221 protein-coding genes and 1 tRNA gene are annotated in these 230686 nt (G+C 58.9%); 133 read left to right on the top strand and 89 right to left on the bottom strand.

The window, feature by feature from the left end:
• The first annotated feature begins 333 nt into the window (after positions 1–333).
• From AC1RN6_RS13435 to AC1RN6_RS13480, 10 genes are all read left to right on the top strand, one after another.
• The gene (locus tag AC1RN6_RS13435) at positions 334–1827 is read left to right on the top strand and encodes a 2-hydroxymuconic semialdehyde dehydrogenase (RefSeq protein ID WP_493006444.1); all 1494 of its coding nucleotides are present in this window, start codon (positions 334–336) and stop codon (positions 1825–1827) included.
• 11 nt (positions 1828–1838) lie between these two features.
• Complete coding sequence (locus AC1RN6_RS13440) at positions 1839–2243, top strand: RidA family protein (RefSeq protein ID WP_493005949.1); 405 nt, start codon at positions 1839–1841, stop codon at positions 2241–2243.
• Positions 2244–2264: 21 nt separating this feature from the next.
• Positions 2265–3047 (top strand): 2-keto-4-pentenoate hydratase, encoded by a 783-nt coding sequence (gene mhpD / locus AC1RN6_RS13445; RefSeq protein ID WP_493005950.1) that lies wholly within the window; start codon positions 2265–2267, stop codon positions 3045–3047.
• Positions 3048–3069: 22 nt separating this feature from the next.
• Entirely contained in the window at positions 3070–4014 is a 945-nt protein-coding gene (locus tag AC1RN6_RS13450) for an acetaldehyde dehydrogenase (acetylating) (protein WP_493005951.1), read from the top strand.
• Positions 4015–4027: 13 nt separating this feature from the next.
• Complete coding sequence (gene dmpG, locus AC1RN6_RS13455; protein ID WP_493005952.1) at positions 4028–5065, top strand: 4-hydroxy-2-oxovalerate aldolase; 1038 nt, start codon at positions 4028–4030, stop codon at positions 5063–5065.
• Positions 5062–5850 carry a 2-keto-4-pentenoate hydratase gene (locus AC1RN6_RS13460; RefSeq protein ID WP_493005953.1) on the top strand — a complete coding sequence of 263 codons (789 nt, stop codon included), beginning with the start codon at positions 5062–5064 and terminating at the stop codon, positions 5848–5850. Before dmpG ends, AC1RN6_RS13460 begins: the two co-directional genes overlap by 4 nt.
• The gene (locus AC1RN6_RS13465) at positions 5847–6278 is read left to right on the top strand and encodes a RidA family protein (protein WP_493005954.1); all 432 of its coding nucleotides are present in this window, start codon (positions 5847–5849) and stop codon (positions 6276–6278) included. The genes AC1RN6_RS13460 and AC1RN6_RS13465 overlap by 4 nt, the downstream gene beginning before the upstream one ends.
• A 238-nt stretch (positions 6279–6516) precedes the next feature.
• Entirely contained in the window at positions 6517–7089 is a 573-nt protein-coding gene (locus tag AC1RN6_RS13470; protein ID WP_493005955.1) for a 3-hydroxyanthranilate 3,4-dioxygenase, read from the top strand.
• A complete protein-coding gene (locus tag AC1RN6_RS13475) occupies positions 7086–8093 on the top strand; it encodes an amidohydrolase family protein (RefSeq protein ID WP_493005956.1) in 1008 nt (335 codons plus the stop codon). The genes AC1RN6_RS13470 and AC1RN6_RS13475 overlap by 4 nt, the downstream gene beginning before the upstream one ends.
• A 132-nt stretch (positions 8094–8225) precedes the next feature.
• The gene (locus AC1RN6_RS13480; protein ID WP_493005957.1) at positions 8226–9614 is read left to right on the top strand and encodes an amino acid permease; all 1389 of its coding nucleotides are present in this window, start codon (positions 8226–8228) and stop codon (positions 9612–9614) included.
• Between the two features lie 59 nt (positions 9615–9673).
• Here AC1RN6_RS13480 and AC1RN6_RS13485 read toward each other — a convergent pair whose 3' ends face one another.
• Positions 9674–10039, bottom strand: coding sequence for a cupredoxin domain-containing protein (locus tag AC1RN6_RS13485; protein ID WP_493005958.1), 366 nt, complete (start codon positions 10037–10039; stop codon positions 9674–9676).
• Positions 10036–11022: a metallophosphoesterase family protein gene (locus AC1RN6_RS13490; RefSeq protein WP_493005959.1), complete on the bottom strand. Its 987-nt coding sequence runs from the start codon at positions 11020–11022 to the stop codon at positions 10036–10038. The genes AC1RN6_RS13485 and AC1RN6_RS13490 overlap by 4 nt, the downstream gene beginning before the upstream one ends.
• Positions 11023–11168: 146 nt before the next feature.
• On the opposite strand from AC1RN6_RS13490, the gene AC1RN6_RS13495 reads away from it, so the two are divergent.
• The 3 genes from AC1RN6_RS13495 (at position 11169) to AC1RN6_RS13505 (ending at position 14106) form a co-directional block, all read left to right on the top strand.
• Positions 11169–11717: a sigma-70 family RNA polymerase sigma factor gene (locus AC1RN6_RS13495; protein WP_493005960.1), complete on the top strand. Its 549-nt coding sequence runs from the start codon at positions 11169–11171 to the stop codon at positions 11715–11717.
• Positions 11714–12514, top strand: coding sequence for an anti-sigma factor family protein (locus tag AC1RN6_RS13500; RefSeq protein ID WP_493005961.1), 801 nt, complete (start codon positions 11714–11716; stop codon positions 12512–12514). Before AC1RN6_RS13495 ends, AC1RN6_RS13500 begins: the two co-directional genes overlap by 4 nt.
• Positions 12515–12891: 377 nt before the next feature.
• Positions 12892–14106, top strand: a complete 1215-nt coding sequence (locus AC1RN6_RS13505; protein WP_493005962.1) for an ABC transporter substrate-binding protein — start codon at positions 12892–12894, stop codon at positions 14104–14106.
• Positions 14107–14386: 280 nt separating this feature from the next.
• On the opposite strand, the gene AC1RN6_RS13510 is transcribed toward AC1RN6_RS13505, so the two are convergent.
• The 4 genes from AC1RN6_RS13510 to kynU all read right to left on the bottom strand — a co-directional run bounded on the left by AC1RN6_RS13510 (position 14387) and on the right by kynU (position 19170).
• Complete coding sequence (locus AC1RN6_RS13510; RefSeq protein ID WP_493005963.1) at positions 14387–14704, bottom strand: c-type cytochrome; 318 nt, start codon at positions 14702–14704, stop codon at positions 14387–14389.
• 221 nt (positions 14705–14925) lie between these two features.
• Positions 14926–16635 carry an LVIVD repeat-containing protein gene (locus AC1RN6_RS13515; RefSeq protein ID WP_493005964.1) on the bottom strand — a complete coding sequence of 570 codons (1710 nt, stop codon included), beginning with the start codon at positions 16633–16635 and terminating at the stop codon, positions 14926–14928.
• A 104-nt stretch (positions 16636–16739) separates the two neighbouring features.
• Positions 16740–17771 carry a porin gene (locus AC1RN6_RS13520; RefSeq protein WP_493005965.1) on the bottom strand — a complete coding sequence of 344 codons (1032 nt, stop codon included), beginning with the start codon at positions 17769–17771 and terminating at the stop codon, positions 16740–16742.
• A gap of 163 nt (positions 17772–17934) precedes the next feature.
• Complete coding sequence (kynU, locus tag AC1RN6_RS13525; protein WP_493005966.1) at positions 17935–19170, bottom strand: kynureninase; 1236 nt, start codon at positions 19168–19170, stop codon at positions 17935–17937.
• A gap of 538 nt (positions 19171–19708) precedes the next feature.
• Here kynU and AC1RN6_RS13530 point away from each other — a divergent pair.
• From AC1RN6_RS13530 to AC1RN6_RS13540, 3 genes are all read left to right on the top strand, one after another.
• Complete coding sequence (locus AC1RN6_RS13530) at positions 19709–19978, top strand: type B 50S ribosomal protein L31 (RefSeq protein WP_007876624.1); 270 nt, start codon at positions 19709–19711, stop codon at positions 19976–19978.
• Between the two features lie 242 nt (positions 19979–20220).
• Positions 20221–21939 (top strand): ArnT family glycosyltransferase, encoded by a 1719-nt coding sequence (locus AC1RN6_RS13535; RefSeq protein WP_493006445.1) that lies wholly within the window; start codon positions 20221–20223, stop codon positions 21937–21939.
• 151 nt (positions 21940–22090) lie between these two features.
• A complete protein-coding gene (locus AC1RN6_RS13540; RefSeq protein WP_493005967.1) occupies positions 22091–23455 on the top strand; it encodes an MATE family efflux transporter in 1365 nt (454 codons plus the stop codon).
• A 16-nt stretch (positions 23456–23471) separates the two neighbouring features.
• On the opposite strand, the gene AC1RN6_RS13545 is transcribed toward AC1RN6_RS13540, so the two are convergent.
• Positions 23472–25532 (bottom strand): putative bifunctional diguanylate cyclase/phosphodiesterase, encoded by a 2061-nt coding sequence (locus AC1RN6_RS13545; protein WP_493005968.1) that lies wholly within the window; start codon positions 25530–25532, stop codon positions 23472–23474.
• Positions 25533–25622: 90 nt separating this feature from the next.
• On the opposite strand from AC1RN6_RS13545, the gene AC1RN6_RS13550 reads away from it, so the two are divergent.
• Together AC1RN6_RS13550 and AC1RN6_RS13555 are read left to right on the top strand one after the other, a co-directional pair.
• Complete coding sequence (locus AC1RN6_RS13550; protein WP_493005969.1) at positions 25623–25856, top strand: hypothetical protein; 234 nt, start codon at positions 25623–25625, stop codon at positions 25854–25856.
• Between the two features lie 313 nt (positions 25857–26169).
• Positions 26170–26598, top strand: coding sequence for an XRE family transcriptional regulator (locus AC1RN6_RS13555; RefSeq protein WP_493005970.1), 429 nt, complete (start codon positions 26170–26172; stop codon positions 26596–26598).
• 182 nt (positions 26599–26780) lie between these two features.
• Here AC1RN6_RS13555 and ybiB read toward each other — a convergent pair whose 3' ends face one another.
• Positions 26781–27755, bottom strand: a complete 975-nt coding sequence (gene ybiB, locus AC1RN6_RS13560; protein ID WP_493005971.1) for a DNA-binding protein YbiB — start codon at positions 27753–27755, stop codon at positions 26781–26783.
• Positions 27756–27889: 134 nt separating this feature from the next.
• On the opposite strand from ybiB, the gene tsaD reads away from it, so the two are divergent.
• Positions 27890–28921, top strand: a complete 1032-nt coding sequence (tsaD, locus tag AC1RN6_RS13565; RefSeq protein WP_493005972.1) for a tRNA (adenosine(37)-N6)-threonylcarbamoyltransferase complex transferase subunit TsaD — start codon at positions 27890–27892, stop codon at positions 28919–28921.
• Positions 28922–29017: 96 nt separating this feature from the next.
• On the opposite strand, the gene plsY is transcribed toward tsaD, so the two are convergent.
• From plsY to AC1RN6_RS13585, 4 genes are all read right to left on the bottom strand, one after another.
• A complete protein-coding gene (plsY, locus tag AC1RN6_RS13570; protein ID WP_493005973.1) occupies positions 29018–29626 on the bottom strand; it encodes a glycerol-3-phosphate 1-O-acyltransferase PlsY in 609 nt (202 codons plus the stop codon).
• A gap of 77 nt (positions 29627–29703) precedes the next feature.
• Entirely contained in the window at positions 29704–30198 is a 495-nt protein-coding gene (gene ybaK / locus AC1RN6_RS13575; RefSeq protein ID WP_493005974.1) for a Cys-tRNA(Pro) deacylase, read from the bottom strand.
• A 62-nt stretch (positions 30199–30260) separates the two neighbouring features.
• Positions 30261–31304, bottom strand: coding sequence for a site-specific tyrosine recombinase XerD (gene xerD / locus AC1RN6_RS13580; RefSeq protein ID WP_493005975.1), 1044 nt, complete (start codon positions 31302–31304; stop codon positions 30261–30263).
• Entirely contained in the window at positions 31294–31791 is a 498-nt protein-coding gene (locus tag AC1RN6_RS13585; protein ID WP_493006446.1) for a methylated-DNA--[protein]-cysteine S-methyltransferase, read from the bottom strand. The genes xerD and AC1RN6_RS13585 overlap by 11 nt, the downstream gene beginning before the upstream one ends.
• 81 nt (positions 31792–31872) lie before the next feature.
• Here AC1RN6_RS13585 and AC1RN6_RS13590 point away from each other — a divergent pair, with 81 nt between their 5' ends.
• Positions 31873–32520, top strand: a complete 648-nt coding sequence (locus AC1RN6_RS13590; RefSeq protein WP_493005976.1) for a VOC family protein — start codon at positions 31873–31875, stop codon at positions 32518–32520.
• Positions 32521–32925: 405 nt separating this feature from the next.
• On the opposite strand, the gene AC1RN6_RS13595 is transcribed toward AC1RN6_RS13590, so the two are convergent.
• The 3 genes from AC1RN6_RS13595 to AC1RN6_RS13605 all read right to left on the bottom strand — a co-directional run bounded on the left by AC1RN6_RS13595 (position 32926) and on the right by AC1RN6_RS13605 (position 35893).
• Positions 32926–34206 (bottom strand): TRAP transporter large permease, encoded by a 1281-nt coding sequence (locus AC1RN6_RS13595; RefSeq protein WP_493005977.1) that lies wholly within the window; start codon positions 34204–34206, stop codon positions 32926–32928.
• Positions 34203–34763 carry a TRAP transporter small permease gene (locus AC1RN6_RS13600; RefSeq protein ID WP_493006447.1) on the bottom strand — a complete coding sequence of 187 codons (561 nt, stop codon included), beginning with the start codon at positions 34761–34763 and terminating at the stop codon, positions 34203–34205. The genes AC1RN6_RS13595 and AC1RN6_RS13600 overlap by 4 nt, the downstream gene beginning before the upstream one ends.
• Positions 34764–34888: 125 nt before the next feature.
• Positions 34889–35893, bottom strand: coding sequence for a TRAP transporter substrate-binding protein (locus tag AC1RN6_RS13605; protein WP_493005978.1), 1005 nt, complete (start codon positions 35891–35893; stop codon positions 34889–34891).
• Positions 35894–36089: 196 nt separating this feature from the next.
• Here AC1RN6_RS13605 and AC1RN6_RS13610 point away from each other — a divergent pair, with 196 nt between their 5' ends.
• From AC1RN6_RS13610 to AC1RN6_RS13640, 7 genes are all read left to right on the top strand, one after another.
• The gene (locus AC1RN6_RS13610; RefSeq protein ID WP_493005979.1) at positions 36090–38105 is read left to right on the top strand and encodes a PAS domain S-box protein; all 2016 of its coding nucleotides are present in this window, start codon (positions 36090–36092) and stop codon (positions 38103–38105) included.
• A gap of 51 nt (positions 38106–38156) precedes the next feature.
• Positions 38157–38747 carry a response regulator transcription factor gene (locus AC1RN6_RS13615; protein ID WP_493005980.1) on the top strand — a complete coding sequence of 197 codons (591 nt, stop codon included), beginning with the start codon at positions 38157–38159 and terminating at the stop codon, positions 38745–38747.
• Positions 38748–38754: 7 nt separating this feature from the next.
• Complete coding sequence (locus tag AC1RN6_RS13620; RefSeq protein ID WP_493005981.1) at positions 38755–39645, top strand: AEC family transporter; 891 nt, start codon at positions 38755–38757, stop codon at positions 39643–39645.
• 348 nt (positions 39646–39993) lie between these two features.
• Positions 39994–40485: a DUF3304 domain-containing protein gene (locus AC1RN6_RS13625; protein ID WP_493005982.1), complete on the top strand. Its 492-nt coding sequence runs from the start codon at positions 39994–39996 to the stop codon at positions 40483–40485.
• A gap of 2 nt (positions 40486–40487) precedes the next feature.
• A complete protein-coding gene (locus AC1RN6_RS13630; RefSeq protein WP_493005983.1) occupies positions 40488–41264 on the top strand; it encodes a DUF3304 domain-containing protein in 777 nt (258 codons plus the stop codon).
• Between the two features lie 2 nt (positions 41265–41266).
• Positions 41267–42451 (top strand): T6SS phospholipase effector Tle1-like catalytic domain-containing protein, encoded by a 1185-nt coding sequence (locus AC1RN6_RS13635; RefSeq protein ID WP_493005984.1) that lies wholly within the window; start codon positions 41267–41269, stop codon positions 42449–42451.
• 24 nt (positions 42452–42475) lie between these two features.
• Positions 42476–43324 (top strand): hypothetical protein, encoded by an 849-nt coding sequence (locus tag AC1RN6_RS13640; protein ID WP_493005985.1) that lies wholly within the window; start codon positions 42476–42478, stop codon positions 43322–43324.
• Between the two features lie 103 nt (positions 43325–43427).
• Here the strand turns inward: AC1RN6_RS13640 and AC1RN6_RS13645 are convergent, their stop codons facing one another.
• Together AC1RN6_RS13645 and queG are read right to left on the bottom strand one after the other, a co-directional pair.
• Positions 43428–45857 (bottom strand): penicillin acylase family protein, encoded by a 2430-nt coding sequence (locus tag AC1RN6_RS13645; protein ID WP_493005986.1) that lies wholly within the window; start codon positions 45855–45857, stop codon positions 43428–43430.
• Between the two features lie 95 nt (positions 45858–45952).
• Positions 45953–47026 (bottom strand): tRNA epoxyqueuosine(34) reductase QueG, encoded by a 1074-nt coding sequence (gene queG, locus AC1RN6_RS13650; RefSeq protein ID WP_493005987.1) that lies wholly within the window; start codon positions 47024–47026, stop codon positions 45953–45955.
• Between the two features lie 58 nt (positions 47027–47084).
• Between queG and tsaE the strand changes: the two genes are divergently transcribed.
• From tsaE to AC1RN6_RS13665, 3 genes are all read left to right on the top strand, one after another.
• Positions 47085–47570 (top strand): tRNA (adenosine(37)-N6)-threonylcarbamoyltransferase complex ATPase subunit type 1 TsaE, encoded by a 486-nt coding sequence (gene tsaE / locus AC1RN6_RS13655; RefSeq protein WP_493005988.1) that lies wholly within the window; start codon positions 47085–47087, stop codon positions 47568–47570.
• Complete coding sequence (locus AC1RN6_RS13660) at positions 47534–48883, top strand: N-acetylmuramoyl-L-alanine amidase (RefSeq protein ID WP_493005989.1); 1350 nt, start codon at positions 47534–47536, stop codon at positions 48881–48883. The genes tsaE and AC1RN6_RS13660 overlap by 37 nt, the downstream gene beginning before the upstream one ends.
• A gap of 401 nt (positions 48884–49284) precedes the next feature.
• Entirely contained in the window at positions 49285–51024 is a 1740-nt protein-coding gene (locus AC1RN6_RS13665; RefSeq protein WP_493005990.1) for a methyl-accepting chemotaxis protein, read from the top strand.
• Between the two features lie 40 nt (positions 51025–51064).
• Here the strand turns inward: AC1RN6_RS13665 and AC1RN6_RS13670 are convergent, their stop codons facing one another.
• Positions 51065–51712 carry a VTT domain-containing protein gene (locus AC1RN6_RS13670; protein ID WP_493005991.1) on the bottom strand — a complete coding sequence of 216 codons (648 nt, stop codon included), beginning with the start codon at positions 51710–51712 and terminating at the stop codon, positions 51065–51067.
• 333 nt (positions 51713–52045) lie between these two features.
• Between AC1RN6_RS13670 and AC1RN6_RS13675 the strand changes: the two genes are divergently transcribed.
• The 7 genes from AC1RN6_RS13675 to AC1RN6_RS13705 all read left to right on the top strand — a co-directional run bounded on the left by AC1RN6_RS13675 (position 52046) and on the right by AC1RN6_RS13705 (position 63045).
• A complete protein-coding gene (locus AC1RN6_RS13675; RefSeq protein ID WP_493005992.1) occupies positions 52046–53785 on the top strand; it encodes a methyl-accepting chemotaxis protein in 1740 nt (579 codons plus the stop codon).
• 163 nt (positions 53786–53948) lie between these two features.
• Positions 53949–56915, top strand: a complete 2967-nt coding sequence (locus AC1RN6_RS13680; RefSeq protein ID WP_493006448.1) for a sensor domain-containing protein — start codon at positions 53949–53951, stop codon at positions 56913–56915.
• A gap of 278 nt (positions 56916–57193) precedes the next feature.
• Positions 57194–59326: a methyl-accepting chemotaxis protein gene (locus AC1RN6_RS13685; RefSeq protein WP_493005993.1), complete on the top strand. Its 2133-nt coding sequence runs from the start codon at positions 57194–57196 to the stop codon at positions 59324–59326.
• A gap of 60 nt (positions 59327–59386) precedes the next feature.
• Positions 59387–61285, top strand: coding sequence for a DNA mismatch repair endonuclease MutL (gene mutL / locus AC1RN6_RS13690; RefSeq protein WP_493005994.1), 1899 nt, complete (start codon positions 59387–59389; stop codon positions 61283–61285).
• 1 nt (position 61286) lies between these two features.
• Positions 61287–62246, top strand: a complete 960-nt coding sequence (gene miaA / locus AC1RN6_RS13695; protein ID WP_493005995.1) for a tRNA (adenosine(37)-N6)-dimethylallyltransferase MiaA — start codon at positions 61287–61289, stop codon at positions 62244–62246.
• 114 nt (positions 62247–62360) lie between these two features.
• A tRNA-Met gene (locus tag AC1RN6_RS13700) sits at positions 62361–62437 on the top strand.
• 182 nt (positions 62438–62619) lie between these two features.
• Positions 62620–63045 (top strand): CBS domain-containing protein, encoded by a 426-nt coding sequence (locus tag AC1RN6_RS13705; RefSeq protein ID WP_493005996.1) that lies wholly within the window; start codon positions 62620–62622, stop codon positions 63043–63045.
• 10 nt (positions 63046–63055) lie between these two features.
• Here AC1RN6_RS13705 and AC1RN6_RS13710 read toward each other — a convergent pair whose 3' ends face one another.
• Positions 63056–63658, bottom strand: coding sequence for a cysteine hydrolase family protein (locus tag AC1RN6_RS13710; RefSeq protein WP_493005997.1), 603 nt, complete (start codon positions 63656–63658; stop codon positions 63056–63058).
• 88 nt (positions 63659–63746) lie between these two features.
• Between AC1RN6_RS13710 and AC1RN6_RS13715 the strand changes: the two genes are divergently transcribed.
• The 4 genes from AC1RN6_RS13715 (at position 63747) to ybeY (ending at position 67872) form a co-directional block, all read left to right on the top strand.
• Positions 63747–64637, top strand: coding sequence for a LysR family transcriptional regulator (locus AC1RN6_RS13715; protein WP_493005998.1), 891 nt, complete (start codon positions 63747–63749; stop codon positions 64635–64637).
• 318 nt (positions 64638–64955) lie between these two features.
• Positions 64956–66296, top strand: a complete 1341-nt coding sequence (gene miaB, locus AC1RN6_RS13720; protein ID WP_493005999.1) for a tRNA (N6-isopentenyl adenosine(37)-C2)-methylthiotransferase MiaB — start codon at positions 64956–64958, stop codon at positions 66294–66296.
• Between the two features lie 45 nt (positions 66297–66341).
• Positions 66342–67427 (top strand): PhoH family protein, encoded by a 1086-nt coding sequence (locus AC1RN6_RS13725; RefSeq protein ID WP_493006000.1) that lies wholly within the window; start codon positions 66342–66344, stop codon positions 67425–67427.
• Complete coding sequence (gene ybeY / locus AC1RN6_RS13730) at positions 67414–67872, top strand: rRNA maturation RNase YbeY (protein WP_493006001.1); 459 nt, start codon at positions 67414–67416, stop codon at positions 67870–67872. The genes AC1RN6_RS13725 and ybeY overlap by 14 nt, the downstream gene beginning before the upstream one ends.
• A 109-nt stretch (positions 67873–67981) precedes the next feature.
• Here the strand turns inward: ybeY and AC1RN6_RS13735 are convergent, their stop codons facing one another.
• Positions 67982–68155 (bottom strand): zf-HC2 domain-containing protein, encoded by a 174-nt coding sequence (locus tag AC1RN6_RS13735; protein WP_493006002.1) that lies wholly within the window; start codon positions 68153–68155, stop codon positions 67982–67984.
• Between the two features lie 307 nt (positions 68156–68462).
• Here AC1RN6_RS13735 and AC1RN6_RS13740 point away from each other — a divergent pair, with 307 nt between their 5' ends.
• The 10 genes from AC1RN6_RS13740 to AC1RN6_RS13785 all read left to right on the top strand — a co-directional run bounded on the left by AC1RN6_RS13740 (position 68463) and on the right by AC1RN6_RS13785 (position 78494).
• The gene (locus AC1RN6_RS13740; RefSeq protein ID WP_493006003.1) at positions 68463–69083 is read left to right on the top strand and encodes a cytochrome b/b6 domain-containing protein; all 621 of its coding nucleotides are present in this window, start codon (positions 68463–68465) and stop codon (positions 69081–69083) included.
• A gap of 14 nt (positions 69084–69097) precedes the next feature.
• A complete protein-coding gene (locus tag AC1RN6_RS13745; RefSeq protein WP_493006004.1) occupies positions 69098–69883 on the top strand; it encodes a molybdopterin-dependent oxidoreductase in 786 nt (261 codons plus the stop codon).
• Positions 69884–69955: 72 nt separating this feature from the next.
• Positions 69956–70195, top strand: coding sequence for a pentapeptide MXKDX repeat protein (locus tag AC1RN6_RS13750; protein ID WP_493006005.1), 240 nt, complete (start codon positions 69956–69958; stop codon positions 70193–70195).
• A gap of 204 nt (positions 70196–70399) precedes the next feature.
• Entirely contained in the window at positions 70400–71287 is an 888-nt protein-coding gene (locus AC1RN6_RS13755; protein ID WP_493006006.1) for a CorC family transporter, read from the top strand.
• A gap of 10 nt (positions 71288–71297) precedes the next feature.
• Positions 71298–72908: an apolipoprotein N-acyltransferase gene (gene lnt, locus AC1RN6_RS13760; protein WP_493006007.1), complete on the top strand. Its 1611-nt coding sequence runs from the start codon at positions 71298–71300 to the stop codon at positions 72906–72908.
• Between the two features lie 133 nt (positions 72909–73041).
• Positions 73042–73962: a glycine--tRNA ligase subunit alpha gene (gene glyQ, locus AC1RN6_RS13765; protein ID WP_493006008.1), complete on the top strand. Its 921-nt coding sequence runs from the start codon at positions 73042–73044 to the stop codon at positions 73960–73962.
• A gap of 76 nt (positions 73963–74038) precedes the next feature.
• Positions 74039–76150, top strand: coding sequence for a glycine--tRNA ligase subunit beta (gene glyS, locus AC1RN6_RS13770; protein WP_493006009.1), 2112 nt, complete (start codon positions 74039–74041; stop codon positions 76148–76150).
• A 36-nt stretch (positions 76151–76186) separates the two neighbouring features.
• Entirely contained in the window at positions 76187–76744 is a 558-nt protein-coding gene (gene gmhB, locus AC1RN6_RS13775; RefSeq protein ID WP_198361729.1) for a D-glycero-beta-D-manno-heptose 1,7-bisphosphate 7-phosphatase, read from the top strand.
• A 59-nt stretch (positions 76745–76803) separates the two neighbouring features.
• A complete protein-coding gene (locus AC1RN6_RS13780; RefSeq protein WP_493006010.1) occupies positions 76804–77553 on the top strand; it encodes a lysophospholipid acyltransferase family protein in 750 nt (249 codons plus the stop codon).
• Positions 77554–77570: 17 nt separating this feature from the next.
• On the top strand, positions 77571–78494 hold the full coding sequence (locus AC1RN6_RS13785) for a M48 family metallopeptidase (RefSeq protein ID WP_493006011.1): 924 nt from the start codon (positions 77571–77573) through the stop codon (positions 78492–78494).
• 116 nt (positions 78495–78610) lie between these two features.
• On the opposite strand, the gene gloA is transcribed toward AC1RN6_RS13785, so the two are convergent.
• Positions 78611–79018, bottom strand: coding sequence for a lactoylglutathione lyase (gloA, locus tag AC1RN6_RS13790; RefSeq protein ID WP_094565270.1), 408 nt, complete (start codon positions 79016–79018; stop codon positions 78611–78613).
• A 246-nt stretch (positions 79019–79264) separates the two neighbouring features.
• Here gloA and AC1RN6_RS13795 point away from each other — a divergent pair, with 246 nt between their 5' ends.
• Positions 79265–81283 (top strand): EAL domain-containing protein, encoded by a 2019-nt coding sequence (locus AC1RN6_RS13795; protein ID WP_493006012.1) that lies wholly within the window; start codon positions 79265–79267, stop codon positions 81281–81283.
• Between the two features lie 52 nt (positions 81284–81335).
• Here AC1RN6_RS13795 and AC1RN6_RS13800 read toward each other — a convergent pair whose 3' ends face one another.
• A complete protein-coding gene (locus tag AC1RN6_RS13800; RefSeq protein WP_493006013.1) occupies positions 81336–83051 on the bottom strand; it encodes a methyl-accepting chemotaxis protein in 1716 nt (571 codons plus the stop codon).
• Between the two features lie 591 nt (positions 83052–83642).
• On the opposite strand from AC1RN6_RS13800, the gene AC1RN6_RS13805 reads away from it, so the two are divergent.
• On the top strand, positions 83643–83993 hold the full coding sequence (locus tag AC1RN6_RS13805) for a helix-turn-helix domain-containing protein (protein WP_493006014.1): 351 nt from the start codon (positions 83643–83645) through the stop codon (positions 83991–83993).
• Between the two features lie 48 nt (positions 83994–84041).
• Here AC1RN6_RS13805 and rsmA read toward each other — a convergent pair whose 3' ends face one another.
• Genes rsmA through AC1RN6_RS13825 form a run of 4 tightly spaced genes read right to left on the bottom strand, consistent with a single transcriptional unit; the run spans position 84042 to position 89626 of the window.
• Positions 84042–84827 carry a 16S rRNA (adenine(1518)-N(6)/adenine(1519)-N(6))-dimethyltransferase RsmA gene (gene rsmA, locus AC1RN6_RS13810; RefSeq protein WP_493006015.1) on the bottom strand — a complete coding sequence of 262 codons (786 nt, stop codon included), beginning with the start codon at positions 84825–84827 and terminating at the stop codon, positions 84042–84044.
• Positions 84824–85882: a 4-hydroxythreonine-4-phosphate dehydrogenase PdxA gene (pdxA, locus tag AC1RN6_RS13815; protein ID WP_493006016.1), complete on the bottom strand. Its 1059-nt coding sequence runs from the start codon at positions 85880–85882 to the stop codon at positions 84824–84826. Before pdxA ends, rsmA begins: the two co-directional genes overlap by 4 nt.
• A 6-nt stretch (positions 85883–85888) precedes the next feature.
• The gene (locus tag AC1RN6_RS13820) at positions 85889–87328 is read right to left on the bottom strand and encodes a peptidylprolyl isomerase (protein ID WP_493006017.1); all 1440 of its coding nucleotides are present in this window, start codon (positions 87326–87328) and stop codon (positions 85889–85891) included.
• Between the two features lie 12 nt (positions 87329–87340).
• A complete protein-coding gene (locus tag AC1RN6_RS13825) occupies positions 87341–89626 on the bottom strand; it encodes an LPS-assembly protein LptD (RefSeq protein ID WP_493006018.1) in 2286 nt (761 codons plus the stop codon).
• Positions 89627–89724: 98 nt separating this feature from the next.
• Between AC1RN6_RS13825 and AC1RN6_RS13830 the strand changes: the two genes are divergently transcribed.
• The 5 genes from AC1RN6_RS13830 to upp all read left to right on the top strand — a co-directional run bounded on the left by AC1RN6_RS13830 (position 89725) and on the right by upp (position 94838).
• Positions 89725–90753, top strand: coding sequence for an aminoglycoside phosphotransferase family protein (locus AC1RN6_RS13830; RefSeq protein WP_493006019.1), 1029 nt, complete (start codon positions 89725–89727; stop codon positions 90751–90753).
• Between the two features lie 13 nt (positions 90754–90766).
• Entirely contained in the window at positions 90767–91477 is a 711-nt protein-coding gene (murU, locus tag AC1RN6_RS13835; protein ID WP_493006020.1) for an N-acetylmuramate alpha-1-phosphate uridylyltransferase MurU, read from the top strand.
• Positions 91478–91505: 28 nt separating this feature from the next.
• Positions 91506–92852, top strand: a complete 1347-nt coding sequence (gene pepP, locus AC1RN6_RS13840) for a Xaa-Pro aminopeptidase (protein ID WP_493006021.1) — start codon at positions 91506–91508, stop codon at positions 92850–92852.
• Between the two features lie 48 nt (positions 92853–92900).
• Positions 92901–94076: an FAD-dependent monooxygenase gene (locus AC1RN6_RS13845; RefSeq protein ID WP_493006022.1), complete on the top strand. Its 1176-nt coding sequence runs from the start codon at positions 92901–92903 to the stop codon at positions 94074–94076.
• A gap of 114 nt (positions 94077–94190) precedes the next feature.
• Entirely contained in the window at positions 94191–94838 is a 648-nt protein-coding gene (gene upp / locus AC1RN6_RS13850; RefSeq protein ID WP_007876503.1) for a uracil phosphoribosyltransferase, read from the top strand.
• A 70-nt stretch (positions 94839–94908) separates the two neighbouring features.
• On the opposite strand, the gene AC1RN6_RS13855 is transcribed toward upp, so the two are convergent.
• The 3 genes from AC1RN6_RS13855 to AC1RN6_RS13865 all read right to left on the bottom strand — a co-directional run bounded on the left by AC1RN6_RS13855 (position 94909) and on the right by AC1RN6_RS13865 (position 97846).
• Entirely contained in the window at positions 94909–96345 is a 1437-nt protein-coding gene (locus AC1RN6_RS13855) for an NAD(P)(+) transhydrogenase (Re/Si-specific) subunit beta (protein WP_493006023.1), read from the bottom strand.
• A gap of 2 nt (positions 96346–96347) precedes the next feature.
• Positions 96348–96665: an NAD(P) transhydrogenase subunit alpha part 2 gene (locus AC1RN6_RS13860; RefSeq protein ID WP_493006024.1), complete on the bottom strand. Its 318-nt coding sequence runs from the start codon at positions 96663–96665 to the stop codon at positions 96348–96350.
• Positions 96666–96730: 65 nt separating this feature from the next.
• The gene (locus AC1RN6_RS13865) at positions 96731–97846 is read right to left on the bottom strand and encodes a Re/Si-specific NAD(P)(+) transhydrogenase subunit alpha (protein WP_493006025.1); all 1116 of its coding nucleotides are present in this window, start codon (positions 97844–97846) and stop codon (positions 96731–96733) included.
• A 173-nt stretch (positions 97847–98019) separates the two neighbouring features.
• On the opposite strand from AC1RN6_RS13865, the gene AC1RN6_RS13870 reads away from it, so the two are divergent.
• The 9 genes from AC1RN6_RS13870 to bfr all read left to right on the top strand — a co-directional run bounded on the left by AC1RN6_RS13870 (position 98020) and on the right by bfr (position 103436).
• The gene (locus AC1RN6_RS13870) at positions 98020–98541 is read left to right on the top strand and encodes an NUDIX hydrolase (RefSeq protein ID WP_493006026.1); all 522 of its coding nucleotides are present in this window, start codon (positions 98020–98022) and stop codon (positions 98539–98541) included.
• Positions 98534–99628 carry a tRNA 2-thiouridine(34) synthase MnmA gene (gene mnmA / locus AC1RN6_RS13875; RefSeq protein ID WP_493006027.1) on the top strand — a complete coding sequence of 365 codons (1095 nt, stop codon included), beginning with the start codon at positions 98534–98536 and terminating at the stop codon, positions 99626–99628. Before AC1RN6_RS13870 ends, mnmA begins: the two co-directional genes overlap by 8 nt.
• Positions 99629–99823: 195 nt before the next feature.
• Positions 99824–100012, top strand: a complete 189-nt coding sequence (gene hemP / locus AC1RN6_RS13880; protein ID WP_007878681.1) for a hemin uptake protein HemP — start codon at positions 99824–99826, stop codon at positions 100010–100012.
• A 136-nt stretch (positions 100013–100148) separates the two neighbouring features.
• Complete coding sequence (locus AC1RN6_RS13885) at positions 100149–100469, top strand: hypothetical protein (RefSeq protein ID WP_493006028.1); 321 nt, start codon at positions 100149–100151, stop codon at positions 100467–100469.
• Between the two features lie 31 nt (positions 100470–100500).
• Positions 100501–100731 (top strand): (2Fe-2S)-binding protein, encoded by a 231-nt coding sequence (locus tag AC1RN6_RS13890; protein ID WP_493006029.1) that lies wholly within the window; start codon positions 100501–100503, stop codon positions 100729–100731.
• A 9-nt stretch (positions 100732–100740) separates the two neighbouring features.
• On the top strand, positions 100741–101445 hold the full coding sequence (locus AC1RN6_RS13895; RefSeq protein WP_493006030.1) for an energy transducer TonB: 705 nt from the start codon (positions 100741–100743) through the stop codon (positions 101443–101445).
• 64 nt (positions 101446–101509) lie between these two features.
• Positions 101510–102244, top strand: a complete 735-nt coding sequence (locus tag AC1RN6_RS13900) for a MotA/TolQ/ExbB proton channel family protein (RefSeq protein WP_493006031.1) — start codon at positions 101510–101512, stop codon at positions 102242–102244.
• On the top strand, positions 102244–102660 hold the full coding sequence (locus AC1RN6_RS13905; protein WP_493006032.1) for an ExbD/TolR family protein: 417 nt from the start codon (positions 102244–102246) through the stop codon (positions 102658–102660). The genes AC1RN6_RS13900 and AC1RN6_RS13905 overlap by 1 nt, the downstream gene beginning before the upstream one ends.
• A 302-nt stretch (positions 102661–102962) precedes the next feature.
• Positions 102963–103436 carry a bacterioferritin gene (gene bfr, locus AC1RN6_RS13910; RefSeq protein ID WP_050477429.1) on the top strand — a complete coding sequence of 158 codons (474 nt, stop codon included), beginning with the start codon at positions 102963–102965 and terminating at the stop codon, positions 103434–103436.
• A 102-nt stretch (positions 103437–103538) separates the two neighbouring features.
• Here bfr and AC1RN6_RS13915 read toward each other — a convergent pair whose 3' ends face one another.
• Positions 103539–104144, bottom strand: coding sequence for a glutathione S-transferase N-terminal domain-containing protein (locus AC1RN6_RS13915; protein WP_493006033.1), 606 nt, complete (start codon positions 104142–104144; stop codon positions 103539–103541).
• A gap of 217 nt (positions 104145–104361) precedes the next feature.
• On the opposite strand from AC1RN6_RS13915, the gene purB reads away from it, so the two are divergent.
• The 6 genes from purB to AC1RN6_RS13945 all read left to right on the top strand — a co-directional run bounded on the left by purB (position 104362) and on the right by AC1RN6_RS13945 (position 109963).
• Positions 104362–105729 (top strand): adenylosuccinate lyase, encoded by a 1368-nt coding sequence (gene purB / locus AC1RN6_RS13920; protein ID WP_493006034.1) that lies wholly within the window; start codon positions 104362–104364, stop codon positions 105727–105729.
• 357 nt (positions 105730–106086) lie between these two features.
• On the top strand, positions 106087–106611 hold the full coding sequence (locus AC1RN6_RS13925; protein WP_493006035.1) for a cytochrome b: 525 nt from the start codon (positions 106087–106089) through the stop codon (positions 106609–106611).
• Positions 106612–106633: 22 nt separating this feature from the next.
• Complete coding sequence (locus AC1RN6_RS13930) at positions 106634–107215, top strand: YceI family protein (RefSeq protein WP_493006036.1); 582 nt, start codon at positions 106634–106636, stop codon at positions 107213–107215.
• A gap of 57 nt (positions 107216–107272) precedes the next feature.
• Positions 107273–107848, top strand: coding sequence for a YceI family protein (locus tag AC1RN6_RS13935; RefSeq protein ID WP_493006037.1), 576 nt, complete (start codon positions 107273–107275; stop codon positions 107846–107848).
• A 209-nt stretch (positions 107849–108057) separates the two neighbouring features.
• Positions 108058–108693 (top strand): pyridoxamine 5'-phosphate oxidase, encoded by a 636-nt coding sequence (pdxH, locus tag AC1RN6_RS13940; RefSeq protein WP_493006038.1) that lies wholly within the window; start codon positions 108058–108060, stop codon positions 108691–108693.
• 58 nt (positions 108694–108751) lie between these two features.
• The gene (locus AC1RN6_RS13945) at positions 108752–109963 is read left to right on the top strand and encodes a class I SAM-dependent methyltransferase (RefSeq protein ID WP_493006039.1); all 1212 of its coding nucleotides are present in this window, start codon (positions 108752–108754) and stop codon (positions 109961–109963) included.
• Positions 109964–109981: 18 nt separating this feature from the next.
• Here AC1RN6_RS13945 and msrA read toward each other — a convergent pair whose 3' ends face one another.
• Entirely contained in the window at positions 109982–110521 is a 540-nt protein-coding gene (gene msrA / locus AC1RN6_RS13950) for a peptide-methionine (S)-S-oxide reductase MsrA (RefSeq protein ID WP_493006040.1), read from the bottom strand.
• 295 nt (positions 110522–110816) lie between these two features.
• Here msrA and AC1RN6_RS13955 point away from each other — a divergent pair, with 295 nt between their 5' ends.
• Positions 110817–111323, top strand: coding sequence for a flavin reductase family protein (locus AC1RN6_RS13955; RefSeq protein WP_493006041.1), 507 nt, complete (start codon positions 110817–110819; stop codon positions 111321–111323).
• A 70-nt stretch (positions 111324–111393) separates the two neighbouring features.
• Here AC1RN6_RS13955 and AC1RN6_RS13960 read toward each other — a convergent pair whose 3' ends face one another.
• The 10 genes from AC1RN6_RS13960 to AC1RN6_RS14005 all read right to left on the bottom strand — a co-directional run bounded on the left by AC1RN6_RS13960 (position 111394) and on the right by AC1RN6_RS14005 (position 121289).
• Positions 111394–112137 (bottom strand): OmpW/AlkL family protein, encoded by a 744-nt coding sequence (locus AC1RN6_RS13960; protein WP_493006042.1) that lies wholly within the window; start codon positions 112135–112137, stop codon positions 111394–111396.
• A gap of 278 nt (positions 112138–112415) precedes the next feature.
• Complete coding sequence (locus tag AC1RN6_RS13965; RefSeq protein ID WP_493006043.1) at positions 112416–113444, bottom strand: L-threonylcarbamoyladenylate synthase; 1029 nt, start codon at positions 113442–113444, stop codon at positions 112416–112418.
• Positions 113445–113459: 15 nt separating this feature from the next.
• On the bottom strand, positions 113460–114671 hold the full coding sequence (locus tag AC1RN6_RS13970; RefSeq protein ID WP_493006044.1) for a 5-(carboxyamino)imidazole ribonucleotide synthase: 1212 nt from the start codon (positions 114669–114671) through the stop codon (positions 113460–113462).
• Complete coding sequence (gene purE / locus AC1RN6_RS13975; protein ID WP_493006045.1) at positions 114668–115171, bottom strand: 5-(carboxyamino)imidazole ribonucleotide mutase; 504 nt, start codon at positions 115169–115171, stop codon at positions 114668–114670. Before purE ends, AC1RN6_RS13970 begins: the two co-directional genes overlap by 4 nt.
• Position 115172: 1 nt before the next feature.
• Positions 115173–116069 carry a phosphoribosylaminoimidazolesuccinocarboxamide synthase gene (locus AC1RN6_RS13980; protein WP_493006046.1) on the bottom strand — a complete coding sequence of 299 codons (897 nt, stop codon included), beginning with the start codon at positions 116067–116069 and terminating at the stop codon, positions 115173–115175.
• 141 nt (positions 116070–116210) lie between these two features.
• Entirely contained in the window at positions 116211–117275 is a 1065-nt protein-coding gene (fba, locus tag AC1RN6_RS13985) for a class II fructose-bisphosphate aldolase (protein ID WP_007878631.1), read from the bottom strand.
• Positions 117276–117298: 23 nt separating this feature from the next.
• Positions 117299–118732 (bottom strand): pyruvate kinase, encoded by a 1434-nt coding sequence (gene pyk / locus AC1RN6_RS13990; RefSeq protein WP_050477417.1) that lies wholly within the window; start codon positions 118730–118732, stop codon positions 117299–117301.
• Between the two features lie 80 nt (positions 118733–118812).
• Positions 118813–120003 (bottom strand): phosphoglycerate kinase, encoded by a 1191-nt coding sequence (locus AC1RN6_RS13995; protein ID WP_493006047.1) that lies wholly within the window; start codon positions 120001–120003, stop codon positions 118813–118815.
• A 159-nt stretch (positions 120004–120162) separates the two neighbouring features.
• On the bottom strand, positions 120163–120486 hold the full coding sequence (locus AC1RN6_RS14000) for an AzlD domain-containing protein (RefSeq protein WP_493006048.1): 324 nt from the start codon (positions 120484–120486) through the stop codon (positions 120163–120165).
• A complete protein-coding gene (locus AC1RN6_RS14005; protein WP_493006049.1) occupies positions 120483–121289 on the bottom strand; it encodes an AzlC family ABC transporter permease in 807 nt (268 codons plus the stop codon). Before AC1RN6_RS14005 ends, AC1RN6_RS14000 begins: the two co-directional genes overlap by 4 nt.
• Positions 121290–121439: 150 nt before the next feature.
• Here AC1RN6_RS14005 and AC1RN6_RS14010 point away from each other — a divergent pair, with 150 nt between their 5' ends.
• From AC1RN6_RS14010 to AC1RN6_RS14030, 5 genes are all read left to right on the top strand, one after another.
• Positions 121440–122360 carry a branched-chain amino acid transaminase gene (locus tag AC1RN6_RS14010; RefSeq protein ID WP_493006050.1) on the top strand — a complete coding sequence of 307 codons (921 nt, stop codon included), beginning with the start codon at positions 121440–121442 and terminating at the stop codon, positions 122358–122360.
• An 83-nt stretch (positions 122361–122443) separates the two neighbouring features.
• Positions 122444–122641 (top strand): zinc-finger domain-containing protein, encoded by a 198-nt coding sequence (locus tag AC1RN6_RS14015; RefSeq protein WP_007878625.1) that lies wholly within the window; start codon positions 122444–122446, stop codon positions 122639–122641.
• Positions 122642–122724: 83 nt separating this feature from the next.
• Complete coding sequence (locus AC1RN6_RS14020; protein WP_493006051.1) at positions 122725–123156, top strand: YybH family protein; 432 nt, start codon at positions 122725–122727, stop codon at positions 123154–123156.
• A gap of 120 nt (positions 123157–123276) precedes the next feature.
• Positions 123277–124227, top strand: coding sequence for a YheT family hydrolase (locus AC1RN6_RS14025; protein WP_493006052.1), 951 nt, complete (start codon positions 123277–123279; stop codon positions 124225–124227).
• 3 nt (positions 124228–124230) lie between these two features.
• Positions 124231–124845, top strand: a complete 615-nt coding sequence (locus AC1RN6_RS14030; protein ID WP_493006053.1) for a DUF2946 family protein — start codon at positions 124231–124233, stop codon at positions 124843–124845.
• Between the two features lie 18 nt (positions 124846–124863).
• On the opposite strand, the gene AC1RN6_RS14035 is transcribed toward AC1RN6_RS14030, so the two are convergent.
• Entirely contained in the window at positions 124864–126432 is a 1569-nt protein-coding gene (locus AC1RN6_RS14035; RefSeq protein WP_493006054.1) for a beta-barrel assembly-enhancing protease, read from the bottom strand.
• 74 nt (positions 126433–126506) lie between these two features.
• On the opposite strand from AC1RN6_RS14035, the gene moaC reads away from it, so the two are divergent.
• Entirely contained in the window at positions 126507–127022 is a 516-nt protein-coding gene (moaC, locus tag AC1RN6_RS14040) for a cyclic pyranopterin monophosphate synthase MoaC (RefSeq protein ID WP_493006055.1), read from the top strand.
• A 92-nt stretch (positions 127023–127114) separates the two neighbouring features.
• On the opposite strand, the gene AC1RN6_RS14045 is transcribed toward moaC, so the two are convergent.
• From AC1RN6_RS14045 to recA, 6 genes are all read right to left on the bottom strand, one after another.
• Positions 127115–127639, bottom strand: a complete 525-nt coding sequence (locus AC1RN6_RS14045; protein ID WP_493006056.1) for a pilin — start codon at positions 127637–127639, stop codon at positions 127115–127117.
• Positions 127640–127834: 195 nt separating this feature from the next.
• Positions 127835–128560: a TerC family protein gene (locus tag AC1RN6_RS14050; RefSeq protein WP_493006057.1), complete on the bottom strand. Its 726-nt coding sequence runs from the start codon at positions 128558–128560 to the stop codon at positions 127835–127837.
• A 162-nt stretch (positions 128561–128722) separates the two neighbouring features.
• Positions 128723–129604 (bottom strand): succinate--CoA ligase subunit alpha, encoded by an 882-nt coding sequence (gene sucD / locus AC1RN6_RS14055; RefSeq protein WP_493006058.1) that lies wholly within the window; start codon positions 129602–129604, stop codon positions 128723–128725.
• A gap of 17 nt (positions 129605–129621) precedes the next feature.
• Positions 129622–130788 (bottom strand): ADP-forming succinate--CoA ligase subunit beta, encoded by a 1167-nt coding sequence (gene sucC / locus AC1RN6_RS14060; RefSeq protein WP_493006059.1) that lies wholly within the window; start codon positions 130786–130788, stop codon positions 129622–129624.
• Positions 130789–131266: 478 nt separating this feature from the next.
• Positions 131267–131734 (bottom strand): recombination regulator RecX, encoded by a 468-nt coding sequence (recX, locus tag AC1RN6_RS14065; protein ID WP_493006060.1) that lies wholly within the window; start codon positions 131732–131734, stop codon positions 131267–131269.
• A 56-nt stretch (positions 131735–131790) separates the two neighbouring features.
• Positions 131791–132897 carry a recombinase RecA gene (gene recA, locus AC1RN6_RS14070; RefSeq protein WP_493006061.1) on the bottom strand — a complete coding sequence of 369 codons (1107 nt, stop codon included), beginning with the start codon at positions 132895–132897 and terminating at the stop codon, positions 131791–131793.
• A gap of 419 nt (positions 132898–133316) precedes the next feature.
• On the opposite strand from recA, the gene AC1RN6_RS14075 reads away from it, so the two are divergent.
• The 3 genes from AC1RN6_RS14075 (at position 133317) to AC1RN6_RS14085 (ending at position 136730) form a co-directional block, all read left to right on the top strand.
• On the top strand, positions 133317–134945 hold the full coding sequence (locus AC1RN6_RS14075; protein WP_493006062.1) for a tetratricopeptide repeat protein: 1629 nt from the start codon (positions 133317–133319) through the stop codon (positions 134943–134945).
• A gap of 2 nt (positions 134946–134947) precedes the next feature.
• Positions 134948–135553, top strand: a complete 606-nt coding sequence (locus AC1RN6_RS14080) for a sensor histidine kinase (RefSeq protein ID WP_493006063.1) — start codon at positions 134948–134950, stop codon at positions 135551–135553.
• 205 nt (positions 135554–135758) lie between these two features.
• Entirely contained in the window at positions 135759–136730 is a 972-nt protein-coding gene (locus AC1RN6_RS14085) for an aliphatic sulfonate ABC transporter substrate-binding protein (protein ID WP_493006064.1), read from the top strand.
• Here AC1RN6_RS14085 and AC1RN6_RS14090 read toward each other — a convergent pair.
• The 4 genes from AC1RN6_RS14090 to AC1RN6_RS14105 all read right to left on the bottom strand — a co-directional run bounded on the left by AC1RN6_RS14090 (position 136727) and on the right by AC1RN6_RS14105 (position 139231).
• Positions 136727–136876: a hypothetical protein gene (locus tag AC1RN6_RS14090; RefSeq protein ID WP_493006065.1), complete on the bottom strand. Its 150-nt coding sequence runs from the start codon at positions 136874–136876 to the stop codon at positions 136727–136729. The two genes, AC1RN6_RS14085 and AC1RN6_RS14090, sit on opposite strands and share 4 nt — an antisense overlap.
• Positions 136877–137038: 162 nt before the next feature.
• Positions 137039–137461: an OsmC family protein gene (locus AC1RN6_RS14095; RefSeq protein ID WP_493006066.1), complete on the bottom strand. Its 423-nt coding sequence runs from the start codon at positions 137459–137461 to the stop codon at positions 137039–137041.
• A gap of 174 nt (positions 137462–137635) precedes the next feature.
• Positions 137636–138595: a Tim44 domain-containing protein gene (locus AC1RN6_RS14100; RefSeq protein ID WP_493006067.1), complete on the bottom strand. Its 960-nt coding sequence runs from the start codon at positions 138593–138595 to the stop codon at positions 137636–137638.
• A 222-nt stretch (positions 138596–138817) separates the two neighbouring features.
• Positions 138818–139231 (bottom strand): hypothetical protein, encoded by a 414-nt coding sequence (locus AC1RN6_RS14105; RefSeq protein ID WP_493006068.1) that lies wholly within the window; start codon positions 139229–139231, stop codon positions 138818–138820.
• A 228-nt stretch (positions 139232–139459) separates the two neighbouring features.
• Here AC1RN6_RS14105 and AC1RN6_RS14110 point away from each other — a divergent pair, with 228 nt between their 5' ends.
• The 4 genes from AC1RN6_RS14110 (at position 139460) to AC1RN6_RS14125 (ending at position 144155) form a co-directional block, all read left to right on the top strand.
• Positions 139460–140164, top strand: coding sequence for a response regulator (locus tag AC1RN6_RS14110; RefSeq protein ID WP_493006069.1), 705 nt, complete (start codon positions 139460–139462; stop codon positions 140162–140164).
• A gap of 62 nt (positions 140165–140226) precedes the next feature.
• Positions 140227–141786: a sensor histidine kinase gene (locus AC1RN6_RS14115; protein ID WP_493006070.1), complete on the top strand. Its 1560-nt coding sequence runs from the start codon at positions 140227–140229 to the stop codon at positions 141784–141786.
• A 1-nt stretch (position 141787) separates the two neighbouring features.
• Positions 141788–142123, top strand: a complete 336-nt coding sequence (locus AC1RN6_RS14120) for a DUF4212 domain-containing protein (RefSeq protein WP_493006071.1) — start codon at positions 141788–141790, stop codon at positions 142121–142123.
• Complete coding sequence (locus AC1RN6_RS14125) at positions 142113–144155, top strand: sodium:solute symporter family protein (protein WP_493006072.1); 2043 nt, start codon at positions 142113–142115, stop codon at positions 144153–144155. Before AC1RN6_RS14120 ends, AC1RN6_RS14125 begins: the two co-directional genes overlap by 11 nt.
• Positions 144156–144168: 13 nt before the next feature.
• Here AC1RN6_RS14125 and AC1RN6_RS14130 read toward each other — a convergent pair whose 3' ends face one another.
• The 4 genes from AC1RN6_RS14130 to AC1RN6_RS14145 all read right to left on the bottom strand — a co-directional run bounded on the left by AC1RN6_RS14130 (position 144169) and on the right by AC1RN6_RS14145 (position 152449).
• The gene (locus AC1RN6_RS14130; RefSeq protein ID WP_493006073.1) at positions 144169–145110 is read right to left on the bottom strand and encodes a transglutaminase family protein; all 942 of its coding nucleotides are present in this window, start codon (positions 145108–145110) and stop codon (positions 144169–144171) included.
• Positions 145107–147659 (bottom strand): circularly permuted type 2 ATP-grasp protein, encoded by a 2553-nt coding sequence (locus AC1RN6_RS14135; protein WP_493006074.1) that lies wholly within the window; start codon positions 147657–147659, stop codon positions 145107–145109. Before AC1RN6_RS14135 ends, AC1RN6_RS14130 begins: the two co-directional genes overlap by 4 nt.
• Before the next feature lie 72 nt (positions 147660–147731).
• Positions 147732–151124 (bottom strand): transglutaminase family protein, encoded by a 3393-nt coding sequence (locus AC1RN6_RS14140; protein WP_493006075.1) that lies wholly within the window; start codon positions 151122–151124, stop codon positions 147732–147734.
• Between the two features lie 98 nt (positions 151125–151222).
• Positions 151223–152449: a polyhydroxyalkanoate depolymerase gene (locus AC1RN6_RS14145; protein ID WP_493006076.1), complete on the bottom strand. Its 1227-nt coding sequence runs from the start codon at positions 152447–152449 to the stop codon at positions 151223–151225.
• 239 nt (positions 152450–152688) lie between these two features.
• On the opposite strand from AC1RN6_RS14145, the gene AC1RN6_RS14150 reads away from it, so the two are divergent.
• The 5 genes from AC1RN6_RS14150 (at position 152689) to AC1RN6_RS14170 (ending at position 157632) form a co-directional block, all read left to right on the top strand.
• Positions 152689–153342: a glutathione S-transferase family protein gene (locus AC1RN6_RS14150; RefSeq protein WP_493006077.1), complete on the top strand. Its 654-nt coding sequence runs from the start codon at positions 152689–152691 to the stop codon at positions 153340–153342.
• A 143-nt stretch (positions 153343–153485) separates the two neighbouring features.
• Complete coding sequence (locus tag AC1RN6_RS14155; RefSeq protein ID WP_493006078.1) at positions 153486–153926, top strand: cupin domain-containing protein; 441 nt, start codon at positions 153486–153488, stop codon at positions 153924–153926.
• Positions 153927–154175: 249 nt separating this feature from the next.
• Positions 154176–155591, top strand: a complete 1416-nt coding sequence (locus AC1RN6_RS14160) for a circularly permuted type 2 ATP-grasp protein (protein WP_050477383.1) — start codon at positions 154176–154178, stop codon at positions 155589–155591.
• A gap of 3 nt (positions 155592–155594) precedes the next feature.
• Positions 155595–156602: an alpha-E domain-containing protein gene (locus tag AC1RN6_RS14165; protein ID WP_493006079.1), complete on the top strand. Its 1008-nt coding sequence runs from the start codon at positions 155595–155597 to the stop codon at positions 156600–156602.
• A 145-nt stretch (positions 156603–156747) separates the two neighbouring features.
• Complete coding sequence (locus AC1RN6_RS14170) at positions 156748–157632, top strand: proteasome-type protease (RefSeq protein ID WP_493006080.1); 885 nt, start codon at positions 156748–156750, stop codon at positions 157630–157632.
• Positions 157633–157726: 94 nt separating this feature from the next.
• On the opposite strand, the gene purM is transcribed toward AC1RN6_RS14170, so the two are convergent.
• A complete protein-coding gene (purM, locus tag AC1RN6_RS14175) occupies positions 157727–158770 on the bottom strand; it encodes a phosphoribosylformylglycinamidine cyclo-ligase (protein ID WP_493006081.1) in 1044 nt (347 codons plus the stop codon).
• Positions 158771–158899: 129 nt separating this feature from the next.
• On the opposite strand from purM, the gene AC1RN6_RS14180 reads away from it, so the two are divergent.
• From AC1RN6_RS14180 to folK, 5 genes are read left to right on the top strand one after another with little or no spacing between them, the layout of a single operon-like run.
• Complete coding sequence (locus AC1RN6_RS14180) at positions 158900–159988, top strand: AI-2E family transporter (protein ID WP_493006082.1); 1089 nt, start codon at positions 158900–158902, stop codon at positions 159986–159988.
• Positions 159985–160680: a DnaA regulatory inactivator Hda gene (gene hda / locus AC1RN6_RS14185; RefSeq protein ID WP_493006083.1), complete on the top strand. Its 696-nt coding sequence runs from the start codon at positions 159985–159987 to the stop codon at positions 160678–160680. The genes AC1RN6_RS14180 and hda overlap by 4 nt, the downstream gene beginning before the upstream one ends.
• A complete protein-coding gene (locus AC1RN6_RS14190) occupies positions 160677–161351 on the top strand; it encodes a histidinol-phosphatase (RefSeq protein WP_493006084.1) in 675 nt (224 codons plus the stop codon). Before hda ends, AC1RN6_RS14190 begins: the two co-directional genes overlap by 4 nt.
• Positions 161352–161372: 21 nt before the next feature.
• Positions 161373–162809: a polynucleotide adenylyltransferase PcnB gene (pcnB, locus tag AC1RN6_RS14195; protein ID WP_493006085.1), complete on the top strand. Its 1437-nt coding sequence runs from the start codon at positions 161373–161375 to the stop codon at positions 162807–162809.
• A complete protein-coding gene (folK, locus tag AC1RN6_RS14200; RefSeq protein WP_493006086.1) occupies positions 162806–163312 on the top strand; it encodes a 2-amino-4-hydroxy-6-hydroxymethyldihydropteridine diphosphokinase in 507 nt (168 codons plus the stop codon). Before pcnB ends, folK begins: the two co-directional genes overlap by 4 nt.
• 60 nt (positions 163313–163372) lie before the next feature.
• On the opposite strand, the gene AC1RN6_RS14205 is transcribed toward folK, so the two are convergent.
• The 11 genes from AC1RN6_RS14205 to AC1RN6_RS14255 all read right to left on the bottom strand — a co-directional run bounded on the left by AC1RN6_RS14205 (position 163373) and on the right by AC1RN6_RS14255 (position 175524).
• Complete coding sequence (locus tag AC1RN6_RS14205; protein WP_493006087.1) at positions 163373–164644, bottom strand: EAL domain-containing response regulator; 1272 nt, start codon at positions 164642–164644, stop codon at positions 163373–163375.
• Complete coding sequence (locus AC1RN6_RS14210; RefSeq protein WP_493006088.1) at positions 164634–165788, bottom strand: protein-glutamate methylesterase/protein-glutamine glutaminase; 1155 nt, start codon at positions 165786–165788, stop codon at positions 164634–164636. The genes AC1RN6_RS14205 and AC1RN6_RS14210 overlap by 11 nt, the downstream gene beginning before the upstream one ends.
• Positions 165788–166351 (bottom strand): chemotaxis protein CheD, encoded by a 564-nt coding sequence (locus AC1RN6_RS14215; RefSeq protein ID WP_493006089.1) that lies wholly within the window; start codon positions 166349–166351, stop codon positions 165788–165790. The genes AC1RN6_RS14210 and AC1RN6_RS14215 overlap by 1 nt, the downstream gene beginning before the upstream one ends.
• The gene (locus AC1RN6_RS14220) at positions 166348–167178 is read right to left on the bottom strand and encodes a CheR family methyltransferase (RefSeq protein ID WP_493006090.1); all 831 of its coding nucleotides are present in this window, start codon (positions 167176–167178) and stop codon (positions 166348–166350) included. Before AC1RN6_RS14220 ends, AC1RN6_RS14215 begins: the two co-directional genes overlap by 4 nt.
• A gap of 85 nt (positions 167179–167263) precedes the next feature.
• Positions 167264–167821: a chemotaxis protein CheW gene (locus AC1RN6_RS14225; RefSeq protein WP_493006091.1), complete on the bottom strand. Its 558-nt coding sequence runs from the start codon at positions 167819–167821 to the stop codon at positions 167264–167266.
• 11 nt (positions 167822–167832) lie between these two features.
• A complete protein-coding gene (locus AC1RN6_RS14230; protein ID WP_493006092.1) occupies positions 167833–169443 on the bottom strand; it encodes a methyl-accepting chemotaxis protein in 1611 nt (536 codons plus the stop codon).
• 40 nt (positions 169444–169483) lie between these two features.
• On the bottom strand, positions 169484–171280 hold the full coding sequence (locus AC1RN6_RS14235; protein WP_493006093.1) for a methyl-accepting chemotaxis protein: 1797 nt from the start codon (positions 171278–171280) through the stop codon (positions 169484–169486).
• 107 nt (positions 171281–171387) lie between these two features.
• Positions 171388–173664: a chemotaxis protein CheA gene (locus AC1RN6_RS14240; protein WP_493006094.1), complete on the bottom strand. Its 2277-nt coding sequence runs from the start codon at positions 173662–173664 to the stop codon at positions 171388–171390.
• Positions 173661–173984: an STAS domain-containing protein gene (locus AC1RN6_RS14245; RefSeq protein WP_493006095.1), complete on the bottom strand. Its 324-nt coding sequence runs from the start codon at positions 173982–173984 to the stop codon at positions 173661–173663. Before AC1RN6_RS14245 ends, AC1RN6_RS14240 begins: the two co-directional genes overlap by 4 nt.
• Positions 173985–173995: 11 nt before the next feature.
• On the bottom strand, positions 173996–174367 hold the full coding sequence (locus AC1RN6_RS14250) for a response regulator (protein ID WP_493006096.1): 372 nt from the start codon (positions 174365–174367) through the stop codon (positions 173996–173998).
• Positions 174368–174474: 107 nt separating this feature from the next.
• The gene (locus tag AC1RN6_RS14255; protein WP_493006097.1) at positions 174475–175524 is read right to left on the bottom strand and encodes a chemotaxis protein; all 1050 of its coding nucleotides are present in this window, start codon (positions 175522–175524) and stop codon (positions 174475–174477) included.
• 328 nt (positions 175525–175852) lie between these two features.
• Between AC1RN6_RS14255 and AC1RN6_RS14260 the strand changes: the two genes are divergently transcribed.
• The 3 genes from AC1RN6_RS14260 (at position 175853) to panB (ending at position 177795) form a co-directional block, all read left to right on the top strand.
• Positions 175853–176200, top strand: a complete 348-nt coding sequence (locus AC1RN6_RS14260; RefSeq protein WP_007881054.1) for a DMT family protein — start codon at positions 175853–175855, stop codon at positions 176198–176200.
• Positions 176201–176318: 118 nt separating this feature from the next.
• Entirely contained in the window at positions 176319–176960 is a 642-nt protein-coding gene (locus AC1RN6_RS14265) for a deoxynucleoside kinase (RefSeq protein ID WP_493006098.1), read from the top strand.
• A gap of 1 nt (position 176961) precedes the next feature.
• Positions 176962–177795, top strand: coding sequence for a 3-methyl-2-oxobutanoate hydroxymethyltransferase (panB, locus tag AC1RN6_RS14270; RefSeq protein WP_493006099.1), 834 nt, complete (start codon positions 176962–176964; stop codon positions 177793–177795).
• Between the two features lie 135 nt (positions 177796–177930).
• On the opposite strand, the gene can is transcribed toward panB, so the two are convergent.
• The 7 genes from can to AC1RN6_RS14305 all read right to left on the bottom strand — a co-directional run bounded on the left by can (position 177931) and on the right by AC1RN6_RS14305 (position 187322).
• Positions 177931–178611 carry a carbonate dehydratase gene (can, locus tag AC1RN6_RS14275; protein WP_493006100.1) on the bottom strand — a complete coding sequence of 227 codons (681 nt, stop codon included), beginning with the start codon at positions 178609–178611 and terminating at the stop codon, positions 177931–177933.
• A gap of 313 nt (positions 178612–178924) precedes the next feature.
• Positions 178925–180058, bottom strand: a complete 1134-nt coding sequence (gene dnaJ / locus AC1RN6_RS14280) for a molecular chaperone DnaJ (RefSeq protein ID WP_493006101.1) — start codon at positions 180056–180058, stop codon at positions 178925–178927.
• A 209-nt stretch (positions 180059–180267) separates the two neighbouring features.
• Positions 180268–182211, bottom strand: a complete 1944-nt coding sequence (gene dnaK / locus AC1RN6_RS14285) for a molecular chaperone DnaK (protein WP_493006102.1) — start codon at positions 182209–182211, stop codon at positions 180268–180270.
• A gap of 212 nt (positions 182212–182423) precedes the next feature.
• A complete protein-coding gene (grpE, locus tag AC1RN6_RS14290) occupies positions 182424–182978 on the bottom strand; it encodes a nucleotide exchange factor GrpE (RefSeq protein WP_493006103.1) in 555 nt (184 codons plus the stop codon).
• A 535-nt stretch (positions 182979–183513) separates the two neighbouring features.
• Positions 183514–184620: a ferrochelatase gene (hemH, locus tag AC1RN6_RS14295; RefSeq protein ID WP_493006104.1), complete on the bottom strand. Its 1107-nt coding sequence runs from the start codon at positions 184618–184620 to the stop codon at positions 183514–183516.
• Positions 184621–184683: 63 nt separating this feature from the next.
• On the bottom strand, positions 184684–186330 hold the full coding sequence (gene recN / locus AC1RN6_RS14300; RefSeq protein ID WP_493006105.1) for a DNA repair protein RecN: 1647 nt from the start codon (positions 186328–186330) through the stop codon (positions 184684–184686).
• Positions 186331–186404: 74 nt separating this feature from the next.
• Positions 186405–187322, bottom strand: a complete 918-nt coding sequence (locus AC1RN6_RS14305; protein ID WP_050477355.1) for an NAD kinase — start codon at positions 187320–187322, stop codon at positions 186405–186407.
• Positions 187323–187366: 44 nt separating this feature from the next.
• Here AC1RN6_RS14305 and AC1RN6_RS14310 point away from each other — a divergent pair, with 44 nt between their 5' ends.
• Positions 187367–188056, top strand: coding sequence for an HAD family hydrolase (locus AC1RN6_RS14310; protein WP_493006106.1), 690 nt, complete (start codon positions 187367–187369; stop codon positions 188054–188056).
• A 65-nt stretch (positions 188057–188121) separates the two neighbouring features.
• The gene (gene hrcA, locus AC1RN6_RS14315) at positions 188122–189153 is read left to right on the top strand and encodes a heat-inducible transcriptional repressor HrcA (RefSeq protein WP_094565365.1); all 1032 of its coding nucleotides are present in this window, start codon (positions 188122–188124) and stop codon (positions 189151–189153) included.
• A 156-nt stretch (positions 189154–189309) separates the two neighbouring features.
• Here hrcA and fur read toward each other — a convergent pair whose 3' ends face one another.
• A complete protein-coding gene (fur, locus tag AC1RN6_RS14320; RefSeq protein ID WP_007881067.1) occupies positions 189310–189735 on the bottom strand; it encodes a ferric iron uptake transcriptional regulator in 426 nt (141 codons plus the stop codon).
• A gap of 80 nt (positions 189736–189815) precedes the next feature.
• Between fur and AC1RN6_RS14325 the strand changes: the two genes are divergently transcribed.
• The 5 genes from AC1RN6_RS14325 (at position 189816) to AC1RN6_RS14345 (ending at position 192741) form a co-directional block, all read left to right on the top strand.
• Entirely contained in the window at positions 189816–190325 is a 510-nt protein-coding gene (locus AC1RN6_RS14325) for an outer membrane protein assembly factor BamE (protein WP_493006107.1), read from the top strand.
• A gap of 12 nt (positions 190326–190337) precedes the next feature.
• Complete coding sequence (dapB, locus tag AC1RN6_RS14330; protein ID WP_493006108.1) at positions 190338–191144, top strand: 4-hydroxy-tetrahydrodipicolinate reductase; 807 nt, start codon at positions 190338–190340, stop codon at positions 191142–191144.
• A gap of 132 nt (positions 191145–191276) precedes the next feature.
• Complete coding sequence (locus AC1RN6_RS14335; RefSeq protein WP_493006109.1) at positions 191277–191972, top strand: MotA/TolQ/ExbB proton channel family protein; 696 nt, start codon at positions 191277–191279, stop codon at positions 191970–191972.
• Positions 191969–192412: an ExbD/TolR family protein gene (locus tag AC1RN6_RS14340; protein WP_493006110.1), complete on the top strand. Its 444-nt coding sequence runs from the start codon at positions 191969–191971 to the stop codon at positions 192410–192412. The genes AC1RN6_RS14335 and AC1RN6_RS14340 overlap by 4 nt, the downstream gene beginning before the upstream one ends.
• A gap of 2 nt (positions 192413–192414) precedes the next feature.
• Positions 192415–192741, top strand: coding sequence for a barstar family protein (locus tag AC1RN6_RS14345; protein ID WP_493006111.1), 327 nt, complete (start codon positions 192415–192417; stop codon positions 192739–192741).
• A 52-nt stretch (positions 192742–192793) separates the two neighbouring features.
• Here AC1RN6_RS14345 and AC1RN6_RS14350 read toward each other — a convergent pair whose 3' ends face one another.
• From AC1RN6_RS14350 to AC1RN6_RS14375, 6 genes are all read right to left on the bottom strand, one after another.
• A complete protein-coding gene (locus AC1RN6_RS14350) occupies positions 192794–193612 on the bottom strand; it encodes a phosphodiesterase (RefSeq protein WP_493006112.1) in 819 nt (272 codons plus the stop codon).
• Positions 193609–194733 (bottom strand): ABC transporter ATP-binding protein, encoded by a 1125-nt coding sequence (locus AC1RN6_RS14355; protein WP_493006113.1) that lies wholly within the window; start codon positions 194731–194733, stop codon positions 193609–193611. Before AC1RN6_RS14355 ends, AC1RN6_RS14350 begins: the two co-directional genes overlap by 4 nt.
• Positions 194730–195533: an ABC transporter permease gene (locus tag AC1RN6_RS14360; RefSeq protein ID WP_493006114.1), complete on the bottom strand. Its 804-nt coding sequence runs from the start codon at positions 195531–195533 to the stop codon at positions 194730–194732. The genes AC1RN6_RS14355 and AC1RN6_RS14360 overlap by 4 nt, the downstream gene beginning before the upstream one ends.
• A 10-nt stretch (positions 195534–195543) precedes the next feature.
• Positions 195544–196401, bottom strand: coding sequence for an ABC transporter permease (locus tag AC1RN6_RS14365; protein WP_493006115.1), 858 nt, complete (start codon positions 196399–196401; stop codon positions 195544–195546).
• A 2-nt stretch (positions 196402–196403) separates the two neighbouring features.
• Complete coding sequence (locus AC1RN6_RS14370; RefSeq protein WP_493006116.1) at positions 196404–197411, bottom strand: ABC transporter substrate-binding protein; 1008 nt, start codon at positions 197409–197411, stop codon at positions 196404–196406.
• Positions 197412–197475: 64 nt separating this feature from the next.
• The gene (locus AC1RN6_RS14375; RefSeq protein WP_493006117.1) at positions 197476–198495 is read right to left on the bottom strand and encodes a LacI family DNA-binding transcriptional regulator; all 1020 of its coding nucleotides are present in this window, start codon (positions 198493–198495) and stop codon (positions 197476–197478) included.
• Between the two features lie 230 nt (positions 198496–198725).
• Between AC1RN6_RS14375 and leuS the strand changes: the two genes are divergently transcribed.
• The 16 genes from leuS (at position 198726) to AC1RN6_RS14455 (ending at position 215088) form a co-directional block, all read left to right on the top strand.
• On the top strand, positions 198726–201383 hold the full coding sequence (gene leuS / locus AC1RN6_RS14380) for a leucine--tRNA ligase (protein WP_493006118.1): 2658 nt from the start codon (positions 198726–198728) through the stop codon (positions 201381–201383).
• A 62-nt stretch (positions 201384–201445) separates the two neighbouring features.
• Complete coding sequence (locus AC1RN6_RS14385) at positions 201446–201976, top strand: LPS-assembly lipoprotein LptE (protein WP_493006119.1); 531 nt, start codon at positions 201446–201448, stop codon at positions 201974–201976.
• A 3-nt stretch (positions 201977–201979) separates the two neighbouring features.
• A complete protein-coding gene (gene holA, locus AC1RN6_RS14390; RefSeq protein WP_493006120.1) occupies positions 201980–202999 on the top strand; it encodes a DNA polymerase III subunit delta in 1020 nt (339 codons plus the stop codon).
• A 136-nt stretch (positions 203000–203135) separates the two neighbouring features.
• A complete protein-coding gene (locus AC1RN6_RS14395; RefSeq protein WP_493006121.1) occupies positions 203136–204401 on the top strand; it encodes a glutamate-5-semialdehyde dehydrogenase in 1266 nt (421 codons plus the stop codon).
• Positions 204402–204447: 46 nt separating this feature from the next.
• A complete protein-coding gene (locus tag AC1RN6_RS14400) occupies positions 204448–204870 on the top strand; it encodes a CopD family protein (RefSeq protein WP_493006122.1) in 423 nt (140 codons plus the stop codon).
• 23 nt (positions 204871–204893) lie between these two features.
• On the top strand, positions 204894–205499 hold the full coding sequence (locus AC1RN6_RS14405) for a 2-hydroxychromene-2-carboxylate isomerase (RefSeq protein ID WP_493006123.1): 606 nt from the start codon (positions 204894–204896) through the stop codon (positions 205497–205499).
• A gap of 184 nt (positions 205500–205683) precedes the next feature.
• Positions 205684–206925 (top strand): THUMP domain-containing class I SAM-dependent RNA methyltransferase, encoded by a 1242-nt coding sequence (locus tag AC1RN6_RS14410; protein WP_493006124.1) that lies wholly within the window; start codon positions 205684–205686, stop codon positions 206923–206925.
• A 145-nt stretch (positions 206926–207070) separates the two neighbouring features.
• Complete coding sequence (locus AC1RN6_RS14415) at positions 207071–207493, top strand: DoxX family protein (RefSeq protein WP_493006125.1); 423 nt, start codon at positions 207071–207073, stop codon at positions 207491–207493.
• Positions 207494–207551: 58 nt separating this feature from the next.
• Positions 207552–208376: a dioxygenase family protein gene (locus AC1RN6_RS14420; protein WP_493006126.1), complete on the top strand. Its 825-nt coding sequence runs from the start codon at positions 207552–207554 to the stop codon at positions 208374–208376.
• A gap of 20 nt (positions 208377–208396) precedes the next feature.
• Positions 208397–209299: a LysR family transcriptional regulator gene (locus AC1RN6_RS14425; RefSeq protein WP_493006127.1), complete on the top strand. Its 903-nt coding sequence runs from the start codon at positions 208397–208399 to the stop codon at positions 209297–209299.
• A 391-nt stretch (positions 209300–209690) separates the two neighbouring features.
• Positions 209691–210218 carry a 2,4'-dihydroxyacetophenone dioxygenase family protein gene (locus tag AC1RN6_RS14430; RefSeq protein WP_493006128.1) on the top strand — a complete coding sequence of 176 codons (528 nt, stop codon included), beginning with the start codon at positions 209691–209693 and terminating at the stop codon, positions 210216–210218.
• A 15-nt stretch (positions 210219–210233) separates the two neighbouring features.
• The gene (locus AC1RN6_RS14435) at positions 210234–210968 is read left to right on the top strand and encodes an SDR family oxidoreductase (protein WP_493006129.1); all 735 of its coding nucleotides are present in this window, start codon (positions 210234–210236) and stop codon (positions 210966–210968) included.
• A 411-nt stretch (positions 210969–211379) separates the two neighbouring features.
• Positions 211380–212669 carry an MFS transporter gene (locus AC1RN6_RS14440; protein ID WP_493006130.1) on the top strand — a complete coding sequence of 430 codons (1290 nt, stop codon included), beginning with the start codon at positions 211380–211382 and terminating at the stop codon, positions 212667–212669.
• 31 nt (positions 212670–212700) lie between these two features.
• The gene (locus AC1RN6_RS14445) at positions 212701–213426 is read left to right on the top strand and encodes an SDR family NAD(P)-dependent oxidoreductase (RefSeq protein WP_493006131.1); all 726 of its coding nucleotides are present in this window, start codon (positions 212701–212703) and stop codon (positions 213424–213426) included.
• 131 nt (positions 213427–213557) lie between these two features.
• Entirely contained in the window at positions 213558–214355 is a 798-nt protein-coding gene (locus AC1RN6_RS14450) for an IclR family transcriptional regulator (RefSeq protein ID WP_493006132.1), read from the top strand.
• Positions 214356–214488: 133 nt separating this feature from the next.
• The gene (locus AC1RN6_RS14455) at positions 214489–215088 is read left to right on the top strand and encodes a hypothetical protein (protein ID WP_493006133.1); all 600 of its coding nucleotides are present in this window, start codon (positions 214489–214491) and stop codon (positions 215086–215088) included.
• Positions 215089–215147: 59 nt separating this feature from the next.
• On the opposite strand, the gene AC1RN6_RS14460 is transcribed toward AC1RN6_RS14455, so the two are convergent.
• On the bottom strand, positions 215148–216806 hold the full coding sequence (locus AC1RN6_RS14460; protein ID WP_493006134.1) for an alkaline phosphatase D family protein: 1659 nt from the start codon (positions 216804–216806) through the stop codon (positions 215148–215150).
• 384 nt (positions 216807–217190) lie between these two features.
• Between AC1RN6_RS14460 and AC1RN6_RS14465 the strand changes: the two genes are divergently transcribed.
• Positions 217191–218393, top strand: a complete 1203-nt coding sequence (locus AC1RN6_RS14465; RefSeq protein ID WP_493006135.1) for an ammonium transporter — start codon at positions 217191–217193, stop codon at positions 218391–218393.
• Between the two features lie 11 nt (positions 218394–218404).
• Here the strand turns inward: AC1RN6_RS14465 and AC1RN6_RS14470 are convergent, their stop codons facing one another.
• The 3 genes from AC1RN6_RS14470 to AC1RN6_RS14480 form a co-directional block, all read right to left on the bottom strand.
• Positions 218405–218539 (bottom strand): hypothetical protein, encoded by a 135-nt coding sequence (locus AC1RN6_RS14470; protein ID WP_493006136.1) that lies wholly within the window; start codon positions 218537–218539, stop codon positions 218405–218407.
• Entirely contained in the window at positions 218517–218957 is a 441-nt protein-coding gene (locus tag AC1RN6_RS14475) for a hypothetical protein (RefSeq protein WP_493006137.1), read from the bottom strand. The genes AC1RN6_RS14470 and AC1RN6_RS14475 overlap by 23 nt, the downstream gene beginning before the upstream one ends.
• A 295-nt stretch (positions 218958–219252) precedes the next feature.
• The gene (locus AC1RN6_RS14480) at positions 219253–220161 is read right to left on the bottom strand and encodes a cation diffusion facilitator family transporter (RefSeq protein ID WP_493006138.1); all 909 of its coding nucleotides are present in this window, start codon (positions 220159–220161) and stop codon (positions 219253–219255) included.
• A 143-nt stretch (positions 220162–220304) separates the two neighbouring features.
• Here AC1RN6_RS14480 and AC1RN6_RS14485 point away from each other — a divergent pair, with 143 nt between their 5' ends.
• Both AC1RN6_RS14485 and AC1RN6_RS14490 read left to right on the top strand, forming a co-directional pair.
• Complete coding sequence (locus AC1RN6_RS14485) at positions 220305–221933, top strand: flagellar assembly protein A (RefSeq protein WP_493006139.1); 1629 nt, start codon at positions 220305–220307, stop codon at positions 221931–221933.
• Between the two features lie 8 nt (positions 221934–221941).
• Positions 221942–222346, top strand: a complete 405-nt coding sequence (locus AC1RN6_RS14490) for a hypothetical protein (protein ID WP_493006140.1) — start codon at positions 221942–221944, stop codon at positions 222344–222346.
• Between the two features lie 35 nt (positions 222347–222381).
• Here the strand turns inward: AC1RN6_RS14490 and AC1RN6_RS14495 are convergent, their stop codons facing one another.
• The gene (locus AC1RN6_RS14495; protein ID WP_493006141.1) at positions 222382–222834 is read right to left on the bottom strand and encodes a PaaI family thioesterase; all 453 of its coding nucleotides are present in this window, start codon (positions 222832–222834) and stop codon (positions 222382–222384) included.
• Positions 222835–222888: 54 nt separating this feature from the next.
• A complete protein-coding gene (locus AC1RN6_RS14500) occupies positions 222889–223746 on the bottom strand; it encodes a LysR family transcriptional regulator (protein WP_493006142.1) in 858 nt (285 codons plus the stop codon).
• Positions 223747–223937: 191 nt separating this feature from the next.
• On the opposite strand from AC1RN6_RS14500, the gene AC1RN6_RS14505 reads away from it, so the two are divergent.
• The 5 genes from AC1RN6_RS14505 to AC1RN6_RS14525 all read left to right on the top strand — a co-directional run bounded on the left by AC1RN6_RS14505 (position 223938) and on the right by AC1RN6_RS14525 (position 227526).
• Positions 223938–224927, top strand: a complete 990-nt coding sequence (locus tag AC1RN6_RS14505; protein ID WP_493006143.1) for a bile acid:sodium symporter family protein — start codon at positions 223938–223940, stop codon at positions 224925–224927.
• Positions 224928–225136: 209 nt separating this feature from the next.
• Positions 225137–225508 (top strand): VOC family protein, encoded by a 372-nt coding sequence (locus AC1RN6_RS14510; protein WP_493006144.1) that lies wholly within the window; start codon positions 225137–225139, stop codon positions 225506–225508.
• A gap of 85 nt (positions 225509–225593) precedes the next feature.
• Positions 225594–226280 (top strand): helix-turn-helix transcriptional regulator, encoded by a 687-nt coding sequence (locus AC1RN6_RS14515; protein ID WP_493006145.1) that lies wholly within the window; start codon positions 225594–225596, stop codon positions 226278–226280.
• A gap of 104 nt (positions 226281–226384) precedes the next feature.
• On the top strand, positions 226385–226822 hold the full coding sequence (locus tag AC1RN6_RS14520) for a DUF2325 domain-containing protein (protein WP_493006146.1): 438 nt from the start codon (positions 226385–226387) through the stop codon (positions 226820–226822).
• 218 nt (positions 226823–227040) lie between these two features.
• Positions 227041–227526 carry a hypothetical protein gene (locus AC1RN6_RS14525; protein WP_493006147.1) on the top strand — a complete coding sequence of 162 codons (486 nt, stop codon included), beginning with the start codon at positions 227041–227043 and terminating at the stop codon, positions 227524–227526.
• Between the two features lie 78 nt (positions 227527–227604).
• On the opposite strand, the gene AC1RN6_RS14530 is transcribed toward AC1RN6_RS14525, so the two are convergent.
• Positions 227605–228141 carry a carboxymuconolactone decarboxylase family protein gene (locus AC1RN6_RS14530; protein ID WP_493006148.1) on the bottom strand — a complete coding sequence of 179 codons (537 nt, stop codon included), beginning with the start codon at positions 228139–228141 and terminating at the stop codon, positions 227605–227607.
• Between the two features lie 195 nt (positions 228142–228336).
• On the opposite strand from AC1RN6_RS14530, the gene AC1RN6_RS14535 reads away from it, so the two are divergent.
• Together AC1RN6_RS14535 and AC1RN6_RS14540 are read left to right on the top strand one after the other, a co-directional pair.
• Positions 228337–229326, top strand: coding sequence for an AraC family transcriptional regulator (locus AC1RN6_RS14535; protein WP_493006149.1), 990 nt, complete (start codon positions 228337–228339; stop codon positions 229324–229326).
• 260 nt (positions 229327–229586) lie between these two features.
• Positions 229587–230636 (top strand): alpha/beta fold hydrolase, encoded by a 1050-nt coding sequence (locus tag AC1RN6_RS14540; RefSeq protein WP_493006150.1) that lies wholly within the window; start codon positions 229587–229589, stop codon positions 230634–230636.
• The last annotated feature ends 50 nt before the right edge of the window (positions 230637–230686 follow it).

Consider the following 230686-nt stretch of genomic DNA (forward strand, 5'->3'; position numbering starts at 1 on the left):
ATAATCTATACAAATAGCAGCTATTTGACGCGTGTTATCTGCAGATCGGCGCCATCCTCGCCGCATCCCTCCACCATAAATTCATGGAATACTAAAGTCCTGTTTTTTCATTATGTTTCATATCTGGCTCTCCCTATACTAGCTTCAACAAGTAGTCCGGCAAGCCTGCGCAAACGGTCAAACGACAAGAAAAACCGGCGCAAAAACAAGTAGAGAAGTCGTCCGCAAAAAACTGAATCGTTTTGTTGTACAGACAAAGCGGCAGACTCGTCACGACAACTCCGGCTGCCGGATCGATACGCTTTTATATCGGGAGACCCGCTCGTGAGTTCTTTGAGTTCGACATCATCTGCGCAACCACGTCCGCAATTGCGGCCGCAGTTAAAACACTTCATCAACGGCGAATTTGTCGCCAGCGCCAACACCTTCCGCAACATCTCGCCGGTCAACGGCAAACACATCGCCGACGTCTGCGAGGCCGATGCGAACAACGTCGACGCCGCCGTCAAAGCTGCGCAAGCCGCCCTCAATGGCCCTTGGGGCCGCATGACCGTCTCCGAGCGCGCAGCCATGCTGCACAAGATCGCCGACGGCATCCAGGCGCGCTTCGATGAATTCGTTGCGGCCGAAGTGGCCGACACCGGCCGCCCTGTGCATCAGGCGCGCACGCTTGACGTCGCACGCGGCATCGCCAATTTCCGCACCTTCGCCGATCTGGCAAAGACCGCCAACACCGACCTGTTTCAGAGCGAAAGCGCCGACGGCCTCGGCGCCCTCAACTACACCGTGCGCAAACCGCTGGGTGTGGTCGGCATCATCTCTCCGTGGAATCTGCCGCTGCTGCTGTTCACCTGGAAAGTCGCTCCTGCGCTGGCCTGCGGCAACACCGTCGTCGCCAAGCCGTCGGAAGAATCCCCCTCCTCGGCGACGCTGCTGGCCGAAGTCATCCGCGACGCCGGCGTACCGCCGGGCGTGTTCAACCTGATCCACGGCTTCGGCGGCAACTCGGCCGGTGAATTCCTCACGCGCCATCCGGACATCGACGCCATCACCTTCACCGGCGAATCGAAAACCGGCAGCACCATCATGAAGGCCGTCGCCGACGGCATGAAGGAAGTCTCTTTCGAACTGGGCGGCAAGAATGCGGCCGTGGTGTTCGCCGACGGCGACTTCGATGCCGCCGTAGCCGGCGTGATGCGTTCGTCCTTCACCAACTCCGGCCAGATCTGCCTGTGCTCGGAACGCGTCTACGTCGAACGCTCTATCTTCGATCGTTTCGTCGCGGCGATGAAAGAAAAGACACAAGCACTGAAGATCGGCTATCCCGCCGAAGACAACGTCGACATGGGCCCGCTGATTTCGCACGGGCATCGCGACAAGGTGCTGTCCTACTACCGCCTCGCCGTCGAAGAAGGCGCAATCGTGGTGGCCGGCGGCGGCATCCCTGCATTCAATGACGAGCGCGACGACGGCGCCTACGTACAGCCGACCATCTGGACCGGCCTGCCCGACAACGCGCGCTGCGTGACGGAAGAAATCTTCGGCCCGGTCTGCCACATCGCGCCGTTCGACCGCGAAGACGAAGTTATCGGCCGCATCAACGACAGCGACTACGGCCTCGCCTGCGCCATCTGGACCTCCGACCTCAAGCGCGCGCACCGCGTTGCGCCGCAGATCGAAGCCGGTCTGGTCTGGGTCAATACCTGGTATCTGCGCGACCTGCGCACGCCCTTCGGCGGCGTCAAGCAATCGGGACTGGGACGCGAGGGCGGCCGCTATTCGCTGGACTTCTATTCGGAAGTCACCAACATCTGCATCAAGCTGTGAGCGAGGCTGAGATGAACACGATCAAGAACAATCGCGTCTGCATCCAGTCCGACGCCATTCCCGCGCCGCGCTTTCGCTACAGCCCTTGTGTGCAGATCGGTCCCGTGGTGCAGGTATCCGGCATGGTGGCGCTCGATGCCGCCACCGGCAAGCTCGCTGAAGGCGGACCCGGCGCCGAAACGCGCACCATTCTCGCCAACCTGCAAAAGGCGATGCCCGACTACGACGTCACGCTGGACGACTTGCTGATCGCGCGCATCTTCACTACACGCTTCGACGCCTTTGCCGAGATCAACGCCGCGTGGGAAGAAGTCTTCACAGCCGAAGTCATCCCACCGGCGCGCACCACGGTCGGCGTGGTCGCGCTGCCGCTGGGCGCTACTGTCGAAATCGAATTCTCTTTCGTCCAATCCTGAGGACTCTTTGAAGATCAACCTATGACAACCGCAATCGAACAAGCCGCAGAGCGTCTCTGGCAAGCACATGCAACGGCACAGCCCTGCGACCCGGTGCGCGACCTGATCGGCGCGACCGACGTTGAAGCCGCCTACTCCGTCCAGCAACACAACACCGCGCGCTGGATCGCCCAGGGCCGCCGTCTGGTGGGCCGCAAGATCGGCCTGACCTCCAAAGCCGTACAGAAACAGCTCGGCGTCGATCAGCCCGACTTCGGCATGCTGTTCGCCGACATGTGCGTAGCCGACGGCGAAGCCATCGACATCGCGCGCATCCTGCAACCAAAGATCGAAGCGGAAATCGCGCTCGTCATCGAACGTCCGCTGAACCACGCCAAGCACACCGTGGCCGACATCATCAACGCCACCGCCTACGCCCTGCCGGCGCTGGAAATCGTCGGCAGCCGCGTCGCCGGCTGGGACATCCGCCTGACCGACACGATTGCCGACAACGCCTCGAGCGGCCTGTTCGTACTCGGCTCGCGTCCGGTCAAGCTGGCTGATTTCGACATCGTCAACTGCGGCATGCTGATGGAACGCCGCGGCGACCAGGTGTCGATCGGCGCCGGCGCCGCCTGTCTCGGCAATCCGCTCAACGCCGCCGTCTGGCTGGCCGACGTCATGGCGCGCGTGGGCAATCCGCTGCAGCCGGGCGACATCGTCATGACCGGCGCGCTCGGCCCGATGGTGGTGGCCGCCGCCGGCGACGTCTTTGACGCGCAGATCGAAGGACTCGGCCGCGTCAGCGCGCTCTTTTCGGAATAACGGCAACATTTAAGGAAGCAGCATGAGCACAGAAAACAATCAGCGCGTCGACGTCGCCATCATCGGTTCCGGCAACATCGGCACCGACCTGATGATCAAGGTCCTGCGCAATTCGAAGCATCTGAGCATGGGCGCCATGGTCGGCATCGATCCGTCCTCAGACGGTCTGGCGCGCGCAGCCCGCATGGGCGTGACCACCACCCACGAAGGCGTACAGGGTCTGACGAAACTGCCGGGTTTCGGCAAAATCAAAATCGCGTTCGACGCCACCTCCGCCGGGGCCCATGCCGAGCACAACCGCATCCTGCAGGAACACGGCATCCAGGTCATCGACCTGACGCCGGCCGCCATCGGCCCTTACGTGATTCCGGTGGTCAATCTGCAAGAACATCTCGACAGCCCGAACATCAACATGGTCACCTGCGGCGGCCAGGCGACCATCCCCGTGGTGCGCGCCGTGTCGCGCGTGGCGACCGTACATTACGCCGAGATCGTAGCGTCCATCGCCAGCAAGTCCGCCGGCCCCGGCACGCGCGCCAACATCGACGAATTCACCGAGACCACCTCGAAGGCCATCGTCAGCGTCGGCGGCGCCGCACGCGGCAAGGCCATCATCATCATGAATCCGGCCGAACCGCCGCTGATCATGCGCGACACGGTGTTCTGTCTGGCCGATGCCAGCGCCAATGAAGACGAGATCCGCACTTCCATCGAAAAGATGGTGGCCGACGTCGCCGCCTATGTACCCGGCTATCGCCTCAAGCAGCAAGTGCAGTTCGACCGCATCCCGGCCGATCAGCCGATCAACATCCCAGGTCTCGGCAAAGTCGGCGGCCTTAAGGTATCGGTGTACCTCGAAGTCGAAGGTGCGGCGCACTACCTGCCCGCCTACGCCGGCAACCTCGACATCATGACCTCGGCCGCCATGGCCGCCGCCGAGAACATCGCCGCGCGTCTGGCGAATTAAGGAAATTACGCTCATGCAAAACGACAAGAAAATATATATCTCCGACGTCACGCTGCGCGACGGCATGCACGCCATCCGCCATCAGTATTCGCTGGAACACGCAGTCGCCATCGCCAAGGAACTCGACGCCGCCAAAGTCGACAGCATCGAAGTCGCCCACGGCGACGGCCTGTGCGGATCGAGCTTCAACTACGGCTTCGGCGCACACACCGATCTGGAATGGATAGAAGCCGTCGCCGGCGTGCTGCAACATGCGCGCGTGGCGACTTTGCTGATCCCCGGCATCGGCACCGTGCACCACCTCGACGCCGCGTATTCGGCCGGTGCGCGCACCGTGCGCGTAGCGACGCACTGCACCGAAGCAGACGTCTCTAGACAGCACATCGAACATGCACGCAAACTGGGCATGGACACGGTCGGTTTCCTGATGATGTCGCACATGACGACGCCGGCTGCTTTGGCGCAGCAAGCCAAGCTGATGGAATCCTACGGCGCACAGTGCGTGTACGTGGTCGACTCCGGCGGCGCGCTGTCGATGCGCGACGTCGCCGATCGCTTCAAGGCATTCAAGGACACGCTCAGACCCGAGACCGAAACCGGCATGCATGCGCATCACAATCTGTCGCTGGGTGTGGCCAATTCCATCGTCGCGGTGGAACACGGCTGCGACCGTGTCGACGCATCGCTGGCCGGCATGGGCGCCGGCGCGGGGAACGCACCGCTGGAAGTGTTCATCGCCGCCGTCGACCGCCTGGGCTATCAGCACGGCACCGAATTGTTCACGCTGATGAACGCCGCCGACGATCTGGTTCGCCCGCTGCAAGACCGTCCGGTGCGCGTGGACCGCGAGACACTGGCGCTCGGTTATGCCGGCGTGTATTCGAGCTTCCTGCGCCATGCCGAAGCGGCGGCGAAACGCTATGGCATCGCCGCCGTCGACATCCTGGTCGAACTGGGCCGCCGCCGCATGGTCGGCGGTCAGGAAGACATGATCGTCGACGTTGCGCTGGACCTGCTGGAGCAACGCAACGCAAACAAGGTGGCGGCATGAGCGCGGCCAGCCTGCAAGCCTTGGCGACCACGCTGGACGCCGCTGCGCGCGACCGCCATGAAGTCGATCCGCTGACGCCGAAACATGCATTCTCGCTGGATCAGGCCTACCACATTCAACGCGCCTCGATCGCCCAGCGCCATGCGCGCGGCGAAAAACCGATCGGCATCAAGCTCGGCTTCACCAGCCGCGCCAAGATGATCCAGATGGGCGTCGACAGCCTGATCTGGGGTCTGCTGACCGATGCCATGCTGCGCGAAGAAGGCGGCGTAGTCGACCTCGGCGATTTCATCCATCCGCGCGTCGAACCGGAAGTCTGCTTTCTCACCAGCAAAGTGATTGATCGTCCGCTGACGCTGCTCGAAGCCGGCAACTATCTGGAAGCCGCGGCGCCGGCGATGGAAATCATCGACTCGCGCTATCGCAACTTCAAGTTCACTCTGGAAGACGTGGTGGCCGACAACTGCTCGTCCGCCGGCCTGATCGTCGGCGCGTTTTCCGATGATGTGCGGGACTTGCGCTCGCTGATCAACCGCGGCGTGGCGATGCGTTTCAACGGCCATGCGGTCCAGCTCGGCAGCACCGGCGCCATCCTCGGCAATCCGCTGCGCAGCATCGTGCAGGCATCGCAATTGCTTGCCGCTGCAGAGATGTCGCTGCCGGCCGGTTCGCTGATCATGGCTGGTGCGGCGACAGCGGCCGAAGCCCTGCGCCCCGGTTTGCATGTCAGCACCGACATCGGCGGCCTGGGCCGCGTTGAATTCTTTACCGGGAAACAATCATGAATCAACTCACCCTGAACACCCAGGCCAAACTGGTCGAAGGCAAGGCGCTGCCGCGCGGAAAATTTCCGCACGTCAAACGCGCCGGTGATTTCCTGTTCGTTTCCGGCACCAGCTCGCGCCGCCCGGACAATAGTTTCGAAGGCGTGGAAGTCGACGAGATGGGTACCACCAAACTCGACATCAAGGAACAGACGCGCGCCGTGATCGAAAATATCCGCGGCATCCTGCACAGCGTCGGCGCCGAGCTGTCGGACGTGGTTGAAATCTCGACTTTCCTCGTCAACATGAACGACTTCGGCGGCTATAACGAGGTATACGGGGAATACTTCGATTACGATGGACCTACACGCACGACGGTGGCGGTGCATCAGTTGCCGCACCCGCACTTGCTCATAGAAATCAAGGCCATCGCTTACAAACCAAAATAGGGAGACAGCATGTACGAAACTCATCTCACCGTCCTCCATGAGTGCGAACGCGACTATTTGGGAGGTAGTGCAAGGCGCGTCGCGCAGCCAAGGGGGGCTCCCCTGGCAAGCGGCGCAACGCAGCAATACGCCCAAATAGTCCGTTCCCTCCGGGTTCTTGCCAGACGGAGCGCTGGCTGCGTTGCACTCCTTGCCAGCGCTCCGTCTGGCAAGAACGCATCTCATGGAGGACGGTGAGATGAGTTTCCGCTACGGCATGCCACTTAACTTCAAGAAATGGCTGGACGATCACGCCGATCGCCTCAAGCCGCCGGTCGGCAACCAGCAAGTCTGGCAAGACGCCGACTTCATCGTGACCGTGGTGGGCGGGCCGAATCAGCGCACCGATTTCCACGACGATCCGCTGGAAGAATTTTTTTACCAGTTCAAGGGCAACGCCTATCTGAACATCATGGACAACGGCAAGGTGGAACGCGTCGATCTCAAGGAAGGCGACATCTTCCTGCTGCCGCCGCATGTGCGCCATTCGCCACAACGTCCGGAGCCGGAGAGCCGCTGCATGGTCATCGAGCGCCAGCGTCCGGAAGGCGTGACCGACGGTTTTGAATGGTATTGCCTGCAATGCAATCACCTGGTGTATCGCGTCGAAGTGCAATTGAAGAGCATCGTCGCCGACCTGCCGCCGCTGTTCGAACGCTTTTATGGCGACGCCAGCCTGCGCCTCTGCAAACACTGCGGCGCCACGCATCCGGGCAAGCACGCGCACACCTCACAACCAACCCAAATAACACAACAAGGGGCGAAACCTTGAGCAATGCACAACCGCAAGTGATCGATATTCACTCGCACTTTTTCCCGCCGATTACTCAGGCCGAAGCCGCCGCACTCGATCCTCACGCTGCGCCCTGGCTGCAAGTCAAGGACAACGACCACGGCATGATCATGACCGGCAGCAAGCCGTTCCGCCCGGTGTATTCCGCGCTATGGGATCCCGCGCGCCGCATCGCTGAAATGGACAAGGCCGGCGTCGACCTGCAGATCATGTGCGCCACGCCGGTGATGTTCGGCTACAGCTATCCGGTGGAACAGGCGCTGCCGTGGGCGCAACGCATGAACGACTACGCCATCGAACTGTGCGCACATGACCCGAAGCGCCTGAAGACGCTGGCGCAGGTGCCGCTGCAAAACATCGACGCCGCTTGCCTGGAAGCCTCGCGCGCCAAGAGCATCGGCCACATCGGCGTACAGATCGGCAACCATCTCGGCAGCAAGGATCTGGACGACGCCGACATGCTGACCTTCCTCACGCATTGCGCCAACGAAGGCATTCCGCTGCTGGTGCATCCCTGGGACATGATGGGCGGCGAGCAGCGCATGAAAAAATGGATGCTGCCCTGGCTGGTCGCGATGCCGGCGGAAACCCAGCTCGGCATTCTGTCGCTGATTTTGTCCGGTGCTTTCGAACGCCTGCCGAAGTCGCTCAAGATCTGCTTTGCGCATGGCGGCGGCAGCTTCGCCTTCCTGCTGGGCCGTGTCGACAACGCCTGGCGCGAGCGCGACATCATCCGCGAGGATTGCCCCAATCTGCCGTCGTCCTACGTCAATCGCTTCCACGTCGACTCGGCCGTGTTCGACAGCCGCTCGCTGGAGTTGCTGGTGGACATCATGGGTGAAGAGCGCGTGATGCTGGGTTCGGACTATCCATATCCGCTGGGCGAACAACAGGTCGGCCAACTGATCCGCGATACCCGCTTCAGCGCGGCGACGCATGCACAGCTGTTGGCGGGCAATGCGCGGAAGTTCTTCGGCATCTGATTGTTGGAGATGTCCGGCGCAGTGCATAATGCTGCGCCGAAGAAAACAGAAATAACAGAAGTGACTGAAGCAGCCGCAACATCATCAACAACAGCGGCGGCTTGAAGAGAAAGTTAATCAGGGAGACAGAAAATGCAACATAGCAGCGACCACTTTCAGGGCATTGTCGATCAGGAAAAGGGGTTGCAACGCAGTTTGAGCAGCGCCCAGATGTCGATGATCGCCATCGGCGGCGCCATCGGCACCGGCCTGTTTCTCGGCAGCGGATTTGCGATCGGCTTCGCCGGTCCGAGCGTTCTCATCAGCTATGCCATCGGCGCCGTCATCGCGCTGCTGCTGATGGGCTGCCTGGCCGAGATGACGGTGGCGCATCCGACCTCGGGGTCCTTCGGCGCCTATGCCGGCTACTACGTCAGTCCCTGGGCCGGCTTCATGGTGCGCTATGCCTACTGGGCGTCGATCGTACTGGCGGTCGGCACTGAGGTGACAGCGGTGGCGCTGTACATGCAATACTGGTTTCCCGGATCGCCGGCGTGGCTGTGGATCGTGCTGTTCTCGGGCGCGCTGATCGTCGTCAATGCGCTGAGCGTAAATATCTTCGGCTTCATCGAATACTGGTTCTCGATGATCAAGATCGTCGCCATCGTCGGCTTCATCCTGCTGGGCGCGTACATCGTCTACGGCGCGCCGGCCGACGGCCCGATCGGCTTCAAGAATTATGTGGCGCACGGCGGCTTCTTCCCCAAAGGCTATTGGGGCACCTGGGTGGCGGTGATCGTGTCGATCTTCAGCTACCTCAGCATTGAGATGATCGCCGTCGCCGCCGGCGAAGCGAAGGAGCCTGAAAAAGCCATCACGCACGCATTCCGCGCCGCGATGTTTCGTCTGGTGATTTTCTATCTGCTGACCCTGGCGCTGATGCTGGCGATCCTGCCGTGGTCGTCGGCCGGCACCGACAAGAGCCCGTTCGTGCTGGTGATGGAAGCGATCCATGTTGCAGGCGCGCCCGGCATCATCAACTTCGTCGTGCTGATCGCCGCACTGTCGGCCATGAACAGCCAGCTCTACATCACTACCCGCATGATGTTCAGCCTGTCGCGCGCCGGCTATGCTTCGCCACAGTTCGGCAAGGTCAGCAAGCGCGGCGTGCCGGTGCGGGCGCTGGGTCTGTCGTGTATCGGCATCGCCATCGCCACCGCATTGAGCGTGTTGTATCCGAAGGCCTCGTTCACGCTGATGATGTCGGTGTCGATGTTCGGCGCGATGTTTACGTGGCTGATGATCTTTGTGACCCACTTCTGCTTCCGCCGCCGCTGGAGCAAGGAAGGCGGCCGGCCGCTGGCGTTCCGCATGTGGGGTTTTCCGGGTCTGACCTTGCTGGGTGCGCTGCTGATGGTGGCGATCATGGTGACGACATATTTCACCGATGAGTTCAAGGCAACGCTGCTGTCGGGTATCCCGTTCGTGGCATTGCTGAGCGTGATCTACTTCATCTGGTATCGCAAACCCGTGAAGCTCTGAGTTGCCCCTCCCCACAAAAAAGCCGTGAAGCGATTCACGGCTTTTTTTGCGAATAACGTTCAGGTTACAACCAGCGAACCCGACATGCTTTCATGGCCGGAGCCGCAGAAGATGTCGCAGTAGAAGGTGAATTCGCCGGTCTTGTCCGGGACGAACCGCAACTTGGAGACCTTGCCCGGCAGCATGTCGGCCCGTACGCCAAAATCCGGCGCATTGAAACCCATCGGGATATCGAGACTGGTCAGCTCCAAGGTCACCGGCACGCCTTTCTTCAGCGGGATGACGCTCGGCGAAAAATCGAATCGTTTGGCCGTTACCTTGATGATACGTTCCTTAGGCTGAGCCACGGCAATCGCCATCGCCCCCAATCCGCCTGCCGCGCAGCCGGCCAGCAACAGCCGGCGCTTTTTATCGATCTGGTTCATGATTTCGCCGCTCCTACGGCCAGTTCGGTGAGGATGTATTCGGTGTTGCGCGGACGCGGCTCCGGCTTCACGGTCCGCACGCCAAGTCCGTGATACGGATGCGCGGCATCCCAGGCCAACGGTGTGCGCTTGGGTTGCGAACCCGGCGCCGGCAGCGGGAAGATCAGCGACTTCGCGGAGTGATGCGCGATATGGCCGGTCATGTGATGGTTTTCCTGATGGATGTGGCCGTAGAACACGGTGACATTGGAATACGGCATCAGCAGCTCCACCGCCTTGGCGCCGTCGCGCGTGGCCCAGTCCCATTGCGGGTACAGATCGAACAGCGGACGATGGGTGAACACCACGATGCGGGCGTCGGCCGCCTGCTGTTTCAGATCGGCGGCCAGCCAGGCGAGCTGTTCGTCGCCGATGCGTGCAGCCGGATCGGAAACATTGTCCAGCACGATGAAGTGCACGCCCTTGTGGTCGAAGGTGTAATGCGTCTTGCCGAAGAATTCCTGATAGGCCTTGCCATTGTCCAGTGCGGCATCGTGCTCGCCGGGCATGAAGTAGACCTTCTTCACATTGAGCCCGGCGACAATGTCGCGGAACTGGGTGAGCCGCTGGCGGCGCTCACGTGGATCGTCCGTGGTGTGCGTCAGGTCGCCGGTGAAGACGATGAAATCCGGCACCTGCTCCAGGCCGTTCACGGTAGCGACGGCCTTCTGCAAAGTGCCTTTGGCGTCAGGATTGACGTCGCCTTCAAAACCCCAGTGCGTATCCGACAGCTGCACGAAGAAAAAATCTTCCGCCGCGGCAACGCTGCCGGAAGAACCGGCCCCCTCCGCCGCGCTTGCCCACCCGCTCAACCCTGACGCAAAGATGACGCCGCCCAGCCCGGCCAGACGAAGAAAGCTGCGCCGGTCGACGCTGCTGTTTGCGGCATTGCCGATGACACTATTTGTGCCGTTGTTCGTATCATTGTTACTATCGTTGCCCATGACGTCCTCCTAGGTTGGACCGATCACCTGATCGATACAACCTAAACCGCCGTCATTGAAGATTTATTCCCATTATTTTTTTCGCCTTATCGGGAATAAAAGAAAGGTATTTCCAGTCTCGTCTTCATAACCATGGAAGCGCGTGCATGACCGACCCGATAAAGAACAGACGATTTCACATGCTGGTGATGCCGCATCTGAATTCGGCCTTCAACCTTGCCTGCTGGCTGACGCGCAGCCGCCACGATGCGGAAGACCTGGTGCAGGAAGCCAGCTTGCGCGCTTTCCGGTTTTTCGATGGATTTCACGGCGAGGACGCCCGCGCCTGGCTGCTCACGATTGTCCGCAATACCTTCTATACCTGGTATCAGGACAATCATGCGCAACAGCAGAACACGCACTTTGACGAGGAGTTTCACAGTCTTGAGACAAGTGATGCCGCTGACATGCACTACCGCGACAACAACCCGGAGAAGCTGCTCTTGCGCAAGGACAGCGAGCGCCAGCTTCAGCAGGGACTTGCCGCGTTGCCGCTGGAATTCCGCGAGGTGATGGTCATGCGCGAACTGGAGGATCTGTCGTACAAGCAAATCGCCGGCATCGTCGGCATTCCGATCGGCACGGTCATGTCGCGTCTCGGCCGCGGCCGCAAGCTGCTGGCAAAAATTCTTGCTCCGGCAAATCAGGGGGAATGATGGAACACAGCGAAATCATGGAGCTGCTGCCGGCCTACGTGGACCAGGAGCTCGGCATCGCAGAGACGCTGGCCGTACAACGCCATCTGGACACTTGCACGGAGTGTCAGCGCGAATATGCCGAACAGTCGGCATTAAGCAAACGCGTCCGCACTGAAACCGCATACTTCAAGGCGCCGCCGGATCTGGCCGCCCGCATCGCTACGCATATTCCGGACACCTTGCCGCAGGACAAGCCGCGCCGTATCAGCCTGCCCGGCTTTTCCGCAAGCTGGGGGCTCAGCTCAAAACTGAGCTGGCTGCAAATTGGTACGGCGATGGCGACCTTGCTGGTCGCGGTCTGGAGCGCCGGCCTGTACCTCAACCTGCCTACGGCGGACGACCGCATCACGGAAGAAGCCATCTCCAACCACGTGCGCTCCTTGCAGGCCGACCATCTGACCGATGTCGTCTCCACCGATCAGCATACGGTGAAGCCGTGGTTCAACGGCAAGCTGAATTTTGCTCCGACGGTGATCGATCTTGCGCCGCAAGGCTTTGTGCTGGAAGGTGGCCGGCTCGATTACCTTGACGGTCACCCGGTCGCGGCGCTGATCTATCGCCGCCAGAAGCATCCCATCAATCTGTACATCTGGCCGGCCAACGGCAAGGACGCCGGACCGAAGGCCGAGAGCAGCCGCGGTTATCACGTAGTGCGCTGGACTGCGGACGAGATGCACTACTGGGCAGTGTCCGACGTGGAAGAGAGCGAATTGCTGAAGTTCTCGGGAATTTTGCGCCTGGCGACGCATCAATAAACCTGTCCGCCGATATACCCCTGAAAGCCGTGACGCCCGTCGCGGCTTTTTTCTGTGCAACATCGCGGAAAAACCGCTTGACCGTGATTTTCTGCGTACACTACTATTTCAGGCACGCTTCGGTCAGGACAGGAAGAGCCGGAGCAAAAAACAAATAAGAACCAAAGCAAAGACAAGCAGCCGATCCTCCGGCAAGCATTTCCTTATCAGCCCCATCACCAGCCTTACCAGCGTCACCAGCAAGCGCAGCATCGTTGCAAGTTGTAGAAAAAGCGGCATACCGGCTATCTATCCATACCGGGCAGTAAAAGCAGCCGTCCATCAGACGGTATAAAAACAGCAGTATCGCAAAGACAACCAATCAGGAGGAGCAACAGATGAACGTCACCAGGACAGCTATCGCGGCGACCGTGGCCGCCGCATTTGCAGGGGGATTTGCCGCACCGGCGGCAGCGCAGATTTCAGGAGATGTGGTCAAGATCGGCATCATCACCGACTTGTCGGGCGTCTATATCGACATCGACGGCCAGGGCGGAATCGAAGCGATCAAGATGGCGATTGCCGACTTCGGCGGCACGGTCAATGGCAAGAAGATTGAACTGGTCACTGCCGACCATCAGAACAAGGCCGATATCGCTGCCTCCAAGGCGCGCGAATGGTTCGACCAGCAAGGCGTGGACATGCTGATCGGCGGCACCAATTCCGGCACCAGCCTGGCCATGGCCAAAGTGGCCGGCGAAAAGAAAAAGACCTTCATCGCCATCGGCGGCGCAACGGCACGGCTGACCAATGAAGAATGCACGCCCTATACCATCCACTACGCCTACGACACAGTCGCGCTGGCCAAGGGCACCGGCTCGGCCATCGTCAAAAACGGCGGCAAGAGCTGGTACTTCCTGACGGCCGACTATGCCTTCGGTGCCTCGCTGGAGAAAGACACTTCCGATATCGTCAAGGCCAACGGCGGCACGGTGGTGGGTGCGGTCAAGCATCCGCTGGGCGCGTCGGACTTCTCCTCCTTCATGCTGCAGGCGCAGGCGTCGAAAGCACAGATCCTGGGGCTGGCCAATGCCGGCGGCGACACGATCAATTCGATCAAGGCCGCCAACGAGTTCGGCATCAACAAGACCATGAAGCTGGCCGGCCTGCTGATGTTCATCAACGATGTGCACGCGCTGACGCTGCAGGTGACGCAAGGGATGTACCTGACCGACGGCTGGTACTGGGACATGAATCAGGAGACCCGCGACTGGTCCAAGCGCTACTTCGCCAAGATGAAGCGCATGCCGTCGATGCTGCAAGCGGGCGACTATTCGGCGACGATCCAGTATCTGAATGCAGTCAAGGCCAGCGGCACCGACGATCCTGACAAGGTGATCGCGCAGATGCACAAGACCAAGATCAACGACTTCTTCGCCAAGAACGGCTACATCCGTCCGGATGGCCGCATGGTGCATGACATGTACCTGATGGAAGTGAAGAAGCCGTCCGAGTCGAAGTATCCGTGGGATTACTACAAGGTGGTGCAGACCATTCCGGCGGAACAGGCCTGGACTACCAAGGCGGAGTCCAAGTGCGCGCTGTGGAAGTAAAGTCCCTGTAACAAGCCGACCAGCCTGCCGGCGGCATGTCCGTCGGCCAGTCGACTCTTCGCTGTCGTCCCCGCGACCGCCGGGACCCAGTGTCGTGACAACGGTTGATACGACGCTGGGTCCTGACTTTCGTCAGGACGACGGCGCGGTGGTGCTTGCAATGCGGGGCTGACGCACTGAAGCGCACGCCTGCCGACCGAACCTCCAGCGCTGATGCCTCCTACGCCCCGCCCTACGCCTCTCTCCTGCCGCGAGCTTATTTCACGCCGCATTTTCCTTCTTATTTCTTGTTCAGGCTCATGATCCAATGCGCGAAGCGCTCCGCTTCGGCTTCGGTCAGACCGGTGTTGGGCGGCATCGCCATCGTGCCCCACTTGCCGCTGCTGCCTTCGAGCATGCTGTGCTTGAGTTTGGCGATGGCGTCCTTATCCTTCCCGTAGCGTGCGGCGACGTCGTTGAATGCCGGACCGATCAGTTTGCTGTCCATCTTGTGGCAGACACGGCAGCTTTCTTCGGCAGCCGATGCCGCCATGCCGGCGACTGGTGAAAGCAAGACCGGCAGAGACAGTGCGATGAACAGGACGGTGTGAAACTTCATGATGGTCTCCAAAAAAAACGGACAAAAAAAGTGCCATTCAGCTTCGACACTGAATGGCACAAGCTCAAGAGAAGGACAAAGAATGAACTTCCTTAAAACGGATCCCGTAAGATCCTTACTGCATGCGGCGGGACGTCATCCATTGCAATGAACGGCGCCCACCTCATTGGTTGCTGCTCAGCTTTTACTACCCGTCTATTGCGAGCGTAGATAGCTGGCTTTTATTTCTTCGGCATGCCGAATACAGGTTTCCCAAGCGGTGGTACCGACAAGGTGTAGATACCGTGGTTGGAGAACACCCACACCAGATTGCGGTCCCACTCGACGAAGATGCTGTGCACCGGATTCGGCAGAGCACGGATCGATTGTGTCTGTTCGTCCTTGGTGTGACGCGACGGGTCGATCATCTTCGGCACGAAGTAGGCGGCAATGGTCGGATTCAGCGGATCCTTCACGTCAAACATCTGCATGCCGGCGTTGTAGTACGAGTACGGCATGTAGCGCGGGCTCGGCGTTCCTGGCTGGATCTGAGCGTAACCGCTGCGCTTCGGACCGAAGCTGCCGCGACGCTGGCAGAAGTCGGTGAACGGCGCATCCTTCGGCGGCACTGGTGTCGGCAGTGTGTTGACGATCTTCGGATTCTTCGGATCGCGCACGTCGATCGAATAGATCGCCTTGAGCGGTTCGTAGCAGTCCTCAGTCATCGGATAGCCGCTGTAGTAGACCATGCCGGTCGACTCGACCTTGGAGACGTCAATGTTGTCGCCTTCGGTGCCGGTGACGCTGACAGGCATGTCAATGTGCGCGACTTGCTTCATGTTCTTCGGATCGGAGATATCGATCACGTAAAAGCCGAAGCCGCCCATCGCTGCGTAGCCGTACTTGCCGCCCTGCTCAACCGGTTTCGGAATGAACAGCGGCATGCGCGAACCCATCCACGAGGTCTTGTTGCCGGCACGAGGATTTTTCTTGTATTCCTCTTCTTCACCGAGACGCGAACCTGGCGCCCACCACATCGACAGACGTTTCGGATTGCTTGGATCGGAGACGTCGAACGCCAGCTGGCCGCCGGTGTACAGATAGTTCTTGTACTCCTGGTTGGCGAAGCTGTTGTCCGGCGCACCGGCGACGAACAGGTACTGATCGCCGTTATAGACCGGCACGTCCTGACAGCCGGAACCTTCCTGCGGCTGCTGTTGCGCCGAGTGGTAAGGATCGAGCGAGGTTTCCGACAGCAGCTTCCAGTCGGTCCACTGCGGGCTGGTTACTTCGAAGATGCGGAAGCCGCGCAGCATCTGACGCTCGCGCACACGCTTGACTTCGTCCGGCTTGGTGTACTTGTTGGAGAGCAGGCCGTAGCGTGTGATTTCGTAGCACTGCACCGCGATCATCTTGTTCAGCTTTTTGTTGAACTTGACGTTGAACGGGCCGAACTGATGTTCGCCGGCGCGGGTGTTGAAGGTCTTCTGCTGCACCACCTTGATGTCATGCGGGTCGGTGATGTCGAACAGGTTGTACATCCAGGTTTCGTAGTCGTACAGGTAGCGGCGGCCGTTCCAGTCGAACGAGGCCTGCCAGCTGTGGCCTGCGCCGGCGACGTAAGGCGTGAAGTTCTCGACCTTGACGTTCTTTTCGTATTGATTCAGATCCAGGTAAGGCAGACTGCCTTCCACCGGATGCGCGCCGTAGGCATCAGGCGCCATGTCCGGGCTCTTGAATTTGCCGGTGGACTTGTCATAACCCCAGGTGCCTGGCACCGGGTAAGCCGGCTCGCCCGGCAGCAACGGATGCTGCGGCATCGCCTGCGGCGCATCGGGCGCGTTCAGGTTGACGCCGCTGCGCGGTTGCTGCGCGTGGGCAGACATCGACATAACAGCCGCGCCGGCCAGCAGCGCAACGATCGTGCTGAGTTGGAAAAATTTTGTTTTCATGACTCCTTCTTTCATTTAAACACCTCCTTGAATCTGGTCGGAGCCGGCCTGCGCCGGCTCCTCTTTACCGCGTGTCAGACGTAAAACGTCAACACGTCAGGACATCAGAACGCGTGGCGGATACCCAGCTGGATACCGCTGTTCGGCGCCGGCGAACCGCTGCTGTTGAAGGTCATCGGGTATGCCACGGTCGTGTTGTTCTTTACGTTGATACGGCCGTAGTTAGCGTACAGGTCGGTGCGCTTGGACAGGTTGTAGCCGTAGCCGAGCAACATGCCTTTGGCGTCTGACATGGCGACGTTCTTGTCATCCTTCTTGACCACGAAGCTGGCGAAGACGCGATGACGATCGGTGATCTGCCAGCGCATGCCGGCTTGCGCATCCCAACCGCTGGCATTGAAGCCGACGTACGGCGGGTAGGCGTAGTAGCCGTTGTAAGTGTGATAGATGAAGGTCGGCTCGAACGAACCGAAGCGATACGCCAGCGCAAAATAATTGTCGCGCGAGCTGAGGATGTTGGAACCGAAGACGTTCTTGTTGTACTTGAGGTCGCTGACGGCGCCGGCGAACAGCGGGCCTTCGCGATATTCAACGGCGGTGCTGACGTAGCGGCCGTTGCTGGTGCCGTCTTCCTGGCCGGCGGTGACCATGAAGCGGCCCATGAAACCACCCACGCGGGGGGTGTTGTAGGCCAGCGAGTTGTTCTCGCGATACGGGGCATAGAAGAACTGCATGTTGCTGACGATACTGTAGTCAGCCGACCAGCTCGGATCGGCATAACCGGCGATCCAGTACGACGGGGTGTTTTGACGGCCCATGGAAATCGTACCCCAGGGTCCGCTCAGACCGACAAACGATTGACGCGGTGTCGGACCGGTGCCGTTGTCGGCGGAAAATTGCATTTCATGCGTGAAGAAAGCCTTGCTGCCGCCTCCCAGATCTTCGTCGCCGCTGAAGACAATGCGCGAAGCATTCAGGCCGCCGCTGGAAATACGGTAAGTACTGTTTTTTGGCGTCGACAAGCGCTCCAGATTGATATCGACGAATCCTGAAATCTTTACGCCGTCTTCGGCATGGACCACTCCGCTTGCTCCCGCCAGCAACAATGCGGACGCAACTGCACCTTTGAGTTTCATCACTACTCCTCCCTGTTAATTTTTACCCACTGCGATTTATTTCTATCTCGAGAGCGTCAATTCCCATCTCCTTCTGTCGAGGTGATTGGGGACAACCGGGTAGCGCCGGCATCGAGGCCGGCGCGTCAAAATTGGACTACTAAAAACTGCTAACTATTTCTGATCAGGTCACTGCCTTCTTGGTGAGGAATTTGTCCTGATTCCACTCGCCGCTTTCCATGATCTCGGCGATTGCCTGCACGGTGTCGTAGACGTTGGCGAAGCTGACATACAGCGGCGTGAATCCGAAACGCAGAATGTTCGGCATCCGGAAGTCTCCGGTGATGCCGCGCGCGATCAGCGCCTGCACGATGGCGTAACCTTGCTCATGCGTCAACGACACCTGGCTGCCGCGCACCGCGGAATCGCGCGGCGAAGCCAGGCCGAACTTGTAAGGCGTGAGCTTTTCATCGACCAGCTTGATGAACAGTTCGGTCAGTGCGACGCTCTTCTTGCGCAGCGCGCTCATTTCGATGCCGTCGAAAATTTCCAGCGCCGATTCCAGCGACAGCATCGACAACAGCGGCGGCGTGCCGCATTGCATGCTTTCGATACCTGGCGCCGGCTCGTAGCCGAGCACAAATTCGAAAGGACGCACGTGACCGTGCCAACCGGATAGCGGCTGGCGCATATCCTTGTGATGACGTTCCGCGACGAACACGAAGGCCGGCGCGCCGGGGCCGCCGTTCAGGTACTTGTAGCCGCAGCCGACCGCCATGTCGGCCTTGGCCGCGTTGAGGTCGACTTCCACGGCGCCGGCGCTGTGCGCCAGATCCCACAAGGCCAGTGCGCCGACGGCGTGGGCCTTGGCAGTGATTTCCTGCATCGGATAGATCTGGCCGGTGCGATAGTTGACGTGGGTCAGCATGACCACGGCGACGCTGTCATCCAGAGCGGCGAGGACCGCTTCCGGAGTCGAATCGACGTAGCGGATTTCGAGGTTGAAGATTTCCGCGACACCCTGCGCGATATAGAGGTCGGTCGGGAAATTGCCGCGCTCGCTCAAGATGACCTTGCGCGCCGGATTCAGGCGCACGGCGGCGACCAGCGCCTTGTACAGGTTGACTGAGGTGGAGTCGGCCACCATGACTTCATCCTTGCCGGCGCCGATCAGACGTGCAACTTGTCCGGCCACGCGCTTGGGCAGGTCGATCCAGTTGGCGTCGTTCCAGGAGCGGATCAGGCCGTTGCCCCATTCCTTGACCATGATTTCCTGCATGCGCGCCGGCAAGTGCCTGGGCATGGCGCCCAGCGAATTGCCGTCGAGATAGATTTCCCCCTCCGGCAGCGCGAACTTCTCGCGGCATGCGGCCAGCGCATCTTGCTGGTCCAGCGTAATACAGTCCTGTCTTGTTACCATGTCGATTCCCGAATCTAAGAAATGCCTGTACCGAGCTGCCTGATGGCGAGCATCTGCACGGGTCCTGCTGAGTTGTCTGTCTTTTTTGTATTTTTGCCGGCTGGAGCCGCTGTCCGTGCTGCTTCAGGCCAGCCTGACTACATGCGGCTCAGTATGAAGTGACGGGGGGATAAGCGAAAATGAATAATTGTGCGTCTGTTATTCCGTTAATTTATAGTCAGATACATATAGCGATCATGCAGTGACTATCGGCCCCGTTGTCTGCCCTGCAATAGGGCAATCGCCCCGCAAACCGCTTGGGCGCTGAATGATAAAGCATTTGAGCCATCGCTTGACTCGCGTTTGACGCTGAAAAACAGCACAATCCGGAGAAAACAACGCCCGGCACCGGCCAAAGCCATTCAGGGTTGACGCAAACCCATGATTTCATTGTATAATTTCGGACTTTTCACCCCCCGGCAAGTGATCGACAATCGGGTCAAGAAGCAAGACGACCGACGAAGTGATGATTGGCTACCATTAATTTTTAAGGCAAAAAATGAAACAAGGCATCCACCCAGATTACCGCGAAGTTCTGTTCCACGACGTTTCGAACGACTTCAAGTTCATCACCCGTTCGACTATCGGCACTCGCGAAAAGGCTGAATTCGAAGGCAAAGAATACCCACTCGTGAAGATTGAAGTTTCTTCCGAATCGCATCCGTTCTACACCGGCAAGCACAAGATCGTTGACACCGCTGGCCGCGTTGAGAAGTTCCGCCAAAAATTCGGCACAGTCGGCTCCAAGACTGCAGTCGCGGCAGAATAATCTCTGCACGATGTCAAAAAAGGCAGCTCAGGCTGCCTTTTTTGTTTTTTGCCCGGCGCATACGGGTGAACTGTCTCATCTGCCTCAACCGGGGCGTATTCGTCCCTATGGCCGTTACGGTCAAATACAACTTTTAACAGGGTTTTGCTGCACAATATCGCCTGCAAACTTGTCGACAAAACGATACCCTGAATTTGCACTCCAATAGTGCATCAAAACTAAACAAGAGCAATAACACCTTGATGAAGCCAGTCCGTCTCCCTGCCGCTGCGACCAATGCACTGCCTCGCTGGGGCCTGCTTGCAATCGGCCTGCTGTATATCCTGCCGGGCCTGATCGGTCGCGACCCGTGGAAGAACGATGATGCCGCCAGCTTCGGCATCATGTGGACCATGGCGCACGGTAATCTGATGGATTGGCTGGCGCCGAATATCGCCGGCATGGCGATGCCGGCGGAAAGCCCGCTGGCCTACTGGTTCGGTGCGATCTGCATCAAGCTGTTCGGCTGGTTGCTGGGCGATCCGCTGGCGGCGCGCATTTCGACCGTCGCCTGCTTCCTGGTCGGCTCGCTGTCGATCTGGTACGCCACCTATCTGCTGGGCCGCCGCAATGAGGCGCAACCGCTCAAGCTGGCCTTCGGCGGCCAGCCCGAACCGCGCGATTTCGGCCGCACGCTGGCGGATGGCGCTTTCCTGATTTATCTCGGCTTCCTCGGCCTGCTGCTGCACAGCCATGAAACCAGCGCCAAGACCATGCAGATCGCGCTGGTCTCTTATGCGCTGTATTGCTCGACGCGCGTGTTCGACACCAACAAACTTGGGCATGCCCTGATGCTGGGCGCCACACTCGGCCTGCTGGTGCTGACGCATGGCTGGATATTGCCGAGCGGCCTGCTGCTCGGCTTGCTGGTGCTGTCAGGCCTATATTACCGTCCCGTGTTCAAATCGCTGCTGGGCGTATCGCTGCCGGCCGCCGTGGGCATCTGCTTGATCTGGGTGCTGTCCATCCGCGCCTTGCTGCCGGAAGCCAGTGCGCAATTTTCGACCTGGCTGAGCTGGAATATCTATCAGTTGAACTGGCCGACCATGGCCTCGCTGAAATTCTTCCTCAAATACGGCGTCTGGTTCGCCTGGCCGGCATGGCCGTTTGCCGGATGGGCCGTCTATGCCTGGCGCCGCCAGCCGCATTCGCTGCATATCTCGCTGCCGCTGGCATTCTTCATCCCTCTGACCTTACTGGTGCTGCTCAACGTGCACAGCGAAGAAGGCATTCTGCTGCCGCTGCTGCCGGCGCTGGCCATTCTCGCCGCATTCGGCCTGCCGACCATGAAGCGCGGCGCCATCAACGCGGTGGACTGGTTCTCGGTGATGACGCTGACCACCTGCGCAGCCTTCATCTGGATCGGCTGGATCGCCAAGGAAACCGGCTGGCCGGCGCAGATCGCCAAGAACGCCTACAAGCTGGCGCCGGGCTATCAACCAGGCTTCAACATGATTGCGCTGGCGATTGCCGTGATGACGACCGTTTTCTGGATCCTGCTGGTGCACTGGCGCATCTCGCGCCGTCCGTCGGTGCTGTGGCGCGCGGTGGTGCTGTCTTCGGGAGGCGTGGTGCTGTGCTGGGTGCTGCTGATGACCTTGTGGCTGCCATGGGTCAACTACGGCAAAAGCTACGCCGGCGTCGCGCAGCAGATCGAAGAAAAAATGTCGGCCGTGAAGCAATGTGTGGAGTCCAACGTCGGACCGGCGCAGCGCGCGTCGTTCGCCTACTTCGGCCACGTGCGTTTTGAAGACCGTCCGGACATGCGTTGCGACTTTCTGCTGCTGCAAGACAGTATCGATAATCAGAACGCCGAACAGATGTTGCGCCAGTACCAGGGCAACTGGCAATTGCTGTGGGAAGGCCGCCGTCCGTCCGACCGCGACGAGCGCTTCCGCCTGTATCGCCGCATTGGGCGATAATTGAGGGCAGCGCGCAGCAGATCACCGTCTGCTGCGCATCGGTCGGATCAGACGTCCGTACCGACGTCCCGGCTGCCTCCAAGTCAAAAGAGAATAGAAAGAAAAGAGAACGCAGGCTTCCGCAAGAGGCCTGCGTTGATCGTTTATCCGCATGAACCAACGCTTCCACACCTTCCGCATCGCTTCGCTGGCCTGGCCCATCCTGATCGGCCAGTTGGCGCTGATCGCCAACGGCGTGATCGATACCGCCATGGTGTCGCGCTTTTCGGCGATGGATCTGGCTGCGCTGGCGCTGGGCGTGTCGATCTATGTGAGCGTCTTCGTCGGCCTGTCGGGCGTGCTGCAGGCGCTGTTGCCGATCATCGGCCAGCTCTACGGCGCCCGTCGGCTGGAGGATATCGGCCGCGAAGTGAAACAGGGACTGTGGCTCGCACTCTTCCTCAGTTGCATCGGCTGTCTGGTACTGGTGTTCTCCCCTGCCTTCCTGTCCTTCGCGCAAGCCTCGCCCGAACTGGCAGAAAAGGCCACGCTCTATTTGCGTATCGAAGCGCTGGCGTTGCCGGCGACGCTGGGCTTTCGCGTCTATGCAGCACTCAATACCGCGATTGCGCGACCCAAGATGGTCATGGCGATCCAGATCGGCGCGCTGCTGTTGAAAATTCCGCTCAATGCATGGTTCATCTTCGGCGGACTCGGCTTGCCGGCGTTCGGCGGCCCGGGCTGCGCCATCGCCACCAGCCTGATCGCCTGGCTGATGCTGCTGACCGGCTGGATGCTGGTGCGCAAGGCGCCGATCTACCGTGAGCTGAAGGTCTTCGGCAGCGGCTTCATCAAACCGCAATGGGCTGCGCAGCGCAGTTTGCTGAAGCTGGGCATCCCGATGGGCCTGAGCTATTTCATCGAAGTCACGGCTTTCACGCTGATGGCGATCTTCATCGCGCGCCTGGGCGCGGTCGCCGTGGCCGGACATCAGATCACCGCCAACGTCGGCACGGTGCTGTACATGCTGCCGCTGTCGCTGGCCAATGCGACCGGCACACTGGTGGCGCAAGCCATCGGCGCGCGCGACTGGCGCATGGCAAAGACCATCTCCCGTGCCGGCATCCGGCTGTCGGCGATTCTGTCCGTACTTATTGGCGTGATCGTGTGGTTTGCGCGCGAAGACATCATTCGCGCCTATACGCCGGATGAGGTGATCATCGCCTCTGCCTTGCCTTTGTTCCTGTTCATCGCCTTCTATCAGTTGTTCGACTCCCTGCAAGTCACGACCGCATTCGTATTGCGTGCGTACAAGGTCGCGGTAATTCCGACGGTGATCTATGCGGTGGCGCTGTGGGGCGTGGGACTAGGCGGCGGGTACATCCTGGGGCTGGCCCCCTTCGGGTTGTCGCCGACGTGGCTGCATGGCGCAGCGGGATTCTGGCTCGGCAACAGCGCCAGCCTGGGTGTGGTGGCTTTCTTCCTGATCTGGTATTTGCGCGTGGTGCAGCGGCGCATTGCTGTCGCCAACGAATAAAGACCATGCAGACCATTCAGGCGAAGGCGCGTCCCGGTCCCAGCAGTTGTTGCATGTCGACCGCCGCTGCCGGACGCCCCAGCAGGAAGCCCTGCACCTGATCGCAATTGAGCTTTTGCAGCGCCTCGAGTTGCGCTTCGGTCTCCACGCCTTCCGCCACCACTTCCATATTCAGGGCATGCGCCAGCGCGATAATCGCCGATACGATGGCCGGACCTGAGTCCCCGCTTTGATCCAGGCGTGAAGTAAAGAAGCGATCGATCTTGATCTGGCGGCAGTGAAATTGCTGAAGGTAAGCGAGGCTGGAATAGCCGGCGCCGAAATCATCGATGGCGATATCGAAACCGAGCGCCTGCAGATCGGTGATGATGCGTACGCTCTTTTCGACATTCTTCATTGCCGCCGTTTCCGTGATCTCGAACATCAGGCGCTGTGGCGCAATGCCGGCTTGCCCGACAATCGCGGTGACGCTGTCGACCAGATCGGGACGCATCTGCAGCGGCGACAAATTCAGCGCAACTTTCACCGGCGGACGGCCTTCCGCATCCCAGCGTACGATCTGCGCGCACACCTCACGCAATACCCAGTCGCCAATCGGAATGATCTGCCCGGAGCGCTCGGCAATTGGTATGAACTCAGTCGGACTCATGCTGCCCAGCTCGGGATGATTCCAGCGCAGCAGTGCTTCCACGCCGGTCAGCGTACGCTGCCGGCCCTCAAACTTGGGCTGAAAATGCAGCGACAGCTGGTTATGCTCCACCGCCTGCTGCAAGGCGTGCCGGATGGTCAGATGGCGCATCGCGCTGGCATGCATGGCCGGCTCGAAGAAGCGGTAAGTGTTGCGGCCATTTTGCTTGGCTTCGTACATCGCGGCGTCGGCGTTTTTCATCAGCGCGTCGACGGTTTCACCGCTGTTCGGGTACACGGCGATGCCGATGCTGGACGTCACGCGCAAGGTCGCTTCATCGACGCGAAAATCCTGGCGCAGCACGCTGAGAATATTTTCGGCCAGATTCTCCACCACTTCCGGCGTCGCCAGGTTGCTCATCACCACCACGAACTCATCGCCGCCGATGCGCGACACCATGTCTTCACCGCGAATGCAGGCGCGGATGCGTTGACCGACCGCAACCAGCAAACCGTCGCCGACCGCGTGGCCGAGCGAGTCGTTGATCGCTTTAAAGCCGTCCAGATCCATGAACAGCACCGCAAACGACAGACCGCTGCGTTTGGACACATGGATCGCATGCTGAATACGCTCGGCCAGCAAGGCGCGATTGGGCAACCCCGTCAGCACATCGTGCGTCGCGAAATGCAGCAGCTTGTCGTTGGTGCGGCCGACGATCTTCTTGAGCAGTTTGGTCTTTTGCGCTCCGCTGAAAATCAGCGCGGCAATGAGCACAAACAACGTGCCCAGCAACACGACGCTCATCAGATTGTCGCGGTCCATATTGCCGTAGGTGCCGCTGATGCTGTCCGGCGAAAAATTGGCGGCCGCCATGTTCAGGCCATGCATGCAAAAGATGCTGAAGCCGAGTACCGCAGCCAGCGTGACGCGCTTCCAGAAGTGATCGCTCTTGCGCGCATTGAGCGTGTAGATGATCCAGATATTCAGTACGGCCACGGCTACGGTCAGCAACACCGACAGGCATTCCAGCCAAGGCGTATAACGCACTGCCGGCGTGATCTGCATGGAGTGCAGGCCGAGATAGTGCACCAGCGCCATGCCTGCACCCAGCGCAATACCGTCGGCGAACACACGCGTCCAGCGCAGGCGGCGTTGCGTCGCGCGGTGCAGGAGATAGAACGACAGTGCGATGCACAGCAGTAGCGACAGCGTCGTCAGCAATGCGTTGTAACCGATGTTGATCGGCAACTGGAACGCCAGCATGCCGGTGAAGTGCGTAGCCCAGATGCCGACGCCGAACACCATCGCACCGCCGCCAAGCCACATGCGGCGATAGCGCGCAGTTTCCTGAGATGAAATGCGTTCAGCGATTTCCAATACTGTGTACGAAGCCAGCGTCGCAACGAATAATGAAAAACAAATCAGCAAGAAGTTATAGGAGCCGGCCATGATCTGAAAAATCCGTGTGCATCTTCCGTTGCAAACTGCAAGTGATGAGATGAAGCTAAATAATTCACAACAACCAACGCTGCTGATCCCATGCAATACACAGCATGCAATGGGCGTCAGATTTTTTACGTATTCATGGCGGAAGAAAATGCGATGTATTCGCTGTCGATTCGCCGCGGATCTTTGCGCGTGTGTTTTACCATCGTCGTTTGCTCATTATTCATTCGCGACGATCGGCGCAATCCCTTTATCCGCGGCTATTCTAGCCTGTTTGCACCAAAAAATCCCGGCTTCTTCGAGACTGTTTTTCGCATCGAAAGTTAACTCATTCTTTTAACAATTCCTCAAATTTCTTTTAGTTGCTGCACGACACGGGATGAGCCCGCATCCGTCTCGGTAGCTTGTCGAAAAAATCCCTTGAAGAAAATTGCGTTACCGGCCTGAAAGTCTTGCTGGGCGTCATGTTGACAGATTCCGACACGTTACAATTGTTATCTATCAGTCAAGTTAAAAATAAGACAAGATAAGCAAAACGACGCCGCAATTTAACGAGTTGATTACAAGTCACATCCTTCGCGTAATTATTCAGAAACGCAAACGTACCCAATTTTTAACTGCCAGGCAGTAACTTCCCGTCATGGAAAACGCGAACGAAAAATTTGCAAAACGACTGCGCGCCTCGATGGAAAAAGCGGGATATGAACCTAAACCCGCAGTCCTGGAACGCGAGTTCAATTTGCGCTATTGGGGGAAGCCAATGACCTTGCACGGTGTGCGTCGTTGGCTTCTCGGAGAATCTATGCCCAATCAGGACAAGCTGGAGACGCTTGCCGAGTGGTTGATTGTCACGCCGCAACATCTGCGCTTCGGCGAAGAAATCGGCAAGCGCATCGACAAGCGCCGCGCTCGCTGGGAAGAAGCTATCGGCTATCGCGAACGGGAGGCTTTCGAAGCCTTCATCAACCTTCCCGCGCCGCAACGCAAAATTGTCAAAGAAGTGATCTTTGCCTTCGCGCAAGTGACCGCTCCCCTGGCAGTGAAAACCAGCACAAAAACCAAGGCCTGATTTTTACGTCAATCGTTTGTGCTGATTGTCGCTCTGCAAGAAAACCTGCGATCGGAGATACGAGTGCTTTCAGTTTGCTCGTTTACTTCCCTGCCGGTCTTGCTCCGCATCTTCAATGCTCCTTGCCCGTAAGCATTGTCTGCTTGCGTACATGGCCGCCCGCACCACTCCGTCAGCCCGGATTACCGAGCAGCAATGTCCGCGGCGACTGTCACGCAATGTTCCACCTGCTCCACGATTGCTTCCGGCACCGATTTCTCTCCTGCCAGCACCGCCTTGATCCAGCGCGCAGTTGCTTCGGCATCGCGGCCTTCCGGCAAGTCCGGAATCTCTTCCGCCACTTTTTGTTTTTCCACCAGCAACGTGCGTTCGCCGGCATGAAACCAGTCGATCTGTTGCGCGCGGCGCGCGTTGGCGACAGTCTCGCCTTCAGTACCGCGCATCAGGAAGGCATCGCCACGCTCATGTGGTGCAGCGGTGACGAAATAGCTGGCCAGCATTTCCAGATATTCGGGATGCGTATAAGACGTCAGGCGCAATGCCGGACCGACGAACGGTTGCATGATCTTGACCAGCGTATGCGTCGAATTGCGCACGCCCAGCACGCGCCGCATCGCCAGCAGACGCGCCATCTTCGGCGCCAGCGACTGGATCGGCATGAACGCAGGTTCGCTGCGCGCTAATGCAGCCTGCGCCTCTTCCACGCTGTTGGCGTGATGCATGCCGAGCGCTTCAAAAATTTCCGCACTGGTGACGCGCTGCGGATCGTGCGTGACGCCATGCATCAGCACGGGCACGCCTTCGCGCGCGAGCAATAACGCCAGCAGCGGCGTCAGATTGGCCACGCGGCGCGAACCGTTGTAACTGGGGATGACGACCGGTGCGTACTTTCCCGGCGGCGCCTGCAGCGGTGTGAACGAAGCTTCGGACGCATCAAGGAAACCGGCGATCTCTTCCACCGATTCACCTTTAACGCGCATGGACAGCAAGATTGCGCCCAGCTCAAGATCGCTGACGCGGCCGTCCAGCATCGCGCCGTACAGCATCGCCGCATCCTCGCGCGACAAGCTGCGCGCGCCATCCTTGCCTCGGCCGATCTCTTTGATGAAGCGGGCGGCTGCCAGCATTTCTACGCCTGTGTCCTGTACATCCGTCATGATTTACTCTCGTTTTTCATGTGCGCAAGGGTACACCAAGCGGCGTTCCTTGTGCGTGGCCGGGGTTCGGCGCGCCTTTCCTTTACAATAGCGCCTTCGAACGCATCGGCGTTCCCACTGTTTCCCCTGCTGCAATGATAGTTCTCGGTGTCGAATCCTCCTGCGATGAAACCGGCCTTGCGTTATACGACACGCAAAAAGGCCTGCTCGCCCACGCCCTGCATTCGCAAATCGCGATGCACGAGGAATACGGCGGCGTCGTCCCCGAGTTGGCCTCGCGGGACCACGTGCGCCGCGCCATTCCCTTGCTGAAACAGGTATTCGAGAAAAGCGGCATCGCGCACAGCGACATCGACGCCATCGCCTATACGCAAGGTCCCGGCCTGGCGGGCGCATTGCTGGTCGGCGCTTCTGTGGCCTGCGGACTGGGACTGTCCCTGGACAAGCCGGTGGTCGGCGTGCATCACCTGGAAGGCCATTTGCTGTCGCCGCTGCTGTCATCCAATCCGCCGCAATTTCCCTTTGTCGCCTTGCTGGTTTCCGGCGGTCACACGCAGCTGATGCGCGTGGACGGCGTCGGCCAATATGAATTGCTGGGCGAGACACTCGACGATGCCGCCGGCGAAGCCTTCGACAAGTCGGCCAAACTGCTCGGTCTCGGCTATCCGGGCGGACCGGCAATTTCCCGACTGGCGGAATTCGGCGATCCCGGCGTGTATCAGTTGCCGCGGCCGATGCTGCACTCCAAGAACTTCGACTTCAGTTTCTCCGGTCTCAAGACCGCCGTGCTGACCGTTGTCAAGAACCAGACCACCAACATCTGCGAACAAGACAAGGCCAACATCGCGCGCGCCTTCGTCGATGCTATCGTCGACGTGCTGGTTGCCAAGTGCATGAACGCACTCAAGCACACCGGCATGAAGCGACTGGTGATCGCCGGCGGCGTCGGCGCCAACAAGCAATTGCGCGAAGCCCTGAACGCTGCTGCAGCAAAGCGACGCTATCAGGTCTTTTATCCGGAACTGGAGTTCTGTACCGACAACGGCGCGATGATCGCTTTTGCCGGCGCCATGCGCCTGCAACAACATCCCGAAGCCGCCAAGCGCGATTATTCTTTCAGCGTGCGGCCGCGTTGGCCTTTGGATGAATTGAGGAATACGCCTTAAGCCGGAGCAGGTGTTTTCACCGATTGCGCAACGCATAAAAAAGCCCGGTCTGCACCGGGCTTTTTTTGCGTCTGCTGCATCGCCTTGGCGATGTTCTTATTTCTTCTTCGAACCGATCTTGCTTTCCTTGCCGGCCAGCAGATTGCTGATGTTCTTGCGATGGCGATAGATCAGCAAGGCGCTCATCGCCAGCACCGCCAGCAGGATGCCGTCGGCACTGCCGAACAGCAGGCCGTAGTAGAACGGCGCAAACACGCTGGCGACCAGCGCCGCCAGTGAGGAATAGCGGAATGCATAAGCAATCACCAGCCAGGTCACCAGCGTCGCCACGCCAAGCCAGACGTTCAGCGCCAGCAAGATGCCCAGTGCCGTCGCTACCCCCTTGCCGCCGACGAAGCGGAAGAACACCGGCCATAAGTGACCAAGGAAAACCGCGATCGTCACCAGCGCGATACCGGTGTCGTCGATGCCGTATTGGGGGCCGAATTTCATCGCCAGCCAGACGGCCAGCCAACCTTTGAAACCGTCGCCGATCAGGGTCAGCACGGCGGCCTTCTTGTTGCCGCTGCGCAGGACGTTGGTGGCGCCGGGATTCTTGGAACCGTAGGTGCGCGGATCGGACAGGCCGAAGGCCTTGCTCACCACCACGGCGAAGGAAATGGAGCCGATCAGGTAGGCGGCGATGGTAAACAATACTGTATTCATTTGTTCCTCTTTTACTCTTTTGTTCTCTCTTGTTTTCTTGCTGATGCCGCTTCTGCGGTGCAGCAGCTTTTGTTTCTTTATTCTTCCAGCGCGCAGTGTACAGGTTTGCTGGGCAAGACCCTGGCAATCACCTCCGGCGCAATGCCGATCAGGAAGCCGCGACGCCCGCCGTTGATGTAAATCTTCGGCAACTCAAGGATGCTGCCTTCAACATACACCGGCATGGCCTTGCGCGTGCCGAACGGCGAGGTGCCGCCGATCAGGAAGCCCGAATGGCGATTGGCCACTTCCGGCTTGCAAGGCTCCACCGACTTGCAGCCGATCTGCCGCGCCAGGTTCTTGGTCGAGACTTTGCGGTCGCCGTGCATCAGCACCAGCATGGGCTTGGCGGCCTCGTCCTGCATCACCAGCGTCTTGACCACAGCGTGCTCGTCCACGCCAAGTTCGCGCGCCGACACGCTGGTGCCGCCGTGCTCTTCGTAAGCGTAAGGATGTTCGGTAAAGGAAATGCCCTGCTTGCGCAAGAACTGCGTGGCGGGAGTTTCGGAGATATGATCTTTTTTGGAGCTCATTTAATACGCTTGCGGAACCCTGAGTTGGCGCACATTATGCCACCACTTTTACCTCTGCCCGTTCAACCGCGCGGATGATGTTCGGCATGCAATTTTTTCAATCGCTCGCGCGCCACGTGAGTGTAAATCTGTGTCGTGGAAATATCCGCATGCCCCAGCAGCAGTTGCACTACGCGCAAGTCGGCGCCGTGGTTGAGCAAATGCGTGGCGAATGCATGGCGCAAGGTGTGCGGCGACAGCGGTGCGCGGATGTCGCCCTGCATGGCGTATTTTTTAATCAGCGTCCAGAACATCTGGCGCGTCATGGCGCCGCCGCGCGCAGTGACGAACAAGGCATCGTCGATCTGCCCTTCCAGGATCATCGGACGGCCTTCGCGCAGGTAGCGCTCGATCCAGCTGCGCGCTTCTTCGCCGAAGGGCACCAGACGCGTTTTATTGCCCTTGCCGGTGATGCGCAACACGCCTTCGTTCATACCGACTTCCACCGATTTCAGCAGCACCAGCTCCGAGACGCGCAGACCGCTGGCATACATCAGTTCCAGCATGGTGCGGTCGCGCAGTCCCAACGGCGTGGAGACGTCCGGCGCCGCCAGCAAGGCGTCGACCTGGCCTTCCGACAGCACTTTGGGAAAACGCGGCGGCTGTTTGGCCGACTTCATGCGCAGGCAGGGATCTTCAGTGATGCGATTCTGACGCAAGGCCAGCAGGAAGAAGCGCTTGAGCACCGCCAGCCGGCGATTGGCCGAGCTGGCCTTGGTGTCCCCGTGGCGCGCAGCGAAATAGGCGTTGAGATCATCCGCAGTGGTCGCCAGCAAATCCTTATGGCGTTGCGTCTGCAGCCAATGCGCAAACAGCGTCATGTCGCGCCGGTAGGCTTCCAGCGAATTCTTGGCGAGGCCGTCTTCCAGCCATAACGTGTCGCAAAACTCGTCGATGGCGGCCAGGCTGGCGCCGGTAGCTTCGACCTTGGGCGCTTTGCCGGCGGCGACCTTGCGTGTTTTCGGTGTGGGCTCGGCTACTGCCTTGACTACCTTGGGTGCCTTCGGTGATTTGACCGGCTTGGCGGTCCGGACGGGCTTGGCGACCTTGTCTGCTTCAATAGCCATCGACACCTTCGTGCTCCAGCAGCCAGCGCTTCACGCTCAGGGGAAAGCCGTCTTCGTCGTCATGATGCGAAAAACCGCCGAGGCCGCCCGCTGCCGTCACGCGATGGCAGGGAATCACCAGCGAAAACCAGTTGGCGCCGCAAGCTTGCCCGACTGCGCGCGGCGCTGACCGGATGAATTTGGCGATCTGGCCGTAGGTCCGCACTTCGCCGCACGGAATGGATGAGATCGCCGCCCACACCTTGCGCTGGAATTCGGAGCCGGTTTCGGCCAGCGGCAGTTTGAATTTGTAGCCCGGCTTGTCGATATAACGCAGGATCTGCCCGGCGGCCTTGTCGGCCAGCGCGTCGGTCGCGTCTTTTTCGCGGAAGTGTTTGGGCAGGTACACCATCTCCTGAATCACGCCCGCCGAAGTGCGAATACCGATGCCGCCGAACGGTACGTGTACGATGGCAGAAAAAATATCGCCCGCCTGAGTATTCTTCATCATTCAGACATATAAATGGAATACGCTATTTAAGCACATCGCCGCCGGTCCCTGCCAATCCTACGGAAGAACAACACGCCCATGCCAGTCAGCCACGCCGATCACCTCGTCATCACCGCCCCCACGCTTGCCGAGGGGATTGCCTACATCGAACAAACGCTGGGCGTGTCGCCGCAAGCCGGCGGCGCGCATGTCCGCCTTGGCACGCACAACGCCTTGCTGAAACTGGGACGCGGATTTTATCTGGAAGTGATTGCCATCGACCCGGCGGCACCACCGGTAGAACGCGCGCGCTGGTTCGGGCTGGATCATCTGGCTGCCGGCAGCAAACCGCGTCTGGCAAGCTGGGTGGTGCGCACCGACAACATCGATGCGGCAGCGGCAGCGTCAGAAATCCCTCTCGGCCCGGTGGAAGATATGAGCCGCGGCGCGCTGCAATGGCGCATCACCATCCCGCTGGACGGCAAGCTGGTGATGAACGGCGTCATGCCCAGCCTGATCCAGTGGAACACCTCCAGCCATCCGACCGACAACATGCAGGATCAGGGTTGTTCATTGGTCAAGCTGGAAGGTTTCCATCCCGAGGCCGAAGTCATTACCGAAAACCTCAAGCTGATCGGCCTGCAAAGCCACATTGCCATGCATCAGCCGGCGGCAGGACAAACGCCGCACCTGCTGGCGCTGATACAAACGCCGACCGGGATGCATCCGTTGGGATTGTCGGGATAAGTGCAGCAGCAAGAAACGAAAGACGGAAGACGGCGCCGCGGAAATGCCGGCGCACAAAATAAAAAAGGCGCATCTCGCGATGCGCCTCAAACTAACCCCTGTGTGTTCCGGCCGTTTCAACAGTCTCTTGAACCCACGTCTCCTCAGTATCCTCGGTATTAATACCGTTTGTTATGTATCACCCACTTTAAATTCTGTTTTTTAAAGCATGACCGACAACAACATCGTTACTAAGCTGCGACTAAAAATTCTGACGTCTTTTCAGACGAAGGTCGCACTTTAACAGTACTTGCCCTTCATTAAAAGTGTTTTTTGCGCAAACGAAAAACATACTTTAAAACAACATTGCAATAAAACAACTGCGCCGCCAAGAGCCCCTATCTGCGGGCCTTGGCGGCGATTGCATCAGTCAAATACCAGGTTCGGCAGCCACAGCGAAATCTGCGGCACGTAAGTCACCAGCGCCAGGAACACCAGCATCGTCAGCAGCCACGGCATGACTGCCACCGTCAGCTCGGTGATACCCATCTTGGTGATGCCGGAAGCCACATACAGATTCAGGCCGACCGGCGGATGGCACATGCCGACTTCCATGTTGACCACGATCAGGATGCCGAAGTGCACCGGATCGATGCCCAGCTTCATCGCCACCGGGAACAGGATGGGCGCCATGATCAGCACGATCGAGGACGGCTCCATCACGTTACCGGCCAACAACAGCAGCACGTTCACCACCAGCAGGAAAGTGATCGGACCGAGACCGCTGTCGGTGATCATCGCCGCCATCGCCTGCGGGATGTTTTCACTGGTGACCAGGAAAGAGAACAGCACCGCGTTGGTGATGATGTACAGCAGCATCGCCGACATCGACGCCGAATCCAGCAAGACCTTGGGCACTTGCTTCAGGCTCATGTCCTTGTAAACGAACACCGCAATGATGAAGGCATACACCGCCGCCATCGCTGCCGCTTCGGTCGGCGTGAAGATGCCGGTGTAGATGCCGCCCATCACGATCACGATCAGGAACAGACCCCAGCCGCTCTTGCGGAACGCCGCGCCGCGCTCGGCCCAGCTCGCCTTCGGCAGGCGCGGGTAGTTGTGCTTGCGCGCCAGATACCAGGTCGTCAGGCCGAGCAGGAACGCCAGCATCAGGCCCGGCACCACACCGGCCATGAACAGCTTGCCTACCGAGGTATTGGTCGACACCGAATACATCACCATCACAATCGACGGTGGAATCAGAATGCCCAATGCGCCCGAAGTGGTAATGACGCCCGCGCCGAACTTGTTCGGGAAACCCTGGCGCACCATTGCCGGCAGGATGATCGAACCGATCGCCACCACGGTCGCCGGCGACGAACCGGATACCGCCGCAAACAAGGCGCAAGCCATGACTCCGGCCAACGCCAGACCGCCGTGCCAGTGCCCGACCATGGAGGTGGCGAAATTGATCATGCGCCGCGCCACACCGCCGTGGGTGAGGAAGTTGCCGGCCAGGATGAAGAACGGAATCGCCATGATTTCGAACTTCTCGATCCCGGTAAACAACTTCAAAGCCACCGACTGGATCGGCACATCGGTCATCGTGAACAAAAAGGTCAATACCGTCAGGCCGAGAGAAATCGAGATCGGCATGCCGGTCAGCATCAGGCCGAACAGCAGGATGAAGATGATGGCTGCGTTCATACTTTTTCTCCTTTGATTTCTTCGTCCAGGCCTTCAACATAGGCGTGATCGTGCTTAGGCAATTCACCGGTCTTGATGAAAGCCCATGCCACTTGGAGAAAACGGAAACACATCAGGTACGAACCCAGCGGAACTGCCATGTAGACCATCCACATCGGCAACTCCAACACTTCCGAAGTGCTGGAATGCTGGCTGATTTCCCAGACGAACTCGGCGCCGAGAGTGCCGACAATGCCGGTAAACAACGCACCGGCGAGCAGGCCGAACACCACGAACTTGTTGCGCCAGGGCGTGTTCATGCGATTGATCAGCACGTCGACGCCGACGTGAATGCCGGTACGCACGCCATAGGCGGCGCCGAACTTGGCCATCCACACGAACATGTAGATGCACAGCTCCTGCGCCCAGCTGGTGTTGATCTGGATCAGTTCGTCCTGCAACCAGGGAATCGGTAAACCGGAAGCGTAACGGTGCACCACCGCTACGAAGATGATGACGGTTGCAGCCGCCATCAGGAATGCAATGATCCACTCTTCCAGGTGGTCGAGAAATTTCAACATCGTGTCTCCTCAGTAAGGGGGGAAAGTAAAACTTGCCCCTCCCTGTCAGTGTCTTTTTCGGCGCAGAGTTTCCTCTGAGCCGATAGTTCTCAGAACATTTTTATTTCTGACTGATGTATGACTTATTTTTGTCCCAGAGCGGTCGCTTCTTTATTCACTGCGGCAATCAGGTCTTTACCGATACGGTCGGACATTTGCGCTTGCACCGGCGCCAGGGCTTTACGCCATTCGGCTTTTTCCTTGTCGTTGAGACGATAGATGGTGGTCTTGCCTGTCTTTTGCACGGCAGCCAATGCGGCATCGTTCTCTTGCTGGGCGATGGCATTGGCGTATTTTGTGGCGTCCTTCATCGCGCCCTCGAGTGCGGTGCGGATGTCAGGCGGCAAGCCGTCCCAGAACTTTTTGTTGACGATGACTGCGTAGCCCAGATAGCCGTGATCGGAGACCGTCACGTGCTTTTGCACTTCATGCATCTTCTGGGTGTACAGGTTGGATGGCGGATTCTCGGTGCCGTCGACCACGCCGGTCTGCAACGCCTGATACACCTCGGAGAATGCCAGCACCTGCGGGTTCGCACCCAGCGCGCGCATCTGTGCGTCCAGCACCTTGGACGACTGGATACGCATCTTCAGGCCGCGGAAATCGGCGGGCACATGCAATGGCTTATTGGCCGACATGACCTTGAAGCCGTTGTCCCAATATGCCAGGCCGGTGATGCCCTTCGGCTCCAGCTTCTTGAACAGGTCTTTGCCGATCGGACCTTCGGTCACGCGATACAGCACTTCCTTGCTCGGGAAAATATACGGCAGGTCGAATACTTCAAATTCCTTCACGCCCAGCGGACCGAACTTGGCCAGCGACGGCGCGAGCATCTGCACTGCGCCCAGCTGCAGCGCTTCCAGCTCCTCCTTGTCCTTGTAGAGCGTACTGTTGGGGTAAACCTCGACCTTCACGCGGCCTTTGGTGGCTTTTTCCGCCAGTTCCTTGAAACGTTCCGCCGCTTTTCCCTTTGGCGTGTCGTTGGCGACGACGTGGCTGAATTTGATCAGGATGGGTGCCTGCGCGCAGGCGTTGCCCGCGATGATCGCTGCGGCGGAAAGTGCAAATACCAATGACTTGAGTTTCATTGTCGTCCCCTTTTTTGGTTATAGAAATAGGTAGTCACAATTCTGACTTGAGCGCATTTTGCCATGAAGAAATCGCTCTGCAAGTGTGGATAACCACAATTTGCATGATGCATTGCATCATCGCCGGCACTGGTCTTCAGGAGCCATAAGCACGCTAAACTAGGCGCACTTCATCTTTCATGCCAAACAGGGCGCCATGACATCGCCGCAAATTTCCTCGCCCTCTAACATGCTGTCGCCGGGACGCCGCCATCTGCTGCGCTGGGTGATGCCCATTCTGCTGGTGCTGCTGTTTCTGATGACGCTGATCTGGCTGCCGCGTCAAGCACAGCAAATGGAATCCAGCGAACGGCAAGAGCAGCTGATCGCCGACTCGCTATGGGTGGAACAAGCCATTCGGTTTCAACTCAGCCGCGACGACGAAAGCATGCGGCTGATCGGGCGCGAGATCATCAACGATCGTCTGAAAAAGGACCAGTTCCGCATCCGCCTCAACGCGCTGCTGCGCAATAACCGCGAGTTCTATCGCGTCACATGGTTCAACGCCGACGGTCACCCCGTGGCCTCGACCGACGATTTCCCCGTCTCGCGTAGCGGCCTGTCCGAGCAATCGCAGCAGACCGAGCAAAATGCCCGCGCCATCCGCCGCCCCATGTACAGCACGCCTGCCGTTCCGCCAGGCATCGCCGAGCCGATGGTGATGGATTATCACATCCCGCTGTTTCGCGATAATCACTACATCGGCAGCGTAGTCGCCAGCTATTCGGTTGCGCGTGTACTCAATGAAATGGTGCCCTGGTGGTTTGCCCAGGATAACGAAATCGTCCTCACCGATACCGATGACAAAGTCGTTGCGCGCCGCACTGCCGGCGGTCCCGGCCTGAACGTCTACACCCATCGCCGCGAACTCGAATTACCCGGCCTGACCCTGCGCCTGCATACCAACAGCACCAAGAGCGCACCCAAGCTGCTGCCTAATCTGCTGGTCGGCTCGGTTATCGTGCTGTCGCTGGGCTTGCTGTGGAGCCTGTGGGCGCTGTGGCGCGACATCAATCGCCGCATGACGGCGGAAGATGCGCTGGTCAATGAAGTGTCCTTTCGCAGTGCGATGGAAAACTCGCTGGTGACCGGCATGCGCGCACGCGATCTGGAAGGCCGCATCACCTACGTCAACCCGGCCTTCTGCAAAATGGTCGGCATTTCCGCCAATGAACTGGTCGGCAAGATCCCGCCCATGCCCTACTGGGCGCCGGAAGCCATGGACGAGTACCAGGAACGCTTCTCCAACGTGCTGGCCGGACGCATCACGCCGCAATTCGAAACCATCTTCCAGCGTATCGACGGCGAACGTTTTCCGGTGCTGATTTTCGAATCCCCGCTGGTGGACCAGAACGGCAAGCAAACCGGCTGGATGGGTTCCATCCTCGACATCAGCGACCGCAAGCGCGCCGAAGATCTCAACCGCATGCAAGAAGAAAAACTGCAAGCCAGCGCGCGCCTGGCCAGCATGGGCGAAATCGCCTCGACGCTGGCCCACGAGCTGAACCAGCCGCTGGCGGCCATCTCCAGCTACACCACCGGCGCGCTCAACATGATGCAGAACGGCGCCCTCGACCCGGCCTCGCTGCAACCTGCGCTAGAGAAGATCAACACCCAGGCCCAGCGCGCCGGCAACGTGATCCGCAGCGTGCATCAGTTCGTCAAGAAGCGCGAACCGGAACGCCAGCCGATTTCGATCAAGAGCATCGTCGACAATGTCACGCCGCTGATCGAACTGCAGGCACAGCAATTCCTGGTGGTGCTGCAGACCGCCATCCCCCCCAATCTGCCGAACGTGCTGGGCGACGCCGTGCTGCTCGAACAAGTGCTGCTGAATCTGACCCGCAACGCGATTCAGGCAATGGCCGCGATCGCGCCGGAACGCCGCATCCTGCGTATCGCCGCCGCGCTGGATCGCAACACCTCGTCCTCGCAGTCCAGCCAGCAGTCGATCATCGTCTCCGTCATTGACCAGGGCCATGGGATTCCGCCCGAGGTTGCGGCCGGTCTGTTTTCTCCGTTTTTCTCCACCAAGGCAGAGGGCATGGGCATGGGTCTGAACATCTGCCGCACCACCATCGAATTCCACGGCGGCACGCTGACCTATGCCAACAATCCCACAGGAGGTACAATCTTTCGCTTCTCCCTGCCTGCACAGGGTTCCGCCAATTGAATAAAAATAAAGACGCTCGCCGCGGCAGAGCTTCGCAAACTCATTCATCCGATGCTGCACATTGTTGACGACGAAGAAATCATTCGCGACTCGCTCACATGGCTTGCCAAATCGCGCGCCATCGCAGCGACCGCCTACGCCAGCGGCGCAGAATTTCTGGCGGCGATGGAACAAGCCGGCGACTTCGACCCGCAAGGCGAATGCATCCTGCTGGACGTGCGTATGCCCGACCAAAGCGGCGTAGCATTGTTCGATACGCTGAAGAACCGCGGCATCATGCGGCGGCGTCCGGTGATTTTTCTCACCGGCCACGGCGACGTGCCGATGGCAGTCGACATGCTCAAGAACGGCGCCTTCGATTTCTTTGAAAAGCCGTTCAACGACAATCAGTTGATGGACCGCGTGCTGGAGGCCTTGAAGGCATCGCTGGCAACCGGCGAACAGGATGCCGTGCGCACGCGGCTGGAAGCGCTGTCGACACGCGAACGCGAAGTGCTGGACCTGATCCTGGCCGGCAAAATGAACAAGATCATCGCCGATGAACTCGGTATCAGCATGCGCACCGTGGAAGTCCACCGCGCCCATATTTTCGACAAGATGAACGTCAAGACCGCCGTGGAACTGGCCCGGCTCCTGAAGTAGCGCCGCCATGCACGTCGCCTCGCTCCTGCTTCCCGATTTCTCGCTGATTCTGTTGGGCGTGGTGATCTATCGCATCACCAGCTGGGGCGACGATTTCTGGACCGGCATGGAAAAGCTGGTCTACTACCTGCTGTTCCCTGCACTGCTGTTTTACTCGACCGCGCGCCTGCAACTGCACCTGGAAACCACCGGCAAGTTTCTGCAGGTCGGCGTACTGTCGCTGCTGGCCGGCATCGCGCTGACATGGATCGGCAAGCCCTTCATCAGAGCCAGCCCGATGACTTACGAGTCAGGCATGCAAACGGCATTCCGCTTCAATTCCTACATTGCATTAGCGATCGCTTCGCGCCTGGCCGGCGAAGAAGGCGTCGGACTCATGGCGTTGCTAATCGGATTTGGCGTACCGATCTGCAATATGGCGGCCGTACATGCGTTGGCGCATCGCAGCGGCAACGTACTCAAAGAACTGAGCAGAAATCCACTGCTGCTCGCCACCGGCTCAGGATTGCTGTTCAGCATCTGCGGCCTGAGCTTGCCGGAAGTCGCCGGTGCGGTGCTGTCGCGGCTGGGCAGCGCCTCCATCGCAACCGGCCTGCTGATGGTCGGCGCCGGTCTGCGTTTGTCAGGCATGCGCGAAGGCAAACTGATGTCGGCGTATTTCACCGTCATCAAATTGTTGGCAGTGCCCGCAGTGGCCTATTTCCTCGGACGCTGGATCGGTTTGCAGGATCTGCAATTGCAGATCGTGGTGTTGTTCTGCGCTCTGCCGACGGCCTCGAGCTGCTACATCCTCGCCGCGCGCATGGGCGGCAACGGACCGGTGACGGCATTCCTGATTTCGTTCGGCACGCTGGTGTCGGCGGTGACGATTCCGTTCTGGCTGACGCTGGTGCATTGACTGCTGCACCATCACAGCTCCCATCTCAAGCTCGCAATAACACTGTCGTTCCTGCAAAAGCTGGAACCCAGCGACGTATTCAATTTCGTCGCCGCACTCCCCCGTACTAGCGGAACACATTTCAGACTGACCTACGTTTTATAAGCAACTTACCTTCCCTTGGAAGCGCAAGTTCCTGCCTTCATTTCTTCTTAACATCAATCCCATGGACGATAAGACTTCTCTCCATATTTAACGACTTTTCACGCTTTTCCTGAACCTGTAGGCCCGCGCATATTTACAGCCGTCATACCTTCGAAGACATTAGCAGGCTGTATTTCGCCTCATCGACTTCCTCAGGAAAACAACATGACGATTAGAAGACTACTGCTGCTGGCAAGTATCGCTGCGCTATCCGCATGCAATGGCACTGCTCCGGTCGCAGAAACAACGCAAGAAACGAAGCCATATGTGTATATCCCCGAAGAATACGTATCGATCTCCTGCGTCACGCATGGAACGGGTTACATCCATTCTTTTGCCATCGAAGAGCCTGTCCATAGCGGCCCTGTAGGCGGCCGGATGGCGGGTGGTGCCAGCTGCGGCGGCATCATCGCCGCCGGCTATGCCCTGCCCAAGACCTGGTTTCCGGGAATGAAAGTCAAGGTGCGCTGGAAGCCCAATGGGCGGGAATGGGTAGAAAAGACGACCAATATCATGCGGTATGACGAGGTGGGGACGATCTATGTTCACTTTTTCCCGGGGGACCAAGTGCGCGTAGTATCCGCACTCCCTTATCCAGAAAGCCTAAAGCATCCTATACCAGCCAATGCCACGGTCCCGCCACCGGAGGAGCAATAATCATGTACACACCAATTTATTCAGCTCCGACGACGATAGAGAACAACGCTGCGCAAGAAATGATGACGACAGAGCAGCAAGAGCGCGCCTTGGCCGATCTGCTCAGAGAGCCACCCGTCTACAAACCCAACGGTCAGAGGATGCCTTCCTGCCAGTCGATGGTCAGAATTGGTCTGTTCTTCGACGGCACCAGTAACAACAAGTATCGGGATGAGCCCAGCCAGTCACATACCAACATCGTCAAGCCTCAAAGCTCTTTTCAATTTAATGAGGTAAAAATAATGATCAAAAAAGTAGTGCTGGCATTGAGTATCACTGCTTTAACTGCCTGCAATGCCACCGTGCCGGTTGCCGCGGAGAAGAAAGAAGCGGAACCCTATGTGTATATCCCAGAAGAATACGTATCGATCTCCTGCGTCACGCATGGAACGGGTTATATCCATTCTTTTGCCATCGAAGAGCCTGTCCATAGCGGCCCTGTAGGCGGCCGGATGGCGGGCGGCGCCAGCTGCGGCGGCATCATCGCAGCAGGTTACGCTTTACCCAAGACCTGGTTTCCGGGGATGAAAGTCAAGGTGCGCTGGAACCGTCCGATCAAAGGCGTGGATAGCTGGCATGAAAAGACGACCAATATCATGCGGTACGAGAAGGTCGGAGATATTTATGTGCATTTCTTCCAGGGCGATCAAGTCAGGGTTATTTCTGCGAATTCAGGCCCTACAAGTTCGATTCATCCTATCCCTCGTGACGCCACAGTCCCACCACCGGAGGGGCAATGATCATGAGCACACCAATTCATTCGGCTCCGCCGACGATAGAGAGTGACGCTGTACAAGAAATGATGACCACGGAGCAGCAAGAGCGGGCCTTGGCCGATCTGCTCAGAGAACCACCCGTCTACAAACCCAACGGTCAGAAGATGCCCTCCTGCCAGTCGATGGTCAGAATTGGCCTGTTCTTCGACGGCACCAGTAACAACAAGTATCGGGATGAACCAAAGCAGGCACATACCAATGTCGTCAAGCTGTTCAATGCACACAAAGCTAGTGATGAAAAAGGGACGTTAGAAGAGCCCGATTGCTATCGCTTTTATATCCCCGGTGTCGGCACCCGCTTCCCGGAAAATCAGGAGTGGAAAGAAACGCAGGAAGGTAAGGCGATGGGGAAAGGTGGGCAGGCTCGAATTCTGTATGGAATTTTGCAGGTCTATAACGCAGTGTATCGCGCTTTCAACGACAATCGATATTTATATGAAACGCCTGAACTCACCGCCAAACTAAAAAGCTACGTCCGCGACGTCGAGAATAACTACGACAAGGAATACCCCGAACATGAGCGCCGCAAGCGGTGGTTCACAGAACTACGCGATGAGTTGAATGACAAGCTAAAAGCCCGGCGTGACATCATCCTCCAGCCGCGCATTCCCCTGATTCGCGTGGCCGTATTTGGTTTTTCACGCGGGGCGATTGAAGCGCGCAGTTTCTGCTACTGGCTGCACGCCGCACTGGAAGAGAAATCCACGCTCGCTGGCATGCCCATCGAGATCAACTTCCTCGGCCTGTTCGACTCGGTCGCCTCGGTCGGCCTGCCGCATTCGGCGGCGCAAACCACGCCGTTCCGTTTCATCGACGGCCACTTCAGCTGGGCGGCAGAGACTTTGACGCCACTTCCATCGCTGGTCAAACAGACGGTGCACTACATTGCCGCGCACGAACAGCGCATGAACTTTCCCGTCACACGGGTACAGGGCAACAACGTGCAGGAAGTACTGTATCCCGGCGTGCACTCGGATGTAGGCGGTGGTTATTCCCCCAAGGAGCAAGGTCGTGGCATGACGATGGGGCAGATGGTGTCGCAGGTGCCGCTGCTGCATATGCATAAAATTGCGCGCCTGGCAGGCGTCCCCTTGGTGACCTATCGCCAGATGGATGCACGTCTGCAAAACGACTACGCCCTTAGTCCTTAGCTGGCAGCCAACTGGAACGCCTACATGGCTGCCGGAGATTTCGCCGGAACGTATGAAGGACAGGTACGCGAACACATGCGAATGTATTACCGTTTTCGCTATCACTGGTTAGGCCGCATGGCGCAACTGCCGGCCTGCCAGCGTGCCACTCCCCAAGAGCAGCAAGACATTATCAGCTACGACGATCTGTTCAAGGGTGACATGGAATTGCTGCACGAGCGCGCCAAGGGCGGCCCTCCAAGGAGGTACCGAGCCAACGGCGATGAAATCAAATTCTTTGCACCGGGCCACAGTCACATCGCCAACCGCGAACAGTTACTGCGCGCAGATATACGCCAAGCACCCGACGACAGGGAAGCGCTGGCGCTTCAGGTATTCGAAGAACAACGGGGCCAGTCCAAGGCCGAGGGCATCGCCTTGCTGGAAGAGCAGGTGCACGATTCGCTGGCGGGGTTCTATCTGGGTGGCTACATCAGCGCAGAAGAGAAGGCTGAGAAACTACGCACATGGCAGACCAAGCCGCCGTCGCGGGAAGATAGCTACAACTATCAGGCCTGGCAGAATTTTGAGAAGGCCAAGGCTAACAATCGCGAACTGCAAAAGATTCTGGACGATAAGGCTGCGTTGGCGACGCAGGCAGAGACCGCTCGTTTTAATGGTCGTACAGGAGAGATGGAATCTTTACAGCGCCGGGTTGCCTTTACCGATGAAGAGTCCAGCTTGTTGACGCAAGATGCTCACGGCCAGCCAATTTTCCCCGTACAAAAGGACAGCGATGCGAACGCATTGTGCAGCATTCTCGTCGCCACACAGACCGAGACTTTGCGTGAAGGCGGCGGGTATTTGTCGTCTCGCTTTGTGTTTTTACCGTAGATATATCTACGATACGTAATCCAGCCGACGCTTCACGAGCAGTCGTTCCAGCGATAGCAGGAACGACTGCTCACAGTTTGCCAGCCAAGTTACTTCACACGCCTCACCTGCTCGGCTCCAACACGATCCTTTGCGTCGTCGCTTTCTCCACCGCCTTGCGCGAATACAGCAGCGGGAAGTATTCACCGTTGAGCCACTTGTCGGCCAGGTCACGATAGTGCGGACTGTCCGGATCACCCGATTGCCCTGGTGAATTGACGGCCATCGATTTGTCCCAGTTGCCGACGTCGACCACCACGCGGAACGACGGGCCGTTGGTCTGGCGGAAATCGCTCGGACGATAAGTCGACTGGTTCGGCGAATAGGCGCCGCCATGTTTCGGCAAAGGACCGACATTGAGTTTGGCGCGTGTTGCGTCGTCCACCACACCTGCCAGAGGATGCTCCATCAGGTTGTGATGCAGCTTGCCCCATTGCCATTTGCCGGCGTCGTCGCCTTGCAATTTGACCATCTCGGCATACGCGCCGCTGAGGCTGGTGAGCATGATGTCGTCGCGCTTCTTCCCGGCATCGACGGCGTTGCCGCCCAGGCGTGTCTGCGGCTGCTCCAGCGTGTCGAGTACCACGGCGACATCCGGTGCGCCCATGGCGGCGGCAGCCTCCTTGCTTAAGACCGCATCCTTGAAGGCCTTGCCGAGATGGCGCGTGAGCCAGACTTCATACAAGGCGGCTTGCGGCGAATCGACGCGTTCGACATAGTCCCAGCCGTTGAAGACATTGAGCGCCGCCTGCGTCTGCGCATCGGACGAGGTCAGCGGTTTGAGCAGCGTTACCAGACGGCGCGCCGGAATCGACAGGTCGTCGTTCTGCAAACGCATGGAGTCCTTCAGCGACACCTTCTGCATGGACGCCAGCACTTCGCTGATGCGCGTGAAGCGCGAATTGTTGGTCCATTCGAAACCGAGCTTGCGCTCCTGATACGGATAGTCGTCCGGCAAGTTCATCTGGTTGGCGGAAGCGAACCAGCCCTTCTTCGGATTGTAGGTCGACGGCAGCTGATCGCCGCTCCAGAATCCGTTCCACTCGTAACGGCCGTCGCCTGGCACCGGCATCAGGCCGTCCCAGTTGGGACGCTTGGGCGCAAGGCCGCCCGGCACCCAGCCGATGTTGCCTTTGACGTCGGCATAAACTTGATTTTCAGTCGGCGCGCCCCAGTTGAGCATGGCGTGTTTGAAGGATTTGAAATTCTTTGCGCGCATGTAATCGATGCTGCCGAAATACGGCGACATACCCGGTTCCAGCCAGCCCGAGCGCACGGCAAAGGCGCGGTTCTTTTCCTTCTCGACGAAGATCACCGGACCGTGACGCGTAAAGGTCAGATCGGCAGTAACCGGTGCACCGCCCTTGACCTCAATCTGCTCGTGCAACACCGTGAAGGGTTCCCACTTGCCCTGGTACTTGTACTCGTTCGGGTTGTCGGGATTGAGCTCGTAGACGTAGAGGTCTTCCTGGTCGATGTTGAAGATCGTGAGGCCGAAAGCAATCGTGCCGTTGTGGCCGATGGAGATGCCCGGCAAAGCAGGTTCGCCGGCGCCGATCACGTTCATGCCCGGCGCGCTGAGGTGCGTGATGTAGCGCAGCGACGGTGCTGAGTAGGCGCGATGCGGATCGTTGGCCATGATGGCGCGGCCGGTGGCGGACTTCGACGGCGAGACGACCCAGTTGTTGCTGCCTTCCATGGTTTCTTCGAGATTTTCGGAGGCAGCAATACGGATGCTATCGCCCTGGTCATCGGCGCGAGCGTTCAGGCTATCTTTGGTAATCCTGACCTCTTGTGTGGCGAGCTGGAATACCTTGAGCAAATCCTTGGGCAGGCAGGGATCGAGACCTTCCGGCATCGTCGCTTCCCATTTCGGCGTCAGGCCGAAGCGGATTTCATCGGACTTGAGATCGGCCTTGCAGGCGACATTGGCGCGCGCCACTTCGCTGGTGAGATTGCGCGTCAGGCCGTGGCTGCGAATGCGCACCACGTCTTCCGGGCGCCATCTGGCCGGCAGATAAGCGAGTTGTTTGAATTCATAGGGCAGACGCTCCGAATGGGCGGTCACGAAATCGACGTAGGCGTTGATACCGGCGACGAAGGCAGTCGCCACGCGCTGCGATTGCTGGCCGTAAGAGTCCCACTCGCGCTGCATATCGCCCCGATACAGAAACAGCCGCGTGGCCCGGTCTTGCGCCACATAGGCGGGACCGAACACTTCGGACAATTGGCCGAGGCCGCGGCGGCGCCACAGGTCGATCTGGAACAGGCGATCGCGCGCGGCGTTGAAGCCTTGCACGAAGAAGGCATCGGTCTGGCTGGCGGCATAGATGTGCGGCACGCCCCATTTGTCGATGAGGATTTCAGCTTTCTTGTACAGCCCGGGAATGCGCAGAGTTTCCGTCGCAGCATCGTTGGCCGCGGCGTGCGCCAGCGACATCGCGGCGCAACCGGTCAGCAGCAAGGCACGCGAAAGTGGTTTCAGTTTTGACATCTATTGTCTCCATCTATATTTTTTGTGGAGACATCACTTTACTCGCACTCCGCAAGTTGGTGAAATTGGCCGATAAAGTTGACCCGCGAACCGTGTCATGCGTGCTGCTTCAACGCCCATTCGACATGTTCGCGCACCAGTTCGGAGGGATGCGACAAACGCGCCTGCAGGGCGCTCACGATCTGCGGATCGCCCTTGTGCGTGCGCGCGGCATTGCCGAGTCCGACCGCCATATTGCGCAGCCAGCGCTCGTGCCCGATACGGCGGATGGCGCTGCCCTCGGTGTTGCGGTTGAAGTCGTCTTCGCTCCAGTTCAGCAGCTCGATCAGCGAGGCGCTGCCGAGGCCGTGGCGCGCATCGAAGTCGGGCAAGGTCGAGGTCTGTGCAAATTTGTTCCACGGGCAGTACAGCTGGCAGTCGTCGCAGCCGTAGACGCGATTTCCGATCAGGCTGCGCAGCTCCACCGGGATGCTGCCCTTGAGTTCGATGGTGAGGTAGGAAATGCAACGGCGCGCATCAAGCTCGTAAGGCGCGACGATGGCCTGGGTCGGGCAGACGTCGATGCAGCTGCTGCACTGGCCGCAATGCGGCGTCACCGGATCATCGACCGGCAATGCGAGGTCGGTGAACAATTCGCCGAGAAAAAACATGGATCCGGCTTCGCGGTTGAGCAGCAAGGTGTGCTTGCCGCGCCAGCCGAGGCCGGATTTTTCCGCCAGCGCGACTTCCATCACGGGTGCAGAGTCGGTGAAGACGCGGTAGCCGAAGCTGCCGATTTCGTTTTCGATGCGGCCGGCGAGTTGCTGCAGGCGTGCACGCAACACCTTGTGATAATCGCGGCCGCGGGCGTACAGCGAGACCACGGCAGCGCTGCCGTCGGCGCCGCGCGCTTCCTCGTGTTCTCTCCAGTCCGATGCGGTCGCGCGTGGCAGATAAGGCATGCGCGCGGTGATCACGCGCACCGTGCCCGGCACCAATTCCGCAGGACGGGCGCGCTTCATGCCGTGGCTTGCCATATAATCCATCTCGCCGTGGTAGCCCTTGTCGAGCCACGCCTGAAAACCGGCTTCCCGATGCGACAAATCGACGTCGGCAATGCGCAGGTCGGCGAACCCGAGTTCGCGGCCCCAGGCTTTGATGGTGTCGGCAAGTGCTACTAAATCGGTCATCGCATCACAGTCGTTACATCGTTTCAAACAAGAATTCTTACAGCCTTCTCAGCTACCTATGTCGCCTTATCACACCCATTTGCAGGACGAAGCCGGCACCGCCGCGCTGGGCGCCGCACTGGCGCATGTGCTGGAGCCGGGCATGGCGATCTACCTGCATGGCGACCTCGGCGCCGGCAAGACCGCCCTCACACGCGCGCTGCTGCATGCCGCCGGCTACGAAGGCCGGGTCAAAAGTCCGACTTACACGCTGGCCGAGCCCTATCCGGTCAAGCTCGCAGACCGCATGGTAACCGTTATCCACTTCGACCTCTACCGCATGGCCAGTCCGGAAGAGTTCCTGGAGGCGGGTTTTCGTGAACATTTCAACGAAAACAGCATCTGCATCATCGAATGGCCGGAAAAAGGCGAGCCAGTGTTGCCCGCCCCCGACATCAATATCTCGCTAACGGTTGCAGGACACGGACGTGATGTAGAATTACGAGCGTTGTCTGACAAGGGTCATCAATGCCTCGCTCGACTGAAATTCGCACCAAATCTCTGAAATCCAAGACTCGCCGCACCATCCTGAAGGCAGGCGGCACGCTCCTCGTCTCTGTATTGACTCCCATGCCGGCGCTGGCATCGCAAATTCTGGCGGTGCGCGTATGGCCGTCCGACGACTATACCCGTGTCACGCTGGAGAATGACAGCAACCTCAAGGTCACCCATTTCGTCGTCAAGAATCCGGAACGCCTGGTGGTCGATATCGAAGGTATCGACCTGAATTCGACGCTGAAAGACCTGGTCGCCAAGATCCAGCCCAACGATCCCTACATCAAGCAAGTCCGCGTCGGCCAGAACCGCCCCAGCGTGGTGCGCCTGGTGTTCGACCTCAAGGACGAAATCAAGCCACAGGTGTTCACGCTGGAACCGGTCGGCGAGTACAAATACCGCTTCGTCATCGATCTGTATCCTGCCAACCCGCCCGATCCGATCGCCGCACTGATCCAGAAGGGCAACTGGCCCAAGGATCAGCAGACCGAGATCAAGCCGCCGCTGGCAGAAGCCAAGCCGGACGCCAAACCCACACCACAGATGCAAGCACAGGATGACGATCCGCCGCAGGTCGCCAAGGCCAGGCCGCAGGACGACAAGCTGCAACTCACGCGCATGATCACCATCGCGCTCGACCCCGGCCATGGCGGCGAAGATCCCGGCGCCATCGGCAGCCGCGGCAACCGCGAAAAAGACGTGGTGCTGTCGATCGCCAAGCGCCTCAAGAAAAAAATCGAAGAACAGCCGAACATGCGCGTCATGCTCACCCGCGACGCCGACTTCTTCGTGCCGCTGGGCATGCGGGTGCAAAAGGCGCGCAAGGTGCAGGCCGACCTGTTCATCTCGATCCATGCCGACGCTTTCGTGCAACCGACCGCGCGCGGATCGTCAGTGTTCGCCCTGTCCGAAAAAGGCGCCAGCTCGACCGCTGCGCGCTGGCTCGCCAACAAGGAAAACGCCGCGGACATGATCGGCGGCGTCAACATCAAGACCCACGACAAGCAATTGGCGAGCGTCTTGCTGGACTTGTCGACCACCGCCCAGATCAACGACAGCCTGCGCATCGGCAACGCCGTGCTCAGGGAAATCGGCGGCATCAACAAGCTCCACAAGGGCGCAGTCGAACAAGCCGGCTTTGCGGTGCTGAAGGCGCCGGACATTCCGAGCATCCTGATCGAGACGGCTTTCATCTCCAATCCGGAGGAAGAAGCCAAACTTACCGACAACAGTTATCAGGATGACATGGCCGACGCCATCATGACCGGCATCAAGAAGTACTTCTCCAAGAATCCGCCACTGGCAAAGAACAAGCTGACCTGATCCCGGTCAGTGACGACACGCTCCCGAACTCCCGATGCTGCGCCATCGGGAGTTTTGTTTTGGGCCTGCCCTTGCACTCAAATATTTCTTCCACGCAATCGATCTGGAACGGTTTGGCGCACTTAGCGCAAACAGATCGGCATAAGCACGTCATTTCCCTGCATGGCTGACCCGGGCGGTAATCGTATGATGGTTGCAGCACTGCTTACCCGGTCTTGATTACGCAGTCCTGATCACGCTTCAACAGCGCTATTTATTTGCTTCTTGCCCTTCCATGAACAATGATGGAAGAGCAGCCACGCGCTCGCAGCATCGCCTTTTGCTCAAAATTTTCATCACGTCGCAGCCGCATTGCCCGGCAGTACCGCCCGATTCTTTTTAAACAGCAACATTGTCATTGCATGTTTTGCAGATGGGAGAAACACGTGAAGATTGCCAACATTACGATCAGCAGCCGCCTCTGGCTCGGCTTCGGCCTGCTGACGCTGCTGATGGTCGCCATGGCCGTAGTCGGAATCAACCGGCTGTCGCAACTCAACCGCCAGATGAACGACGTCATTCACGACAAATATCCCAAGACCGTGATGGCGGGCGACATCATTGATCAGATCAATCTGGTCGCGCGCTCGGTGCGCAACATCCTGCTGCTGAAAGATGCCCAGCAAATCAAGAGCGAAAGCGACCGCATCGTCGGCGCCGAAAAAGCCATCCAGAATCAACTGGCCGAGCTCGACAAGCGCCTGACCGACGACCAGAGCCGCACGTTGCTGGCCAATCTGCTGGTCACGCAAAAGAACTATCTGGAAAAACGCGACCAGGTACTCAAGCTGGTCGCCCAAGGCACCAAGGAAGGCGCGATCGATCTGCTCATCAGCGATGTGCGCCCGGTGCAGAGTGCGTACATGGGCGCGGTCGACAAATTAATCAAACAACAACATGAGATGATGCAGGCCTCCGGTGAAGAGGTTGACCGCAATTATCAGCACGCCAGCCGTATGCTGATGGCGCTGGCGGCGATCGGCCTGGCGATGTCCGGTTTCATTGCTTTCACGATTACGCGCAGCATCACCAGGCCGCTCAATCGCGCCGTCGCTGTCGCCAGGACGGTTGCCGCCGGCGACCTGACGTCGGATATCGACACCAGCGGCAAGGACGAGACCGCGCAACTGCTGGGCGCGCTCAAGACCATGAACGACAACCTGCAAGGCATCGTGCGCCAGGTACGGCGCGGCACCGACACCATCGCCACCGCAACGACGGAAATCGCCAGCGGCAATCTCGACCTCTCTTCGCGCACCGAGCAGCAAGCCGGTTCGCTGGAAGAAACCGCCTCCGCCATGGAGCAACTCACCTCCACCGTGCGCCAGAACGCCGACAACGCGCGCCAGGCCAACCAGCTGGCGGTGTCCGCATCCGAAGTCGCCATGCAGGGCGGCAGCGTGGTAGGCAAAGTCGTCCACACCATGGAATCGATCAATGAATCATCGAAGAAGATTGTCGACATCATCAGCGTGATCGACGGCATTGCCTTTCAGACCAATATCCTCGCGCTGAACGCCGCAGTGGAAGCCGCCCGCGCCGGTGAGCAGGGACGCGGCTTTGCCGTGGTGGCCTCGGAAGTGCGCAACCTGGCGCAACGCAGCGCCTCCGCCGCCAAGGAAATCAAAGCCCTGATCAACGACTCCGTCGAGAAGGTCGGCAACGGCAGCAAGCTGGTCGAGCAAGCCGGCAACACGATGGAAGAAGTGGTCACCAGCGTGCGGCGCGTCACCGATATCGTCGGCGAGATCACTTCCGCAGGACAGGAGCAAAGCGACGGTATCGAGCAGATCAATCACGCCATCACCCAGATGGACGAGACCACGCAGCAAAACGCTGCTCTGGTTGAACAGGCCGCTGCGGCGGCGCAGTCATTGCAGGATCAGGCCAGCCATCTGGCGCAGGTGGTCGGCGTCTTCAAGCTGGATGAACGCGAGGCGATCGGCGAACCGCCTGCTGCGGCACATGCGGGACACTCGGCGCGCCCTGCACGCAACATCACGCCGCGGCCGCCATCAGTGAGCATGACACCGGCCAGGAAGCTGGAAGCCAGGAAGACGAGTACACCCGGCAACGCAGATGCGCACTGGGAAGAGTTTTAAAAAAACGGGAGAAGCGGCAAGGAGAAGCCCGGCAACGGGCTTATTTGCGTCGGCCGAACTTGCGATAGAACTGCCACAAGCCGCCCAGGATGATCGGCAAGATGGCGGCGGCGATGCCGATCAGCACCAGCGTGTTGAGATTCTGGCGCACCCATGGCAGGTTGCCGAACAAGTAGCCGAACACCACCAGCCCGACCACCCAGAGCAAGGCGCCGATGATGTTGAAGAACTGGAATTTGATGAAAGTCATTTCCGAAACGCCGGCGATGAATGGCGCAAAGGTTCGGACGATGGGCGTGAAGCGCGCCAGGATGATGGTTTTGCCGCCGTGTTTTTCGTAAAAGGAATGGGTTTTGGCCAGCGCTTCGGGGTTGAGCCAACGGTATTTGTTGGTAAACACCTTGTGCCCGATCGCACTGCCAATCCAATAGTTGAGCGTGTTGCCGGTGACGGCGGCAACCACCAGCAGGAACATCAGCAACCAGATATTCATCGCGCCGGTGGCGCAGAAAGTGCCGGCAATGAACAGCAGGGAATCGCCCGGCAGAAACGGCAGGACCACAAGGCCGGTTTCGCAAAAGATAATCAGAAACAGCACTACATAAATCATCGTGCCGTATTGCTCTATCAGGATGCCGAGGGACTTGTCGACGTGCAACAGCACGTCCAGTAACTGCAAGTAATCCATACACTCATTTCATTGATCGCGGCCAACGCGGGAAAGCCCCTATCACCGACTGTTGCCGACTTATTCATTACGCTTAGTTGCCTTAGTTGCTCTTCCATGCTGCGCCGGAATCATACACTACTCACCCTTTCGCCTTGCCATCAGCATCAAAGCAAATGCCAACGGAAGAGAATGACGGGAAAAGCGCGACGTTTCAAGTGAAAAAAATGCCATAAAACTTATTTGTATCCGATGCTCAAGTACAAGAGTGTTCTTTCCGATAACGTCTGATATGCCCACTGTTCACACCCCCGCAAAAGTGACAGGCGCATATACATAAAAAGGGAGATTCAAATGCGCATCACAAATCTGAAAATCGGCGTCCGCCTGGGCGCCGGCTTCGCCATTCTCGTGGCACTGCTTATCGTCACTGGTTTCGTGGGCGGCAACCGTTTATCCATTTTGAACCAGCAGATGTCCGTAGTGGTCAACCAGACCTATCCGAAAACGATCTACGCCAGCGACATCATCAACCAGGAAAACCTGATCATCCGCGCCACGCGCAATCTCCTGCTGATGACGGATCCTGCACAAATCAAGCTGCAAAATGATCTGATCCCCGTGGCGATAAAAACTGTCGCTACCGACATGGACAAGCTGGACAAGACCATCAAATCCGAAAAAGGCCGTGCACTGTTCACAGAAATACAGCGCGCCCGTGCGGAATATGCGGCCTCCAGCGATCAGGTGCTCAAAAGCATCGCTGCCGGCGACAAGGAAAAAGCACTGACGCAACTCTTCACCGGCGGCACGTTTGACCTCCAGCAAAAATACCTGAAGTCACTCAATGAGCTGAACAAATACCAGGATAAGCTGATGCAGGATGCCGCCGTCAGTGTTGAACAAGAATACGCCAGCGCCCGCAATCTGATTATCGTATTGACCACGATTGCCATCGTGCTCGCTTGCGGCATTGCTTACGTCACTACACGCAGCATCACACAGCCGCTCAATCGCGCCGTCAACCTGGCGGAGACAGTGGCTGCAGGCGATCTGACTTCGCGCATCGACAGCAGCAGCAAAGATGAAACCGGCAAGCTGCTCACCGCGCTCAAGACCATGAACGCCCGTCTGCAGCAAATCGTCGGAGAGGTGCGCGTCAGCACCGACACCATCGCCACCGCCTCCGGTGAAATCGCAACCGGCAACCTCGACCTCTCGTCGCGCACCGAACAGCAAGCCAGCTCGCTGGAGGAAACCGCCTCCGCCATGGAAGAGCTGACCTCCACCGTCAAGCAAAATGCCGACAACGCGCGCCAGGCCAATCAACTGGCGGCATCGGCCTCGACGGTCGCCGTCGAAGGCGGCAGCGTCGTCGGCCAGGTAGTCAACACCATGGAATCGATCAACGAATCGTCCAAAAAAATTGTCGATATCATCAGCGTGATCGATGGCATCGCCTTCCAGACCAACATTCTGGCGCTGAACGCCGCAGTGGAAGCAGCGCGTGCCGGAGAACAGGGCCGCGGTTTTGCCGTGGTCGCATCGGAAGTGCGCAGCCTGGCGCAGCGTTCGGCGGCGGCAGCCAAAGAGATCAAGACCCTCATCGACGATTCGGTGGAAAAAGTCGGGCAAGGCAGCAAGCTGGTCGCGCAAGCCGGCGTCACCATGGATGAAGTGGTCGCCAGCGTCAAACGCGTGACTGACGTGATGGGCGAAATCACCGCCGCCAGCCAGGAGCAAAGCGATGGCATCGAACAAGTGAATCAAGCCATCACGCAGATGGATCAGACCACGCAACAGAACGCCGCCTTGGTGGAACAGGCCGCCGCTGCCGCACAGTCTTTACAGGATCAGGCAGGTCGCCTGACCCAGGCCGTAAGCGTGTTCAAGATTTCCAGCGCCGACATGGGAAGTGCAGCCGCGTCTGCACCGGTACGCAAGCCGATGGCGCCAAGGCCCGTGGCTGCTGAATCCAGACCGCCGGTCATTGCCGCAAGGAAAGCCGATGTAACTGCCGTCCCTGCCAAAGTCGCCAGCCGGGCCATTGCCGCGCCGAAGGCGGATGGCGACGATCAGTGGGAACAGTTCTGAAGCAAAGAAAAAAATTGCCGTTAATTGTCGTAACGTAGTCGCACCGGGCTGCCACAAGAATTAAAAGCGGCATATCATCGTTACCGTGCAGGGGAATTGCGCGTACCGATGCAGTCACACAAGCAGTCCGCAACTAAGGGAACAGGCGAGGGAACAGTCCATGATGATGGATGGCGAGCACATCAGCCAGGAACTCCAGGAATGCCGTGCCTCTCTGGAGGAAAAAGAGGCGCTGCTGGCAGCGTTTTCTCGCTCCATGGCGATTCTGGAACTCGCGCCTGACGGCACCATCCTGAGCGCCAACGACAACTTCCTGACCCTGATGGCGTACCGGCGAGGCGACATCGTCGGCCACCATCACCGCATGCTGTGCAATCCCGAGTACGCCAAATCCCCCGAATACGCCGAATTCTGGCGCCGCCTGCATGCCGGCGAGGTGGTGGCCGGCACGCTGCAGCGCATGCGCAGCGACGGCTCGCGGCTGTGGCTGGAAGCGACCTGCAATCCCGTCTTCGACGCCGAGGGAAAACTGCAGCACGTGGTTTCCATTGCCGCCGACATCACCGCGCACGTCGACGACTCGCAGGAAAATCACAGCGTCCTGCGCGCCCTCAACCGCTCGCTCGGGGTGATCGAGTTTTCCGCCGATGGCATCATCGTTGGCGCCAACAGCAACTACCTGAAGACGATGGGCTATCTGCCCGAAGAAATTGTCGGCAAGCACCACGGATTTTTGTGCGAACCGGAATATGTCGCCAGCCAGGAATACGAAAACTTCTGGCGCGACGTCAATCAGGGACGCTTCTTCTCGGGACGCTTCAAGCGCATTTCTCGGGACGGCCGTCCGATCTGGTGGGAAGCGACTTATACGCCGGTGCTGGACGTCGACGGCCTGCCGATCAAGATCATCAGCATCGGCTCCGACGTGTCCTATCGCATGGTGCGCGAGCAGCGTGATCGCGAATATCAGCATCTGCTGTCGCTGGGCATCAACGAAACCGACAACGCGGTCTTCATCACCAACGACACCAACTACATCGTTTTTCACAATACCGGGTTCAGCCGCATGCTCGGCTTCGCCGCCGACGAAGTCATCGGCAAGCGGCCGCGCGAATTGTTCGAGGGACAAACTGCGATCCTGAAACTGATCGACGACTGCTATGCCGTCATTGCGCAAGGCAACAGTTTCCACGGTGAAGAGATGATGGTCGACAAACAGGGACATCCGCTGTGGGTGTCGACCGTGGTCAATCCCATCCTCGACGGCGACGGCAAACTGATCAACGCCGTCTGCATCCTGACCGACATCACCAACACCAAGATGCACGAGGTGCTGCAGTACAAGGCGCTCAACGCCATGGTGCGCGAGGCCAGCCTGCAGGAAGTGCTAACCATGGTGTGCCTGGAACTGGAACACATCGCGCCCGACATCATCGCGTCGGTGCTGCGCGTCGACGAGCACGGCTTGCTGCATCCGATCGCCGGGCCGCGTTTGCCGGAAGCCTACAACCAGGCGATCGAAGGCGTACCGATCGGCCCTTGCGTCGGCTCTTGCGGCACCGCCGCTTTCCGCGCCGAGCCGGTGGAAGTGGTCGACATCGCCAATGATCCGCTGTGGGCCGATTTCAAACACCTGGTGCTGCCGATGGGCCTGGAGTCGTGCTGGTCGACGCCAATCAAATCGGCCGACGGCCGCGTCATCGGCACGCTGGCCTTCTACTATCACGGCAAACGAAAAGCCGATGCCTTCCACCACCGCCTGGTCGACGTCAGCCTGCACTTATGCGCGCTGGCGCTGGAGCGTGAAGAGACCCGTTCGCGCATCCATCAGCTGGCGTTCTACGATTCGCTGACCGGCTTGCCCAATCGCAGCCTGCTCATGGTGAAAGCCAATCAGGCCATCGCCAATGCGGCGCGCACCAGGATTCCGCTGGCGGTGCTGTTCATCGATCTGGACCGCTTCAAGCAGATCAACGATTCACTCGGTCACCAGGCCGGCGACGAATTGCTGCGCACGGTCGCCGCGCGCTTGCAGATTGAGGCACGCAAGTCGGATATCGTCGGCCGCCTGTCCGGCGACGAGTTCGTCATCGTGCTGGCGCAATGCGATCTGAACCGCGTCACCGACGTTGTCAAACGCATCCAGGCCAACCTGTCGCTGCCCTGCCATATCGCCGGCGTGGCATTGACGCCCCTGGCCAGTATCGGCATCGCGCTGTTTCCGGACAATGGCGACACCATCGAGATCCTGTTGCATCGCGCCGACATGGCGATGTACCAGACCAAGGAAAAGAATCGCGGCCGCTTCAGCTTCTTCAGCGATGAAATGAATACCCAGGCGCAGGAACGGCTGGCGCTGGAAGGCGCCTTGCGCGATGCCTTGCGCGGCGGCGATTTCGAGCTGCACTACCAGCCGCAGGTCGATGTCCGCACCGGCCTGCTGCACGGTGTGGAGGCGCTGGCGCGCTGGCATCACGATCAACTGGGCCAGGTCTCGCCGGCGCGTTTCATTCCGATTGCGGAAGAATGCGGGCTGATCGGCGAACTGGGCAAGTGGGCGCTGGAAGAGGCGTGTTCACAACTGAGCGACTGGCGCCGGCGCGGCGTCAACGTGCCGTCGATCTCGGTCAACCTGTCGTCGACCAACTTCCATGATCTCGACCTGCCGCAATTCATCTCCGGATTGCTGCAACGCTACGAGCTGTCGCCCGGCGACCTGACACTGGAAATCACCGAGACGGTGATGATGGATACCAACCCGAGCACCACCCGTACCATTCACGAAATCCATGCCCAGGGCGTCAAGCTGGCGATGGACGACTTCGGCACCGGCTATTCCAGTCTCGGTTATCTGCGCAATCTGCCGGTGTCCGAGCTGAAACTGGATCAAAGCTTCGTGCGCGACATGAACCGCGACGAAACCGTGCTGGCGCTGACCAATGCGGTCATCCGCATCGGCGAAAGCCTCAAGCTGACGGTCGTCGCCGAAGGCGTGGAAGACAAGGCGCAATACCAACTGCTCAAACAGCAAGGCTGCGACGTTGCTCAGGGCTACCTGTTTTCACGGCCGATGCTGTCCGAGATTTTTGAGCATTGGCTGAAGAATTTCAAGATCGACAACTTTCTCTGAGAAGTTTTATCAAGGAAACAATTTTCCGTAGCATTGTTGCATCGCTTTTAAAGGTATTACCAGAAAAAGTGGTTCATAAACAACCAGTTACGTGAAATATTTCGCTCAATGAAACCAGTTTGAGGGGGATTTTAGCTATACTTGCTCCCCTTCAAACCCAAGCTTCACATCATTGCCGCGCACGCGCAAACGTTTGCAATTTCTTTGCAACAACGTCACAGAACACGTTTGCTCGCGGTATCCGGCGTCTTCGCGCCTAACAAAAAGAACACCACACTATGCAAACTTCTGCCTTCCATTACCGGAGCTGGGCTGTCGGCACCAAGCTCACCTCTCTCACCCTCGCGCTGGTGGGAGCATTGTTCATCGCGGCCATGCTGTTGATCAGCTATGCCACCTCCACCGTGCTGGAGCATCGATCGATGAACCAGATCGCCGGCGAGACGCGCGGCGTGGTCAACATGGTCGACATGTTCGACCGCTCGGTGAACAGCCAGGTGGAGCGCTTCTCCAACATGTTTGCAAAAACCTTCCCGGAACCATTTTCGCTCGACACTAGCCGCACCATCCAGATCGGCGACAAGGCAACGCCGGTGCTGCGCAACGGCAACACCGATCTCAACCTGGACTTTGCCATTCCTGACCGCTTCACCGCGCAGACCGGCGTCACGGCGACCATTTTCGCCAAGACCGGCGACGATTTCGTACGCGTCTCGACTTCCGTGAAAAAGGAAAACGGCGATCGCGCCGTCGGCACGCTGCTCGACAGAACGCATCCCGGCTACGCAGCGCTGCTGGCCGACAAATCCTATAGCGGCATCGCCACGCTGTTCGGCAAGCAATACATCACCAAATACACACCGATCAAAGACGCCGCCGGCCAACTGATCGGCGTGCTGTACGTGGGCGTCGATATCTCCGGCGACATTGCAGCGCTGACTACCAAGATCAAGGCGCTCAAGGTCGGCGAGACCGGTTACTTCTATGTGATCAATGCCAAGCCGGGCAATGACTACGGCAAGCTGATCGCCGGCCCGAAAGATGAGGGCAAGAATCTGCTCGGCCTGAAAGACGTCAACGGCAAAGAGTTCATCAAGGATATGCTGACGCAGAAGGAAGGCGTCATGCGCTATATGTGGGACAACCCGGATACCGCCGGCCACGCAGGCGAAGACAAGATCGTCGCCTTCAGCCAGTTCCCGAGCTGGAACTGGGTCATCGCCGGCGAAACTTATGCTGCCGAAGTGACTAATGAAATCGCCGCTATGCGCAACCGTTTCATGCTGTTCGGCGCAATTTTTTTGCTGCTGGTGGGCGCCGTGCTGGTGATCGTCATCAGGCAAGTCGTGACCCGTCCGCTGGCGCGTGCCCGCGAAGCCGCCGACAAGCTGGCCGGCGGCGACCTCACTGCGCGTCTGCACGTCAACCAGCAGGATGAAATCGGCCAGCTCATGCTCGCCGTCAACGGCATCAGCGATGGCCTGGCGCACGTAGTTGCGGATGTCCGCCAGGGCACCGAGCAGATCACCACCGCGTCGACCGAAATCGCCAGCGGCAATCTCGACCTGTCTTCGCGCACCGAACAGCAGGCCGGCTCGCTGGAAGAAACCGCTTCCGCGATGGAAGAACTGACCTCGACCGTCAAGCAAAATGCCGACAACGCGCAGCAGGCGAATCAGCTGGCGCAGTCCGCCTCCGAAGTCGCCTCGCAAGGCGGCGCAGTGGTCGGCCAGGTGATCGACACCATGGGCTCGATCAACGATTCGTCGAAGAAAATTGTCGACATCATCAGCGTGATTGACGGCATCGCTTTCCAGACCAACATCCTGGCGCTGAACGCAGCAGTGGAAGCCGCCCGCGCCGGCGAACAGGGCCGCGGCTTTGCCGTGGTCGCGTCGGAAGTGCGCAGCCTGGCGCAACGCTCCGCCGCTGCCGCCAAGGAAATCAAGATCCTCATCGATGATTCCGTCGACAAGGTTGAGGCCGGCAGCAAGCTGGTCGAACAGGCCGGCGCCACCATGACCGAAGTCGTCGCCAGCGTACGCCGCGTGACCGACATCGTCGGTGAGATCAGCTCGGCCAGCCAGGAACAGCGCGACGGCATCGAGCAAGTCAATCACGCCATCACGCAGATGGAACAAACCACGCAGCAAAATGCCGCGCTGGTGGAAGAAGCCGCCGCTGCCGCCCAGTCGCTGCAAGACCAGGCGCACAAGCTGACGGCATCGGTCAGCACCTTCAAGCTGGACGAAACGCATGCAATGTCATTCACGACTGCGGCTGCACCGTTGCGCACAATGACCGTCAAGCCGACCGCTGCGATCAAACCTGCCGCAGCGGCAACCAAACTGCCCGCAACTAAGAAGGCTTTGCCATCGCCTGACAAGGACAGCGACTGGGAACAGTTCTGACATAGCCGTGCCGCCGGCCGGACAGGAAATCCCTGACCCGGCTGGCGGTATAATCGCAAGATGAACGCACCCGATCGCCCCACCCGCCCTCTTCGTCCCATCCAGGCCCTGCCCGACCAGCTGATCTCGCAGATCGCTGCGGGCGAGGTTATCGAACGCCCCTCCGCCGTCGTCAAGGAATTGCTCGAGAACGCGCTCGATGCCGGCGCGACGCAAATCACCGTGCGTCTGGAACAAGGCGGCGTCAAGCGCATCGCCATTACCGACAACGGCCGCGGCATTCCGCCCGAGCAGATGCCGCTGGCGCTGGCGCGTCATGCAACGTCCAAAATCGCCTCTCTGACTGATCTGGAAAATGTCGGCACGCTCGGTTTCCGTGGCGAAGCACTGGCGTCGATTGCATCGGTCGCACAACTGACGCTGACCACGCGCACCGCCGATGCGGCGCATGCGTGGGAGATCACCGGCTCGCAGGAAGGCAACGTCGTCCCGGCTTCCGGCGCGCCCGGCACCACCATCGACGTGCAGGATCTGTATTTCAATACGCCTGCACGCCGCAAGTTTCTGAAGTCGGAACAAACCGAATACGGCCACTGCGCCGAAGTCGTGCGCCGCATTGCACTGGCGCGTCCCGACGTCACCTTCTCGCTGACGCACAACGGCAAGACCGTCGATCACTGGAACATCGGTGAGTTTGCCAAACGCAGCGCGCACATTCTCGGCGATGAGTTCGCCAACGCGCGCCTGCCGGTTGACGAAAGCGCAGGCCCTTTGCGCATCCACGGTTTCATCGGTTTACCGACCGCCTCCAAGGCACGTGCCGATGGCCAGTATTTCTACGTCAACGGCCGTTTCGTACGCGACAAGCTGCTGGTGCATGCCGTGCGCGCCGCCTATCAGGACGTGCTGCACGGCGACCGCTACCCGTCTTACGCACTGGCGCTGGATCTGGATCCGGCGCTGGTCGACGTCAATGTGCATCCGTCCAAGATCGAAGTGCGCTTCCGCGACAGCCGCAGCGTGCATCAATTCGTCTTCCACGCCGTCAGCCGCGCGCTGGCTGCAACCTCGGCAACGTCATTCGGCAATGCGCCGGCGCCGCAAGCAGCCGGCAACGGCCCGCTGCCGTGGATGCGCGATCAAGCCCAACAACCGTATCAGCAGCCTCAGCATCAGGCAGAGTTCGGCGCGCAGCTGCGCCCGAATTTCTCCACCGGCGGTTTTGGCGTTGCACAGAACACAGCCGACTATGGCGCGATGTTCCGCCCCGGCGTGCAAACCAATCTGGACATGGCCTCCCCCGCGGGCAGTGAAACAACAGCCGGCGCATTCACCATGCCCATCTCCGCCAATACGCAAAGCCTGCCGGCGGACGACTTCCCGCTCGGTTTCGCGCTGGCGCAATTGCATGGCATCTATGTGCTCGCGCAAAACAGCAAGGGCCTGGTCGTGGTCGACATGCACGCCGCGCATGAACGCATCCTTTACGAGCAGTTGAAGAACGCGCTCGACGACAACAGCATGTTCGTGCAGCCGCTGCTGATTCCGGTAACTTTCTACGCCGACGCCGTCGAAGTCGGTACGGCGGAGGAACATCAGGAGACCTTGAGCGCGCTCGGCTTCGACATCGCCGCGATGTCGCCCACCACGCTGGCAGTGCGCGCCGTCCCTGCGCTGCTCAAGAACGCTGACGCCCAGACGCTGGCGCGCGATGTGCTGCGCGACGTGCGCGAATTCGGCGGCTCGCGCGTGCTGCTGGAGCGCCGCAATGAACTGCTCGGGACACTGGCCTGCCACACCGCCGTGCGCGCCAACCGCAGCCTGACCGTACCGGAAATGAATGCGCTGCTGCGCCAGATGGAAGCTACGGAACGGGCCGACCAATGCAACCACGGCCGCCCGACCTGGAGCCAGCTGGCCTTGTCCGATCTGGACAAACTCTTCCTGCGCGGTCAATAAGATGGCGGCAGCATCCGAAGTAACTGCCGCGCCGCTGGCAGTCGCCATCATGGGCCCCACCGCCTCCGGCAAGACCGCGGCGGCGCTGGAAATCGCCAGGCATATTCCCTGCGAAATCATCTCGGTGGACTCGGCGCTGGTGTATCGCGACATGGACATCGGCACCGCCAAGCCGAACGCTGAAGAACTCGCCAGCGTGCCGCATCATCTGATCGACATCCTCGATCCGACGGAATCGTATTCGGCGATGCAGTTCCGCAATGACGCCCTGCGCCTGACGCAAGACATCCGCGCGCGCGGCAAGCTGCCGTTGCTGGTGGGCGGCACCATGCTGTATTTCAAAGCCTTGCGCGATGGACTCGACGATTTGCCGGAAGCCGATCCCGGCGTGCGCGAACGCCTCGACGAAGAAGCCGCGCGCGACGGCGTGCCCGCGCAACACGCACGCCTGGCCACGCTCGATCCGGAAACCGCCGCCCGCCTCAAACCCAACGACAGCCAGCGCATCCAGCGCGCGCTGGAAATCATCGAACTGACCGGCAAGCCGATGTCGGCGCTGCTGGCGCAGAAAGAAACCGAAGCTCTGCCCTTCACACTGCTGCCGCTGGCGCTGGAACCCTCCGAGCGCGCTGTCCTGCACGAACGCATCGCGCGCCGCTTCGACCTGATGCTGGAAAATAACGGTTTGCTGGACGAAGTCCGCCGCCTGCGCGCGCGCGGCGACCTGCACCTCGGATTGCCGTCAATGCGCTGCGTCGGCTACCGCCAGGCCTGGGAATATCTCGACGGCCAGTACGATTACGCTGAAATGCGCGAACGCGGCATCATTGCCACCCGACAACTGGCCAAGCGCCAGATCACCTGGCTGCGCTCCACGCCGGGGCGGGTGGTGATCGACTGCAACGCGGCCGATGCCACCCAGATGGTGATGGAGCATGTCCGGAAGGCGCTGGAGGGCTGAAGTCTTCGGGTTTTACGAGAAATGCGCCCAAGAGACGCTCACTAGTGGCTTAAAAACGGCTTAAATTCTCTTGACAGACATGTGAGCGCCTAGCATAATTGCGGGCTTGCTTTTGGTGATATAGCTCAGTTGGTTAGAGCACAGCACTCATAATGCTGGGGTCGGTGGTTCAAATCCACCTATCACCACCAAAGACACTGTAAGCCGTTGATCCGAAAGGGTCAGCGGCTTTTTTGTTTTTTGCGGACGATTTATTGATTGCCCAGACCATGCCCATGCCTTGCCCGACTTGCAAGACATAAGGGACAATTCGCTGATGGGGCGCAATCAGATCGCCGTCTGGCCGCCAATAGACATTATCAACGGAGAAGCAATGGCTGGAGTCAGTATCAAGAAGATCATGAGCGCGAAGCTCGTCACCGTCGGTCTGGACGACAAGCTGGAAACCGTTAAAGAGATTTTCGACAATCTGAAATTCCACCATCTGCTGGCGGTGGAAGAGCACAAGCTGCTGGGCGTGGTTTCAGACCGCGACCTGTTCAAGGCGCTCAGCCCGCACATCGGCTCCGCAAGAGAAACGTATCGGGACGTCGCCAGCCTCAACAAGCGCGTACATCAGATCATGACGCGGCATCCCATCGTGCTGCAGGAAAGCGCCACGGTCGACGACGCGATACATCTGTTCAACACGCACAGCGTTTCCTGCCTGCCGGTCGTGGATCTGAGTTTCAGGCCGGTCGGCATCGTGAGCTGGCGCGATATTCTGAAAAACCTGCGCATTCATCCGACCGGCACATAAATCCTGCCAATTAAGCCAGCGCGGCTGCGTTCGGCACCACTGTCGCAAACCGATCCGCCAGCGCAGCCAACGCCGCGCGCTGCACTTCCGCCGCCGGCACCACGCCGTTGCCGAGCGCATCCGGCAAATCACGCGTCGCGCACGCCGCCGCCACGACCGTCGACACATAACCATGATCCAGCGCCGAACGCGTGGTGGCGCTGATGCACATGTGGGTGGCGAAGCCGGCGATGATCAATTCCTTTTTGCCGGCCTTCTTCAGTTCGGCATCGAGCGTGGTGTTGGCGAACGAATTAGGCAGCGCCTTGACGACGGTAACTTCGCCTTCCTGCGGTTGCAGGCCGTCGATGATATTAACGTATTCGCGTTGCGGATCGAACAATGCGGCGCCGGGCTTGGCGTGGTGAACCACGTGAATGACCGGTGCACCTGCGGCGCGGGCCTGTTTGAGCAATTGTGCAATCTCGCCGACAGCGGCGTCGATGCCGGCCAGCGGCACACCGCCGGCAGTGTATTCGGCCTGATGATCGATGAGGATCAGCGCCGCATCTTTCCATAACGGGGTACGCGGTGCGGCGCCGGCGATCTGCAGCAGGGTTTTCGGTGTGGACATGAGAAGACTCCTTATAAGGGCAAATGAAGTGATGTCATCGTAGATGGTTAAAATACGTACATCAATTCATAAAAACAGGCAGCCACCCGTGAATAAATTAACGCCCTTGCCGCAGTCCACCGCGCAGGCTCTGCCGGTCGACTGGGAAGGCTTGCGCACCTTTGCCGCCTTTGTCGAGTCGGGCAGCTTCTCCGGTGCTGCCCGCCATCTGGGGGTGACGCATGCCACCGTGAGCCGGCGCCTGCGGATGCTGGAGCAAGCCTTGCAAGGACCGCTCTTCACCCGGCGCGGCGACGACACCGAACTGACGCGCCTGGGTGAAACGGTGCTGGGCGCCGCCCGCGAGATGCAGGCGCAGACGGCGCAACTGGCGCGCAAGCTGGCCGGCGAAGATATCCGCATGGAGGGCAAGGTGCGTATCGCGAGTACCGACGCGCTGGCGACAATGTTTCTGGCGCCGCGCCTGCCGTCCTTGCTGGATCAATGGCCGAATCTGGACGTCGAGTTCAGCATGAGTCACCAGACCGTCAGCCTGGCGCGGCGCGATGCCGACCTGGCAATTCGCTTTGCCAGACCGCAGGATGGCGAGCTGATTGCCAGGCGGCTGGGCAAGATCAGCTACTTCCTGTGCGGCAGCAAGGCGCGCGTGGCCGACTGGCGCCGTGATCCCGCATCCGCAGCCTTCATCGGCTATGACGACGGCGTGCCGGAAATTCCGGAAACCCTGTGGCTGGCCGACCATGCAGGCAACAACCCGGTGCGCTTTCGCAGCACCAGTCTGGTGGCGCAGTGCGTAGCGGCGCGTGCGGGTGTCGGGTTGGCCTTGTTGCCGCAGTATCTGCTCGCGCCTGATCTGGAACTGGCCGAGGCCGCATCGCAGCTGCAACGCGAAATCTGGGTGGTCTATCACCGCGACCTGAAGGCCTTGCCGCGCCTGCGCGCTGTGCTGGACTGGCTGGAGAGCTGCTTTTCGGCTTAAACGCCCTCACTCACCCTTTTATTGCCGAAAGGACATTTTTCAGAGTGTTGCAGAACCTCGCTACGGCTGCTCCCGGCCCGGTCCCATAGGGCATCCGGTGCTATAATCGCGAACCTTGGAAGTGCATGGGACTACGATCCGCACTCGCCTTGCCCGCGCCGCAAAACAGCCGCCTTGCTGCTTTGCAACTGAACTCGCAACTGAATTTGCAATTAGATGCGATCCGCGCCGGGCGGCAACAATACGCGACTCGCCTCTGCTTCCCCTTGCCGGCACCGATTTGGTTCCCTGCCGCGCCCTCATGCCTGATTGACAACTATGCAGAAAAAAGTATTCATCAAAACCTTCGGCTGCCAGATGAACGAGTACGACTCGGACAAGATGGCCGACGTGCTCAACGCTTCCGACGGTCTGGTCAAGACCGACAAACCGGAAGACGCGGACATCATCCTGCTCAACACCTGCTCCGTGCGCGAGAAGGCGCAGGAGAAGGTGTTCTCCGACCTCGGCCGCCTGCGCGAGCTGAAGAAGAACAATCCCGATCTGCTGATCGGCGTCGGCGGTTGCGTGGCGTCGCAGGAAGGCGAAGCCATCGTCAAGCGCGCGCCCTACGTCGACATGGTATTCGGCCCGCAAACCCTGCATCGCCTGCCGCAGATGATCAGCGAGCGCCGTTTCAGCGGTCGTCCGCAAGTCGACATCAGCTTCCCGGAAATCGAAAAGTTCGACCACATGCCTCCGGCCCGCGTCGAAGGCGCGACGGCTTACGTGTCGATCATGGAAGGTTGCAGCAAATATTGCAGCTATTGCGTGGTGCCCTACACCCGCGGCGAAGAAGTCTCGCGCCGCTTTGAAGACGTGCTGACCGAAGTGGCCGGACTGGCTGAGCAGGGCGTCAAGGAAGTCACTTTGCTGGGCCAGAACGTCAACGCCTTCCGCGGTGAAATGGCCGATGGCGAGATCGCCGACTTTGCGCTGCTGATCGAATACATCGCCGACATCCCCGGCATCGAGCGTATCCGTTTCGTGACCAGCCATCCGAAGGAATTCACGCAGCGCCTGATCGACACCTACGCCAAGGTGCCGAAGCTGGTCGATCACCTGTACCTGCCGGCGCAACACGGCTCCGACCGCATCCTGGCGGCGATGAAGCGCGGCTACACGGCGCTGGAATACAAATCGGTGCTGCGCCGCCTGCGCGAAGTGCGCCCGAACATTGCGATCTCGAGCGACTTCATCGTCGGCTTCCCCGGCGAGACTGACGACGATTTCAACGCACTGATGAAGCTGATTACCGACATCGGCTACGACTCCAGCTTCAGCTTTGTGTTCAGCCCGCGTCCCGGCACACCGGCCGCCAACCTGGCCGACGACACGCCGTATGAAGTCAAACTGAAACGCCTGCAGCATCTGCAAGCCGTGGTGCAAGACAACGCCAACAAGATCAGCCAGAACATGATCGGGTCGGTACAACGCATCCTGGTGGAAGGCCCGTCGAAGAAAGACCCGAACGAGCTGCAAGGCCGCACTGAAAACAATCGCGTGGTCAATTTCGACGGCGGCCCGAACGGTGCGCGCCTGATCGGACAGATGGTCGACGTCTCGATTTTGCAAGCGTTCTCGTTCTCGCTGCGCGGCGAGATCGTGGTCAAACAATAATTCAGTCCAATCAAGTTCTACTTACCTTACCGAAACCGAGCCAGATTGAAAAAATCACCCAGCCAGCCTCACTACTTCATCCCGCAACCGCTCGACAATAAACGTCTGGCGAATCTGTGCGGTCCTTTGGATGAAAACCTGAGGCAAATTTCGTCCGCGCTCGACGTGACGATTTTCCGCCGCGGCGAAAAGTTCATCGCCAGCGGCACCAACGCCGAGCGTGCTGCAGCTATCCTCGAACGGTTTTATGCATTGGCGGACAAGCCGGTGTCGGTCGAAGACGTACAGCTGGCGCTGGTGGAGCAACGCGCCACCGCGACCATCGACGCTGAACTGGGCGATGCCGAAGCCACCATCGACAAGATCGAAAAAACCGAGATCGAAAGCCCGGTGCTGAAGACGCGCAAGCATGACCTGCGCGGCCGCACGCCGCATCAGGCCGAATACCTGCATGCGATTCTGGAACACGACATCACTTTCGGCGTCGGCCCGGCCGGCACCGGCAAGACCTACCTCGCGGTCGCCTGCGCGGTCGATGCCCTGGAGCGCGACGCCGTGCAACGCATCGTGCTGACGCGTCCGGCCGTGGAAGCCGGCGAACGTCTCGGCTTCCTGCCCGGCGATCTGGCGCAAAAGGTGGACCCGTACCTGCGCCCGCTGTACGACGCGCTATACGACCTGCTCGGTTTCGACCGTACGCAGAAGCTGTTCGAGAAGCAAGCCATCGAAATCGCGCCGCTGGCATACATGCGCGGCCGCACGCTGAACCACGCTTTCATCATCCTCGACGAAGCGCAGAACACGACTCCGGAACAGATGAAGATGTTCCTGACACGTATCGGTTTTGGCAGCAAGGCGGTCGTCACCGGCGACGTCACGCAGATCGACTTGCATCACGGCCAGAAGAGCGGTCTGATTGATGCCCTGAATGTGCTACACGATGTGCGCGGCATCGCCTTCTCGCGCTTCACCAGCAGCGACGTGGTGCGCCATCCCATGGTGGCGCGCATCGTCGACGCCTATGAAGCGGCTGCGCCGACCGGCAACGCTCACATTACGTCCAACAATGCCGTCAAACGTCTCAGCCAGGGCCTGACCCAGTCAGCCAAGCCACGCCATGCAAAAAAATAAACTGACCCTGTCCGTCCAGTATGCCGATCCACGCCTGAAAGAAAGCGTGCCGCGCCCGCAGATTCGCCGCTGGATCCAGGCGGCGCTGTTCGCGCCCGCCGAACTGACAATCCGCTTTGTCGATGCCGAAGAAGGCCAGACCCTGAACCGCGACTATCGCGGCAAGGATTACGCCACCAACGTGCTGACGTTTGCATATACGGAAGATGAAGACAGCGAAGTCACTCAGGCAGACATTATCCTGTGCACGGATGTGCTGGAAAAAGAAGCTGCGGAACAAAAAAAGCCGCTGCTGGATCATGCGGCGCATCTGATCGTCCACGGCGTGTTGCACGCTCAGGGCTACGACCACGAGGAAGAGGAAGAAGCGACCGAGATGGAAGCTTTGGAGACGGAAATTCTGGCGGGTCTGGGTTTTGGCAATCCATACGCGGATCGCAGCTAGGACGACATCTTAGCCATACCGGGGCACTGCATCGACAGCGCCTGCCTCGCTGCAACGCCATAAGACTGCACCTTCAAGCTGCAGCGATTTTCTCTGCTGTTCTGCTGTATTACTCCCCATCCCGATAGCGTTTCATCGCCGTACGCAGAAAACCCAACTGCCGGCTGAAGCGCGTGCAATGGTCGCAGATGCGCAAATGCCAGCGCAGCGCCAGCCGCCTGACAAATGACAATTCGCTATCTTGCGCCTCGCACAAGATGCGATGAGCTTCTTTGCACTTCATATGTTCACTCCTGATGCGCCATTGTAAATGACGCTGCACCCGCTATTGCGCCCCGATTCTCCGACGCCGTGCCTGTTAGTCGCGGCTCACTTCTTTTTCTTACATTTTGCTGACTATTTTCTCAATCATTTTCTGGATTTCCCGGCTTGTTGAGCCGGAGCAAAATAATTTAGCGATTTTTCTCTTTCTTTGTAAGAAGTCCCGATCTCCGCCGACCAAGGAGCATGAAGCCAAATGCCGGCCGCTGACCTGTTGAGCATCAAGGCTCACAAGTCAAAGCCCTACCGTCAAAGAGAAGGAGACGATCATGAACACCTCAGTCCCCGCTGCCATCGCAACAACTACCGCAACGGTACATCCGCTGTGGTTGCGCCTCACCCACTGGATCAATGCATTTTCAGTGGTGATCATGATCCTCAGCGGCTGGCGCATTTATAACGCCTCGCCGATCTTTCCCTTCGTCTTTCCGAAGGAATGGACGCTGGGCGGCTGGCTGGGCGGTGCGCTGCAATGGCACTTTGCCGCGATGTGGCTGCTGGCGGCCAACGGTCTCGTTTATCTCTTGATCAACCTGCTGACCGGGCGCGCACAGCGCAAATTCTTACCGCTGCGTCCGAGGGAAATCTTGCATGACTTCATGCAGGCCCTGAAAGGCAAGCTGCAGCACGCATCGCTGGATCACTACAACGCCGTGCAAAAGCTGGCTTATCTCTCCGTCATCGCAGATTTCGTGCTGATCATGATCTCTGGCCTGGCGATCTGGAAGTCGGTGCAACTGCCTTTGCTGCGCGACCTGATGGGCGGCTTCGACAATGCGCGCATCGTGCATTTCTTCGCGATGAGTTTTCTGGTGCTGTTTATCGTCGTGCATATCGTGATGGTGGCGCTGGTGCCGCGCACCTTGCTCGCCATGCTGCGCGGACGCTAAGAAAGGACATCATCATGATCAGAAAACCCAATCGCCTGCCATCCACCTTGGACAGCGAACTCATCATCAAGGACGCACGCCGCGAACTGGAACTGGCCATGCCATCGCGCCGCCTGTTCGGCAAGCGCGCGCTGACGCTGGGCGGCTTATCGCTGCTGACTGGTTGCGAGATCACCGACAACGAATCAGTCAATCGCATGCTCACTAAAATTTCGCGCATGAACGATGGCGTGCAGGCCTGGCTGTTCGATCCGAACCAGATGGCGCCGACTTATCCGGCGTCGATGATCACGCGGCCGTTTCCATTCAATGCGTTTTACGGCGAAGACGAGATCACCGAAGTCGACGGCGAAAAGTACCGCCTGGACATCAAAGGATTGGTCAGCAACAAGAAGTCGTGGACGCTGCCGGAGTTGCGCCGCCTGCCGCAGGTCGAGCAGATCACGCGCCACATCTGCGTGGAAGGCTGGAGCGCCATCGGCCGCTGGGGCGGCGTGCCGTTTGCCGGTTTCCTGAAACATATCGGCGCCGACCTGAGTGCGAAGTACATCGCGTTCCGCTGCGCCGACGATTACTACACCAGCATCGACATGCCGACCGCGCTGCACGCGCAAACCCAGCTGACGCTGACCTACGACGGCGAGATCCTGCCGCCGAAATACGGCTTCCCGATGAAGCTGCGCATGCCCACCAAGCTGGGCTACAAGAATCCGAAGCATATTGCTTCAATCGAAGTAACCAACAATTACCCCGGCGGTTACTGGGAAGACCAGGGGTACAACTGGTTCGGCGGTGCTTAGCAAGATGCTAAGTCCTTGCCGGGTTCATGGCGCTTTTGCCGCTTATTTATTATTTTTTTCCAGGAGATTCACATGAAAAAAGCACTCTCTACTTTGTTCGCCTGTCTGATGATGGCCGCCGTTTCGGGCGCCTACGCTGCCGACACCATGGCCAAAGACGATATGTCCAAGGATTCCATGTCCAAGGACAGCATGAAGAAAGATGGCATGAAGAAAGACAAGATGAAAAAGAAAGATTCCATGAGCAAGGACTCGATGGCCAAAGACGGCATGGCGAAGGACGGTATGGCCAAGGATGAAATGAAGAAGTAAGCAACAGGCTTCGTTTCTTTCGACATGTCCGCGGCATGCGCATGCTGCGGACATGTCCGTCGGGAAACTGTTGCAATTTCCGACATTCTGTCCGCTTCATTCGTTGTTCGCTCTGAGCAGGAAATCGCGTTTTAGTAGATTTGTCATATATTTGTTGTATCCTATGGCTCATCGAAACAACGTCGGACCCACGGCTCACGCCATATGCAAGATCACCCTAGTAGCGTCAAATCCATTGACGCTAAACCACACCGTTCTTTATTTGAACGTCTCACTGCACTCATCTCCCCTGAACCTGAAAACCGAGCAGAGTTGCTCGAAGTCCTGCACGACGCCCACGAGCGCAATCTGATCGACGCCGATGCGCTGTCGATGATTGAAGGCGTGTTTCAGGTATCCGACCTGGCCGTACGCGACATCATGGTGCCGCGCTCGCAAATGGACACCATCGACATCACCAAACCGATCGAAACCTGGATGCCCGAAGTGCTGTCGACCTCGCACTCCCGCTTTCCGGCCGTCGAGGGAGAGCGCGACAAAGTGATCGGTGTTTTGCTGGCCAAGGACCTGCTGCGTTACTACGCGGAAGAATCCTTCGACGTGCGCGACATGCTGCGCCCTGCCGTCTTCATCCCCGAATCAAAGCGCCTCAACGTGCTGCTGCGCGACTTCCGCGCCAATCGCAACCATATGGCCATCGTCGTTGACGAATACGGCGGCGTTGCCGGCCTGATCACGATTGAAGACGTGCTGGAACAAATCGTCGGCGACATCGAGGACGAATACGATTTCGATGAGGAAGAAGACAACATCCTCGCCATCAAAGACGGCGCCAACGGTCCGCGCTGGCGCATCAAGGGATTGACCGAAATCACCCAGTTCAACGAAACGCTGGAAACCGAATTCTCCGACGAAGACGCCGACACGATCGGCGGCCTGGTCGCCAACCATCTCGGCCGCGTGCCGCGCAAGGGCGACGAGTTCGACATCGCCGGCATGCACTTCGAAGTGCTGCGCGCCGACGCCCGCCAGGCCCATGTGCTGCTGGTGGAAAAACTGCCGGAAACCCCGGCAGCCGGGGACGAAGAATAAGTTTCCCTGCGTGAATCTCCCGACTCAATCCCCTGCCGGCGCCAACACCGCAACGGATGCGGCCAACATCGCCGGCGCCACTGACTCCACTGCGCTTACACGATGGACACCGCTCATCGCCTTACTGGCCGGCGTGCTCAACGTGCTGGCCTTTGCGCCCTTCAACATCTGGCCGATTCAGATCCTGACGCTGGCGTGGCTGTTCCGCCAGGTCAGCCGCACCGCCTCGTTCCGTCGCAATGCGCTGACCGGCTGGCTCTACGGCTTCGGCTGGGCGGCGTGCGGCGTGCACTGGCTCTACATCAGCATGCACGACTATGGCGGCATGGCGGGATGGATGGCGGCGCTGGCAGTCGGTTTGCTGGCGGCCTATGTCGGCATTTACGCTGCGCTGGCAGCGGGATTGGCGAACTGGCTCAGGCAGCGTTGGCAAGTATCGTCTGCAGTGCTGTTATTACTGGTGTTGCCGGCTTTGTGGGCGTTATCGGAATGGGTGCGCGGCTGGCTGTTCACAGGGTTTCCCTGGCTGACTTCCGGCTACGCGCATAACGTCGGCCCGCTGGCAGGTTTTGCACCGGTCATCGGCGTCTACGGCCTGGCCTGGATCGCCTCCGTGATCGCCGGTTGCCTGGCGATGGTGAGCCTGCGCGCAGGCCGGCGTATTCTGCCCGCCGCGCTGGCGGTTTTGCTGGCGTGTACCGGTGCAGCGCTGCATCAAGTGCAATGGACGACGCCGGTGGGACAACCTATCACTGCGCGTTTGCTGCAAGGGAATATTCCGCAGGAATTGAAATTCTCCAACGAAGCACTGCTGTCGACGCTGAACATGTACGACGAGATGATCCGCAGCGCGCCCGCCGATCTGATCGCCACGCCGGAAACCGCTGTGCCGTTGCTGCCGCAGCAATTGCCGCCGGATTATCTGACGCGCCTGATTCGTTTCATCCAGACCTCCGGCAGCCATCTGGCGCTGGGCATCCCGCTGTCGGACGGCCCCAACCAGTATGCCAACAGCGTGATCGGTTTTTCGCCCGATCCGGCCAGCGCCAAAAGCCCTTATCGCTATGACAAGCACCATCTGGTGCCTTTCGGTGAATTCATTCCCTTCGGCTTTCGCTGGTTTGTCGACATGATGAGCATTCCGCTGGGCGACATGACGCGCGGCAAGCCGCTGCAGATGCCGTTTGCGGTCAGGCAGCAATGGGTCATGCCGAATATCTGCTACGAAGATCTGTTCGGCGAAGAAATCGCCGCCCAGCTCGGCGGCGCCTACTACGCCGGTCAGCCTCAGGCCAGCATCTTGCTGAATCTGTCGAATATCGCCTGGTTCGGCAACTCCATCGCGCTGCCCCAGCATTTGCAGATCTCGCAGATGCGCAGCCTGGAAACCGGCCGCCCGATGCTGCGTTCGACCAATACCGGCGCGACCGCCGTGATCGGACCAAATGGTCAGGTGATCTCCGAATTGCAGCCTTACACGCGCAACATGCTGAGCGCTTCGGTGCAAGGCTATCAGGGCCAGACGCCTTACATTCTGTTCGGCAACAAGCTGATGCTGGCGCTGGCGCTCGTCTCGCTGGCGGCGGCCGGGCTGCTGTCGCGCCGCAAGCGCCCGGTTTAAGCGCAATTTCCTCGCTTTATTCTTCCGCGTTCCCCCGTATTCCTCCATGCGGGGCGCATAAGCACCCCAAAAACCGCTAAAATTCAGGGTTTTAGCAATTCCTTGCCTGCCGTCACCGGCAACCACAAAAAAGATGCTCACATTTCAACAGATCATTCTCAAGCTGCAAGAATATTGGGATGCGCAAGGTTGCGCATTGCTCCAGCCGTACGACATGGAAGTCGGCGCCGGCACGTCGCACACTGCGACCTTCCTGCGCGCCATCGGACCTGAGCCCTGGCGCGCTGCCTACGTGCAACCGTCGCGCCGCCCGAAGGACGGCCGCTACGGCGAAAACCCGAACCGCATGCAGCACTACTACCAATACCAGGTCGTGCTGAAGCCGGCGCCTGAGAACATCCTCGATCTGTACCTCGGCTCGCTGGAAGCCCTCGGCCTCGACCTCAAGCAAAACGATGTGCGCTTCGTCGAAGACGACTGGGAAAACCCGACCCTGGGCGCCTGGGGCCTGGGCTGGGAAGTCTGGCTCAACGGCATGGAAGTGACGCAGTTCACTTACTTCCAGCAAGTCGGCGGTCTCGACTGCAAACCGGTGCTGGGTGAAATCACCTACGGCATTGAGCGTCTGGCGATGTATCTGCAAGGCGTGGAAAACGTCTACGATCTGGTCTGGACCGAATGGGTCGAAAACGGCATCAAGAAGAAGCTGACCTACGGCGACGTGTTCCATCAAAACGAAGTCGAGCAGTCGACCTTCAACTTCGAATACTCGAATACCGACTTCCTGTTCTCGCTGTTCGGCAACTATGAATCTGAAGCCAAGCGCCTGCTCGAAGTCCCGCTGGCATTGCCTGCGTACGAAATGATCCTGAAGGCGGCACATACCTTCAACCTGCTCGATGCACGCGGCGCGATTTCGGTGACTGAACGCGCGGCCTACATCGGCCGCATCCGAAATCTGTCGCGCGCCGTGGCGCAGGCGTATTTCGAATCGCGCGAGCGTCTCGGCTTCCCCATGGGCGGCGCAGCGGATGCCGCGCGCCAAGCTGCCTGAACGCCTGAGCATGTATTGACCGGATCGCGCATCGGCTGACAGCAGCCGGTGCTCCAGACAAGCAAGAAAACAGAAAATGACTCAAACACTTTTAGTAGAACTCCTGACCGAAGAACTGCCACCGAAAGTGCTCGCCAAACTGGGCGACGCCTTTGCCAACGGCATTTTCAACGGACTGAAAGCACGCGACTTTCTCGAAGACGGCGCGGTCGCCACGGCTTACGCCACGCCGCGCCGCCTGGCGGTTGCCATCACCAAGGTACGCGCCACCTCGCTGGATAAAGCGATCCGCGAAAAAGTGCTGCCGGTCAGCGTCGCCCTCGATGCCGAAGGCCGCCCGTCCGCACCGCTGGTGAAGAAACTCGCTGCGCTGGCCGCGCAAGTCGGCATCACCGTCATCACGCCGGACCAGTTGGAACGCGCGCAAGACGGCAAGGCCGAGAGCTTCTTCTACACCTACACCGCCAAGGGCTCGGCGCTGCAAAACGGCCTTCAGACTGCACTGGAAGAATCGGTCGCCAAGCTGCCGATCCCCAAGGTCATGAGCTATCAGCGCCAGCACGGCCGCGCTGCGGGTGACACCGTGCACTTCGTGCGCCCCGCGCATCGCCTGATCGCGCTGCATGGCGCCAATGTCGTGCCGCTGAACATTCTCGGTCTGGATGCCGACAAGATCACGCAAGGCCATCGCTTCCTGTCGCAAGGCGCGATCGCGGTTGACTCACCGGAATCGTATGTCGAAACCCTGATCAGCAAAGGCAAAGTCATTCCCGGCTTCAACGAGCGCAAGGAAAAGATTCGCCTCGACTTGCTGGGCAAGGCCGGCGACGACAAGGTACTGATGCCTGAATCGCTGCTGGACGAAGTCACGGCGCTGGTCGAATGGCCGGTGGTCTACGAATGCAAATTCGATGATCAATTCCTGGCCGTGCCGCAGGAATGCCTGATCCTGACCATGCAGACCAATCAGAAATATTTTGCGCTGACCGATGCCAGCGGCAAGCTGCGCTCGCGCTTCCTGATCGTCTCCAATCTGGAAACGCCGGATCCTCGGCACATCATTCAAGGTAACGAGCGCGTCGTGCGCCCACGCCTGTCGGATGCGAAATTCTTCTTCGAGCAAGACAAGAAGAAGTCGCTGGCCGACCGCGTGCCGCTGCTGGGCAACGTGGTGTATCACAACAAGCTGGGCAACCAGCTGCAACGCACCGAGCGCGTCAAGGCGCTGGCCGGCGCAATTGCCAGACTGCTGGGCAACGACGTGGCACTGGCTGAACGCGGCGCCTTGCTGGCCAAGGCCGATCTGCTGACCGACATGGTCGGCGAGTTCCCCGAGCTGCAAGGCATCATGGGAACCTACTACGCGCGTCATGACGGTGAGCCGGACGAAGTGGCGCTGGCAGCCTCCGAACACTATCAGCCGCGCTTTGCCGGCGATGCGCTGCCTGCCTCGGCAACCGGCACCGCTGTCGCACTGGCAGACAAGCTGGAAACCCTGGTCGGCATCTGGGGCATCGGGCTGCAACCGACCGGCGACAAGGATCCGTTCGCACTGCGCCGCCATGCGTTGGGGATCCTGCGCATGCTGGTTGAAAAGCGCCTGCCGCTGGCGCTTCCGGCTTTGCTGAAAGAAGCCGTGAGCCTGTTCGCCGGCAACAGCAACTTCAAGGATCCGAGCGCCGACGTCAGCGCCTTCTTCTACGACCGCCTGCGCGGCCTGCTGCGCGAGCGCAATTACTCGCCCAACGAGATCGAAGCCGTGGTCGCGCAACAGCCGGAAGTGCTGGACAACATCACCGAGCGTCTCGACGCGGTGCAGGCATTCGCCGCATTGCCGGAAGCCGAAGCACTGGCTGCCGCCAACAAGCGCATCACCAACATCCTGAAGAAGATCGAAGGCGGCGTGTCTGGCACCGTGCAAAACGGCCTGCTGCGCGAAGCCGCCGAGCAGGCGCTGTACTCCGCCATGCTGCTGTTGAAGCCGCAAGTCGATGCGGCGTATGCCCAGGGCAACTTCAGCGGCGCGTTGAAAGCGCTGGCACAATTACGCCAGAACGTTGACGCCTTCTTCAACGACGTCATGGTCAACGCCGAAGACGAACAACTGCGCAACAACCGCCAGGCATTGCTGGCCGAGTTGCATCAGATGCTCAACCAGGTGGCGGATATTTCCAAGCTGGCTGCATAAGGTTCATACGGTTCTCAGGGATAGGGTAAGAACAACATGAAGCTGATTATTCTGGACCGCGATGGCGTGATCAATCACGACTCCGACGCGTTCATCAAGTCGCCGGCAGAGTGGATCCCGATCAAGGGTTCGCTGGAGGCCATCGCTCGTCTGAATCAGGCGGGATATCGCGTGGTCGTGGCGACCAATCAGTCCGGCGTCGGCCGCGGCCTGTTCGATATGATGACGCTCAACGCGATCCATCAGAAGATGCACAACGCCGCGCAGCAAGTGGGCGCGGATATCGACGCGGTATTTTTCTGCCCGCATGCCGCCGACGACAATTGCGATTGCCGCAAGCCCAAGGAAGGCATGTTCAATGAAATCGCCAAGCGTTTCGGCGTCAGCCTGCGCGGTGGCGTGATTACCGTCGGCGATTCGCTGCGCGATCTGCAGGCCGGTTTCAAGGCCGGCTGCGCGCCCTATCTGGTCCTCACCGGCAAGGGCGAAAAGACGCGCGAAAAAGGCGGCCTGCCGCCAGGAACACTGGTCTATCCCGATCTCGCCAGCGTGGTCGACTTCATCTTAAAAGCGCCGGTAGAAGTGTCGGTTTAGGTTCCGCCGGGGCCTCGTTGTTGACGAGCCCGGCTGAATCGTCCAAGGGAGATTGAATTTTGCGTATCAACCTGTTTTTGCGTTCCGTTCTGTTCACACTGATCATGGCTGTGGTAACCATCGTCTGGTCGATGGCCTGCATCCTGTTTGCCCCCTTCCCGTATGCCAAGCGGTACTACCTGACCTCGCGCTGGAACGTCATCGTGATCTGGGCGGCGCGCGTGATCTGCGGCATTCGCTACCAGATCAAGGGCATGGAGAATCTTCCTGATGCGCCGGTGATCCTGCTGTCCAAGCATCAGTCGGCATGGGAAACGATTTTCTACGTGATCAGCATGCCGCGTCCGCTGGTGTTCGTATTCAAGAAAGAGCTGACCTACATTCCCTTCTTCGGCTGGGGTATTGCGCTGCTGCGCATGATTCCGATTGACCGCAGCAAGGGCCGCGACGCCTTCAGCCAGGTGGTGGTGCAAGGCCGCAAGCGCCTCGCCGACGGCCAGTGGGTGATCATGTTCCCGGAAGGCACGCGCATTCCCGTGGGCCAGGTGGGCAAATACAAGCACGGCGGGTCGCGCCTGGCGGTGGAAACCAATACGCCGGTGGTGCCGATGGCTGTGAATGCCGGAGAATGCTGGCCCAAGGGCTCGTTCATCAAAAAACCGGGAATCATTACCGTGTCGATCGGCAAGCCGATCTCGCCGGAAGGCCTGGATCCCGCACAATTAAGCCAACGCGTCGAAAATTGGATAGAATCAGAGATGCGCGTGATTTCCCCGGCGGTTTATGCCGCTGTAGATAAAAAGAACTGACCATCGGCCCCAATACATTGAAACTGCTTCGTCATTCACAGCCCGATCCTAACCAGCTAACGCTGCAACTGGATTTCTTCACTCCGACGCCGCTTGAGACGAAGCAGGAAAACCCGCCACCGGCGTTTGTCGAACCCGAGCCATCCATCCCTGCACCGGAGCTGACGCATCAGTCTCCGTTGCCGCCGATGTCGCCTCCGATCGGCCGTCCGGCCGATGGTATGCGCCGCATCCAGCTGGGTGAACACCACATCGACTATGCCTTGCTGCGTTCCAAGCGCCGTTCGATCGGTTTCCTGATCAGCGACGAAGGCTTGCGCGTAACGGCGCCGAAATGGGTGACGCTGGGAGAGATTGAAAACGCCATCCGCGAAAAGCAACGCTGGATCTTCACCAAGCTCAATGAGCGCCGTGAACGCTCGGCGCGGCGCCTGCAACCGCAGATGCAATGGCGCGACGGCGCAACACTGCCGTATCTCGGCCAGGACGTAACGCTGCGCATCCGCGCCAATCAGGCGGCCGGCATTGCGTATGATGAAGAGACACTGGAATTGACCGTAGGGCTGCCGGCAGATGCCGGCGAACAGCAACTGAAAGACCGCGTGCAAGGCTGGCTACAAGCGCGGGCCAAGGAAACCTTTGCCGCCCGCCTGCCGATTTACGCAGAGAAACTCGGTGTGACGTATCAGTCTTTCGCCCTGTCGTCGGCAACGACGCAATGGGGTTCATGCACGGCCGACGGACGTATTCGCCTGAACTGGCGGCTGATGCATTTCGCCCTGCCGCTGATCGATTACGTGATCGCACACGAGCTGTCGCATCTGCGCGAGATGAACCATAGCCCGCGCTTCTGGGCGACGGTGCAATCGATCTTCCCTGAGTTTGAAACGGCAAAGCGGGCATTGCGCGAGAGCGCGCCGGAAACCCTGCCGATTTTCTGATATTTTGATTTTCTGAACGGCCTGCTCGTACGGTGCGTTATCGCACCACTACGAGCAGGCCTTTTTCTTTTTGCCGCAAGCGCCCGCCTGTGGCAGACGCACCTGGCGAAACCTGCTTACAGTCCCTTGCCCGGCTCGCTGTCTTTACGCTCGATGAACTCGATCTTGTAGCCATCGGGATCGGTGATGAACGCGATCACGGTGGTGCCGCCCTTGACCGGACCGGCTTCGCGCGTCACATTGCCGCCGGAGTTGCGTGCCGCATCGCACGCCTTGTAGGCATCATCGACCGAGACGGCGATGTGGCCGTAGGCGGTGCCCATGTCGTACTTGTCAACGCCATGGTTATAGGTCAGTTCCAGTTCGGCATGCTCAGGATTGCTGCCATAGCCGAGAAAAGCCAGCGTGTACTTGTATTCAGGATTGTCGCTGGTGCGCAGCAACTTCATGCCAAGCACCTTGGTGTAAAAATCGATGGAGCGTTGCAGATCGCCAACCCGCAGCATGGTGTGCAGAATACGCATAGTGAGCCTTTGCCTAAGAACTTATCGGAGTGCAAGATTGTAGCGCTGTTCGATGCGGCTTGCCGGGCATCGGCCACAAAACGCCGCCACAAGCGAGCAATTCCCTCTTCTTTCCTCTACTATGGAGGCTCGCGGTTCGCCTTTTCTGGCAAGGACGCAGAAAAGCAATCGGAAAACGCGCCGTACGTCAGGGATACGCCGAATCGCGCACTAAAGCGTGATCGACAAAGGGATGGAATAAGAACAATGCTCGCCGCCATAAAAAACAGCCGTGTGTTGCGCGAAGTCTCCGGCACCTTGCTGGTGATGCGCGAGACATTCATCACCATACTGCCGATCTACATGTTGATGTCGCTGCTGGATCTGGCGTCGACGCTGATCCCGGACAACGGTGGCCAGCACAGCATCTACGGGCTCATCCAACTCATTTCATTTCCCGTCAAACGGGCGCTCCCGTTCGCGGTGGCGACACTGCTCGGATACAAACTGGCGCGTCATCGCCGCCTCGATCCGCTGGTCGGTGCATTGATCAGCGGCGTCAGCTTCGCTGTGGTGATTGTTCCCATGGCTGCCGCCAGCGACAGCACCGTGGCATCCGTCTTGCCCAGTGTGTACAGCATCCTGTTGCCGCTGCTGTCGATCTTTTTGCTGGTGCTGATACGGCGTTGCCATTTTCTGCAAATCGACGGCAAGGAAGTCAGCCACTTGCTGGCAACCAGCATCAACAGCATCCTGCCGGCATTGTGCGTCGTTCTGCTCAATGCCATCTTCTGGCATTGGCTGTCCGCATTCCTGATTGCATCGTTCAACAGCCCCGGCGATTACCTTGCACATTTGCCGGTGCTGGTTCAGGGCAGTATCCGCGTGGTGGCAGTGCATGTGCTCTGGTTTCTCGGCATACACGGCAACTATGTGTACACCAGCCTGATGTATGGCAATGATCTGAATCAGATCGTCATCCACCAGTTCACGCTGGGCAGTCTGCTTAACACCTTCGTGCTGTTCGGCGGCGCCGGCGGCACGCTGTCGATGATGCTCGCGATCTTTCTGCGACGCCGCACCATGCGGCAGAATGTCGTCGCCAAGATCTCGCTGCCGCTGCAACTGTTCAACCTGAACGACATCCTGATCTTCGGCTATCCCATCGTCTTCAATCCTTATCTGCTGGCGCCCTTCATTGCATTTCCTTTGGTTGGTTTCTGGCTGGCGTATGCGGTTGCCGCGCTGGATCTGATACCGCTGGTTGATAACGTGCACTGGATCCTGCCCTTTGGCGTCAATGCATGGCACGCCGGCGGCGGCAGCCTTCTCACTGTCGGCTTTCAGTTGCTGATGCTGATCATCGGCGCGGCCATGTACTACCCTTTTCTCGCGCTGGAAAGCGGCGACTCCATCCGGCAAAAACTGAAGAAAGTGTTCGCCACCGAAGAACTGCCGGATGCGCAACTGGAGGTGACGGAAGAAGGCTACTTCCACCGCCAGCAGCAGGTCATGCAATCGCATGCACAAGCCATGGAAGCCTTCAAGCTGCTCGCAGCGGGCAAGCTGGAGCTTTGGTACCAGCCGCAGATCGACATGCACACCATGCGCCTCTACGGTTTTGAAGCGCTGCTGCGCCTGCGTATGCCGGATGGCAAAATCGTCGGTCCGTGGTTTATCCCCAAACTGGAAAACGCCGGCTACTCCGACGCGCTCAACAACTGGGTCATCAATCAGGCGCTGGAAGATCTGCGGCAATGGAAAACGCAAGGTTTCGAGCCGCGCATCAGCCTCAATCTGACGGCCGACTTCCTGTCGTCGGAAGAAAAGGTGAAAGCCTTGCTGGCGCGCATCGACACCAGCCTGTTCCACCTGAATCTGGAAATGCTGGAGAGCTCGTTCACGGAACAGTTTTCGGACCTGGTGCGCAACGTCAATATGCTGCGCGACAACGGTGTCACGCTGGCGATCGACGATTTCGGCACCGGTTATTCCAATCTGGCGCTGCTGCACAAGCTCGGCATCGACAGCGTCAAGCTGGACCGTAGCCTGGTCGCCGACAGTGCAACACCGCGTGGAGAATTGCTGTACCGCGAATTGTGCGGCCTGCTGAAAGCCTTCGACTACCGGCTGGTCGCCGAGGGTGTGGAAACGAAGGAGCAACTGGAATTTGTCAGCACCTGCGGGATCGACATCGTGCAGGGCTGGTATTTTGCAGCGGCGCTGCCACCGGCGGAGGCGATGCTCTATGCTCCACCGGCGCAGGCTGAGACAAGGTCAGCCTGACCGGACCATTTCACCGGTCGATCCGGCAAGCCGACAATACAGAACCTGCAGTTTAGAACTGTTCCCAGTCGTCTTCTTTGGTTGTTGCTGCTGTCGCGGCACGTGCTGCCGGAAGACGCGGCGCCTCTTCTTTGCGTGCCAGTACCGGCGCCCTCGGCGTGACGTCATGCGAACGAGGTGCAGCAAACGCAGATCCCGCCGATGGCTCATGCTTCAGGCGATTGCTGTCGATCTTGAACACGCCGACGATCTGCGACAGATTGCTGGCCTGATCCTGCAACGACTGCGCAGCAGCAGCAGCCTCTTCCACCAGCGCGGCGTTCTGCTGCGTGACCTGATCCATCTGCGTAACGGCCTGATTGACTTGCTCAATACCTTCGCTTTGTTCACGGCTGGCTTCAGTGATTTCACCGACGATATCCGTGACGCGGCGCACGCTGGCGACCACCTCGTTCATGGTCTGTCCGGCTTGCTCGACGAGCTTGCTGCCGGAGTCGACTTTTTCCACCGAGTCATCGATCAGCGATTTGATCTCTTTCGCGGCGGCGGCACTCCGTTGCGCCAATGTCCTCACTTCAGACGCCACGACAGCAAAACCTCTGCCCTGCTCACCCGCACGCGCCGCTTCGACAGCCGCATTCAATGCAAGGATATTGGTCTGAAACGCGATGCCGTCGATCACGGCGATGATGTCGACGATCTTCTTCGACGACGCGTTGATCGATTCCATGGTGTGCACGACCTTGCCGACCACGCTGCCGCCTTCGACCGCGACTGCGGAAGCTGACACCGCAAGCTGGTTTGCCTGGCGTGCATTCTCGGCATTCTGTTTGACGGTGGACGTCAGCTCTTCCATCGACGATGCCGTTTCCTCCAGCGAACTGGCTTGCTGTTCAGTACGGCTCGACAGATCCAGATTGCCGATGGCGATCTGTGAAGAGGCCGTCGCAATCGTGTCGGTACCGTGACGCACCTGGCTGACGATATTGAGCAGGTTGTCGTTCATTGAGCGCAATGCACGCAGCAACTGACCCGTTTCATCTTTGCTGGTGGCGTCGAACTGCGATGTGAGATCCCCCGCCGCGACGGTCTCCGCCACTTTGACCGCGCGGCTCAATGGCGACGTGATGCTGCGTGTGACCAGCCATGCAGTCAGTCCGGCGAACACGATGGCGAGCACGCTCAAGGCAATGACGAGGTCGCGTGCTTCCTTATATTCTTCCGTCACTTCCTTGCCGGCCGTCTGCATCAATTCGTTCTGATGCGAGATCAAAGCCTCGATTGCGGTCATGTAGCTTAATTGCAAAGGCCGGACCGTTTGCAGCAACAGCAAGGTTGCTTCGTTCTTGGCGCCGGCAACGACCAGTCGCAGCACTTCGTCGCGCCCGGCATTGTATTGCGTGCGCGCATCCAGAATGGTCTTGATAAGTGCCCGACCCTTGTCGCCGGTCACCAGGGCGTCGAGTTTTTCCAGGGCCCCCTTGGTGTTGTCGCTGGCCTGGCGGATGGTCTGCATTTCCTTGCTGAGGTCGTCAGCGTCAGTCATGAGCAAGACGTTGCGCGATGAGCGTGCGATGACATTGACGTTTTTGATGATGTCGTTCGCCAGCACGGTCTTGGGATATTTATCATTGATGACTTCGTCCATCTGCTCGTTGAGGCCGGACAGGCGAGCCACACCGAGCAAGGCCATGGCGACCAGCAGGACTACCAGAAATCCGAATCCGGCACCCAGGCGTGCCCCGATCTTCAAGTTCGTTAAGCGCATACATTTCCCCTTCTATCTGTTGAAGTGCAAAGTGCTGATAAACGTATTGGCCGACCGCTGGCGCGTTTTTATGTATTTATTCTCAGCGCATTGCCGATACTACCCGCCGAAAAGGCTGGCTTCAACCACATCGGCACAATGATCAGCACTTTCTGTCATGCCGCGCCCATTGCATTGATGCGCGGCAATTCTTGTCGCAGGGTAGCTAACCCGGCTGCTCCGATCCATCAGGAAATTCCTGATATCGCCGAACACGCACGTCGATCACGATGAGATTATTGAAGACTTGCATCGCCATACTGATCATTCGGACATCTTCGGATGGCATGGACCGGATTTCGATTGCCTGTCTGCAAACGGCAAGCCGTCTGATGCGAGTCGCCTCTCTTCGCAATTGCGAAGGTTGCCTCATCAGGGACGTATCGTGGCGAGCTTCCGACAACCATCGATCGTCCATGCCATGGAGCAATAAATTAATTTGCTTGCCTGCGTTGGTTGAGAGCGAATAATTTGCTCTCTACGCAATATTTTAACAAAAAATTTGTTCGAAGGACTTTGCGCATTACGCAATGTTGGCAGGAGAATTGGTAAATGAATATTGGCCAAGTCCTACGCAAGATACGTAAAGAGCGAAAAGCGAGCCTGGAAGAGATTGCATTGGTCGCAGGCACGGACGCAGCCAATCTATCCCGCGTCGAGCGCGACAAACAGCGCCTGACTCCCGACATGCTGGAAAACGTCGCCAGGGCACTGAGTGTGCCGGTGTCCTCGCTCTACCTCATCGCAGAGCAAAACCTGCGGCCGGTTAAATCGACAAGTGAGGCCGGCAAGGCTGCGGCGAGACTGGAAGAAGCGTTGTCGAGATTTATTTTGCTATCCACGCAAGATCAGGAACTGACGGTGGAATTCATGGAATTGCTGTTAAAGGCGGCGCGCAAGTAACACGACGCCAGGCATCGGCAAAGCGCTGCACGCCGAAATGAAAGCCGATCAACCTGTGCGTTTTTTCTTCAAGACATTCGCCAGTGCGACGAATTGTTCCGTCGGCACCGCCTCAGGCCGGGCTTGCGGATCAATGCCGGCTTCCACCAGATCAGCTTCTGCCAACAATCCCGCCACGCAATTACGGATCACCTTGCGGCGCTGCGAAAACGCCTTGGTCACCACTTCTTCCAGCAGAGCCTGGTCGCATTCCAGCGGCTGCGCCAGCGGAATCATGCGGACAATGGCGGAATCCACGCGCGGCGGCGGATCAAACGCCGTCGGCGGCACCACGAACATCAGTTCCATGTGATAACGCCATTGCAGCATCACGGACAGACGTCCGAAGGCCTTGCCGCCCGGTTCCGCGACCATGCGCTCGACCACTTCTTTTTGCAGCATGAAATGCTGATCCTGCACGTGCGGCGCCAACTCGGCAAGATGAAACAGCAACGGACTGGAAATGTTGTAGGGCAAGTTGCCGACTACGCGCAGCTTGCGCCCTTCAGGTACCGGAATCGAGGTGAAGTCGAACTTTAGCGCATCCGCCGAATGCACCTGCAGGCGTTGCGGGCTGAACTGTTTCTGCAGCCGCGCCACCAGATCGCGATCCAGTTCAACCACATGCATATGATCGAGCGACTCCAGCAACAGGCTGGTCATGGCGGCCAGCCCTGGTCCGATCTCGACCATGATGTCGTCCTTTTTCGGCGCAATGGCGCTGATGATGTCGTACAGGACGGTCTGGTCGGTCAGAAAATTCTGGCCGAAGCGTTTGCGGGCGATATGTTTCATAGGGAATTCTTGGCGCGCGCCATGAGCGCGGCGGTCTTGATGGCTTCGATCATGCTGCCGTGATCGGCTTGGCCCAGGCCTTTGGCAGCCAGATCCAGCGCAGTGCCGTGGTCGACCGAAGTACGAATGAGCGGCAGGCCGAGCGTGATGTTGACGCCTTGGCCGAAGCTGGCGAATTTGAGCACGGGCAAGCCCTGATCGTGATACATGGCGAGCACGCAATCGGCGTGCTCAAGATATTTTTGCTGGAACAGCGTGTCGGCCGGATAGGGACCGGCGACATCCATGCCGCGCGCTTTGGCGGCGTCCAGCGCCGGGATGATGACATCGATTTCTTCGCGGCCGAGATAGCCGTTTTCACCGGCATGCGGATTCAGGCCGGTGACAAGAATGCGCGGATTTGCGATACCGAATTTGTCGCGCAGGTCGGCGTGGAGGATGTCGAGCGTACGGCTCAGGCTGTCGAACGTAATCGCCGCCGGCACATCCTTGAGCGCCAGATGCGTCGTTGCCAGCGCAACCCGCAGGTGCGGCGCATCGCCGCCGGCCAGCATCATAACGACTTGCGGCGTCGCAGTGCGTTCGGCGAGATATTCGGTGTGACCGGTGAAGGGTACGCCGGCATCGTTGATGGTGCTTTTTTGAAGCGGCGCGGTGACGATGGCGTCAAAGTGCTTTTTCATTGCACCGTCGACAGCCACATCCAGCGTTTGCAACACCGCACGGCCGTTGCGCGCATCAAGTGCGCCGGGCACGATGGGTTCGTTGACGGGACAGTCAATAACAATCAGACGGTCTTGCGGAAAATTGGGCAGGCCGGAGTTGCGAAATGCCTGCACGGACAATGCCGACAAGGTGATCGATGCATCCAGCGCATGCGCCGTCTGCGCCAGATAAGCGGCATCCCCCAGTAGCACGCTACGCACCTCGGCACGCAGCTCCCAGGCCGCCTTGATGGAAATCTCCGGCCCTATGCCGGCCGGTTCTCCGCAGGTAATCGCCAGCGTCGGACGCTGGCGGGATTCAGAACGCGTTGCGGAGGGAAGATCGGACATCAGAAATCAGTTGTCGTCGGTGCGGAATTCGACGTAAGCGCGATCACGCAGCTGGCGCAGCCAGTCTTCAGTCGCTTCGTCGATCTTGCGTTCGCGCAGCGCCTGACGCGCAGCAGCGCGAGCGCGCTCTTTCGAAGCGTCATCGGTCTTGCGCTCCACCACCTGGATCAGGTGATAGCCGAACGGCGATTCGATCGGCTGACTGATTTCACCCGGCTTCAGTTCGTTCATCGCACGCTCGAATTCCGGCACGGTGTCGCCGGGATAGATCCAGCCCAGATCGCCGCCCTTTGAAGCCGACAGGTCGTTGGAATACAGCTTGGCCAACTCTTCGAATGTGGCTGCCTTATGATCCAGACGCTCTTTCAGTTCCAGCAATTTACGGCGCGCTTCGGCAGCCGAAACAACCTGATTGACCTTGATCAGGATATGGCGTGCATGCGTTTGCTCGACTGCCGGCGCGTCGGCCTTGGCAGTGGCAGTAGCGCGGCGATCAACCAGTTTGATGATATGAAAACCGTTGCCGCTCTTGACGATGGCGGATACTTCGCCCGGTTTCAGGCTGGCCACTGCATCGAGGAACAGTTGCGGCAGACGGTCCTGGCCGCGCCAGCCGAGATCGCCACCGCTCAACGCATCGCTGCTGTCGGAATAGGTTGCGGCCGTCTTGGCAAAATCGGCACCGGTCTTCAACTGGCGCAAGACATCTTCAGCGCGCTGACGGCGTGCAGCAACTTGTTCCGGCGATGCATTTTCCGGCACACGGATCAGGATCTGCGCAAGGTTGAGGTCTTCATGCTTGCTTGCGGTGTTGGATTCCGACGCCAGGTAGTTATCCACTTCGGACTCGGTGACCTGAACCTTGTTGTCAACTTCGCGTTCACGCAGGCGCTGCATGATGATTTCGCGGCGGATGTCTTCACGGAATGCAGGGAAATCCATGCCTTCTTTTTCCAACTGAACACGGAAATCTGCCATCGACAATTTGTTTTGTTCTGCGATGCGTGAGACTGCACGGTCCAGCATGGTGTCGTCGACAACAATGCCATTTTCCTTGGCCATTTGTGTCTGCGCACGCTCAACGATCATACGCTCGACCAGCTGGCTCTGCAGTTGGCTGCGCGGTGGCAACGCCATACCCTGAGCTGTGAGACGCTTTTCAACTTGCCGCAGACGGTCCGCCAGTTCCTGGCGTGTGATGACTTCATTATTGACCACCACAAGAATCGAATCTACGGGACGCGGTGCCTTCGACGGCGCTGCAGCAGCAGGAGCTGCCGGGGTCAAATTGACCGGAGGAGGGGGCAGACCAGGAGCGGCAGGCGTGGCTGTCGTCGCAAATTGCGCCTGGGCGCTGCCGACCATGCCGAGCGACATGCACAACAAGACGATGCCGGACGTGATACGTACAGAAGAATGATTGCGCATGGAGAAGGAAGCGTTCATAAAAAATGTCGATTAATAACGTGTAATGTCGTCCGGCTTATTAATAAGCTGGTAGCCGGGGATACTGCTGCTCAATGCATCCAGCGGATTGGAGCCGATCTTCGAGAAGCCGTTCAGCTCAAGCTGGATAAAGAATGATGTCGATGCCTTGGAAGAAGACGTCGGGATACGTTGTGCAACCAGGCGGAAAACCCAGCAATCAGCCTTATATTCCATGCCCAGCAAACCTTCTGCAACAGTTTTATCAGGGATGGAATAGTTGATGCGGCTCACAGCATACCAGCGTTGCGAGATCGGCCATTGTCCGGAGACGTCAAATTGTTTGAGCAAGCCGGTGGAATTAGTACGATCCAGACGATAGGTCAGGTTCAGCACTTTCTTCGGTGCCGGCTGCCAGCGGGCGCCAAAATTCGAGCGCACCATCTGGCGCAAAGTTTCGCTGTACTGGACAGTGTTATCGAGTGACAGCTTGTTCGAAATCTGGCCGCCCAGCGACAACAACAGATCCGACTTACTTCCATTGACCGTGGTGGTCGTACCGTCAAGCACGACCTTTGGATCAGCAAAATAGAAACGCTGACCGACTGCTACACGCAGGCGCTCAAGACCATTTTCTTCAATGAAACGCGATACCAATGCACCGGTAATCTGGTTGGCGTCGCTAATGCGATCGTGGCCTACAAAACGATTCTCGCTGAAAATTTGCGCGAAGTTAAAATCCGCCAGGCCGGAATCGAAATTCGGATATTGGCTCTGATCACGATAAGGTGTCCGAACGTAGAACAAGCGCGGCTCCAGCGTCTGCGTCATGTCGCGACCGAAAATATTTGCATCGCGTTCAAAAGTCATCCCGGCGTCGAGAGAGTATGTCGGCACCACGCGTGTGAGATTAGTCGGAGCACCGGCGCTGACGTTATTCAGACGATAAGTCGTTGCATCCAGCGAAGCCTTTGGTGTGATGAAATAACCGGGACGAACAATGGGATAAGAAACCGACGGTGTAGCGTACATACGGTCACCGCCGACCATTTCCGAACCATTCGTGGTCCCCGCTGTAAACGTATTCGAAAAACGGGCAAATTCAGAAGCAAAGTTCAGATCGAAACCAGCCACATCCTGACGTGCAGCCGTCAAGTTCAACTGAGGCAATCGATCGTACGGTTTCTGAATCGGATTGTTGACGTCTTGCAGCAACTGGTACTTCGTCACGTGACCCGAAGCACTCCAGTATTCTCCAGAGTAGTTAAGACCGACATCCCGAGTCAACAGCCGCTGCGTACTGGCCGTTACCGACTGAGAAAAATCGCTTGGGTAATCGTTGTCGGAAGCTTTATTGACATTCCAGCCAAACACCAGATTTGGAGTTAAGTTCTGCGAGTGCAATGTCGATAACGAATACCGCCCGGTCCCGGTAACGCGGTCCTGGATACCTTCGACCCTCGTTTCACCGGAATAAGTTTCGCCCAGATAGCGAGCGTCGGCGCCCAGCAATAATCCGCGTCGTGCAATATAGCGAGGATAGAGCGTCAAATCCCGATTGGGCGCAATATTGAAATAGTAAGGTACCGTCAATTCAGCACCACCGGTACTGGTTACGCCAAACGTAGGCGGCAACACACCCGATTTGCGCTCGCCCGACAACGGGAATGACATCAGCGGAGCACCAAGAATCGGTACCCCTTTGAAATATACGACACCACTGCGCATCGTACCTACATCGCGTCCGCTATCGAGATCAAGCGTGGATGCCTGGATATACCAATCCGGATCAAGCGCCTCACAGGTGCTATATGTTCCTTGGGTCACCAATGCATTGTCGTCAGACAGAAAATCAATCTTTTCCGCTTTTCCACGACCGCCGTTTTTGCCAAACAGATAGGTCGGATTGGTCACATACCCCTTCCCCGAATCCATATTCATCACGGCCTCGTCGCCGGTGTAGCGATCCTGCAAACGCTTCATCCAGACGTGGCCGGTGGCTTCGACTTCATCTTTGATGATCCGATATTCCGCCTTGTCGGCCTTGATGGTGGTTTCACCGCGGATCACCTCGACGTCGCGGTCCAGGTTGATCTGGCGGTCGGGACGGCCTGTCATCTGTTCAGCGCTGATATTGACCGGCGAATCCTTGTCGTCGGCGGCTTTCGGCTGCTTGTCTTGAGTATTCTGAGTGGTCTGCGCCTGCGCAGAAATGGGTAAAACGGTCGTCGCTGAGGCTGCCACGACAAGGGACGTAAAGAAACGCGACATCCGCAAGTCGGCGAAACGGCCAAATGGAAACTTAAAAAAGCGGATCATGTAAAGAAGCGTTCAAACACCATGGCAGGCGATTTTTTGGATTTAATCCCTTATTATATGGGAACTCAACATCATCAAACGAATTCCTCTGATTGTTCATGTCTTTAAATAATTCCCCCACCGATTCGCGTCTGTCCCTGCTGCAAGAGTGGCTGCCGACCCTGACCGCAACCCCGACGCTGGTCGAGACGCTGCGCCCCGCCTCTGCCGACGCCAGCTTCCGCCGCTATTTCCGCGTGGATACGCCTGACAAGAAAACGCTGATCGTCATGGATGCGCCTCCGCCTCAGGAAGACGTCCGCCCTTTCATCCACGTCGCAGATGTCTTCGGCAAAACCGGCGTGTCGGTACCGGCGGTGCTGGCGCAGGACGTCGAGCGCGGCTTCTTGCTGCTGTCAGACCTGGGATCGACCACTTATCTGAATCAACTCAACAACGACACAGCTCACAAGCTGTACATCGACGCCATCGACGCGCTGGTGCTGCTGCAAACCCAGAGCAAGCCTGAAGTGCTGCCGGAATACGACCGCCCCTTGCTGTTGCGCGAGCTGCAACTTTTTCCCGACTGGTACGTCGCCAAGCACCTGAACGTGACGCTCTCCGACGATCAGAAGAACGCGCTGAGCAAAGTCTTCGATACCCTGCTCGCCAACAATCTGGCGCAAGCGCAGGTGTACGTCCATCGCGACTACCATTCGCGTAATCTGATGGTGATGTCAAGCGGCAATCCCGGCATCATCGACTTCCAGGACGCGGTCTACGGCCCGATTACCTACGATCTGGTGTCGCTGTTGCGCGACGCCTATATCCAGTGGGACGAAGAAATGGTGCTGGACTGGGTCATCCGCTATTGGGAACGCGCCAAGCGCGCCGGGCTGCCGGTGGCGCCGGACATCGATACGTTCTATCGGGACTTCGAATTCATGGGCCTGCAGCGTCATCTGAAAATCCTTGGAATCTTTGCGCGTCTTTACCATCGTGACGGCAAGGATGCCTATCTGAAAGACATGCCGCTGGTGATGGAATACACGCTCAAAGCCGCGCGCCGCTACACCGCGCTGGCGCCGCTGGTCAGGCTGATCGAAAAGCTGGAAGACAAAGCGCCGCAAGTCGGCTACACCTTCTGAGGCCGCACCAGCAATGAAAGCGATGATTTTTGCCGCCGGCCGCGGCGAGCGCATGCGTCCGCTGACCGACACCTGCCCCAAACCCTTGCTGAAGGTGCGCGGCCGCCCCTTGATCGTCTGGCTGATCCTGAATCTGGTGCGCGCCGGCATTACCGAGATCGTCATCAACCACGCCCATCTCGGCCATCTGTTTGAAGAAACCCTGGGCGACGGATCGCAGTTCGGCGCACAGCTTCAATACTCAGCCGAAGGCGCCGCACTGGAAACCGCCGGCGGCATCGCCAAGGCGCGCCATCTGCTGGGCGAAGAGCCTTTTGTGGCTGTGTCGGGCGACATCTATATTCCGCATTTCGATTTCGAGCAGGTCAAGACCGTGCTCGAAGACAGCGACCTGTGGGGAAATCCGATACCATTGGACAAGCGCGACGTTGCCTGGATTTATCTGGTGAAAAACCCGCCGCATCATCCGACCGGCGATTTCGCGTTAAACAGCTTTTCGATCGCCAACGAAGGATCGCCGCTCTACACTTTCGCCAATATTGGCGTGTACCGGCCGCAAATGTTCGATGCCATTACTCCGGGCGAACACGCGAAACTCGGACCGCTGCTGCGCGAATACGCGTCGCGCGGCCAGGTCGGCGGCGAGATTTACCGCGGCGAATGGATCAACGTCGGCACCGTCGAACAGCTGGAAGAATTGAATACGCCCCTCGGCGGCAGATAATCCGGATGATCTGGAAGAAAGCATCAACATGACCATAGCCTCCTTCACCGCCCGCCGCGCCAGACTGATCGCGCATATGCAAGCACAAGGCGGCGGCGTCGCCATCGTCCCGACCGCGCACGAAGTCATGCGCAATCGCGACGCCGACTACCCCTATCGTCACGACAGCTACTTCTACTACCTGTCCGGCTTCACGGAACCGGAAGCCGTCATCGTCCTGATCGCCGGCCCCGGCAAGGAAAGCCGGAGCATTCTGTTCTGCCGCGACAAGAATCTCGAACGCGAAATCTGGGACGGCTACCGCTTCGGCCCTGACGCAGCACGCGCGCAATTCGGCTTCGACGAAGCCTTCGCCGTGGATACGCTGAACAAGGAAATGCCGCAGCTGCTGGCCGATGCGCCGGCAGTATTCTACGCACTGGGCCATGACGCCAAACGTGATGTGCAACTGCAGGAATGGCTGCAAAGCGTGCGCGCCCTGAACCGCACTGGCGTATCAACCCCATCGTCCATCGTTGACGTCAACGTGCAGCTCGATGAAATGCGTCTGTTCAAGGACGCCGGCGAAATCGATGTCATGAAACGCGCCGGCATCATCTCCGCCGAAGCGCACTGCCGCGCCATGCGCCTGTCGCGTCCCGGCCTGCGTGAATATCACCTGGAAGCCGAACTGCTGCACGAGTTCCGCAAGAACGGCTCGCAATACCCCGCCTACGGCTCCATCGTCGCCACCGGCGCCAACGCCTGCGTGCTGCACTACCGCGCCGGCGATGCCGAACTCAAGGACGGCGACCTGGTGCTGATCGATGCCGGCTGCGAACTCGACAGCTACGCGTCCGACATCACGCGCACCTTCCCGGCCAACGGCAAGTTCTCCGGCCCGCAAAAGGAACTGTACGAAATCGTCCTGGCTGCGCAAGACGCAGCCATTGCCGAAACCCGCCCCGGCAAACGCTTCATGGACGGCCACGATGCCGCCGTGCGCGTACTGGCGCAAGGGATGCTCGACACCGGCTTGCTCGACAAGAACAAGGTCGGCGCGCTCGACGATGTCATCGCCAAGGGCGATTACCGCCAGTTCTACATGCACCGCACCGGCCACTGGCTGGGCATGGATGTGCACGACGTCGGCGAATACCGGGACCCGGCCGAAGCCAACGGCGACAAACCCTGGCGCACGCTGCAACCCGGCATGGTGCTGACGGTCGAACCCGGCATCTATGTGCGTCCGGCCGAAGGCGTGCCAGAGAAGTACTGGAACATCGGCATCCGCATTGAAGACGACGCTCATGTCACGCCAGACGGTTGTGAAATTCTGACCACTGCGGTCCCCAACAAGGTTGCAGAAATCGAAGCACTGATGCGTTCGGCTTAGGCCATCCTTAAGTCGCACCGGAACCCCGATTTCCACGATCCATAACTCATGAGCACAACCGACACCGCCCTGCCGCCTCCGGACTACGACGTCATCATCTGCGGCGCCGGGCCGGTCGGTCTCAGTGCTGCCGCCTTGCTGCACAAACGCGGCATGCCCGCGGCACGGATTGCCCTGATCGACGCCAAAGCAGCAGAACATGCTGCGCAAGACCCGCGCACGATCGCCCTTTCCCATGGCAGCCAGCAAATCCTGCATGACATCGGCGCATGGCCATTGATGGCATCGGCAGTCACTTCCATCCACCAGATCCACGTCTCGCGGCGCGGGCACTTCGGCCGCACGCTGATCAATCGCGACGACTATAGTCTGCCGGCGCTCGGCTATGTGGTGCGCTATGGGGCGCTGGTGAAGGCCTTGACGGCGGCGCTGGCATCGACTGCCGTGACGATCCTGCGTCCTGCAGAAGTTGCCGCGATTGAAGAACAAGGGGCGCAAGCCACGGTGCAACTCGCTGACGGCCGCACACTCAGCGCCGGCATCGTGGTGCAGGCCGAAGGCGGCGTGTTCTCGGAACAAACTGCCAAGGCGCTGCAGCGCGACTACGAACAGGTTGCTATCGTCGCCCATGTCACCACCTCCGCCGGCATCGCTCATCGCGCCTTCGAGCGCTTTACCGCCGAAGGTCCGTTGGCACTGCTGCCGCAAGATGACGGCTACGCTTTGGTGTGGTGCGTGCGTCCTGAGACGGCCAGGCGTTTGCTGGCACTGGACGAATCATCTTTTCTGCGCGCACTGGACGAAGCCTTCGGCGCGCGCGTGGGTCGCTTTACGGCATGCAGCGCCGCGCGCAACAGCTATCCGCTTGGTCTGAACGCCGAACCTGGTGCTTCGGCCCGCACTGTCGCCATCGGCAACGCGGCACAAACCCTGCATCCGGTTGCCGGCCAAGGCCTCAATCTCGGCTTGCGCGATGCCGTGGTGCTGGCCGGCGCACTCACACGCAACGCTTCCGGTACGGCAGCACTCGCGGAATTTGCTGCGCAACGCCGCCGCGATCGTAGCGCCACCATCAAGCTGACCGATTTGATGGCGCGCGTTTTTGCCAGTGCGCCCGATGGTTCGCCTTCACAAGCCTTGCTTGGTTTGTCGCTCGGCCTGATCGATGTGGCCGCTCCCGCCAAGCGCCTTCTGGCGGAACAGATGATGTTCGGCTGGCGCTGAGCCGGCCGTTGAACCAGCGGTTAAGCCGCCGTGGAAACCCTTGCAGGCAGCGCCCGGCATGAGACAATGCGGTATCGTCGCAGCCCCGCGGCCTTGCCCTGACCGAATAAGACCATGAAACAAGATCCCCGCTTCCCCAATCTGTTCATCCTGAATCACCCGCTGATCCAGCACAAGCTCTCGCACATGCGTGACAAGCGTACCTCGACGCGCACCTTTCGCGACCTGCTGCGCGAGATCACTTTGCTGATGGGTTACGAAATCACGCGCGACTTGCCGCTGACCACTGAGTCGATCGAGACACCGCTGGTCACCTATGATGCACCCGTCATCGCCGGCAAAAAGCTGGCCGTGGTGCCGGTACTGCGTGCCGGTATCGGCATGAGCGATGGCTTGCTGGAGTTGATCCCGTCGGCGCGCGTCGGCCACATCGGCGTGTATCGCAACGACCAGCATCAACCGGTCGAATATCTGGTGCGCCTGCCCGACCTGCAAGACCGCACCATGATCCTGTGCGACCCGATGGTGGCGACAGGCAACTCCGCCGTGCATGCCATCGACGTGCTGAAAAAACGCGGCGTGCCTGCGGAAAACATCATCTTTGTCGCGCTGGTGGCGGCGCCGGAAGGTGTACAGGTATTCCAGGATGCGCATCCGGACGTGAAACTGTACGTCGCTTCGCTGGATTCGCATCTGGATAGCCATGCCTACATCGTGCCTGGCCTGGGCGATGCCGGCGACCGGATTTTCGGCACCAAGTAATTTCTTCCGCTCCATAAAAAAAGCCGCCGGGATCAGATCCGGCGGCTTTTTATTTCCGATACGTCAACGCTTATTCAACTGCCTTGACCATATCTTCAATCACCTTCTTGGCATCGCCGAACACCATCATGGTCTTGTCCATGTAGAACAGTTCGTTGTCCAGACCCGCGTAACCGGCGGCCATCGAACGTTTATTGACGATGACCGTCTTGGCTTTGTACGCCTCCAGAATAGGCATGCCGGCGATAGGCGACTTCGGATCCTTGGCAGCAGGATTGACCACGTCGTTGGCGCCCAGCACCAGCACGACGTCGGCCTGGCCGAACTCGCTGTTGATGTCTTCCATTTCGAAGACCTGGTCGTAAGGCACTTCCGCTTCGGCCAGCAGCACGTTCATGTGGCCGGGCATACGCCCCGCCACCGGATGGATCGCGTATTTCACGACCACGCCCTTGTGGGTCAGCTTCTCAGTCAGTTCTTTCAGTGCATGCTGCGCACGTGCCACCGCCAGACCATAGCCCGGAACGATGATCACGGTCTCTGCATTGCCCATCAGGAAGGCAGCATCATCAGCCGAACCCGATTTGACGTTGCGTTGCGCCTGCGCGCCGCCTGCCGCTGCAGCAGCAGGATCGCCGCCGAAGCCGCCGAGAATGACGTTGAAGAACGAACGGTTCATCGCTTTGCACATGATGTACGACAAAATCGCACCGGACGAACCCACCAGCGAACCGGCGATGATCAGCATCGAATTGTTCAGCGAGAAGCCGATACCCGCTGCCGCCCAGCCGGAATAGCTGTTGAGCATCGACACCACCACCGGCATATCGGCGCCGCCGATCGGAATGATGATCAGCACACCTAGTACGAAAGCGATCGCCGCCATGATGATGAACGGCAGCCAGTGTTGCGTCAGCACGAAGATAATGCCGAAGCCGATCATCGCCACCGCCAGCAACAGGTTCAGCATATGCTGGCCTGAGAAGCTCACCGGTGCGCCCTGGAACAGGCGGAACTTGTATTTGCCGGACAACTTGCCGAAGGCAATCACCGAACCGGAGAAGGTGATCGCGCCGACGAAGGTGCCGATGAACAATTCAACACGATTGCCTAGCGGAATCGCTTCGCCATGCGCGGCAATGTTGAAGGCCCAAGGCTCAGCGACTGCGGCAACGGCGATACAGACTGCCGCCAGACCGATCAGCGAGTGCATCGCGGCGACCAGTTCAGGCATCTTGGTCATCTCGACGCTCTTGGCCAGATACGCGCCAATGCCGCCGCCCACCACCACGCCGCCGGCCACCAGCCAGAAGCCGATGCCGGAACTCGGCATGTCGCCCTTGAGCTTGATGATCAGCGCCAGTGTGGTGACAACAGCGATCGTCATGCCGGCGATGCCGAAGGCATTACCGCGGCGCGCCGTCGATGGATGCGACAGACCTTTCAATGCCTGAATGAAAAAGACCGAAGCGATCAGGTACAACAGAGTTACCAGATTCATGCTCATGCTTATGCCCCCGCCTTTTCAGTCTTGGTCTTGGGTTCTTTTTTCTTGAACATTTCCAGCATGCGCTGGGTGACCATGAATCCGCCGAAGACATTGACCGCGGCCAACGCAACAGCCAGCGTGCCGGCGATGCGGCCGACCGGTCCTTCGGTCAGGCCGGCTGCCAGCATGGCGCCGATGATGATGATCGCCGAGATGGCGTTGGTGACCGCCATGAGCGGTGTGTGCAACGCAGGCGTAACCGTCCAGACCACGTGGTAGCCGACGTAAATCGCCAGCACGAAGATGATCAGGTTGATGATGGTGTGACTGACTTCCATGTGTTTTCTCCGTTTTCTTCGACATCGAGACGCCTTCTCTTATCGTCGTCTCTTACTGTCTTCTGTTATTTACGCAGCACTTCGCCGCCCGAGCACAGCAGGGTCGCCGCGACGATGTCGTCTTCCCGGTTGATGACCAGCTTGCCTTCGCCGTCGACGATGAGCTTGAGGAAGTCGAGTACGTTGCGCGAATACAGCGCCGAAGCATCAGCCGCCACCAGCGCCGCCAGATTGCCTTCGCCGATGATGTGCACTCCGTGCTTGATCACGGTCTTGCCGGACTCGGACAGGGGGCAGTTGCCGCCCTGGTCGACCGCCATGTCGAGAATGACCGAGCCTGGTTTCATGGCCTTGACGGTGTCTTCGCTGATCAGCACCGGCGCCTTGCGGCCCGGAATCAGCGCGGTAGTGATGATGATGTCGGCTTGCTTGGCGCGCTCATGCACCAGCTCGGCCTGACGGCGCATCCAGTCGGCCGGCATCGGGCGGGCATAGCCGCCGACGCCCTGGGCGATTTCCTTCTCTTCATCCGTGATGAAAGGCACATCGAGGAATTTCGCACCCAGCGATTCGATCTGTTCCTTGACCGCGGGGCGCACATCGGAAGCTTCGATCACGGCGCCCAGACGCTTGGCGGTAGCAATCGCCTGCAGACCGGCGACGCCGGCGCCCATGATCAGCATGCGCGCGGCCTTGACGGTGCCGGCGGCAGTCATCAGCATCGGCATGAAGCGCTGATAGGTATTGGCAGCCATCAGCACGGCTTTGTAGCCGGCAATATTGGCCTGCGAGGACAACACGTCCATCGACTGCGCGCGCGTGGTGCGTGGCGCGGCTTCCAGCGCGAAGGCGGTCAAACCGGCTGCGGCCATCGCTGCGATGTTGTCTGCATCGAACGGATTGAGCATACCGACCACGACCGTGCCGGACTTCAGGCGCGCGCGTTCGTCCGCACTCGGCGCACGTACCTTGAGAAGCGCATCGGCGCCGTACACGTCGCTTGCAGCGGCGATCGTGGCACCGGCAGCGACATAAGCCTCATCGGTGATGCTGGATTGAATACCGGCGCCTGATTCGACCAGCACCTCATGTTTGGCGGCCACCAGTTTCTTGACTGTTTCCGGGGTTGCCGCGACGCGTGTTTCTCCCTCCCGACTTTCGACGGGGATGCCTAGCCTCATTCAGAGCTCCTATAGTTGTAAATTCTTACCGGAATCTTACACGTAAAATTTAAAGATCAACAACTTTGCGCAAACCCCCTCTTTCGCGACGCCAACTCGCATCTTTTGCCCCCCCCCCTGAAGGCTTTGCCCAGCCACGGTAAAATGGCGGCTGTTGTAGGTTAAGGATAATAATGACTGAAGTATGGAAGCCCTCCGTCACTGTCGCTGCGATCATCGAGCGCGAGGGCCGTTTTTTGATGATTGAAGAGCAAGCCAGCGACGGCCTGCGCCTGAACCAGCCTGCCGGCCATCTCGATGAAGGCGAAACGCTGACGCAGGCCGTGGTGCGCGAGGCGCTGGAAGAATCCGCACACGATTTTGAACCGACCGCGTTGATCGGCATGTATATGTCGCGCAATGTGTCGTCCTCGCGCGCCGGCGCCGACACCACTTACTTGCGTTTCGCGTTTGCCGGAAAAGTGGGGCAAAAACACGACCGCCCGCTGGACACCGGCATCGTGCGCACGCTATGGATGACACGCGACGAAATCGCGGCGTGCAGCGAGCGCCATCGTAGCCCGCTGGTCTTGCGCTGCATCGACGATTACCTCAGCGGCCAGCGCGCGCCGCTGTCTTTACTGTATACCGACGTGAGCGTAACCGCTGCTGCCGTCAAGGAAGCAAACGGAGCAATTGGAGTAACAAATGGCTAAGAAGAAAGTCGTCATCGGCATGTCAGGCGGCGTCGACTCGTCCGTGTCCGCGTGGCTGTTGAAAGAGCAAGGCTACGAGGTCATCGGCCTGTTCATGAAGAATTGGGAAGACGACGACGATTCCGAATACTGCTCGACGCGCCAGGACTGGATTGACGCGGCCAGCGTGGCTGACGTGGTGGGCGTAGATATCGAGGCGGTCAACTTTGCGGCCGAATACAAGGATCGCGTGTTCGCAGAATTCCTTCGCGAATACCAGGCCGGCCGCACGCCCAATCCGGACGTGCTGTGCAACGCCGAAATCAAGTTCAAGGCCTTCCTCGACCACGCCATGCTGCTGGGCGCAGACCTGATCGCTACCGGCCACTATGCGCGCGTGCGCGAGAATCCGGTCGGCAAGTTCGAACTGATGAAGGCGGTTGACGCCAGCAAGGACCAAAGTTACTTCTTGCATCGCCTGAATCAGGCTCAGTTGTCGAAGACGCTATTCCCGCTGGGCGAGATCCACAAGACAGAAGTACGCAAGATCGCCGAGCAACTGAAGCTGCCGAATGCGACCAAGAAGGATTCCACCGGCATCTGCTTCATCGGCGAGCGCCCTTTCCGCGAATTCCTCAATCGCTACCTGTCGTACAAACCCGGCCCGATGAAAACGCCGGAAGGCGATGTCGTCGGCGAACACGTCGGCCTGAGCTTTTATACGCTGGGGCAGCGCAAGGGCATCGGCCTGGGCGGCATCAAGGCGCATCAGAACGCCGACGGCAACAGCGACGCCTGGTACGTAGCGCGCAAGGACGTCGAGAACAACACGCTCTATATCGTGCAAGGCCACGACCACCCGTGGTTGCTGTCGTCGCAATTGGGCGCCAGCCAGATCAGTTGGGTCGGAGGCGAAGCGCCGGATATGGAAGCATTGAGCGCTAAGACACGCTATCGCCAGGCCGACGTGCCCTGCACCTTCAATGACGATGGCGCGCGTTTCGACCTGCGCTTTACCGATCCGCAGTGGGCGGTGACACCCGGCCAATCCGCGGTGTTGTATCAGGGCGACGTCTGCCTCGGCGGCGGGATTATCGAGTCGGTGTAAAACCAGCCAAATCGCGCAAAAAACGCTCCGCCTGCCCTATGCAGCGGAGCGTTTTTTCTTTTCTGGCAACAAAATCCATTTCCCTCCATTTCCGGCAGGAAAGAAAGTCGCAACAAATTATAAAAGAGCTTGCAATCTTGGATTAAATGACGAATAATCTAAATAAGAATTGTTCGCATTTAATAGGAGGTTATGATGAGCCAACTGATCGAGCACGGAACTGAACGTCGTAACAAGCCAGCCACAGCAGCAAATGGCTCCCCCATTACACGCATCAAGAGCCAGGATTTGTTCCGGCAGATGCGCGAACTGGAAATCGACCACGGCGGTCGCATTTACAAGCTGCGCCTGACGCAGCTGAACAAGCTGATTTTGACGGCGTAAGCGGAAGCAAACGATACACAAAATAAAATCATCACAGAATCAACAGATTTGAACGATGGTACAAAACCAGCCAGCCAACGGTGATGCCACAGCGTTATACGTTAGCCAGCCAAGCTTGCCGATTAAGGAGAGTTTGATGGTTACCGACAAAATGGATTCTGCTTTCGTAGAACCAAATAACGCACCGGCACAGCCAGAGCTGCTGGTTTCAGCAGTGCTGCATTTGATGTCTCACTACACTGCCAGCAATCAGGAAACCAAAAGCTGCGTCAAATTGGCGTCAGTGATTGAACGACACCTGAAAGCATTGGCGGATTTGCCGAATCTGGCTCCGGTATTGCGGGCGACCTGCCAACAATTATCGGAACAGTGGGCAACCGTAGTGGAACGTACCATGCCGCAACCCGAGAAATTCAACTTGTTTGCTCGCATCGTTTCAGGAGCGAGATCCATTTAAGAGCCTACATACCCAGGCGGCAAGGCGTACAATGATCGTATGTGTTTGTAACAACATTTCCGAAGGCAAGATTCATCAGGCAGTGAATGCAGGCATGACATCGATGTCCGAGCTTCGCAAGGAGCTCGGTGTTGGTACTTGTTGCGGCAAATGCCATACCTGCGCCAAACACGTCCTGCGCGAATGTCTGAGCAATTCCAATCAAACACGCAACACAGTGCAAGCAATGGTGTTCCACGCGAACACCGCTGCTATTGCATAAAGATCATTTATGAACGCCTTATCGCCTACTATGAGTAGCAGCTCGTCCAATCCCGTCGGCGCCGTCTGGCGTCAGGTCCGCAAAATCGGCCCACTGGGCTTTATCATTCTGTTGCACCTGGCATTCTTCTATGCGCTGCAAAGTGGATTGATTCACCAGGTCGCGAACGCGATTCCCAAAGAAGTCATCGCCACGTTTATCACGCCAGAACGCGCGCCGGAACCGGCTCCGCCAAAGGCACCTCCGGCACCGCCGAAGGTCGTTCAGGTCGTAAAAAAATCCGTCACACCGCCGCCACCGATCCCGGTCACGCAGGCGCCTGCACCAACCGCCATCTCTGCACCTCCTACTCCGCCGCAACCGGCTGAACCATCGCCACCGGCAGCAGCGCCCGCACCGGCGCCTGCATCTCCTCCAGGTCCGCCGCCACCGAAACAAATCACGTCCGGCATCGAATACATTGAAGCGCCACGTCCGAACTATCCACCCGCCTCCAAGCGCATGGGTGAAGAAGGCGTCGTGCAGTTCCGCGTTTTGGTCAACACTGCCGGCAAAGCCGAAAAAGTCGATATCATCAAGGGATCGGGCTCGTCCCGCCTGGATGACGAGGCTCGTCGCGCTGTCATGCGCGCCGTATTCAAGCCTTATATCGAAGACGGCAAAGCTATCTCCGTGTCGGCGACCGGCGCAATCACATTCAAGCTGGACCGCTGATTGCAGCGGACATGCAGAATAAAATCAGTTAATTCATTCACTACAGTCATAGAAGGAAGTCATCATGGAAGTTAGTCCGTACGGATTGGAAAGCCTGTGGGCGCAAGGGGATTTCGTCACCAAGGGCGTCGCAGTATTGTTGCTCGCCATGTCGATCGCGTCCTGGTATGTGATCGTCACCAAAGCGCTGCAGCTGCTGCGCTTCCGCCGCGCCTCCGATGCGGCCGGCCACGCATTCTGGGACACCACCAGCCTGCCTGAAGGGGTTGCAACACTGGGCTCCGACAACCCATTCGCCGAAGTCGCCAAAGCCGGCGTTGCTTCGATGAGCCACCATACTGCCCACAAGGGCCATCTGCACGATCAACTTTCGGTCAGCGACTGGGTCACCCTGTCCCTGCGTCAGGCTATCGATGAGGCATCCGGCAAGTTGCAGGCCGGCATGGCGGTTCTGGCATCGGTCGGTTCGACAGCACCGTTCGTCGGTCTGTTCGGCACCGTCTGGGGCATCTATCACGCACTGGTGTCCATCGGCACTTCCGGCCAGGCCAGCATCGACAAAGTCGCAGGCCCTGTGGGTGAAGCGCTGATCATGACTGCGCTGGGTCTGGCAGTGGCGATTCCTGCAACCTTCGGCTACAACGCTCTGGTTCGCGGCAACAAGACCACCATCGCCAAGCTGAACAAGTTCGGCTTCGACCTGCACGCCCTGTTCGTCACCGGCGCACGCTCGGCAACAGAGGACGCCGAAACAGGCGCCACCAAAAGCGCCAAACTGACGGCCGTCGGGAGAGCGTAATGGCAATGGGTTCCCTGTCCGATTCAGACGACGACTTCAACCCGGAGATCAACACCACTCCGCTGGTTGACGTGATGCTGGTGCTGCTGATCATCTTCATCATCACCATTCCGGTCATGAATCACGCTGTCAAGATCGACCTGCCGCGCGCGACCAATCAGCCGGACGAAACCAAGCCGCAAAACATCAATCTGTCGATTGATGCGAACGGCAAGGTGTTCTGGAATGACCAACAAATCGACAACAATCAGTTGAGCCTGCGCATTGCCGAGGCTGCCAAGAAAGAACCGCAACCTGAATTGCATCTGCGCGCTGAGCGTACGACACAATACGAAAAAGTGGCGCAAGTGATGGCGGCTGCGCAATCGGGCGGTCTCTCCAAGATTGGCTTCGTCACTGATCCGCAAGCAAAGTAATTCATCTCTGAAGCCGGCGAGACAGTCACGCTCGCTACACCGCAAAGCCTTCATTCTTCACGGAATGGAGGCTTTGTTATTTTGAATGCCATCATTCAAACCCGCTCTACGCCGGCCCATACGTACTGCCGCAACAAGCCTGGCGCTGCTCCATAGAAATAAAGTAAGAATGATTCGCGCTAATTTATAGTGAACTCTGGAATCGGCTGCGCTATGATCCGTCCGTTCACGCGGCTAGACGATTGCGCAGATCCCCTCTGCCCGCCGGCCTGTCTTCTCCCACTATATTCTCAGAGGTTCCTATGAAAGGCGATCCAGCGGTCATCAAGCTGCTCAATGCTCAATTGACTAACGAATTGACAGCCATCAACCAATATTTTCTGCACGCCCGCATGTACAAGCATTGGGGCTTTGAAAAGATTGCCAAGAAAGAGTACGCAGAATCCATCGGCGAAATGAAACACGCCGACAAGCTGATCGACCGTATCCTGATGCTCGACGGCCTGCCTAACCTGCAAGCGCTGCACAAGCTGATGATCGGCGAGAACACTGCTGAAATGCTGCAATGCGACCTGAAGCTGGAAAAAGCAGCGCACAAGACCGTCAAGGAAGGCATCGCGACTTGCGAAACCCACGGCGACTACGTCTCCCGTGAACTGTTCCAGATGATTCTGGACGACACCGAAGAGCATATCGACTGGCTGGAAACTCAGCTCGACATCATTGAAAAGATCGGCATCCAGAACTACCTGCAAACGCAGATCATCGCAGAGTAATCGTCCCCGTCCGCTGCTCAAGCAGCGTCACGGACATAAAAAAAGCGCGACTCCGGTCGCGCTTTTTTATTTGAAGCCCGTCGCCGGGTTCGTGCCCGAATATCAATTCGGCGCGGTGTCCTTGAACGACTGACGCTCGGACAGCTTCTCGAACAGACGCAGCAATTCGGGATAATTTTCTTTCCACTGCGATTCAGGGAAACGGAAGTTCAGCCATCCCAAGGCACAGCCGACAGCAACATCGGCCAGCGAATAGTGGTTGCCGACGCAATAAGTCTTTTCGCCAAGGCCGGAAGCCATGGACTTCAAGGATGCGTCAACCTTGCTCCACTGGCGCTTGATCCAGTCAGGGCTTTGCTGGCGGGTCGGGCGCGCCTTCTCCAGGCGCACCAGGATCGCCGCATCCAGCATGCCGTCAGCCAGCGCTTCCCAGCATTTAACCTCAGCGCGCTCGCGGCCGCCGGTAGGCATCAGCTTGCCGACCGGGGTCAGGATATCGAGATATTCGGAAATCACGCGGGAATCGAACATGGCGCCGCCGTCGTCCATCATCAGGCATGGCACTTTTCCGAGCGGGTTGAATTGCTGGATGGTCGTCGTCTCGCTCCATACATCTTCCAGAACCAGCTCGTAATCGATCTTCTTCTCCGCCATGACAATGCGAACTTTGCGAGCGTAGGGGCTTACCAGTGAGGCGATTAGTTTCATAGCAATTTTTGTAATAATCCGGCCCGATTATAGCATCGGGGCTTTACCACTAACGCCCGAATCGCCGGTTGCGACGACAAGCTGCAACGATCCCGATTCCGGGACGCCCGGGATGGTAAAATCGCGAGTTAATACAGGTCCACACTTGTTCCTGCTATCGCCGTGGATCGCGATTCCTTATTTTCAACGCTGTTTTCATCTTTCCCCCGCTACTATCATGTCCCTCACCGCACTTTCCGCTCTCTCCCCACTCGACGGCCGCTACGCTGCCAAAACCGACAAGCTGCGCCCTATCCTCTCCGAGGCAGGTTTCATGCACCACCGGGTGAAAGTGGAAATTGCCTGGCTGCAAGCGTTGTCGGCGGCTGGTTTTGCCGAAATCAAACCGTTCTCGGCGAATGCCAGCTCGCTGCTCGACAAACTGGCAGCGGACTTCACCGAAGCCGATGCAGCGCGCATCAAGGAAATCGAAGCCGTCACCAACCATGACGTCAAGGCTGTCGAATACTGGCTCAAGGAAAAGGTCAAAGACGTACCGGAACTGGTTGCCGCGTCCGAATTCATCCACTTCGCCTGCACCTCGGAAGACATCAACAACACCTCGCACGGCATGATGCTCAAGGCTGCGCGCGACACCGTCGTGTTGCCGGCCCTGCAAGGCCTTATCGCCAAGCTGACCGAGCTGGCGCATGAACACGCTGCCGTGCCGATGATGTCGCGCACTCACGGCCAGCCTGCCAGCCCGACCACCCTGGGCAAGGAAATCGCCAACGTCGTCGCCCGTCTGCAACGCGCCGTCAAACGCATCGCCGCCGTCGAGATCCTCGGCAAGATGAACGGTGCGGTCGGCAACTACAACGCCCATCTGTCCGCGTATCCGGAAACCGACTGGGCGGCGTTCTCCAAGAACGTCATCGAACAACGCCTGGGCCTGGTGTTCAACCCATACACCATCCAGATCGAACCGCATGACTACATGGCCGAACTGTTCGACGCCGTGGCGCGCGCCAACACCATCCTGCTGGATCTGAACCGCGACGTCTGGGGTTACATTTCGCTGGGTTACTTCAAGCAACGCACCAAGGCCGGCGAAATCGGCTCCTCGACCATGCCGCACAAGGTCAACCCGATCGACTTCGAAAACTCCGAAGGCAATCTGGGCATGGCCAACGCCGTCCTCAAGCACCTGTCGGAAAAGCTGCCGGTTTCCCGCTGGCAGCGCGACCTGACGGATTCGACGGTCCTGCGCAACATCGGCGTCGCCTTCGGTTATGCCGTGCTGGCCTACGACAGCTGCCTGCGCGGCCTGAACAAGCTGGAAGTCAATCCAGCCCGTCTGGCTGAAGATCTGGACAATACCTGGGAAGTGCTGGCCGAGCCGGTGCAAACCGTCATGCGCCGCTATGGCATCGAAAATCCATACGAGCAGTTGAAAGAACTGACGCGCGGCAAGGGTATTTCGAAAGACGCCTTGCGCGACTTCATCAACGGCCTCGCTATCCCGCAAGACGCCAAGCATCTGCTGTTGGCCATGACACCGGCCAACTACATCGGCGAAGCCATCGCCTTGGCCAAAAATATTTAAGCATATGAGGGGAATACGGCGGAACCCAAACCTGCCTGATCCCCTCAAATTGCGCGGCAACAGATCGATTGTTAACCTAAATGGATCAGTGAAATCAGTTTTACTGATCTATTGCGAATCCTGAAAAGCCTTTATGCTGCTGCATCGCATTAAAAATGCGAGCCGCCTCATTTAAACGATCACTTCAAACGATCACAAAGGAACAAGCATGGTTGCTGTGCTGCATATCGATTTCGCTCAGGCTGCCGGCGTCGCAATGACGACCGAAAGCAATCCACGCCCGCGGTTCCTCCAGTAAGTAAGCAAGTAAGCGCTCGCTTGCACTCCTCGATTTCCCACCTTCCACCAGCAACCGCCATGGAACGCTACACAAAACCTGCCATTTTGTTGCACTGGCTGATCGCTTTGTTGATCATCGCCGCTTTTTGCCTTGGCCTGACGATGGTCAACATTCCCGGCCTGACGCCAACCAAGCTGAAGTATTTTTCCTGGCATAAATGGCTGGGCGTCACGGTGCTTGCCCTGGCATGTCTGCGCCTGCTGTGGCGCCTGACGCATGCCGCACCGGCGTATCCCGCGCAGATGCCGCGCTGGCAGCAAAGCGCGGCGCATGGGCTGCACGGCTTGCTTTATATTCTTATTTTTGCGATTCCTATCTCGGGCTATTTCTATAGCCTCGCGGCAGGAGTCCCCGTAGTCTATCTGGGCCTTTACCCGCTACCGGTGTTCATCGATCCCAATCCGGAACTCAAACCTTTGCTCAAGCTGGTGCACTACTGGCTGAACATGACTTTGCTAGCCGCGTTCTGCCTGCATGTATTGGCTGCGCTGAAGCATCAGTTCATCGATCGCGACGGCGTGCTTAAACGTATCCTGCCCTGACTATCTCTTTCAAGGAAATTTCATGATTCTGCGTTCTACATTGACCAGTGCTCTCGTCGGCAGTATCGCTGCTTTCAGCCTGGCTTCGTCCGCGCTTGCCGCACCGCTCAAAGTCGATGCCGGCAAAAGCACCGTCAGCGCCGTCTTCAAGCAACTGAATGTGCCGGTTGAAGCCAAATTCAAGAAATTCACCGCGCAGATCGATTTCGACAGCGCCAAACCCGATGCCGCCAAGGCCAGCGTGGACATCGACATCTCCAGCTTCGACCTGGGCGATGCCGAGTACAACAAGGAAGTGCTGAAGAAGGAATGGTTCAACGCCGCACAATTCCCCAAGGCCAGCTTCGTCTCCAGCTCGATCAAGGCTTCCGCCGGCGCGCCGGCAGGCACCAAATATGACGTCGCCGGCAAGCTGACCATCAAGGGCAAGACTGCTGACGTACAGTTCCCCCTGACCGTCAAGAAAGAAGGCAGCGGCCAGGTATTTGACGGCGCCGTGCCGATCAAGCGCCTGACCTTCAATATCGGCGAAGGTGAGTGGAAAGACACCAGCATGGTCGCCGATGAAGTCACCATCAAGTTTCACGTCGTAACAGCACCGTAATTCACAATAAAACCATATCGTTTCAACGCTCAACAGATCATTACAAAGGACTGTCCCATGAAATTGAAATTCGCCCTGATTTCCCTGCTCGCCGCCGGCGCTGCTTCGACCTCCGCTCTGGCTGCCGACAGCTACACGATCGACCCCAGCCATACTTACCCGAGCTTTGAAGCCGACCACATGGGCCTCTCGGTCTGGCGCGGCAAATTCACCAAGACCAGCGGCACTATCACGCTGGATCGCGCCGCCAAGACCGGCACCGTCGATATCACCATTGATGCATCGTCGATCGACTTCGGCCATTCCAAGCTGAACGATCACGTCAAGTCTGCTGAAGTGCTGGACGCACAAAAATTCCCGACCGCGACTTACAAGGGCACCTCGATCAAGTTTGACGGCGACAAGCCGGTTGCCATCGAAGGCGAACTGACCTTGCACGGTGTGACCAAGCCGGTTCAATTGCAAATCAACAAGTTTACTTGCGTTCAGAATCCGATGCTCAAGCGTGAAGTGTGCGGTGCTGATGCTTCGGCAACGTTCAATCGTGCCGACTTCGGCGTGAGCTTCGGCGTGCCGCGCTTCTCGCCGGAAGTGAAGCTGGCGATTCAGGTTGAAGCAATCAAGAACAACTGATTCAGGCTTCTTCCGAAAGGCCGATGCATGTCATGTGCATCGGCCTTTTTTGTTCTGCATCATGTTCACATCCGATGTTCTCGCGCATAATGGCTCGCTTTTGAAAGCGGCTTCCAGCCTGAGCTTGGGCGCGATGCTTCAAGCCACTCCCTGCAAGCTTTTTAAAAACGCGCTAATCTAGCGCTGTCCCGATTAAGGATAAATGCAACATGTCGATAGCAGATCTTCGCAAGGATTACAGCCGCGCCAGTTTGTCTGAACTTGATGTCGCCGCCGATCCTATTGTTCAATTTTCAACATGGTTTGATGAAGCCCTTAAAGCAGAGATTCCCGAACCGAATGCGATGAGTATTGCCACCGTCGGTGTCGACGGCAAGCCTTCGTCGCGCATTGTCCTGCTCAAGCAAGTCGATGCGGCCGGCTTCACCTGGTTCACCAACTATCACAGTCGCAAAGGGCGTGAGATCGCCCGGCATCCTTATGTCGCACTACTTTTCCACTGGGTCGAACTTGAACGCCAGGTTCGCATCGAAGGAAAGATCGAGCAAGTCGCCGCTGGTGAAAGCGATGCGTATTTTGCCAGCCGCCCCTTGCTCAGTCAGATTGGCGCCATCGCCTCCGAGCAAAGTCAGCCGGTCGACAAGCGCGAGACGCTGGAAACGCAGTTCGCTGCTGCAGAAAAAAAATACGGCACCGAGCCCGTGCGCCCGGAACACTGGGGCGGCTACCGCGTGGTGCCGGAGAAAATGGAATTTTGGCAAGGCCGGCGCTCGCGCCTGCATGATCGCGTGATTTATACCCGCGCTGCAGACGGCAACTGGAGCCGGCAACGCCTGCAACCCTGACCAGAACTTACGTCAGGGCTGCGCATAGCATCACATCACTTGCACGGAGGGAAACATCGTGTTTTGGGAAAAGAAGCTCGCAGCTTGGGTAGAGGAAATCCGTCATGCAACGGCATTGCCGTTGCGTCTTGAACTGTGGAACGGCCGACAGTTCGATTTCAGCGACGGTGCGCCGCAGGTCACCTTGCGTGTTCCTCACGTATCGGCCCTGACTTATCTGTTCCAGCCATCGCTGTCCAATCTTGGCGAAGCCTATGTCGAAGGCAAGATTGACGTCGACGGTCCGGTGGCCAGCATCATCAGCGTCGCCAATACTTTGGCGGCAAAAACCTTGAAAGCGGAAGGCAAGCTGGCGCGCATCGCACGCTCTATCCGCCACAGCAAGGAAAAAGACGCGGAGGCCATCCGCTATCACTACGATGTTTCCAACGACTTCTACAAGCTGTTCCTCGACGAGAACATGGTCTACTCCTGCGCCTATTTTGAAAACGGCGACGAAGACCTTGCCACGGCCCAGATCAAGAAGATCGATCACATTCTTACCAAGATCCAGGTCCGTCCGGGCGACACACTGCTCGATATCGGTTGCGGCTGGGGTGCATTGGTACTGCGCGCGGCGCAGAAGTTCGGCGCCAAGTGCGTCGGGATTACGCTATCGGAAAATCAGTATGCGCTGGCCAAGGAGCGGGTCGAGAAAGCCGGCCTGAGCGACCGTATCGAAATCCGTTTGCAGGATTACCGCGACGTCACCGGCACCTTCAACCGCATCACCAGCGTCGGCATGTTTGAACACGTCGGCTTGAAGAACCTGCCGATGTACTTCGCACGCATCAACTCGCTGCTCGCCGACGACGGCCTGGCAATGAATCACGGTATCACCACGACCGATATTGAAAACGGCGAATCGCCGTATGGGGGCGGCGAGTTCATCGACAAATACGTTTTCCCCGCCGGTGAACTGCCGCACATCAGCCTGGTGCTGAAAGCCATGCAGCAAGGCGGGCTGGAAGCCTTCGATGTCGAAAATCTGCGCAAGCACTACGCCAAAACCTGTGCCATCTGGGCTGACAATTTTGAAGCCCAGGCAGAACAGATTCGCAAGATTACCGACGAGAAGCGCTATCGCATCTGGCGTGTCTATCTTGCCGGCAGTTCGCATGGTTTCAACCAGGACTGGATTTCTCTGTATCAGGTCATCTGCGGCAAATCCAACCGTCACGCCGACGTTCTGCCGCAATCGCGCCGCTACATCTACGACGCGACGGCCTGACCGGCTGCGGCCTTGTTCCTAGTTATCTTTGCTTTTCGTGGCAAAGACTTCGCGGAACTTGGCCAGTTTTGGCGCCACGACAAACGCGCAATAACCCTGGAAAGGATGCTGCTGGAAGTAGTTCTGGTGATAGTCCTCGGCCTTGTAGTAGGTTTCTACTGGACTGAGTTCTGTCACAATCGGCGCATCCCACACCAGCGCCATCTCAGCGATGATGTGCTTGGCCGTGTCGCGCTGCGTGGGTGAATCGTAGTAAATCACCGAACGATATTGCGTGCCGACGTCATTGCCTTGACGGTTCAAGGTGGTCGGATCGTGGATGGTGAAAAACACTTCCAGAATTTCCCTGAAACTGATCGTTGCGGGATCGAACGTCAGCTTCACGACTTCTGCATGGCCGGTATCGCCATTGCATACTTGCTCGTAAGTCGGATCCTTGATCTGGCCGCCGGTATATCCGGACTCCACGTGCTGTACGCCTTTCAACTGCTGATACACCGCCTCAAGGCACCAAAAGCACCCACCGCCAAGAATTGCTGTTTCCGATGAAGTATTCACGATCGCTCCCACGTCATTGATTCCGATGTCAGCAATCACACGTCTGATTGCATAGTTACGTTTATACCATTGCTGCGAATTAATTTCCTAATGCGGCATTCCGATGAAAGCCATAGAAACTTAACTAATAAGTACGTTTTTTTGTATTTTAAAGCCGCTCAAAGATTCGGCATCCCAGAAAATTCGCACGCGTCCCTACCATAGCCGGATATTGCCCTTCGCAGCAGCTGGGTTACTGCATCGTATTTTTTGGGCATAATGTCGCATTGACCAGAATCGATCCCACAGGCTTTAGATGCATTCACGCTCCCCGCGCGCTACGTCGCGCGAATTCGACGCCGCCCATTTCCGCAAAGCATTATCTCAATTTGCGACCGGCGTTACTGTTATCACCACGCGTCTGGCCGATGGGACGCTGCTCGGCCTGACCGCGAGTTCGTTCAATTCGGTATCGCTAAGCCCGCCGCTGGTGTTGTGGAGCTTGTCCGAGCAAGCTAGCAGCATGCCGGTATTCTCGGGTAATTCTCACTACGTAATCAACATTCTTGGGGCCGATCAGGCTGCCTTGGCGGAGCAATTCGCACGCAAGTCTTCAGATCGTTTCAACGGCGTGGAATATACGCTGTCGCGTACAGGACAGCCTGTATTGAAAGGCGTCTCAGCCTGGTTCGAATGCCACAATCGCAGCCGCTATCCTGAAGGTGACCACGTGATTTTTGTCGGTGAAGTGGAGCATTGCGAAGTAACGCCGCAAGCGGCCTTGGTGTTTCATGACGGCCGGTTTATCAAGACGGAATCTTAAGCAACAGAAGTCGAACCAACAAATAAAAAAGCGCCACAAGGGCGCTTTTTTATTTTTAGCAGTACAAGGATCAGAACTTGTAACCGACTGACAGGAAGGTGACGATCGGGTTCAGAGTCAGACTGGTTGACGACTTGACTTGTGCGCCGGTGGGCAACGTAGTGGTGATATCAGCCTTGGTCTTCAAAGGGATATACGCCACCGAGAAACCCAAAGACCAGTTCTTGTCGAAGTTATAGGTTGCACCGACATTCAGGACTGGCGCCCACGAGGAGCTGAGATCTGCGGTCGATTTGGCAGCTGTTGCGCTACCGGTGAACTTGGTCGACAGGAGACCTTGGAATTGGTTGCTCAATGAAACGTCCGAGTACCAGACATAAGACACACCGGCACCGACGAATGGACGGAACTGGCTGTTGCCGTCGCCGAAATACCACTTCGCGATAACCGCAGGGCTCCATTGTTTGGCCTTGCCGACTTCTCCGGCACTTGCGATCGTACCGGTGCCGGTCAGTTTGAATGTTGGTGGAATACCTACATCAGTCGTCACTGCGATGTTGTCGGTGAAGAAGTGGGTGAAAGCAATTCCCAAAGTATCTGCATTGCTAATACTTGCACCACTACCAGGAACAGGGCCGGCGATTGCTGCAGGGCTGTTGATCTGCAGAGTCTCGCTCGATTCCTGCGGTGCCAAATGGAACCAGCCCAGATTGACGATGTTGCTACCGGCAGTTTGCGCCATGGCAGGTGCAGCAAAAGCAGCAGCGATGGACAGCGCAGCGATTTTAGGCAAAAGGGAAAATTGTTGCTTCATGTGTCGTCTCCAAATGTAAAGGGCTGCGCCCCGTTTATTAATTATTCCGACTCTGAGTCCGGAGTTTTTTGGCGACGTTGGACGTCGCCTGTTTTTGTTGAATGCACAGAGGAATCATGCAATTCCGTCTTTACACTCCCAAGACAAAAAGAACGCGCGTGCTATTCTTTTGCGATACTATGCCAGCTTTAATTAGCTTTGTATAGACGTGTATTTTTTTGGCAACTGGAAATAATTTTAACTATTGAGCCAGCAGCAATATTGCTAAAAAAAGCACGTCAGGTCACGAGCAAACGAGAGAGAATTCCGGCGGAATCAAAGGCGGCACGACGCAGGCGATCATTGATGCCCTGCCATGCCGGCTTGGAAGGAGTCGCTTCTACCAAAATGATATCGGCATTCTGATGATCCATATCTCGCAGCGCAGCATACAAATCATGCGCGTACTGATCAGCATCCTGAGACATGGCAAAGGAGAAATGTGCCGAAGTGATTTCCATCGAGCGATGAATCACCGCGACCTTGTAATTGCGCTCAGCGAGCTTCTTTATTGTCTCAGCCAATTGTTCTGCCGGGACCTGCGCTACCGGCGTATTAGGCGCATAGTGCGCATCCAGCGTGCCTGATGCGCGCGGAGCGGCCGCATCCGGTGAGCCGGGCGCAACGCCCAACACTGCCGTAATCTGATCAACACTGATTTGCCCCGGACGCAGCAATACGGCGCCGTGCGTATCGACACGCGACAAATCGACAATCGTCGATTCGATCCCAACTTCACTTGCACCGCCATCCAGTACGTAATCCACAAGACTATCGGCATCGCTGCCGAATTCGTCGCGCACATGTTCCGCCGTCGTGGGACTGACGTGGCCGAACTTGTTGGCCGATGGTCCTGCGACGCCACCCTTTCCGCCCTTGAATTCACGCAGCAAAGCCTGTGCGACGGGATGAGAAGGACAACGCACACCGATCGAATCCTGCCCACCTGAAGCGGCTGCTGGAACATGCGCAGCACGCTTGAGAATCAGCGTCAGCGGACCCGGCCAGAAAGCCTCGATCAATGCACGCGCTTCGGATGGCACTTCCGCCGCCCAATAGGAAATGTCGGCTTCCGGCGCAACATGGACGATGACCGGATGATTGGCAGGTCTCCCTTTGGCGGCGTAGATATCGGCGATGGCAGCAGCGTTCTCGGCGTCGCCGCCAAGACCGTAGACCGTCTCTGTAGGAAACGCCACCAGCTTGCCCGCTTCGAGCTTGCGCGCGGCAAGCTTTACCGCATCCATGTCAATCTTCACAGTCACCATTGCTGCCTCTACCTGTTACTGAGCAATGCCGAGAATGGCGCATGCCGCCGCCAACTGAGCCTGCGCTTGCGCCATGGTAGGCGCGACAAACGTGACGTGTCCCATCTTGCGGGCACGACGGGCTTGCGCCTTGCCATACAAATGCAGATGTGCGCCCGGCAGTGCCAGGATCTTGTCCCAGGCCGGCTCCCGCATGTCGTCGCTTTCGCCCTCATACCACACATCGCCGAGGATGTTCAACATGACGGCAGGAGAATGCTGACGCACGTCGCCCAACGGCAAACGCGCCATCGCGCGCGCCTGTTGTTCGAACTGGCTGGTGATGCAGGCATCGATAGTGTAGTGACCGCTATTGTGCGGGCGCGGCGCCATTTCGTTGACGACCAGCGAGCCGTCCGCCAGTACGAAAAATTCGATGCACAGCACACCGACATAATCGAGCTTGGCGATGATCGCTAACGCCGCGTCTTGCGCCTTCTTTGCGACAGTGTCAGAGACGTGATCCGATGGCACAGTCGTGGTGAACAGGATGCCGTCGCGGTGGACGTTCTCGGCAATCGGATACACCACGGCGGCGCCGTCGGCACCGCGTGCCACCAGAACGGAAACTTCGTAAGCCAGCGGCAGCATTTTTTCCAGCAGGCAGGTCACGCCCTTCATCCCGGCGAACGCCGCCTTGACGTCGGCAATACTGCGCACGCGCACCTGGCCTTTGCCGTCGTAACCCATGCGGACCGTCTTGAGAATTCCAGGCAGCAAGTCCGACGGAATAGCATCGATATCCGCTTCAGAAGCGATGATCTTATGCGGTGCAGGTTGCACGCCGGAAGCGGCGCTGCAATCGACGAAGAAGCGCTTCTCAGCGATACGGTCCTGGGCAATCGAGACGCCCGATGCCGACGGTGCGACATAAGTCTTCGCCGCCAACGCAGCGAGGCTGTCAGCCGATACATTCTCGAATTCGGTCGTCACCGCGCCGCACAGCGACGCCAGCTCATCCAAACCCCGGGGATCGGTATAAGACGTGCGAATAAGGCGATCAGCGACTTGCCCGGCCGGGCAATCATCTTCCTGCTCCAGCACCGCGACCTTGAACCCCATCGCCTGCGCAGCGTGGGCAAACATGCGACCAAGCTGGCCGCCGCCCATCACACCCAGCCAGGTCGCCGGCGTTGTGGTGGGGATCGAAACATTGTTATTGTTCGAGGGGGACTGCTTCTGACTCATAACGGCAACTTCATATCCAGGGCAACTTGCGTTTGTTTGACACGGAAAGCTTCCAGCTTCGCAGCCAGCGCATCGTCGGTGGTCGCCAGCATGGCGATGGCCGACAAGGCTGCGTTGGCGGCACCGGCTTCGCCGATGGCGTAAGTCGCGACCGGAATGCCCTTCGGCATCTGCACGATGGACAACAGAGAGTCCTCACCACGCAGATACTTCGACGGCACCGGCACGCCCAGCACCGGCACGATGGTCTTGGCAGCGATCATGCCCGGCAAATGCGCAGCACCGCCGGCGCCGGCGATGATGGCGCGCAGGCCACGCCCACGTGCTTTCTCGGCATAATCGAACATCTGGTCCGGCATACGGTGTGCGGAGACGACTTGCGCCTCATGCGGAATCCCAAATTCTTTCAGAATCGCCACGGCATGCTGCATCACATCCCAGTCGGACGACGATCCCATGACGACGCCAACGACCGGCGCTTGTGTGTTGTTCGTGCTCATGTCAGTCCTTCAGCGAATTGCCGGTCAGGCGCTCCAGCGCTTCGCGGTATTTGGCGCCGGTCTTTTCGATGACTTCAGTTGGCAGGGCAGGCGCTGGTGGCGTCTTCTTCCAGCCGTCGACGGTTTCCAGATAGTCGCGCACAAACTGCTTGTCGAACGACGGCGGGGAGATGCCGACCTTGTAGCTATCGGCAGGCCAGAAGCGTGATGAATCGGCGGTCAGCACTTCGTCCATCAGATGCAGCACGCCGTTGTCGTCCAGACCGAATTCGAACTTGGTGTCGGCGATGATGATGCCGCGTGTCGCAGCGTAGTCAGCGGCCGTCTTGTACAGCTTGATGCTGATGTCGCGCATCTTGTTGGCCAGTTCGCTGCCGATGCGTTTTTCCATATCGGCGAAGCTGATGTTTTCGTCGTGCTCGCCGAGATCTGCCTTGGCTGCCGGTGTGAAAATAGGCTCGGCAAGCTTGGCGGCTTGTTGCAGACCTTCCGGTAATTTGATGCCGCAGATGGAACCGGACTCTTGATAGTCCTTCCAGCCGGAACCGATGATGTAGCCGCGCACAACAGCTTCCACCAAAATAGGCTTCAGGCGCTTGGCCACGACAGCCCGACCGCGCACCTGTTCGACTTCATTGGCGGCGACCACGGTTTCCGGAGCGATGCCTGTCAGATGATTCGGCACGATGTCGCCCAGCTTCTCGAACCAGAAATCCGACATCTGGTTCAACACTTTGCCCTTGCCTGGGATCGGCTCGTTCATGATGACGTCGAACGCAGACAGGCGGTCGGTCGTCACGATCAGCAATTTGTCGTCGCCAACTGCGTAGTTGTCGCGCACCTTGCCGTTACCCAGCAGAGGGAGTGAAGTGATGGAAGTTTTGTAGAGGCTGGTCATGTTGATTCCGGTCATTCTGTGGGTCGAGGATCCGAGGTAACGCCGGGACGGCGAAACCGCTATTTTTCTGCCCACCTTTAAAGTCAAAAAACCGGGACTGCTGTTGCCAGTCCCGGTCGCTTGGTTTGCTCGCCGATCGTATTACTGAACGATTTGGGAGAGCTCGCCCTTCTTGTATTTCTCTGCAATTTTTTCCAGCGGGATCGCCTTGATCTTGCCGGCCTGGCCTTCGCAGCCGAACGACAGGTAGCGTGCCTTACACACCAGCTTCGCCGCTTCGCGGGCAGGCTTGAGGTAATCGCGCGGATCGAACTTGCCTGGATTTTCCATCAGGTAGCGGCGGATCGCGCCGGTCATTGCCAGACGGATGTCGGTGTCGATGTTGATCTTGCGCACGCCGTGCTTGATGCCTTCTTGAATCTCTTCCACCGGCACGCCGTAGGTTTCCTTCATGTCGCCGCCGAACTCGCGGATTTCAGCCAGCAGCTCCTGTGGAACCGACGACGAACCGTGCATCACCAGATGGGTGTTCGGAATGCGCGCATGGATTTCCTTGATGCGGTCGATAGCGAGGATGTCGCCGGTCGGCTTGCGCGAGAACTTGTACGCACCGTGCGAAGTGCCGATGGCGATGGCCAGCGCATCGCACTGTGTCTGCTTGACGAAATCGGCAGCCTGGCCGACGTCGGTCAGCAACTGTTCGCGCGTCATCTTGCCGTCGGCGCCGTGGCCGTCTTCCTTGTCGCCCATCATGGTTTCCAGCGAACCGAGCACGCCCAGCTCGGCTTCCACCGTGACGCCGATGGCGTGCGAAAACTCCACCACCTTGCGCGACACTTCGACGTTGTATTCGTAGCTGGCGACCGATTTGCCGTCTTCCATCAGCGAACCGTCCATCATCACCGAAGTGAAACCCGACTTGATCGCGGCCATGCAGACTGCCGGCGACTGGCCGTGGTCCTGATGCATGACGACCGGGATGTGCGGATAGGCTTCCACCGCAGCTTCGATCAAGTGGCGCAGGAACGCTTCACCAGCGTACTTGCGCGCGCCTGCGGAGGCTTGCATGATGACTGGCGCGCCAACTTCGTCGGCAGCCTGCATGATCGCAGTGACTTGCTCCAGATTGTTGACGTTGAAGGCTGGCAAACCGTAGCCGTTTTCGGCGGCGTGGTCCAGCAATTGACGCATGGATACGAGAGGCATAATAAACTCCAGAACGATAGAAATCAGTACTCGCCGACCCTGAGAATCTTCAGGGCATTGGTGCCGCCGACTTGTCCAATCGGCTCCCCCCAGGTCACGACGATCAAATCACCCTTTTGCACGACGCCTTGCGCCAGCAGCAAGTCCTGCACGCCCTTCAACACCACTTCGGTGTCGGTGGACTGCGCCAGTTCAAACGTGCGCACATTGCGGAACAGCGCGGCCTTCTGGCGCGTCGCGACATTGGGGGTAATGGCAAAAATTGGTACATCGATGTTATGACGGCTCATCCACAGCGCAGTGGAACCGGACTCGGTCAGCGCCGCAATCGCCTTCACGCGCAGGTGATGCGCGGTGAACAGTGCACCGTACGCGATCGACTGGTCGACACGCGTGAATTGCAGGTTCAGAAAGTCAGCGTCGAGCTTGCAGTCTTCGGATTTTTCGGCGGCCAGGCAGATGGCCGACATGGCTTCGACGGTTTCCACCGGATACTTGCCGGAAGCCGTTTCGGCCGAGGTCATCACAGCATCGGTGCCGTCCAGCACGGCGTTGGCGACGTCGGAAACTTCCGCACGCGTCGGCACGGCATTGACGATCATCGATTCCATCATCTGCGTGGCAGTGATGGTCAGCTTGTTGGAAGCGCGCGCCATCTTGATCATGCGCTTTTGCAGACCTGGTACGGCAGCATTGCCGACTTCCACGGCGAGGTCGCCGCGCGCGACCATGATGCCGTCGGAAGCGTCGAGGATTTCCTGCAGCAGCGGAATCGCTTCGGCGCGCTCGATCTTGGCGATCATCAATGGCTTATGGCCGTACGGCTCAGCGGCAACATTGCCGAGCTGGCGCGCCATTTCCATGTCGGTCGCATTCTTCGGGAACGACACGGCAACATAGTCGGCCTGGAAGCTCATCGCCGTCTTGATGTCATCCATGTCCTTGGCTGTCAGCGCCGGAGCGGACAAACCACCTCCCTGGCGGTTGATGCCCTTGTTGTTGGACAGCTCGCCGCCGATCTTGACGACGGTGTGGATCTCATTGCCCATCACACGCTCAACCACCAGCACGATCAGGCCGTCGTTGAGCAACAGCACGTCGTCACCCTTGAGGTCGCGCGGCAGTGCCTTGTAATCGAGGCCGACGCGCTCCTGATTGCCCATGGTGCAATCGGCGTCGAGGATGAATTTGTCGCCGTTGTTCAGATTGATCTTGCCATTTTCAAATTTGCCGACGCGGATCTTCGGACCTTGCAGATCGGCCATGATGGCGACCTTGACGCCACAGGCATCGGCCACTTCGCGGACCAGCGTGGCGCGGTCGATATGGTCCTGCGCCTTGCCGTGAGAGAAGTTCAAGCGCACCACATTCACGCCCGCCTTGATCATGCGCGTCAGGGTCTCTCTGTCGCTGGAAGCGGGGCCGATGGTGGCGACGATCTTGGTTGCTCTTTGCATGAAAATCTTTCTCTGACCTGGTTGAAAAGCTCTTGTCTCGTTATCTTGGTGCGTGCTGCGTGTCTTGTATTGACGACGCTTTATTGCGCGCGCTGCATCAGAATTTCTACTGCCGGCAGGGTCTTGCCTTCCAGGAACTCCAGAAAAGCGCCGCCACCGGTCGAAATATAGCCGACCTTGTCGGTGATATCGTATTTGGCAATCGCCGCCAGCGTGTCGCCGCCGCCGGCAATCGAAAATCCACTGGAATCGGCAATCGCATGCGCCAATTCCATCGTGCCTGCGCCGAACTGATCGAACTCGAACACGCCTACCGGGCCGTTCCAGACGATGGTGCCGGCCTTGGCCAGCTGCGCTGCCAGAATGGCGGAGGTCTTCGGACCGATATCGAAAATCATGTCGTCGTCGGCTACGTCTCTGGCGTCCTTGACGGTCGCAACTGCGGTCGGAGAAAATTCCTTGCCGCACACCACATCGACAGGAATCGGCACCGAAGCGCCGCGCTTGGCCATCATCTCAATGATGGCCTTGGCTTCGTCGACCAGATCGGCCTCGGCCAGCGACTTGCCGATCTTCAGGCCGGACGCCAGCATGAAGGTGTTGGCGATGCCGCCGCCGACGATCAGGTTGTCGACCTTGTCGGCCAGTGCTTTCAGGATAGTCAATTTGCTGGAGACTTTGGAACCGGCGACGATCGCCACCAGCGGACGCGCCGGCTGGTTCAGGGCCTTGCCCAGTGCATCGAGCTCGGCTGCCAGCAACGGACCGGCGCAAGCGATCGGTGCAAACTTGGCGATACCGTAAGTGGTGGCTTCAGCGCGGTGCGCGGTGCCGAATGCATCGTTGACGTAGACGTCGCACAGCTTGGCGATCTTTTGCGCCAGCTCGTCGCTGTTCTTCTTTTCGCCCTTGTTGAGGCGGCAATTTTCCAGCAACACGACCTGGCCGGGCGCAACGTCGACGCCATCGGTCCAGTTTGATACCAGTTTGACTTCTGCGCCCAGCAATTCAGACAAACGCTTGGCGACCGGCGCCAGCGAGTCTTCAGGCTTGAACTCACCTTCGACCGGACGGCCCAGATGCGATGTCACCATCACTGCCGCGCCGGCGTCGCGCGCCTCGCGAATGGCCGGCACCGAAGCGCGAATGCGCGTATCTTCGGTGATATTGCCCGCATCATCCTGCGGCACGTTCAGATCAGCGCGAATAAAGACGCGCTTGCCTTGCAGTTGATTGGAAGAGATGAGATCGCTGAGTCGGTTGAATTTCATTTTTCGCAGAATCGTAGGTGGGGCAAAAACGCGTTATTTTACTCTACCCGCCCTGCTCCCAGCATGGTTTTCGGAGAGGAATCGGGGGAATCGGGGCATTCACGGCAACGGCGGCCGCCACAACGCCCATGAGCGCCCGATCAACGCCCCCATGACGGGCTACAGCGCCAGACGCAACACCGTGAACAATGTCATACCGGCAACAATCGTTCCCAGCAAATGCCGGGTCGCCATGAAAAAGATGCCGCCCCCGATACCTGCCAGCAACTTGGGATTGGCCCAGTTGATGTCCACCGCGCCCCCCGACGTCACCAGATCCGGCATCACAATGGCCGCCATCGCCGCCGCCGGTGCGTAGCCCAGAGCGTGCTGCAGCTTGGGTGGCAGCTTGACCGCATGGCCGAACAGGAAAAAGCCGCTGCGGGTGAGCAAGGTCGACATCGTCAACAAGACTATAGAAACCCAAACGTCGAAGGCGTTCATTCTTTTTCCTTAACGATAAATTTGTCCGCCAGCATGGCAGCGGCCATACCGATCACCACCGCCAGCAGCAAACCCAGCCGATATGGCAGATTGATTGCCACAACGGCAACAGCCCCGGAGACGATCACGCCTGCCAGTGCAGCGCGGTTGATGATCATCGGGATCATGATGGCGATCAGCGCCAGCGTGCCGGCGAAGCCGATGTTCCAGCTTTCGGGGATCTGGCTGGCCAGCAGGATGCCGACAATGGCGCCGACCTGCCAGGCAAACCAGCCTGGATAGCAGACCGCCTCGAAAAAGCCGAGCTTGCCGGCCGGCTGGTGCACCGTATGCGCCGGAAAACGCTGCGGGAAGAATCCCATCGAAATGTCGCCGTTGAAGTAGCCGTACCAGACGCGGCGATACCAGGGCAGATGGGCGAAATGCGGCGCCACGGCGGCGGAGAAGATGACGAAACGCAGATTGACGATCATCGCCGTGAGAAAGATCACGATTAACGGCGTATGCGCCGCCAGCAGCGGCAAAACGGCGAATTGCGCGGATCCGGCGTAGACGGTGAGTGTCATGGCCAGCGATTGCCAGATGGTCATGCCCGACTTGACCATCGCCATGCCCGACACGATTCCCCAGGCCAGCACGGCCGGGATGGTCGATGCGCTGGCGCGCCAGCCTTCCTGAAACGCTTCTTTTTCGATACGACGTGCCTGAGCCTTTGCCTGCACAGAATCCGCAGATTCTGCCGCCTCCGCAGATCCCCTTACCGGGTCAGATCGACTGTCCCCGGCGTCTGTCTCCTTGTTCATTCTTGCCTTGGTCGCTTTTGTTGACTTGCCACATAGCATTTTTACGTAGTTCGAACATTTTATAGATGAAACTTTTTACGCGCTTGTTCCGTTAAAATGTGGACTTTGCAGCGTTGACCGCAGCTTTACTATTCATCGGAGACTTTCATCATGTCCATGGCAGACCGCGACGGAAAAATCTGGAAAGACGGCGCACTGATCGATTGGCGCGACGCCACCATTCACGTACTGACCCACACACTGCATTACGGCATGGGCGTATTCGAAGGCGTCCGTGCGTACAAAACGCCGCAGGGCACGGCAATTTTCCGCCTGAAGGAACATACCCAGCGTCTGTTCAACTCCGCCAAGATTTTTCAGATGGAAGTGCCTTTCGACCAGGCCACCATCCTCGAAGCGCAACGCCAGGTCGTACGTGAGAACAAACTCGAATCCTGCTACATCCGCCCACTGATCTGGATCGGCTCCGAAAAGCTCGGCGTCTCCGCCAAGGGCAACAAGATTCACGTCGCCATCGCCGCCTGGCCGTGGGGCGCCTACCTCGGCGAAGACGGCATCACCAAGGGCATCCGCGTCAAGACCTCGTCTTTCAGCCGCCATCACGTCAACGTGTCGCTGGTGCGCGCCAAGGCGTCCGGCTATTACATCAATTCCATCCTCGCCAACCAGGAAGCGCTGGCCGACGGCTACGATGAAGCGCTGCTGCTGGACACCGATGGCTATGTGTCGGAAGGCTCCGGCGAAAACGTCTTCATCGTCAAGAATGGCAAAGTCTATACACCAGATCTGGCGTCCTGCCTCGACGGCATCACGCGCGACGCGGTGCTGACCATGGCGCGTGACCTTGGCATCGACGTCGTTGAGAAACGTATCACCCGCGACGAGATGTACTGCGCCGATGAGGCCTTCTTCACCGGCACCGCCGCTGAAATCACACCGATCCGCGAGCTCGACAACCGTACCATCGGCAACGGCGCACGCGGCCCGATCACTGAAAAACTGCAGACCCTGTTCTTCGACGTCGTGTCGGGCAAGGCGCCGCAGTATCAGCACTGGCTGACGCTGGTCTGATACCGGCGACCCCGCACAGATACACTGCACGAATACATAAAATTACTGCATCACATTTAAAGCACCCAGCAACGGAGAATCACATGAGCCAAGTTCAACAAACCCAGCCAGTACAACTCGACGGCAAAGACCTGCCGGCCCACTGCCCGAATCCAAACATGCCGCACTGGTCGTCGCATCCGCGCGTGTTCCTCGAGCTGGACGCGCACGGCGCCGCCAAGTGTCCGTACTGCGGCACGCAATACCAGTTGAAACCTGGCGCCGTCGTCAAGGCTCACTAAGCACAACGACACGCCATAGCGACACAAACAAAGAGGGCCACCAAGAATTGACTGGCCCTCTTTGCTTTTTCTCCGGAGAAAACATGCCACGCGCCAAACTGATACAAGGTTCACCCGACGAAGTTGAAGCGGCCTATTACGATGCGCTTGCCAGAGCCGATCTGGAAGCCCTGATGGCATTGTGGGCCGAGGATGAAGAAATCGTCTGCGTCCATCCCGGCGCCTTGCGCCTGATCGGACATGTGGCGATCCGCAACTCCTGGGAAGAAATCCTGGCGCGCGGTGGCCTGCATATCCAGCCGCGCCAGCTGCATGCAGCGCACACGATGACCACTGCGGTACACAACGTCATCGAAGATATCCAGCATCCGGAAAACGCCCGTGCCGATGTGCACGTGATCGCCACCAACATCTACATGAAGACCGCCCAAGGCTGGCGCATCGTCACTCACCACGCCTCGGTGGCGCCGGGACCGGCACCTACAGAACCGATAACCGAAACGATGCTGCACTGATTGTCGAACACCTTGCGGCGGACAATTTCTTCGGTATTGCCGCAGCACATTTCTGCCGCACTTCCGCACTTCCGCAGTTCCGCACTTCCGCACTTCCTTTGATATTCGTGAAAACGCAAGATGCAATACTCCGCACCCCGCTGGCTCCCCGGCGGCAACCTGCAAACCATTTACCCCGCCACGTTCATCGCCAAACCACCGGTGCGTTTCCGGCGTGAGCGCTGGGACACGCCTGACGCCGACTTCATCGATGTCGATTTTGTCGATGGCAAACCGGGCCAGCCGCTGGTAGTGCTGTTCCATGGACTGGAAGGCTCGTCGGATAGCCACTACAGCCGCGCCTTCATGGCTGCCATCGCAGCACGCGGATGGTCGGGTGTGGTGCCGCATTTTCGCGGCTGCTCCGGCGAGATCAACCTGGCGCCGCGCTTCTACCACTCCGGCGACAGCGCAGAGCTCGACTGGGTCTTGCGGCGCCTGATGAGTCATCGAAGCGCCATCGGCGCGCCGAAGTTTTATGCAGCCGGCGTTTCCTTGGGCGCCAATGCCTTGCTGCGCTGGCTGGGCGAATCGCAGCATCAGGCAGAATTCATTGACGCCGCCTGCGCCATCTCGGCGCCGCTCGATCTGGCCGGTGGCGGCGCAGCACTGGCGCGTGGCTTCAATCGTATCTATTCACACGTGTTCCTACGCACCATGCGCACCAAGTCGCTGGTCAAGTTGAATCAATTTCCCGATCTGTTCAGCCGCGAGGCAATGATGCAGGCACGCGATCTCTATACCTTCGACAATATCGTCACGGCGCCACTGCATGGCTATCGCAACACCGAAGATTACTGGGATCGCGCCAGCGCCAAACACATCCTGCACGACATCACCGTGCCGACGCTGGTATTGAATGCACAGAATGATCCCTTCCTGCCGGCGCAATACCTGCCGCAAAGTGCAGCGGCCTGCGTCAAACTGGAATATCCTGCAGAAGGCGGCCATGTCGGCTTCGCCACCGGCGCGCCACCGGGAAAACTCGGCTGGCTGCCGCAGCGCATGCTGCACTTCTTCGAAGGTCAATAACCTATGGATGAGATCGTCCGGCAAGCCATGGCCAAGTGGCCGAACGTGCCGCATTGCTTCGGCTGGCTGATGCTGGACGCGCGCGGCAACTGGCGCATGCGCGATGAACGCGCGCAGCACCTCAATTTGCCGGGCGACAAAATCAGTCACCCGACACTGCTGGGCTTCATCAATCGCAATTACACGCATGACGCTACCGGCCGCTGGTATTTCCAGAATGGTCCGCAACGCGTCTATGTCGATCTGGAGATCACTCCCTATATCGTCCGTACCGATCCGGTGGCAGGCTTCGTGCTGCACACAGGCGAGACGCTGCCGATGCTGTCGCAGGCATGGCTGACGCAGGAGGGGCGCTTGCTGCTGGTGGCGGGAGACGTCGTCGCTGCGCTGGACGACAGAGATGCTGCCGGGGTGCTTGCCACCCTCACGCTGGAGGGTGCTCCGGCAAGCGACGAGCAAATCATGACATGGCTGGAAGACAAGCACCGCAGCGCACTGAGCCTACCTTACGCCGGACAGAGTCTTGCCTTGCAATGGACGGAAACCGGGAATCTCGCAGAACAATTTGGCTTCATTACACAACCGCGTACCGGGGCAAAAACCCAAACCGCGGGCTGACGAGCCGCCTCGCCCGAATTATCCGCGCCCTTTGGTTTCCTTCATTTCTTCTTTCCACTGCTCTTTGAGGTCGCGTTCACGCGCGTCGATCATGGCCTGATCATAGAACGTCGCATCGGGAGCCGTACGCGCGATACCCAACTGCTCAATGGCAGCCGGCAAGCTGCCGGACAAGAAGTAAGATTCCGCCAAGGCCATATGCTGCAGCGCCTGCTTGCCCTGCGCTGCGTATGCTTTGGCGAGCAAATTCTGCACCGCCACCTCGCTTCGATAGAGCTGCGCCTGATCTCGCAGATACGCGACCGCCTGATCGTAGCGACGGCTTTCAATCAGCGCGTCGGCGTATTGCCGCGCCGCCATGCGTGAGATGGGAAATTGTTTACGCAAAGTATCGGCGATCTTGAGCGCCTGTTCGGGTTGCTTCCTGGCGATCTTGATATCGATCTCCAGATTGCTGAACAGGATACTCGGCACCATCGGCTGCGATGCGGCGCGCGCTTCTTGCAACAGCGTTTCCGCCTTGTCGTAAGAACGCTGTAGATAGGCGGCATACGCCAGACCGTACTTCGACACCATGATCTGCATCTTGGTATTCTGGCGCAATTGCGACTCGAAGTAAGCCTGCGCGTCGCGTACGCCTTGCGCCGAATTGTCTTGCAGCAGCCGCACCCGTGCACGGATCAGTTGAAAGTCTGGATTATCCGCACGCTGCTTGTAACGCTGATCGCGAATCCGCGCCTGAATGTCGGCGATACGCTCCGTCGTCAGCGGGTGAGTCAGCAAATAAGGCGGCAATGCGTCGCCGAAATTGCGCGACGCGCTTTGCAGACGACCGAAGAACGCCACCATCCCCGACGTATCAAAACCGCCGTCCTTCAGGATCTGGAAACCGACGCGATCAGCCTCGCGTTCGGCATCGCGGCTGAAGTTGAGTTGCCGCTGCATGGCCACGCCGGTACCGCCCATCATTGTCGCCATGGCGGCATCGCCGCCCACCTTGGAAACGCCGGCCAGCGCACCGAGTACGATGGACGCCAGCTGAATCATGGAATTCTGCTTTTGCTGGCCAATCATGCGCGCGATGTGGCGCTGCGCGACGTGGCCGATTTCATGCGCCAGCACGGACGCCAGTTCCGATTCACTCTGCGCCGCCAGCATCAAGCCGGAATGCACCGCGATGAAACCACCCGGCAAGGCAAACGCATTCAGTACCGGATCGCGCACGGCAAAGAAAAAGAAATCGTAGCCGGCTTCTCCACGCACGTCGGGACGCACCGAGATCAGGTTTGCGCCGAAGTTGTTCAGGTATTCGAGCAGCGGACCATCGTCGAGATAGTCCGGATCATGCCGGATCTCCTTCATGATTTGCTCGCCCAACTTGCGCTCCATCAGCGGCGACAAGCCCTCGCGTTCGGTGTCGCCCAGTGTGGGCAAAGTCTGTGCGGTGCTCAGATTGGGCGCCACGGCCAGAGGCAAGCTCGCCAGCGACAACGCCAATGCCGCCAACAAGGGGCGCAGACGAAAAAAACGGCGCCGTGACGGCGCAATGGTGGTGCTGGTTCGATCGGGAACGACTGGCTGACGCATAGGGACAATGAAATAGTTACCTGCGATGCCTGCTATGATACTCGCAGTATTCACCGCTCCGACATTCTGCCGCTATGACTTCTTCCAAGACGACAAATTCCAATGCCGACACTAATCAGGGTCTGACCCATTTCGACCAGGGTGGCCAGGCGCACATGGTGGATGTCGGCGGCAAAGCGGAAACGCGCCGCGTCGCCATCGCCAGCGGCACCATCCGCATGAGGCCGGAAACGCTTGCAGTGATTCAATCCGGTACGGCTAAGAAAGGCGACGTTTTGGGTATAGCTCGCATTGCCGCCATCATGGCTTCGAAACGCACCAGCGATCTGATTCCGCTATGTCATCCGCTGGCGCTGACGCATGTCTCCGTTGATTTTGACATTGACCAGCCGCAGTCAAGCATCAACTGCACCGTGCGCGTCGAAACACAGGGTAAAACCGGCGTGGAGATGGAGGCGCTGACAGCGGTGCAAGTCGGTCTGCTGACGATTTACGATATGTCAAAAGCCATCGACCGCGGCATGGTCATGACCGATATTCGGGTACAGGAGAAACACGGCGGCAAGTCGGGATCGTGGTCCCAGGCGTAACAGCTGCACGGAGCGTGCATCCGGTTTCCACAATAAAAAAGCGTGCCCAACGGCACGCTTTTTTGTTGATATCCGGCTAACCGGTTGCGAGATCAGCTGCGGCAATTCTCTGGTGCATACTTCGATGGCAAGGTTGCCGGCGCGGTAGCAGACGCAGCTGACGGCGTGCCTGCAGGAGCCGCAGGTGTCGTCGCGGCAGCGTTTGCCGGCGCGGCCTGGCACAGCCAGGTGATAGCACTCGGATTGGCTGCCGACGGCACCATCTTCAGTGTCGTGCCATTGCCATCGCCACCGATTTCGCCGAAGGTGATGGTGATCGCGCCACCATTGGCAATCGAAATATCCTTCACCGTTTTGAGATCATCGGTCGCCTTGAAGACATAACCGGTAGCGGCCTGATCGAACGTAGTTCCGCCCTTCGCCATGATGGTTTCCGCCACCGCCATTTTTGCAGGCGTAGCCAGATTGATCCCCTCTGCCACTTTGCCGCGGATCAGATAATCCCGATACTGCGGAATAGCCACCATCGCCAGAACGCCGACGATAGCGATGACGATCATCAATTCGATCAGGGTGAAACCGGTTTGTGTATAACGTGCAGACCGTGTTGCTTGCATATTGTTTTCCTATTACAAAAAATCGATTTTTCAGGAGCGCTGCTTAGTCATTGTTTGATGACAGATATTTTCTCTCTGGCAACGCATTCTCCCCAGATCGATGATATTCGCCAATGCCGCTTTTGTGAACATTTTTATAACGAGGTGACGAAGCCGCCCGATGTGCGGCGACTTCATCATTCGCTTAAAACCTTGTCAATGCTGCTCTTGAGCGGCTCTGCGGGCGAGCAGGCTGCCGACAATCACGACACCGATGGCGCCCACGATGCCGGGCAGACTCAGATGCAGCTGCAATCCCGGCACGACCACTTCGTGATGCGGCAGATAGCTTTGCACCCAGCCGCGAATCGCCACATCCGAGATAATCATGCCGCCCGCCAGATAGCCAAGCAAAGCCGCACCCAGCGTAATGATCAGCGGCGCCTTTTCCATCAGCTTGAGCACCAGCGTGCTGCCCCAGACGATGATGGGAATGCTGACAAGGATACCAAATACCACCAGCAACAATTGATGTTCTCCGGCCGCCTGTTCAGCGGCGCTCGCGATGGCGATGACGTTGTCCAGGCTCATCACCAGATCGGCCACGATGATCGTCTTGATCGCCGAGAACAATTTGTCGCTGCCGCTGATTTCGCCATGACCGTCATCGTCGCTCAGCAGCTTGGTGCCGATCCAGAACAGCAACACGCCGCCGACCAGCTTGATGTAAGGCATCTGCAGCAGGCTCACCGCAAACGCGATCAGGACGATGCGAATCGCGATGGCGCCGAATGTGCCCCACAAGATGCCGCGGAAGCGCAAGTTGTCAGGCAGGTTGCGGCATGCCAGCGCAATCACGATGGCATTGTCGCCACCGAGCAAAATGTCGATCAGGATGATCTGGCCGACAGCGAGCCAATTCAATTCCAGTAAAAAATCCATTAACCGTTCCCCCATCATAGTGTTTGGACACGAAAGCAATATGGGGAGCCGGAGCTCCCCATATTGTTATGTCACCGGTCAGCCCGGGAAGTTCTGTCGGTACTGCAACAACTGCGACAAATCCATCCGGCCTGCCGTTTGCTTGCTATTGCTGCAAATGAATTACAGAACCGACTTCAGCAGACGTGCCATTTCGGAAGGATTGCGTGTTGCCTTGATGCCGCACTCTTCCATGATTGCCAGCTTGGCTTCAGCAGTATCAGCACCACCGGAGATCAGCGCGCCGGCGTGGCCCATGCGCTTGCCTGGAGGCGCAGTCACGCCGGCGATAAAGCCGATGACTGGCTTCTTCATGTTGTCCTTGACCCAGTACGAAGCGTTGGCTTCGTCAGGACCACCGATTTCACCGATCATGATGACGGCGTCGGTGTCAGGATCATCATTGAATGCCTTCATGATGTCGATGTGTTTCAGACCGTTGATCGGGTCGCCGCCGATACCGACTGCGGACGATTGGCCCAGACCCAGCGCTGTCAGCTGGCCGACGGCTTCGTAAGTCAGTGTGCCCGAACGGGAAACCACGCCGATACGGCCCTTTTTATGGATGTGGCCTGGCATGATGCCGATCTTGATTTCGTCTGGCGTGATCAGACCCGGGCAGTTAGGGCCCAGCAGCAGAGTCTTGCTGCCAGCCTTTGCCATGCGGTTTTTCAGTTCCATCATGTCGCGGACAGGGATGCCTTCAGTGATACAGATGGCCAGATCCAGATCGGCTTCAACAGCTTCCCAGATTGCAGCGGCTGCGCCTGCTGGCGGAACGTAAATCACCGACACAGTCGCGCCGGTTGCCTTCTTGGCTTCGGCAACATTCGCGAAAATTGGAATGCCTTCGAAATCTTCGCCGGCCTTTTTCGGATTCACGCCTGCAACGAATGCGTTCTTGCCGTTCGCGTAGTCGCGGCACATGCGGGTGTGGAATTGACCGGTTTTGCCGGTGATACCTTGGGTGATGACTTTGGTGTCTTTATTGATCAGAATCGACATAGCTATTCCTTGTCCTATTATTTACCGTTGGCTGCAGCAACAACTTTTTGCGCAGCTTCTTCCATGCTGTCTGCCGAGATGATTGGCAGGCCGGAGTCGGCCAACAGCTTCTTGCCGATTTCTTCGTTGGTGCCCTTCATGCGCACAACCAGCGGCACTTTCAGGGAAACAGCCTTGGACGCAGCGATCACGCCTTCAGCGATCACGTCACAGCGCATGATGCCGCCGAAAATGTTGACCAGGATGGCTTTCAGTTCAGGGTTCTTCAGCATGATCTTGAATGCTTCAGTAACCTTCTCTGTTGTCGCGCCGCCGCCCACGTCCAGGAAGTTGGCAGGCTCGCCGCCGAACAGCTTGATGGTGTCCATGGTGGCCATGGCCAGACCGGCGCCGTTGACCAGGCAGCCGATATTGCCGTCGAGGGAGATGTAAGCCAGATCGAACTTCGATGCTTCGATTTCAGCCGGGTCTTCTTCGTCCAGATCGCGGTAAGCGACGATTTCCGGATGGCGGAACAGGGCGTTGGAGTCGAAGTTGAACTTGGCGTCCAGAGCGATAACCTTGCCGTCGCCGGTCAGGATCAGCGGATTGATTTCGGCCAGCGATGCATCGGTTTCCCAGTAAGCCTTGTACAGACCTTGCAGTTGCTTGCGTGCATCAACAACGGAAGCGGCTGGAACGCCGATCTTGGTGGCGATGCTGTCAGCATCAGCATCGGTCAGGCCGGTAGCCGGATCGATAGCGATCTGATGGATCAGTTCCGGATGGCTTTCTGCGACTTCTTCGATGTCCATGCCGCCTTCGCTGGAAGCCATCAGGACCACACGTTGGCTCACACGGTCAGTGACCATGGAAACGTACAGTTCTTTCTTGATGTCTGCGCCTTCTTCGATCAGCAGGCGACGCACCTTTTGGCCTTCTGGACCGGTTTGGTGAGTAATCAGCTGCATGCCGAGGATCTGATTGGCGTATTCCTTGACTTGCTCCAGGGACTTGGCAACTTTCACGCCGCCGCCCTTGCCGCGGCCACCCGCGTGGATTTGCGCCTTGACGACCCATACCGGACCGCCCAGCGTTTCAGCTGCCTTGACAGCGTCTTCGACGGATTGGCACGGAATGCCGCGTGGAACGGTCACGCCAAATTGGCGGAGGATTTCTTTGCCCTGATACTCATGGATTTTCATGGGAGCTTCCCTTTAAGACACTATTAAATAAAACTTACTGGATTGAAATCCGGCTGGCGGCAGAACCGCACGGCGCGAATGGAGGCAAGAACCCGCGATTGCGCAGCCCGCCCGAACGGGGGCACGCCGAAGCTGGAAAGCCTCGCGGATTGCTTAGTAGAAGGTGCAGACAGTGCGTTGGGCATAGAGAATGCCATTTGATCAACATTAATCGTTGTCGCATTGCGTGTCGTCATCGCAAAGATTGCCATGACAGCCGCTAATGCGGCGCAGCAAAAACCCGGAGATTTTAGCACAGCTCCGCCCGGCTAGGCAGTCGGATCAGCCACTACCGGGTATTTTGCAGAGATTCATGTCAGTGGAAGACAAGGACGAATTGCAGAATCACCTGAAGCGCACGTCCTTCCGCAAGACTTCGGGATTAACGGCTAACGTCCGGGGAAAGCATCACGGTGCGGCCGGTTGTCAACGACGCTGATTAATCATCATCGTGAGGCTCATCGCTCCACGCCGTTTTGACTGCGGCCTGAATCGCCCGATGAGAAAAACCGCGTTGCTGAAGGAAGCGCATGCACTTGGCGCGTGTCTCGGCATCTTCCGGCGCTGCTGCGTACTTGCGACTCAAGACCTCGCGAGCCCTCTGCGTCTCGCCTTGAGCAAGTTCAAGCTTCGCATCACCCAGCGCTTCGCCGTTGATGCCGTGGCTTTTCAGCTCAGACAAAATGCGATTATTGCCGTAGCGGCCCGCGCGCCGATGCACCAGCGATTCGGAAAAACGTTCTTGCGAGAGAAATTTGGATTCTTGGAGCCAGTTGAGCAAGGCTTCGATATCGTCGTCATCTTGCGCGTAAGGGGTTAGCTTACGCGCAAGTTCCAGACGACTATGCTCACGTGAAGAGAGATATTTGAGCGCTCGTGCCTTCAGGCTGAGTTGCGGCCTGGGCATCGGTTACACCGTCGCGATCGTTGCAACCGACAAGACTCGAGCGAGGTACAACGACATCAGGATTCTTCGGCGGCTACGTTCTTTGCAGAACCTTTGCCTGTTGGCGCCGGCGTTGCAGCGGCCGGAGCGCCTGCTGCTGCCAACTCAGGCACGCCCAGGGAAGCGCGTACCTTGTTTTCGATTTCGCGTGCCAGTTCAGGACGCTCTTTCAGGTAGTTACGCGCATTGTCCTTACCCTGGCCGATGCGTTCGCCGTTATAGCTATACCAGGCGCCCGACTTTTCAACGATCTTGGCGTCGGCGCCCAGATCGAGGATTTCACCTTCGCGCGATGTGCCTTCGCCATAAAGAATGTCGAAGTGCGCTTCGCGGAACGGCGGTGCGACTTTGTTCTTGACTACCTTGACCTTGGTTTCACTGCCGATGACTTCGTCACCCGACTTGATCGAACCGGTGCGGCGAATGTCCAGACGGACGGAAGCATAGAACTTCAGCGCATTACCGCCGGTGGTCGTTTCCGGATTGCCGAACATGACGCCGATCTTCATACGGATCTGATTAATGAAGATGACGGTGGTATTCGTGCGATTGATGCTGCCGGTCAGCTTGCGCAGGGCTTGCGACATCAGACGCGCTTGCAGGCCTGGCAGGGAATCACCCATGTCGCCTTCGATTTCAGCACGTGGCGTCAGCGCGGCGACCGAGTCAATGACAATCAGGTCAACACCGCCGGAACGCACCAGCGCATCCGTGATTTCCAGCGCCTGTTCGCCGGTATCCGGTTGCGAAATCAGCAAATCGGAGAGATTCACGCCCAGTCGTTGAGCGTAGGTCACGTCCAGCGCGTGTTCCGCATCGATAAAAGCGCAAGTGCCACCGATTTTTTGCATTTCAGCAATGGCTTGCAGCGTCAGCGTGGTTTTACCCGACGATTCAGGGCCGTAGATCTCAATCACGCGACCGCGTGGCAGACCGCCGACGCCCAGCGCGATGTCCAGTCCCAGAGAACCGGTCGACACGACCTGAATCTCTTCGACAACGGCGCCATCTTCCATGCGCATGACCGAGCCTTTGCCGAACTGCTTCTCGATTTGCGCCAGAGCAGCGGCGAGTGCCTTGCCCTTTTCCGAGTTACTGGCATTCGTGGCTTTTTTATCGTCCATAGGAGTTTCTTTCAGCAAGGAGAATCGTCTGGATCCGCGAATCCGCAGATCAATGAATTGGTTAAGCAGTACTGTATAAAAAAACAGTTGTTCGTGCAAGCACTTTTTCTGCTGTTGCAGATTTGCGCTAAAAACAACGTTATGCCCTGAAGGCACCACGGCGAAAGAAATCAGCCTGCTTCTTATGTCTGTTAGTATCGCGCTCCCGATTATAGCCGCCCTGCCGCCGTCATTTCATACCTGCTTTGTTGCAACACGACAAGGAAGGCAGGACAAAACGACGCACCGCAGTGAGGAAAATGCCTTCAGCCTCTATAATTTGAACAAATTGCGTTAAATACCCGTTTTTTCCATGGGTATTCACCGTATCTGATATACATTTCTAGCTAGTAATATTACGTTTTTTCGTATCGCCCCTTATGACCCTGGTTCCATTCAGCCGTATCAGCAGCCTGCGTTCGCTCATCATTGATGACATGCCCACCATGCGCCAAAACATTCGCATGCACCTGGGACAGCTTGGCATCACGAAAGTCGACCAGGCCGGCACGCCCGATGAAGCGATCCGCTTCGTGGAGGCGGCTGCCTACGACCTGATCGTCTGCGACTACAATCTGAACAAGGAAACCAACGGTCAGCAGTTGCTGGAGTTTTTCCGCACCCAACACATGTTGCCGCCGACCACCATGTTCATCATGGTGACGGCGGAAAGCGGCTACAACCTGGTGGCCAGCGCCGCCGAGTTTCAGCCAGATGCGTACATGCTCAAGCCGCTGACGGCTTCCAAACTGGCCGAGCGTATCGATCGCCTGCTGGAAAAGCAGAACGCCCTGCTGCCGATCAACGAAAAACTCAAGCGCAAAGATCAGGCCGGCGCCATCGTCGAGTGCGACAACGTACTGAAGGTTGCGCCGAAGTGGATCGTCGACATCCTCAAGACCAAAGGCAGCCTTCTGATTGAGCTGCGCCGCATTGAAGAAGCTCGCGCCGTGTATGCGCAAGCGCTGGAAATGCGCGACGATCTGGTCTGGGCGAAGGTCGGCATGGCGCGCTGCAATATCGTCGCCGGCCAGCTGGATGATGCCAAGATATTGGTGCAAGACGTGCTGGCGCAGAATTCGCAATACATTGAAGCCTACGACCTGCTGGCGCAAATCGAAGAAGCCCAGGGCAATCAGAATGAAGCGCTGGACGCCTTGTCGCGTTCGTCGGAAATCATCCCTTCCGCGCGCCGCAGCCGGCTGGTCGGCGATGCAGCTTATCGCGTCGGCGATCTCGAACAGGCCAAGACCGCCTTCGATCGCGTGCTCAAACACACCAAGGGTTCGCTGACGGCGCAACCGAGCGACTTGCTGACGCTGGCGCAGGTGCACGTCGACACCGGTGACGCCGAAGGCGCGCTGGAACTGTTGGCCGCCGCGCCAAAGCGCTATGCCGAATCGAAGATGTTCACCTCCGCGCAATCGGCCGTCGCTGCCCAGGCGCACGTGCAGCGCGGCGACATGATTTCTGCCGAAAAAGAATTTGAAAGCGCGATGAGATCGGCCGGCGGCGTGCCCTCCGAAATGGCCACGTTGGCGCTGGCGCGCGCGGCCTTCTCGATGGGCCGCGATGACGAAGGCGCCGAACTGATCTCCAAGGCCGTGAAGTCGGACCACGAAAACAAAACGCTGCAGGCGCTGGCGCGCAAGGTGTTGATCGACAGTGGCCGCGAAAACATGGCCGACGAACTGGTCGACGGCGCAGTCAAGCAATGTATGTCGATCATCTCGGAAGCCAACGCGCTCATGCGCAGCGCCAAGCCCGACGAATCGCTGGCCAAGCTGGAAGAAGCGCTGCACAGCATGCCGGAAAACACCGGCGTCCTGATGGCCGCCGCCCAGCTGCACCTGCTGTGGATGAGCCAGCGCGGCATCCATCAGGAATACGTCAAGCGCGTCAATCGCTACCTCAACACTCTAGATCGTCTGATACCGGGCAATGACCGCGTCAGCAAGATGCATAAATTTTTACGCGAAGCGGTAGCAAAAGCCGCTCAGAAAAGCTGACCATGGATCCCAAACTTGCTGCGATTATTGTTCACGACATCAAAAACTCACTCGGCGTTCTCGAAGGCCAACTGCGCATGCTGGCAGACGGCGCGACCGACGAACGCGCCGGCCAGGCACATACCACCTGCCTGACCCTGCAAGAAAAGCTGATCGGTTTCCTGACCTTGTACAAGGCCTCGTCGCAAGGTCTGACTGCGCAAGTTGAAGCGCTGTCGCCGCAGGACTTCCTGGAAGGATTGCTGCGTCACCTGACCATCAACCAGACCGGCCTGGAAGTCGTCATCAATCAAGAAGGCATGCCGCTGATTGCCTTCTTCGATGAAAACCTGGTCGGCCTGGCGCTGGAAGCCGCGCTTCAGAACGCCACCCGCTTCGCCCGCACGCGCATCGAGCTTGGTTGCCATAAAGACGGCAGCGGCGTGGTGTTCAGCGTCCGCGACGACGGTCCCGGCATCGGCACGCACGAAGCCAAGCCGTCGACCGGCCTCGGCATGGATCTGTGCAAAGCCATCGCCAGCGCCCATCACAAAGGCGACAAAAAAGGCGAAGCCCTGCTCGCCAACCACCCTGACGGTGGTGCCCAATTCGAATTGCGCTTGCCGTAATTCACCCGACTTCATCCGGCGTCTGCCCCGAAGGCGCGCCGGATCGATCCTCCGCATCTCCTGCAACACATGCGCTAAGCAAATAAGCAAGCGCGAAAAAAATCGTTCTTTTCGCCGGACTTCGTCCGTAAAGTCGATCCCAAAGTGGCTGCAATTGCCTGTCAATTGCCGGCCCGGATTCGACCAAAAAAGGGAAAAGAACAACATGGACCGCCGTCGCCTGCTCCAGGCCATTGCTCTGCTCAGCGCCACCGGCAGTGCAAGCCTTGCATTGCCCGTCTTTGCACAAAGCGCCAAAACCTCACCCACGCCGCTGCGTATCGGCTATCAGAAATCGTCAACGCTGCTCACCATCATCAAGAGCAACGGCACGCTGGAAAAGCTGCTGGCGCCGCTCAACGTCAAGATCAGCTGGCATGAGTTTTCCAGCGGTCTGCCGTTGCTGGAAGCGCTGAATGTCGGCGGCGTCGATCTCAGCGCAGACGTAGCCGACACCGTGCCGGTGTTTGCGCAGGCAGCGGGCGCGAAACTGACCTACGTGGCGCAGGAAGCGCCCTCGCCATCTGCGCAAGCCATCGTCGTGCGCGCCGATTCGCCAATCAAGACCGTCGCCGATCTCAAACGCAAAAAAATCGCCGTCACCAAGGCGGCCGGCGTGCATTACCTGCTGATTGCGACACTCGAAAAAGCAGGACTGAAATTCAGCGACATCGAGGTCGCGTATCTGACCCCGGCTGATGGCCGCGCCGCGTTTGAGCGCGGCAGCGTTGACGCCTGGGTCACCTGGGATCCTTTTCTCGCCGGCGTACAGAAACAGGCGCAGGTTCGCGTTCTCTCGGATGGCCGCAATGTCGCCGACTATCAACGCTACTATCTGGCGTCGACGCCATTTGCGGAAGCGCATCCCGACGTACTGGCCATCGTGTTCAACGAACTGAAGAAAACGGGATTGTGGGTGCGCCAGAATCCGAAGGAAGCCGCCACCTTCCTGGCGCCACTCTGGGGCCTGGATGCGCCGACCATCGAACTGGCGAACAGCCGTCGCAGCTACGATGTGCGGTCGGTGGTAGTGGGCGCACTGGGTGAACAGCAACGTATCGCCGATACGTTTTTCGCTGCCGGTCTGCTGCCGAAGAAGGTCAATGCGACCGACGTGGCAATCTGGAAACCGGCTTAAAAGAAGAACATGGACTGGCTCGACGCAACCACGGCGGCACTGGCGATCATCGCCGTACCGCTGGCGTTGCGTTTTCCCTTGCGCACAAAAGAAGATCCCTTGTCGTGCGATTGCACGGCAAGGGATGCCAGAGACGCAAGAAACATACGGGATGTGGAAGATGCGCCAGGCGCAGCTGACTCAACGGACCAGTACCGAATCATTCCTCAGGAAGAAGAGCCGGCGCAAGAACGGCAACCCGACAGACGACCGCCATCCCATCTCGGTTCTCGCTGACGCGACGCGCACGAGACGTCAACTTCCATTTGTCATGCAAGGCTGGCGCGCACGCTGATGTCGGCCTTCAGCACCTTCGACACCGGACATCCTTTCTTTGCCGCATCAACGGCCTCATCGAACTTGGCCTGATCCGGATTCTGCAATTTGGCCTTCACGTCCAGCACGATGGACGTGATGGAAAAGCCATCCTCAACCTTTTCCAGCGTCAGCGTGGCGTTGGTATCGATACGCTCGACGCCGAGACCGGCCTTGCCCAGACGGCTCGATAAGTCCATCGAAAAACAACCGGCATGCGCCGCCGCGATCAGCTCTTCGGGATTGGTGCCGACGCCGTTTTCAAAGCGCGTGGAAAACGAATACTGCGTCGCGTCCAGCGTCTTGCTCTCGGTGGTCAATGATCCCTTGCCGTCTTTCAGACTGCCGTTCCAGACGGCGGAAGCTTGTCGTTGCATGGTGTTCTCCTTTTGCACAAAATAACATCATGCGGCCACGGCGGATCAGGCGGCATCAGACAAGCCCGCAACCCGGCGTAGGAGAGGCGGAAATGACCACTCATAAAAAAAGCCGCTCCGAAGAGCGGCTTTTCAGCTTGATCGGAGGAAAGTATCCGACCAGCGATCAACACATTACGACAATTGCTGGATACCGGCCAATACCCAACCGCCGTTGCCGGAGACAGGTTTGGAGAGGTTCCAGATTTCGTTGAACTGCGTTGGCGACGAGGCCGGATCTTCCTTGATGAAACCAAAGAATTTCACGCTGGCCAGGTAGTCGTTGCCGACCGTTTCGACGCCCAGCATGTCGGCATCCAGCGAGACCACGTCGGTATGGTTGGCCGATGCGCCGCGTTCCTGCAATTGCAGCTTCAGCTCGCCGAACATTTCCGGCGTGGTGAATTCGCGGATGTCATTGGCGTCGCCCTTGTCCCAGGCAGCTTGCAGACGGATAAAGTAAGTCTTGGCATTGCGCACAAAACCAACCGTATCGAAGTCGGCAGGGATACCGTAAGACGATTGCTCCGCTGCCGCCGCACCCATGCCGACGGCCGTAGCACCGCTACCGAAGGAAGTGCCTTGCAGCGCCTTCGGCGGCTGTGCCGGTTCCAGCAGGGAACCGATCGCCGGCGTGGAGTTGCCGCCTTGGTCAGCACCCGGCGCCGAAGCCGACGCATAAGCGGGACGCTCGCTGCTGTTGCCTTCCGATTTGCGGCGGAACATGCGGTAGATGAACATCGCGGCGAACGCCAGCAAGGCCACCATCAGAATGGTGCTGATCATGCTGGCCATGGCGCCGCCGAGACCGAAGTGCGACAACAATGCGCCCAGACCCAGACCCAGCAGCGCACCGCCGAGAATGCCCTTCCAAGGGCTAGGCTTAGGTGCGGCGGCAGCTGGTGCTGCAGCCGGCGCAGCAGGCTTGGCAGGCGCGGCCTGGTTCTGCTGCATCGGGCTTTGCGCCTGACGGCTAGCGCCCGACGACTGCTTGCCGAACGAGCCGCCGCCGCCGAGACGCTTGGCCTCAACGCTGCTTACGCCAATTGATAGGGTCATCGCAGCCACTATCAGCGCGACAAATACTTTTTTCATGCTATCTCCTGAGATGGAATGTGATGCGAAGGCGGTCGCATCGGCCGTAAAGCAATAAAAACCGGTAGTGAAACAACCCAGGTCAAGGCATCGGATCAGATGCGGCAGGCGCAGCGAACACAACGCAAACAATCACAAAACAAGATGAAGAAGGCGCGTGCCGTCAGCTATCGCCGCACTGCGGACGAAGACCGGGGATTGCCGCGAGCGGCAAGAAGGGAATCAGACCCGCGGCGGACGGCCGGCGGGAGGAAGGAAAGGTGGTTGGCGCGCATCGTCGCTATGCAGCGCCGGCGCCAGAGTCGCCGAGTCAACGATGAAAGCCAGTGTCGGATTGAGCACGGTTTCGTCGCCGATGCCGGCGTGATTGGAAAAATCTTCGCTGTCCGCATACGACGTGTCGTCGTCACGGTCGGATTGATCAGCCGGCATGGCCTGGTCGTCGGATGTCATCTGGCCTGCGCCGGCGACTTCCATCAACTGGGCCTGCCTCTCCAGCTGCACTTCCAGCATTTGCCGTTGTTGCACCTGCAACTCCAGCGCTGCGGAGTCAATGCCGGTCTTGTACGTCAGCATCCCTGCAAAGACTTGCATGGGCAACAGAAAGATCAACAAGAGGGCAAACAGGCGTTTCATTGAGGTTTTGAGACAAGTAACCTGAAAATTATACCAAGAGTCAGGTCAGATGCGGGCATTACGCTGATATATCAAGGGCTTGAGAAGAAAATAAGGTCGCCTTGACTAACCGCAAAGCCAGCACGATTATGCGTTGCAATGGACCTCGATTTAGTAGAATATGCAGAAAAATACTGCATTATTCCTATAAAACACGAGACAACGCCGCATACTCCTGCGGATCTAACCATGCGTATCCTGCTTGCAGAAGATGACAGTGTCCTGGCCGATGGTTTGACGCGTTCGCTGCGTCACTCGGGTTATGCGGCGGATTGCGTCAAGAATGGCGTGGAAGCCGATTCCGCTTTGTCCACACAAGACTTTGATTTGCTGATCCTCGATCTGGGCCTGCCCAAGATGTCCGGACTGGAAGTGCTGCGCCGCCTGCGCGCGCGCAACTCCCGGTTGCCGGTGCTGATCCTGACCGCCGCCGACTCGGTCGAGCAGCGGGTGCAGGGTCTCGACCTTGGCGCCGACGATTACATGGCCAAGCCGTTTGCCCTGTCCGAACTGGAAGCCCGCGTGCGGGCTTTGACCCGTCGCGGCGCCGGCGGCGGACCGACGGTGATCAGGCATGGCTCGCTCAGCTACGACCAGGTCGGCCGCATCGCCTATATCGGCGAACAAATGCTCGATCTTTCTGCACGCGAACTGGGGCTGCTCGAAGTATTATTGCAGCGTACCGGACGGCTGGTTTCCAAGGAACAGCTGGTGGATCATCTATGCGAATGGGGCGAGGAAGTCAGCAATAATGCGATCGAAGTCTATGTCCACCGTCTGCGCAAGAAAATCGAAGTCGGCGGCATCCGCATTGCGACGGTGCGCGGACTCGGCTATTGCCTGGAAAAACTGCCCGATTCCATCGCCAGCGCCGGCATTGCCGCCAGCGTCTGACGCCCGCTTTCACTTTTCTCCGTTGAACGATCTTTGCGGTGGCGCACTCGCAGGTGACATCCATGCCTGACGCGCGCGACGCCGCCGGCGGCGCAACTTCGCCGCCTACCTCCGCCAAAGGCAAACGCCGCACCGCCATCGCCACCCAGCCGGAAGAGCGCATCCAGCGTTCGCTGTTCGGCGAAATTCTCGACTGGATGCTGGCGCCGTTGCTGCTGCTGTGGCCGATGAGCATCGCCATTACCTACCTGATCGCGCAATCGATCGCCAACCAGCCGTTCGACCGCGCGCTGGAAGACAGCGTCACCGTGCTGGCGCAACAAGTCTCCGAAATCAACGGCAAGACCGTGGCGCGCCTGCCGGTGTCGGCCCGCGATCTGCTGCGCGCCGACGACATCGACAATATCTATTTTCAGATCACCGGTCCGCGCGGCGAGTTCGTCGAGGGCGACCGCGACATGCCGCAACCGACCACCGACGACGACAAGCTGACCATCGGCACGGTGATGTTCCGTAACGACATCCTGCACGGCAATGACGTGCGCATCGCGTATACGCAAGTCGATCTGCGCCGCACGTCGGAGCAGCGTGCCGCGTCCTCGAAAGAACCGCGCCTGGCGACCGTGCAAGTCGGCGAGACGCTGGAAAAACGCGCGCAGCTCGCCAATGAAATCATCAAGGGCGTGATCCTGCCGCAGTTCGTCATCCTGCCGGTGGCGCTGGCGCTGGTGTGGTTTGCTCTCTCTCGCGGCTTGTCGCCGCTGTCCGAGCTGCAGCAACGCATCCGCGCGCGACGCCCGGACGATCTCAGTCCCATCGACTCAGGCCAGGTGCCGGAAGAAATCTCGCCGCTGGTGCGCTCGCTCAACGATATGCTGGCGCGGCTGTCGCAAACCATCGCGCTGCAAAAACGCTTCATCGCCGACGCTGCGCATCAGATGAAGACGCCGCTGGCCGGCATGCGCATGCAATCCGAACTGGCGCTGCGCCAGACCGATCAGGCCGATGTTCATCGTTCGCTGGAACAGCTCGCCAAGAGCTCGGAATCCGCGACGCGCCTGGTCAATCAGTTGCTGTCGCTGGCGCGCGCCGAGAACCAGACGCCGGAGACCTCACCCTTCCAGCCGCTGGAGCTGTCCGAGCTGGCGCGTACGGTGGTGCAGGACTGGGTGCCGATGTCGTTCACCCAGCGCATCGACCTGGGCTTCGAGCAGCCCGGCCATCCGATCATGATTTCAGGTAATCCGGTCATGCTGCGCGAGTTGCTCAACAACCTGCTCGACAACGCCTTGCATTACACGCCGCCGCTGGGCAGCGTGACGGTGCGCGCACGCGACGATGAAGAAAGCGGCCTGGCCTTCCTCGAAGTGGAAGATACCGGCCCCGGCATCGCACCGGCTGAGCGCAAGCATGTCTTTGAACGCTTCTACCGCATCCTCGGCACGCATGCTGCTGGCAGCGGACTGGGCCTGGCCATCGTGCGCGAAATCGCACAGCAGCACGATGCCTCGGTAGAAATTCACAACAATCCGCGCAGTCAGGATCCCAAGGCGCCTGGCTGCCTGTTCCGGGTGGTGCTGCGCATGACGCCGCGCCAGGCTTTTATCGACGACATCGGCTGACATGACTGAGAAGACGCCTTCTGCTCCCTCCCTATCCGATACGCCGGCCACGTCGGCTGCAGCCGTTATTGCACCCATGACGCCGTCGGCCTATTGGGACAAGACACGTCGGCTGACGCTGGCTTTGCTGGTGCTGTGGTTTCTGGTGACCTTCGTCGCCGTGTTCTTTGCGCGCCAGCTCGACCGCGTCGTTCTGTTCGGCTGGCCGCTGTCGTTCTATATGGCGGCACAAGGCATCATGCTGGTCTACCTGGCCATCGTCGTGGTGTACACCATCTGGATGCGCCGCGCCGAACGCCGGCTGCATCTTCACAGTGAGCAGATGCATGGAGACTAACAAGCAGTTTTTCCGCCGCCTGAGCGCTTACTACGGCTGGTACACAATTGGCTTCATCCTGTTCCTGCTGGTGCTGGCTGTACTCGAGCATGAGGGCATGCCGCGCGCCTGGATCGGCTATCTGTTCATGTTCGTCACGATCGCCTTGTATGCCGGCATCGGTGTCGTATGCCGCACCTCCGACGTGCCGGAATACTACGTCGCCGGCCGGCGCGTGCCGGCGCTGTTCAATGGCATGGCGACAGCAGCCGACTGGATCTCTGCTGCGACCTTCATCAGCCTGGCCGGCGGATTGTATCTGCAAGGCTTCGACGGCCTAGCCTACATCATGGGCTGGACCGGCGGCTATTGCCTGGTGGCGCTGCTGATTGCGCCCTATCTGCGCAAGTTCGGACAGTACACCATCGCCGATTTCCTGGCGGAACGGTATGCCGGCCGCTATAGCGGCAACTTCGTACGCATCCTGGCGGTGATTGCGACGATCATCATTTCCTTCACTTATGTGGTGGCGCAGATTTATGGCGTCGGATTGATCACATCACGCTTCACCGGCATCGATTTTTCGATCGGCATTTTCCTCGGATTGGCGAGCATTCTGGTGTGCTCCTTCCTCGGCGGCATGCGGGCGATCACCTGGACGCAGGTGGCGCAGTACATCATCATTCTGTTCGCCTACCTGATCCCGGTAATCTGGCTGTCGGCCAAACATACCAGCGTACCGATACCGCAGGTCGCGTACGGCTCGGTGCTACCCAAATTGAACGCTGCAGAGAAGCGCATTGCCGACGATCCGAAAGAGAAGGAAGTCAGCGCCATCTTCCAGGCGCGGGCCGACGATTTCGACAAGAAGCTCAAGAGCCTTCCGCGATCATGGGAAGACGGCCGCATCGATGCGCAACATCACATCGAAGAAGTCAAACGCAACAGCCACGCCTCGCTGGCCGACATCAAGAGCGCCAGCCGGGCGCTGACGGCTTATCCGAAGTCGGTAGACGAAGCCGAGCGCAAATGGAATGACGCCAAGGCCTACAACCTCGCGCGCGCACAACCGCCGGTGTCGCAGACCGAGCCCTTCCCGGGCAAGGATGAAGACGCTTCCGAGATCAAGCGCAACAACTTCCTCGCGCTGGTGTTCTGCCTGATGCTCGGCACGGCGGCGCTACCGCACATCCTGATGCGCTACTACACGACGCCGACGGTGCATGAGGCGCGCAAATCGGTGTTCTGGACATTATTCTTCATCATGCTGATTTACATCACGGTACCGGCGCTGGCGATCCTGGTGAAGTACGACATCTATACCTCGCTGGTCGGGAGCAATTATGCGCATCTGCCGGACTGGGTGTATTACTGGGCCAACATCGACAAGGTCAATCCTCTGGTCAGCATCACCGACCTCAATCACGACAACATCGTGCAACTCGGAGAGATCGCCCTCGACGGCGACATCATCGTGCTGGCCACACCGGAAATCGCCGGCCTGCCCTATTTCATTTCCGGGCTGGTGGCCGCCGGCGGACTGGCGGCGGCGCTGTCGACTGCGGACGGATTATTGCTGACGATTTCGAATGCGCTGTCGCATGACGTGTATTACAAGGTCGTCGATCCGGCAGCTTCTTCGCAAAAACGGGTGACCATTTCCAAGCTGCTGCTGCTAGTGGTGGCGTTGCTTGCTGCTTATGCAGCGTCGCTGAAACCGGGCGATATTTTATCCATGGTAGGGGTGGCTTTCTCGCTGGCGGCATCGACCTTGTTTCCGGCGCTGGTGGCAGGAATCTTCTGGAAGCGTGCCAACCAGGCCGGCGCCGTGGCCGGCATCATCAGCGGCTTCGTCATGTGCGTGTATTACATGCTGCACACCCATCCTGCGTTCGGCGGTCATCCTGCGAACCAGTGGTTTCATATTGCGCCGATTTCCGCCGGTATTTTCGGCGTACCGGTCGGCGTTGCCGCGCTGCTAATCGTCAGCCTGCTGACGCCGCCACCGGATGAGCGAACCATTGCGCTGATTGATCATATTCGGACACCTTAGGGCTCACCGGGGCTCAGCGCGCAAACGGCAATCCCGGGACTTCTTCCGACGGCATCACTGTTACCGCCACATCCATCGTCTGCTGGCCGCCGCCGATCAGTACGCCGCGCAAGGGCGAGATGTCGAGGAAGTCACGTCCCCAACCAAGGGTGATGTGACTGATATCCGGGAAAATCCCATTCGTCGGATCGGCGTCAATCCAGGTCCCGGGCTGCCCATCGGCACCCGGACAATACACCGACACCCAGGCATGCGAGGCATCGGCGCCGATCAGACGTGCCTGCCCCGGCGGCGGCTGCGTCAACAGATAGCCGCTGACATAGCGCGCCGACAAACCCAGTGACCGCAGGCAAGACAGCATGAAGTGCGCGAAGTCCTGACACACGCCGCGCTGGTTGACGAACACGTCCGTCACCGGCGTCGATACCGTGGTCGCCTCCGGATCGAAAGTGAATTCGCTGAAGATCCGCTTCATCAGCCGATCAATGCCGGCCAGCAGCGGCAGACCGGGTGTGAAGCACTCTGCAGCATAACGCGCGAACTCGCGCTTGATACGGACATGCGAGGATTCGAACATGAAACGCGACGCTTCCAGCATATCCGGCGGCAGACTGTGGCCAGCACGGTAGGACAAGGTCTCCGCCACCTGCTCCCATGGCAGCGTGGATGCCGGCAAGAGACGCGGCGAAATCTCTACCCATGACTCCGCATACACTTCCAGACTGGTGTGATCCTGATCGAGAGAGAACGACTGCAGCGCATTGCCGAAGCTGTCGGTGTAAAGATTGATCAGGCTGGTCGGCCCGGGCAGGATATTGATGAAATGGGAAGTACACGTCTGCCACGGCAAGGAGCGCGGCGTCAGCCGCAGCACCTGATGCGACAGACGTACCGGGACCGCGTACCGATAATTGGTTTCATGAATGATGTGATAAGTCGCCTGGCTCATACTCATACCCCCTGACTGACAGGAGCAGTGAGCGGCGTGAAAAAATGCCGCGCCAGATCGTCGGTGAGCGAGAAACCGGCAGCCGTCGCTTCGCGCATAAGCTGCATGAGCCGCGCATTGGCAGCTTCGGAAGTCGCTGCGTCGCGAGAGAAATCAGGCAAGGCGAAACCGTTGAGCTGATCGCTCAGGTGCGCCGGAATATTCATGCTCAGGATGCCGAGTTGCTGTGCAATGTCGGTCAGGTAATGTTGCAGCATGCGGAACTGATAGGCGATGCTATGCGGATTGCTGACGTCGAACACCAGCAGGTGCAATACCTGCAGCCACTCCGGCGTGCGGCGATAGCGCACGCGATAAGTCACGATGCTGCTCGACGATTCCAGCAGCCAGGTGAGCGCGCTGTTCTGACGCGCCGGTTCGAGTTGCATGAACTGATCGAACAAAGTGGCCAGATGCACCATGCGTTCGATATGGCGGCCGATCATCAGGAACTGCCAGCCTTCGTCGCGCGTCATGTCGTCCAACGCATGGCCTGCCAGACCGGAACAACCCTGTATGACGTTGTTGAGCACGTGCAGCATGGCGGTCGGCGAGTTGATCTTGTCCTGCACCATCGGCGGCATGCGATTGAGCGCGTGCCAGTTGTCCAGCGAAAGATGCTCGCGCACCTGATAGCCGGAATGATGCAAGTGGCGCAGATGCGTGGCGATGCTGACGTTGGCGCTCGGATCGGAGATGGCCGCTTGCAGACTCTGCTGCAAGGCCGTGATGGTCGGATGCGCCTGCTCCGACTTCGGCATCAGGATACCGAGGCGGAAACACACTTCGCTGACGCTGCGCAGAATCGCGCGGTTCTCGCTTTGTGTTTCTGTCGTGCATTGCAGTGTCGTGCGCAACAGGCGCGCCAGGTTGTCGGTGCGCTCAGCGTAGCGTCCCATCCAGAACAGGTTTTCGCCGGCGTGAGAGGAAACATCTACGGTTGTACGGATCAGATCGGAGGTGCGCGATACCGGATCCGTCATGGCGCCCGGTCCGACAGCGACGCTGGTCTCTGCCGTAGCGGCGCCGGCGCCGGAAGAGTCGCCGTCGTCGCTGCGATCATTGAGCACCCAGACGTCTTTGCTGGTGCCGCCCTGCTGCATCGATACGACGTCGCGGCGCTGGCGGGGCGCCACGCGTGTGAGCCCGCCCGGCATGACGTGGTAGCCGCCCTCGCCATCAGCCACGGCGAAGACACGCAGGCTGATGGTGCGATTCATCAACCGGTATTCGCCGCTGCGCGATAACACCGGCGCCTGCGACAGGCGCACCCATTCCTGCGCCACATAAGCGTGCGGCTGTAGTTGCAGGCTCTCCACCAGACGGCGACGCGCCTGCGCATTCAAGGTGTGGCCGAACACCGGCTGCATGCGCATCGATGGAAAGGCCGGCATGATCACCAGTTCTTCCAGATGGGCGAGCGTGTATTCCAGCGCAGGCTTTTCGCCGCACCACCACGATGCTACCGCGGGCAAGGCCAGTTCTTCGCCCAGCAGGCGCTGGCAAATCGCCGGCAAAAATCCGTGCAAGGCAGTCGATTCCAGCATGCCGCTGCCGAGCGCGTTGGCAATCAGCACGTTGCCGGAACGCGCCGCCTGCGTCAGGCCGGGAATACCCAGCGCGGACTCGGAGCGCAGCTCCAGCGGATCGCAATAGTCATCATCGAGACGGCGCATGATCGCGTGCACGCGGCGCAAGCCGGTCAGCGTCTTCAGAAAGACCATGTCGCCGCGCACCGTCAGATCGACACCTTCGACCAGCGGAAAGCCAAGCGTGTGCGCCAGGAAGGCATGCTCCGAGTACGTTTCGTTATACGGCCCCGGCGTCAGCAGCACCACCAGCGGCGGCTCGCCGGACGTCGGCGCCAGACGTGTAAGGCATTGATGCAGCGCGTGGAAATAATTGAGCAGAGGCTGCACGTGCATGTCGCGCAAGGCCTCGGGCAAGGCGCGCATCATGATCTGGCGGTTCTGCAAAGCATAGCCGGAACCGGACGGGCCCTGCGTACGATCCGCGATCACCCACCATTTGCCATCGGCTGAGCGCGCCAGATCGATCGCATACAGATGCAGATGCACGCCGCCCGGCGGACGTACGTCGCGGCATGGCCACAGGTAGCCGTGCTGGCCGAACACCAGCGCCGGCGGCAACAATCCCTCGGACAGCAATTGCTGGTCGCCGTACAGATCCGCCAGTACGCCGTTGAGCAGGCGCGCACGCTGCGCGACGGCGCTCGACAACTTCCGCCACTCATCCGCGGCAACGATCTGCGGCAACAGATCCAGCTCCCACGGACGGTTGACGCCTTGCGGATCGGCATAGACGTTATAGGTCATGCCGTCGGAAGCAATCGCATCGCGTACTTCGTCGGCGCGACGGCGCATCATCTCGGGAGAAAGATTTTCCAGCTGATCGATCAGCGTGCGCCAGTGTGGGCGCAAACCGCCGTCGGCAGCCAGCATCTCGTCATAACGATCGGCGTCGGCAGTGTAGCTTTGCAGGAGGCGCTGATACATAGAATTTTGGGGCGCAACCGCCGCCGTCATGCGGTGAAGCAATGACGGACGGCGGCGGCTAAACAGGGTGCGTTAGAAATGTCTCAAGTCTAACGTAAATGGGAACTCGATTGACGGTCTTCCAGAGGTAACTTCCATCTTTCCCGGCGTGTGATTGAGACGGAAATAACGCGTCAGGCGACGGCTTTCCGCCTCAAAAGCATTGACCGGGAAGGTTTCGTAACTGCGACCGCCCGGATGCACCACGTGATACTGGCAGCCCCCCAGGCTGCGGCCGTTCCAGGTATCCACCAGATCGAAGGTCAGCGGCGAATCGATGCCGATGGTCGGATGCAAGGCCGACGGCGGCTGCCAGGCGCGGTAACGCACGCCGGTGACGAATTCGCCGACCACGCCGGTCGGTTGCAAAGGCACTGCGACACCGTTGCAGGTGAGCACATAACGGTCCTTCGCCATGCCGCTGACCTTGACCTGCAGCCGCTCCAGCGACGAATCGACGTAGCGCGCGGTGCCCGACGAGCTGCCCTCTTCGCCCAGAACGTGCCATGGCTCCAGCGCAGTGCGCAATTCCAGTTCCATGCCCTTGACCGCAAAGTCGCCGATCTTGGGGAAGCGGAATTCGAAATGCGGGGCGAACCATTCCGCCTGCATCGGATAACCGGCTTCCTGCATGTCGTCCATGATGTCGTTGAAATCCTGCCAGATGAAATGCGGCAACAGGAAACGATCGTGCAGTTCCGTGCCCCAGCGCACCAGGCGTTGCGGCTTGTACGGCGTCTTCCAGAAACGCGCCACCAGCGCGCGCAGCAACAATTGCTGCGTCAGGCTCATGCGCGCGTGCGGCGGCATTTCAAAGGCACGCAGCTCCAGCAGGCCGAGACGGCCGGTGGCGCTGTCGGGCGAATACAGTTTGTCGATGCAGAACTCGGCGCGATGCGTGTTGCCGGTGACGTCGATCAACAGATTGCGCAGCAGGCGATCGACCAGCCATGGCGGGCAGCCGCCCTTGGCGATCTGGTTTTCCATTTCGGCGAAGGCCAGTTCGATTTCCACCGTGGAGTCGTTGCGCGCCTCATCAATGCGCGGCGCCTGCGAAGTCGGGCCGATGAACATGCCCGAGAACAAGTACGACAGCGACGGATGGTTGTGCCAGTAGCTGATCAGGCTGCGCAGCAAATCCGGACGGCGCAGGAATGGTGAATCGCCGGTGGTTGCACCGCCCATCACCATGTGGTTGCCGCCGCCGGTGCCGGAGTGATGGCCGTCGAGCATGAACTTCTCGGTGGTCAGACGCGACTCGCGGCCGGCTTCGTAGAGATGCGTGGTCTGATCGACCAGTTCGGCCCAGTTGGAGGCCGGCTGGATGTTGACTTCGATCACGCCCGGATCCGGTGTCACGCTGAATTTGCGCACGCGTGGATCGTGCGGCGGCTCGTAGCCTTCCATCAACACCGGCTGTTTGAGTTCTTCTGCAGTGGCTTCGATGGCTGCAACCAGCTCAAGATAGCTTTCCATCCTGGCCAGCGGCGGCATGAACAGATACAGCACGCCATTGCGCACTTCTGCACACAAGGCGGTACGCGTGATCCAGTCGGCCGATTCGAAGGCGCCGGGGACGCCACCGGCTGCGCCAGTACGTGCACCGTTGCCCTTGCCATTGCCATTGCCGGTAGTCGCGGCGCCACGCTGCGTGGCGTAGTAATCCTGCAGGAAGGCGACCGACGTGGCGCCGGTCAGCGAGGGGCGCTTGGCGTATTGCAGACGGATTTCAGACGCTTGCGGCAGCGACTGGAATTGTTGCGACGGATCTTCCGGATACACATACGGATAGTCGGTGGATGTGACCCAAGGCTGAGAATCCAGCGGCAAGCGATACCCCAGCGGCGAATCGCCCGGATACAGGTAGCAGCGCTCGCTGCGCAGGAACCAGTCGCCGGTCTGCCAGCCGCTTTCGTCGGGACGGCGCGCCACCGGCAAAACGTGACCGGCGATCTTGTCGAGGCCTTGCGAGAACACGCGCAGCAGACGCGCGCGCTCCTGCTTGTCTTCCAGTTTGGAATCGAAAGGATCGACGTTGCCCGGCAAACGGCGTTCGCGCCACATGTAATAGAACACGTCCTCGTAGGCCGAGAATACATGCTTGCCGTCGAGCGACAAGCGCGCAGCGACGCCTTTGAGGAAGCGTTCGGTGATGTTGTCGTCGGTGACGTTGGGCTTGGTTTCGTCACCGATCAGATCGCGGTTGTTCCAGATCGGCTGGCCGTCGCGGCGCCAGTAGCAATTCAGCGCCCAGCGCGGCAGTTGCTCGCCCGGATACCATTTTCCCTGGCCGAAATGCGGCAAGCCTTTGACGGCGTACTTCTCGCGCATGCGATGGTAGAGATCGGCTGCCAATGGCTTCTTGGTCTCGCCCAGCGCGGCGGTATTCCACTCCGGCTCGTCGGGATGATCGAGCGCCACGAAGGTCGGCTCGCCGCCCATTGTCAGGCGCACGTCCAGCGCATCGAGATCGTCGTCGATGGCGTGGCCGAGTTCTTCAATCTCGCTCCATTGCGCTTCGGTGTATGGCTTGGTGACGCGCGGCGCTTCCCAGAAGCGCGACACGCTCATCGAATGTTCGAACTCCACTTCGCAAGGATCGACCATGCCGCTGACCGGCGCCGCCGATGACGGCTCGGGCGTGCACGACAGCGGGATATGGCCTTCGCCGGCGAACAGGCCGGACGTCGGGTCGAGACCGACCCAGCCGGCGCCCGGCAGATAGACTTCGCACCAGGCATGCAGGTCGGTGAAATCTGCTTCCGGTCCCGATGGGCCGTCGAGAGATTTCTGATCTGCGGTGAGTTGAATCAGATAGCCGGACACGAAGCGCGACGCCAGTCCCAGATGACGCAGCAATTGCACCAGCAGCCAGGACGAATCGCGGCATGAGCCGGAACCGATGGTGAGCGTCTCCTCCGGCGTCTGCACGCCGGGCTCCATGCGGATGGTGTAATCGACGAGGTCGGCCAGCTTTTGATTCAGACCTACCAGGAAATCGGCGCTGCGCACCTTTTCGCGCGGAATGCTGTCGAGCAGTTTCTGGAATAACGGTGTCAGCGGCAGCGTCTTGCGATACGGCGACAGTTCATTTTGCAACTCCTTGGCGTATTCGAACGGAATCTGCTCGGCATACGGCTCGAGGAAGAAGTCGAACGGGTTGATGACCGACATTTCGGCCACCAGGTCGACTTCGATACGGAATTCTTCGGTTTTCTCCGGAAAGACCAGGCGCGCCATGTAGTTGGCTTGCGGATCCTGCTGCCAGTTGATGAAATGCGGTTCCGGCAGGATGCGCAGGGAATAGCTCAGGATGCGGGTGCGGCAATGCGGGGCCGGCCGCAGGCGGACGATTTGAGGTCCAAGATTGATAGCACGGTCATAACGGTAAGACGTGACATGGTTCAGCGCCACATGAATTGACATGAAGATCCTTTACAACAAACAAGTTGAGCTGATGGATACGGTAGTGCCGGGCGTTGATGAACGACAGGCGATCCGATTGCAAGCTATCTGCTATCTGATCACCTGTGGTGCATATTAATGAAATCCCTCATGCGTGGGTAGATTTCATTTTCCCAGCGGCGTCCGTTGAACACGCCATAGTGGCCGACTGCTGTTTGCACATGGTGCAAACGCATGTAGGGGCGAATACTGCTGCACATATCTTGTGCAGCGACGGTCTGGCCGACGGCGCAGATGTCGTCTTTTTCACCTTCTACCGTGAATAATGCGGTGCGCCGGATAGCCTTGAGGTTGACCGGACGGCCTTTGTACTCCAGCAGGCCGAGCGGCAGCGCGTGTTCCTGGAACACGACGCGCACCGTTTCCAGATAAAACTCCGCCGGCAGATCAGACATGGCGAAGTATTCTTCGTAAAAAACTTTGATTGCCTCGGCTTTTTCGCTCTCTCCCTCGATGAGATAGTTGTACAAATTCCGAAATGCGTCGACGTGGCGGTTAATATTCATGTTCATGAATGCCGCCAGTTGCATGAAACCCGGATACACCCGGCGACCGCCGCCGGGATGGCGCGCCGGCACGGTACTGACCAGATTCTGTTCAAACCATTCAATCGGCTTGCTCTTGGCGAGCTCATTCACGGTTGTCGGATTGACACGCGTGTCGAGCGGGCCCGCCATGAGCGTCATGCTGCGCGGCTGGGCGGCGTCGTTGTCTTCCGCCATGACGGCGACGGCGGTGATGGCGGCAACGGTAGGCTGGCAAACCGCCACGATATGCGCGCCGGGACCGATGGTCTGCAGGAAGCGGATCAGATGGGCAACGTATTCGTCGAGGCCGAAGCGGCCGTGCTCAAGCGAGATATCGCGGGCGTTGTGCCAGTCGGTAATGTAGACGTCATGATCGCGCAGCAGGGTTTTGACGGTGCCGCGCAGCAAGGTGGCAAAGTGACCGGACATCGGCGCTACCAGCAACACTGCGGGTTGCTCGGCGGCGGTTTCCTTGCGAAAGCGCAACAGCGTGCAGAACGGCGTCTGATCGACGACCTGTTCCTGCACCGCAACGGTGCGACCACCATCCTCCACGCTGTCGATATCGAAAGGCGGACGCACGTGCGTGAGTTGCGTGCGGGCAAATACTTCATATGCGGCAGACATTTTTCGCAGCGTCAGACTGGACGGAAAGCCCGGCCAGCTATGCCCCAGAAACGGCGCGGCTGCGCGTGCCGAGGCCCGCAGCGGATCGGTGGCGTCGGCGTATTGCTGATATGCCTGGTAAATATTTGTCATAGAACTTATTCCCTCTATTCTCACCAGTCCTGCAATCGATGCAATATGCATGCCACTGACCTTCCACATGGTATGCCTGCACGCTTTCCGATGCGAGCCGCTGGCACGCCCTTTGCAAGTACCGAATATGCAACACCATGCCGTATCGGAAGTACCAAGAATCACGGACGCGTCCACGCAAACTGCGCGTCAAAGCATCGACGCGCCAAAGTCAAAGTACACACACATAAAGGACTGACATGCCTAAAACGACTTTGCGCATCACCAGCAAGAATTATTCTTCGTGGTCCATGCGTGGCTGGCTGCTCGCCAAATTTGCCGGGCTGCCGTTTCAGGAAGATATCGTTTCACCGGACGATCCGGATGCACGTGCCGAAATCCTGCTGCTGTCTTCATCCATTCTCGTTCCCAGCCTGAAGCATGGCGAAATCTTCGTCTGGGATACCCTGGCCATTGCCGAATACCTCAATGAAATCCGTCCCACCGCCAAGCTGCTGCCGGCGGACCAGGCGGCGCGCGCGCATTGCCGCGCGATCTGCGGCGAGATGCATTCCGGCTTCAGCGCCCTGCGCTCGGCGCTGCCGATGAACCTCAAGGCGCACTTCCCCAATTTCAAAGTCTGGTCGCGCGCGCAGGCCGACATCCAGCGGATTACGACCATCTGGAAAGAATGTCTGGCGACGTATGGCGGCCCCTACTTGTTTGGCGAACGCACCATGGCCGACGCCATGTATGCCCCGGTGATCACGCGCTTCATCACGTACGACGTCGCGCTCGAACCGATCTGCGCCGCTTACAGCAAGCGCATCATGGCCATGCCGGAGATGAAAGAATGGATTGCGGCCGCGCAGAAAGAGCCGGAAGATATCGATGAACTGGATGTGGAGTTTTAAGCCGTAATTTAAGCCGCAGCATCGGCCGATGTTGTGACGGTAGTTTTACAAAAAGCCTCACCGGGAAGAACAAGAGGAGACAGCACCAGCAACGTTATTCTCAATCGCGTCAAATGCGGGACGCCGCAGAAAGGATCAGTGTGATGAATACGATAGCCGAAACAAATCCGACAGCCTTGAATGTGTTCTCTCATGTCAGCGAGGGCGATACGCCGTTTGAATCCGGCGGCCTGCGCGACTTCTTCCTGTACCGGGACCTGGGCATTGCTGCGGCCACCGGCGGCCAGGTGATCGCCCAGCTGGTCAAAGCCAACATGGCGCCGGAAACCGGCACCGGCTGGCACCGGCATGAAGCCAATTTCCACATCGTGATCATGCTGAAGGGCTGGGCGCGCTTCATGTACGAGGATCAGGTGACGCTGGTGAAGACCGGCGACTGCGTGCACCAGCGACCGGGCATTGTGCACTTCCTGTTCGATTATTCGCCGGACATGGAGTATCTGGAAATCGTCAGCCCGGCCAATTTCACCACCATCGACATGCCTGCGCCGTGCGACGTTCCTGCGCCGACACCGTGGGCATGAACCAATTTTTGCGCTGAAAGGAAACCGCATTTTCAACGATCCATACCCTGTTATGGCGGCCATCGCTGGTACGAATCCAGGCCGGGACCTCACGCAATTTTCGCTGTCCAAAAGCAGAAATGGCGTGATAGTCTTAGTCTACGTTCACCAGCGATGAGGATGCCGGCCAATACGATTCTACAAATAATATTCGCTTGATCAGAAGCCCCAAAATCCCCCAGCATCAGCACCAGAAAATGAAGCAAATTTATGGCAAATTTTTTCGATGAGATGTATTCCGATGGAGCCGTTTCCGTACGCAAGCATTATGATGAATTTGCGGCATGGCTCTCCGCACAATCCGCTGAAACCATTGTTCGCAAACGTGCAGAATCCGACCTGATCTTCCGCCGCGTCGGCATTACCTTCGCGGTCTACGGCAACGATGCAGGTACGGAAAGGCTGATTCCCTTCGACATTATTCCGCGCATTATTCACGCCGCAGAATGGACCAAACTGGAAGCCGGTCTGGTGCAGCGCGTCAAAGCGCTGAACATGTTTATCCACGATATTTATCACGGTCAGAAAATCATCAAGGCTGGCGTCATTCCCGCCGAGCAGATTTTGAAGAACGCGCAGTACCGCCCTGAAATGCAGGACGTCGATGTCGCCTCCGACATCTATGCGCACATTGCCGGCGTCGATATCGTGCGTGCGGGCGAAGGCGAGTTTTACGTGCTGGAAGACAACCTGCGCGTGCCGTCGGGCGTGTCCTATATGCTGGAAAATCGCAAGATGATGATGCGGCTTTTCCCTGAACTGTTCACCCGCCACAAGATTGCGCCGGTCGATCACTACCCCGACATGCTGCTCGACAATCTGCGTTCGGTCGCACCGGTCGGCGTGGTCGATCCGACGGTCGTGGTGATGACACCGGGGATGTACAACTCGGCGTATTTCGAACACGCGTTCCTGGCGCAGCAGATGGGCGTCGAGCTGGTGGAAGGACAAGACTTGTTCGTCAAGGACAACACCGTCTACATGCGCACCACGCGCGGTCCGAAACGCGTCGATGTGATCTATCGCCGCATCGACGACGACTATCTCGATCCGCTGGCGTTCCGCGCCGATTCCTCGCTGGGCGTGCCGGGCCTGCTGTCGGCCTACCGCGCCGGCAAGGTCACGCTGACCAACGCCATCGGCACCGGCGTCGCCGACGACAAATCGATTTATCCCTACGTGCCGGACATGATCAAGTTTTATCTGTCCGAAGAACCCATCCTCAACAACGTCCCGACCTACCAGTGCCGCAAGAAGGAAGATCTTTCCTACACGCTGGCCAATCTCGAAAAGCTGGTGGTCAAGGAAGTGCACGGCGCCGGCGGCTACGGCATGCTGGTCGGCCCGGCGTCGACCAAACAGGAGATCGAGGATTTCCGCCAGCGCGTGATCGCCAAGCCGGACGGTTACATCGCTCAGCCGACACTGGCTTTGTCGGTGTGCCCGACCTATGTCGAATCCGGCATTGCGCCGCGCCATCTTGACCTGCGCCCCTTCGTGCTGTCGGGCAAAACCGTCTCGATGGTCAAGGGCGGCCTGACGCGCGTGGCGCTCAAAGAAGGCTCGCTGGTGGTGAACTCGTCGCAAGGCGGCGGCACCAAGGACACCTGGATTCTGGAGAAATAAAACATGTTGAGCCGCACCGCTGATCACCTGTTCTGGATGGCGCGCTACACCGAACGCGCCGAAAACACCGCACGCATGCTGGACGTGCACGTACAAACCGCTCTGCTGCCGCAATCGACCGACGACGCCGAACAAGGCTGGCGCGCCGTGCTCGGCATTTCCGAGCTGCTGTACGGTTACAACCAGAAGTACGACACGCTGACGCAGAAAGACGTGATCAACTTCATGGTGCGCGATCCGAGCAATCCATCGTCGATCGCATCCTGCCTCAAGCAGGCGCGCGAGAACGCACGCGCCGTGCGCGGCGCCCTGACCACCGAAGCATGGGAAATCCAGAACGCCACCTGGATCAAGATGCAGGGTTATCTGAAGACTGACGCGCTGGAGCAGAATCCAAGCGACTTCTTCGAGTGGGTGAAGCATCGCTCTCACCTGTCGCGCGGCGTAACCATCGGCACCATGCTGAAAGATGAAGCATTCCACTTCATCCGCCTCGGCACCTTCCTCGAACGCGCCGACAATACCGCCCGCATCATCGACGTTAAATTTCATGGCGCCAAGGAAGCGACCGGCAAGCAAAGCCAGCAGCAATCGCAGCAATTGAGCCAAAGCCTGCTGACCAAGGATGCCAAGGGCCAGGACAATCAGATCGACTTTTATTATTGGGCGGCTATCCTGCGCTCGGTGTCCGGCTTCGAGATTTATCGCAAGGTCTATCGCGACGTCATCACGCCGGAACGCGTTGCCGAATTGCTGATCCTGCGCGCCGACATGCCGCGTTCGCTGGCGGCCTGCATGGATCAGGTATTAAGCAATCTGAAACACGTGCACAACGACGTGTCCGCCGATACGGAACGCTTTGCCGGCAAGCTGCACGCCGATCTGAAGTTCAGCCGCATCGAGGAAGTTCTCGACGCAGGTCTGCACGATTACCTGACAGTGTTTCTGGAACGCATCTTTGAGTTGGGAAATCGCATCAGTAAAGACTTTCTTGTTCCTTTGGCAGCATAATTTTTATTATTCTGCCAATCTGACACTTAAGAATTATCAGAAATTTGCCGATAATGTGTCAGGCTCACGACATTTAGGCCCCGCCCGCGCTCAGCGTCGGCGGGGCTTCCTGTAAAATTCGGCTTTTACATTTTTATCTCACATCATGACTTATTGCGTTGCCATGCGCCTGAACGAAGGCCTGGTCTTCTTATCCGACTCACGGACCAATGCGGGCGTCGATCATATCGGCACCTTCCGCAAGATGAACGTCTATGAGAATCCGGGCGAGCGCGTCATGGTGATGATGACGGCCGGCAATCTTTCCATTTCACAATCGATCCGCCAGATCGTTTCTGAAAAGACCAACGCTGAAGGCCGCACCATCTGGACCGCCCAGTCGATGTATGAAGCCGCACAAATCCTGGGCGACGCGATTCGCACCGTGCATCAGCGCGATGCGGAAGAGTTGGGCAAGTTCGGCATTGACTTCAATGTCAGCATCATTTTCGGCGGCCAGATCAAGGGCGAGCGTTGCCGCCTGTTCCAGATGTATTCGGCCGGCAACTTCATCGAGTCGCACGACGAAAACACTTATTTCCAGATCGGCGAAGCCAAGTACGGCAAGCCGATCATCGACCGCGTCGTCACACCGCACACGTCATTGGACGAGGCTGCAAAGTGCGCCCTGATCTCGATGGATTCGACACTGAAATCGAATATCTCGGTCGGCCTGCCGCTGGATCTGCTGGTGTACAACAGCAACGACCTGGCTGTAACGCGGTTCGTCACCATCGACGATCAGAATCAATACTTCCAGATGATCCGCCGCAGCTGGGGCTCGCAATTGAAACGCGTGTTCGAAGCCATCGACGACCCGGTCTGGGATGCGGCGCCGGAAGCGACGCTGAATGTCCTGTCGTCGTCCGTCGATCACAGCCAGCCGGTGCGCGTGCCGCCGCCGGATGCCCTGGTGCGCGACGCACAGCCGGTGACGCGCCAGACGCTAGCCGGCGATGACGAGGCCGATGTGGCGCAGCAACCGACCTGATTGCCGCCTTCTTCGTAGTCACCAAAAACAAAAACGGCTGCAAGCAATTGCAGCCGTTTTTTATTGCCCGGCACCAACCGGGCGTTAAAAGCGATCAAACGACGATGGTCTGTGCTTCGCCTTCAGCGCGTGCGCGAATTTCACCGATGCGGAACACGGTTTCGCCGGCTGCTTTCAATTGTGCTTCGGCGGCGTCGGCGTTTTCTTTCGACACGATCACGGTCATGCCGATGCCGCAGTTGAAGACGCGGTGCATTTCAGCGTCAGCCACGCCGCCGTGCTGCTGCAGCCAGGTGAACAGCGGCGGCATGGTCCAGGCCTTGCTGTCCAGCACAGCAGTCAGATTCTCTTGCAGCACGCGCGGGATGTTTTCTACCAGGCCGCCGCCGGTGATGTGAACCATGCCCTTCACTTCCATCGCTTCCATCAGGGCCAGCAGCGGCTTGACGTAGATCCGGGTCGGTTCGAGCAGCACGTCGGCCAGCTTGCGGCCGTGGAAATCGGCGTTCAGGTCAGGCTTGGCGACTTCCAAAATCTTGCGCACCAGCGAGTAACCGTTGGAGTGCGCACCCGACGAAGCCAGGCCCAATACGACGTCGCCCGGGATGATCTTGGTGCCGTCGATCAGCTTGGACTTTTCGACTGCGCCGACGGCGAAGCCGGCCAGATCGTATTCGCCGTCCGGGTACATGCTCGGCATTTCAGCGGTTTCGCCGCCGATCAGCGCGCAACCTGCTTGTTCGCAGCCCTTGGCGATACCCTTGATGACATCGGTGGCGCTCGCCACGTCCAGCTTGCCGCAGGCGAAGTAGTCGAGGAAGAACAACGGTTCGGCGCCCTGCACCAGAATATCGTTGACGCTCATGGCGACCAGATCGATGCCGACGGTGTCGTGCTTGTTGAGGTGGAAAGCCAGCTTCAGCTTGGTGCCGACGCCGTCGGTGCCGGACACCAGCACCGGCTCCTTGAATTTCTTGCTGATCTCGAAGAGGGCGCCGAAACCGCCAATGCCGCCCAGCACGCCTTCACGGGTTGTACGCTTGGCAAAAGGCTTGATTGCCTCGACCAAAGCGTCGCCTGCATCGATATCGACACCGGCGTCGCGGTAGGAAAGGGAAACATTGGATGATGAAGTCATGATGATATTGGCACTAGAGGCGGTAAAATAGAGGTCTGAAGCGTAGAGGAGTAAAACGGCCAGCATGGCTGCTGAATTACTGCGTAAACCATGATTTTATCAAACCGATTCACCTAAAGCCCGATTTCCATGCCTTTTTCTTTCTCGGATGAGCAAAAACAAAGCTTGTTGTGGCTCATTTTAGGGCTTTCGTTAATAGGCCTCCTGGTACTTCTGGGGCCAATGCTGACTCCCTTTGTTACCGCCGCTATCCTGGCGTATGCCCTCAACCCGGGCGTCGACTGGCTGGCAGGCCGCCGCATCGGCCGTTTCCATCTGCCACGCGTGCTGGCTGTGCTGATCGTCATCCTGCTGCTGGTGCTGGCCGTGCTGGCTCTGATCCTGGTCGTGGTGCCGGTGCTGGTCAAGGAAATCCCGTTGCTGCAACAACAGATTCCGAATTTCCTCGATAAGCTCAACACCGCCGTGGCGCCGCGCCTGAGCGAATACGGTATCCATGTGCGCCTGGACGTCACCGGCATCAAAAAGATCATGACTCAGCAGCTGGCCACCAGCGGCGATGAAATCTGGGCCTCCGTGCTGGCCTCGGTCAAGATCGGCGGCACCGCCGTGCTGGCCTGGCTGGCCAATCTGTTGTTTATTCCGATGGTGTTGTTTTATTTGTTGCAAGACTGGCATCCTTTCATCGGACGCCTGCGCGGCATGATCCCGCGCCGCTGGGTCGCCAAGATCAGCCACATGACGGAAGAAGTCGACGATCTGCTCGCGCAATACCTGCGCGGACAATTGCTGGTGATGTTGATCCTGGCGGCCTATTATTCAATAGCGCTAGCCATTGCCGGCTTCGACATTGCCTTGCCGGTCGGCATCCTGACCGGTTTACTGGTCTTTATCCCCTACGTCGGCTTCGGTCTCGGCCTGGTGCTGGCGCTGATCGCCGCCGTATTGCAATTCACCGGCCTGTACGGGCTGGTCGCCATTGCCATCATCTATGGCATCGGCCAGGTGCTGGAAAGCTTCATCCTGACGCCGCAACTGGTAGGAGAACGCATCGGCCTGCATCCGCTGGTAGTGATCTTCGCCCTGCTGGCGTTCGGGCAATTGTTCGGTTTTGTCGGCGTGCTGCTCGCCCTGCCAACTTCGGCCATCATTTCGGTGATGGTGCGGCACCTGCGTCAACATTACCTGAGCAGCAGTTTCTACAATAGCGAGACATGAGACAACTTCTGCTGGATTTGAGCGCGCAGCAGCCGCCGACTTTCGATACCTTTGTGACCGGCCAGAATGCAGAATTGCTGCAACGGTTGCAGGCCATCGCGTCGGCACAAGCGCAGCCGACATTAAACGACCGCTTTATCTACCTCTGGGGTGAGAACGGCGCAGGCAAGACGCATCTGCTGCATTCGCTGGCGCATGCGAATATCGCCAGCCGTCTGATCACCGCCGCCGACGCCTTCGACAGCGATTTTGACTACACGCCCGCGGTGCAATGCTATCTGCTCGACGATTGCGAACAGCTGTCGCCGGATGCACAGATCGCCGCCTTCGCGCTGTTCAACCAGATCCGCGAACTGGGCGGTTATCTGATCAGCACCGGCACGCAACCGCCGGCGCAATTGCAGGTGCGCGAAGACTTGCGCACACGGCTCGGCTGGGGACTGATCTATCAATTGCACGGCCTGACCGACGACGAAAAGATCGCCGCCCTGACGCAATCTGCGCAAGGCCGCGGCATGACCGTCTCGCCCGGCATCCTCTCATACCTGCTGACCCACTACCGGCGCGACATGCCTTCCCTGTCGCGCATGCTCGACGCGCTTGACCGCTATTCGCTGGAAACCAAGCGCCCCATCACCCTGCCACTGCTACGCGATCTATTACAACAGGAAGCTGAAGACGACACGCTATGAATCTCGCCTTATTTGATCTCGACCACACCCTGATCCCCATCGACTCCGACCACGAGTGGGGCGAGTTTCTGGCCCGCACCGGCGCTATCGATGCAGCCGCTTTCCGCAAGGCCAATGACGAGTGGTACGCGCACTATCAGGCCGGCACGCTGGACCCGGTGAAGTATCTGGAGTTCGCCTTCGGCACTCTGTCCAAATTCCCGCGCAAGCAACTTGATGAGTGGCATGCCCAGTTCATGGAAGAAGTCATCAAACCGGCCATGGTGCCCGCCGCCGTCGCCGTAGTGCAAAAGCATCTGGATGCCGGCGACACCGTCGCCATCATCACTGCCACCAACAGTTTCGTCACCGAGCCGATCGCCAGGCTGTTCAAGGTGCATCACCTGATCGCAGCGCTGCCGGAACTCGATGCCGAAGGCAACATCACCGGCCGCCTGCTAGACACGCCGACCTATGCTGAAGGCAAAGTGACGCATACTGAAGCCTGGCTCAAGACACTTGGCAAGACCATCGCCGACTACGATCAAAGCCATTTCTACAGCGATTCGCAAAACGACATTCCGCTGCTCTCGCGCGTCACGCATCCGGTCGCCACCAATCCCAACGACAAGCTCAAGGCACACGCAATCGCCAACGGCTGGCCGATTCTGAATCTCTTCGACGCGCAATGATAAAAATCAAACTGAAACGCAATGATTAAAAAGTTCATCCGCTCGATCCTCGGCAAGAACAAGAAGGACGCAGCCTCCGCCACCGAACCGACCATCCTGAGTCAGAAGCAGCATGGCATCGACCTGCAACTGGTGTCGCCCAACGCCATTCGCGTGACGCAGACGCTGCAGGACGCCGGCTTCAAGGCCTTCATCGTCGGCGGCGCCGTGCGCGATCTGCTGCTGTCGGTCAAACCCAAGGACTTCGACGTCGCCACCAACGCCACGCCGGAACAGGTCAAGCAATTATTCCGCCGCGCCTTCATCATCGGCCGCCGCTTCCAGATCGTGCACGTGATGTTCGGCCAGGAGCTGATCGAGGTCACCACCTTCCGCGGCGCGTCTGCCGACATGGCGCCCAAGGATGAACACGGCCGCGTGCTGCGCGACAATACCTTCGGCGAGCAGCATGAAGACGCGGTTCGACGCGACTTCACCATCAATGCGATGTACTACGATCCCGCCTCGCAAAGCGTGCTGGATTATCACGGCGGCATCGCCGATATCCGCGCCAAGACGCTGCGCATCATCGGCGTGCCGGAAGAACGCTACCGCGAAGATCCGGTGCGCATGCTGCGTGTGGTGCGCTTTGCCGCCAAGCTCAAGTTCTCCATCGACGCCGCCACCGGCGCACCGATCGCGATCATGGCGCCGTTGATCAACAACGTGCCGGCGGCGCGCGTGTTCGATGAAATGCTCAAGCTGCTCATGAGCGGCCATGCCCTCGCGTGCCTGCAGCAATTGCGCAAACAAGGCCTTCATCACGGCTTGCTGCCGCTGCTCGACGTCGTACTGGAACAACCGCTCGGCGAAAAATTCGTCACCCTGGCGCTGGCCAACACCGACGCCCGCATCAAACAAGGCAAACCGGTCTCGCCGGGCTTCCTGTTTGCATCCCTGCTGTGGCATCAGGTGCTGGAAAAATGGCGTGCCTATCAGGCGGCGGGCGAGTATCCGATCCCGGCGTTGCATCTGGCGGCTGACGACGTGCTCAACACGCAGACCGAAAAACTCGCACTGCAACGCAAGATTGCATCCGACATGCGCGACATCTGGGCCATGCAGCCACGCTTCGAACGCCGTACCGGCAAGGCGCCGTACAAGCTGCTGGAACACCTGCGCCTGCGCGCCGGCTACGACTTCCTGCTGCTGCGCTGCGCCTCCGGCGAGATCGATGCAGAGCTGGGCGACTGGTGGACGGCATTCATCGATGGCGATGCGCCGGAACGTGAAGTCCTGCTGTCGCGCAAACCGGCAACATCGGGTGGCGGTGGCGGCAGTGTTGGCACAGGAACCGGTTCCGGCCCGAGCGCCAATGCCGGCCCGGCCAAGAAGCGTAAACGCCGCGGCGGCCGCAATCGCAGCAAGAGCGGCGGCGCAGACAGATCGTCGGCCCCGTCGAACGACGACGAGGCATGATCCAGGCAGAGTCTTCGGCGGCGCCGACGATCGCCTACATCGGCATCGGCGGCAATCTGGGCGACGCCCGCGCCACGGTGGAAGACGCGTTGCGCCGGCTGGCGCACTTGCCGCACACCACGCTCTCAGCACATTCCCCGCTGTATCGCACTGCCCCGGTGGACGCCGGCGGCGACGACTATGTCAACGCCGTGGCCCGACTCGCCACATCCCTGGCACCCCACGATTTGCTGAAAGCATTGCAAGAAATCGAACAGGCGCACGGACGCGAACGTCCCTATCGCAATGCGCCGCGCACGCTGGATCTGGATATCCTGCTCTACGGCGATCTGATCATCACCGACGACGTATTGACGGTGCCACATCCGCGCATGACGCAACGCGCCTTCGTGTTGATTCCCTTGCTGGCTATTGATGCCGGGGTCATCATTCCAGGTGCCGGTGCAGCGCAGGATTTTCGTGCAGACGTGGCAAACCAGCCGATTCAACTGATCGGCAACTGATTCGACGCACAGTAGACACGGTAGAAATGCCTGAGGATTTTTCTCATCTCCGGACGCGGATTAATTCTCCGGCTCGGATCCTTCCGTACCAGTTGCCGTATCCTGCGGTGGCCGCAATTCTGCCAGACGACGGTGATGTCCCTTGAGCCAGATCGGCAGCTCGCTGGGCAACATCGGTTTGGCAATCAGATAGCCCTGCCCCAGCGTGCAGCCGGAGTCCTGCAGCAAGCGCCAGTCTTCAATCGTTTCGATCCCCTCAGCTACCGTCACCAGCTCCAGGCGCTTGGCCATGTCGAGCGCAGACTGCAGGATCACGCGCAGATTCTGGCGCGCATGGGCGCCATGCACAAACGAGCGATCGATCTTCAGTTCGGTGAAAGGAATACGCGCCAGCTGCTGCATCGATGAAAAGCCGGTGCCGTAGTCATCAATCGACAAACCGAATCCCTTCAGGCGGAAACGCGCCAGCGTGCCAAGCGCGCTGCCCAGATTCGCCACGACTGAACTCTCGGTGATCTCCAGCACAATCTGCTCCGCCAGCAAGGCATGCTGCGTCAGCAGGTCGGACACCTTCTGCACGAAGCTGGGAATATCCAGCGACAAGGGCGACAAATTGACGGCAACCTTGAGCGACAGGCCGCGCTCATTCCATAGTGCCGCCTGCGCCATCGCCTGCTCCAGCATCGACAAGGTCAACTCGTGGATCAGACCGGAACTCTCGGCCAGCGGAATAAAGTGATTCGGCGGAATCATCCCGGCTTGCGGATGAATCCAGCGCGCCAGCGCCTCCACGCCCTTGAGCATGCCGGTGCGGATATCGACCTTCGGCTGATAGTAGGCAATCACTTCGCGATTGCGAATGGCGGCGCCCAGCTCCGCTTCAGTAATGACCGGCAGGTTCGGATCTTTTTGCGGCAGGGAGAGATTGCTGCGGGATGAATTCAGTGCACCCAGAATTTTTTCCTGATTCAAGGGCTTTTGCAACGCGCCCAGCACGTGCATGCCGAGTGCTTCCACCATGGTCTCCACCGACGCCAGCAAGGATCGTTCACGGCTGGAAGCGACGATCAGGGGAAAATTCAGTTTCCGCACCTGCAACTGCTGGATGAACTCGACGCCGTCCATTCCCGGCATTTCCAGATCCACGATCACCAGGCTCGGCGGCAAGCGCAGCAAGGCCAGCAGCTCGAGCGCTTCATGACCGTCGCCGGCCTCGTAAATCATCTCGACACCAAGGTCGCGCATCAGACCAACCGTGTGCAAACGCTGCAGCGGGCTGTCATCGACAATTAACAAGGTTTCTATTGGGAAGGGCGTCAATTTAGTAACCATATTTGTCAATCACGGAAGAGATGTATTCAAGGGAGACGACATCGCCCACGCCACCGAGCAACAACGCTTCCTTAGGCATGCCAAAGACGACACAGCTGTTTTCATCCTGCGCATAGGTCACCGCGCCGCATTCCTGCATTTCTTTCATGCCGCGTGCACCGTCGTCGCCCATGCCCGTCATGATGATGCCGACGGCATTCTTGCCGGCAGCCTTGGCCACGGAACGAAACAGGACATCCACCGATGGCTTGTGGCGGCTGACCAGCGGGCCGCCAACCACTTCTACATAGTACTGCACACCATCGCGCCTGACCATCATGTGCGAGCCGCCGGGTGCAACTAATGCACGTCCGGGCAACACCAGGTCATGATGCTCTGCTTCCTTGACCTGGATGCCGGAGATCGAATCGAGGCGCTTGGCAAAGCTTTGCGTGAATTTTTCCGGCATATGCTGCACGATTACAATCCCCGGACTGTCCTCGCCGACTGCGCTGAGTACCTTCTCCAACGCCTGCGGGCCGCCGGTTGAAGCGCCGATCGCCACAATCTTCGGCGTAACAGGAATCAATCCATCCAGAAAACCAGGCGGTTCGAGAATAGCGTCCGCCGTCAACCGGCCGCTGTCCAGCTTGGGGGCGAGCGGTGTGTCTGCACGCAACAATTTCTCCATCTCGCTGCCGGTGTGGAAGCCGTTTGTTCCTGCTGCTGCATTCGTGCCTGCGCCGCCTGCGTGCGTACGCCGCAAGCGTGCGTGCGATGCCGCGCGGATGGCGGCGATCAAGTCTTCCGAACTGTCCTGCAAAAAATCGCGAATACCCAGCGACGGCTTGGTGATAATGCCCACCGCACCGGCCGCCAGCGCCTCCACGGTGACCGTGGCGCTGCGCTCGGCCAGCGACGAGCAGATCACCACCGGCGTCGGCCGGATGGCCATGATCTGGCGCAGGAACGTGATGCCGTCCATGCGCGGCATTTCAATATCCAGGATGATGACGTCGGGCCAGTTGGCGCGCATCTTCGCCATGGCGAAAATCGGATCCGGCGCCGTGGAAATCACGGAGATGTCAGGACAGGGCTCGATCAGGTCCTGAATCACCTGACGAACCACCGACGAATCATCGACTATCATGACTTTGATCGTCATCAGTGCCCCCTGTCGAGCAAGATGTTGCCGGTTTGTTCCGGCGCTACTGCACCGGACTGCAGCACAGGGGCTTTTTCCATGTCATGGATGACGCCATGTCCGCGCCGCACCCAGACATCGCCATTGTTCAAATCGAAACGCAGGTAGCGATAGCCGTCACCGGCAATGTCCTGCGCGGTGATCGGTATATGCTGGCGTTGCAGCGCCTCCAGTGCGAAATCGACGTTCGCCTGCCCTATGCGCGCCTTCGATGCCGGCAATCCCAGAACGTTGCCGCCGCCAAAGACCTTGACGCGGTAGTCGGCAACTTTGGTATCGTGCTTGCGCACTTCGCCGAGCAGCCGCACCAACGCTTCGTCGCCATAGCGGCCATCAGGTTCCGCATGGTCCTGCTCGTCGCGATGCAAGCGCCGTGCCGGCAAAAGGAAATGACACAAGCCGCCCAGGTGCCGAGCCGGATGCCAGAACGTGATAGCGACGCACGAACCCAGCAAGGTCTCTACCTGCACGTCGCCCTGACCGAAATACACTTCCCCGAGATTGACGAAAACACGCTCAGTCATAGCGGTCTCCGGTAAACCGAAGGCGCATGCATCTGCAGGTCGAGCGGCATTCCGTGCAGCGATTCCGAGTGCCCGACGATCAGCCAGCCGCCCGGTCGAATCTTGCGAATCACAGCCTGAATCACATCGACCTTGGTCGGGAAATCGAAATAGATAATGACGTTGCGCAAGAACACGATGTCGAATTTTCCATCCATATCCGACGGCAGGTTCAGCAAATTGCGCTGATCGAAAGCGACGCGTTTGCGTATGCGCTGATCAATCAGAAAATGTCCGTCGTACTCGCCGGTGCCGCAAAGACAATAGCGCGACAAGTACTGTTTCGGAATATGCTCGCCGCGCACCATCGGATACAGAGCGCGCCGCGCAAAGCTCAGCACACGCAGGCTGATGTCGGATGCGAAAATGCTCCAGGGATGAGCACCGCGGCAATCGTCGAGCAGCATCGCGATGGAATAGGCTTCTTCGCCGGTGGAACTGGCGGCGCTCCAGATTTTGAGTTCCTGCCGCGAAGACATTTCCGGCAGGATATCGTTACGCAAGGCATCGAAGTGCTTCTGCTCGCGGAAGAAATACGTTTCGTTGGTCGTGATCAGGTCGATGGCGCGTTGCCGTTCTTCCTCCTCTTGCGGTGCGGAAATCAGCGCGTAGTATTCACGCAGATCGGCAAGCCCCAATTCGCCCAGCCGGCGCGACAGGCGGCTGCACAGCAATGCCTTCTTCGAGAATGGCAGATACAAGCCGATGTAGTGCTTGAAAAGCTGTTGGTACAACAGCATTTCCTGATCACTGACATCCAGTGCCATCGACTCGATGCTGGAATTCATCTACCGGCTCCCACGATTGACCTGCTGTATTTGCATCCGGCATTTCCACCGGGCACGTTCAACCAGTAACGCTTTCATCATAGCCTCAGCTACCTGATTGCGCATTGAGTTCTTCCGCCGCCGCCATTCCCATCAGACTCGACAACTCATCGACCGACAATACCGCGCTGACATCCAGCACAACGATAAAGCGATCTTTGATATTGATCATGCCCTCGACAAAATCAGCACGCAATCTCGCGCCGAAAGTCAGCGGCGGCTCGACCTTGTCGTTCTCCACCGTCAGCACGGCACGCACGGCATCGACCATCACGCCGAGCAACATGGTCTGCTCCTCTTGCGTGACTTCCATGATGACGATGCAGGTGCGCTTGGCAACCGGCGTCGGCGCACGGCCAAAACGCACCGACAGATCGATGACCGGCACCACCGCACCACGCAGGTTGATCACGCCGCGCAGAAAGTTGGGCATCAACGGCACTTCCGTCAGGGCACAAAATTCGATGATTTCACGGATATCACCGATGGGCATGGCGAACATTTCTTCACCCAGCATGAATGTCAGGAACTGGCGACTCTGCACCACTTCCTGCTGCTGAGATTTGGCGAACGACGATTCACCGTTCAGCGATAAACTGGGCATACGCGGACTCCTCAAACATCTGTCAACACCGATTCTTTTATACCACCGCCGGTCGCGTCTGCAACACGGGGAAAATACTTCTCTTCAATCAGGGTCTGCGCCGGCCTGTCTTGGGCTGCGTCGCCCCCGGCTTCCTGCAACGAAAAATAACGCATCATGTCTCGCAGCTGATTGGCCTGATCGCTCATTTCTTCCGAGGTCGCGGACAACTCTTCCGAGGCCACGGCATTCAACTGTATTGCCTGGGTAATCTGGCCGATCGCGCTGTGAATCTGCACCAGGTTGGAATTCTGATCGCGTGCCGACAGCGAGATGCCGTCGACCAGATCTGCAGTCTGCTGAATCGACGGCAACATGCTCTCCAGCAGCTTGCCTGCTTTTTCTGCGAGGTCAACGCTGCGCTCAGAGACTTCCACGATCTCCTGCGCGGCGACTTGCGAGCGCTCGGCCAGCTTGCGCACTTCATTGGCGACCACGGCGAAACCTTTGCCGTTCTCGCCGGCACGAGCAGCTTCGATGGCAGCATTCAGCGCCAGCAGATTGGTCTGATATGCAATATCGTCGATGACACTGATCTTGGCTGCAATTTCGCGCATCGCATCGAGTGTTTCGCGCACGGCCTCCCTGCCTTCGGCGGCGGTGCGTGCAGACTCTCTGGCGATTTCGTTGGTACGGTTGGCGTTGGCAGTGTTGACGCCGACCGTGTTGGCGATCTGGCCGATGGCGCTGCTTGCCTCTTCCGAGTCGGCAGCCTGTTGCGAAGAATTCTTGCTCAATTGCTCGGCCGCTGCCGTTAGCTGCCCGGCAGCAGAAGCCAGCGTGACGCTTGCCGTATTGACGTCGCCCAGCACTTCCGTCAACCGGTCCGACATTTTCCGGGCGCCGTGCAGGACACTGCCTTTGTGCGCATTATCGGCATTAAATCGAACCGCGAGGTCGCCGTTGGCGATTTTGTGCAGGATGCGCATCACCTCTCTCGGATCGCCGCCGATCTGACGGATAAATATGCGCCGCGTGTACAAACCTAGCAGCAGTGCCGTCAGCAAGGCCAGTGCAATGACAAGGACGCTTTGCTCCAGATTTTTCCGTTCCAGATCGCCGGCCCGCTGTTTATTGAGGGTAGCCTGACGCACGTTCTCGTCGATCAGGGCCTCCAGCTGCAGGTGCAGATTCCCCAGGTCTTTCCTGATCGCCTCCGGATCCCCCTTGCTGTCGTCATCGCGCAGCAGATAGTCGCGTCGCAATTCGACTTTCTTGATGTAGGCCACCAGCAATTGATCGGCCTGGCCCTGCTGTGCCTTTTCCTGCTCGCTCAGTATCGTGGTCGACTTGTAATTGGCATACGCATGCTTCAGGTCTTCAAGTTTGAATTGCAAGGCATCGGCAATGCGTTTTCGCTCGATGTGCTGATCCGTTTTTTCCATTGCCTGTACGGAATTGCCGATATCGAAGGTAATCCTGCTGGCCTGGCTCAGGTTGACGATGGTAAGAAGATTCGCGGTATAGATCTCTTGCAACATGCCGTTGACGCGAAACAGATTGACGATGCCGTCTGCTCCCACAGCGGTGGTCAGCAGTGCGGCAAAGACAAAACTGACAGCAAGCTTATTGGACAACTTCATTTCCATTCCTCCTTCGCGTCATGCTCCTTGCAGCATCGAATCAAAAGCGCTTGAACGAGGATTCATCTACCGGATCGTCACCGCCGTCCAGCATGGAAATGCGGCTGGGCTTGACGAACTTGGTGCTGATCGCCGGCGGTTCATTGACCACCTTGCTGGCCTTGCCGGCATGTTTTACCGGCGCACGTTTTTCCTCGCCGACCTGGAAGAACAGGATCAGATCCTGCAATTGCATGGCCTGCGCACTCATTTCTTCGGAGGTTGACGATAATTCTTCTGATGCCGACGCGGTCATTTGCGTGGTCTGCGCCATCTGATGCACCGCGTTGTTGATCTGTTCCAGTCCGGCTGACTGTTCACGCGAAGCGGCGGAAATTTCCTGCACCAGGTCGGCGGTCCGGCGAATCGACGGCACCATCTGATCCAGCAAACCACCGGCCTTTTCCGCCAGCATCACGCTATTCTCGGCGACGGCGATGATTTCCTGCGCCGCCGTCTGAGAGCGCTCTGCCAGCTTACGCACTTCGGCCGCAACCACGGCGAAACCCTTACCGTGTTCACCGGCGCGCGCCGCTTCAATCGCGGCATTCAACGCCAGCAGGTTGGTCTGATAGGCGATGTCGTCGATGATGCCGATCTTGCCGGCGATCTGCTTCATGGCCTGCACGGTTTCGCGCACCACCTCGCCGCCTTCGGCCGCCGAATTGGCGGATTTGCTGGCGATGCTGTCGGTGACGCGCGCATTCTCGGCGTTCTGCGCGATGGTGGCGGTGATTTCCTCCACCGATGCGCTGGTCTCTTCCACGTTGGATGCCTGCTGCGAGGCATTCTTGCTCAGCGCTTGCGACGACGCCGATATTTGTTCGGAGGCCGATGCCAACGAGCTTGCCGTACCGCTGACGTCGCCGATCACCGCAGTCCACTTGGCCACCATCTGCTGCGTGCTGTGCAAGACGCTGCCGGTATCTTTAGCCGACACAGGCACTTTGACGGTCAGGTCGCCTTCAGCCACTTTGCGCAACACCATCATGGCATCCTTCGGCTCGCCGCCCAGCTGCGAGCGGATCACGCGATAAGTAAAGAACAGGCAGACCAGCAGCAGCAGCATCGAGGCGCCGAGCAAGGAGAAGATAACCATCTCCAGCTCCGAATAGCGCATCTGCGCCACGCTCACGCGTTTTTCCGTACGTTGATCGACCATGCGCAGGAAGTCATTGATCGGCAGCATCACTCGACCGACCATGCTGCGGTAGTTCTGGTCAAACATCAGTTCCTGCGCCATCGCCTGATTTGGTGCGCCCGTCACGGTGAAGTTGCCGGCGCCGTCATCGAACTGCCCTTTCACGGCATTGAACGCCGTGATTTCAATCTTGTTCAAGGCATCGGAATTGGTTTTGGCTTCCTGCATTTTTGCCAGCTCCTGCGCAGTGAAGCCGGCCTGCTTCATCAGGTCGATCAGCGGGACGGCCGGATCGGAAGGCATGCCGTTGACTTGTTTGGCAGTGACCAGATCGAGATTGAAGCGCTCATAATTCTTGGGACGCGGACGCTTGCCGTTGCGGATATCGAGGACGATGTAGTAACGCTCTTCGTCGTTGGGATCGCCGGTGGTGACATAGGCACGCCCGAACTTGGTCAGGTCTTCCGAACTGCGCCGCATTTCATTGGCCAGCACGAACGAGTAATAACGCGACTCGTGCGCCCGGTCCAGATTGGAGTTGGCGTCCTTGAGCGCGCGCGTCACGCTGACGATCGACCCCATCAGCACCGCCAGTACGATCACCAGCCAGATAAAAAGCTGTCGGATGCTCATTCGTTGCGTCAATTTGTTCTGCATGACAACTCCTTTGTTTCCCATACTGTCTTTCTTATCGGCCGGCCTGGAGGATTTCCCTGCCGTCATGCCTGTTGTTGTATTCGTTGTGTTCGTTGCGTTCTTGGCCTTCATTGCATGCGTTCACCGTGTTCGGCATTGCTCTCCGATCGTCGGATATTCGCCTGCTCCATCTGTCCGGTATGCGCGATCAGATGCGGCACATCCAGAATCAGCGCCACACGTCCGTCGCCCAGAATCGTCGAACCGCTCAACCCCTTCACCTTGCTGAACAGTTTGCCCAGCGGCTTGATCACGGCCTGGCATTCGCCGAGCAGATTGTCGACCAGCAGACCCGCACGCATCTGCCCGTACTGGACAATCACCAGACTCTTGCGCGGCGACTCCCGATAAGGAAGATCAAACAATTCACGCAACGGAATGAACGGCAACGGTTCACCGCGCAGGGTCACGATGTTCTCGTGCACCTGATGCGCCGACAGGTTGATGCACTCCACCACCAGGTCGAGCGGGATGACAAACACAGCTCCGCCCACCACGACCTGAAAACCGGCAATGATGGCCAGCGTCAGCGGCAGGCGGATACGCACCATCGTGCCCTGGCCGGGGTTGCTGAAAATATCGACCTCACCGTGCAGGGAGTCGATGTTCCGCTTGACCACATCCATGCCGACGCCGCGCCCTGACAAGGCCGTCACCTGTTCAGCAGTAGAGAATCCCGGTTCGAAGATCAATCGGAAGATGTCCTTCTCCGACAAATTCGCATCAGCAGCAATCAAGCCCTGCTGCGTCGCCTTGCGCAGAATCCTGTCCTTGTCCAGGCCGCGGCCATCATCGAACACTTCGATGACCACACTGCCCGATTCGTGCGTCGCATTCAGGCGCAGCACACCTGCTTCGGGCTTGCCCATGGCGCGCCGGATATCGGCCCCTTCGATGCCATGGTCCATGGCGTTGCGTACGATGTGCATCAACGGGTCGGAGATTTTTTCGACCATTGATTTGTCAAGTTCGGTATCGGCGCCGGTGACGATCAGCTCGATTTCCTTGCCCATCTCACGCGAGATGTCGCGCACCACGCGCGGAAAGCGCTGAAACACTTCGTTGATCTGCACCATGCGCAAGGTCAATGCCGCGTCGCGGATCTGCTCCACCAACCCCGAGATGAGTTGCGTCGCTTCTTCAAAGCGCTGATCCTTCTTGCGCTTGGCGACCAGACTGGCGCCCGCGCCGGCGATCACCAGCTCGCCGACCAGATCAATCAGCTGATCGAGTTTGGAAACTTCGATCTTGATGAACTTCTGTTCCTGGCCCTTTTTATCATCGCCCGGTCTCTGACGCGGCGCGGAACCAACTGCAATCGCATGTGGCGCCAGCTCAAATGCACCAGTTTTGATGGCGGAAGCGGTCGCCTCGCCGGGCCGTGCATGCACGCTCGGGCCAGGCTCGCTATTCAGCGACTCGCACTCGGCATCGGTGAGCGCTCCCGATTGCAGCAACAGCCGCATCATGTGATCGCGGTCGGACACGCGCGCCAGCCATTGCCGGTATTCCGCCAACGAACAGTGCGGCGCAAAGACGTTGATGTCGCTGTCTTCGCGCACAAACTCGAATACGCTTTCGATCGCATGGCGATCGGCGTTGCTGTCGAAGCCGATTTCAAATCCGATATAGCAGACTTCCGGATCCATTTCATCGGCCGTCGGCATGGTGTGTTCGATGGTGTGAGCGTAGACGCTGCGCCCCAGGGTCAACAAATAGCGCAGGAAAGACAAAGGGTCCAGACCGTCGCGCAGCACGTCCTGGCTAAAGCGCAACGACAGATGCCAATGCGGATTGGCGACAGCCCGCTCGCCGCTGTGTGGGTCTTCACCGGCATGCTGGGCGATCTCGGCCAACGCGGTCGCCGCGGCTGTCACTGCCGCCACGGTTTCGGTCAGGCCGGTGGCATCGATGACAGGGGCGCCGTCGCCGTTGGCGTCTTCCGCTACGGCGATCCGCTTCAGATGTGCGTTGAGTGTATCTTCAAGCTCGGTCCGGCGCGCCAGATCCGGCTCCTCGTCCTCTTTCGATTGTTCGATCGCATCGACCAGACTGCCCATGTAGTCGCCGCAATTGAGCAGCAGCGACATCATGGCGTCGTCCAGTTTCAGGATGCCGTTGCGCACCTTGTCGAGCACGTTTTCCAACACGTGAGTAAAGCTGACTATGCTGTCGAAAGCAAACAGGCCGGCCGATCCCTTGATGGTGTGTGCAGCACGGAAGATCGCATTGATGGCGTCCTTGCTGGGACCTTCGCTCTCGATCTGGAGCAAGGCGGCTTCCATGGCAACGAGCAGTTCACGAGCTTCCTGCACCAGTGCGTCGCGGGCGGCATCTTTCTTCATGCGAGCCCCTGTATGGATGGTTGAATGTCGAATGCATCCTGCAGATACAGCATGTCGATCACGTTTTGCACCGCCGGGCTGATGCCGTTGAAGAATAGTTGTTTGTATTGCAGCGCCGTCTCGCGCTTCATCAGCAACAGCAATTGCAGGCCAGTCGTGTCGATTTCATCGACGCCGCTCAGATCGATCTCCAGCACGTCGTCTGCAGCATCGATGACGCGCAGCAGTTGCGGCTTGTACTCGGCCGCCTGGAAAATGGTAAACCCGCCATTCACCAGGAGTCGCAAGTGTCCGTCGCGTGTGCTTTGCGTCAGGGCCATTGTCGTGATCCTTATGGCGAGACCAGCTTGGCGACTGCGTCGAGCAGCACCGGCGGCAAGAAAGGTTTATGCACCCACGCGCGCACGCCGATGGCCTTGCCTTCCTGCTTGCGCGAATCGGCGCTCTCCGTGGTCAGCATCAATACCGGCGTAAACTTGTAGTTTGGATTTTGCTTCAGCTCGCGCACGAAACTCAGACCGTCGAGATTGGGCATGTTGACGTCGGAGATAACGAGGTTGTATTTACGGCCGTCGAGCTTGTTGAGCGCGTCGCGTCCATCGATGGCTTCGACCACGTCGTAACCGGCGGCTTGCAGCGCCATGCTGATGGTCTGACGCAGACTGAATGAGTCATCGACGATCAGGATAGTCTTCGAGCTCATTTCAGCATTCTCCACAGAAAGTACATACCGCCCTACGGCTGCGATTGCAGTCGCCTGTGCTGCGGATTGCGATCATTGACATCAGTTCTTGCATGCACGTCCCCTCTTCAGAAGAAATCAACTTGCGATTGCATTGACTTGTCGGCCTGACGGCCTGCGTGTATCTGCCGCTGCTCTTGCGTGGTATAGGTTTTTTCCAGATCGGCCAGCCAGGTGGCGCGATCCGGCCATGGATGCGCCTGCTCCACCAGTCCTACCAGTTTGTTCATATCGAGCTGTACGTGATCGAGGATCTGGCTGATGCGATCCTGGAATTGCAGGTTGACAAGGATGTCGCACACTTCCTGGTCGACTTCGCGGTTTTCTTCTTCCAACTGGCCGACGGTGCCGCTCAGCTTGAGCGCAGACTGCCGAAAATCGGCGATGACGCTGTCGATGACGATACGCGAATCATCCATCATGCGGTTGGAATCGCTGTCGAGCTGATGGGCCGAGGCCAGCGCAGCCTGGATCTGCTGCTGCACGCTTTTTGTCTTGCCGATGATTTGCCGTCCGGTCTCGGCAGAGCGCGCTGCCAGTTCGGCCCAGCTTTGTTCATCCGAAAACAGATCGGTGACGCCGGTGCGTCCGGCGATCTGCTCGACCTCTTGCGCCAGTTGACGGATATCTTCGTTGTGCTGCCCCAGAGTTTCCAGCTTGCGGAGCAAGGCGTCGCGTGTGGACAAGACTTGCTCCAGCGCTTCAGCGATACCGCCCAGTTGCGTTGCCGCATTTTGAATGACTTGCAGCACGTCGCCGTTCTTTCCGCCTTCGGCGAGACTGACTGCACCACCAAGACGGCGATGGATACTGACAAAGCGCTGGGTCAGCCGGTCAATGGCTTCCTGCGTTTGCGAGCGGGCCAACTGGACGTTGTTGCGCCAGGCCGGCACGACGCCTTGCACCAGTTCCGACGGCACGGCGCGTGATACAGCTGTATCGGTCGCGGGCGCGATCATCGCGGATGCCGCCGACGCGTCCTTCGCGGTCAGGGTCCAGGCCGCCGCAGCGATGAGCGCGCCCGCGATCAGCCCTTGCCACCATCTCGGCGCCAGCAAAGCCAGCAAAAGCGCATTGATCCCCCAGATCAACAGCACGGCGTGGTGTTTCGACTTCACGATATCCCAATCAAAATGTTTGATTTTTCACAGCTCAACAACCGGCCTTCTCAGCACGGACTTACATGCATTAACGGCAACAATTCGCGGTTTTTTTATATATTCACCGCTATTTATTCTTCATACTGGCTTGCATCATGGCAACATCGTGCGAATCGCAGCCCTCACCTTGTGGCTTCATCAGCCCGTACTTCAGCCATTTTTACTTATGGCTTTATTCTGGGGGGCAGGTCTCTTGGTCTGTCGAAAGAATAGAGGCAGAATTCAGCTTGATTTATCAAAGTAAATTTTTCCATCAAGAAATATTCACTTCCTTTTACAACGACCTATGCAAATCCCTGTCGCCTTTCAGACTGTCGGCCTGCTGGCTCTGTCCAATATTTTTATGACCGTGGCCTGGTATGGCCATCTCAAAAGCCTGGCCTCCAAGCCCTGGTGGATCGCCGCGCTGATCAGCTGGTCGATCGCCCTGTTCGAGTATCTGTTGCAGGTGCCCGCCAACCGCATCGGCTACACCCAGTTCAGCCTCGCGCAACTGAAGATCATGCAGGAGGCCATCACGCTGACGGTGTTCGTTCCCTTTGCAATGATTTACATGAACCAGCCGTTCAAACTGGACTACGTCTGGGCGGCGTTGTGCCTGGTGGGCGCGGTCTATTTCATCTTCCGCAGTTGAGGAAGGCAAGACGGCGCGATAGATTGATGCAGTGCACTGACACATCTGCGTCAATCTCCTACAATGCGGGCTCGCTGTCGTTCTTTGCAGCTGTAGTCCCCAACCGTAAAGACCATGCATGGATTTAGACACCTATAAATATATCGTCGTCGAAGGCCCGATCGGCGTCGGCAAGACGACCCTGACCCGCAAGCTGGCCGAACACCTTGGCGCACAAGCTGTGCTGGAGCAGCCACAGGAAAATCCTTTTCTCGAGAAGTTCTATCGCGACGCCGCGCGCTATGCCTTGCAGACGCAGATGTTTTTCCTGTTCCAGCGCATCCAGCAATTGCAGGAACTGGCGCAGTCCGATCTGTTCAACACGCGTTTCGTCGGCGACTTCCTGCTGGAAAAAGATCCGCTGTTTGCACGCCTGACGCTGGCCGATGAAGAACTGAAACTCTACGAACAACTCTATCAACACATGCGCCCGCATGCCGTGCAGCCGGATCTCGTAATCTATCTGCAGGCGCCGGTGGAAACACTGGTCGATCGCATCAAGAAGCGCGGCATTCCGATGGAAACATCGATCTCGCCCGACTACCTGCAGCGCCTGTGCGACAGCTACAGCCGCTTTTTTTACAACTACGATGCCGCCCCGCTGCTGATCGTCAACAACGAGCACATGAACATGGCCGAACAGGAAGAAGATTTCCAGCAGCTGCTGTCGCACATCGTTGAAATGCGCGGCAAGCGCGCGTTTCTGAACCGAGGAGAATAATTTGGCCGCCTACCTGCAAGATGCTCCGGCACCTGCTGCACGCAAGAAGCCCGTCACCGTCCACACGCTGCAGGCGATGCGCGACAAAGGCGAGAAGATCAGCATGCTGACCTGCTACGACGCCAGCTTTGCGGCATTGATGGATCGCAGCGGCGTCGACACCGTCCTTATCGGCGACTCGCTGGGAATGGTCTGCCAGGGTCACCAGTCGACGCTGCCGGTGACGGTCACCGACATCGCCTACCACACCGCCAGCGTGGCGCGTGGCAACCAGACCATGCTGATCGTGGCGGACATGCCATTCGGCACTTACGCCACGCCGGTGGCTGCGTTCGACAACGCGGTCAAGCTGATGCAGGCCGGTGCCCACATGGTCAAACTGGAAGGTGGCGCCTGGCTTGCCGATACGATCCGTTTGCTGACCGAGCGCGGCATTCCGGTTTGTGCGCATCTCGGATTGACGCCGCAATCGGTGCATCAGATGGGCGGTTACAAGGTGCAGGGCAAGACGCTGAAAGGTGCGGAACTGCTACACGCCGACGCCAAAGCGGTGCAAGCCGCAGGCGCATCGCTGCTGGTGCTGGAAGCGATTCCTGCAACGCTGGGCGCGGAAGTCACGGCGCAATTGCACATCCCCACCATCGGCATCGGCGCCGGCGTTGATTGCTCAGGCCAGGTGCTGGTGATGCATGACATGTTGGGCGTGTTTCCAGGCCACAAGGCAAAGTTCGTGAAGAACTTCATGGACGGCGCGGCCAGCGTGGAAGACGCCGTGCGTGCTTATGTGGCAGCTGTGCGCGATCAGAGTTTTCCGGCGTTGGAACATTGCTTCTGAGTTGCGGCATTCCGTCCTGCTGCTTCATCCGCAGCAAAGAAGAGGATAAGAAAAAGCCTGCATGGACTTCATGCAGGCTTTTTTATTTGCAGCGCAATTGCTTGCCTGCGACGGACCCGGCGATTAATCCGCCGATCAGTTACCGCTGATGTCGCGATAGCGCTCCAGGCTCAGCGCCAGATGACGGCTGCATTCGTCAGCATTGCTGATGGTCGGCGACAGCGCTTCCAGCAGGCCGTCATGCACGCCGTACACCAGCGCGTGGATGCTCAGTTCCTGACCGCGTTCCCAGGCGTCGGTGACGATGGTGGTGCGGCAGATATTGGCGACTTGTTCCAGCACGTTCAGTTCGCACAGGCGGTCATGCTGGTCGCCTTCGGACATGTGGTCGTGGAAGCAGCCGACGTGTTTCTCGTGCACGTCCTGTACGTGTTGCAGCCAGTTGTCGGCCAGACCCACGCGGCGCTTGGTCAACGCAGCCTGCACACCGGCGCAGCCGTAGTGGCCGCAGATAATGATGTGCTTGACCTTCAGCACGTCGACGGCAAATTGCAGCACCGACAGGCAGTTGAGGTCGGTATGCACGACCACGTTGGCAATGTTGCGGTGGACGAACAGTTCGCCCGGCAACAAACCAAGCAGATCGTTGGCGGGAACGCGATTGTCGGAGCAGCCGATCCAGAAATATTCCGGCGAGCGCTGCGAGCCCAGCTTCATGAAGAAGTCAGGGTCCCGCGCCGTAATTTCGGATGCCCAGCGGCGGTTGCCCTGGAGTAGGAGTTCCTGAACCTGGTCTTGTTGGCTTGGTTTGGTCATAGTCGGCAAGATCGAGTGTCACGCTTTCAGTCTACAGCGCATGAATGAGGCGATGCGACATGACGGCATGCGTGGTGGTGAATGAACGAAAGACGGTGCAAACGCGATCGCGGCGGACGCTGCTTCAGCCTGCCGGCCGGATCGGCTGAGTCAATCGACATGAATCAGCCCGGCGCGTGCAAAAGATGTCTTTCGGGAAATGCCAGGCAATCAGAATACAACACCGACTGCCGCGACTGCATTGTATAGAAAAATACATGCAAAAAACCTGCAGCTTTTCGACTTATCGCCAAGCTGCAGGTTTCATCGGGGCTTACTCGAAGAATTCCTTGACCTTGTCTTTCCAGGTCTTGGTCTGCGGACTATGCTTGGCGCCGCCTTCGATGGTCAGTTTTTCAAATTCGCGCAACAGGTCTTTCTGGCGCTCAGTCAGCTTGACCGGCGTCTCCACCACGACGTGGCAGAACAGATCGCCGGCATAGCCCGAACGCACGCCCTTGATGCCTTTGCCGCGCAAGCGGAAGGTCTTGCCCGATTGCGTGCCTTCAGGGATCGTAAAGGATGCCTTGCCGCTCAAGGTCGGCGCTTCGATCTCGCCGCCCAATGCCGCCTTGGCGAAGGAAATCGGCATTTCGCAATGCAGGTCGTCGCCGTCGCGCTGGAATACTTCATGCTGCTTGATGTGGATTTCCACATACAGGTCGCCTGGAGGACCGCCGTTCATACCGGGTTCGCCGTTGCCGGACGAGCGGATGCGCATGCCGTCGTCGATGCCTTCCGGGATCTTCACTTCCAGCGTCTTGTTGCGTTTCAGACGGCCTGCACCGGCACAGGTCGGGCATGGCTCAGGAATGACCTTGCCGCTGCCGTGGCACTTCGGGCAAGTCTGCTGAATGCTGAAGAAACCTTGCTGCATGCGTACCTGGCCGTGGCCGCCGCAAGTGCCGCAAGTAGTCGGCGAAGTACCTGGCTTGGCGCCGGAGCCGTGGCAGGTATCGCACTCATCCCAAGACGGTACGCGGATCGTGGTGTCGAAACCGTGGGCTGCCTGTTCGAGCGTAATTTCCAGGTTGTAGCGCAAGTCGGCGCCGCGATACACCTGCGGTCCCGAGCTGCGGCCGCGGCCACCGCCGCCACCGCCGAAGATGTCGCCAAAAATATCGCCGAAGGCATCGGCAAAGCCGCCGGCGCCCGCACCACCGCCGCCGCCACCCATATTGGGGTCGACGCCGGCATGACCGTAACGATCGTAGGCATCGCGCTTTTGCGGATCCGACAACATCTCATAGGCTTCCTTGACCTCCTTGAACTTGTCTTCCGCGCCCTTGCTGTCAGGATTGCGGTCAGGATGGTACTTCATCGCCAGTTTGCGATAAGCCTTCTTGATTTCGTCGTCGGTGGCGTTTTTCGCCAGACCTAGAATTTCGTAAAAGTCACGTTTTGCCATGTTTTATAACACCTTGTTATTGGATTTTTCCTGTGGGCGGTCAACACCAACAAGAAACCAACAATGTGAAAAAGCCGAGAGACGATCTCGCGACCATCTTGCTCGGCGTGTCGCCCGCTAAAGCCGGCCGACGTGTTCCTGAATGACTGCTTCGCTTGCCGGCGGAGAAGCGCGCTCAGAATCGAGAACGCTACCGCCGGCAATCGAAATTACTTCACTTCCTTGAAGTCGGCGTCGACCACGTCGTCGTCCTTCGGACGCGATTCGCCTGCACCGGCAGCACCCGCACCTGCCGCGCCGGCTGCACCACCGGCCGCAGCCTGTTGTGCCTGCTGGTCAGCGTACATCTTCTCGCCCAGCTTTTGCGCTGCCACGGACAGTGCTGCAGTCTTGGCGTCGATGGCGGCCTTGTCGTTCGCCTTCAATACTTCTTCCAGTTCCTTGACGGCGGCTTCGATGGATTCCTTCTCGCCTGCATCCAGCTTGTCGCCGTATTCGGTCAGCGCCTTGCGTGTGGAGTGAACCAGCGCATCGCCCTGATTGCGGGCTTCAGCCAGTTCCTTCAGACGCTTGTCTTCTTCAGCGTTGGCTTCGGCGTCGCGCACCATCTTTTCGATCTCATCTTCGCTCAGACCGGAGTTGGCCTTGATGGTGATCTTGTTTTCCTTGCCGGTGGCCTTGTCCTTGGCGCCGACGTGCAAAATACCGTTGGCGTCGATGTCAAAGGTGACTTCGATTTGCGGTGTGCCGCGTGGCGAAGGAGGAATACCTTCCAGATTGAATTCGCCAAGACCCTTGTTGCCGGCCGCCATTTCGCGCTCACCCTGGTAGACCTTGATGGTCACGGCAGGCTGGTTGTCGTCGGCAGTCGAGAACACCTGGCTGAACTTGGTCGGGATGGTCGTGTTCTTCTTGATCATCTTGGTCATCACGCCGCCCATGGTTTCGATACCCAGCGACAGTGGTGTGACGTCCAGCAGCAGCAAGTCCTTGCGCTCGCCCGACAGGACCGAACCTTGAATCGCAGCGCCGACGGCGACTGCTTCGTCAGGGTTGACGTCCTTGCGTGGTTCTTTGCCGAAGAATTCTTTCACCTTCTCTTGCACCTTCGGCATACGGGTCATACCGCCGACCAGAATGATGTCGTCGATGTCGGTGACCTTGACGCCTGCGTCCTTGATCGCTGTGCGGCATGGCTCGATGGTCTTGGCGATCAGTTCTTCCACCAGAGATTCCAGCTTGGCGCGGGTGATCTTCAGGTTCAGGTGAACTGGCGCGCCATTGGCCATGGCGATGTACGGCTCATTGATTTCGGTTTGTTGCGACGACGACAGTTCGATCTTGGCGCGCTCGGCCGAAGCCTTGATGCGTTGCAAAGCGATCGCGTCTTTCGACAAGTCCAGACCGTTGATCTTCTTGAACTCTTCGATGATGTAATCGATGATGCGCTGGTCGAAGTCTTCGCCGCCGAGGAAAGTATCGCCGTTGGTGGACAGCACTTCAAATTGCTTCTCGCCGTCGACGTCGGCGATTTCAATGATGGAGACGTCAAACGTACCGCCGCCCAGGTCATACACCGCGATCTTGCGGTCGCCCTTTTCAGTCTTGTCCAGGCCGAACGCCAGCGCAGCCGCAGTCGGCTCGTTGATGATGCGCTTGACTTCCAGACCAGCGATACGGCCGGCGTCCTTGGTTGCCTGACGCTGCGAGTCGTTGAAGTACGCAGGAACGGTGATGACCGCTTCGGTCACTTCTTCGCCGAGATAGTCTTCAGCGGTTTTCTTCATCTTGCGCAGCACTTCTGCGGAGATTTGCGGCGGCGCCAGCTTGTTGTCGCGCACACCGATCCAGGCGTCGCCGTTGTCGGCTTTGACGATCTGGTAAGGCATCAGCGAAATGTCTTTTTGCACTTCCTTTTCGTCGAACTTACGGCCGATCAGACGCTTCGCTGCGTAGATGGTGTTCTTCGGATTGGTGACAGCCTGGCGTTTGGCAGGTGCGCCAACCAGTACTTCGCCGTCTTCCTGATACGCGATGATGGAAGGCGTGGTACGCGCGCCTTCGGAGTTTTCGATGACTTTCGGCTGGCCGCCTTCCATGACGGAGACGCACGAGTTGGTTGTACCCAAGTCAATACCAATGATTTTGCCCATGATTTTTCCTTCGATCCTTAAGTTCCCGAATAGGGAACAACAATAGTTTTGATAGTTTTAATATGTGGAGAAAACTGTCGCTTTCAAGCGCGGAATGTCACTTAAAAGCAAATTTTGTGCCGTTTGTTCTCTTTTTTCGTTTCGTCGCTGCCGGGGCTGCTGATTTTTAACTCGCTCGCAGCTCCCTTGCGGCTTACTTTCCCTACTTACCCTTACTTGCCTTGCGCCACAGTCACCAGCGCCGGACGCAGCAAGCGTTCGGAAATCGTATAGCCCTTTTGCAACACCGCCACGACGGTATTGGCTTCCTGCTCTGCCGGCACGGCTGAAATCGCCTGATGCTTCATCGGATCCAGCTTTTCGCCGGCTTGCGGATTGATTTCCAGCAGCTTGTTCTTTTCAAACGCCGACGACAGTTGTTTCAATGTCATGTCGACGCCTTCCTTGAGCGATTCCACGGATGGCGTTTCAATCTTCAGCGCCATTTCCAGGCTGTCCTTGACCGCCAGCAGCGACTCGGCAAAACCTTCGATCGCAAATTTGTGAGCACGGCTGATATCGTCTTGCGCACGGCGACGGATATTCTCGGCTTCAGCCTTGGCGCGCAGGAAAGCGTCCTGCATCTCGGCAATCTTCGCCTCGGCGGCGATGAGCTGCTCTTCCACTGTCGGCTCAGCTGCAGTTGCTGCCGCATCGGCCTGGGCGTCCTGGCCGGCTTGCGCCGTCTGCACCTGTTCGTTTTCCGCTTGTTTTTCCGTATCTTGCATATTTAACAATCTCCAACTGGTAAAGCGTATTGAATTTTTAGCGCCTGATCGGGCAGACCGCCCCACGCATGGCAATGCACATGAGGCTTTACCCCTTATTTTTCAAGGGTTATTAGCGGGCATCACGGCGCGAGCGGCCCAAATTGTTCAATTGAAGCAAAAAAGACTATGCATCCAACTAAACGTTCTAAGCCGCCACTAACGTCTTGTTACAGAATTTACTACACTTGAAATAGCGAATCGCGATGCAACATTTATGATGCAGGCATCCCTCTTTTTTCCTGCCCCACCTTCAAGGAGACGTCATGAAATTGCCGCTTATCTCCGCCACCATCATTGCCTACACCTTGCTGGCAGCCGCCTGGATCAGCTATTCGCAGTTAGTCGCGCTGTACTGAATCTGCTGGCGCGCAGCCGCATTTCAAGCCCCGCCTTGTCTTGGCAACAACCTCACAAGAAGTTCGAGTTTCCGTAGCACAATAACCGCGCAGCCCGCTATTTTAACAGGCTGCCGCTCGCTTACACCCACTTTAGTCTATTGAGGCGCGCCCAGACGGCGGGCTTGTTCGGCGGAGATTTCCGCCTGCTTCTTTTCTTCTTCACGCAGCGCGGCGCCTGCCATGGTGGGCCAACCGACCATGTGCAACTCGGCGATTTCCATCATGCCCTGCACCCAGGCGGCATCGCCGTTCAGGCACGGAATGAAGTGAAACTCCTTGCCGCCGGCATGCAGGAACTCGGCCTTGGCTTCCATCGCGATTTCTTCCAGGGTTTCCAGGCAATCGCTGGTAAAACCAGGACACATGACGTCCACGCGCTGCACGCCCTGGCGCGCCAGCTCCTGCAGCGTCGGCGCCGTGTAGGGCTGCAGCCACTCGGCCTTGCCGAATCGCGACTGGAAGGTCACCACATATTCGGACTCGCTCAAACCCAGCGCCTTCGCCAACAAACGCGCCGTCTTATGGCATTCGCAATGGTAGGGATCGCCCAGCAGCAGCGTACGCTTGGGCACACCGTGAAAACTCATCACCAATTTATCCGGCTGGCCGTTGGCATCCCAATGCGCCAGCACAGACGCCTTGAGCGCCTGGATGTAGGCGTCGTGGTCATGATAATGCTTGATCAGGCGCAGTTCGGGAACGTTGCGTACCCTGGAAAAATGGCTGAACACGGCGTCGAAAATCGACGCCGTCGTGGTGCCGGAATATTGCGGATACGCCGGCAGAATCAGGATGCGATCGCAGCCCTGCGCCTTGAGGCTGTCCAGCACGTCGGGCAAGGCCGGCTTCCCGTAACGCATGGCATATGTCACCTGCACCCGATGGCCGCGCTCTTGCATGCGCGCGCGCAACAGCGTCGCCTGGCGCTCGGTATTGACCTTGAGCGGCGAACCTTCCTCGGACCAGATTGAGGCGTATTTTTCGGCCGATTTGCTGGAACGAAACGGCAGGATGATCCCGTTCAGGATGAACCACCAGACCGCCTTCGGAATCTCCACCACGCGCGGATCCGACAAGAACTGCTTCAGGTAGCGGCGTACCGCGCGCGTAGTCGGCGCATCAGGCGTGCCGAGATTGACCAGTACGATCGCGGTGCCGGCCGGTGTGCCGTGGGTATAAGGAGGTTCTTTGCGAAATGACATGGAAGTCCGTAAAAGGTCTGAGTCTAGGTCTGGCGATAGCGGGAAGACGGAAAGAACGAGACGTCAGAGCGCAAGCAATTCGCGCGCGTGCTTGCGCGTAGTCGCGGTGATTTCCAGGCCGCCCAGCATGCGGGCGATTTCTTCCACGCGCGACTTGGCGTCCAGCGCTTCGATCTGCGACACGGTCTTGCCGCCGTCGTTGCGCTTGCTGACCTGGAAGTGCTGATTGCCCTGGCTGGCGACCTGCGGCAAATGCGTAACGCACAGCACCTGGCGATCTTGGCCGAGGCGTTTGAGCAAGCGGCCGACCACTTCGGCCACACCGCCGCCGATGCCACTGTCGACTTCGTCGAAAATCAAGGTCGGCGTCGCCGTCGAGCTCGACGCAATCACGGAAATCGCCAGTGCGATACGCGCCAGTTCACCACCCGACGCCACTTTTGCCAGCGGCCGCGGTGCTACGCCGGCATGGCCGGCAACCAGAAACTCCACCTGTTCCAATCCATACGCCGCCGGCTCGCACGCTTCCAGCGCGATCGAAAAACGTCCGCCGGACATGCTCAGATCCTGCATCGCCGCGGTCACCGCTTCGCTCAGGGCTTTCGCGGCTTTGATACGGCCTTTGGACAATTTCTGCGCGGCGCTGCTGTAAGCCGTCTTGAGTTTTTCTTCCTGCGCGCGCAAGGCGTCGAGGTCGCTGGCGTCGGCCAGTTGCTTCAATTCTTCGGCCAGTTTGATGTATTCCTGCGGCAGCTCATCGGGTGTGACACGGAATTTACGTGCAGTCGAATGAATCGCTTCAAGACGCCCCTCCACCTGCTGCAAACGCGCCGGATCGAGCTCGACCCGGCCGAGATAATCGTTGAGCGCGTAGACCGCTTCCTGAAGCTGGATCTGCGCAGGCTCCAGCGCATCCATGACCGGTTTGAGGGCGGCGTCGACGTCGGTCAGCTTGCCGAGTTTTTGCGTCAGCGACGAAAGTTGCGACAGGATCGGCGACTCCGATTCGGAAATCGCGCTGAGCGCTTCTTGCGCGCCCTCGATCAGACTCGCGGCGTGAGACAGGCGACTGTGTTCGTTGCTGATATCGGCCCACTCGCCCGGTTTGACGGCCAGTTTTTCCAGCTCGCTGACTTGCCATTCGAGACGCTCGCGTTCGAGCAGGACGTTCTTGGCGTTGATTTCAAATTCTTCGCGTTGCTTCGCCAGCGCCCGCCAGGTTTTATAAGCGGCGGCAACAACTTTTGCTTCGTCCAGCAAACCGGCCTGATTGTCCAGCAACTGGCGCTGCGCATCGGCCTTGAGCAAGGACTGGTGCGCATGCTGACCGTGAATGTCGACCAGCAATTCGCCCAATTCGCGCAACTGCGCCGCGGTGGCGGCGATGCCGTTGATGAAGGCTTTGGAGCGCCCGGCGTTGTCGATCACCCGGCGCAACAGCACCGCGCCGTCTTCGTCGGCGAACTCATGTGCTTCCAGCCAGGCGGCGGCATCCTCGCTCACGCTGAAATCGGCGGTGATATCGGCCTTGGCCGCACCTTCACGCACCACGCTGGCGTCGCCACGTCCGCCCAGAGCCAGCGCCAGCGCATCGATCAGAATCGACTTGCCCGCGCCGGTTTCGCCGGTGAAGACGGAAAATCCGGGCGCGAACTCAAGTTCGATGGCATCGACGATAACGAAATCACGAATCGACAGGGTACGCAGCATGGGATTTTGTAGTGATGTTTTGGAAATATTGCTTGCCGTACCCGCAGACGCGCCACGGATACGGAGACTGGTCGTTATTGTAAACGGCCTTCTACAGAGGGGTATTCGTTCCAGTGAAGTTTCTGCCGCAGCGTGTCGTAGTAGCTCCAACCCTCAGGGTGCAAGAAAGTAATCTTGTGTGCGGAGCGTTTGATGACGATCAGGTCGCCATGGGTCAGACTGGTCAGCGATTGCATGTCGAAATTGGCGCTGATGTCGCGACCGTTGACGACGCGGATCGAGATTTCGCAAGAGTCGGGAATCACGATCGGACGATTTGACAAGGCATGCGGCGCAATCGGCACCAGCACGATGCCATGCAAACTCGGATGCAGGATCGGGCCGCCGGCCGACAAGGCGTAGGCAGTCGAACCGGTCGGCGTGGCCACGATCAGGCCGTCCGAGCGCTGGTTGTACATGAACCGGCCGTCGACCTCAACGGTCAGTTCGACCATGCCGGACGAGGCGCCGCGCGCTACCACCACGTCGTTAAACGCCAGCGCGTTGAAAATCTGTTCACCGTCGCGGAACACCGTCGCCTCCAGCAGCGAGCGCGTCTCGGCATCCACTTTTCCATCCAGCATATCGGCCAATACCGGTATCATGCGGTCTAGCGAAATATCCGTCATGAAACCCAGCCGGCCCTGGTTGATCCCGATCAGCGGCACGTTGAAAGGCGCAAGCTGGCGAGCGATGCCGAGCATGGTGCCGTCGCCGCCGACCACAATGGCGGCATCGGCGAACTGGCCGATCTGCTCCGGCGACATGGCATCGTAGCCTTCCAGGGCAACGTTTTGCGCCGTCTCTGCTTCAAACACGATCGTGTGACCGTGCGCTTCCAGAAACGCTGCAATATCGGATAAAGACTGCGCGATGCCGACGGCATGAAATTTGCCGACGATCGCGATGGTTTTTGGCGTTGCCGCCTGCACGGGTAATTTGATAGGCCACATGCTGCGGATTAAAGCATAATTTAGACGACTCTGAATCGATTTTGATGAACAAAACACATATACAGGCCGTCCTGTTCGACCTCGACGATACGCTCTGGGCAATCGAGCCGGTCCTGCACCTGGCCGAAAGCCAGTTGTACGACTGGCTGCGCCAACATGCTCCGGGCGTGGTCCAACGGGAAACGATAGAGAGTCTGCGCGCACGCCGCATGCTGCTGGCGAAGAGCGACCCGAAATACAAGATCAACCTGTGGGCCTTGCGTCATGCGGCGCTGAGCGACGTGCTGGCCGAGCATGGCGAAGACCCGGCGCTGGCTGATCCGGCCATGGAAATCTTCACCACCGGCCGCAATGCGGTCACGCCCTTCGACGATGTCGTTCCTGGCTTGCTGCAACTGAAACCGCGCGTCAGGCTCGGCACCGTCTCCAACGGCTTTGCCGATCTTGGCCGTATCGGGCTGGCGGAGCATTTCGAGATTTCCATTGCCGCGCACCAATTCGGCACAGCCAAACCTGATCCGACCATCTTCCACGCAGCCTGCACGGCGCTGGACGTCGCACCGGAGCAGACCGTCTACGTCGGCGACGATCTCACCCTGGACGTGCTTGGCGCCCAGCAAGCCGGCCTGCGTGCCGTCTGGATGAACCGCTTCAAACGCGAGTTGCCCGACCACGTGCGTCCCGACGCGGTCTGCACCGACCTGACGGAACTGGCAAACTGGCTGGCAGCCTGAGCAGCTGAGCACATATAAATGAGAAGACGCTGGCAGGCCTGCCGCCGGGTCGTTAGAATGAAGACATGCAACTAGACAATCGCGCTCAAACCCTGCTCAAGGCACTGGTCGAACGGTATATCGCCGACGGCCAGCCAGTCGGCTCACGCGCGCTCTCCAAGATTTCGGGACTCGAACTGTCGCCGGCGACCATCCGCAACGTCATGGCCGACCTGGAAGACATGGGCTTCGTCGCCAGCCCGCACACTTCCGCCGGACGGATTCCGACGCCGCGCGGCTATCGCGTGTTCGTCGACACCTTGCTGACCATCGAATCGATCGACGCCATCGACGAAGCGACGCTGGAAACCAAACTGCAATCGCGCTCGCAGATCAACTCGCCGCAGAAGATCATTTCCAACGCGGCGCAGGTGTTGTCGTCGCTGTCGCAATTCGCCGGCGTGGTCATGACGCCCAAGCGTGAGTCCATCTTCCAGCAAATCGAATTCCTGCGCCTGTCCGAAAAACGCATCCTGCTGGTGATCGTCGGCCCGCGCGGCGACGTGCAGAACCGCCTGCTGCTGACCGACGTCGATTACACGCCGTCGCAACTGGTGCAGGCCGCGAACTACATCAACCAGCACTACGGCGGCCTCGGCTTCGACGAAGTCCGCCTGCGCCTGCAAAACGAACTGCGCCAGCTGCGCGACGACATGACCAGCCTGATGCAGGCAGCAGTCGAAGCCGGCAGCGATGCCATGGCGGATGAGTCCGACAACGTCGTGATTTCCGGCGAACGCAATCTGCTGAGCGTGTCCGATCTGTCGTCGAACATGACGTCCCTGCGCAAGCTGTTTGACATGTTTGAACAGAAGACCAGCCTGATGCAGTTGCTGGACGTATCGAGCAAAGCCACCGGCGTGCAGATCTTCATCGGCGGCGAATCGCAACTGGTGCCGATGGACGACATGAGCATCGTCACCGCACCGTATGAGGTCAACGGCAAGATCGTCGGCACGCTGGGTGTGATCGGTCCGACGCGCATGGCGTACGAACGCGTGATTCCCATTGTCGACATCACTGCCAAATTGTTGTCGAGCGCGCTGAGCAACAGCTGAAGCTGCAAGCAGCAGGAATGTTGCAAACGCCTTACCCAACTTTACGCGCGCAGGACAGACAATAAAAAAGCCATCCGGTATTGCTGCCGGATGGCTTTTTACAAATAATGCTGAACGGTCGCTGAATTGCAGCGGAATACCGCATCTGCCGCTTGGTTACTTCTTGGTTTTCTGGCAATCCCGGCAATGTCCGTAGAGCGCCAGCGCATGGTCGGCAATCTCGAAACCGTGCTCCTGAGCAATCTTGACCTGGCGCTTTTCGATTTCGGCGTCGAAAAACTCTTCGACCTTGCCGCAATCCAGGCAAACGAGATGGTCATGGTGCGAGCCTTCATTCAGTTCGAACACGGCCTTGCCGGTTTCGAAGTGATTGCGCTGCAACAGGCCTGCCTGCTCGAACTGGGTCAGCACGCGGTAGACCGTTGCCAGCCCCACGTCCAGATTGTCGGCCAGAAGGATTTTGTAGACGTCTTCCGCACTGAGGTGGCGCACCTCGGTATTTTGGAAGATTTCCAGGATTTTCAGACGCGGCAGAGTAGCTTTGAGGCCGCTGGCTTTCAGTTCGGATGGATTATTAGGCATGTTTCAGTAAAAATCGGGTTATCTGCTTTATCATATAGCGTTTTAGCACAATTGCTCAACCAATTGAAATCTTTATGCGAATGTTGCCTTCCTACCGTATTACCGCCCTCGCGCTGATCGCGCTGGGCTCCCTGCTGTCCGGCTGTGCATCCAACAAACCGGCAGAAGGCGCAGCATCGGCTGACGCAAGCGGCGTGCATGTGATCAAGAAGGACGGCAGCCTGTTCGGCTTCTTCAAACCTTATCGTATCGACATCCAGCAAGGCAACTTCGTTTCCAAGGAAATGGTCGCCCAGCTCAAACCCGGCATGACACGCGAGCAGGTTCGCTTCGTCCTGGGCACACCGCTGCTGACCGACGTGTTCCACTCGGATCGCTGGGATTATGAATTCCGCCTGGCCAAGGGCAACGGCGAAATCATGAGCAGCCGCGTCTCGGTGTTCTTCAAGGAAAACCTGATGGACCGCTACGAAGGCGGCAACGACTTGCCGACCGAGCAGGAATATCTGTCCCTGATCGCCGGTTCCAAGAAAGGCGCTATGCCTGAGCTGTCCGACACGCCGGTCGCCCCGACCATCACGAACAAGTAAGATTTTAGCAATATGAGCGCACTGAAAATCGCCGTAGCCGGCGCTTCCGGCCGCATGGGCCGCATGCTGATCGAAGCCATCCAGAACGCCGATGACATGGTTCTGGCCGGCGCACTGGACGTGCCCGGATCGCCAAGCCTGGGCACCGATGCCGCGTCCTTTCTCGGCAAGCCCGCCAACGTGACGATTGAATCCGACCTTGCCAAAGGCCTGGCCAATGTTGACGTCCTGATCGATTTCACGCGTCCGGAAGGCACCCTGAAGCACGCCGAGTACTGTGCCGCGCACGGCATCAAGATGGTCATCGGCACCACCGGCCTGGAACAGGAAGCCAAGGACGCCATCGCTGCCGCGGCGACCAAGACCGCCATCATGCAGGCGCCCAACATGAGCATCGGCGTTAACGTCACGCTCAAGCTGCTGGAAATGGCAGCCAAGAGTTTTACACATGGCTACGACATTGAAATCATCGAAGCGCACCATCGCCACAAGGTCGATGCGCCATCCGGCACCGCGCTGAAAATGGGCGAAGTCATTGCCGACGCCATCGGTGTCAAGCTCGATGACGTTGCCGTCTACGCCCGCGAAGGCATCACCGGCGAACGCGATCCGTCGTCGATCGGCTTCTCCGCCATCCGCGGCGGCGACATCGTCGGCGACCACACTGTGCTGTTTGCCGGTATCGGCGAGCGTATCGAAATCACCCATAAATCGTCCAGCCGCGTCACCTACGCCCACGGCAGCCTGCGCGCCGCGCGCTTCCTCGCTGACAAGTCGACCGGTTTGTACGACATGCAGGATGTACTGGGACTGAAGTAAGTCATCCCGATCCGGCGCGCCTGTTTTCTCGCGCGCCGGATCTGATTTGCTGTGAATCTGCTGCGAATCTTTTCACGAATGACCGCTCCAACGGATTGCCATTAACTCTGTCGTTAACCAAGAGAACACACCATGGAACAAACCGTTGGATTCGCCCATTACTGGGCACAGGGCGACGCCGTGTCACATGCCGTCGCTTACATCTTGCTACTGATGTCTATTGCAAGCTGGTACTACATTCTTTCCAAAACCTGGAGTTCCTGGCGCATCCGCCGCAGCAGCAATGCGCTGGACGGTTTCTGGAAAGCACCGACGCTGACCGACGCCATCGCCGTCATGCAAACCGTCGACAGCGAAGAAATCTATATTCCTCTGGCGCTGCGCTCGTCCGAAGCCGCCAGCATTTCCTCCAAACAGCAAGGCGCGCCGTCGCTGAACGCCGCCACAGATCCGGGCGAACTGATCACGCGCACGCTGCGCCGTGAAATCAACCGGGTCTCGGCACGGCTTGAACGCGGTCTGACGCTGCTGGCGTCGGTAGGCTCGACCGCGCCCTTCGTCGGCCTGTTCGGTACGGTCTGGGGCATCTATCACGCGCTGGCGGCGGTATCGGCCAGCGGCACCGTGCAAATCGACAAGGTCGCCGGCCCGGTCGGCGAAGCGCTGATCATGACCGCGCTCGGCCTGGTGGTGGCGATTCCTGCCGTGCTGGCCTACAACGCCTTCACGCGCATCAACCGCCTGACGCTGGCGGAACTGGACGGCTTTGCACACGACCTGCACGCTTACCTGACGACCGGCGAGCGCGTCGGCGAGAGGCAATCATGAGCTTCGGCGGCTTCAACGACAATCAGCACTCCGGCCCGATGGCCGAGATCAACGTCACGCCGATGGTCGACGTGATGCTGGTGCTGCTGGTGATTTTCATCCTCTCGGCGCCGTTGTTTACACACTCTTTGCAACTCGACCTGCCGACCGCCAAATCCGCGCCGGCGCCGGAAAAACCGCAAACCATCAGCGTCGCCATCGATGCTGCCGGCAAACTCTACTGGCAAGACCAGCCCGTCACGCTGGCCGAACTGACCAACCGCATGAGCGCAGCCGCCGTCAAGCAACCGCAGCCGGAAGTCCAGCTGCGCGCCGACAAGGCGACGCGTTATGAAGTGATTGCGGATGTGATGTCGGCGGCACAAAGCAACGGTCTCAACAAACTTGGTTTCGTCACCGATCCCAAACCCGATTCGCCTGCGGGCGCGGAGAAAAAATAATCATGCCAACCGCCCGCCTGAATGGCGAACTCATTACCGATTGGGACAGCTTTCACAGCGAATGCGAGAAAGTGTTCGGCTTCCCCGATTTCTACGGCCGCAACATGAACGCCTGGGTCGACTGCCTCAGCTACCTGCGCGATGACGACGGCATGAGCAAGTTCGTGCTGAAGGAAAATGAAGTGCTGACGATTGAAGTCCAGCACAGCGAGAAAATGCGCGCCGCCGCGCCGGACATCGTGGAAGAATTGCAATTCTGCGTCGCCATGATCAACGAGCGCTGCGAGGACTACGAAGAAACAGCAACGCTCAAGCTAGCGTTGCTGTAATCCCTCTTTTGTCTGATTTCTAGTTCGCTCAGTCGATCACTGAGTCGATCACTCAGTCGATAAGATTGTCGCCGTCATAAAACGGATACGGTCCCTCGAACTCCCCCACATAGGCCGTATGACTGATCAGTCCGGCCTGCTCATCCCACAGATGCAACTGAAATCCCGGCGGCTCCATGACGAACTGCGACGCCGCTTGCGGATCCAGATCCAGCATCACCTGATGCGAGACGCCCGGACAGGTTGAGGCGATCGTGCCGCCGAAACGCGTGGTGATCGGCCGATGCAAGTGACCGCACAAGACGCGCTCCACCTGCGGATGCCGCCGCACCACTTCTTCCAGCAACTGCGGATTCGCCAGACCGATATCGTCCATGTGGCCGATGCCGGTCTTGAAGGGTGGATGATGCATCACGATCACCGTCGGGCGCTGCGGTTGTTCGCTCAGGACGCGATCCAGCCAGACCATGCTGGCAGGTGCAAGCTCGCCGTTGCTGGAACGTGGAATCACCGTGTCCAGCGCAACGATGCGCAGCACATGATCGTCGATGACGTATTCGATGCGCTCGCCGCCCTGCTGAAGATAGACATGCTCCGGAAATGCCGCACGCAGCGCCTGGCGCTCGTCGTGATTGCCGGGCAGCAGGTAGTAAGGCACGCTCAGCGGCGCCAGCAAGCTGCGCAGCATCGCATACTCTTCAGGCAGACCGAAATCGACCAGGTCGCCCGTGAACACTACCGCGTCGGGACGCTGTTTCAGCTGGTTCACCTGCGCGATGCAACGGCGCAGGCTCTCCGCCGTGTCGACCACCTTATAGGATTTCTTGCCCGCAGCCTTGATGTGCAAATCGGAAATCTGACAGAGAATCATGGACGCTCCTCCCCTTCCCATGGCTTGCCGGGCAGTTGCATGACCGCATGTTCCGGCACGCGCAGGCCGATGCGTTCGCCGGCATGCCAGACGCCGCGGCGCCGTGTTTCCACGATGACCGGTAGCTCGTCGCCAATGTCCACCAGCAGGCGCGTACGGTCGCCCATGAAGAAGGTCGACATGACGTCGCCGAAGATTTCTGCGCCGACGGTTTCCAGCGGCACGATGTCGACGTCCTCGGGACGGAACATCGCGGTCATGGTCTGATTGTCCCTTACCGATGCCATCGGCACGGCACCTGCGGAGAACGACAACTGGCCGGCGCGTCCCACACCTGTCACGCGATTCATCGTGCCGATGAAGTCGGCGACAAAGGCATTGACCGGACGATAGTAGATGTCTTGCGGACTGCCGATCTGCGCAATCTTGCCGCGCTCCATCACCACCACGCGGTCGCCCAGCGCCATGGCTTCGCCCTGATCGTGGGTCACGTAAATCGCCGTGATGCCCAGCTTGCGCAGCAATTGATTAAGGTCCGCGCGCAGGGTTTCGCGCAGCTTGGCATCGAGCGCCGTCAGCGGTTCGTCCAGCAGCAACACCTTCGGTTCTACCGCCAGTGCGCGGGCCAGCGCGACACGCTGTTTCTGGCCGCCCGACAACTGGTCGATGCGGCGATGGCTCAATCCTTGCAGGTGCACCATTTCCAACAGCGTCTCGATCTTCGCCAGCCGTTCGGCCGACGCCATCTTGCGGATCTTGAGACCGTATGCGATGTTCTCGCCGACGGTCATGTTGGGAAACAAAGCGTAGTTCTGGAACACCATGCCGACACCGCGCTTTTCGATCGGCAAGTCGGTAACGTCGTCATTGCCGAACATCACACGACCGCCGGCGTCTGGAAACTCCAGACCTGCGATGAGACGCAAAGTCGTGGTCTTGCCGCAGCCGGAAGGGCCGAGCAGAACCAGCGTTTCGCCGGGATGGATTTCCAGGTCGATCGGTTCCAGCGCGGGCGTGCCATTGCCAAACGTCTTGGCGCAGTGAACCAGCCTGATCGACAGCGGCTTGGCGGACGAGGGAGGCATGGATGAAGAAGATGTTGAACTCAAAGACTTGCTCATAAGCGTACTCGTGCACGTGTAGTCTGCGTCACCCATTGCATGGCGATCAGCAGCGGAATAATCATGAAAAGAAAAATCAGGGTGTAAGCCGAACCGACTTCCAGACGCATCGAAGCGTAGCTGTCGGCCAGGCCCACCGGCAAGGTCATGGTCAGCGGCGTATGCAGCATCCAGGTGATATTGAACTCACCGACGGATAAGGTCACCACCATCAGCGCACCTGCCAGAATGCCGGACATCACGTTGGGGATCACCACGCCGAAGAAGCGCTGCGACATGCTCGCGCCGAGGCTGGCGGCAGCTTCTTCCAGCACCGCCAGTTGCGACGACTGCATCACCGCCAGCACCGGCCGCACCATGAATGGCAGCGTGAACAACACGTGCCCCACCAGAATAAACAGCAGGCTGCCGCGAAATGCACGGTATTGACCGTAAGCCATGATCAGCGCCAGCGCCGTTGCCAGTCCGGGGACCGCGACCGGCATCATCAACAGCTCTTCAAACACGCGCGCCAGACGGCTGTGGCCGCCCTTGTAGCGCGCCAGCATGTATGCCAGCGGCACGCCGACGACCAGCGTCACCGCGAGGCAGGCCAACGCGATGACGATGGAACGCCAGATGGTCATCTGATAGGTGTCCCACACCTGTGCCACCCAGCGCAAAGTAAAGCCGCTGGATAATCCGACAAAAAAATTCTCCGTCACGCCGGCCAGCATCGACAGCACCACCGGCACGATCAGGAAAGCGCACACCAGCAAGGTGAACGCCAGTTGCAGATAGAAACGAAAGGATTGCTTCACGATCTTCTCCCTATGCCGTCGCCGGCACAGTGCTGCCGGACAGGGAACGCGCCAGCGCCAGAGCGATCCAGGTGATCACGCCCAGCACGATGGACAAGGCCGCCGACATCGCGAAATTGGCGTAGCTGGTGAATTCGTTATAGATCGCCATCGGCAAGACATCAATATTGGTCGCCAGCGTGAACGCAGTGCCGAAGGCGCCGACGCTGGTAGCAAAGCAAATCGCCCCGGATGAAATCAGCGCAGGCGTCAGGGCCGGCATCATGACGTCGAGGAATACCCGCACCGGACTCGCGCCGAGTGACCGGGCGGCTTCTTCCAGTGACGGATCGAGCTTTTCCGCCGCAGCCATCACTGTGAGGATCACGCGCGGAATCGAAAAATACAGATAACCCAGAAACAAGCCCGCCAGCGAATACGCAAACACCAGCGACTCGCCGAACAGTTTTTCCGTCAGGGCGCCGATCAGGCCTTGTCGCCCTGCCAGCATGATGACCATGAAGCCGACCACGACACCTGGGAACGCCAGCGGAAACGTCAGCATCGCCAGCAGCAGCGGCTTGCCGGGAAAGCGATTGCGTTGCAAAAATAAACCGACGAAGGACGAAATCGCCAGCGTCGCCACGGTGACGACGCCGGACAACACCAGCGTCGACACCAGGCTCCACAGGTAGTGGCGATTGGTCACGACGGCCAGATAGGCCATCGCGCCGGTCGGACCGCTGGCGCCGACGCCGACCAGACGCAGCATCGGCAACAACCAGAACGCTGCGAACAGCGTCATGCCCGGCACCGCAAACAACCAGACTTTGCTGCCCGGACGTTTGCGATTCGGACGATGAGACTTGTTAGTCACGTGCACCGACATAGTTACTTCACTTCAGCCAGGTAACGTTCGCTGAACTGACGCTGCACTTCAGCCATCTTGCCGTAGTCGACCGACTTGGCGCGCGCGTAATCAGCGGCAGGCAGGAAGCGTGCTTCGGCTTCTTTCGAAATGGCCGAGGCGCGTACCGGACGCAGGTAGGCGTTGGCCCAGATTGCCTGGCCTTCGTTCGACAACAGGAAGTCCAGCACCTTCTTGGCGTTAGCCTGGTTCGGGCCGTTCTTCACGAGGCTGACGACGTAAGGCACGGTGACGCTGCCTTCTGCCGGGATCACGAACGCGACGTTGGCCTTGTCCTTGTACTTGGCGCGGTAAGCGTCGAAGTCATAGCCGAACAGGATAGGAATTTCACCCGAGATCAGACGCGCATAGGAAGTTTGCTTCGGCACGATAGGCTGATTCTTTTGCAGCGACTTGAAAAAGTTGATACCGGGTGTGAAGTTGTCCAGCGTACCGCCCAAAGCCTGGTTCACCGCCACGGCGCCGACATAGCCGACGAAGGCGCTCGCAGGATCCAGGTAACCGATCAGACCCTTGTATTCAGGCTTGAGCAGGTCCGCCCACGAACGCGGCACCGGCTTGCCCTTCAATGCATCGACATTGACCATCAGGCCCATGGTGCCCGAGTGGATCGTGGTCCAGTAACCTTCCGGGTCTTTCAGACCGGCAGGCACGTCGTTCCAGCCGGCTGGCTTGTACGGAGTGATGATGTCGTTTTTCTTGGCTTCGATGCCGAAGGTCACGCCGACATAAGTGAAGTCGGCAACCGGGCTGGCCTTCTCGGCCATGATCTGCGCCAGCGCCTGACCGCTGTTCTTGTTGTCAGGGGGCACGGTGATGCCGGTCTTTTCCTTGATGGTCTTGATCTGGGTAGCCCAGTCAGCCCATTCCGGCGGGCAGTTATAGCAGATGACGTTTTGCGCGGCGACGCTGAACGAGGCCGCGAGCGCCGCACTGGCTGCCAGCGCCTGGAGGATTTTAGATAAACGCATGTGAATTCCTTTCTGTTGCTGTTGATATTTTGTATAACGAGAGCGGGTGAGAAAAACGAAAAACTCAGGGAACAAACATTTGCACCGATCCGCCATCGCGGATCGCATGCGCAAGAATGCTGGAGGCCGGCTGACCGGCGCCGTCGGCGCCTGATTGCTCAATCGCCGCCACCAGCGTGCGCAACGCAACCTCGCCAATCTGTTCAGACGGCTGCACCGCACTGGCCAGTACGGGCGACATCATCTCGCCCAGCGGAATGCCGTCGAATCCCATCACCGAAATATCCTGCGGCACGCGCAAGCCCAGCGTGCGCAAGTCGCGCATGGCGGCGAAGGCCAGCAGATCGTTGGAGCAGAACAAGGCGCTCGGCCGTTGGCCGGCATCGGCGAAGGACTGCACATAATCGACGCCGAGGCCGGTATGGCGCGGGACTTCGATCGGCGTCATGGGCGTCAGGCCATGTTCGCGCATGGCCTCGAGGTAGCCGTGATAACGCTGGATCGCGCGGTCGGATGCGTGAAAATAACCGGACAGCATCTGGATACGCGTATGTCCTAACGCAATCAGATGCGCCACTGCGTCGTGCGCGGCAGCGCGGTTGTCGACCGAGACCGACAGGCGAGCGGCCTGCTGCGGCTGGTTGTAAGTCAGGACATAAGGAATGCGTTCGCTGTCGAGCACGTCCAGGGTGGCGCTGGCGCTGGCGTCGGCCACCGTCAGGATGACACCGTCGACGCGGTGGCTCAGCAGCAGGTCGACTGCGGCGGCCTCGTCTTCCTGGCGGTATTCGGTCGCGGTGAACATCACCGAATAATCCAGCGAGCGCGCCGCCAGCTCGATACCCTGCAAACACTGTGCAAAGACCGTATTGGACAAGGTCGGCACGACGACGCCAACGGTGCGCGAGCGCCCTGCACGCAGGTTGCGGCCGTTGAAGTTGGGTCGAAAGCCCAAAGCGGCGATGGCCTCATTGATCTTGCCGGCCGTGTCCGAACTCACGGATTCCGGCTTGTTGAGCAGGCGCGATACCGTCGCAGTGGAAACGCCGGCTTGCTGGGCAACTTGTTTGATGGATGGCGGCACGATGTCGGATGATGACCGTTATGAAAACGATTACATCGTGCCAGCCCAATGTGACGAGCCTATGACCATGATCGCTTTCGACTTCACGGTCGGTTATTTCATTTCAGAAACTAAAAATCTTTCCGTCCGATCATTTTTCATGGCCAAACTGACATCAACGCCAAACTAGGTCGACACAGGGCCGAGCCAGTATAATGTCGGGTTTCGATCCTCCTTTGCCTCAACCCGTCATGCAAGATAAATACAGCCCATCAGAAGTAGAACAATCCGCGCAGCAGCACTGGATCGCGACCGACGCCTACAAAACCGTCGAACACGCGAAAGACAAGAATGGCCGCGACAAGAAGAAGTTCTACGCCTGTTCGATGCTGCCCTACCCATCGGGCAAGCTGCACATGGGCCACGTGCGCAATTACACGATCAACGACGTGATGTACCGCTACCTGCGCATGAGCGGCTACAACGTGCTCATGCCGATGGGCTGGGATGCGTTCGGCATGCCGGCGGAAAACGCGGCGATGGCCAACGGCGTGCCGCCGGCGCAATGGACTTACTCGAACATCGAGTACATGAAGAAGCAAATGGCTTCCATGGGTCTGGCGATCGACTGGTCGCGCGAGATGACTGCCTGCTCGCCGGAATACTACAAGTGGAACCAGTGGATGTTCCTGAAGATGCTTGAGAAGGGCATCATCTATAAAAAGACCGGCACCGTGAACTGGGATCCTATCGATCAGACCGTGCTGGCCAACGAACAGGTCATCGACGGCAAAGGCTGGCGCTCGGGCGCAGTCATCGAGAAGCGTGAAATCCCGATGTACTACGCCAAGATCACCGACTACGCCGACGAACTGCTGGAACACGTCGAAACCAAGCTGCCCGGCTGGCCCGAGCGCGTGCGCCTGATGCAGGCAAACTGGATCGGCAAGTCGACCGGCGTGCGCTTCGCCTTCCCGCATGACATCAAAGACGACGGCCAACTGATCAATGACGGCAAGCTGTGGGTCTTCACCACGCGCGCCGACACCGTGATGGGCGTGACCTTCTGCGCCGTGGCGCCGGAACACGCGCTGGCGACCTTCGCCGCAAAGAACAATCCTGCGCTGCAAGACTTCATCGCCGAATGCAAAAAGGGCAGCGTCATCGAAGCCGACATGGCGACGATGGAAAAAAAGGGCATGCCGACCGGCCTGTTCGTCACGCATCCGCTGACCGGCGCGCAAGTCGAAGTATGGGTCGGCAACTACGTGCTGATCACCTACGGCGACGGCGCCGTGATGGGCGTGCCTGCGCATGACGAGCGCGATTTCGCTTTCGCCAAGAAATACAATCTGGCGATCAAGCAAGTCGTCGCCGTCGAAGGCAAGACCTACTCCACCGAGGCGTGGGAAGAATGGTACGGCGACAAGGAGAACGGCAAGACCGTCGACTCCGGCAAATACGACGGGCTCGGCTATCAGGCTGCGGTCGATGCGGTTGCCGCCGACCTGACCGCCAAGGGCCTCGGCGAGAAGAAAGTCACCTTCCGCCTGCGCGACTGGGGCATCTCGCGCCAGCGTTACTGGGGTACGCCGATTCCGATCATCCATTGCGGCGATTGCGGCGACGTGCCGGTGCCGGAAAAAGACCTGCCGGTCGTGCTGCCGGAAGACTGCGTGCCGGACGGCAGCGGCAACCCGCTCAACAAGCATGAAAAATTCCTGCACGTCGATTGCCCGCAATGCGGCAAACCGGCGCGCCGCGAAACCGACACGATGGATACCTTCGTCGACTCGTCGTGGTACTACATGCGCTATACCTCGCCCGCATCTTCCAACGGCGGCAACGATGCGATGGTCGACTCGCGCAACGATTACTGGATGCCGATGGACCAGTACATCGGCGGCATCGAACACGCCGTGCTGCACTTGCTGTACGCGCGCTTCTGGACCAAGGTCATGCGCGACTTCGGTCTGGTGAAATTCGACGAGCCGTTCACCAACCTGCTCACGCAAGGCATGGTGCTCAACGAGACCTACTATCGCGAAGACGCCGCCGGCAAAAAGACCTGGATCAATCCCGCCGACGTCGAACTGACACATGACGACAAGGGTCGTCCGGTCACCGCCGTACTCAAGGAAGACGGCCAGCCGGTCATCATCGGCGGCACCGAGAAGATGTCGAAGTCCAAGAACAACGGTATCGATCCGCAAGCACAGATCGACCAGTACGGCGCCGATACTGCGCGTCTGTTCACCATGTTCGCTTCGCCGCCGGAGCAAACGCTGGAATGGTCTGGCACCGGTGTGGAAGGCGCCAACCGCTTCCTGCGCCGTGTCTGGGCGTTCGCTTACAACAATGCTGCGCGTATTGAAGGCGCCGGCGCTGTGGATGCAGCGCAACTGACCGATGCATTGAAGACACTGCGCCGCGAAGTGCACAAGATCCTGCAACAAGCCGATCATGATCTGAAGCGCATTCAGTACAACACCGTGGTGTCGGCCTGCATGAAGATGCTCAACACGCTCGAAGCCGCCAAGCTGGAAGACAGCCCGGCCGCGAACGCCGTGCTGGCGGAATGCACCTCGATCTTCCTGCGCATCCTCAATCCGATCACACCGCACATCACGCATGCGCTCTGGCAGGAACTGGGCTTCGCCAAGCAACAAGGCGATATCCTCGACGCCGAGTGGCCGCAAGTCGATGCCGCTGCACTGGAGCAAAGCGAGATCGAAATGATGATCCAGGTCAACGGCAAGCTGCGCGGCAGCATCACCGTCGCCAAGAACGCCGACAAGGCTGCCATCGAAGCGCTGGCGCTGGCCAACGAAAGCGTGCAGAAATTCCTGACCGGCGCACCGAAAAAAGTGATCGTCGTGCCGGGCAAGCTGATCAACATCGTTGCCTGATATCGATATTCATAGCGATACGCAAAACGTCACGCCCACGAACCTGACCACGGACACAATACATGCCATTTCAACTTCACCGACGCAAAGCACTGCAATGGTTCCTGATGCTGCTGGCAGCGGTCATGCTCAGCGCCTGCGGCTTTCATATGCGTGGGCCGGCGCAGTTGCCGTTCAAGTCGATTTACCTTAGTTTTTCCGGCAACTCGTCACTGGGTACGGAGCTGAAACGCTATATCCGCGCCAGCGGCGTGAAAGTCACGGAGCAGGCGACTGAGGCGGAAGCGATCCTGCAGGTATTGGCGGACACGCGCGAGAAAAAGATCCTGTCCCTGAACACCAACGGCCAGGTACGCGAATACAGCCTGTATCAACGCTTCAGCTTCCAGGTCAAGGACCAGGCCGGCAAGGTGCTGATTGCACCGGCGTCCATCGTCCTCAAGCGCGACATCACCTATGACGCCAACCAGGAACTGGCGAAGCAGGCCGAAGAAGTCCTGCTGTACCGCGACATGCAAAGCGATCTGGTGCAACAGATCCTGCGCCGCCTGTCCGCGACCAAGACCAACGTCGACGAAACCATCGAGGAATAACAGATGCAGCTGCGGCTTGACGCGCTCGACACGCACCTGGCGAAATCGCTGTCGCCGCTGTATGTCATCGCCAGCGACGAACATCTGCTGGCGCTGGAAGCCGCTGACAAGATCCGCAAGACCGCGCGCGCCAACGGCTACACCGAACGCGACGTGCTGGTGGTCGAGCGCAGCTTCAAATGGGGCGAACTGCTCGCCGCCAACCAGTCGCAGTCGCTGTTTGGCGACAAGAAACTGATCGAGCTGCGCATCCCCACCGGCAAACCCGGCAAGGACGGCGGCCAGGCATTGCAGGAATATGCCGCCAACCTGAACCCGGACAACCTGACCATCATCAGCCTGCCCAAGCTGGACTGGGCTACCGCCAAAGCGGCCTGGGTCGGCACCCTGCAACAGGCCGGCGTGTACATCGATATTCCGCTGGTCGAGCGCGCGCATCTGCCCGGCTGGATCGGCAACCGCCTCGCTGCCCAGCAGCAAAGCGCCGATCGCCAGTGCATGGATTTCATCGCCGACCGCGTCGAGGGCAATCTGCTCGCCGCGCATCAGGAAATCCAGAAGCTCGGCCTGCTCTACCCCACCGGCAAGCTGACGTTCGAGCAGGTTCACGATGCCGTGCTGAACGTGGCGCGCTATGACGTCTTCAAGCTCAACGAAGCCATGCTGTCGGGCGACGCCGCGCGGCTCATGCGCATGATGGATGGTTTGAAAGGCGAAGGCGAAGCCCTGCCGCTGGTGCTGTGGGCTGTGGCCGAAGAAGTGCGCACGCTGCTCAAGCTGAAATCCGGCGTCACGCAAGGCAAGCAACTGGGCATGCTGCTCAAGGAATACCGCATCTGGGGACCGCGCGAAAAACTGATGGAACCGGCATTGCGCCGCATCAGCTTGCCGACGCTGCAGACCGCGTTGCAGGAAGCCGCGCAGATCGACAAGATGGTCAAGGGCTTGCGCGCAAAAGCGTTTTCCGGCGATGCCTGGGATGCACTGTCGCAGTTAGGCCTCAAACTCGCACGCGGCTATTGAGAACGGCTAACAAAAGGCTGCTGGCGGCGTTGCACCTCCTTGCCGTACATTCGTACTGTCTGCGTCGGTCCGTCTTGCCAGCAACCTTTTGTTAGCCGCTAGCCGCTCTATTTGGAATGTGAAGAACGACATGACTATGAACATCGAACAGTATATGAACGACATCGGCCAGCGCGCCCGCAAGGCATCGCGCGCCATGGCCAAAGCCGACAGCGCCGCGAAAAACCGCGCACTGACGCTGATCGCAGCCGCCATCCGCCGCGACGCCGACACGCTGCGCGCCGCCAACCAGCAAGACCTGGCGGCCGCCCGCGACAACGGCTTGTCGGACGCCATGCTCGATCGCCTGACGCTGTCCGACAAGGCCATCGCCACCATGGCCGAAGGCCTGGAGCAGATCGTCGCCCTGCCCGATCCTATCGGTGAAATTTCCAACATGAAATACCGCCCGACCGGCATCCAGGTCGGCCAGATGCGCGTGCCGCTGGGCGTGATCGGCATCATCTATGAAGCACGTCCTAACGTCACCGTCGACGCCGCCGGCCTGTGCATAAAGAGCGGCAACGCCACCATCCTGCGCGGCGGTTCCGAAGCGATCCACTGCAATCAGGCGCTGGCAAAACTGGTCAAGGAAGGCCTGGCCGGCGCCGGCCTGCCGCAAGACGCGGTGCAAGTGGTCGAGACCACCGACCGTGCTGCCGTCGGCGCGCTGATCACCATGACCGAGTACGTCGACGTCATCGTGCCGCGTGGCGGCAAGGGACTGATCGAGCGTCTGATCAAGGAATCCAAGGTGCCGATGATCAAGCATCTGGACGGCATCTGCCACGTCTATATCGACGACAAGGCCGACCTGCAAAAGGCGCTTGACGTCGCCTTCAACGCCAAGTGCCATCGCTACGGCACCTGCAACACCATGGAAACCCTGCTGGTGGCGCGCGCCATTGCAGCCGATGCGTTGCCGAAGCTGGCCGGGCTGTACCGCGCCAAGGAAGTCGAATTGCGCGGCGACACGGAAAGCCGCCAGATCCTGGACGGTTATCCGCTGCTGAAAGAAGCCGTCGAAGAAGACTGGAGCACCGAATACCTGGCCCCTATTCTGGCCGTTAGGATCGTCGCCGACATGGATGAGGCGATCGAGCACATCAACACTTACTCGTCGCAGCACACCGACGCCATCGTCACCGAAGACTACACCCGCGCCATGCGTTTCCTGCGCGAAGTCGACTCGGCCTCGGTGATGGTCAATGCGTCGACGCGTTTCGCCGACGGTTTCGAATACGGCCTCGGCGCCGAGATCGGTATCTCCAACGACAAGCTGCACGCACGCGGCCCGGTCGGACTGGAAGGTCTGACTTCGCTCAAGTACGTGGTGCTGGGTCAAGGACAAGTACGTCAGTAAGCACATAACCGTTGTCCCCTTCAATAGCCGTCGCCAAGGAAGTCGCATGCTCTGGATCAAAGCCCTGCACATCGTGTTCATCGCCTCGTGGTTCGCCGGCCTGTTCTACCTGCCGCGCATCTTCGTCAATCTGGCGCAGGAAACCGAAATCGTCGTAAAAGAACGCCTGCTCGGCATGGCGCGCCGCCTGTATCGTTTCACCACCATTCTGGCGATTCCTGCGCTCGCGCTGGGCCTCTACCTGTATCTGGTCATCGGCATCGGCAAAGGTCCCGGCAACGGCTGGATGCACGCCAAGCTGGCGCTGGTGATTCTGGTGATCGGCTATCACCACGCCTGCGGTTCGCTGCTCAAGAAGTTCGAAAACGGCCAGAACAAGCGCAGCCACAAGTGGTTCCGCTGGTTCAATGAAGTCCCGGTATTATTGCTGTTGGCCATTGTGATTCTGGTCGTCGTCAAACCCTTCTGATCCATCCTTTTACGGAGTCCTTCATGGGCAAAGTATGTGAATACTTCTTCGCGCCGCATTCCCCCTTTGCTTATCTGGGGCACGCGCGTTTTGTCGCACTGGCCAAGCAATATGACGTACAGGTCGTGCTCAAGCCGTTCGACCTGAGCAAGATTTTCGGCCAGTCCGGCGGCTTGCCGCTGGCCAAGCGCGCGCCGCAACGCCAGGCGTATCGCCTCAAGGAGCTGGCGCGCTGGAGCAAATTCCTCGGCCTGCCGATGAACCTGCAGCCAACTTACTTTCCGGTGCAAAGCGACGCCGCCGCGCGCCTGATCATCGCCACGCAACTGGCGCACGGCACCAATGCGGCGCTGGAACTGACCGGCGCCGTCATGCGCGCGATCTGGGAAGAAGAAAAGAACATCGCCGACAACGACACGCTGCTGGCGATCGCCAACGGCCTCGGCCACGACGGCGCGAGCCTGCTGAAGTCTTCCGAGACCGCCAGCGTGCAGGCCGAGTTCGACCGCTTCAGCGAAGAAGCCACCGCCGCCAACGTGTTCGGCGCGCCATGGTTTGTGGTGGACGGTGAAGGCTATTGGGGTCAGGACCGCCTCGATTTCGTCGAACGCGCATTTGCAGAGAAATAAGTTGCCGAAGGTCAGTTTGCATCGGCAACAGCAGTAAAAGATTCGTCATTCCCGCCCAGGCGGGAATCTGGCGGCGTTGATCGGAAGATGCCGTCGACGTCGCCGGAAGAAACACCCGCAACGCGATATCAGATCGTGCTGCAACACAGGCATCACTCTCCCCAACGGACAAAAGGTACCCCTTATGAGCACCAACTATTCCTATTTTTGCCCCTGCCCGCGCGGCCTGGAAGTCGCACTCGCAGAAGAACTCAACGAAATCGCCCAACTGGCCGGCCCGGATGCCAACCTCAAGGTACACAACCAGGTTCCCGGCGGCGTACATTGCTCCGGTACGATCATCGGCGCGTATCAGCTGAACCTGCGTTCGCGCATCGCCAGCCGTGTACTGCTGCGCCTCGCGCACGGTTCTTACAAGAACGAAAACGACATCTACGACCTGACCCTCGAACAAGAGTGGGAAAACTGGTTCGAGGTCTCGCACACGATCCGCGTCGATGTCACCGCGGTCAAGTCGCCGCTGCGCAGCCTCGAATTCGCCACCCTGAAAATCAAGGACGCCATCTGCGACCGTTTCCGCGAACGTTTCGACGAGCGCCCATCGGTCAACACCAAAACGCCGGACATGCGCATCTCGGGCTTCCTCGACGCGCACAATTTCACGATCTATCTCGATACCTCCGGCGAAGCGCTGTTCAAGCGCGGCTGGCGCGACGACACCGGCGAAGCGCCGCTGCGCGAAAACCTTGCTGCCGGCCTGTTGCGCACCAGCGGCTGGAAACCCGGCATGGTGCTGTTCGACCCGATGTGCGGCTCCGGCACTATCCTGGCCGAGGCAGCGCAGATGCTGGCCGGCATCCCGCCGGGCGCACGCCGCCGTTTCGCGTTTGAAAAATTCGACAACTTCGACGCCGAAGCCTGGCTGGCGATCAAGGGCGACTTCAAGCCGAATGCTCTGCCGACCGTGCCAACGATTTTCGGCAGCGACATTTCCGGCGACATGGTCAACATCGCGCGCAACAATCTGCGCAAGGCCGGCATCCAGTTCGAAGTGCCACTGAAGCAGATCGAGGCGCAGGAAGTTAAGCCTCCTGTCGACGCAAACGGCAATCCGGCCACCGGCATCATGCTGACCAACCCACCCTACGGCGAGCGTCTGAGCGTGCGCGGCGATGCCGCCGTGCCGACCGACGAGCTGTTCGTCGCCTTCTTCAGCGCCTTCGGCACCACGCTCAAGCAGCGTTTCGCCGGCTGGAGCGTATTTCTGTTCTCCGCCGACCTCGGCCTGCCGAAATTGTTGCGCCTGAAAGAAGCTCGCAAGACGCCGTTCTTCAACGGGGCCCTGGAATGCCGCTTGTTCCGCTTCGACATGGTGGAAGGCTTCAACCGCCGTGAAGCGGCGAAGCCCAAGCAGGATCAGGCCTAAGCATCACTGGCGGGACGAATTGCTCCGATTGTCAACGCAATCGAGACAATTCATCCCGCTGCGCCTTATTTATCCCGGACTCGCTTTTCCCTACAGTTACTCCCATCGAAGCCAATCATGGCCTCATTCATCTTCGGGAGCTAACATGACCACCACTACCATCAATACCAAAGCCGACTACGCCGCCTTCCTGCTGCGCGTGACTTCCGGTTTGTTTTTCCTCGCTCACGCGGCAATGAAGATTTTTGTCTTCACCCTGCCCGGCACCGCTGCTTTCTTTGAATCGCTGGGCCTGCCCGGTTTTCTCGCTTACCTGATCATCCTGCTGGAAGTGGTCGGCGGCATCGCGCTGGTAATCGGTTTCTACGGCGACCTGCTGGCGATTCCACTGGCCATCGACCTGGTCGGCGCCATCGTCACCGTGCACGGCAAGAACGGCTTCTTCTTCAGCAACCCCAAGGGCGGCTGGGAATATCTGGCCATGTGGATTGTTGCGCTGATCGCGGTCTATCTGCTCGGCAACGGCGCCTTCGCCGTCAAGCGCAAGAGTCTGAACAAGCCTGCATAATCGTCAGCAAAACGTTTTCCCCCGGGGCTGCGGCCCCGATTCCGGATTGGAGTACATCATGTCTATCGCACTTCCTTCGCTTTTCGTTTCCCACGGTTCGCCCATGCTGGCGGTCGAACCGGGCAAGACCGGCCCGCTGTTGCGCAGCATCGGCGAGCGCCTGCCCACACCCCAAGCCATCCTCGTCGTATCCCCGCACTGGGAAACCCAGACGCCGCGCGTCGGCAATCTGGCCAGACAGCGCGTGATCCATGATTTCGGCGGCTTTCCGCGTGAGCTGTATGAACTGGACTACCCCGCCGCCGGTTCACCGGAACTGGCAGAGCGCGTAGCAGGCTTGCTGCGCGACGCCGGCCTGCACGCGCAGACCGACGATGGCTGGGGTCTCGATCACGGTACCTGGGTGCCGCTGCGCTATCTGTATCCGCAGGCGAATATCCCGGTGGTGCAGTTGTCGCTGCAACCGCATCGGCCACCGGCTTATCACTACCGGATCGGCCAGTTGCTGGCGCCCCTGGCAAAGGAAGGCATCCTGCTGGTCGGCTCGGGCAGCTTCACGCACAACCTGCGCGAACTGCGCCGCAACGATCCGGATTCAGGGGATGCGCCGCACACGATCGAATTCCTGCAATGGTTCCTGACGCAGATGCAGGCGGGCAATCTGGAAGCGCTGCTGGACTATCGCCATTCGGCGCCGCACTCGGTGCGCACCCATCCGACCGACGAACATCTGCTGACCTTGTTCTTCGCCATGGGCGCTGCCGACGACTGGACGCAACTGGTGCATCTGGATAGCGGTTCGACGTATCATAGCCTGCGCATGGATGCCTTCGCCTTCGGCACTGAGTCGTCCATCCTCGCGGATTTACCCGCTGCTGCCTGAACCTCTTCAGAGAGAATCGTTTGAATAAACTGCGCGAAATCGAATGCTTCATTGCTGTCGCCGAGCTGGGCAGCTTCGTCAAGGCGGCTGATGCCCTGAACGTGTCCAAGGCGGCGGTTTCGCGCACGATTCTCGAACTGGAAGCGCGGCTCGGCGCACGCCTGATGCAACGCACGACGCGCCGGCTGTCGCTGACCGAGGCCGGGTCCTTGTATCTGGAACGCTGCAAGCACATCGTCTCGGCGCTGGAAGATGCGGACCAGATGCTCACCGTCGGCAATACCGATCCGACCGGCCTGCTGCGCATCAATGTGCCACAGACCTTCGGGGTGCTGCATCTGGTCAACGTCTGGCCTTGCCTGCTGCGCCGCTATCCCGGCATCAAGCTCGACATCACGCTGTCGGACCGCATCGTCGACATCATCGAAGAAGGCTACGACCTTGCCATCCGCATCGCGCGCCTGCCTAACTCGTCACTCATCTATCGCAAGCTGGCATCGACCCGCATCGTCGTCTGCGCCTCGCCCGAGTATCTGGAAAAGCACGGCACGCCGCAGCATCCGGACGATCTCAAGGATCACATGGTGATGGGCTACAGCTACTCGGCCGACAAGGACGAGTGGCATTTCGAAGGCCCCGAGGGCGCCGTCAGCGTCAAGACCAACGTACGCATGCACGCCAACAATGGCGACACCTGCGTGGCCGCGGCGCTGGCCGGCATCGGCATCACACGCCAGCCGACCTTCATGTTGAGCGAGCATATCCGCAGCGGCAAACTGGTGCCGATCATGCCCGGCTACATGTCGGCCGAGCTCGGCATCTATGCGGTCTACCCGAGCCGTACACACCTGCCTGCCAAGGTGCGCGCGACCATCGACTTTCTCGTGCATGCGTTTGAGGAAGTGCAGTGGGAAGACAAGTAAATCTGCACGCGTTCGCGTATCCGGTGGCAACAGAACGACTAATTGCAGACACAATCCGGCTCGTATAACTCCCTCCGGTTTCCTGACCATTTCCTGACCAAGTGAAAAAATCCGCAGCCTCGCGGATTTTTTTTCATCTCCCTTTTCAGCGGCGCGTTGAAGGTGCACAATCCGCGCTCGTGATTAGTGGTCTGACCATTGGACGGATTTTCTTTTCCCTCAGTGCGCATGCGGTTTTTGCTCGTATCTGCGCGTATGGACTCAACGTGAACGGCTTGACATACTCTTCGGATTGATTCAAAGTGACCACATTGCAGACTATATGTCCATATATTGGACAACAGAATAGTCCGAAGCAACCGGAATCGCCGAAAACCTGAGGAGAAGACATATGCAACCCACTACCCCAGAGGCATCGAAAATGATGCCCTACCAATACCCGAACCCGAAAGAAGCGCCGCTGGAGATCGTGGTCGGCTCCGCCATTCCCGAGGATGAAAGAGTCTGGGTGCCGCAAGCCGAGAACGTCTGGTTCCGTCCGCTGTGCCTGAATGTCTCGCAAGGCTACTGGACCAACCTGCTGCGCGTGCGCAAGTCCGGCGTGCTGAGCCGCCATCGCCATCCGGCGCCGGTGCACGGCATGGTGCTCAAAGGCCGCTGGCGCTATCTGGAACACAACTGGATCGCCGAACAAGGCAGCTACGTATTCGAACCGCCGGGCGAAACCCACACCCTGTACGTGCCGGAAGACGTGGAAGAAATGATCACCTACTTCCACATCACGGGCGTGATGTACTACTGCGATCCGTTCGGCAAGTTCGAGGGCTATGAAGACGTCTTCACCAAACTCGAAATGTGCAAGGCGCATTATGAGAAGGTCGGTCTGGGCGCCGATTTCGTGCAGCAGTTCGTGCGTTAAGAAATGACCGACGCCATGAGCTACGCACAAGCCGATTACAACTTCCAGGGCGCGGTTGCCGTGGTCACCGGCGGTACCGGCGGCATCGGCGCCGCCATCAGTGCGCGTCTGGCGCAGGCCGGCGCGGAAGTCATTTGCTGGGACCTGAAGCCTGCCGTCGATTCGTCTTTCCCACAAGACACCGTCGACGTCACCGATCCGGCTTCGGTCGAGGCCGCCACGCAACGCCTGCTGGCGTCGCGCGGCCACATCGATTTTCTGATCAACAATGCCGGCTATGCCGGTTCGACCGTGCCGCTGGACGAATACGACGTCGCCGAATGGCATCGCATCGTTGAAGTCAATCTGATGGGCGTGTTCCACACCTGCCGCTCGGTGGTGCCCGCCATGCGCGCCGCCGGGCAAGGCCGCATCGTCAACATCGCGTCGCTGGCCGGTAAAGAAGGCACGCCCAACGCGTCCGCCTACAGCGCCTCCAAAGCGGGCGTGCTGGCATTGACCAAGTCGCTCGGCAAGGAACTGGCCAATGCCGGCATCCTGGTCAACGCACTGGCTCCGGCCGCAGTCAAGACCACGCTGTTGGAACAGATGAGCCCGGCGCACGTCGCCACCATGATCAGCAAGAGCCCGATGGGCCGTCTCGGCTATGTCGAGGAAGTGGCCGAGATGGTCGCCTGGTTGTGCTCCGGTTCGTGCACGTTCAACACCGGCGCTGTGTTCGACTTGTCCGGCGGACGCGCAACGTATTAAGTCGTATCAGTAACAGCCGTCCGTCGGTCACAAGCCAGCGGACGTTTCATAACGCTGCAGGAGGGCCTGCTATCAATCAATTTGCGAGTGCGAACGCGCGGCAGGCGTTGACTGCCTAGGCGCAGCGACGCGTCGTAGCGGTGCTACGGCAAGGAGCTGCAACAACGGCAGGCGACGCCTGCAGCCGTTCCCGAAGGGTTTCAACCAGAAGGCGCGCTGGCTGCGTCGCATGGCTTGCAGGTGGGCCCACCACCTGCTACGCCACGCACCTTGCCAGCACGCCTTCTGGTTGAAACGCATCTCGCAAATTGATTGATAGCAGGCCCTAAAGCACCGCAAAGACGGCGCAAGCAGGTGATGTAGCTCAGAAGCTGTTTGCCTGCAGCGCTTTACATTTACATTGGAGACAACATGGAAGTCCAAAAGAGCAGCAAGCTCAAACGTATTCAGTGGGTTGCACTGACGTTCCTGATGCTTGCCGGTATCGTCAATTACCTCGACCGCAGCACGCTGTCCATCGCCAACCACTCCGTCAGCCAGGAGCTGGGATTGAGCGCATCGGAAATGGGTCTGCTGCTGTCCGCATTCTCACTCGCTTACGCCTTCTCGCAATTGCCGATCGGCGCGATGCTCGACAAGTTCGGCGCGCGCGTGATGCTCGGCGCCGGCATGATGGTGTGGTCGGTGGCGCAACTGGCCGGCGGCTTCGTCGGCTCGCTGCATCAGTTCCTGGTGGCGCGCGTGTTCCTCGGCCTGGGTGAAGCGCCGCAGTTCCCGGCCGGCGCCAAAGTGGTTTCCGAGTGGTTCGCCGTGCGCGAGCGCGGCGGCCCGACCGGCATCTTCGTCGCCTCGTCGACCATCGGCCCTGCGCTCGCGCCGCCGATTCTGACCGTGCTGATGCTGTCGTTCGGCTGGCGCATGATGTTCGTCATCATGGGTATCGCCGGTATCGCGGTCGCAGTGGGCTGGTACATTTTCTACCGCAACCGCAATGAAGTCGAACTGACGCCATCCGAAATCCTGTATCTGGCCGACGGCACCGACAACGATCCGAACGCCAACGCCAAGCTGACCTGGCACGAGTGGAAAGGCCTGTTCAAATACCGCACCACCTGGGGCATGCTGTTCGGCTTTATGGGCGTGATCTACATGGTGTGGCTGTACCTGACATGGCTGCCTGCCTACCTGGAACATGAACGTCACCTGAGCATCGCGCGCACCGGCTGGGTGGTGGTGATTCCCTACATCTTCGGCACGCTGGGCATGCTGTCTTCCGGTTACATTGCCGACGGCCTGATGAAGCGCGGCATGGCGCCGATCCGCAGCCGCAAGTGGCCGATCTGCGCCGGCCTGATCGGTGCGGGCGCATTCACCATTCCTGCTGCTTACACACCAAGCACCACCATGGCGATCGTCTACATCTCGCTGGCGATGGCGTTCGTGAACATGGCAAGCGGCGGCGCATGGGCGCTGGTCAGCGTGGCGATTCCACGCCGTCTGGTGGCTTCGCTGGGCAGCCTGCAAAACTTCGGCGGCTACCTCGGCGGCTCGCTGGCGCCGGTCATCACCGGTGTCGTGGTCGACAAGACGCATTCGTTCGTCAACGCTTTGCTGATCAGCGCCGCCGTCGCGTTCGCTGCTGCGCTTGTGTACATGTTCGTGGTGAACAAGCCGATCGAAGGCGACAGCGCGCCGGCTTGATTTTTTGATTCACGCAAATAAGGAAAAGCACATGACATTTACTCCCAACCTGTTCCAGGGCAAGACCGCCCTGGTCACCGGCGGCACGCAAGGCATCGGCGGCGCGGTCGCCCGCCAGCTGGCCGCCATGGGGGCGAACGTGATCGCAGCAGGCCTGCCGCCGTTCGCTACCGAAGAGTTCGCCGGCACCAACGTCACGCTGGCCGAACTCAACGTGGCGTCCGACGACAGCGTCAAAAACCTGTTCGCAGGCATCAGACAACTCGACATCGTGATCAACTGCGCCGGCATCATCAAGCGCGGCGCCGAGCATGAGGTCGAGGTCTTCGAACAAGTGATCGCCGTCAACCTGACCGGCACCATGCGCGTCTGTTCGGCGGCGCGTCCCCTGCTGAAGGAAAGCAAGGGTTGCATCGTCAACCTGGCGTCGATGCTGAGCTTCTTCGGCGGCGGTCTGGTGCCGGGCTACAGCGCCAGCAAAGGCGGCGTCGCACAACTGACAAAGTCGCTGGCGATTGCTTATGCTGCAGACGGCGTCCGCGTCAACGCGGTGGCGCCGGGATGGATTGCGACGCCGCTGACCAAGGCGTTGCAGGAAGATCCGGCCCGCTCCGGCCCCATCCTGCAACGCACGCCTCTGAACCGTTGGGGCACGCCGGAGGACATCGGCAACGTCGCTGCCTTCCTGTGCACACCGGCAGCGTCCTTCATGACCGGCGCCGTGGTGCCGGTCGACGGCGGCTATCTGGTGTCGTAGTGTTTTTCCGCAGTACCTGATCTGCCTTTTTCCGGCGCCGTCCAGATTGGCGGCGCCGGAAAATCCCTCGGCTATAATGCGCCTCTGCAGTCCTCCGCCTTCCCGCCCTTTGCGCCCGACCGCCTGAAACTATGCCGACTCCCGACACCTCTGCCGAAGAGAATCCAAAGATCGCCGGTACCGCTGCGTTCTCCAAATTCATGGCCGTTCTGCAACTGATCGCCGATCAGGAAGCGCCCTTGTCGATTGCCCAGTTGAGCGCGCAGAGCGGTTATCCGCGCCCTACCGTCTATCGCATCCTCGCCGCGCTGATGGCCGAAGGCATGGTGGTGGAAAATCCGCGTACAAAGAATTTTGAACTCGGTCCACGCCTGATCAATCTGGCCAGCAAATCGTGGGCCAAATCCGACATCCGCACAGCCGCGATCGACGCCCTGCACACGCTGCGCGACACCACGCGCGAAACCGTCCATCTGGCCGTGCCCAGCGACAACGGCATGGTCTACATCGAAAAGCTGGAAAGCCCGCAAGCCGTGCGCATGACCTCACGCGTCGGCACACGCGTGACGCTGTATTCCAGTTCAGTCGGCAAAGCCTACCTCGCCGCGCTGGGTGAAGAACAACGCCGCAGCCTGCTGCGCGCCGTCAAGATGCAGAAATTCACCGAGCACACCATCACCGATCCGGAAGCCTTGCGTGCAGAAATCGCCATGACCGAGCAGCGCGGCTACGCTGAAGACCGCGAAGAGAACGAAGCGCAAATCTTTTGCCTCGGCGCCGCCATCCGCGGCAGCGACGGTGCACCGGTCGCCTGCATCAGCATCAGCATCCCGGTTTTCCGCAAGCATGAAAATCTGCTCGCCACCTACATCGATCCTCTGCTCGCGACCTGCAAATCCATCTCGCTGAAACTGGCCGGCCCGCGCTGAACACCCACGAGTTGCCGATGCCGGCGGCTCCTCTTATTTACACAGCTTAACGAAGTGTTACCAATTGCTTCCCTCGCGCATGCTGCACCGGGGAACTGTTTAAATCCTGCTTTCCGTTCGACGAAAGCAAGCCATGAAACATCTCGTTTTCCCTTCCCGTTTTGCATGCTGTCTGCGCATCGCCATGGCCACGCTCAGCCTGTCGGCATGTCTGGCGCTGCCGGCACATGCCACGCAACTCATGGATCTGTTCCCGGAAGACATCATCGCTACAGTACAACAGCTCAAACCCGAACTGAATCTCAACCCCAACCAGCAAACCCTGTGGCGCCAGACCGAGCAAAAGACGCTGGCCATTGTGCGGCAACGTCAATTACGGCGCGATCGTCTGCAGGCAGAAACCGCGCGCAACATGAACAACCCCGGTTTTGAACTGCGTGATCTCGGACGCGCCGTCGATCAGGAGTCAGCGCTCTCGGAAGCAGACAGCCGCCAACTGCGCGAACTATGGCTGACCGTTGCCGATGCGCTGGACGATACGCAACGGCAGGCGGTTCAATCATTCATCGCCGACCGCTTACAGCGTGTGGCCGAACATGGCGGCGGCGCGTCGGCAAAGAGTGAGGGCGGAGGTGGCCGTATGGGAGGCAAGCGCAGCGGCGGCGCCGGCATGGGAGGTTCGGGCGGGATGGGTGGCATGGGCGGCACGGGTGGCGGCGGATCGCAATTCTGATCGGATCCCATGCCACGCGATGCAGACACCTCCGGCAGATGCACCGGAGGCCTTTGCGCTCACACTTCGGGCGGCAATTCGACGGTGAACAGATTCTTGCCGTCGACGTTATGCAGGGATACCGTCATCACTCTGGTCTTCGCATCGATCTTGCCGATACCAAAAAACTGATACAAGTCGGCCGGCGAGCGATTCTGTTTCATGTCGGCCGGGATGCTCACATAGCGCACGTCCGGACCGAATGTCCGGTCGATCTCGCCGGGTCCGAAGGTGCCGGCATGCAGCGGTCCGCCGACAAATTCCCAGAACGGTTTGAAGTCGGTGAACTGCGCCTTCTCCGGCATGTAATAAGTCGCCGACGCATAGTGCACGTCCGCCGTCACCCATACCACGTTCTTGATGTTGTGACGCTTGATGAAGCGCAGCAGCTCGGCAACTTCCAGCTCACGTCCGGACGGTTTACCGTTGTCGGCATTGGCCCATGCCTCGAAAGTGCCTTGCGGCACATCCGGATTCAGATCCGGCACGACGATTGAAATCGGCATGTCGCTGGCGACCACCTTCCAGGTCGAGCGCGACCGCAATAATGCCTGCTTGATCCAGCGCATCTGCGCCGCACCGAGAAAGGCAGCATCCTGCCCTGGCACCAATTGGCGGTTCGGAGAATTGGCGCCGCGGTAGCTGCGTTCATCGAGCATGAACACTTCCAGCAGCGGACCATAGTTAAACGAACGATAAATGCGCTCCGGATCGGCGACGTCGATGCGGAATGGGTTGTACTCGAACATCGCCTGCCGCGCGCGCTGTTTCAGCACGTTCAGCTCACGTTCCTGATAGCGCTTCTCCGCCTCGCCGATCACCTGGCCGGGATACCAGTTGTTGCGTACTTCGTGATCGTCCCACTGCACGAGGAAAGGCACTTCCGCCATGAAGCGTTTCTTGTTGGCGTCCATCAGGTTGTAGGCGAAGTTGCCGCGATAGTCATCCAGCGTCTGCGCCACTTTGGATTTGGCAGGCGTCACCAGATTGCGCCAGATGCTGCCGTCGTCCAGCGTCACCTCGGCCTGGATCGGGCCGTCGGCGTATATCTGATCGCCCGAGTGGATGAAGAAATCCGGCTTGAAGCGGCGCATGGTTTCATACACGCGGTAACCGCCCCAGGCTTCGTTAATGCCCCATCCCTGCCCGGCTTCGTCGCCGGAAAACGCAAAACTGATGTCGCGCTCGCTACCGCCGGGAATGATCAGGCTACCGGTCACCGGTGCACTCCATGCCGACTCGTGCTGCAAGTCCTGAAAGCGCACGCGATAGAACAAACGCTGCGATACCGGCAAGCCGCGCAAGTCCACGCGCGCGGTGTAATCGTTACGTGCCAGCGCCGCTGGTCCGGCGACGGTAATCGCATTCTTGAAATTCTCGTTGACCGAATAGTCCACCACCATGCGTGCCGCGCGGTCGGTGCGGCTCCATAGCATCGCCGCATCGCGTGTGATGTCACCGCTCATGGCGCCGCTGTCGACTTGCGGACGCAAACGCTCGGACGTCACGATGGCGGGTGCTTGCTGCGCGAACGCGGGAGTGAGCGTACCGGCGGCCAGCAACGCGCCGGTACCGAGCGCGGCGTCGCGCAGAAAGTCGCGGCGGCCATTGCCGTCGCGGCTGTCATGACTATCGTTACAGCCGGAGCTGGAAGGTGAAGAGGATTGATCATCGGACATGGCGGACTCCTTGGCTGCACACACGAAAAATTGCAATGTAGCAATGCAATATGACCGTTCCATGAACAGATGCCGATCGCTACAGCGCTGCGCGCACTCGTCTTTGAATTTTCGATGTTTCCTGAATAAAACCCTGAATTACTTCCATTCTCTGCCCTCCAGACAAACGACACCCTCGATTTTGCGCAAACAGCTCGTCTTTTATGGCGCACCATGCGGACGCATCATTTCGCACGGTTTGCGTGCGGTTTTCCTGCATCAACAAAAGTCACAAAAAAATGTCCTTTAAATTCAGTTATTTAAAAATTTGCACCGAAATGGAATGAATTTTGCTTTATTAGGTGCTTTTTAAACTTTTTTGCACAATTATTGGGAGATTTTTCTGTGGACGATCACAAAAATGGTGCCGATGCGCTCTTCATTTTGCTCGGCGCAATCATGATCCTGGCGATGCATGCCGGCTTTGCCTTCTTAGAGCTAGGAACGGTACGCCGCAAAAACCAGGTCAATGCGCTGGTCAAGATCCTCGCCGATTTTGCGGTATCGACCATCGCCTACTTTTTCGTCGGCTACTACGTCGCCTACGGCGTCAGTTTCTTCAGCGGCGCCGAGACGCTGGCCGCTCGCAGCGGTTTTGAACTGGTCAAGTTCTTCTTCCTGCTGACCTTCGCTGCCGCGATTCCCGCCATCATTTCCGGCGGCATCGCCGAGCGCTCCAAATTCCACCCGCAACTGATCGCCACGGCAGTGCTGGTCGGCCTGGTGTATCCCTTCTTCGAGGGCATCGCCTGGAACCAGCACTTCGGCGTGCAGGCATGGATCAAGAACGTCTTCGGCGCCGAGTTCCACGACTTCGCCGGCTCCATCGTGGTCCATGCGGTCGGCGGCTGGATCGCCCTGCCTGCGGTATTGTTGCTGGGCGCGCGACGCGGACGCTACACCAAGGAAGGCGCGGTCGCTGCGCATCCGCCATCGAACATCCCTTTCCTCGCGCTGGGCGCCTGGATCCTCACGGTCGGCTGGTTCGGCTTCAATGTCATGAGCGCGCAAACCCTCGACAAGATGAACGGCCTGGTCGCGCTCAACTCCCTCATGGCCATGGCCGGCGGCACCCTGGTCGCGCTGATCATGGGCAAGAACGACCCCGGCTTCGTCTATAACGGTCCGCTGGCGGGACTGGTCGCGGTGTGCGCAGGCTCCGATCTGATGCACCCGCTCGGCGCGCTGGTCACCGGCGGCATCGCCGGCGCCATCTTCGTCTGGATGTTCACGCGCACGCAAAACAAATGGAAGATCGACGACGTGCTCGGCGTCTGGCCGCTGCACGGCCTGTGCGGCGCATGGGGCGGCCTGGCAGCCGGCATCTTCGGCATGAAATCACTGGGCGGCATCGGCGGCGTGTCCTTCATGGCGCAGCTGTGCGGCACCGTGCTGGGAATTGCCATTGCTTCTCTCGGCGGCTGGATCGTCTACGGCCTGCTCAAGAAAGCCATCGGCATCCGCCTCGATGCGGAACAGGAATTTGAGGGTGCGGATTTGTCAATTCACAAGATTTCGTCGACGGCGGAGCGGGAGACCAGCTGGTAGTCGCCGCCTCTTCAGCCCGCTGACTTGTCCTTGATCTGCTCGCTGAACACCGCGCCCAGCATCTTGGACAAATCCGGATTGGCGTTGCTGTCGCGAAAGCGTGCATCGACCTGCGCCGGTGGTTCATGTCCCTCCCGGGTGCACAATCGGAACGTCCTGATGCTGTACCCGGTACAAGGCGTTCCGGAACGCCGGATCCGACGGTGGTTGCGGACTCTGCTGCGGATGCTCGACGGCGATCATCGGCATCCAGTTACCGAGCTGCTGCCGTCTGCGCTCGGCCTCCTCTGCGCGCGGGCCACGTCCGCGCACCTCCAGTTCTTCAATGTAATCGAGCAGCGTCTTGGGCTTTTTTTGCTGCTTCCATTCTTTCTGATTGTTCAGTGCCGCAGCGGCAGCATCAAGCTGCGCCAGCTGTTGTGCCTGCGGCGAAATCTGCACAATGGTGTCGATGTCCTGAGTCGACACGACAGTTATCGGCGTATCCGATTGCGCTGCAATCTTCGGTGAAGAATAAGACGTATCCTTCAGCGGCGCCTGGCTGGCAGGGAGTCCAGAGATCATTTTATTTTCCTGGGTGCGGCAACGTAGCGGAGATGCAGAGCCATGTCGGAAGGCCCGCCGGGATGCGGATTAAGCCCGTCGCTTTTCAGGAAAAACCTATCGCACAGGCTTGTCAGTTTATCGTCAGCGCCTCAAGAATCTTTACGCTTGTCAACGCCAGATATTCAGCAAATCTATCCATGGAAAATACATTCAAAAACCTGCCGCCACGTAAGTTGACAAAGCCGGATTAAAAAACATCTCGCCATGAAAAAAGCCCGGCATCAACCGGACTTTTCATTGCTGAAAATCTACGTTACGTATCGTCTCGCTGCACCGGATCAACATGCGTCATCACATCCAGCACATGATGCTGCTCCAGCACGCGTTGACGCGCCGATGTGGCGATGGCGTGGCCTTCAGTTACGGTCTGGTTGCCGTCGAGTTCAAGGTGTACGTCGACGATGGTCATGTCGCCCATCTTGCGCGTGCGCAGGTCATGCACACCGAAGACGCCGGGTGTTGCCAGCAGCGTTTCGCGTATGGCCTGCGACTCTTCTTCCGATACCGCTTTGTCCATCAGGTCATTGAGTGCGCGCCAGAAAAACACCGCGCCGGTGCGCACGATCATCAGCCCGACGATCAGCGCAGCAATCGGATCGAGTAAAGGAAAACCGAGCAAGTTTCCGGCGATCCCCAGCGCCACCACCAGCGACGACACTGCATCCGAACGCGCATGCCAGGCATTGGCGACCAGCATGCTGGAACGCACATGTTCGGCGATGCGAAGCATGTAGCGAAACAGGATCTCCTTGCTCACCAGCGTCGCCAGCGCCACCCAGAGCGCCGTCATATGCACCACCTGCACATTGAGCGTTTGCAGTTTGAAGAAGGACGATACCAGCATGCCGATGCCGACCGCCAGCAAGGTGCCTCCCAGCGCCAGCGACGCCGCCGTTTCGAATCGTTGATGGCCGTATTGGTGATCGGCGTCGGCAGGCGTCCTGCTTTGCCATGCTGCGAACAGGACAACGAAGTCCGCCACCAGGTCGGAAAGCGAATGCACGCCGTCGGCGACCAGCGCCTGCGAGCCGGAGAACACGCCGGCAATGATCTGCAGCGTGGTCAGCACCAGATTGACGACGATGCTGACCAGCGTACTTTTGCGGCCGGCCTGATAACGTTGTTCTGCGGCAGTTGTATCGTTTTTTTCTACAATTATCATATTGACAAGTCGACGGTAGCGTCCTAAACAAACCTTGTACTTAACGGCGATTTACAGGATGATCTTGCCACACAACAAAATCACATTTAAAGGAACCGGAATTCTTGCCGATTAGCTAAGCATAAGGACTTCCGAGAAATATCATGGAACAAACAAGCCCGCAATCGCTGTCGTTCAACTTCGACAGAGTCAGCGGAGAACTGGTCGCGGCATTCACTCCGGTTGAGGGTGTGCAAGTCCCAAATCTCGTGATTCTGAAACAGGCACTCACTGACGGCGGCTTTACCAAGCTCTATATTGACGAAGCGATGCTGGGCGATTTTGCCGCCAAGGCCGCCACGGCCAAGGAAGCCTTTTCGCAAAAGATCGGCGAACGCCGCGACGGCGAGTTCCTGCTTGAAATTTCCGAAGACCTGATGGGCGCCTATCTGACGCTGGTGCCGCCGCAAGGCGGCCGCGCACGCGCCGTCGAAGTGGTCAACGAGATCCGTGCACGCGGCATCACGCATGGCATCATGCATGAAAAATTGCGCGGCGCGCTCAGCGCGGGCCACTGTGCCAAACTGCTGATCGCCAAGGGCGATGAGCCGATCGAAGGCCAGCAGGCGCGCTTTGAAAGCCTGCTGGAAGAGAAAGAAGAAGAACTCGCGGAAGTCGATGAAGACGCCGTCGTCAGCTACGCCGACCTCGGCCATCTGCTATTGATCAATATCGGCGATCCGCTGATGCGCCGCATTCCGACGGTGCCCGGCGTCAACGGCGTCAACCTCAAAGGTCAGCCCGTGCTGGCCAAGCCGATTACCGAAATCACTTTCAACAAAGATTGCGTCGGCGCCGAAGTCAAGGAAGACAATCCCGATCTGCTGGTCGCCGCCATCGCCGGTCAGCCCTCGCTGATCACCAACGGCGTGAAGATCAATCCTATCGTCGAAATCGAAGACGTCGACCTCAGCACCGGCAACGTGACCTTCTCCGGCACGGTGAAGATCAAGGGCGACGTCAAGACCGGCATGCGTCTGCATGTTTCCGGCGATGTCTTCGTGCATGGCACGGTGGAAGCCGCCGAGATCATTGCCGGCGGCAATGTATTCGTCAAGGGCGGCATCATCGGCCACTCTGAAACCCAGCCTGGCGTGTCCGCCTCAATCGCCGCGCGCATCAAGGCCGAAGGTTCGGTACAGGCGCTGTTCGCCGAAAGCGCGCTGATCGAGGCGCGCCAGGACATCATGATCGCCGGCAATGCGCGCCAGTGCGAAATGATGGCCGGCAATGAAATCCTGGTCGGCAAGACCAATCCGAAGCTGGGCCAGATCATCGGCGGCCGCGCGCAAGCCACGATGATGGTCAAGGCCGTTGCCTTCGGTTCACCGAGCGCTGCGACGACCAAGATCCAGGTCGGTCTCGATCCGTATCTGGAAGAAAAGCTGCGCGCCAAGGAACAGGAATTCCAGAAGAAGCTCGATGAGCTCGACCGCACCATCAAGCAGCTCGCCCACTACAAGCAAAATCCCGACAAAGCCAAGAACGGCGTCGGAGAAGAAGCCGAACTGAAGCGCAAGATGCTGGCGCAGGAAGTCAAAGACCTGATCGCCGAACAAGCCGAGATGAAAGAAGATCTCGTCGCCGCGGAATCGGCGCGCATCGTCGCCGTCAAGACCGTCTACGAAGGTGTGGAAATGCGCATCGCGCGCCAGGTGTGGCAGGTGCTCAGCGACCTCGGCGGCGGCACCGCTCAACTGCAGGGCGGAAAAATCTCCTTCGGCGGAAAGTAAGCAGCTTCATGGCCGATTTACCTTTGCTCGACAGTGAGCGGCTGCGCGCACTGGCGCAACGCGGTGCAAGCATCGCAACAGCCTGCTCCTGCACCGAACCGTTACTGGCTGCGTGGACCAGCACACCGCTGTCCTTTCCTGAGTCGCAATTGAAGGATGTCGGCACGCTGTACGCCGATCCTTACGACGAGCCAGGCTTTGCCGAATACCACCCCAACGGCACACGCTATGACGCAGCCGATGCACCGGTTGCTCCGCTCTACTTCCCCTACAACCGCTGCAACGTCGCTGCCTGCGACGTCTGCGGCCGCTGTTATCTGCGCTACACCGAAGCAGGCGGCTATTTCGTCGACCGCCGCATCCGTGCACTCAACCGGCCCGAGCTGATCGTCGACGCCGCATTGTCTGCGTAGTTTGCTGCTTTGCGGTCTCCGCTTCTACCATCTGTTTATGGCTTGGGCGGCAGCATGCGCATGGCCGTCATGAGGCCGTAGGCGCACAAGGATTCAATGCCGTTGCGAAACGCGGCGACCTCGATCTGGCAGATGCTCAGTGTTCTTCCGCTCTTGATCACCTTGCCGCGCGCGATGAAATATTCGCCCTGGGCAGGCGCCAGCAAGTTGAGTTTGAACTCCGTGGTCAGTACGTCTTCCCCCTCGCCGAACAAGCTCATCGCCGCATAGCCGCCTGCCGTATCGGCAATCGTGGCGCTCATGCCGGCATGCAGGAAACCGTTTTGCTGGCCCAGCTCGGGACGGAAATCCAGACGGATTTCAACCAGCCCCGGGGCGACCGTCTGCAGTCGCGCACCGATGGTCTGCAACGCGCGCTGCCGCGCGAAACTCTCTTCCACTCGCGTAGCGAATTGTGCGTCCGCCGCTTGCATGCTCTTACCCGTCATCCTGATCTCCCTGTTTTTATCATTGACTGATGCGAAGATCTTACTGCAAGACGGTCACTTGCCCGGCGGCGCGTGCAATTCGCTCTCCATGAGAATCTGGAACAGCGTATCGGCCGGACGGCTCAGACGCTTCGCCGTCAGCGCGACATATTCAACATCGGGGAACACCGGCAGGCTGGCGTGGTTCACAGGCAAGGTCAACTCGCGGGTAGCCAGGTGCTGCGGCAGGACTGTCAGCCCCAGCCCGCCGCGCGCCGCCGCCATGCAACCGGCGTGGCTGCCGCTGGTGCAGACGATGCGCCAGTGGTGACCGCTGGCGCCAAGGGTGTTAAGAATGGCGGCGCGCGTCACGCTGGGTTCCGGCAGCAGGATCAGCGGCAGCGGCTGGTTGAGATCCACCGTCGTCTCCGGCCGCGCCAGCCAGACCAGGGGTGTGCGGAACATCGCCTGGCCGCGCTGCTCGCCGGGACGGCGCTTGCCGACGATCAAGTCGAGTTCGCCGTTGTCCAGGTGCTCGTATAGCTCGCCGGTCAGGCCGATGGTGATTTCGAGCTCGACCTCGGGATGCTTGTTGCGGAACAACGCCAGCATGTCGGGCAGCGGCCCCATCGCCAGATCGTCCGACGTACCGAAACGTACCCGGCCGCGCAAGCGTGGCGCGTTGAACTGCGCCTCGGCGCGGGCATGCGCTTCGAGGATCAGACGCGCGTGGATCAGCAGGCTTTCACCATCCGCCGTCAGCGCCAGCGAATGCGTGTCGCGCACGAACAGGCGGCGCCCGGTGCTGTCTTCCAGACGGCGGATGTGATCGCTCACGCTCGATTGCGTGAGGCCGAGCCGGCGTCCGGCTTCAGTAAAGCTGCTGGAGGCGGCGACGGTGCTGAAGGTTTTCAGCCAGACGGGGTTGAACATGGCGGCTCCTGATTCCTTCCTGATTCCTCGCTGATTCTTGCCGGTCATCGGCATATCCGATGGCAGTCAACGCGATCAAAGGGGTTCCCGATGATAGCCGGTTTTCCTATCATGTGACAAAGGGCCGGAACTGCCGTCGGATTGCCATCTCCATCCTGCCCGCCGTCTTTTCCTATCCCATCCTTACTGCCATGAAACGTTACCTTCCCGACACCTTCACGCTGATGCTGCTCAGCACGGTCTTGCTTGCCACCTTGCTGCCCGCGACCGGCGTTTTTGAAAACTTCATGCATCTGGCCAGCAATGCCGCCATTGCGCTGCTGTTCTTCCTGCACGGCGCACGCTTGTCGCGTGAAGCGGCGCTATCCGGTTTCAAGCAACCGCGCCTGCATCTGCTGACACTGAGCAGCACCTTCATCCTGTTCCCGCTGCTGGGGCTGGCGCTGCAAGCCCTGTTTCCGGGCCTGCTGACGCCCGACCTGTGGCTGGGCGTGCTGTTCGTCTGCACCTTGTCTTCGACGGTGCAATCGTCAATCGCCTTCACTTCGATCGCCCGCGGCAACGTGCCGGCGGCCATCTGCGGCGCCACGGCGTCGAACCTGCTGGGCATCGTCATCACGCCGATTCTGGTGACCTTGCTGCTGCACCGCCATCAGGACGGCGGCGGCATCGAACAGGTCACCGGCATCCTGCTGCAACTGCTGCTGCCTTTCGTGCTCGGCAATGTGCTGCGCCCATGGATCGGCGACTGGGTCTTGCGCAAGAAGAGCCTGCTGGCCGTGGTCGATCGCGGCGGCATCCTGCTGGCGGTGTATGCGGCGTTCAGCGCAGCGGTGGTGCAAGGCGTGTGGCATCTGTTCCCGCCACAACAGCTTGCGCTGCTGGTGCTGGTCAATGCGATCCTGCTGGGCGGTGTGCTGGTGCTGACAACCTTCGGCAGCCGTGCACTGGGCTTCTCGCGTGAAGATGAAATCGTGCTGGTGTTCTGCGGCTCGAAGAAGTCGCTCGCTTCCGGCATCCCGATGGCGTCGGTGCTGTTCAGCAGCACCGGCGTGGGTATCGTGCTGCTGCCGATCATGGTGTTCCATCAGATGCAGCTGATGCTGTGCGCCGTGCTGGCACGCCGTTATGCGGAACGCGCCGACGAGAAAGCAGCGCGCGAAGCCGGCATCATCGCCTGATTAAATTTCCTTCAAACTCCTTGCTTGTGGCAAGGGCGAGCTGGCAAGGCGCGCCGACGCAGGCAGTACGAACGTACGACAAGGAGAAGCAACGCCGCCAGATCGTCCTTGCCGCAAGCAAGGCTCCTGACACAATGGTGTCAGGAGCACCCCCTCATGATGTCTTCCATGCCAACCGGCATACCAACCAAGACAACAAGGAAAACATCATGACTACGCACATCAACTGGTTCGAAATTCCCGTCACCAATCTGTCCCGCGCCACCAAGTTCTACGAAGCCGTGTTCAACGACAAACTGCGCGTCGAAACCGATTTCGACTCTGCATCGATGGCGATTTTCAATGATGTCGCCGGCGAGTCCTGCGGCTGCCTGACCGAGACGCAGGCATTCAAAGCGAGCACCGACGGCGTACTGGTCTACCTCGACGCCGGTCCATCCATTCAGAAAGCCATCGACCGCATCGCGCCGGCAGGCGGCAAGGTCGTGCTGGACAAGCTGGAGCTGCCTAAGCAGCTCGGCTACATTGCCCACTTCATCGACACCGAAGGCAACCGCATCGCGCTGCACGCCATGCAATAAGCGGCAGCCCGTCGTCGCTCAACGACGGTGGGCAGCGCCTGCAAGTCATGCCAGAATGGCACCCTATCCCTTTCTGGCAGAACCCATGCGCCGAGCCGACCGCCTGTTTCAGATCACCCAGTACCTGCGCGGGCGCCGTCTCACCACGGCGCGCCAACTGGCCGAATGGCTGTCGGTGTCGGAACGCACGGTCTACCGCGACGTGCGCGATCTGTCGCTGTCAGGCGTGCCGGTGGAGGGTGAAGCAGGCGTCGGCTATCGCATCAACAAATCGGCTTTCGACCTGCCGCCGCTCATGTTCTCTCCTGACGAAATCGACGCATTGGTGATCGGCATGCGCATGGTGCAGGCCTGGGGCGGTCCGCAACTGGCGGCTTCTGCCGCAGCCTCGCTGGCCAAGATCGTGCTCGCGCTGCCCAGGGACAAGCGCGACTTTGTCGAAAACACCGCCCTGTTTGCGCCCAGCTTTCATATCGAAGCGGCCCACGGCGAACGGCTGGAAGAAATCCGCCAGGCCATAGGCAGACGCTGCAAGCTGCAACTCGACTACGTCGATGCACGCGGCCAGGCGACGCAGCGCGTGATCTGGCCGCTGGCATTGTATTTCTGGGGCGGCGGCTGGTCGATTGCGGCATGGTGCGAAACCCGCAGCGACTTTCGCTCGTTCCGCCTCGACCGCGTCAGCAAGATGGTTGATGCAGACAATTACCCGGACCAGACCGGCCGCCGTCTTGCCGATTTCGTACGGGCGGTGAAAAAGTCTCAGTATTAGAAATCCGCATATCCAGATGCCAATATCTTCGTTCGCGCGCGCAGGCTAACGGTTTAGTCTGTGGACACGTCTCCTCCGAGGCGCCCACGACAACCGAGGTCTCCATGCATCGCGCGACGAACAAGAACAGCTACGCCCCCACGGCATCCACCGTCCCCGCAGTCATCAATGCTTCCGGCTTCAGCCTGGCCGACCGATGTGTGCTGTGCGTCGGCGGCCTGACCGGCGCGCGCAACCATTACCGCCACGCCATCGAGGAACGCCAGGGCCGCTTCATCCATCACGACGGCGGCCGCGAAGACAGCCTGCACCGCCTGCAGCCGATGCTCAACGGCGCCGACATGGTGGTCTGCGCCTCCGGCAACATCAGCCACAACGCCTATCATCTGGTCAAACAACTCTGCAAGAAAATGGGCAAGCCCTGCGTCATGGTCAAAGGCACCGGCATCGCCTCCTTCATCGACGGCCTCGGCAGTCTCAGCGGCAAGTTAACATCTTCACAACGCGGCGAGACCGTCCTCAAATCGGGGCGGCACGCATAAGCATTCATTCAAAGCTAGACTGCGCTGGAGGTCCGCTGGTCAGGCGCAGCAACGCGTCGTAGCAGTGCTACGGCAAGGAGCTGCAACAACGCCAGACGGCTCGCGCCGCAGCCTTTGCATTAGCAAAAAAAGGAAAAGCCCCCTACAATCTGCGCATTGCACCATCCACTATCTGACGGCATCTTCAAGAAAGACGCCGCGCGCAACAGGGAGTTTGTTTGAAAATCATCCATCGCATCGCGTTCGCCTGCGCGCTGCTGGCGCCGGGCATCACCGGCATTGCCAACGCAGCACCGGCGGCGACCTTCGGCATCGAAGTCGGCAACGCCCTGCTGTGCCTGAACCAGCTCAACAGCAAATACTTCTACGACTATCTCTTCGAAGCCTTCGGCAAACCGTACAAGAACGAAGGCGGCGCCTATTGGTTCAAGGCTGCCGGCAGCAATATCTGGGGCATGGAAATCACCGACGTACTGGTCAACGACAGCAGCAGCCCGGCCGACTTCATCGGCGCCGTGGTCAACAGCACGCCGCAAGCCCTGTCCGACGCCATCGGCAAAAACGTCGGCATCCGCTATTCGCTCGAAGACAACAGCAAGTATTCGCAACGCCAGTCGCAAGCCGGCAGCATCATCGCCTATGCCGATACCAAGGCAAAGATCTACTGCGCCAAATCCAAATACCTGGTGCCGGGAAAACAGTAAGCAGTCGCGTCCGCACGACAAAAAACGGCCTCCGAAGGAACACCCTCCGGAGGCCGTTTTGTTTTCACCTGAACCGGATCAATCGGCAGCAGGGAAATCCACCACCGTGTCATTGACGCGATTGAACAGATTGGTCAGATTGATGGCAGCCATCGCCAGCAAGGTATCGACGATCTGCGCATCGGTGTAGCCGGCCGCCTTGACGGCATCGACGACTTCCACCGGCACGGTGCCCTTGGTCGTTGCCAGGTAGTGTGCGAAGGTAGACAGCGCGTCCAGTTGCGCATCGCCCGAGCTTTCGGCGCGGCGCAGGCCGATGACGGCTTCGCTGCTCAGACCCAGACGCTTCGCGGCGAAACTGTGTGCGGCAAGGCAATAATCACAGCCGGCGGCTTCGCTGACGGCCAGCTTGACGGCTTCGACCTGCTTGCCCTTGAGCGAGCTCTTGCGCAGGGCGGCATCCATGCTGAGTACGGTTTCCAGCACGATCGGGCTGTTGCTGCCGATAGTGGCGTAGGCGTTCGGCACTTTGCCGATGGCGGCCTTGATGACGCCGAACAGTTGTGCGGCCTGGCCGGTGGCGGAAGCGATATCCTGAGTATGAAGACGAGACATGATGAATCCTTTCAGTAGTGTTCAATGGTTCAATGAATATTCAATAAGTGCATCGTGGCAACCCGCCTGGCGTCGCATCTGCGTTGCTGTTCAAGCGCGGTATGGAATGAAGTATAGGGAGGCACGATGAAACTTTTAATGGCAAAATATGCCAATAAATTGACCAATCGTACCAATCGACCTGTGCCGCTTGAGATGAACACTTCTTCAGACGCCCTCAGCCGCCTGCTGGCGCTGTATCCGGTTCGCACCGTGCTGGATATCCATTGCCATTTCGGCGCGCCGTGGCGCATGGATGAGCAACCGGCCGCAGCCGGCGTCGCCCGCTATCACATGATCCTGAGCGGCACCGCCTTGCTCGATGCGGAGGGACAGCAAGGCACGGCGTTGCAGCCCGGCGATATCGTGTTCTTTCCGCATGGTTCGGCGCACACCCTGCACGCCGCCGGACGCGGCAAACAGGCGCTGCCGCAAGATGCGCCGCACCGCGAAGAAGACTTCCTGATCCGCAAGGAAACCGCCAACGTCGACAACGGCACAAGGCAGAAAACCGACATCCTGTGCGGCCAGTTTCATTTCGCTGCGGAAACCGCCACCGTCCTGCTGCGCTCGCTGCCGCCGGTGATGCTGGTGCGCACCGCCGGACGCGCCGACTTCGCCGGACTCGGCACCCTGATGAACATGCTGAACGTCGAAACGGAAATGCCGCGCCCCGGCGCACATGCGGTGACGACGCAATTGTCATCGGCCCTTTTTGCTCTGCTGATGCGCGCCTGGCTGGATCAGGAAGAAGCGCAGAAAGTCCCCGGCCTGTTTGCGCTGCTGGCCTCGCCGCGCCTGCAACGGGCGCTGCAGTGCATGCTGAATGAGCCAGGCCGCGCCTGGTCGCTGGAAGAACTGGCCGACGCCTGCCATCTGTCGCGCACCACCTTTGCGCGGCTATTCCGCGCTGCGGCAGGCGCCACGCCTGGTGAAGTCCTGACCCGCACGCGCATGGCGCAGGCCGAGTATCTGCTGGCGGACCGCCAGCGCAGCGTGGCCGACGTCGCCGACGCAGTCGGCTATCAATCGGAAGCATCATTCAACCGCGTCTTCAAACGCCACTTCCATATCGGCCCCGGCCAATACCGCCGCGAAGCGCGGCAGGCCGCCGATGCAAAGATCAAGGTCGATGCCAACGAGTGACAATACTTTTAAAGTATCAACATATATAAATCGAGATATTTTACATAGCAAAACACGGCTCCTATAATCGCTTCCCATAAGAACAATAATGCTCAGGGATGGATGCCGGTAACCCGGCTGCATGAGCAGGAGACCGCAACAGCACACTACTTGGCGCCTCAACACGCACAAGCACGCCGTCCCGGCTTTCTGCCTGTCGAAAGACCTTGCCTCCCTGTCGATCCGAATCGTTTGCCGATGCAAGGGAAGTCACTATGGCCATGGCCGCCGCTATCAGAATCACAAGTACCTCGTTGCTGGCCGCCGCCTTGCTGCTGCCGCTGGCAAGCTACGCAAAAAAATCCGCGGAAGATGTTCCTCCGCCGCAAATCGTCACGTTGGCGCCGGGTGCACAGCAATATGCTTTCGCCATCTACGCCAACAATTCTCTGAGCGAAACGAATACGGCCATCACGCGCGCCATCATCCTCGAACACGGCGTCAAGCGCGATGGCGACCACTATTTCGAAACCGGCCTGGAGTTCCTGCGCAAGGCCAGACTGGATCCGGCGCAAAACCTGTTGCTGACGCCCAACTTCCTGACCGAAGGCGACAGCTTGTCGGACAGCAAAATGGCGCTGTGGCGTGGTGACAACTGGATGCAGGGACAAGACTCGACGCACGGTAAAACCGGCATCAGCTCGTTCCGCGTGTTCGACGACGTCGCCGCTTTCCTGACCTCGGGACGTTTTCCGGCATTGAAGGAAATCGTCTTCATCGGCCACTCCGCAGGCGCGCAACTGATGCAGCGCTACGCCGTGCTGAACAACACCGATGAGAAGCTGAAGCAAGCCGGCGTCAAGGTGCGCTATGTCATCTCCAGCCCATCGTCTTACCTGTATCTGGACAACAACCGCCCGACCGGAAATGCAGACAACGGCTTCGCCCCCGCCGGCGGCATCACCTGCCCCGGCTACGACAACTATCGCTACGGCCTCGGCGAGATGCTGCCTTACGGCCAGGGCAAGGATGGGCAAGTGAGCGGCGAAGCCCTGTTCAAACGCTATGCCGCGCGCGACGTCACCTACATGGTCGGCAGCAAAGACAACAATCCGAATCACCGTTTCCTCGACAAGGCCTGCGGCGCCCGCCTGCAAGGTTCGAACCGTGTGGAACGCCACGACAACTACGTGCGCTACGAACAGTTCCTCGCCAAGAAATGGCAAACGCCGGTACACCACCCCGACTTCGAAGTGCCGGGCGCAGGCCACGAAGCCGGCGGTTTGTTCGGATCGGACATCGCAGCGGAAAAAATTTTTCCGGCGAAATAAATAACTCGGCAGCAAGCAACACCAACGACAGCGCCGCAGCAACACACTGA

It is taken from the genome of Herbaspirillum sp. GW822-FHT03A08, assembly GCF_058801885.1.

Bases quoted from the DNA above. Each gene is read 5' to 3' on its own strand.
- AC1RN6_RS13440 (WP_493005949.1), top strand. From the start codon at position 1,839: ATGAACACGATCAAGAACAATCGCGTCTGCATCCAGTCCGACGCCATT.
- mhpD (WP_493005950.1), top strand. From the start codon at position 2,265: ATGACAACCGCAATCGAACAAGCCGCAGAGCGTCTCTGGCAAGCACAT.
- AC1RN6_RS13450 (WP_493005951.1), top strand. From the start codon at position 3,070: ATGAGCACAGAAAACAATCAGCGCGTCGACGTCGCCATCATCGGTTCC.
- dmpG (WP_493005952.1), top strand. From the start codon at position 4,028: ATGCAAAACGACAAGAAAATATATATCTCCGACGTCACGCTGCGCGAC.
- AC1RN6_RS13460 (WP_493005953.1), top strand. From the start codon at position 5,062: ATGAGCGCGGCCAGCCTGCAAGCCTTGGCGACCACGCTGGACGCCGCT.
- AC1RN6_RS13465 (WP_493005954.1), top strand. From the start codon at position 5,847: ATGAATCAACTCACCCTGAACACCCAGGCCAAACTGGTCGAAGGCAAG.
- AC1RN6_RS13470 (WP_493005955.1), top strand. From the start codon at position 6,517: ATGAGTTTCCGCTACGGCATGCCACTTAACTTCAAGAAATGGCTGGAC.
- AC1RN6_RS13480 (WP_493005957.1), top strand. From the start codon at position 8,226: ATGCAACATAGCAGCGACCACTTTCAGGGCATTGTCGATCAGGAAAAG.
- AC1RN6_RS13485 (WP_493005958.1), bottom strand. From the start codon at position 10,039: ATGAACCAGATCGATAAAAAGCGCCGGCTGTTGCTGGCCGGCTGCGCG.
- AC1RN6_RS13490 (WP_493005959.1), bottom strand. From the start codon at position 11,022: ATGGGCAACGATAGTAACAATGATACGAACAACGGCACAAATAGTGTC.
- AC1RN6_RS13495 (WP_493005960.1), top strand. From the start codon at position 11,169: ATGACCGACCCGATAAAGAACAGACGATTTCACATGCTGGTGATGCCG.
- AC1RN6_RS13500 (WP_493005961.1), top strand. From the start codon at position 11,714: ATGATGGAACACAGCGAAATCATGGAGCTGCTGCCGGCCTACGTGGAC.
- AC1RN6_RS13505 (WP_493005962.1), top strand. From the start codon at position 12,892: ATGAACGTCACCAGGACAGCTATCGCGGCGACCGTGGCCGCCGCATTT.
- AC1RN6_RS13510 (WP_493005963.1), bottom strand. From the start codon at position 14,704: ATGAAGTTTCACACCGTCCTGTTCATCGCACTGTCTCTGCCGGTCTTG.
- AC1RN6_RS13515 (WP_493005964.1), bottom strand. From the start codon at position 16,635: ATGAAAACAAAATTTTTCCAACTCAGCACGATCGTTGCGCTGCTGGCC.
- AC1RN6_RS13520 (WP_493005965.1), bottom strand. From the start codon at position 17,771: ATGAAACTCAAAGGTGCAGTTGCGTCCGCATTGTTGCTGGCGGGAGCA.
- kynU (WP_493005966.1), bottom strand. From the start codon at position 19,170: ATGGTAACAAGACAGGACTGTATTACGCTGGACCAGCAAGATGCGCTG.
- AC1RN6_RS13530 (WP_007876624.1), top strand. From the start codon at position 19,709: ATGAAACAAGGCATCCACCCAGATTACCGCGAAGTTCTGTTCCACGAC.
- AC1RN6_RS13535 (WP_493006445.1), top strand. From the start codon at position 20,221: ATGAAGCCAGTCCGTCTCCCTGCCGCTGCGACCAATGCACTGCCTCGC.
- AC1RN6_RS13540 (WP_493005967.1), top strand. From the start codon at position 22,091: ATGAACCAACGCTTCCACACCTTCCGCATCGCTTCGCTGGCCTGGCCC.
- AC1RN6_RS13545 (WP_493005968.1), bottom strand. From the start codon at position 25,532: ATGGCCGGCTCCTATAACTTCTTGCTGATTTGTTTTTCATTATTCGTT.
- AC1RN6_RS13550 (WP_493005969.1), top strand. From the start codon at position 25,623: ATGCAATACACAGCATGCAATGGGCGTCAGATTTTTTACGTATTCATG.
- AC1RN6_RS13555 (WP_493005970.1), top strand. From the start codon at position 26,170: ATGGAAAACGCGAACGAAAAATTTGCAAAACGACTGCGCGCCTCGATG.
- ybiB (WP_493005971.1), bottom strand. From the start codon at position 27,755: ATGACGGATGTACAGGACACAGGCGTAGAAATGCTGGCAGCCGCCCGC.
- tsaD (WP_493005972.1), top strand. From the start codon at position 27,890: ATGATAGTTCTCGGTGTCGAATCCTCCTGCGATGAAACCGGCCTTGCG.
- plsY (WP_493005973.1), bottom strand. From the start codon at position 29,626: ATGAATACAGTATTGTTTACCATCGCCGCCTACCTGATCGGCTCCATT.
- ybaK (WP_493005974.1), bottom strand. From the start codon at position 30,198: ATGAGCTCCAAAAAAGATCATATCTCCGAAACTCCCGCCACGCAGTTC.
- xerD (WP_493005975.1), bottom strand. From the start codon at position 31,304: ATGGCTATTGAAGCAGACAAGGTCGCCAAGCCCGTCCGGACCGCCAAG.
- AC1RN6_RS13585 (WP_493006446.1), bottom strand. From the start codon at position 31,791: ATGAAGAATACTCAGGCGGGCGATATTTTTTCTGCCATCGTACACGTA.
- AC1RN6_RS13590 (WP_493005976.1), top strand. From the start codon at position 31,873: ATGCCAGTCAGCCACGCCGATCACCTCGTCATCACCGCCCCCACGCTT.
- AC1RN6_RS13595 (WP_493005977.1), bottom strand. From the start codon at position 34,206: ATGAACGCAGCCATCATCTTCATCCTGCTGTTCGGCCTGATGCTGACC.
- AC1RN6_RS13605 (WP_493005978.1), bottom strand. From the start codon at position 35,893: ATGAAACTCAAGTCATTGGTATTTGCACTTTCCGCCGCAGCGATCATC.
- AC1RN6_RS13610 (WP_493005979.1), top strand. From the start codon at position 36,090: ATGACATCGCCGCAAATTTCCTCGCCCTCTAACATGCTGTCGCCGGGA.
- AC1RN6_RS13615 (WP_493005980.1), top strand. From the start codon at position 38,157: ATGCTGCACATTGTTGACGACGAAGAAATCATTCGCGACTCGCTCACA.
- AC1RN6_RS13620 (WP_493005981.1), top strand. From the start codon at position 38,755: ATGCACGTCGCCTCGCTCCTGCTTCCCGATTTCTCGCTGATTCTGTTG.
- AC1RN6_RS13625 (WP_493005982.1), top strand. From the start codon at position 39,994: ATGACGATTAGAAGACTACTGCTGCTGGCAAGTATCGCTGCGCTATCC.
- AC1RN6_RS13630 (WP_493005983.1), top strand. From the start codon at position 40,488: ATGTACACACCAATTTATTCAGCTCCGACGACGATAGAGAACAACGCT.
- AC1RN6_RS13635 (WP_493005984.1), top strand. From the start codon at position 41,267: ATGAGCACACCAATTCATTCGGCTCCGCCGACGATAGAGAGTGACGCT.
- AC1RN6_RS13640 (WP_493005985.1), top strand. From the start codon at position 42,476: ATGGCTGCCGGAGATTTCGCCGGAACGTATGAAGGACAGGTACGCGAA.
- AC1RN6_RS13645 (WP_493005986.1), bottom strand. From the start codon at position 45,857: ATGTCAAAACTGAAACCACTTTCGCGTGCCTTGCTGCTGACCGGTTGC.
- queG (WP_493005987.1), bottom strand. From the start codon at position 47,026: ATGACCGATTTAGTAGCACTTGCCGACACCATCAAAGCCTGGGGCCGC.
- tsaE (WP_493005988.1), top strand. From the start codon at position 47,085: ATGTCGCCTTATCACACCCATTTGCAGGACGAAGCCGGCACCGCCGCG.
- AC1RN6_RS13660 (WP_493005989.1), top strand. From the start codon at position 47,534: ATGCCTCGCTCGACTGAAATTCGCACCAAATCTCTGAAATCCAAGACT.
- AC1RN6_RS13665 (WP_493005990.1), top strand. From the start codon at position 49,285: ATGTTTTGCAGATGGGAGAAACACGTGAAGATTGCCAACATTACGATC.
- AC1RN6_RS13670 (WP_493005991.1), bottom strand. From the start codon at position 51,712: ATGGATTACTTGCAGTTACTGGACGTGCTGTTGCACGTCGACAAGTCC.
- AC1RN6_RS13675 (WP_493005992.1), top strand. From the start codon at position 52,046: ATGCGCATCACAAATCTGAAAATCGGCGTCCGCCTGGGCGCCGGCTTC.
- AC1RN6_RS13680 (WP_493006448.1), top strand. From the start codon at position 53,949: ATGATGGATGGCGAGCACATCAGCCAGGAACTCCAGGAATGCCGTGCC.
- AC1RN6_RS13685 (WP_493005993.1), top strand. From the start codon at position 57,194: ATGCAAACTTCTGCCTTCCATTACCGGAGCTGGGCTGTCGGCACCAAG.
- mutL (WP_493005994.1), top strand. From the start codon at position 59,387: ATGAACGCACCCGATCGCCCCACCCGCCCTCTTCGTCCCATCCAGGCC.
- miaA (WP_493005995.1), top strand. From the start codon at position 61,287: ATGGCGGCAGCATCCGAAGTAACTGCCGCGCCGCTGGCAGTCGCCATC.
- AC1RN6_RS13705 (WP_493005996.1), top strand. From the start codon at position 62,620: ATGGCTGGAGTCAGTATCAAGAAGATCATGAGCGCGAAGCTCGTCACC.
- AC1RN6_RS13710 (WP_493005997.1), bottom strand. From the start codon at position 63,658: ATGTCCACACCGAAAACCCTGCTGCAGATCGCCGGCGCCGCACCGCGT.
- miaB (WP_493005999.1), top strand. From the start codon at position 64,956: ATGCAGAAAAAAGTATTCATCAAAACCTTCGGCTGCCAGATGAACGAG.
- ybeY (WP_493006001.1), top strand. From the start codon at position 67,414: ATGCAAAAAAATAAACTGACCCTGTCCGTCCAGTATGCCGATCCACGC.
- AC1RN6_RS13735 (WP_493006002.1), bottom strand. From the start codon at position 68,155: ATGAAGTGCAAAGAAGCTCATCGCATCTTGTGCGAGGCGCAAGATAGC.
- AC1RN6_RS13740 (WP_493006003.1), top strand. From the start codon at position 68,463: ATGAACACCTCAGTCCCCGCTGCCATCGCAACAACTACCGCAACGGTA.
- AC1RN6_RS13745 (WP_493006004.1), top strand. From the start codon at position 69,098: ATGATCAGAAAACCCAATCGCCTGCCATCCACCTTGGACAGCGAACTC.
- AC1RN6_RS13750 (WP_493006005.1), top strand. From the start codon at position 69,956: ATGAAAAAAGCACTCTCTACTTTGTTCGCCTGTCTGATGATGGCCGCC.
- AC1RN6_RS13755 (WP_493006006.1), top strand. From the start codon at position 70,400: ATGCAAGATCACCCTAGTAGCGTCAAATCCATTGACGCTAAACCACAC.
- glyQ (WP_493006008.1), top strand. From the start codon at position 73,042: ATGCTCACATTTCAACAGATCATTCTCAAGCTGCAAGAATATTGGGAT.
- glyS (WP_493006009.1), top strand. From the start codon at position 74,039: ATGACTCAAACACTTTTAGTAGAACTCCTGACCGAAGAACTGCCACCG.
- gmhB (WP_198361729.1), top strand. From the start codon at position 76,187: ATGAAGCTGATTATTCTGGACCGCGATGGCGTGATCAATCACGACTCC.
- gloA (WP_094565270.1), bottom strand. From the start codon at position 79,018: ATGCGTATTCTGCACACCATGCTGCGGGTTGGCGATCTGCAACGCTCC.
- AC1RN6_RS13795 (WP_493006012.1), top strand. From the start codon at position 79,265: ATGCTCGCCGCCATAAAAAACAGCCGTGTGTTGCGCGAAGTCTCCGGC.
- AC1RN6_RS13800 (WP_493006013.1), bottom strand. From the start codon at position 83,051: ATGCGCTTAACGAACTTGAAGATCGGGGCACGCCTGGGTGCCGGATTC.
- AC1RN6_RS13805 (WP_493006014.1), top strand. From the start codon at position 83,643: ATGAATATTGGCCAAGTCCTACGCAAGATACGTAAAGAGCGAAAAGCG.
- rsmA (WP_493006015.1), bottom strand. From the start codon at position 84,827: ATGAAACATATCGCCCGCAAACGCTTCGGCCAGAATTTTCTGACCGAC.
- pdxA (WP_493006016.1), bottom strand. From the start codon at position 85,882: ATGTCCGATCTTCCCTCCGCAACGCGTTCTGAATCCCGCCAGCGTCCG.
- AC1RN6_RS13820 (WP_493006017.1), bottom strand. From the start codon at position 87,328: ATGAACGCTTCCTTCTCCATGCGCAATCATTCTTCTGTACGTATCACG.
- AC1RN6_RS13825 (WP_493006018.1), bottom strand. From the start codon at position 89,626: ATGATCCGCTTTTTTAAGTTTCCATTTGGCCGTTTCGCCGACTTGCGG.
- AC1RN6_RS13830 (WP_493006019.1), top strand. From the start codon at position 89,725: ATGTCTTTAAATAATTCCCCCACCGATTCGCGTCTGTCCCTGCTGCAA.
- murU (WP_493006020.1), top strand. From the start codon at position 90,767: ATGAAAGCGATGATTTTTGCCGCCGGCCGCGGCGAGCGCATGCGTCCG.
- pepP (WP_493006021.1), top strand. From the start codon at position 91,506: ATGACCATAGCCTCCTTCACCGCCCGCCGCGCCAGACTGATCGCGCAT.
- AC1RN6_RS13845 (WP_493006022.1), top strand. From the start codon at position 92,901: ATGAGCACAACCGACACCGCCCTGCCGCCTCCGGACTACGACGTCATC.
- upp (WP_007876503.1), top strand. From the start codon at position 94,191: ATGAAACAAGATCCCCGCTTCCCCAATCTGTTCATCCTGAATCACCCG.
- AC1RN6_RS13855 (WP_493006023.1), bottom strand. From the start codon at position 96,345: ATGAGCATGAATCTGGTAACTCTGTTGTACCTGATCGCTTCGGTCTTT.
- AC1RN6_RS13860 (WP_493006024.1), bottom strand. From the start codon at position 96,665: ATGGAAGTCAGTCACACCATCATCAACCTGATCATCTTCGTGCTGGCG.
- AC1RN6_RS13865 (WP_493006025.1), bottom strand. From the start codon at position 97,846: ATGAGGCTAGGCATCCCCGTCGAAAGTCGGGAGGGAGAAACACGCGTC.
- AC1RN6_RS13870 (WP_493006026.1), top strand. From the start codon at position 98,020: ATGACTGAAGTATGGAAGCCCTCCGTCACTGTCGCTGCGATCATCGAG.
- mnmA (WP_493006027.1), top strand. From the start codon at position 98,534: ATGGCTAAGAAGAAAGTCGTCATCGGCATGTCAGGCGGCGTCGACTCG.
- hemP (WP_007878681.1), top strand. From the start codon at position 99,824: ATGAGCCAACTGATCGAGCACGGAACTGAACGTCGTAACAAGCCAGCC.
- AC1RN6_RS13885 (WP_493006028.1), top strand. From the start codon at position 100,149: ATGGTTACCGACAAAATGGATTCTGCTTTCGTAGAACCAAATAACGCA.
- AC1RN6_RS13890 (WP_493006029.1), top strand. From the start codon at position 100,501: ATGATCGTATGTGTTTGTAACAACATTTCCGAAGGCAAGATTCATCAG.
- AC1RN6_RS13895 (WP_493006030.1), top strand. From the start codon at position 100,741: ATGAACGCCTTATCGCCTACTATGAGTAGCAGCTCGTCCAATCCCGTC.
- AC1RN6_RS13900 (WP_493006031.1), top strand. From the start codon at position 101,510: ATGGAAGTTAGTCCGTACGGATTGGAAAGCCTGTGGGCGCAAGGGGAT.
- AC1RN6_RS13905 (WP_493006032.1), top strand. From the start codon at position 102,244: ATGGCAATGGGTTCCCTGTCCGATTCAGACGACGACTTCAACCCGGAG.
- bfr (WP_050477429.1), top strand. From the start codon at position 102,963: ATGAAAGGCGATCCAGCGGTCATCAAGCTGCTCAATGCTCAATTGACT.
- AC1RN6_RS13915 (WP_493006033.1), bottom strand. From the start codon at position 104,144: ATGAAACTAATCGCCTCACTGGTAAGCCCCTACGCTCGCAAAGTTCGC.
- purB (WP_493006034.1), top strand. From the start codon at position 104,362: ATGTCCCTCACCGCACTTTCCGCTCTCTCCCCACTCGACGGCCGCTAC.
- AC1RN6_RS13925 (WP_493006035.1), top strand. From the start codon at position 106,087: ATGGAACGCTACACAAAACCTGCCATTTTGTTGCACTGGCTGATCGCT.
- AC1RN6_RS13930 (WP_493006036.1), top strand. From the start codon at position 106,634: ATGATTCTGCGTTCTACATTGACCAGTGCTCTCGTCGGCAGTATCGCT.
- AC1RN6_RS13935 (WP_493006037.1), top strand. From the start codon at position 107,273: ATGAAATTGAAATTCGCCCTGATTTCCCTGCTCGCCGCCGGCGCTGCT.
- pdxH (WP_493006038.1), top strand. From the start codon at position 108,058: ATGTCGATAGCAGATCTTCGCAAGGATTACAGCCGCGCCAGTTTGTCT.
- AC1RN6_RS13955 (WP_493006041.1), top strand. From the start codon at position 110,817: ATGCATTCACGCTCCCCGCGCGCTACGTCGCGCGAATTCGACGCCGCC.
- AC1RN6_RS13960 (WP_493006042.1), bottom strand. From the start codon at position 112,137: ATGAAGCAACAATTTTCCCTTTTGCCTAAAATCGCTGCGCTGTCCATC.
- AC1RN6_RS13965 (WP_493006043.1), bottom strand. From the start codon at position 113,444: ATGGTGACTGTGAAGATTGACATGGATGCGGTAAAGCTTGCCGCGCGC.
- AC1RN6_RS13970 (WP_493006044.1), bottom strand. From the start codon at position 114,671: ATGAGTCAGAAGCAGTCCCCCTCGAACAATAACAATGTTTCGATCCCC.
- purE (WP_493006045.1), bottom strand. From the start codon at position 115,171: ATGAGCACGAACAACACACAAGCGCCGGTCGTTGGCGTCGTCATGGGA.
- AC1RN6_RS13980 (WP_493006046.1), bottom strand. From the start codon at position 116,069: ATGACCAGCCTCTACAAAACTTCCATCACTTCACTCCCTCTGCTGGGT.
- fba (WP_007878631.1), bottom strand. From the start codon at position 117,275: ATGCCTCTCGTATCCATGCGTCAATTGCTGGACCACGCCGCCGAAAAC.
- pyk (WP_050477417.1), bottom strand. From the start codon at position 118,732: ATGCAAAGAGCAACCAAGATCGTCGCCACCATCGGCCCCGCTTCCAGC.
- AC1RN6_RS13995 (WP_493006047.1), bottom strand. From the start codon at position 120,003: ATGAAATTCAACCGACTCAGCGATCTCATCTCTTCCAATCAACTGCAA.
- AC1RN6_RS14000 (WP_493006048.1), bottom strand. From the start codon at position 120,486: ATGAACGCCTTCGACGTTTGGGTTTCTATAGTCTTGTTGACGATGTCG.
- AC1RN6_RS14005 (WP_493006049.1), bottom strand. From the start codon at position 121,289: ATGAACAAGGAGACAGACGCCGGGGACAGTCGATCTGACCCGGTAAGG.
- AC1RN6_RS14010 (WP_493006050.1), top strand. From the start codon at position 121,440: ATGTCCATGGCAGACCGCGACGGAAAAATCTGGAAAGACGGCGCACTG.
- AC1RN6_RS14015 (WP_007878625.1), top strand. From the start codon at position 122,444: ATGAGCCAAGTTCAACAAACCCAGCCAGTACAACTCGACGGCAAAGAC.
- AC1RN6_RS14020 (WP_493006051.1), top strand. From the start codon at position 122,725: ATGCCACGCGCCAAACTGATACAAGGTTCACCCGACGAAGTTGAAGCG.
- AC1RN6_RS14025 (WP_493006052.1), top strand. From the start codon at position 123,277: ATGCAATACTCCGCACCCCGCTGGCTCCCCGGCGGCAACCTGCAAACC.
- AC1RN6_RS14030 (WP_493006053.1), top strand. From the start codon at position 124,231: ATGGATGAGATCGTCCGGCAAGCCATGGCCAAGTGGCCGAACGTGCCG.
- AC1RN6_RS14035 (WP_493006054.1), bottom strand. From the start codon at position 126,432: ATGCGTCAGCCAGTCGTTCCCGATCGAACCAGCACCACCATTGCGCCG.
- moaC (WP_493006055.1), top strand. From the start codon at position 126,507: ATGACTTCTTCCAAGACGACAAATTCCAATGCCGACACTAATCAGGGT.
- AC1RN6_RS14045 (WP_493006056.1), bottom strand. From the start codon at position 127,639: ATGCAAGCAACACGGTCTGCACGTTATACACAAACCGGTTTCACCCTG.
- AC1RN6_RS14050 (WP_493006057.1), bottom strand. From the start codon at position 128,560: ATGGATTTTTTACTGGAATTGAATTGGCTCGCTGTCGGCCAGATCATC.
- sucD (WP_493006058.1), bottom strand. From the start codon at position 129,604: ATGTCGATTCTGATCAATAAAGACACCAAAGTCATCACCCAAGGTATC.
- sucC (WP_493006059.1), bottom strand. From the start codon at position 130,788: ATGAAAATCCATGAGTATCAGGGCAAAGAAATCCTCCGCCAATTTGGC.
- recX (WP_493006060.1), bottom strand. From the start codon at position 131,734: ATGCCCAGGCCGCAACTCAGCCTGAAGGCACGAGCGCTCAAATATCTC.
- recA (WP_493006061.1), bottom strand. From the start codon at position 132,897: ATGGACGATAAAAAAGCCACGAATGCCAGTAACTCGGAAAAGGGCAAG.
- AC1RN6_RS14075 (WP_493006062.1), top strand. From the start codon at position 133,317: ATGACCCTGGTTCCATTCAGCCGTATCAGCAGCCTGCGTTCGCTCATC.
- AC1RN6_RS14080 (WP_493006063.1), top strand. From the start codon at position 134,948: ATGGATCCCAAACTTGCTGCGATTATTGTTCACGACATCAAAAACTCA.
- AC1RN6_RS14085 (WP_493006064.1), top strand. From the start codon at position 135,759: ATGGACCGCCGTCGCCTGCTCCAGGCCATTGCTCTGCTCAGCGCCACC.
- AC1RN6_RS14090 (WP_493006065.1), bottom strand. From the start codon at position 136,876: ATGTTTCTTGCGTCTCTGGCATCCCTTGCCGTGCAATCGCACGACAAG.
- AC1RN6_RS14095 (WP_493006066.1), bottom strand. From the start codon at position 137,461: ATGCAACGACAAGCTTCCGCCGTCTGGAACGGCAGTCTGAAAGACGGC.
- AC1RN6_RS14100 (WP_493006067.1), bottom strand. From the start codon at position 138,595: ATGAAAAAAGTATTTGTCGCGCTGATAGTGGCTGCGATGACCCTATCA.
- AC1RN6_RS14105 (WP_493006068.1), bottom strand. From the start codon at position 139,231: ATGAAACGCCTGTTTGCCCTCTTGTTGATCTTTCTGTTGCCCATGCAA.
- AC1RN6_RS14110 (WP_493006069.1), top strand. From the start codon at position 139,460: ATGCGTATCCTGCTTGCAGAAGATGACAGTGTCCTGGCCGATGGTTTG.
- AC1RN6_RS14115 (WP_493006070.1), top strand. From the start codon at position 140,227: ATGCCTGACGCGCGCGACGCCGCCGGCGGCGCAACTTCGCCGCCTACC.
- AC1RN6_RS14120 (WP_493006071.1), top strand. From the start codon at position 141,788: ATGACTGAGAAGACGCCTTCTGCTCCCTCCCTATCCGATACGCCGGCC.
- AC1RN6_RS14125 (WP_493006072.1), top strand. From the start codon at position 142,113: ATGGAGACTAACAAGCAGTTTTTCCGCCGCCTGAGCGCTTACTACGGC.
- AC1RN6_RS14130 (WP_493006073.1), bottom strand. From the start codon at position 145,110: ATGAGTATGAGCCAGGCGACTTATCACATCATTCATGAAACCAATTAT.
- AC1RN6_RS14135 (WP_493006074.1), bottom strand. From the start codon at position 147,659: ATGTATCAGCGCCTCCTGCAAAGCTACACTGCCGACGCCGATCGTTAT.
- AC1RN6_RS14140 (WP_493006075.1), bottom strand. From the start codon at position 151,124: ATGTCAATTCATGTGGCGCTGAACCATGTCACGTCTTACCGTTATGAC.
- AC1RN6_RS14145 (WP_493006076.1), bottom strand. From the start codon at position 152,449: ATGACAAATATTTACCAGGCATATCAGCAATACGCCGACGCCACCGAT.
- AC1RN6_RS14150 (WP_493006077.1), top strand. From the start codon at position 152,689: ATGCCTAAAACGACTTTGCGCATCACCAGCAAGAATTATTCTTCGTGG.
- AC1RN6_RS14155 (WP_493006078.1), top strand. From the start codon at position 153,486: ATGAATACGATAGCCGAAACAAATCCGACAGCCTTGAATGTGTTCTCT.
- AC1RN6_RS14160 (WP_050477383.1), top strand. From the start codon at position 154,176: ATGGCAAATTTTTTCGATGAGATGTATTCCGATGGAGCCGTTTCCGTA.
- AC1RN6_RS14165 (WP_493006079.1), top strand. From the start codon at position 155,595: ATGTTGAGCCGCACCGCTGATCACCTGTTCTGGATGGCGCGCTACACC.
- AC1RN6_RS14170 (WP_493006080.1), top strand. From the start codon at position 156,748: ATGACTTATTGCGTTGCCATGCGCCTGAACGAAGGCCTGGTCTTCTTA.
- purM (WP_493006081.1), bottom strand. From the start codon at position 158,770: ATGACTTCATCATCCAATGTTTCCCTTTCCTACCGCGACGCCGGTGTC.
- AC1RN6_RS14180 (WP_493006082.1), top strand. From the start codon at position 158,900: ATGCCTTTTTCTTTCTCGGATGAGCAAAAACAAAGCTTGTTGTGGCTC.
- hda (WP_493006083.1), top strand. From the start codon at position 159,985: ATGAGACAACTTCTGCTGGATTTGAGCGCGCAGCAGCCGCCGACTTTC.
- AC1RN6_RS14190 (WP_493006084.1), top strand. From the start codon at position 160,677: ATGAATCTCGCCTTATTTGATCTCGACCACACCCTGATCCCCATCGAC.
- pcnB (WP_493006085.1), top strand. From the start codon at position 161,373: ATGATTAAAAAGTTCATCCGCTCGATCCTCGGCAAGAACAAGAAGGAC.
- folK (WP_493006086.1), top strand. From the start codon at position 162,806: ATGATCCAGGCAGAGTCTTCGGCGGCGCCGACGATCGCCTACATCGGC.
- AC1RN6_RS14205 (WP_493006087.1), bottom strand. From the start codon at position 164,644: ATGGTTACTAAATTGACGCCCTTCCCAATAGAAACCTTGTTAATTGTC.
- AC1RN6_RS14210 (WP_493006088.1), bottom strand. From the start codon at position 165,788: ATGACGATCAAAGTCATGATAGTCGATGATTCGTCGGTGGTTCGTCAG.
- AC1RN6_RS14215 (WP_493006089.1), bottom strand. From the start codon at position 166,351: ATGACTGAGCGTGTTTTCGTCAATCTCGGGGAAGTGTATTTCGGTCAG.
- AC1RN6_RS14220 (WP_493006090.1), bottom strand. From the start codon at position 167,178: ATGAATTCCAGCATCGAGTCGATGGCACTGGATGTCAGTGATCAGGAA.
- AC1RN6_RS14225 (WP_493006091.1), bottom strand. From the start codon at position 167,821: ATGCCCAGTTTATCGCTGAACGGTGAATCGTCGTTCGCCAAATCTCAG.
- AC1RN6_RS14230 (WP_493006092.1), bottom strand. From the start codon at position 169,443: ATGAAGTTGTCCAATAAGCTTGCTGTCAGTTTTGTCTTTGCCGCACTG.
- AC1RN6_RS14235 (WP_493006093.1), bottom strand. From the start codon at position 171,280: ATGCAGAACAAATTGACGCAACGAATGAGCATCCGACAGCTTTTTATC.
- AC1RN6_RS14240 (WP_493006094.1), bottom strand. From the start codon at position 173,664: ATGAAGAAAGATGCCGCCCGCGACGCACTGGTGCAGGAAGCTCGTGAA.
- AC1RN6_RS14245 (WP_493006095.1), bottom strand. From the start codon at position 173,984: ATGGCCCTGACGCAAAGCACACGCGACGGACACTTGCGACTCCTGGTG.
- AC1RN6_RS14250 (WP_493006096.1), bottom strand. From the start codon at position 174,367: ATGAGCTCGAAGACTATCCTGATCGTCGATGACTCATTCAGTCTGCGT.
- AC1RN6_RS14260 (WP_007881054.1), top strand. From the start codon at position 175,853: ATGCAAATCCCTGTCGCCTTTCAGACTGTCGGCCTGCTGGCTCTGTCC.
- AC1RN6_RS14265 (WP_493006098.1), top strand. From the start codon at position 176,319: ATGGATTTAGACACCTATAAATATATCGTCGTCGAAGGCCCGATCGGC.
- can (WP_493006100.1), bottom strand. From the start codon at position 178,611: ATGACCAAACCAAGCCAACAAGACCAGGTTCAGGAACTCCTACTCCAG.
- dnaJ (WP_493006101.1), bottom strand. From the start codon at position 180,058: ATGGCAAAACGTGACTTTTACGAAATTCTAGGTCTGGCGAAAAACGCC.
- dnaK (WP_493006102.1), bottom strand. From the start codon at position 182,211: ATGGGCAAAATCATTGGTATTGACTTGGGTACAACCAACTCGTGCGTC.
- grpE (WP_493006103.1), bottom strand. From the start codon at position 182,978: ATGCAAGATACGGAAAAACAAGCGGAAAACGAACAGGTGCAGACGGCG.
- hemH (WP_493006104.1), bottom strand. From the start codon at position 184,620: ATGTCATTTCGCAAAGAACCTCCTTATACCCACGGCACACCGGCCGGC.
- recN (WP_493006105.1), bottom strand. From the start codon at position 186,330: ATGCTGCGTACCCTGTCGATTCGTGATTTCGTTATCGTCGATGCCATC.
- AC1RN6_RS14305 (WP_050477355.1), bottom strand. From the start codon at position 187,322: ATGTGGCCTATCAAATTACCCGTGCAGGCGGCAACGCCAAAAACCATC.
- AC1RN6_RS14310 (WP_493006106.1), top strand. From the start codon at position 187,367: ATGAACAAAACACATATACAGGCCGTCCTGTTCGACCTCGACGATACG.
- hrcA (WP_094565365.1), top strand. From the start codon at position 188,122: ATGCAACTAGACAATCGCGCTCAAACCCTGCTCAAGGCACTGGTCGAA.
- fur (WP_007881067.1), bottom strand. From the start codon at position 189,735: ATGCCTAATAATCCATCCGAACTGAAAGCCAGCGGCCTCAAAGCTACT.
- AC1RN6_RS14325 (WP_493006107.1), top strand. From the start codon at position 189,816: ATGTTGCCTTCCTACCGTATTACCGCCCTCGCGCTGATCGCGCTGGGC.
- dapB (WP_493006108.1), top strand. From the start codon at position 190,338: ATGAGCGCACTGAAAATCGCCGTAGCCGGCGCTTCCGGCCGCATGGGC.
- AC1RN6_RS14335 (WP_493006109.1), top strand. From the start codon at position 191,277: ATGGAACAAACCGTTGGATTCGCCCATTACTGGGCACAGGGCGACGCC.
- AC1RN6_RS14340 (WP_493006110.1), top strand. From the start codon at position 191,969: ATGAGCTTCGGCGGCTTCAACGACAATCAGCACTCCGGCCCGATGGCC.
- AC1RN6_RS14345 (WP_493006111.1), top strand. From the start codon at position 192,415: ATGCCAACCGCCCGCCTGAATGGCGAACTCATTACCGATTGGGACAGC.
- AC1RN6_RS14350 (WP_493006112.1), bottom strand. From the start codon at position 193,612: ATGATTCTCTGTCAGATTTCCGATTTGCACATCAAGGCTGCGGGCAAG.
- AC1RN6_RS14355 (WP_493006113.1), bottom strand. From the start codon at position 194,733: ATGAGCAAGTCTTTGAGTTCAACATCTTCTTCATCCATGCCTCCCTCG.
- AC1RN6_RS14365 (WP_493006115.1), bottom strand. From the start codon at position 196,401: ATGTCGGTGCACGTGACTAACAAGTCTCATCGTCCGAATCGCAAACGT.
- AC1RN6_RS14370 (WP_493006116.1), bottom strand. From the start codon at position 197,411: ATGCGTTTATCTAAAATCCTCCAGGCGCTGGCAGCCAGTGCGGCGCTC.
- leuS (WP_493006118.1), top strand. From the start codon at position 198,726: ATGCAAGATAAATACAGCCCATCAGAAGTAGAACAATCCGCGCAGCAG.
- AC1RN6_RS14385 (WP_493006119.1), top strand. From the start codon at position 201,446: ATGCCATTTCAACTTCACCGACGCAAAGCACTGCAATGGTTCCTGATG.
- holA (WP_493006120.1), top strand. From the start codon at position 201,980: ATGCAGCTGCGGCTTGACGCGCTCGACACGCACCTGGCGAAATCGCTG.
- AC1RN6_RS14395 (WP_493006121.1), top strand. From the start codon at position 203,136: ATGAACATCGAACAGTATATGAACGACATCGGCCAGCGCGCCCGCAAG.
- AC1RN6_RS14400 (WP_493006122.1), top strand. From the start codon at position 204,448: ATGCTCTGGATCAAAGCCCTGCACATCGTGTTCATCGCCTCGTGGTTC.
- AC1RN6_RS14405 (WP_493006123.1), top strand. From the start codon at position 204,894: ATGGGCAAAGTATGTGAATACTTCTTCGCGCCGCATTCCCCCTTTGCT.
- AC1RN6_RS14410 (WP_493006124.1), top strand. From the start codon at position 205,684: ATGAGCACCAACTATTCCTATTTTTGCCCCTGCCCGCGCGGCCTGGAA.
- AC1RN6_RS14415 (WP_493006125.1), top strand. From the start codon at position 207,071: ATGACCACCACTACCATCAATACCAAAGCCGACTACGCCGCCTTCCTG.
- AC1RN6_RS14420 (WP_493006126.1), top strand. From the start codon at position 207,552: ATGTCTATCGCACTTCCTTCGCTTTTCGTTTCCCACGGTTCGCCCATG.
- AC1RN6_RS14430 (WP_493006128.1), top strand. From the start codon at position 209,691: ATGCAACCCACTACCCCAGAGGCATCGAAAATGATGCCCTACCAATAC.
- AC1RN6_RS14435 (WP_493006129.1), top strand. From the start codon at position 210,234: ATGAGCTACGCACAAGCCGATTACAACTTCCAGGGCGCGGTTGCCGTG.
- AC1RN6_RS14440 (WP_493006130.1), top strand. From the start codon at position 211,380: ATGGAAGTCCAAAAGAGCAGCAAGCTCAAACGTATTCAGTGGGTTGCA.
- AC1RN6_RS14445 (WP_493006131.1), top strand. From the start codon at position 212,701: ATGACATTTACTCCCAACCTGTTCCAGGGCAAGACCGCCCTGGTCACC.
- AC1RN6_RS14450 (WP_493006132.1), top strand. From the start codon at position 213,558: ATGCCGACTCCCGACACCTCTGCCGAAGAGAATCCAAAGATCGCCGGT.
- AC1RN6_RS14455 (WP_493006133.1), top strand. From the start codon at position 214,489: ATGAAACATCTCGTTTTCCCTTCCCGTTTTGCATGCTGTCTGCGCATC.
- AC1RN6_RS14460 (WP_493006134.1), bottom strand. From the start codon at position 216,806: ATGTCCGATGATCAATCCTCTTCACCTTCCAGCTCCGGCTGTAACGAT.
- AC1RN6_RS14475 (WP_493006137.1), bottom strand. From the start codon at position 218,957: ATGATCTCTGGACTCCCTGCCAGCCAGGCGCCGCTGAAGGATACGTCT.
- AC1RN6_RS14480 (WP_493006138.1), bottom strand. From the start codon at position 220,161: ATGATAATTGTAGAAAAAAACGATACAACTGCCGCAGAACAACGTTAT.
- AC1RN6_RS14485 (WP_493006139.1), top strand. From the start codon at position 220,305: ATGGAACAAACAAGCCCGCAATCGCTGTCGTTCAACTTCGACAGAGTC.
- AC1RN6_RS14490 (WP_493006140.1), top strand. From the start codon at position 221,942: ATGGCCGATTTACCTTTGCTCGACAGTGAGCGGCTGCGCGCACTGGCG.
- AC1RN6_RS14495 (WP_493006141.1), bottom strand. From the start codon at position 222,834: ATGACGGGTAAGAGCATGCAAGCGGCGGACGCACAATTCGCTACGCGA.
- AC1RN6_RS14500 (WP_493006142.1), bottom strand. From the start codon at position 223,746: ATGTTCAACCCCGTCTGGCTGAAAACCTTCAGCACCGTCGCCGCCTCC.
- AC1RN6_RS14505 (WP_493006143.1), top strand. From the start codon at position 223,938: ATGAAACGTTACCTTCCCGACACCTTCACGCTGATGCTGCTCAGCACG.
- AC1RN6_RS14510 (WP_493006144.1), top strand. From the start codon at position 225,137: ATGACTACGCACATCAACTGGTTCGAAATTCCCGTCACCAATCTGTCC.
- AC1RN6_RS14515 (WP_493006145.1), top strand. From the start codon at position 225,594: ATGCGCCGAGCCGACCGCCTGTTTCAGATCACCCAGTACCTGCGCGGG.
- AC1RN6_RS14520 (WP_493006146.1), top strand. From the start codon at position 226,385: ATGCATCGCGCGACGAACAAGAACAGCTACGCCCCCACGGCATCCACC.
- AC1RN6_RS14530 (WP_493006148.1), bottom strand. From the start codon at position 228,141: ATGTCTCGTCTTCATACTCAGGATATCGCTTCCGCCACCGGCCAGGCC.
- AC1RN6_RS14535 (WP_493006149.1), top strand. From the start codon at position 228,337: ATGAACACTTCTTCAGACGCCCTCAGCCGCCTGCTGGCGCTGTATCCG.
- AC1RN6_RS14540 (WP_493006150.1), top strand. From the start codon at position 229,587: ATGGCCGCCGCTATCAGAATCACAAGTACCTCGTTGCTGGCCGCCGCC.